Below are 226,247 nucleotides of genomic sequence, written 5' to 3'. Positions count from 1 at the left end.
GGCGAGGCCCTCGCCCGTCAGAGCCGAGACGACGACGCAGTTCTGCTGACGCTGCGCCTGGGCGCGGCGCATGGCGGCGCTGTCTTCGGCCAGAAGATCGACCTTGTTCCACACTTCGATGATGTGGTCGCGGCGGTTCTCCGCGATGCCGAGCTCGCTCAGGATGGCGGAGACATCGGCGGCCTGCGCCTCGCTTTCGGCATGGCTGATGTCGCGCACATGCAGGATCACAGCGGCCTCGATCACCTCTTCCAGCGTGGCGCGGAAGGCGGCAATGAGCTGCGTCGGCAGATCCGAAATGAAGCCGACCGTGTCGGAGAGCACGGCTTTGCGTCCATGTGGCAGCGAGATCGCGCGCATGGAGGGATCGAGGGTCGCGAACAGCAGGTCCTTGGCGAGGACGCCGGCATTGGTCAGCGTGTTGAAAAGCGTCGACTTGCCGGCATTGGTATAGCCGACGAGCGCCACGACCGGATATGGCACACGAGCCCGGCCCGAGCGGTGCAGGCCGCGCGTCTTCACGACGGTATCGAGTTGCTTTTCGAGCCTGGAGATGCGCTCCTGAATCAGGCGCCGGTCGGCTTCGAGCTGGGTTTCGCCAGGGCCGCCCAGGAAGCCGAAGCCGCCGCGCTGGCGTTCCAGATGGGTCCAGGATCTGACCAGCCGGCTCTTCTGATAGCGCAGATGCGCCAGCTCGACCTGCAGCAGGCCTTCGCGGGTGCGGGCGCGCCGCCCGAAGATCTCGAGAATGAGGCCGGTACGGTCGAGGACCTTGGCGCCCCACGCCTTCTCCAGGTTGCGTTGCTGTATCGGGCTCAGCATCCCGTTGACGATGACGAGATCGGCTTCCGCTTCCTTGACGAGGCCTGAGATCTCCTCGACCTTGCCGGTGCCGATCAGGGTCGCCGGCCGCGGCTCCTGCAGAATGACGACAAGCTGTCCCGCAATTTCGAGATCGATGGCGAGCGCCAGACCAACAGCCTCCTCCAGGCGCGAAGCGGCATCCCGATCGGCCGACACAGGCGCCGTCCTACCCTTGCGTTCGATGTGAACGACAATGGCGCGCGTCGCCTGAGGTCCTTCAATCTGGAATTTTACTTCGTGCCCGGAAGAATGCTTGCGTCTGGTGGGCTTCACCCGTCCTTGCCTTCCTCGTCGAACAGGCTGATCGGCCCGCCCGGCATGATCGTGGAGATCGCATGCTTATAGACGAGCTGGGACAGACCGTCCCTACGTAACAATACGCAGAAATTATCGAACCAGGTGATAATACCCTGCAATTTCACCCCATTAACGAGAAATACCGTCACCGGGATCTTCTGCTTGCGGACATGATTGAGAAAAGTGTCCTGCAGATTTTGTGGTTTTTCCTGTGCCATATGAAATCTTGTCCCCTTCTTTTTCGGTCACAGCCAAGGGAATCCGAGCCTAGCACGGTTGCAGTTTGTGCAAAACCGCAATTTCGTTAACAGGCTCTACGGAAATCCTTGCCGCTGATTTGCGTAATCGCGCTCGACGATTCAATAGGCCGTTGGTCTATGGACATTCGGGCGAATGTTGGGCGTCCATTACTATCCCTTCATTCCTGCACAGATTTCTCCGCCATAATGTTTCGGCGTAGCAATATAATCCTGAACGAATCTACACCGACCCGAGCTTGGCGCCACAGGAGATCAAGTAGATGACAGCGCCTTGTCGCGCCGAGCTTTCAGTTCAAGCTTTAAGTTGATGTGAGTGAGTCAGGCGGCGGTCGAATTGACCCGGTTGCGGCCGGCGCGCTTGGCGCTGTAGAGCGCCTCGTCGGCGCGCTTGATGATGATGTCCATCGTGTCCGACGTGCTTTCGACGGCCGCGACACCGATCGAAACGGTCACCGTCAGGGGGCCGTTGCGCGCGCCGACATTGAAGGGGGTGCCCGAGACGCTGCGGCGCATGCGGTCGGCGATCTTGGCGGCCACATCGACACTGGTATTGGGCAGCACGATCACGAATTCCTCACCGCCGATGCGACAGACCATGTCGATGTTGCGGATCGACTGCTTGAGGCGCGAGGCGATCTCCTGCAGAACGCGGTCGCCCGCCTGATGGCCGTGTTCGTCGTTCACCGCCTTGAAGTGATCGACGTCGAGCGCCAGGATCGACAGCGCCTTGCCGCGATTGATCGCATGCTCGACGAGCGCTGTGGTCTGGTTCTCCATATAGCGGCGGTTATAGAGGCCGGTCAGTGGATCGGTGACGGCCATTTCCATCGTCGCCTGCACATGCGAGCGCAGCTGATCAGTGTAGCGGCATCGTCGGATCTGCGTATTGGCGCGCGCCAGGAGTTCCTGCCTGTCGATGGGGCGGATCAGATAGTCGTTCACACCCATGTCGAGGGCGCGCAGCAGGCGTTGATGATCGTCAGGCGCCACGACGATAAGGATCGGCGTCTGGCGTGTCCGCTCAAGCGATTTGAGCTGCGAGCACAAGCGCAGGCCATCGACGCTGTCCATGTCGAGATTGATGATGATCAATTCGTAGCGTGACTCCGCCGCGTGCATGACGGCGGTCAGGGGATCGTCGATCACCGTCACTTCGTGATGCGGTACGAGGGCCTGGCGGGTGCGCTCGGCGGTATTGGCGCGATTGTCGATGACCAGGATCCTGCCGGGCCTTGAGGAGTCGATGCTGTCGCCGCCGCCGAGCATCTTGACGGTCCCGCCATTGGGCGAGCGCGCGCGCAATTCGTCGGTGAGCATCTTGAGCCTGACAAGGCTCTTTACCCGGCAGAACAGCGCCAGGTCGTTCACCGGCTTGGTCAGGAAATCGTCGGCTCCAGCCTCGAGCCCCTTCACCCGGTCTTCCGGCTGGTCGAGGGCGGTGACCATGACCACCGGTATGTGGTGCGTCTGCGCATCGCCCTTGATCTGCCGGCACACTTCGATGCCGTCGATGCCGGGCATCATCACGTCGAGCAGCACGATATCCGGTTTGGTCCGCTGCACGGAATCGAGCGCGTCGGCGCCGTTCATGGCGGTCACGACGTCGAAATACTCAGCCGAAAGCTTGGCCTCCAGCAGGCGCACATTGGCAAGAATATCGTCGACGACCAGGACCCTGGCAGTCATTGCGGTCCCTTGAGGAAACTGTCCACGGTTTTGAGGAAGCTCATAACGGAGATGGGCTTGGAGATATAGGCCTCACAGCCGCCTTCGCGGATCTTTTCCTCATCTCCCTTCATGGCGAAGGCGGTTACCGCAATAACCGGAATTTTGCGCAACTCGTCGTCTTCCTTCAGCCATTTGGTGACCTCGATGCCGGAGACTTCCGGCAGCTGAATGTCCATGATGATGAGATCGGGCATGTGCTGGCGGGCGATCTCGAGCGCCGAAAGGCCGTCGCGCGTTTGCAGGACGCGATAGCCGTGCGCTTCGAGCAGATCGTTGAAGAGCTTCATATTGAGCTCGTTATCCTCGACGATCAGCACGGTTTTGGCCTGCGCTGGATTTGTTGCGAGCATCTGCTCGGTCCCCACTCGTTCTCTCGGTATCTCTAGCACGGCTCACACCCGGTCAGGGCGTACTGTGGTCCTGTCGGGAATCTCCACACTCACCCCGATTAGCCTGTTTCGTTTTGAGAATTATTGCCGTTTCTTCTATAGGGAATTGTCACCGAACTGGGTAACTAACAGTTTAACCACTATGCCACTCGGCAACGTGGTAAACCATTGATTAAAGCGGAAAATCTCCATCATGCGAGCGCCTGCAATAAATGCTGGAGAAGCCGAGCTCATCGCCCTGAAAGCATTAGGTTTTCTGGCCAATGAGCCGGAGCGGTTCAGCCGCTTTCTGGCTTTGTCGGGGATCGAGCTCGGCGATATCAGGGCAGCAGCCCAGAACCCGCAATTCCTCGCCGGGCTCCTCAACCACCTGCTCCAGGACGAATCGCTGCTCCTCACCTTCACGGCCGAGCAGGAACTCGATCCCCGCCTTCCGGCGCTGGCGGCCGAAGCGCTTTCCCGCGCCAGATAACGATCACTTCAGCGCTTAAGCCGCCTCGGCGATGCGGGCCTCGAGCGCGCCATGGGCTTCGAGCGCGGCCTTGAGACGCGGCCGTGCCCGCACATGCGCCACCACCGAGGCGATATGGGGATAGCGGTTGAGCACAGCCTGTTCTGAGGGATGGCCCCAGATCGTTAGCATGAACAGATAGATATCGGCGGCCGAGTAGCTGTCGCCCGTCACGAATGGTCCATCTTCCGCAAGCCGCGCCTCGATGATCCCGAACAGGTCCAGGCTCCTCTGAACCGATTTGCGGCGGATGACGGCGATCTGCTCCTCGCTGTCGGCGAGCGCCCTGGCGTCGAAAGCGAGCTCGATAGCGGGATAGATATTGGTGGCCATCAAGACGAGGCTCGACAGATAGACCGCGTGATCGTTGCTGCCGATCGGCGGCGCCAGCCCCGCTTCGGGATGCGCGTCGGTGAGGAAGGCGACGATGGCGGCCGATTCGGTTATGGCCCGCCCATCGGGTAGTCCCAGTGCCGGAATGAGTCCCAAGGGACTGATCTCACGGAATTCCCGCGCCCTCACCTGCTCCGGCGTCAGCCAGATATTCTGATAGGGAACGCCAAGCTCTTCGAGCACCAGATGGGCCGAGAGCGAACCCCATCTCTTCACATTGTAGAGTTTGTACATGTTTCCCCCTCACTGCGTGACCGTACCCGCCCCAGTCAACTCCATTTAAGGCGGCTGCGCAACGCGATGATGACGGATAGAATGCCGGCATGGGACAGGACCAGGGTGCAGCGGCCTTTTGCCGGGATTGCTTCAAGCCGGCGGGCGATGGCGACCGCCGCTGCGCATCCTGCCGCTCGCCAAGGCTCGCGCGTCACCCCGAGTTGCATGCCCTCACCACCGCGCATCTTGACTGCGACGCCTTCTATGCGGCGATCGAGAAGCGCGACAATCCGAGCTTGCTTGACAAGCCGGTGATCGTCGGCGGCCAGCATCGTGGCGTCGTGTCGACCGCCTGCTACATCGCGCGCATCCACGGCGTGCGCTCCGCCATGCCGATGTTCACGGCCCGCAAGCTCTGCCCGGAAGCGGTGGTCATCAGTCCCGATATGGCGAAATATGCAGCCGTCGGCCAGCAGGTGCGCGCCCTGATGCTCGATCTGACGCCGCTCGTCCAGCCGCTGTCGATTGATGAGGCGTTTCTGGACCTGAAAGGCACTGAACGCCTGCATGGCCGCAGCGCCGCCCATTCGCTCGCGCATCTGGCGCTGCGGATCGAGAAGGAGATCGGCATCACCGTGTCGATCGGTCTGTCGCACAACAAGTTCCTGGCCAAGATGGCTTCCGATCTCGACAAGCCCCGGGGCTTCTCGGTCATCGGCAAGGCAGAGACGCTGGCCTTTCTCGCGGCGCGTCCCGTCGGCGCGATCTGGGGCGTCGGCAAGGCCATGCAAGCGCAACTCGCCAAGGATGGGATCACCATGATTGCGCAGCTCCAGACGCGCGAAAAAAGCGATCTGATGCGGCGCTATGGAACGCTGGGGGCGCGGCTCTATCATCTTTCGCGTGGCGAGGACACGCGCTCCGTGTCGACCGAGGACGAGACCAAGAGCATCAGCGCCGAGACGACCTTCGATGAGGATATCAGCGACTACAGGGCGCTGGAGCGCATCCTCTGGCGGATGAGTGACCGGGTGTCGCGGCGCGCCAAGAAGGACAGGCTCGCCGGCCATACGATCACGCTCAAGCTCAAGACGGCCGATTTCAGAATCCGTACCCGTAACGCGTCGTTCCAGGATCCGACATTGCTGGCCGACCGGATATTCACGGCGGCGCAGCCGCTGCTGAAGCGCGAAGCGACCGGCACCGCTTACCGCCTGCTGGGGGTCGGCATATCGCATCTGGTCGAGATCGACCCCGACCAGGCCGAAGCGACACTCGATCAGCGTGCCGCGACCCGCGCCAAGGCCGAGCAGGCAATCGACCGGCTACGGGAGAAATTCGGCAAGGACGCCATCGACCGCGGCCTTGTATTCGATGCGGAGTTGAACGAAACGCCGAAAGCGTCACCACGGCGCAAGCCGGGGCCTATTCAATAAGCGAAACCTGGGTAGTGCTGCCTGATTGGAAAGGCCTAATGAATCCCGACTTTCGTCGGGACGACCATTAGATCGGTCACTCGCATTTCTGCTGGGTGAGCATCTCGAGCGACGTCAGATTGCCGGAGATGACATATTGGCCATAGTCGATGGAGAGTCTGCCGGCGACACCGTTCTCATATAACGGGAAACTGATCTGATAGTCCGGCAGTTCCTCGCTCGTCTTGGTGTCCTTGTCGTATTCGTAGAAGGTGATGGAGAGCGGCCAGGACCGCATGTCCTTCAGCGCCTTGTCGGTGTTGGCATCGGTACCCGGTTCCTTGGGCTTGCCGATGAAGGAGATCACCTTGTAGGCCTTCGAACCGGAAGCCCCGTCATATAGGATGCTGACGTCGCGGGTTTCGCCGCGCTCGGCCGCTTCCATCAGCCGCTTCTGATGCGCCATTGGGAAAAGGACGCCGGCGGGAAGATCAAACTCCTCCGGTTTAGGCTCACTGATTTCGCCACGCCCGCCCTTGCCGGCATCGATGTCGGCCTTGAGCCTGGTCTCGGTGTCGAGACGGTTGTTGATGAACTGCTTGTCATTGATCTGGAGCGAAGAGCCGTCGCCCGATTCCCAGGAGGCGACCTGGTTGTCGAAGAGCTGGGTCTCGCCTTCGCTGGGCCTCAGCTCCATGACACGGCGGAAGCTGGTCGACCAGCCGTCGCAGGCAGAACCGGTGAGTTCCATCACCATGCGTCCGTCGGCGCCCGAAATATTCGATCCTTCCGAGGATCGCTCCAGTTTCAGGTCATAGACGGCGCGATGCGCCCGGATATTCACCCCGGCCCACGCATTGCTGCCTAATGCCGCAAGGGCAGCGACACCTAAGAGAAGGCTTGCGCCGCGTTTGATCTGATGTTTTCTAGTCCCGGTCATATGAATCCTCTGGGCTCCCGCCCTCAATAAGCCAAACGGTAGAACACAACAATGGCCTCCGCCTTACCGCGCCTTCTCGTCACCCGCCGCCTGCCCAAAGCGGTCGAAGCCCGCCTGGCCAAGGCTTACCAAGCCCAGTTCAACGCCGACGACCAGCCGATGAGCGAAGCGGATATCCTCGCAGGCGCCGCGGACAAGGACGCCCTCCTGATCACCCCGATGGATAAATCCTTCGCCACCGGCATTATCGCCAGATTACCGCCCTCGATCAAAATCGTCGCGACATTTTCGGTGGGCCACGAGCATGTCGATATTGCGGCAGCACGGTTAAGGAACATTGCCGTTACCAATACCCCTGACGTTTTGACTGACGCCACGGCGGATATCGCCCTCCTGCTGATTCTGGGGGCGGCGCGCGGCGCCTCTTGGGGCGAACGCATGGTGCGGGACGACCGCTGGACCTCCTGGTCGCCGACGGCGCCTCTGGGCTTCGATGTCACCGGCCGTCGCCTCGGCATACTGGGCATGGGCCGCATCGGCCAGGCGGTCGCCAAGCGGGCGAAAGGCTTCGACATGGAGCTGCACTATTACAACCGGCGCCCGGTCGCGGCCGAGCTCGCTCATGGCGCGCGCTATCATAAGAAGCTCGACGACATGCTGCCTTTCTGCGATTTCCTCTCGATCAACTGCGCCTCGACGCCCGAGACGCGTGGCCTCGTCAATGACGGGGTGATCGCCGGACTTCCGGACGGTGCCATCATCGTCAATACGGCGCGCGGCGACATCGTCGACGACGACGCGTTGATCGCAGCCCTCAACTCCGGCAAGCTCGCCGCCGCCGGACTCGACGTGTTCCGCAACGAGCCCCGGATCGATCCCCGCTACCGGGGCCTCGACAATGTGTTCCTCCTGCCTCATCTCGGCAGCGCCACGCGCGATACCCGCATTGCTATGGGCATGCGCGCCGTCGATAATCTCGATGCCTTCTTCGCCGGGCGCAAACCCGGCGATCTTCTGACCTGACCAACAACGGAGACTTTGCAATGAGCCAGATCGACAAGAAACTCGCCGAGCTCGGGATAACTCTGCCGACGCCGGCCAAGCCCGTCGCCAATTATGTCGGCTGGGTGCGTACCGGCAATCTCGTCTACACGGCTGGCCAGGTCACGCTGAAGGACGGCAAGATCGAGTATCAGGGCAAGATCGGCAAGGACTTCACCGTCGAGGACGGCGCCAAGGCGGCGCGGCTCTGCGCCATCAATATCGTGGCTCAGCTCAAGGAAGCCTGCGGCGGCGATCTTGACAAGGTGAAGCGCATCGTGAAGCTCGTCGGCTTCGTGAACGGAACACCGGACTTCGCCGACCAGCCCAAGGTCATCAACGGTGCCTCCGACCTGATGGTCGAGGTCTTCGGCGAGAAGGGCAAGCATGCACGCTCGGCGGTGGGCGCCGGCTCCCTGCCCCTCAATGTCGCGGTCGAGGTCGAGGCCATAGCCGAGGTCGAGTAACCCATGCCCATGCCGTCCGCTTTGCGTCCATTGGACTGGCTCACTGCCCGGCCGATCGCGCATCGCGGGCTGCATGACGCGAAGAACGGGGCCATCGAAAATACCCGGAGCGCCTTCGCCCGGGCCATCGCGCAGAACTATGCGATCGAGTGCGACCTGCAGATGGCCGGCGACGGCGAGGCCGTCGTCTTTCATGACGAGACGCTTGATCGGTTGATGGAGGGCAAGGGCCGCGTCTGCGATCATTCGGCGGCCGAACTGCAGGCTATGGCGTTCAAGTCCGGCGCGGACCGCATCCAGACCTTGGGCGAACTGCTCGATCAGGTGCAGGGCCGCGTGCCGCTGGTGATCGAGCTCAAGAGCCTTTGGGATGGCAATGAAACGCTGGCCCGGCGCGCGGTTGCTGTGGTCTCGAACTATGGTGGGCCGTGCTGTCTCATGTCTTTCGACCCCGGGGTCATCGCAGAGGTGCGCCGGCTGGCGCCCGACCTCGTCCGGGGCATCGTGGCCGACAGCTTCACCCACGAGGACTATGACAATCTGCCGGAGGCGGAGCGCGGGCGGCTGCGTGAGCTGGCGCATCTCGGCCAGACCGAGCCCGATTTCATCTCCTATTACTGGCGGGAGCTGCCACTCCCGGCCGTCACCCGTTTTCGCGAAGCCGGCCATCCGGTGATCTGTTGGACGATCCGCAGCGCCGCCGACATCCCGGCGGCGCTGCGCGTCAGCGACCAGATTACCTTCGAGGGCTTCCTGGCCTGACGCGGATGCGAAAAGTGGGCACCGGTTTTTTGCAAGAACCCTGCGCTGATATAAAGAGTATCGATCGCGTTCATGAGTTTGGATTGCTTCAATCCAAACCCATCGCGATCTAGACGGGCATGAAGATCGAAGTCGTATCCAGCATCGAGAGCATTCCGGCAGCGGCGTGGGACAGTTGCGCCAATCCCTTAGGGACTCCGTTCAACCCATTCATATCTCACGCATTTCTCTCTGCTCTTGAGAAATCGGATTCAGCTGTGCGCAAGACTGGATGGCTTGGCCGGCATCTGGTTGTGGAGGACGATGCGGGGAGCATACTCGGCGTGGCGCCCGCATATCTCAAGTCGCACAGCCAGGGCGAATATGTCTTCGACCACGCCTGGGCCGATGCCTTTCAGCGCGCTGGCGGGCGCTATTATCCCAAGCTCCAGGTAGCGGTGCCCTTCACGCCGGTGACCGGCAGCCGGCTGCTGGCGCCAACGGTTGAGCTCAGGACCCTTCTGCTTGCCGCGCTTCGACAGCTTGCCGGCGAAGCCGGCGCGAGTTCCGTCCACATCACTTTTCTGCCGGAAGAGGACTGGCGTGATCTCGGCACCGCCCCGTGGCTCAAGCGCACCGATACCCAGTTTCACTGGTTCAATCAGGACTATGCCGATTTTGAGGGCTTTCTCGCCGATCTTTCTTCGCGCAAGCGCAAGAACATCCGTAAGGAGCGCGAAACGGTGGGGGCCGCCGGCATCGCTTGTGAATGGGTTACCGGTCGCGACATCACCGAGACCCATTGGGACCATTTCTTCGAATTCTATATGGAAACCGGTTCGCGCAAATGGGGCCGCCCTTATCTGACACGGCGTTTCTTCAGCCTGATCGGCGAAAGCATGGCGGACCGGATCCTTCTGGTTTTCGCCAGGCGGGCCGGCCGCATCATCGCCGGCGCCCTCAATTTTATCGGGTCGGATGCCTTGTACGGACGCAATTGGGGCGCCGTCGAACATCACGCCAATCTTCATTTCGAGGCCTGCTACTACCAGGCCATCGACTTCGCCATCGCGCGCAAGCTCGCCCGGGTGGAGGCCGGAGCCCAGGGGCCGCATAAGCTGGCGCGCGGCTATGTGCCCAGGAGCACCCATAGCCTGCATTATCTTGCCCATCCGGGTCTGTCGCGGGCGGTCGCCGACTATCTCGACCATGAGCGGCTGGCGGTCGCGGAGGATCAGAGCGCTCTTGCCGAGCACGCGCCATTCAGGAATGCTGTCGAGGACGACTTTTGATGGAGTATCGCAATGCCCGCCTATGATCCGAACAATGTCCTCGCCAAGATTCTGCGCGGCGAGATTCCCTCCATCAAGGTCTATGAGGATCAGGACACGGTCGCGATCATGGATATCATGCCGCAGGCCGACGGGCATGTCCTGGTCATCCCGCGCGCGCCCTCGCGCAATCTTCTCGATGCCGATCCGGCCACCTTCAAGTCGCTCTACGAGACTGTCCAGGTCATCGCGCGTGCCGTGAAGGAGGCCTTCGGCACGGAAGGCGTCCTGGTTCAGCAGTTCAACGAGGCGGCCGCCGGCCAGTCTATCTATCACCTTCATGTCCATGTGATCCCCCGCCGCGTGGGCGAAGGCTTGCGCCCCCATACCGGCAAGATGGCAGACCAGGCCCTGCTTGCGCGCCAGGCCGAGATGATCAAGAAGGCGCTCAACTCGCCGCAGACCTGAAGTGTCTCACGATGAGCGCGCGCTCGGCATGGATCGCCAGATCACGCGGCGGGAGTTTCTGGACGGCATGCTGGTCACCGCCGGCGCGTTTGCGGCGGCAGGGACAGGTACGGTGCTGGCCGAAACCGGCCCTGCCCCCTATCCGCCGGCCCTGACCGGCCTGCGTGGACAGGCGCAAGCATCCTTCAGTCTCCTGCACGCGCTGCGCGATGGCGCCTTCTGGGAGAAAGCCAGAGCGCCCGACGCGACGGGTGAGATCTATGATCTCGTGGTGGTCGGCGGTGGCATCAGCGGCCTGACGGCCTATCTCTATCGGCAGCAGGCGGGCGCCGAGGCCCGGGTGCTCATCCTCGAGAACTGCGACGATTTCGGTGGCCATGCCAGGCGCAATGAATTCACGGCTCACAACGGCACTAGGATCATCGGCTATGGCGGATCGCAATCGCTCCAGACACCGAGCTACTTTTCCCCCGCTGTGAAGCAGTTGCTGCGCGACATCGCCGTCGATACAGAGAAGTTCACGAAATACTACGACCAGGACTGGGCCGCGCGGCACAAGCTTGGCCCGGCGGCCTTCTTTTGCCGCGAGCAATTCGGCGTCGACCGGCTGGTCAGGATCGAAAGGAAAGCCGCCGGCTGGGTGCCGCGGACGCCGCTCAATCCCAAGGCCCGGCGCGATCTCATCGAATTGATCGACGCGCCACGCGATTATCTCTCCGGCAGATCGCGGCTTGAGAAATTCGATATCCTGGCGCGCATCAGCTATGCCGGCTTCCTTACCGAGACCTGTGGCTATGACCCACAGCTTGTCACCTATTTCCAGGAGGCGACGGAGGGCTATCTCGGCATCGGCGCCGACGGTGTTTCGGCGCTCGATGCCTGGGGGGACTGGGAGCCGGGCTTCGACGGCATGGATCTCGGCGATGAGCCGCATCGGACGATGAGCGCCAGCGCGCGGCGCTATCTCACCGATCCCGATCCCTATATTTTCCATTTTCCCGATGGCAATGCCGGCATCGCCCGCGCTCTGGTGCGGGCGATGATACCCGCGGCACTCAAAGGGCGCGGCATGGAAAGCCTGGTCGTGACGCCGGTCGATTATGGCAAGCTCGATCTCACGGGCAACAAGGTGCGGCTGCGACTTGCGGCGCCGGTCGTGAAAGTGGCGCATGACGGCACGCCCGGCGGCGCCGGATCGGTGACGGTCACCTATGTCGCGAAGGGCAGGCTCAGGACCGTCCAGGCCGGGCATGTGGTGCTCGCCTGCTGGCATCGCGTCATCCCCTACCTCACCAACGAGCTCGCGCCGGCGCAGATTGAAGCCCTCAACGATCAGCAGAAGGTTCCGCTGGTGGTGGCCAATGTCCTTGTCCGCGACTGGCGGTCGCTCGCCAGGCTCGGCATCCGCGGCTTCAAATCGCCGGCGGCCTACTGGCATGGCGCGACGATGGACTTCCCGGTCAGCATGGGCGGCTATCATTTCACGCGCACGCCCGACGACCCGGCGCTGCTGTCGCTGTTCAAGGTGCCGCTCGGGGAGCGAGGTGAGGCGCCCAACACCCAGAGCTTTGCCGGACGGCGCCTGCTCATGCAGATGAGTTTCGCCGAGATGGAGCATCACATCCGCGATCTGCTCGGCCGTGCCCTTGCCGGCGGTGGCTTCGATCCGGCGCGCGACATCGAGGCGATCACCATCAACCGCTGGGCGCATGGTTATGCGCGCGAATATAAACGGCCCTGGGACAATTTCTGGCCGGACGGTCCGCTCCCGATCACCGCGGCGCGCCAAAGCTGGGGGCGGATCGCCATCGCCAATGCCGATTCAGGCGCCTATCCATACGCGAATTGCGCCATCGATCAGGCGGCGCGTGCGGTGCGTGATCTTCTCGGCCACTCGCCAGGGCTGCCGGCCTTCGCCGATTTTCCGGGGCCGCCGCGCGACATGATTGGGCTGAAATAACAGATATTTGCCAGGTAGTTCTCGTGGGTCGTTGTATATAATGCATAATTGCATTATATTGAAAGTCGAAACCAGGAGCCTCCATTATGACGAAGCTGACGGTTACGACCCGCGGACAGGTCACGTTTCGCAAGGACGTGTTGCAACATCTTGGCATCAAACCCGGCGAAAGGATCGAGCTGGATTTGCTACCGGATGGCCGAGTCATGCTGAAGGCGGCGCGACCGAGTGGATCTATAGACGGTTTCATCGGCTTGCTTGCTGGCAAAACCAAGAAACCGCTCACGATCGAGGAGATCAACGAAATCACTGCTGCCGGTTGGGCCGGTGAAAAGTGAAAATCACCGTCGACACAAACGTTCTCGTTCGCGCCGTGCTGCAGGACGACGCGAGGCAGGCACGCGTGGCCAATCGGCTACTGCGCGAAGCATCGCTGATCGCCGTCTCCCTGCCTTGCCTGTGTGAGCTGGTGTGGGTATTGAGGCGCGGCGCGAAGATGTCGAATGAAGAATCTTCCGCCGCAATCCGCTACTTGATGGCGGCAAATAATGTTGTGATGAACCGCCCCGCCGCTGAAGCAGGCTTGGCAATACTTGAAGCCGGGGGAGATTTTGCCGATGGCGTCATGGCCCATGAGGGCCAGTGGCTAGGCGGCGAAACCTTCGCCTCTTTCGACAAGCAAGCCGTCGACTTGCTATCGGCGCAGGGTCGCCCTACCCACCTTCTTTCTTAATTCAGCTTCTCTTTCTTCTTCGGCGTCTTGCGCGGCTTGGTTGCCTTCGGCAAAGCCTTGCGATCGGGCGGCATTGGCAGCGCCTTCTCCTCGTCGCGGCCGAGATAGTCGAAATGCAGCTTGCCTTCGCCGTCGTCAGCCTTCTCCAGGAGAATGCGCACGGTGCCGCCCTTGGCGAGCTTGCCGAACAGCACCTCCTCGGCCAGGGGCTTCTTCACATACTCTTGGATGACACGGGCCAATGGTCTTGCACCCATCTGCTGATCATAGCCTTTCTCGGCCAGCCAGCTCGCCGCCTCCTCGGAGATTTCGATATTGATCTGGCGCTCGGACAGCTGTGCCTCGAGCTGGAGCACGAATTTCTCGACGACCTTGCGCACCACATCGGGCGGCAGATGGTCGAAGGGAATGATCGCATCCAGCCGGTTGCGGAACTCCGGCGAGAACATGCGGGTGATTGCTTCCTGGTCATCGCCTTCGCGCACGCTGCGGGTGAAGCCGAAGGCCGCCTTGGCGAGATCCTGGGCGCCGGCGTTGGTCGTCATGATCAGCACGGTGTTGCGGAACTCGACCGTCTTGCCGTTGTGATCGGTCAGCTTGCCGTGATCCATCACCTGCAGCAGGATGTTGAAGAGATCGGGATGAGCCTTTTCGATCTCGTCCAGAAGCAGCACACAGTAGGGATTCTGATCGATACCGTCGGTGAGCAGGCCGCCCTGGTCGAAGCCGACATAGCCCGGAGGTGCGCCGATGAGGCGGGACACCGAATGGCGCTCCATATATTCCGACATGTCGAAGCGCAGAAGCTTCACGCCCAGCACCTCGGCGAGCCGCTTGGCGACTTCAGTCTTGCCGACGCCGGTCGGGCCCGAGAACAGATAGCAGCCGATCGGCTTCTCCGGCTCACGCAGGCCGGCGCGGGCGAGCTTGATGGCGCTCGACAGCGCGCCGATCGCCTTGTCCTGGCCGAAGACCATACGCTTCAGTTCCTTGTCGAGCTCGCGCAGCACCGTCGCGTCGTCCTTCGACACGGTCTTCTGCGGGATGCGCGCCATGGTGGCGACGGTTTCCTCGATTTCGGGAACGCCGATCACCGCCTTGCGCTTGTTCTCCGGCAGCAGCATCAGCGAGGCGCCGGTCTCGTCGATCACGTCGATCGCCTTGTCGGGCAGCTTGCGGTCGCTCATATAGCGCGCCGACAATTGCACCGCCGTCTCGATGGCATCATCGGTGTAGCGGACCTTGTGGAACTCCTCGAAATAGGGCTTGAGGCCCTTCAGGATCTTGATCGCATCCTCGACCGTCGGCTCGTTGACGTCGATCTTCTGGAAGCGCCGGACCAGCGCGCGGTCCTTCTCGAAATGCTGGCGGTATTCCTTATAGGTGGTGGAGCCGATGCAGCGCAGGTTTCCACCGGCCAGCGCCGGCTTGAGCAGATTGGAGGCGTCCATGGCGCCGCCCGATGTGGCGCCGGCGCCGATCACCGTGTGGATCTCGTCGATGAACATGATGGCGCCGGGCTGGCGCTCGATCTCCTTGATCACCGCCTTGAGCCGCTCCTCGAAATCGCCGCGATAGCGGGTGCCGGCGAGCAACGCGCCCATATCGAGCTGATAGATGGTGCAGTCCTTCAGCACCTCCGGCACTTCGCCGTTGACGATGCGCCGTGCCAGGCCCTCGGCGATCGCCGTCTTGCCCACGCCCGGATCGCCGACGAACAGCGGGTTGTTCTTCTGGCGCCGGCACAGGATCTGGATGGTGCGGTTGACCTCCTGCTCGCGCCCGATGAGCGGGTCGATATGGCCTTCGGTCGCCTTCTTGTTGAGATCGACGCAATAGGCCTCGAGCGCGTCGGCTTCGTTCTTCTTCTTGCCTTCGCCGGTCTCGTTGTCGCCATTCTGCTGGTCCTGCTCGACGCCGCGGGCGGGCCTGGAGTCCGACAGTCCGGCGCGCTTGGCGATGCCGTGCGAGATATAGTTGACCGCGTCATAGCGGGTCATGTCCTGCTCCTGCAGGAAATAGGCGGCGTGGCTCTCGCGCTCAGCGAAGATGGCGACGAGCACATTGGCGCCCGTCACCTCGTCGCGGCCCGAGGACTGAACATGGATGACGGCCCGCTGAATGACGCGCTGGAACCCGGCGGTCGGCTTGGATTCCTTGACATTGTCGACGATGAGATTGGCGAGCTCGTTGTCGATATAGCTCTCGAGATTGCGGCGCAGGATATTGATGTCGACGCTGCAGGCGCGCATGACGGCGGCGGCGTCCTTGTCGTCGGTCAAAGCGAGAAGCAGATGCTCCAGCGTCGCATATTCATGGCTGCGCTCATTGGCGATGGCGAGCGCGCGGTGGAGAGCCTTCTCTAGACTGTGGGAGAATGTGGGCACCCTCGTGAGCTCCTATTCCTTTTCCATCGTGCATTGTAGCGGATGTTGGTGCTTGCGCGCAAAGTCCATGACCTGCGTCACCTTCGTCTCCGCGATTTCGAACGTATAAACCCCGCAGATGCCGACACCTTTTTGGTGCACATGCAGCATGATCCGGGTCGCCTCGTCCCTGCCCTTGTTGAAAAACCGTTCCAGCACGACGATGACGAACTCCATGGGCGTGTAGTCGTCATTCAGCAAAAGCACCTTGTACAGCGACGGCCTCTTGGTTTTGACCGCCGTCCGGGTGATCACACCCGTCTGTCCATTGTCGCGTTTCGAGTCTCGCTGGCTCATGTGACCGATTATATATGCGCTGCGGGGAAGAATGGGAGAGGTTTAAAGGCGGCTAATTTGCGTCCCGCCCGGGCGCGAGCCGCATGGCTCGCCCAATTAGCTCCAATTCGCCGCCAATTCAGGCAAAAAGAAACCCGGGGACCGAAGTCCCCGGGTTTAAAAAGCCTAGATTGAAATCCAGACTTACTTTGTCACTTTCGGCGTCAGGGCAGCGAACTTCGACTCGAAGGGCTTGTAAGCTTCCTTCGCGGTCGCGAGGTAGAGTTCGCCGAACTTGTTCATCTGGCCGAGGAACGCCTCATAGGCCTCCTTGGCATAGCCCTGCTGGACTTCGAGAGCCTTGTCGAACGACTTGGCCGCGGAGGCCTTCTCAAAGGCTTCGGTGCCGCGCTCGAACGATTTGCGCGAGAAATCGACGGCCTCGGCCGCGATGGTCTGGAAACCCTTGCTGACGGCGGTAGCGGAAATGACATAGGCGTCAACGCTGTCTTTGCCGAGCGCCTGGAAATCTTCAAACGACTTGATCATTGAGGAAATCTCCTGCTGAATTGGGTATGCAACGCGTCTCTTGATGCAAGGCAATATATGCACTGCACAATGGAAGTCAAGTTTATTTTGCAGTGCACAATTTTTCTTCCTTTGCGGAAAAATGCAGTTTACTGAATAGTAAGCGCGTCTGAGCGAAATTGCCGGGAAGTGGAGCAATCCGAGACTGTTACAGGATTAAAAGACTAGACCTGCGCTAGTAAGCTTGAATCCGATTTCAGTCGCCGGAACGCTACGGAATGGGCTAAAAGCGGAGTCGTTCCGCATCAGGGGAATTCGATGATGGTTTGGACGGTGCTTCGCCGCGTGGGGCTCAGCTTGGCGTTGCTTCTCATTTTAGCTGCCGTCGCCATCGAGCCCGTTTCGGCAAAGCCCAAATTCTCCGCTCTGGCGGTCGATGCCCGCACCGGTGAGATTCTGTTCTCCAGCGACGCAGACGGATCGCGTTATCCGGCCTCCCTCACCAAGGTGATGACGCTTTACATCCTGTTCCAGGAGATGAAGGCGGGACGCCTGACGCTCAACAGCCGCATCCCCGTTTCGCGCTATGCCGCGGGCCGTCCGCCGACCAAGCTCGGCGTCAATGCAGGCGGGACAGTCAGCGTCGAAGAAGCGATCAAGGCGCTCGTCGTGCTTTCGGCGAACGATATCGCGGTCGCCGTCGGTGAGCGTATCGAAGGCAGCGAGGCGGCTTTCGCGCAGCGTATGACCAGGACGGCGAAGACGCTCGGCATGTCACGGACCAATTTCCGCAACGCCTCGGGCCTTCCCGATCCGCGCCAGGTGACGACGGCGCGTGACATCGCCACGCTTAGCCTCAGGGTACAGCGCGACTTCCCGCAGTACTTTCCCTATTTCCGCACGACGTCCTTCGCCTATGGCAAGCGCGTGATCCGCAGTCACAATCGCCTGCTCGGCCGCTTCGAGGGAACCGACGGCATCAAGACCGGCTATATCCGCGCCGCGGGTTTCAACCTGACCACCTCCGCCAAACGTGGCGACAAGCGCATCATCGGCGTGGTGATGGGCGGTCAGACAGGCCGCTCGCGTGACAACTATATGATCGCCATGCTCAACAAGGCTTTCCCGAAATGCGTGGGCGGCACCAAGCTCGCTACCGCCATCGAAGGCACCAAGCCAGGCCCGAGCGCTGAAATCCAGGTCGCCTCCATCGAGAGCCCGCCCGTCAGCGCCGCGACGAGCAAACCCGCCAAAAAGCGGCGCGCCGGCCGCGCCGACGACCAGATGCCGGAAGCCGAGGGTGATGTTGGCGGCCTCGATAGTGCTGAGCTTGCGGCCCAGGCCCAGAGCGCTTCTGGCCTCGCCGGCACGACCTATGCGGCCGTCAGCGCCGATCAGGCCGACCTTGCGCGCGTCTCCGGCGAAGTCGCGAGTCCCGATGCCACGCCGCAGGTCGCCTCCCTCGCCCCGACCCAGGCCACGATGTCGGCAGCGCTTCCCTTCAAGGTGAAGAAGCCCGCTGAAACGCAAGGCGGCCAGGTCATCGTCGCTTCCGTCGCTTCCACCTGGAATATCCAGCTCGGCGCCTATGCCTCCAAGAAGGAAGCCCAGGACGCCCTCTATGCGGCGCGCAGTGCGAGCCCCAAGCTGTTCTCCGACAAGCAGGCCTTTACTATCGAGGTGAAGAAGGGCGAAGAGACCATCTTCCGCGCGCGCATGTCGGGCTTCACCGCCAAGGGCGCCAAGAGCGCCTGCAAGACCCTGTCCCGCAAGGGCGTCGACTGCTCGACGCTGGCACCGCAGTCCTAAGCACTTAGCGCGGGATGCGAAAAAGTGGACGCCCGGTTTTTCGCAATAATCCCGCGCTAAAATATTAAAATCGATCACGCTTATGATTTGGATTGACTCAATCCAAACTCAGCGTGATCTAGAGCAGCACGTCCTTGGCCTGGTTGATCTTGGCGGCGAGGTAGTCCGAGCCGCCGCGGTCGGGATGGAACTCCTTCATCAGCCGGCGATGCGCGTGACGGATTTCATCGGCGCTGGCGCCCTCCTTCAGACCTAGGACTGCGAGCGCCTCGGCCCGGCTCATGACGGCCGAGGGGGCGGCGCCAGTGACGCGTGGGCCCGCCTGCCAGGCCTCGCGCCAGCCGGCCTTGCTGCGGTCGAGCCAGGCTTCGAACAGCGCCCGGCTCTGGTCATTGACCGCCGTGCATTGGCGGTGGAACGCCTTGAGTTCGTCATTGCCGAGCGCCGACAGCAGGCGGCCCTTGTAAGGTCCCGCCAGAACCTGACCGTCCATGCGGCCTGAATCATGGTCGAGCTCCATGGCGAGAAGGCTGGTGGCGACCCGCGAGCGCTGGCCCGCCGTCTTCTGGCCCCAGGGAAAACCGCCGGGGAAAAGCCCTGACTGACCGAGCAGTCCCAGCCCGACAATGAAGATCGGCACGGCGGCACTGAAGGCGCCGCGAAAAGTGAGGAAACCGGCAACGGCGAGGAGCGCAACGCCGCCGGCCTTGCGCATGAAACCCGCCGCCTGGCTCGCCGGCGTCGCTACGAATTGCCGCAACAGCCAATAGCCGCCGAAGGCGATCGCCAGCGCAATTATGAGACTCTGCATGTCAGGCCCTTATCACCTGAGCTGCTCGAGGAGAAGGCGCGCGGTTCCGCCCTTCTCGCGGCTGTGATCGGCGAGCGCCTGGCGCCCGCCAGCGGCATAGACGGCGACCGCCGCCAGAAGCTCGCGCAGCTGGCGGGCGGAGGACGCATCGAGGCGGAAATAGGCGCCGCGCGTCAGCCTGGCGATCTCGCGGAAGGCCTTCTCGGCGATCATGTCGTGGCCTTCCTGGAACATGAAGATCGGCACGTTCAGAAGCCCGATCTCGCCCGCCGTCTGGCACAGGCGGTCGACATTCTCCTCCATCGCATCGCCGACATAGACGGCGGCGCTGATCTTGTTCTGGCCGGCTTCGCGGCGGATATGCCCGAGCACCTTGCCGATCTGCGTGTTGCCGCCCCGGCAATCGACGCCGGTCATCAGCCCTGCCAGCGTCGAGGGCTCGCTCACCCATTTCGAGGCGCGGCATTCATTGAAGCCGCGGAAATAGACGAGCTGGACGTCGATGCCGCCGATTTTCTCGGTCTCAACGAACATTTCGCCCTGGATCTGGAGCGCGCGGTCCCAGGTCGGCTGCCGGCTCATGGTCGCGTCCATGGCGAAGATGAGGCGACCGCGCGTCCCGGCGCTGCGTTGGGCGGGCGGCATACGTTTCACCTGCTCGAGGAAGGATGAAACATCCTCGGCGGCCGAAATCTCAGACTGTGCCGTGCCGGTTTTCGCCGGCGCGTTGGATTTGCCATTGGCCATCCGCCGCCCTCCTCACAAAACGAGGCTACAGATAGGTAAGCCTAGCATGATTCAAAGGATTATTTCTCGGGCAGCGGCCTCGCCGCTCACGATCGCGCCTTCGAACCAGCCGGCGGAGGAAGCAGCGAAATCGGATGTGGCGAAAGCGATCCGCTTTTCCGGCTTCCAGGTTTCGGTATCGCCTATCCAGGTCGCATCCGCCGGCAGGGCCACCCATGTGCCGCGCGCGAAGGGATCGTCCACCCAATCATGCCAGTCCCAGGCGACGAGTTCCGCTTCGGGCAGGAATTGCGCCAGCGAGCGGGCCACCGAAGCGCGATCGTGCGGATCGAGCGTGCCATCAGTCAGGGCGAAGCCGACGATCAATGTCGTGCCGTCCTGGCCTGAGCGTTCCGCGAACAGCCAGCGCAGCCCGCCCGAACCACCACTCGCCAGGATGCCGGGGGCGACGCCTCTCACTTTCAGCCAGAGCTTGATCGAGCGGCCGCCATGGCCCAGTTCGATCGCCTGGCGCTTCCGTGCGGAAAGACCGGGCGTGAAACGAACTGACGAAAGTGCATTCAACGGCAGGCAGGCAATCGCCGCGCGAGCCGCTATGCTCGCGCCATCGGCGCATGTCACGCGGACGCCCTCCGCATCGCGATGAACCTCGCTGACCTCGGCATGAAAGCGCAGATCGGCCTTGGAGGCGGCGATCATCCGCTCCGCTAGGATGCCGGCACCCGGTACCAGCGTGTGGGCCAGCGCCGTCATCATGCTCGCTGGTGTCCCGTCGCCATAAGAGCAGCTCGACAGGAATTCGCCGGCGGAGATCCGGTCGGGATCGCCATTGCCGGAGATCGTCCACCAGGCGAGCGCATAGGCGCGGTCCTCGGCAGATGCCTGGATGCGATCGAGATACTGCGTCAGCGACAGCGGGCCCTGCCATGGATAGGGTTCGCCGGACTTGTAGAGCATAGCGTCGGCCTGGATCGCCGCGAGAGCCGGCGAAATGGGCACCCTCGCTTGCAGGCCGTCGCCGTCATGGACACGATGCTCCGTGACCGGATGAGTTGGCCTGAGCGTGATCCCGGTCCGCGCGGCGTGGTGACGGATTCGGTCATGCCAGGGCGCGATCCAGCCGCCGCCGAATTCCAACAGATCGCGAGTCCCGGCGAAGGGACGCGTGAAGCCGCGCCCGCCGGCGCGGTCGCGCGCTTCGAGAATGATCGTCTTGAGGCCGCGTCCGGCACAGACGCAAGCCGCCGCGGCGCCCGCCAATCCCGCACCCAGGATGACGACGTCGCAGGCGGGCTCTGTCATTCGGCGCCCCGCTCTCCGCTGCCCATGCTCATCAGCGCCGCATTGCCGCCTGACGCCGTCGTGTCGACCGAGCAGACGCGCTCGGTCGCAAAGCGGTTGAGATAATTGGGGCCGCCGGCCTTGGGGCCGGTGCCCGACAATCCCTCGCCGCCGAAGGGCTGGGCGCCGACGACGGCGCCGATCTGGTTGCGGTTCACATACATGTTGCCGACCCGGGCGTGCGCGCGCACTTCCGCCACCGTCGTCTCGATACGGGTATGCAGGCCGAGCGTCAGGCCGAAGCCCGTGGCATTGAGCGCGTCGCAGACTTCCGCCAGCCGGTCGCCGGCGAAGCGCACCACATGCAAAACGGGCCCGAAGACTTCGCGCTTGAGGATCGAGAGCGAGGGAATTTCATAGGCCGCCGGCGACACGAAAGTGCCGGCCTTGGTGGCACTGGGCAGCTGCATGTCGAGGATGGTCTTCGCCTCCCTGGCCATGCGCTTCTTGTGGTCGTCGAGCATGTTGCGGGCATCCTCGTCGATCACCGGGCCGACATCGGTCGCGAAATCGAGCGGATCGCCGATGGTGAGCTCGGCCATGGCGCCCTCGAGCATCGGTATCATCCGACCGGCGATATCCTCCTGGACGAAAAGGACGCGCGCCGCCGAGCAGCGCTGGCCGGCGCTATCGAAGGCGGAGGCCAGCACGTCGCGCACCGCCTGTTCGGGAAGTGCCGATGAATCGACGATCATCGCGTTCATGCCGCCGGTCTCGGCGATGAGCGGCAGGATCGCGCCGTCACGCGCGGCGAGCGTTCGGTTGATGATGGACGCGGTGTCGTTTGAGCCGGTGAAGGCCACACCCGACAGCGCCGGATGGGCGAGCAGGATCTTGCCGATGCGGGCGCCGTCGCCGGGCAGGAACTGGAGCACGTCCGGCGGGACACCCGCCTCATGCAGAAGCTTCACCGCCTCGAAGGCGATGAGCGGCGTCTGTTCGGCGGGCTTGGCGATGGCGGCATTGCCGGCGGCGAGTGCGGCCGCCACCTGACCCGTGAAGATCGCCAGCGGGAAATTCCACGGGCTGATGCAGGCGAAGACGCCGCGGCCATTGAGCGTGATCTCGTTCAATTCGCCGGTGGGGCCCGGCAGGCGCTGCGGCGCCTCGAACTCCTTGCGCGCGCGCTCGGAATAATAACGCAGGAAATCGACCGCCTCTCGCAGATCGGCTTGCGCATTGTCGAGTGTCTTGCCGGCTTCGCGGATGAGCAGCGCCATGAAGCGGGCCGTGTTGGCCTCATAAAGTTCGGCGGCCTTCTCCAGGATCAGGGCGCGGGCGGCGCCGCCCCTGGCGTTCCAGCCGGCATTGGCCTTGGCCGCATCGCTCATCGCCTGGGCGATCGCCTTCTCGTCGGCTTCGGCGACTTCACCAACCTGGACCGAACGGTCGTGCGGCGAAGTGATGGCGCGGACAGGTCCGCCCTTCCCCACTTTGCCGCTCACCAGGGCGCTCGCCTTCACCGGCTTCGCCAGCACCTTGCCGATGTCGGCGAGCATCGCCTCGCGGGTACGGTCGTCCCACAGCGCATAGCCCCGTGAATTGATGCGCGGCGCGAAGATGTCGCGCGGCAGCGGGATACGTGGATGCGGAATGGAATTGAGCCCCGCCACCTGCTCCACCGGATCGGCGATGATCTCGCCGATCGGCGCCTCGTCATCGGCCAGCCGGTTGACGAAGGAGGTGTTGGCGCCGTTCTCGAGCAAGCGGCGCACCAGATAGGCGAGCAGATCCTCATGGCTGCCGACGGGTGCATAGATGCGGCAGGGCTGGCGCATTTTCGGAATGCGCGCCACTTCCTCATAGAGCGCCTGGCCCATGCCGTGAAGACGCTGGAACTCGTAGGAGCGGTCATCGCCCGCCATCACCGTGATCGCCGCGAGCGAATGGGCGTTGTGGGTGGCGAATTGCGGATAGAAGACATCGCGCCGCGACAAGAGATATTTGGCGCAGGCGAGATAGGACAGATCGGTCGACACCTTGCGGGTGAACAGCGAGTAGCCTTCGAGACCCGCTTCCTGGGCGCGCTTGACCTCGGTGTCCCAATAGGCGCCCTTGACCAGGCGCACCGGCAGTTTGCGGCCCGTCTGGCTGGCGAGATCGGCGAGCCACTGCAGCACCGGCCTGGCGCGCTTGCCATAGGCCTGCACCGCGAGGCCGAGCCCGTTCCAGCCTTTGAGCGAAGGCTCGTGCGCGAGGCGGCCGAACAGTTCGAGCGACAAATCGAGACGGTTCACCTCTTCGGCATCGATGGTGAGGCCGATATCGAGCGCCTTGGCCTGGTGCGCCAGTTCGACGACGCGTGGCAGCAATTCCGCCATAGTGCGCGCTTCCTGCTTTTCCTCATAGCGCGGATGCAGCGCCGACAGTTTCACCGAGATCGACGGCTTGCCGAATATGCCGTCGGCGCCGCCGGAGCCGGCGCGCGCGCCCACGACGCTCATCGCGTTCTCATAGGCCTTGAGATATCGGCGCGCGTCTTCGGCGGTGAAGGCGGCCTCGCCCAGCATGTCGAAGGAGAAGCGGTAGTTCTGCGCCTCGAGCGGCTTGGCGATGTCTAGCGCCTCCTCGATGGTGCGGCCGAGCACGAATTGCTTGCCCATGATGCGCATTGCATGCTTCATCGCATTGCGGATGAAGGGCTCGCCCGAGCGCGAGACGAAACGCTTGAGATAGCCGCCGATATCGGTGGTGGTGCCCTGCCCCAGTTGCACGAAGCGGCCGGTGAGCATGAGGCCCCAGGCCGAGGCATTGACGAAAATCGATTCCGACTGGCCGATATGGCGGTCCCATTGCTTGCCGCCGATCTTGTCGGCGATGAGCTTGTCGGCCGTCTCGCCATCGGGAATGCGCAAGAGAGCTTCGGCCAGACACATCAGCACCACGCCCTCTTCGGATGAGAGGGAGTATTCCTGCATGAAGGCGTCTATGCCGCCCTGCTGGCGCCGTCCCGCCCTGACTGCCGCGACGAGCTGGCGGGCGAGCTCCGCCACCTGGCGGGATTGTTCGGGTGAAAGGCGGGCCTCCGTGCTGAGCGACTTGACGAGGGCGGTTTCGTCCGCGAAGAGGAGATTCGAGATCGGGGCGCGGCTGGGAAGAGCTGGAGTAGTGGTCATGTTGCCGGATGATGCTAAACGGGGGCCACTGGTTAGCATCTCTTGGGCAAATCGGAAATGTCTCTGAAGGTCGTCCGTAACATTCTAGATCTGCGCAAGGAGACCACGGTCTGGCGCGCCGAAGGCCTCACCAGTGCCGTCGTTCCGACCATGGGAGCTCTGCATGACGGGCATATCACTCTGGTCCGCGAAGGGCTCAAACAGGCCGATCGCGTGCTGGCGACGATTTTCGTCAATCCGAAGCAGTTTGCGGCGCATGAGGATCTCGGCCGCTATCCGCGCACCGAGGCCGCCGATGTCGCCCGGCTTGAGGAAGCCGGCGCGCATCTGGTCTTCGCGCCTGAGCCGCAGGAAATCTATCCGCCGGGTTTCGCCACCAGCGTCGTTCTGACGGGGCCAGCCAAGGCCGGACTCGAGGATAAGTTCAGACCGGATTTCTTCAACGGCGTCGCCACCATCGTCGCCAAGCTCTTTGCCCAGTCGCAGGCCGACTTCGCCATGTTCGGCGAAAAGGACTATCAGCAACTCATGGTGGTGACGCGCATGGCGTGCGATCTCGATTTGCCGATCAAGGTCATCGGCGTGCCGACGGTTCGCGAGGAAAGCGGCCTGGCTCTCTCCTCGCGCAACGCCTATCTGAGCAAGACGGAGCATCATAAGGCGGCCGCCCTCCATCAGAAGCTCGTCAACGCCGCCAGGAAGATCAGAGCCGGCCAGAGGCCATCGCGCGCCACCGGCGTCGCAAGGCGGTCGCTGGCGTTGCTGGGCTTCCGTGTCGATTACGTGGCGGCCCGCAACGCCGAGACGCTGGCGCAGCCCAAGGGACCCGACGAGCCGCTCCGGCTCCTCGCCGCGGCCTGGCTCGGCAATACGCGTCTCATCGATAATATCGCCGTTTAACCGTCATCGACTCGGAAGGTGATCCTGGCGTAAGGTCACGTCGGGGCGCCCTGTCTGTCCGGAGGTATTCCGGCGTGGTGTCGAAATCCCAGTCGAAGCGCGGCCGCAACCCGGTAACGCAGGAGCTTGCGCGCCTCAAGGGCGAAGTCGATCTTCGCAAACGGGAGCTGGCCGAGGCGCGCCAGCAGCAGAGTGCGACGGCGGAGGTCCTGAAAGCGATCAGCCGGTCGGACTTCGACTTACAGACGGTGCTTGACACCGTGGTTGAACTGGCGGCCCGTCTGTGCGGCGCCAATCTCGGGCAGATATTCCGGTGGGACGGTACCCTCCTGCGCTGGGCGGCCGGCTATGCCCTGAGCCCCGAATTCCTGGAGACCCAGCGCGAACGGACCTATCGGCTTGGGCGGGATTCCATGGTCGGGCGAACAGCGCTCAACAGGCGGGTCACGATCATCGACGATGCCTGGTCGGATCCCGAATACGGTTACAAAGAGAACGCGAAAATCGGCAATATCCGGACGATGCTGGGTGTTCCCCTGCTGCGCTCGGGCGAGTTGATCGGTGTTCTGGCCCTCGTCCATCTCAAAGTCGAGCCCTTCACCGACCGGCAGATCGAGCTGGTGACGACATTCGCTGACCAGGCGGTGATTGCCATCGAGAATGCGCGCCTTATTGACGCCCTCCAGGCGCGCAACCGCGATATTACCGAGGCGTTGGACCAGCAGATTGCGACCGGCGCGATCCTGCGCACCATCGCCGGCTCCCCCACCGATGTCGGGCCCGTACTCGATGCGGTGGCGGAAAGTGCGGCCAGGCTTTGCGAGGCCCGTGATGTGGTGATCATGCTCGCGGAGGAAAGCATGCTCATCCCGCGCGCCCATCAAGGTCCGATACCGCTCAATTTCGTCCGCCGGCCGATCGGGCGCGACTGGGTGTCGGGGCGCGCCATCTGCGACCGCGAGCCCATTCAGGTGTATGACATCCTGGCGGAACGGGTCGAATTCCCGGAGGGCTACGCATTGGCGGAACGCTTCGGCTGGCGCACCATCCTGGCCGTGCCGCTGCTGCGCGAGGATAAGGCCATCGGCGTGATCACCATGCGCCGCGGTGAAAAGCGGCCATTCAGCCAGAAGCAGATCGACTTGCTTGTCCTGTTCGCCGACCAGGCGGTCATCGCTATCGAGAATGCGCATCTCTTCGAAACGCTTCAGCTGCGCAACCGCGAGCTCACCGAGGCGCTCGACCAGCAGACGGCGACCGGCACGATCCTGAGCGCCATCGCCGCCTCGCCGACCGATGTCGGGCCTGTCCTCAAAACTGTCGCGGAGAGTGCCGCACGCCTCTGTGAGGCCTATGACGCGGTGATCTATCTCGCTGATGGCGATGAACTCGTCCTGCGCGCCCATCACGGCCCGCTCCCGGTCGAATTCAAGAATTTGCCGATCGGGCGCGAATTGGTGTCGGGACAAGCCGTCATCGAGCGCGTACCCGTGCATGTGCATGATCTGGCGCTCGAGAAGGATCAATATCCGGCCAGTTGGGCCATTGCGGAGCGCCTCGGCCATCGCACTATTCTGGCTGTGCCGTTGCTACGCGAGGACAAGGCGATCGGCGCTCTCGTGCTCAGGCGTCGCGAAATGCGCCCGTTCGGCCAGAAGCAGATCGAGCTGCTCGTCCTCTTCGCCAATCAGGCAGTGATCGCAATTGAGAATTCTCGCCTCTTTGAGACGCTACAATTGCGCAATCACGAGCTCAGCGAGGCGCTGGAGCAGCAGATGGCGACCAGCACAATCCTGCGCGCCATCGCCGCGTCGCCGACCGACGTCGGGCCGGTCCTCAACACTGTCACGGAGAGTGCGGCACGGCTCTGCGAGGCCTATGACGCCGCGATCCTGCTCGCCGACGGCGATGCGCTCGTCCTGCGCGCTCATCACGGCCCGATTCCGATCGATTTCAGGAATTGGCCGATCGCGCGCGACTGGGCCACTGGGCGCGCCTATATCGACCGCGCGCCCGTGCATGTGCATGATCTCGTGCTGGAGAAGGAGGAATATCCGGCCGGCCAGGCCATGGCGGAGCGCCTCGGTCATCGCACCATTCTGGCTGTGCCGCTTCTGCGTGAGGACAAGGCGATCGGCGTTCTGACGCTGAGGCGTCGCGAAGTGCGCCCCTTCACCCAGAAGCAGATCGACCTGCTCGTCCTCTTCGCCGACCAGGCGGTGGTCGCCATCGAGAATTCCCGGCTGTTCGAGGAACTGCAGGCGCGCAATCGCGACCTGACCGAGGCGATAGAACGCCAGACGGCGACCGCTGAAGTGCTCAAGGCGATCAGCCGCGCGACATTCGACCTACCCACTGTGCTGCGGACCCTGGTCGGATCGGCCGCGCGGCTGTGCGGGGCCAGCTTTGGCGGCATCATGCTGCGTGAAGGCGACATGATGCGCGGCGGCGCGATATTCGCAGGCACACCGGAAGACGAAACGGATATGCGCAGCCGTCTTGTACCGATCGATCGTAGCCGCATCTCCGGCCGTGTGGTGCTCTCCGGCCATATGGAGCATATCGAAGATATTCTGGCAGACCCCGAATTCGACTCTCCGTTTCTCAGCCGGGTTTCGAATATCCGCGCTTTGATGGGGGTGCCCTTGCTGCGGAACGGTGTCGTCGAAGGCGTGTTCTTCCTCGGCCGGCCGGAGCCCGGAAAATTCAGCCATCATCAGAGCGATCTTGTCCAGACATTCTCCGACCAGGCGGTGATCGCCATCGAGAACATGCGCCTGTTCGAGGAACTGCAGGCGCGCACCCGCGAGCTGCAGGAGACGCTCGACTATCAGACCGCCATCGGCGAGGTGCTCAATGTCATCAGCCGCTCACCCTCCGATGTCCAGCCCGTGCTCGATGTGATCATCCGGACCGCCGTCAGGCTGTGCGATGCGGATGGCGGGACGATCGCGCGTGAAAAAGACGGACGGTTCTTCCGCGCCGGCCAGATTGGATTTTCGCAGGAATTCACCGAGCTGATGGTGCGTGAGCCGGTCGAGCTGTCGCGTGGCACCGTCACCGGGCGTACTCTCGTCGAAGGCAAGGTCGTCCAGATTCTCGATGCCGCAACCGATCCGGAATATACTTGGAAGGAGGCGCTGGACCTTGCCGAGTTGCATACTCTGTTGGGCGTCCCACTCCTGCGCGATAAAACTGTGATCGGTACGATCGCGCTCATCCGTCGTACCGTGCGCCCCTTCACCGAGAAGCAGATCGAGCTCGTCACCACCTTCGCCGACCAGGCGGTGATTGCGATCGAGAATGCCCGTCTGTTCGAGGAAGTCCAGGCCCGCACCTCGGACCTCGCCCATTCGGTCGAAGAGCTGAAGGCGCTCGGCGACGTCAGCCGGTCGGTCAATTCGACCCTCGATCTCAAGACCGTGCTGCAGACCATTGTTGCCAAGGCGGTGCAGCTCTCGCACACCGAGGCCGGCGCGATCTATGTCTATAGCGCGCAGGCCGACCAGTTTCGCCTCAGGGCTACCTACGGGATGAGCGCCGACCTGATCGATGCCATTTCCGATCAGCCGATCAGGCTCAATGATCCCGGCATCGGCGACGCCGCGCGGGCGCGCCAGCCCATACAGACGGAAGATCTCGCCGACCACATCCCGACGCAGGTGCACAGGATCGTGCTCGAGGCGGGCTACCGCAGCGTCCTGGTGGTGCCGCTGCTCAGGCCCAACAAGGTCGTCGGCGCCCTCGTCGTCCGCCGCCGGGCGCCAGGCCGGTTCTCCGACGCGACGGTCAGGCTCATGGAAACCTTCGCGGCCCAGTCGGTCCTCGCCATCCAGAATGCGCGGATGTACAGCGAGATCGAGGAGAAGAGCCGCCAGCTCGAGATCGCCAGCCGCCACAAATCGCAGTTTCTCGCCAATATGAGCCATGAGCTGCGCACCCCGCTCAATTCGGTTCTCGGTTTCACCGAGATGCTGGCCGACGGCCTCTATGGCGAGCTACCCGAGAAAGCCAGAACCACGCTCGGCCGGGTCCAGGCCAATGGGCGGCATCTACTCGGTCTGATCAACGACGTGCTCGACCTTTCCAAGATCGAAGCCGGTCAGCTTGTCCTGACGATCGACAACTATGCCATCGGCCAGATCGTCAAGACCGTCGCCGCCACCACGGAGCCCCTCGCCCGGGCGAAGGGGCTGCACCTTTCGGCGACGATCGCCGACGGGCTTCCCCTGGGTCGCGGCGATGAGCGCCGGCTGGCCCAGGTTCTGCTCAATCTTGCCGGCAATGCCGTGAAGTTCACCGAAAACGGTTCGGTGGAGATCGCGGCGAGCGCGCAGGACGGCTGTTTCGAGGTGCTGGTGCGAGACACCGGTCCCGGCATCGCACCCGAGCATCAGGCGCGCATCTTCGAGGAATTCCAGCAGATCGATGAGAGCAGCACGCGCCTTAAGGGCGGGACCGGCCTTGGCCTCGCCATCTCGAAGCGCATCGTCGAAATGCATGGCGGAACCATCGGTGTCGAATCCACCCCCGGTACCGGATCCACTTTCCGCGTGAGAATTCCGATCAAGGCAGATGAAGGACTGGCCGCGGCATGAGCAAGCGCATCCTGATGATCGAGGATACCGAGGACAATCGCCAGATCCTGCGCGATCTATTCGCGGGCACGGACTATGAGCTTCTCGAGGCGGCGGACGGCGCCGCGGGCCTCACCCTGGCGCAGACGCACCGTCCCGACCTCATTCTAATGGACATCCAGCTCCCAGTGCTTGATGGCTACGAAACGACTAGGCGCCTCAAGGCTGATCCCAGCTTGCGCGCCATTCCGGTGATCGCCGTGACCTCCTATGCCTTGTCCGACGACGAGAGAAAAGCGCGCGCGGCGGGATGCGATGCCTATATCGCCAAGCCGTTCAGCCCACGGCTGCTCCTCGCCAAGGTCCGCGAATTCCTGGAATAGAGGATAAGCAACTTGCACGATCCTCCCCGCATTCTCGCCGTCGACGACATGCCGGAGAATCTGGAGATCCTGCGGGTCAGGCTCGAGGCGAACGGCTATGAGGTCGTGACGGCCGCCGATGGCGAGGAAGGACTTGCCGCGGCACGCAGCCTCGCCCCGGATCTTATCCTGCTCGACATCATGATGCCACGGCGCGACGGCATCAGCGTGGTGCGCGAACTGAAAGCGGATCCGGTGCTGCGGGCGGTGCCGGTCGTTCTCGTCACGGCCAAATCCGACACGCGCGATGTCGTCGAAGGCCTCGATGCCGGCGGCGACGATTTTCTATCGAAGCCCTTCGAGCATTCGGCCCTGCTCGCCCGGGTACGCTCCATGCTGCGGCAGAAGAAGCTGCATGACGAGGTCCAGGCGCTCGCGGAAACGCTGGCATCACTGAACGGATCCTTGGAGCAGAGAGTGGCGGCGCAGGTCGCGGAGATCGAAAGGATCAACCGGCTGAGGCGTTTCCTGCCCGAGCAGGTTGCCAATCTGGTGGTCGCCTCGAGCGCGACGGAGGACCCTTTGGCGAGCCACCGGCGTGAGGTGAGCGTCGTCTTCTGCGATCTGCGCGGCTTCACGGCATTCGCGGAAGTCGCCGAGCCCGAGGAAGTCATGACGGTGCTCGCGGAGTACCATGCCTGTCTTGGTGCCATCATCGATCGGCACGAGGGAACCTTGGAGCGGTTTATCGGCGACGGCTTGCTCGTCGTCTTCAATGATCCTCTTCCCTGCGCCGATCATTCCGAGCGGGCGGTGCGCATGGCACTTGCCATGCGCGATGCGGTCGGCGCGCTGTCGGTGAAATGGCAGCGCGAGGGACATGCGCTCGGCTTTGGCATCGGCATCGCCCGCGGCCATGCAACGATCGGGCGGATCGGCTTCGATCGCCGCTCCGATTATGCGGTCATTGGCAGCGTCGCCAATCTGGCCGCAAGGCTGTGCGATGAAGCGCAGGCCGGCCAGATACTGGCGAGCCAGCGGGCCTTTACGCCCGTCGAGCCCGTTGTCGAGGCGCGCCCCTTGGGTGACTTGAAGCTCAAGGGATTCCACCGGCCGATGCCGGCGTTCGATGTCATCCGCTGGCGGGACTAGGTCGTGTGCTTATCAAATTAGGCTGTTCGCCAATGTCCGTTATGTCGTGCATCGCATTCCAGCTTATTGGCGCTTTGACCAGCCGTGCCAGGGCCAACTGAGAGGACCAACCGATGAAGAAAACTCTGACCGCAGTTGCTCTGGGCGCAGTGATTGGCGCCATTGCCGGGCTTCCAGTGAATGCTGAGGATCTTACGCCCTCTCCCTTATGGGGCCGCGCGATGCCGTCTGGTCCCGACGTGCGAGTCAAAATCACGGAGTCTTACGCCCGCATGGTCGCGCGCGACGCCTATTTCTGGGCTTGGCCGATGCTCAATATCTATAATAAGCGGCTCGGTTTCGGTCAGGCGCCGGAACCGGGCTTGTTGGACGGCATTTTGCCCTTTGCGCCCGTTAACCGGCTTGCGATGCTTACGGATTATATCGATCCCGCGGAACGCGCGGTCGCTTGCCCGAACCAGGACGTCGCCTATGGTGGCGGCCCGCTTGGGCTCGACGTGAGTCCCGTTGTCATCCAGGTTCCAGATTTTGGCGATCGCTTCTGGGTCTATCAGATCGTCGATCTGCGCACCGACAGCTTTGCTTCCCTCGGCAAGATGTATGGCACGACGCCGGGCTTCTACCTGCTCGTCGGGCCGAATTGGCATGGCGATGTCCCGAAGGGGATCACCCGCATGTTTCGCTCGACAACCAATACGGGCTTCGTCGCGCCGCGCGTCTTCGTCGATGACACCGTGGAGGACAAGCATGCGGCGCAGGACGCTATCAGCGGCATCGACATGTATCCGCTCGCCGAATTCGACGGAACGATGAAGCGCCGCGACTGGAGCAAGCTGCCGAAGTTCCCCTCGCCAGGCTCGGGCGGAGGCGCCGAAACCAAATGGGTGTTCCCCGACAAGTTCATCGATCAACTGCCTCTCGTCCTCGCCGACGCGCCGCCGCTGCCCGGCGAAGAAGCGCGCTACGCGCAAATGCAGGCCCTCGTCGATGCGACGAAGCGGGATCCCGCGCTCAAAAAGGCTATCATTGACGAGGCAGCGAAAACTGAAAGTGAAATGGTTGCGCCCCTGCTCCAATTTCGCAACTGGGGACTGCAACTGCCGCACAATTGGAGCACCACCTCCAACAACGCCGCATTCGGGACCGACACATTCACGCGCACTGCGGTCGCCAAGTCCAACATCCTCGTCAACGCGCCGCTCGAAACGAAGTATTTCTATCAGGACCTCGACGCTTCCGGCGCGCGACTCAACAGCGCCAACCGCTACACCGTGACCTTCGCCAAGGACCAAACCCCGCCGGTGAACGGTTTCTGGTCGCTCACGCTCTATGACGTCGAGCACTTCTTCGCGCCGAACGATCTCAAGCGTTACTCGGTCGGAACCAAGAATAGGACGCTCGTCACCAACGCCGACGGCTCGCTTGTAATCTACGTGCAGGCCGATCCACCGTCGGAGGCGCAGCGCGCGAATTGGCTGCCGGCGCCGAAGGGAGCCGACTTCTCGCTCTTTATGCGCGCCTACTGGCCGAAGGCCGCGATCACTGACGGCTCATGGACGCCACCTGCGGTGCAACGCATGAACTGAGTTGGAGTACGTCCGGCGCTCTAACGTCCGCTCCTATAGGCGTTTCGCCAGGATCAGCCGGCCTTCTCCGCCGAAGCCGAGGCCTTCATAGAACTTGCCGAGATCATGGGCGTCGCGGGCGTAGGGGGTTACGGTCACCTGATAGAAACTGGCGCCACGCTCCTTCAGAAACGCCTCGATCGAACGAATAAGCTGGCGCGACACGCCCTTGCCGCGCCATTGGGGCAGCACATAGAGATCGCCCATCTCGGCGCCCCAGCCGAACTCGATGCCGAATTCGAGCGAGACGGTGGCGACGCCGATCGTGCCGCCTTCGGCCTCGGCGATGAACAGGCCGCAATTGTCGAGACCGGCGAGCGTGGCGGTGTTCCGCCGGATGATTTCGTCGGGCGTGTCGAACTGCTCTTCGCGGAAGAAGCGGATGAGAAGGTCGGCCGCGTCGGCGAGGTCGTCGCCGCCGCCGAGCTTGCGGACCTCAAGAGCGCTCATAGAAGCCCGAGCTCGATGAGCTCCTTGCGCATCTTGGGCGGAATGTCCTTGCCGCGCTCACCCCTGGGCAGGTCGCGCGGCGCGTCCTCGTCCTTGAGATAACGCCAGCCCTGAAAGGCGCGGCGCGGTATCGGCTGGACCGGGAATATCTGATGCTTGAACTCGATGCGGCAGCGCTCGATGCCGTCATTGCCGGTCACCGGGACGAGGTCGGCGATCGGTGTTCGGCACAGGACGACACCGCGGATCACCCAATAGAGCGAGCCGCCCGGCAGGATCTCCTCCTTGCGGCGCGGGAACATGCGGGTCGTATGGCTGAACTCGTCGCGGCCGGCTTTCGAGTCCTTGAGCCATCGGTACATGTCGTCAATGTCTTCGCTGCCGACGGACAGCTTGATGATATGAAGAGGCATGGTCACGGTCGTTCTTTGAATGGCCGTGTATTATGCTACGATCCCGCCATGCGGACAAACGCTCCGGGCTGGGTTATCCGCAAATGATGTGAATAACCGGGAGATTGACCATGAGTGTCGCCAAAGTCATCGAACTCACCGCCGCCTCCTCGAAAAGCATCGAAGACGCCATCGAACAGGGCATCAAGCGCGCCGATCAGACACTGGACCAGGTCGAGGGCGTCTGGGTGCAGGACATTAAAGCGACCGTCAAGAACGGCAAGATCGCCGAATGGCGCGTCAATATGAAAGTGACCTTCCTGCTCAAGAACTGACCGGTCATCTGGCCTCTATATCGGCCAGGAGCCAGCTTTCCTGCAAGGCCGCCCTTTTCCAGGACTGGAAAGCGGGCGTTGCCAGGACGGCGTCCATATAGGCACGGCTCTCAGGCGAGACCTTGATGTCATAGGTATCGAAACGGGTCACGACCGGGGCATACATGGCATCGGCATTGCCGAAGCCGCCGAACAAGAATTTGCCTTTCTTTCCGAAGCCGCGCCGGCAATCGCGCCAGAAAGCATCGATGCGCGCGATGTCGGCCTTAGCCTCCTCGCTGAGCGCGATGGCCTTTTGGGGCCGATGTAGATTCATGGGACAGACCTTGCGTAAGGCGGCGAAACCTGAATGCATCTCTGCCGCGGCCGAGCGCGCGGCGGCACGGGCCGCCTTGCTGTCGGGCCATAGCTTCCGGTCGGGAAAGATCTCGGCCAGATATTCGAGGATGGCGAGCGACTCCCATACGGTGAGCGTGCCATGGCGGAGTACCGGTACGCGCCCTGCCCCCGAATGCTCGCGGATGCGCCGCCCGGTATCCGGCCGGTTGAGGGGGATGACGGTCTCCTCGAAAGGAATGTGCGCCATGCTGAGCGCCATGAAGGGTCTGAGCGACCAGGACGAATAGTTCTTGTTGCCGATGACGAGATGGAGTTTCGCCATGCGGGCCTCCCTGTGTTTTGTTATTTGCGAGCGGGCAAGGCTTCGACGGGACCGCCCGCCTCCTTCCAGGCGGCAAAGCCGCCCTTCAGGTTCCTGACCGGCGTTAGGCCCATCGACTGCAGCGTGGCGCTGGCGAGCAGCGAGCGCCAGCCCGAGGCGCAATGGATGATGAACATCTTGTCCTCGGCGAAGATGGGCTTGTGATACGGACTTTCGGGATCGACCCAGAATTCGAGCATGCCGCGCGGCGCGTGGAAGGAACCCGGAATGCGGCCGTCGCGCTCGAGTTCACGGACGTCGCGGATGTCGACGATCACCACGTCGTCCCCCTTGGCGAGTTCCCGGGCTTCTGTCGCGGTAACGCTGGCGACCTCGGCTTCGGCTTTCGCCATCAGCGCCTTGTAGCCCTGAGTGATATTCTGGGGCATCGGATTACGAATTCCATTGAAGGCGGCTACAGTCGCTCCTCCAACGGGTCCTGGTCAAGCGCCAGATCGACTATGAGCCTGGATTGAGTCAATCCAAACCTCATAAACATGATCGATTCTTAGATGTTGGAGCATCGGACCGAAAGGTTTGGGAAAATCCGATGCGCAAATCAAAGAGTTAGAGCCGGCCGATTCCATGAGAGCGCCCGGTGCTCCGGCGCGGGATTCCGCGCTAATAAAATCAGATGTGATTGATGCTGGTGACGGCGATGGCCGTCATGGCCAGAACGGCAAGCACATACAGATAGAATATCGCCGGGATTCTGGGACGGGCGTGACGCATACGCAACATGACACACACTCCTGTTGGTGCGGACTATGTCACGAGATTGTTAAGCAGTCGTTCAGGAGCGCTTAACCGCCTGTTCACCATGTCACATCGAGCGCGGCAGATAGCGCCAGGAGACGATGCCGACGACCGTCAGCAATATGCCCAGTATGTAGAATACCGTGCCAAGCGGAAAGAACAGCAGCACGATGGAATAGATGAAGGACGGCAGCAGATCGGAGAGATCGATATAGCTGCGATAGACGCCGGTCATCTGCGGGCGCTCATGGGCACGCACCGAACGCAGATAGGGAATGCCCCCTACCCCGTCGAGCGCCGAATTGGCGACGGCGCCGATCAGCAGGAAGACGCCGGCGAGCACCGGCGCGCTGGTTCCGGCATAACCCGCGCCGAAGACGGCGACGGCGGCGACGGCGAAGGACAGCGAGATCACCTTGCGCACGCCGGTGCGCTCGGAGATCTTGCCGAATAAAAAGGCGGTGCCGAGGACGATCTGGCTCGCCGAGATCAATATGCCGCTCGCCTCCTTGCCGAGGCCGCCCTCGATCATGAGCAGCGAGCCATAAATGAAGAAGGTCGACCAGAAGCACGAGCGGCCGAAGGCGATGAACCAGGCGAGCCGCAGGCGCGGCTGCGAGACGAAGCGGCCGACATTGACCACAGGATTCTGCGGTGGCGAAGTAGCGGCCTTGATGACCGGATGCGCGTTGAGCCGCAGATACCAGAAGAAGGCGAGGAGCAGGATGCTGCTGGCGATGCTCAAGGCCTGCGGCGCCCAGGCGCCATAGGTCTGATAGAGCCAGACGCCCAGAAACGGGCCGATCGTCCAGGACGTGGCCGAGAAGGTGAGCCGCATCGGTTCGGAGCGGACGAGATCGGCCTTGCGGATATGGTCCAGTATGTACAGCGACAGCGAGATGTTGAGGGTCGCGGTGCCGACATTGCGCAGATACATGCCGCCGACCTGCCCCGGCAGCGTGTGCAGCGCGAAGGCCAGCGACGCCAGGATGAGGCCGATCACGCCGATCGTATAGATCCAGCGGCGCGGCACATGGCGGAAGAGGATCGGCAGACTGAGGGTCGAGACGAGGACGGCGAGGCTGACACAAGTGAACAGCACGCTGACCTTCTGGCTGCTCATCAGCAGGTCATGGGCCTGGACCGAGACGACGGTGGCGACGAGCGCGCGCGCGAAGGATTCAATCGCGAACAGAGAGGCGAAAGCGAGCGCCCCTCTTTTCGGGGGCGCGGCGGTCCAGATCGCAGGAGAGGCTTCGGAAGACATGAAGCGGGAAACTCGAAATAGGCCCCGAGACAAGCACCGGCCGAAGCGGATTCGCAAGGAATTTCAGGGCAGGTCTTGCATGCGCCGCCCTCATGGCTGCGGATCGGACGGCCGCGTGGTCTAGACCGGACCGGTGACCTCCAGTCGGCCCTCGGCGAAGGCGCCGTCCACCCTATAGGTCTCGGCCAGGCTTTGCCGGGTGAGCACCTCGCCGATCGCGCCCCGCCCCACCAGCCTGCTACGGTCGAGCAGCATCACCTCGTCGCAATAGCGCGCCGCCAGTCCGATATCGTGGAAGGAGGCCAGCACAGTGCGCCCCCTGCTTCTGACGATGTCGAGGAGCTTGTACTGGAAATGCAGGTCGAGATGGTTGTTGGGCTCGTCGAGAAGATAAATATCCGGATCGAGCGCCAGCAGTTGCGCGAAGAAGAGACGCTGCTGCTCGCCGCCGGAGAGTCGGGCGGCATCTTCTTGCCATCGATGATCGAGGCCGATCATCGCTAGTGCTTCCCGGCTGTGCTCCCGGTTCGCGCTGGCGCCAAGCCCGCGCGGCAGAAGTCCGAGTTCCACGACCTCGACGAGGCTGAGCCCGGAGAGCGATACCTTCTCCCGGACAAGCGCGCCCACACGCGCCGCATAGGTGCGCCGGCCCAGGGATTGGATAGGCCTGCCCTCCAGCAAGACCGATCCGGCATCGGGCGTCTCGACGCGATAAAGGATCTTGAGCAGGCTCGACTTGCCGGCGCCATTAGGCCCCAGCAAGCCATGGAAGCGGCCGCGTGTCAGGTTGAAGCTGACGTTGTCGAGCAGGACTGCCGTACCTTTACGCAGGCAGATGGCTGACACCGAGAGAATGGGTTCAGACGCCACGGCGCATCCTTCGCAGGATCACGATGAAGGGGGGCGCCGCAAACAGCGCCAGGAGCACGCCCAGCGGCAGCTCCTCGGGCGCCAGAACGGTACGGCAGAGAAGATCGACCAGCACCAGCACGATGGCGCCGAGCAGCAGCGCCAGAGGGATGAGCCAACGATGCGTCGCTCCGATCAGGAGCCGGGCCAGATGTGGCACGATCAGCCCGACGAAGCTGACGATGCCGGCGGCTGCGACCGAAAGCCCGGTGAGCAAGGCGGCGGCCGAAAAGAAGCCGATCCGCAACGCCCCCACCGGCACGCCGAGGGCCGTCGCGCGCTCGTCGCCGAGCAGCACTGCATCCAGCATGGGTGCGAAAGCGAAGGCGGTGAGCGCCAGGAGCGGCAAGCTTATGGCGAGCGGGAGAAGATCGGGCCACTTGGTGCCTGCGGCCGAGCCCATCAGCCATTGCAGCGCCTGCTGCGTTACATGCGGCTCGGCGATGTGGAGGAAGAAGGCCGTGATCGACTGGAAGAACAGCGACACCGCGGTCCCCGACAGGATCAGCATCAGACGGTCGAGATTGCGGCCGGGCGAGAAGGACAGCCCAAGCGCAATGAGAAAAGCCAGCATGGCCCCGAGAAAGGCGAGGATCGGCAGGCCGATCAGCGAGACGAATACACCGGGAAGCCAGATGATCGCGGCGGCGGCTGCCGCCGAGGCGCCCGAGGAGAGCCCGAGCAAATAGGGATCGGCCAGGGGATTGCGCAGCAAGGCCTGCATCAGGAGGCCGGCAAGTGTGAGAGCGGCGCCGACCAGCGCTACCATGATCACGCGCGGCAGTCGCCATTCCCAGACGATGAGCTTGAGCGCCGGCTCTGCATCGGCAAGCCGGAGCAGCGCCTTGAAGCGATCATCCCAGGCAAGATCGGCGGTGCCCCAGAAGACCCCGGCGAGCCCGGCGAGGATCAGTGCCATGACCGCGAGCGCGAACAGGCCGGGACTTCTGAAGGAGGAGACGGTCACCCCGATCTACTTCAAGGCCTCGAGATCGGCGCCGAGTTTTTCCACCCCTTCGACGAAGCGCACACCGAGCAAGGTTTGCGAGAAGGGAATGATGATGAAACGCTCCGCCTTGACGGCCTCGAGCTGCGAAAGCACCGGATCGGCCTTGAGGTGATTGATCTTCTCTTGCGCCGTCGACCATTCCGCCTCGATCGGCACGATGATCTCCGGATCGGCGGTGGCGACCTTCTCCCAGGCGAGATCGGCCCAGCGGCCCTTCACATCGGCGGCGATGTTCTTGAGGCCGACGGCCTGGAGCAGCAAGGCGGGTGTTCCGCAGCAGCCCGCCGAGAACGCGGTCTCGGTGCCGGAGTCGAAAAGGAAGGCGCGCCGTCCGGCGCCCGGATTGCTGCCGGCGACAGCGGCGAGCCGCGCCTTCATATCGTCCGCCAAAGCTCTGGCTTTGTCCTCTGCGCCGAACAGCGCGCCGATGCGCTCGATATCGGTATAGAGCGCCGCCGTGGTGATCATGACGTCGTCGGGATGCTGGTTGCGACATTCCGCATTGACCACATAGGTTCCGATGCCAAGAGCATTCCAGTCCTTCTCGGGGCCGAGCCTCTTCTCGCCGAAGGCCGACGCGAAGCCGGCGAAGAGAAAGTCCGGACTCTGCGCCATCACCACCTCACGCGCCGGATATTGCTTGGCGATCACCGGCACGCTCTTGTACGCGGTAAGCCAGCGCTCGGGGATCGCATCGTCGAGATAGGCGGTGCCGATGAGGTGGCGTTCGAGGCCGAGCGCCAGCATGATCTCGGTAGCCTGCTGATTGAGCGTGATGACGCGGCTCGGTGCCGCCTTGAAGCTCGAGGTCGTGGCGCAGCTTTCGATGCTGCGCTCCTGCGCCAGGGCTGGCGGCGCCGCAAGCGCCAGGAGGGCCGCGATCACCAGGCTAGACAATCTCATGATGTTTTACCTCATGGATGATGAGTTCAGGGACGAACGTATTGGAAGCCAGTGCGGCGGCGAAACGGGCCACGTCTGCCGGCTTCGTGAGCCGGTACCAGTGACCTGAGGGATAGACCGCCACCAACGGCCCCTGGTTGCAGGGAAAAAGACATCCGGTCAGCGCGATGAGGCAGTTGTCATATATGCCTTCGCGCCGCAGGGCGTCGGTGAGCACGTCCTTGATCGAGCCGGCCTCGCGGTAGCTGCAGCGCGGGCCGGAGCAGACCAGCAGGTGGTGGCGGAAGGGTGGTGGATCCTGCCAGCCCGGATTATTGAGCTCGGCTTCGTCCGTCGTAATGAGACGTGCCGCGTCGGCCTTGCTCAGTGCCCTGGCGGCGACCGCCGCGTGCACCTCTGCCGCGTCGGCCTGGTCCTGCGCCAGCGCCAGTTGGATGGCTGGATTCTTCCGCAGCCAGTGGCCAAGGGCACCGCCGAGCCACGCGCCGAGACTGTCGGAGAATGGCAGGCCGACCGGCTGCACCAGGATGGCGCTGGCGCCGTCGTGCACCAGCTCGTCGAGAGCCGTCATGGGACCGGCCTCGGCGCCCTCCATGCGCGCGACGCGCGCCGGGACGGCGGAAGCCTGGAGTAATCCGGCCTTGAGAGCGCGCAGACGCTTGGCGCTCACATAGGCCTGGCTCACCAGATAGAGTATAGCGTCAGGCTGCATCGCCTGACATCGCGCGGAAAATCATGCCTCACCCCTGCCGGCACACCTCGTCCGGCGTCATGGATATTTGCTACGGCAGGTCTCCTGGCTCGCGGCTCTGGCGCGCTGTGCTCCTTCCCAGCCCCGATGGGCCAGTGGTGATGGCAAAGCGCTTGCCGCTTACAGTTGCGAGGGCAGCCACGGTCTTGGCCCCTGATGGGTAGTCCGCACCGTGTTCCCTTTTAATCCGCCATGGCTGGGCGGAACCGTGAGCCGTTACTACGGAATGGCGCTTGGCGGGTCAAGACTTGTTGCAGATCGTGCAAATAAACCGGGTTCAATTTTCCCGTGTCCCGGCCTAGATCACGATGAGTTTGGATCGATTCGAACCAAACTCATAAACGGGATCGATTTTAGTATTTTAGCGCGGGATTCTCGCGAAAGACCGGTATCCACTTTTTCGCATCCCGCGCTAGGAAACGGTTATGGCTCAGTCGGAAAAACAATCTGTCGCCCTCATCTCCATGGCGGCGAGCGCCGCGCTCGCCATCGCCAAGCTGGTGGCGGGGCTGCTCACCGGATCGCTCGGCATCCTGTCGGAGGCTGTCCACAGCTTCACCGATTTCTGTGCCACGGTGATCACCTTCTTCGCCGTGCGCATGAGCGATCAGCCGCCGGACGAACGGCATCATTACGGCCATGCGAAAATCGAGAGCATCGCGGCGCTGGCCGAGACCGGCCTGCTGCTCGGCACCACCGCCTGGATCTCCTATGAGGCCATCCATCGCCTGATCTCCGGCAACACCGAGATCCTGCTCACCTGGTGGGCGGCCGCCATCATCGTCGTCTCGATCATCGTCGATTTCTTCCGCGCCCGTGCCCTGACCCGCGTCGCCAAGGCGACGTCGAGCGAGGCGCTGGCCGCCGATGCGCTCAACTTCACCTCGGACATGTGGAGCTCCATGGCGGTGCTGGTCGGCCTCGGCCTGGTCTGGTACGGCTTTCCGGCCGCCGACTCCATCGCAGCTTTGATCGTCGCCTGCGTCATGACGGTGATCGCATTGCGCCTCGGCAAGCGCACGCTCGACACCTTGCTCGACGCGGCGCCGGGCTCGGCCACCGAGGCCATCCGCAAGATCATCGAGGCGACGCCCGGCGTGCTGGCGCTCGAACGCTTGCGCATCCGGCCCGCCGGCGCCACGCTGTTCACCGGCGTCGTCGTGACCGTGCCGCGCACCATGCCGGTCGACGACATGATCGCGCTCAGGGAACTGGTGAGCCAGAATATCCGGGCCGCCTATCCCAATGCGGATGTCACCGTCACCACGGATCCCGTGGCGCTCGACGATGAATCGATCTCGCAGCGCGTGCGGCTCATCGCGCATCGTCTCGATCTGGCGATCCACCATCTGACCATCCAGCGCGTCGGCATCCGTACCGCCGTCAGCTTCGATCTCGAGGTCGACGCCAGGATGTCGCTGCTCGACGCCCATGAAAAGGCGACCATGCTCGAGGCCGCCATCCGCGGTGAGCTCGGCCAGGATGTCGAGGTGGAGAGCCACATCGAGCCGCTGCCCGAGAAGGTGCTGCCGGGAGAGGATCTGCCGCCGCGTAGCCAGAAGGAAATCGAGGATCTGCTGCGCAAGCTCGCCGCGGCCGAGACGCGGGTCTGCGACATCCACAATGTGCGGGTCAGGCGCAACAGCGAGGGCGTCTTCGTGCATTATCACTGCCGCTTCGCTCCCGAGGAGGCAGTCGAGACGGTGCATGAAGTCATCGACCGGATCGAGCTCTCGCTGCAACACGCCAAGCCCGATATCCGGCGCGTGATCGCGCATGCCGAACCGATCGGCTATGCTTTGCATTGATTGAGGGGGGAGCTCATGAAGATCCTGCGGCGCGACGATTACAAGGTGATGCCCTGGAAGAATGGCGGCGGCATCACGACCGAGATCGCGGTCGATCCCCCAGATGGCGGGTTCGGCGGCACCGGATTCCGCTGGCGCGTCAGCATCGCCGATGTCGCGGAGGACGGTCCCTTCTCGAAATTCGCCGGCTATGACCGCCATATCATGCTGCTCGAAGGCAAGGGCATGCGGCTCGAAACCGAAGAGATCGGCGCGATCGATCTCGCTTCGCCCTATCGCCCGGCCTCCTTCTCCGGCGACTGGTCGGTCACCGGCAAGCTCAGCGACGGACCGGTGCGCGACTTCAATCTGATGATTGCGCGCTCATTCGGCAAAGGGTCGCTCACCTGCCGCCAGCTCACAGCACCCCTGCCCCTGATGGCGATGGGCGCCACGCATCTCATCTACTGCATCGACGGTGAAGTCACAGTCGGCGGACATTTGCTGGGAATGGGCGAGACCGGCATTCTCGCCGGATACGAGAATGTGGTGTTGACGCCTCTGGCCGAGGACGCGCTCATCGCCTATTGCATTATTCATCAGCAGCAGGGCCCTCGGAGCTGAGCTCGCCGAACCGGGCGAGAAAGATGGATCACCAGGGCCAGGGCGTCCGCATATAGCGCAGGTACGGCGTGCGGATGCCATTCCTTTCGTAGAAGCGCTGCAGCGTTTCATCCGTCTCATCGACCATCCAATAAACTTGAGCGGCACGGCGCTCGTCTGCCTCGGCATAAACCGCATTGAGCAAGGCCGCGCCGGCGCCCAGTCCACGCGCGGCTTCGCTGACGAAGAGATCCTGCAGAAAGGCGATGTCGGAACCCGTCCAGGCGAAGGGCGCGAAGCTGATCGTCGCGAAGCCAAGGGCATCTCCGGCGACGGAGCGGGCGATGAGGATCACCGCTTGCTGTGAGGATCGAGCGCCAATTGCCAGCTGCGCTCGCTGACTTCTGAGGGAACAGCACCCGCCATATGGCGCTGCCATTCGCCCCATAGTCTCAGCCAGTCGTCCTTGTCTGCCGCTGTGCTGCGCGCAACGCGAATAGTGTCCATGTTTCCGCCGGATTTGCCTTGCGTCTCGACTTCATGGCACAGTTTCAGAGGTTCCGGACAAGGGCAAGCGCCAAACAGGATGAAGACGGAGACTCTCGCCAAGCTCGCTTGCGCCTATTCAGGCCTCGTCTGGGGCCTGTTCTGGATTCCCGTCCGCACTCTCGCGGAAGCCGGCATCAACGGCTTGTGGGCGATCTCCTTCTTCTACACCGTGCCCTTCGTCCTCGCTTTGCCCCTGTTGCTGCTGCGCTGGCGCGCGGCCGTGCGAGGCGGGCTGTGGCTGCAGGTCCTGGGTTTCGTGCCGGCTTTGAGCCTCGTCCTACACGGACGTGGTAAGGGCTACCTTGCTGTTCTACCTCACGCCCTTGTGGAGCACGCTCCTCGCCCGCTTCGTTCTCGGCGAGCCGATCACGCTCTTGCGCTGGATCGCGATGGCGATCGCCATTCTCGGCATGCTGGTGATTTTCCGGGCCGATGTCGGCATTCCCCTGCCGGAGCGGCCCGGCGACTGGATCGCCCTTTCCTCCGGATTATTGTGGGCGGTCGCCTCGATCCTGCTGCGCGCCGATCGCAACAGCGACGCGATCGATCTCCTGACCCAGAATTTCATCTGGTCGGCCATCATCGCGGCGGCCCTGTTGCTGGCTTTCGGACGGGGTCTCCCCGGCTCACCGCCGCTCGCCACCTATCTGGCGCAACTGCCCTGGCTGGTGCCGGCGATCATCCTGGTGGTGATGACCGGCGTCTATGCCTCGATGTGGGGAACGCCGAAACTCAATCCCGGCCTGGTCGGACTGCTCTTCATGACCGAGATCAGCGTCGGCGCGATCACCGCGGCCATCTGGTCGGGCGATCCCTTCGGCTGGCGCGAGGTGATCGGCGTCGTGCTCATCTCGAGCGCCGGCATGCTCGAAAGCCTGTGGGACCTCTGGCGGAACCGGAAAGCGCAGCCGGCGTGAATCCCTGTTGACCTTACAAGGGCGGGAACCTTTAGAAGCCGTCCTCCTCAAATCTCGAACAGTTCAGCGCGATCACCGCGCGTAAGAGGAGGACTGCGCCATGAAATACGTGACGCTCCCACAGATCGAACGGCGCGTGGCCGTTGCCGAGGGCCAGACGATCCTCGAGGCGGCGCTTGGCGTCGGCGTCCCCTATCCGCACAGCTGCACGGCCGGGCGTTGCGCCGCCTGCAAGTCGAGGCTCCACTCGGGCAGCGTGACGCTCAAGCCGCATACGCGTTTCGCGCTGAGCGAGGAGGAAAAAGCGCAAGGCCTGATCCTCGCCTGCCGGGCGGCGCCCGACAGCGATGTGAGCCTGAGCTGGCTCGGCGAGGCTCCGGCGGATGCCGCGGGGCCACCGCAAGGGGCGAGCGTCGTCGCCGTCGAGCAGATGACCCATGACATCCGTCGCCTCGCCCTCAAGCTCGATGAGCGCACACGCTTCCGCTTCACCGCCGGCCAGTATCTCAAGCTCACCGTCGAAGGCGCGCCGTCGCGGCCCTATTCCATGGCGAGCCGGCCCGACGAGGAACTGGTCGAACTGCATGTCCGCGCCGTGCCCGGCGGGCGGACCAGCTCACGCATCATGTCGTCACTGCGCGAGGGCGATCGTGTCAGCGTCGAAGGCGCTTTCGGCTCGGCCTTTCTGCGCGACGCGCATGCGGGCGCGATCATCGCGGTCGCGGGGGGCAGCGGGCTCGCGCCCATAAAGTCCATCGTCGAGACCGCCCTCGCCTCTGGCGCCGATAGTCCGATCACGGTCTATTTCGGGGCGCGGGCGCAACGCGACCTCTATCTGGTCGAGCATTTCCGTGATCTCGCGGCCCGGCATCCGCAGGTGGCCTATCACGCCGCTCTCTCGTCGGAAATCGCGGAAGGCTGGCGGAGCGGATTTGTTTCCGATGTGATCGCCCGCGATCACGCGGCGCTCGCCGGCGCCAAGGCCTATATCGCGGGCCCGCCGGCCATGGTCGATGCGGTGCAGCTCGTGCTCGCCGAGCGCGGCGTGCTGGCGCGCGATATCCACGCCGACAGCTTCTTCACCCCGGAGGGCGGTTAGAGCGCTTCCCGCGAAAGTTGCTCGACTTTCGCGACAAGGAAGCGCTCCAGATATATGTAATCGAGCCTTTTTGTCCCGTTTTGATCGAGATCCTTGGATTCGATCAAAACGGGAAAGGCTCTATGCTCAAATAAAAAGGCCGGACGCGTCACCGCCTCCGGCCTCTTCCCCCGGATCGTCCTGTCTCAGACGGCGGTCGACTCGTATCCCGCGTCGGCGATGATGCCGCCGACGGCCTTGGCGTCGCTCGCACCGTTGACATAGACCATGCGGGCGGCGGTGTCGGCGTGAACCGAGATACCGGGAAAGCTCTTGGTCAGGGCGGAAGTGATCACGCCGGCGCAGTGGCCGCAGGTCATTTCCTGAACATGGAAGGCGAGGTCGGCCTTATGGCCGGCCGCCTTCGGGGTATCGGCGTGACGATGTGCTTCGCACATTGAATCTCTCCTTGTCGATTTCGCGGCTGGTCCGCTTTGCCCTTTCTGCAAGCTTCCCGCTTGGCAAGGTCAAGCCCTCGTTTCGCAAGGAGAACACGAAAAATCGTATCGTCAGTCGCCGGCCGGCAGCCAGCGCCGCACCGGTTCCGCCCTGCCCTCGACCTGTGCTTCGAAGACCGGCGACGCCAGCACCGCATGGATATGAAGCGTGCCGGCGCCCGTATTGCGGAACCCATGCTTGCGCAGCGCCGGAACGACCAGCGATTGGCCGGCGGTCAGGATGGCGCGTTCCTCGTCGATCCACATTTCCGCCTCGCCCGACAGCACGGACAGAACTTCCTCGACCGGATGCACATGGCTTGGCGCTCCGGTCGCGGGCGCCACCCATTGCTCGAAGATGCAAAGCTCCCTGGCGCCCGTTTGCGCCGAGATCAGCATGCGCGTCGCGACACCCGGGCGCCATTCCTCGCGTGGGGTATCGCCATGATCGACTACCTGCATCGGTCCAGCTCCTTCGCGCCAGCGTGGCCCCAGAGCATGCCCCATTTCTTGACACGAGCCAAAGGGGTCACGGCGGGCGCTCTAAATCCCTGGATACTATCCGGCGGCACCGCCGAAATAAGTGCCGTGCAGCGGCAGCGCATCAGGGGGATCCTGCGCTACCTTAGGAGCTGGTGATTAAATCTCATCAGATTGGAACTGCACTCTGGTTGAAATGGCCAATCAACGGAGTACTCTTCCCGCGCATCTATTGCACCTCCTTGAGGTGGCAGTTTGTGGGAGAAGCACGACACAGTCATCATTGGCGGCGGCCAGGCGGGACTGGCCATGAGCTATCATTTGCGCCAGCGCGGTCGCGAGCACATCATCCTTGAGCGGCATCGGGTTGCCGAGCGCTGGCGTACCGAGCGCTGGGATTCGCTGCGGTTCCAACTTCCAAACTCATTTCTTGCCTTGCCTGGAAAGTCCTATGCGGGATCCGAGCCTGACGGGTTTGTCCATCATGCCGACGTCTTGCGCTTTGTCGTCGACTATGCGGCAGAGATTGCAGCACCGGTCCGCACCGGTGTTGAAGTCACGAACCTCAGCCGCGACGTAAGCAACGGGGAATATACCCTTGAAACCTCAGATGAGCCGATCCAGGCACAGCACGTCGTCATCGCAACGGGTCCGTTCCAACGCCCCCTGATCCCGGACTACAGCAACGCCGTGCCGAGTTCCATTTATCAGACGGACGCTGTCCACTACCGCAATCCGGAAAATCTGCCGCCGGGTGCCGTGTTAGTCGTGGGAAGCGGCAATTCAGGCTGCCAAATTGCCGACGAACTCTTGCGCAGTGGCCGGCGGGTTTTTCTCGCTATCAGCCGCCATAATCGGGTACCCCGGCGCTATCGAGGCAAGGATATCATCTGGTGGTACGAAAATCTGGGCCGCTTCGACGTGAACATCGATACCTTTCCGGGCAGGAAATATCCGCCAACAATAATCATGACCGGCATGGATGGGGGTTACGACCTCGATCCCCGCCGCCTTGGTTATATGGGCGCCACGCTCCTTGGACGCGTGGTCGGGACAGCCGATGGCACACTGGCGCTTGCCGAAGACGCCGGCCCATTGCTGGCGGCGGCCGAAAAGGGCAACGCGACCTTCATTGAGGCGGCGGACACGCTGGCGGCCAGACTGCCAATGAGCTCCGATATCCAGCCAAAGGAAGAATTGCCGCCACTACCGCCTCTGCGGATCGACGCCGGCATACGCACATTGCACCTGCGCGAGGAGAGTATCGGCACAATCATTTGGGCAAATGGATATGGCTACAACTTCGATTGGTTGAAGCTGCCGATCACTGATGCCCATGGTGTTCCCATCCAACAGCGCGGTGTGACCGCCTGTCCCGGTGTCTATTTCCTGGGACTCCACTGGATGCACACATTCCGGTCAGCGATTCTTTCCTTCGTCGGCCGCGATGCTGCCTATATCGCGGATCAAATTGATCATCTGGCGCATTGACCAATACGAAGTTGGAAAGAACACACCGACCGAGGCAACCTTGAACTGCTCAGCTAACACTCGTGCCGGATTCGGGACTGACCAGATCGGCTCAGGCCACGCGCCACTATTTTATCGTGAGCGCTAACCCGCTCAGGTCGACGTTCACCATCAGACCGGTCTGCCGGCCCGAGAGCTCCAGAACGGCACCCTTCTGGTTGGTGAGCACGATCGCGCGGACACCGCGGATGACCGCAAGCCCCGCGCCCGCGGCACCGTACACGCCCTCAACGTCTGACGCGCGTCGGATATTGCTCACTCGGCCGTGCAGCACGGTCTTCGAGCCGCCGAACACGAGGCCGTAGTCTATGCCGCCGACCCCAAGCCGATAGGTGCGGCCGCGGAAGGAGAGCTTGCCGCTACCGCCGGAACCACCGATGATCCAGCCGGCTTTGTAGACTGTAAGCGTAATTCTTCCGCTATCGGCGTTGGCGCTCTGAAGACCGACGCCAAACAGGGCGATCACCGCGACCAAAGCGCCGAGGAGCCGGATTGGAATACGCATGCTTGATCTCCCTTGTTTCTGTCCTTAGGGCATCGACGGGCGGTTCGCGTCCATCGAGATCCCGCGAAGAGGCTCTACCATTTTCGGTCGGGCGGTCTCAACATCACTCTATCTTGTGAACAAAGGTGCCTTGGGTCAATTCACGAGAGCATCGGACCGTATGCCAACAGGCTTGAACTTGCATGTGCTTCATGGTTCTTTTGCGAGAGCTCGCGGGAGACCTGATCCAATGCGGCCGAGATTGTTCCTCTTCAGTGTCGTCAGCCTGGGCATGGCTATTGCCTTGTTGGGTTTGCCCCAAACTTTTGCCGCAGAGCAATCGTCAAATGTCCCAGCATGGCTGCGATCTCACGTCGGCGAAGGCCCAAACCAAATCGCACAAGTGGTTTTGCAGAGGGCACGCGCCCTCTATCTGCAAAAGGTGAGCGAGGGCGCGGTTAAGAATCCATGTTACTTCGCAATGGATGCTACGCGGCCCGGCGGGTCGGGGCGGCGGTTCTACACTATATGCGAAGCCGATCAGACCTTTCGTGCGGTTCCAACGGGTCACGGCAACGGTCGTCATTTGAAAGGCACCGTTAATTTCGCCAACGGAATACGGTGCGCGAAGAACTTCAGCAATGCGATGGATTCCAAACTGACGACGGGCGGGGCCTATTTGACAGGAGAGGAGACCAAGTCTTTCAAAGGCTATTATCGTACCTCATCCGGGAAAAATGCGGTTTTGAACCGATCGTTTGTGCAGTTTGACGGAGAAGGCGGCACCGCAAATGCGAGGGTCCGCCTAATCGGAGGGCATCCGGCCGTGGTGTTGAGAGGAGTATGCCTGCGGAAGGATCCGAACAGTCCCTACGCAAACCGAGACGGCTACATTCCGTTCGGAAAGCTCGTGGACTATTCTTTGGGCCGCAGCAACGGGTGCACGAGTTGGTCGCCTTCGGACGCCAGACAAATCATCCCGATCATGAAGGATAAACCGACGACGCTTTATATCTATCCTGAATCAGGAGACATCGAAGCCGTCGCTCAGGCCGTCAAGGCTGCCCGGTCACTATCGCGCGCGGGATTATATTGGAACGCCTCTTGCTTGAAAGAAATTCGCACTCCGAAATTCTGGCCGCGAGAATCTCTCGAGCCGATCCTGGTTCAATACCGGAAGGATCATCCGCAAGCGCCGCCGCGGCCGATACCGATTTGCAAGGGTTCGTGAAGGTCCCTTTTATCCCATGAGCCGGTAGTTCGTTCTGACATCCAGAGAACGACCGTGGCCAATGTCGCACATGCAGGGCGCTCTATATCCGGGCCGCCATTGCCCTCCTTCCCCAGGACGTGGCGCGCAGCCGCCGTCAAGCGGTCACAGAACTTCAGGCAGTATCCGTGACGATAAAAGCTATGGGCCGCACAAGCATATATATCCGCGATTTACAGCGATCTCCTTGCCTCCCCAGCCCACCACGCAGACTGCCGACCAACTGGGCTGCAAATTATATCCTGGCCTAAATCCTTGGCCCCCCGCATTCGCGGCGCAAATAAAGTAGGGGCTGCCATTCACATAAACGCCGCTTCTCGCGGCGATCATGGCGGATTGCGCGCAAGCGATGTCACAGCTTTGACCTTGTCCTTCAACCCATGTTGCGGCTTGGGCAGGCAAACAAAAAGGTGAGGCACAGAGGAACAGAGCAAAGAGACTTCTCATTTGAGACCTCCGCTGACGCCGCCACACTCGCTCTTATCCGACGTAACCTTACATTGCAATTACGCAGCGACACTCGTCCGTAAGTTTAGAGGTTGGAAGACTGAGAATCTTTCAACCTGGGTAAATTCATCCAGCCTGCGATCCGGGCCTTGGTTCACCGGGTCGAGTGACTCCGCGCAAGACATCTGGTCAATGCACTCGCCGGGATATGTAGCGGGAATGCCCAACAGGCCGTTCTGACGCCTGAGGAGCGTGCACCAAGGGCGTCTCATTTCGTTGCTCGTCGAAACGGTGGATCTGCGGTCGGCAACCCTGCTTCCGTTCCTCCGGCATTCCCACGCCCGCCTGCACAAATGGTTACACAAGCAACCCTGTTGCTCGTCTAACCATTTGAAATGTATGGATTTTGTCTTTGGTGCGGCCGAGAGGACTCGAACCTCCACGATGTTACTCGCTAGCACCTCAAGCTAGTGCGTCTACCAATTCCGCCACGGCCGCAAATCATTGGAAGCGGGCGGTGTGTAACAGGCGGGTTTGGTGAAATCAACCCCCGCGAACGATCCTTTTCGCCATCCTCAACAAAGACTATCTAGAGCCCATGCAGCCCCGTTCGAATATCGCTTTTTCCCTGAAATCAGCACCTTCCGCCCGCTGGGAAGTTACCCCCGGCCTCACCTCCTACGAGGACGGAATCGCCCGCATGGAGCGCGAAACCCTCGCTATCGCCAGGGGCGATTCTCCCGAACTGGTCTGGCTACTCGAGCACCCGCCCCTCTACACCGCCGGCACCAGCGCCAAGGAAACGGATCTCGTGGCCGCGGACCGCTTCCCCGTCCACAAGACCGGGCGCGGCGGCCAATATACCTATCACGGGCCCGGCCAGCGGGTCGCCTATGTGATGCTGGACCTGCGCAAGCGCGGACAGGATGTGCGCGCTTTCGTGGCCGGGCTCGAGGCCTGGCTCATCGACACCCTCGCCGCCTTCAACGTCAAGGGCGAGCGGCGCGAGGACCGGGTCGGCGTCTGGGTCAGGCGGCCCGACAAGGGTCCAGATGTCGAAGAGAAGATCGCCGCCATCGGCATCAGGGTGCGCCACAGCGTGACCTTCCATGGCATCAGCCTCAATGTCGAGCCGGACCTGTCGCATTTTTCTGGCATCGTGCCCTGCGGCGTGGCGGAGCACGGCGTCACCAGCCTGGTCGATCTCGGTCTGCCGGTTACGATGGAGGACGCCGACGTGGCGCTGAAGGCCGCCTATCGCGAGATCTTCGGGTGATACGCGCCCGACCCGCGAAATTTTCCGTATCCCTGTTTCCGTCCCTGTAAATCTACAGGGTCGGCCGCACGGCGAAATCGCGCCAGCCCTCGTCCGCCGCCTCGCTCACCACGATGTCGTGCACCACCGCGCTGCGAGGCCCCTTGCGGCAGGCGGCGAGCATGTGCGCGACCGCCTCATCCGCGCCCTTGAAGACCGCCTCCACTGAACCATCGCGGCGATTGCGCACCCAGCCCGTGAGGTCGAGGCGGAGCGCCGTGTCTGCCACCCAGGCGCGATAGCCCACTCCCTGCACCCGGCCCCTGATGGCGGCATGCAGGATCCTGGTCATGCGAATTCCATGATGACGGCATCGACCGCCAGGCTGTCGCCCTTCTTCACATGGACCTTCTTGACGACCGCATCGCGCTCGGCGCGCAGGATGTTCTCCATCTTCATCGCCTCGACGATGGCGAGCGGCTCGCCGGCCTTGATCTCCTGGCCCTCCGCCACCGCGATCGCGACGACGAGGCCCGGCATCGGACAGAGCAGTTTCTTCGACGTATCGGCCGCCTTCTTGGCCGGCATCAGGCGCGCGAGCTCGGCCTCGCGGGCGTTGAACACATAGGCATCGATGCTGACGCCACGGTGCGAGAGGCGGTAGCCATTGGGGATTCGGCGCAGAAGCACCGAGACCGGCTTGCCGTCGATCTCGCCGCGCCAGACCTCCTGGCCGGGCGCCCAGGCGCTCTTGACGAAGCACTGCTTGCCGGTATCGAGGGTGAGCACGCGCTCGTCTTCGTTCACGATCGCGACCGGCAGCCAGTCATTGCCGAGGCGGACCACCCGGTCGCGGCTGAATTTCACCGCCCTGCCGTTCATCTGGCCGCCGATCAGGCGCTTGCGGCGGTTCTCGACATGATCGGCCATGACAGCCACGGCGGAAAGCCGCGCCTTCAGCTCAGGCGTCAGCTCATTGCCGGCGAAGCCGCCGGGAAACTCCTCGGCGATGAAGCCGGTCGAGAGCTGGCCCGATTTCCAGCGCTCATTCTCCATGATGGCGGCGAGGAAGGGGATGTTGTGCTGGATGCCGTCGACATAGAACTCATCGAGAGCGTTGCCCATCGCCGCGATGGCTGTCGCCCGGTCTCCCGCATGGGTGCACAGCTTGGCGATCATCGGGTCGTAATAGATCGAGATCTCGCCGCCTTCGAAGACGCCGGTATCATTGCGCACCGTGATGCCGTCTTCCGAACTCTCCTTGGGCGGACGATATTTGATGAGGCGCCCGGTCGAGGGAAGGAAGTTGCGATAGGGATCCTCGGCATAGACGCGGGCTTCCACCGCCCAGCCCTTTAGCTTCACGTCCTTCTGCTGGAGCACAAGCTTCTCGCTGGCGGCGACGCGGATCATCTGTTCGACGAGGTCGATGCCGGTGACGAGCTCGGTCACCGGATGCTCGACCTGCAGGCGCGTATTCATCTCGAGGAAGAAGAAGGAGCGATCCTGCCCGGCGACGAATTCGACGGTGCCGGCGGAATCGTAGTTCACCGCCTTGGCCAGCGCCACCGCCTGCTCGCCCATGGCCTTGCGCGTCTTCTCGTCGAGCAAGGGCGACGGGGCCTCCTCGATGACCTTCTGATTGCGGCGCTGGATCGAGCATTCGCGCTCGCCGAGATAGATGACATTGCCGTGCTTGTCGCCCAGCACCTGGATCTCGACATGGCGCGGATTGACGATGAACTTCTCGATGAAGACGCGGTCGTCGCCGAAGGAGGACTTCGCCTCCGAGCGCGCCCGGGCGAAGCCGTCGGTCACTTCCGCATCCGAATGGGCGATGCGCATGCCTTTGCCGCCGCCGCCGGCCGAGGCCTTGATCATCACCGGATAGCCGATCTTGCGGGCGATCTTCACCGCCTCGGCCTCGTCCTCGATAATGCCCAGATGGCCGGGCACGGTCGACACCTTGGCGGCGGCCGCCGCCTTCTTCGATTCGATCTTGTCGCCCATGGCGTCGATCGCTTCCGGGTTCGGCCCGATGAAGGTGATGCCGGCTTCGGCCAAGGCGCGCGGGAAGGCCGAGCGCTCCGACAGAAAACCATAGCCCGGATGGACGGCTTCCGCGCCGGTCGCCTTGCAGGCCTCGATGATCTTCTCGATGACGAGATAGGACTGGGCCGCGGGGGCGGCGCCGATCGCCACGGCCTCGTCCGCCATATCGACGTGAAGAGACGCCGCGTCAGCTTCGGAATAGACGGCGACGGTCTTGATGCCCATGCGGCGCGCCGTCTTGATGACACGGCAGGCGATTTCACCCCGGTTGGCGATCAGTATTTTCTTGAACATCATTCCTCCCAGAAACCCTGATCCGTCTTAGCGGCTCGGGACGTGGACGTAAACGGGACGCCCTTTTGCTGCCCGCTTCCGCAGACATGGTAGATCACGATGAGTTTGGATTGCATCAATCCAAACTCATAAACGTGATCGATTCCAATAATTAGCGCGGGGTTCTCGCGAAAAACCGGTACCCACTTTTTCGCATCCCGCGCTAGGCTTCGGGTTGGTAATCTTAGGCCCGGCATGATAGGTCCCCGGCCATGACACTGAAGCCCATACATATCATCGGCGGCGGTCTCGCCGGCAGCGAGGCGGCCTGGCAGGCGGCGCATGCCGGCGTACCGGTCGTCCTCCATGAAATGCGCCCCGAGCGCATGACCGACGCCCACAAGACGCAAGGCCTGGCCGAGCTCGTCTGCTCCAACTCCTTCCGCTCCGACGACGCGCAAAGCAATGCCGTGGGCCTCCTGCATGAGGAGATGCGCCGCGCCGGCTCGCTCATCATGCGCATGGGCGACCGCCACAAGGTGCCGGCGGGCGGCGCGCTCGCCGTCGACCGCGATGGATTCTCAGACGGTGTCAGCGAAGCGCTGCACGCCCATCCGCTCATCACCATCGCGCGCGGCGAAGTCGCGGGCCTGCCGCCCGAGGACTGGGACAATGTGATCGTCGCCACCGGTCCCCTCACCTCGCCGGCACTCGCGGGCGCGATCCAGGCGCTCACCGGCGATCAGGGCCTCGCCTTCTTCGACGCCATCGCGCCCATCGTCCATCGCGACACGATCGACATGAATGTCGCCTGGTTCCAGTCGCGCTACGACAAGCAGGGGCCGGGCGGCACCGGCAAGGACTATATCAACTGCCCGATGACGCGCGAGCAGTATGATGCCTTCATCGGCGCGCTGATCGCGGGCGATAAGACCGACTTCAAGGAATGGGAAAAATCGACGCCCTATTTCGACGGCTGCCTGCCGATCGAGGTGATGGCGGAGCGCGGGCCGGAGACGTTGCGCCACGGCCCGATGAAGCCGCGCGGCCTCACCAATGCGCATCAGCCCGACACGAAGCCCTATGCCGTGGTGCAACTGCGCCAGGACAACAAGCTCGGCACGCTCTACAACATGGTCGGCTTCCAGACCAAGCTGAAGCATGGCGAGCAGCTGCGCGTCTTCAAGACCATTCCAGGCCTCGAAAATGCCGAGTTCGCCAGATTGGGCGGCCTGCACCGCAACACCTTCCTCAACAGTCCCAAGGTTCTGGACGAGCGCTTGCGGTTAAGAGCCTCTCCACGCTTGCGTTTTGCCGGCCAGATCACCGGTGTCGAGGGCTATGTCGAGAGCGCCGCGATGGGGCTCATGGCGGGCCGCATGGCAGCCGCCGAGCGTTTGGGACGTGACTTCTCGCCGCCGCCCGCCACCACCGGCCATGGCGCGCTCATCAACCACATCACCGGCGGCCATATCGAGACGACCGACAACAATACGGGCTCGTTCCAGCCGATGAACGTCAATTTCGGCCTCTTCCCGCCGGTCGAGATACCCAAAGGTCCGGACGGCAAGAAGCCGCGCGGCAAGGACAAGCAGATCGCCCGCAAGCACGCTTATACGGCGCGCGCGCTGCGCGATTTCGACCAGTGGCTGGGTCCGATGCCGGCTATTGCCGCAGAATGATCCAGAAGCCCAGATTGAGATAACTGGGCTTGTCGCTGATCTCGCCCGACGCATTGATGATCACCAGCGTCAGGCCGGGCTCCGCCTCATAAATAACGGGCTGCTGCTCCGACGAGCGGACCGGTGGCGTTGTTGCGGCCTTAACCCTTTCCATCACGGGCTTCACGGGGATGGACCATTTCTGCGCGCCTACCGTGATTTCGAGAGTCTGGCCGTCGGTCTTGGCCCAGATCTGCGCCTGCGGGGTATCGGCCGCCTTCATGCGGACCTGGATCGGTCCGACGAGACGGCCCTGCCCGGTGATATCCTGCATGAAGGGCATGTCGGCGCCGAAGCTCACCTGATCGGCCGCCGGCGTATAGATATCGAGGCCGAGCAGCTTCCGGATCTGGGTCATCGCATCCCAGCCCGTCGCCGCATCGATGAAGGGATCGTCCTTGCGGCCGGCGAAGAACGGCCTGAGCTTGTCGAGACCACCCATCTGGTTCAACGACCAGAGAATGCTGTCGATCTCGCGCTTGCTCTCCACGCTCAAGGTCAGCGGTTGATCGACGACCTTGCCCTCCGGCGTCAGGATCTTCTCCGTCTCGAAATAGCCGACAAGGCGTCCGAACTGGCTTTCGATCGACAGGCCGTTGGCGCCCCAGGGCCCCGTCGATCCGATCAGCACCAGGACGGCGAAACTTCCGAGAAGTGCCCGCATATCGGCGCGGTTGCGTCGGATCGCGAGATAGAGCATCACGAAAGCGAGCCACACCGCGATGACGACGATGCCATAGCGCTCGGGCGTCACGCCATAAGTGGAAATGCGCTCCCAGATCGCGATCGTGAGCAGGATGACCGGCACGATGGTGAACCAGAACCAGTAGCGCATGAAGAAACGCAGCAGGATAGTGCCGCTCTCGCGCCACGGCCAGGCGATCAGCCAGGTCGCGGTGCCGCCCACCGCGAAGATCGACACCATCAGCGCGATCTGGCCCTTGGGCAGGGCGCCGTCGATGAGGATCTTCACCGCATAGGCATGCAGGATCAGCGTGTAGATAACGGCGATCGGCACCATGATGTAGTTGACGAGGACCGAGACGCCGCGCTCGATGAGTGTGTCGCGCCCGCCGGTCAGCGCTACCTCCTCATCGAGGCGCGCCGGCATGAGGGACAATTCGAAGAGGGGCGCGATGAGGGTCGCGGCGGTGACCCAGACATGCTCATGCGCCTTCCATGGCAGGTCGACATTGAAGAGGAATTCGAGACTCGCCAGGATTGCCGATATGCCGCCCGCGAAAATGAGGCCGACGATCGCGGCCAGCAGCACCGCGAGTCCGAGCCGCAGGTTGAAGAGCCAGAGCGCCCCCTGCTTCGCGTCCGATCTGAGGAAGCCCGCGATCATCAGGAGCGGCAGCAGGCCGGCGAAGAGGAAGAGATGCGACGAGCTCAGATAGACGTCCCAATAGGCCAAGGCGCTGGCGGCCAGCGCGGCGAAAAGCGCCAGGATCAACTCGGCCGAACGTGACAGGCCGCGACACTGGGCGAAATAATGCGCCGCTCCCGCCGCGATGAAAGCCGCGGCACCTCCGAGATAGACCTGGTTGTCGGAATTCGTGCCGTTGCTGGCGATGCCGGCGACATCGAGATTGGCATAGACGACAAGCAGGACGGAGACGGCGGCTGGAACGGGAAAGCGGGCGAGCGAAGCGGAGAGATCCGGGACCAGACGGTGCAGGCGGTCGGCGAGACTCATGGAGACTCCGTGGCTATCTCACAACGGACTGTGAGGGGCCGATTGTGGCGTTACAATGTCTGGGATCGCGCTCTTCTGTACAGCGCCCATTGCCGCCGCCATTGCGCGATCTCGGCGATCTCGGTCAGGGCGCCCGCCCCCAGCCTGGCCAGACGCTTGAGATAGAGTTCGGTGAGGCTCGCCGGCAGATAGGCGGGAATGACCTCCGGCGTGAGCACGCCGGTCAGCGCCCGCGCCTCGCCGAGACGCGTCTGCGCATGGGCGCGCAATTCGGCAAGCACCTTGGCGATGGCCTCGGGATCGCGCCCGGACAAGAGATGCGCCGGCGTCAGGCCATGGCGGACAAGCATCTCGGCCGGCACATAGCACTGGCCGCGCTTGCGCTGCAACGGCAGGGAGCGCAACAGGCCGGTGATGCCCATGGCGACGCCGGCGAGCCCCGAAATATCGCCGAGACGCTGCGCCCTGTTTTTATCCAGGATCATCGCCGAAAGCTGGATCAGCATCGAGGAGGTTTCGCCGAGATAACCCTCGAGCTGCTGCAGGCTCGGCATGGGGTCGTCATAGAGATCGAAGCGCCGGGCCTCGATCATGTTGATGAGCGCGTGCTTTGGAAGTCCCGCCTCGGTGATGACCGGCGCCAGGGCCTCGATGACCGGATGGCCCTCCTTCTCGCCGGCATAGAGGGCCTCGACAGCGTCGGTCCACCATTGCAGACGGATCTCTCCAAGGGCGGCCTCGCTCACTGTTTCGCGGATGCGGGCGATTTCGATATTGAAGGCATAGAGCGCCAGGAGCTGTGCCCGCTTGGCATCGGGCGCCAGAAGGGTCGACAGATAGCGGTCCTTGTCGCCCTGGCGCACCAGCACATGGCAGTAGTCGGCGCTCATCGCACCGTGTCGACGGCAATCAGGCCGGCCCAGATGTCACGGTTCTCGCCCAGCAGGATGTTATAGGTGCGGACCGCCGCCCCCGTGGTCATGATCTGCAGGCCGATGCCGGCCTTGTCGAAGGCGGCGATCAGGGGCCGCGACGGTGCGGGCGCCGCCGTACCGGTCCCCAGAATGAAGGAGTAAGGCCGCTTCTGCGCTTCGAGCACCATGGCGAAGTCCGCCACCGTCACATCGGCGAAGCGCGTCGCCGTCCAGGCATGCATGCCGTCGCCCAGGATCAGGATCGATCCCTGATGCGACATACCGCCAAAACGGAAGCCGCCATTCCCATAGGAATCGATGGGAGCCCGATGCGGGAAGAACCGGTTGTCCTCTGCCATGATCCTCCGATCACGCCGGGCATGCACCCCGGGTCACGGACGCGCCGGGGCCGGCTTGCGGCTCACCTTGTCACCGGTCTTGGCCTTCGCCGCCTCGGGAGCGCCCCCTACCTGGATCGCATCGCGGTTCACGCCGAGCAGCGCCAGCAGCGAGGCGGCCGAGAAGATCGACGAATAGGTCGCGACGCAGACACCCCAGATCATGGCGAGCGTGAAGCCCTTCAGCACTTCGCCGCCGAAGATATAGAGGGAGATCAGGGCCAGAAGCGTGGTGACCGAAGTCAGGAGGGTACGCGGCAAAACGCTGTTGACCGAGAAGTCGATCAGGTCGGCCAACGGCATCTGCTTGTACTTGCGCAGATATTCACGGACACGGTCGAAGACGACGACGGTATCGTTGAGCGAATAACCGACGATGGTGAGCAGTGCCGCGATGAGCTGCAGGTTGAATTCGATCTTGATCAGGATGAAGAAGCCGATCGACAGCAGGACGTCGTGCAGCAACGACATCACCGTCGCGATGGCGAATTGCCATTCGAACCGGAACCATATGTAGATCAGGATCCCGATGATGGCGATGAGCACGGCGAAGATACTCCATTCCGCCAGCTCGCCCGAAACCTTCGGGCCGACGACATCGATGGAGAGATACTCGACCCCTGCCCCCAGAATTTCCTTCACCTTGGTCTGGACGTTGCGCTGCACATCCTCGCCGCCTTCGATGGTCGGCAGACGGATCAGCACCTCATGGCCGCCGGTGCCGAATTCCTGCAATTCCGCATCGCCGAAGCCCAGGCTGTTCACTTTTGAGCGCAACTCGTCGAGATTGGCGGGCTGCTCGGTGCGGATGACGAAGACCGTGCCGCCCTTGAAATCGACGCCGTAATTGAGACCGACAAAGACGAAAAGCAGGATGGAGGCCAGACAGGCGATGCCGGAGGCGAAATAGCCGTACCGGCTCCAGAGCATGAACCTGATCTTGGTGTCGTCCGGAATGAAGCGAATAGGCTTGAACATATGATCTCCCGCTTACAGCGGAACCTCTTTGGGCTTGGTCGTCCTGACCCACCAGAACACGATGAGCCGGGTGACGGTGAAGGCCGTGAATACGGTGGTGATGATGCCGATCGCATGCGCGATAGCGAAGCCCTTCACCGGACCCGAGCCCACGCCGAACAGGACGACGGCGGCAATGAAGGAAGTGATATTCAGATCGAGCACCGTGGCGAGCGCCGCCTTGAAACCCGTCTCGATCGAATTGAACGCGGTTCGCCCGTGCCGCCATTCCTCGCGTATGCGCTCATAGACGAGCACGTTGGAGTCGACCGCGATGCCCATGGTCAGCACGATGCCGGCGATGCCCGGGAGGGTCAGCGTGAAGCCCGCCACGGACATAATGCCGATAAGCAGGATGAGGTTCACGATGAGAGCGATATTGGCGAAGATGCCGAAGAGCCCGTAGGCGATCAGCATGAAGGTCATGACAGCGACCAGCGCGATAATGGAGGCGATGGCGCCGGCGCGGATCGAGTCGGAGCCGAGGCTCGGCCCGACGGTACGCTGCTCGACCGCGACAAGGCGGGCCGGCAAGGCGCCCGACTTCAGCACGATCGCCAGGCTATTGGCCTCCTGGACTGTGAAGTTGCCGGAGATCTGCCCGGTCCCGCCGAGAATGGGCTCGTTGATGCGCGGCGCGCTGATGACTTCCTGGTCGAGGATGATGGCGAAAGGCTTGCCGACATTGTCAGTGGTGAGCTTGCCGAAGCGCAGCGCGCCCTTCTGGTTGAACTTGAAGGAGACGATCGGCTCGTTGGTGCGCGAATCGAAGCCGGACGAGGCATTGCTCAGATCGGCGCCGTCGACGGTCGCGGCGCTCGAGGTCTGCACCCACATATTCTGCTGCGGATTCTCCTTCATCGGATAGGCGGCGCACTCGGGTGGCGGATTGTCCGTCGGATTGACGGGCTGGCTTTCGCAGACGAGCTGGAAGGTCAGCTTCGCCGTCTGGCCGATCATCTTGACGACCTGGTCGGGGTCACCGACGCCCGGCAGCTGGATGACGATGCGGTCCCTGCCCTGCCGCTGGATGGAGGCCTCGGCGATGCCGGTGCCGTTGACGCGATTCTCGATGATGCGCAGAGATTGCTCGACCGCCTGGCTCACGCGCGATTCGAGGCCGGCGTCATTGAAGGCGAAGGTGAACTGCTGGCCGGAGCGGGAAAGGCTGAAGATATGGCTGGCGACGCCGGTGCCGAACATGCCGGTGTCGATCGGCTGGGTCAGATTGCGCAGAACGCCGTAGGCCTTGTCGGCATCGTCGGCATTGTTGATCTGCACGGTGACGCCACTCGGCGTGCGGTTCAGCTTATAGCCAATGCGCGCCTCGCGCAGGGCGGCGCGGACGTCGCCCATCTGCTGCACGATCAGCGTGTTGGTGAGTTCCTTGCGGTCGACTTCCATGAGGACGTTCGAGCCGCCCTGCAGGTCGAGCCCAAGGGTTATCGGCCGCAGGATCGTGTGTTCGCGCAGCTTGTCCTGCATGTCCTTGGGCAGGACATTGGGCAGAGCGAAGATAATGCCGGCCAGGATCGATGCCAGGATGGCGATGATTTTCCAGCGAGAGAAATTGAGCATCTTAACGGTCCGACCTTTTCGCCCGGGCGCTGCCGGCGGTTTCGTTTCCCGCGTCTATATAGACCAATCGCGCCGGCAAGGCACCGAAACGAAAAGCGATGGCCAGATCGTGAGATTCTCTCCGGCTGGAACAATGTGGCATGCGGCCGATCTTACTTCTTGGCGGCGTCGTCTTTGATGGGCTCGCCCTTGGCCCGGACCTCGGAAATGGCGCTACGCACGACCCGCACCTTCACATTCTCTCCGACTTCGACCAGAAGCTCGCGCTCATCCACGACCTTGGATACGCGGCCAATGAGGCCGCCCGATGTCACGATCGTGTCACCGCGGGCGACCTTGCTGATCAATTGCTGGTGTTCTTTCTGGCGCTTCTGCTGCGGGCGGATGAGCAGGAACCAGAAGACCACCATGATCATCACCAACGGCAGGATCATGCCGATGAAGTCGCCGGTGCCGGGGCTCCCCGTGGCCTGGGCGAAAGCGGGGGTAATGAACATTCAGGTCGTCTCCTCTGAGCGGCGGAAAGGCGGGGATTTAGGCCGCCCGGTTTTGGGTTCTGGGGTATATACCGACGAAACCGGCCATTGCAACCGGCTGGAACCGCTTATGCGTCCCGGCTGCTTGCCGCCCGGACCCCTTAAGGCTATGGACCGGCGCCATGCCCAAAGACACCGTCCCTGATGACTATGCCGCCATTCTGAGCCGGATTGCCGTTGCTCTGGAAAGACTCGCCCCTGCCCCGCCGCCCCCCCGTCGACCTTGGGGCAGCCTCAGCCTTCGTCTGGAACGCCCATCATCGACGGCTGGAGCCTGTAGCGAAAGTCAACCGGGTGGATATCGAGCTTTTGCGCGGCATCGACCAGACCCGCGATATCCTGATCGACAATACCCGCCGATTCGCCAAGGGGCTTCCCGCCAACAATGCGTTGCTCTGGGGTGCCCGCGGCATGGGCAAGAGCTCCCTGGTCAAGGCCGCCCACCATCTGGTCAACGGGGAAACGGGCGGTAACCTCAAGCTGGTCGAAATCCATCGCGAGGACATCGAAAGCCTGCCGCAGCTCATGATGCTGATCCGCGCCAATCCGGAGCTCTACTTCATCGTGTTCTGCGACGATCTCTCCTTCGACGCCAATGACACCTCCTACAAGTCACTCAAGGCGGCGCTCGAGGGGGGCATCGAGGGGCGGCCCGTGAACATGATCTTCTATGCGACCTCCAATCGCCGGCACCTCCTGCCGCGTGACATGATGGAGAATGAGCGCTCGACCGCCATCAACCCTTCGGAGGCCGTGCAGGAGAAAGTATCGCTCTCCGACCGCTTCGGCCTGTGGCTCGGCTTCCACAATTGCTCGCAGGAGGAATTCCTAAGTATGATCGATGGTTACGTGAAGCGCTTCAATCTGGACGTCAAGCCGGAAGACGTGCGCGCGCAGGCCATCGAATGGACGGCGACGCGCGGCAGCCGCTCGGGCCGTGTCGCCTGGCAGTTCGTCCAGGACCTCGCCGGCCGCCTGGGCGTCAAAACGGAAGGCTGATCCGACGCATCGGCCCGAAAAGTCCATGGCCGCACCTTGAGGCGGCCATCCAGACTTTTCGGAAAAGCCGATGCGTTAGCTAAGCATCGGCCCGAAAAATCCATGGCCGCCGCTTGAGGCGGCCATCCAGACTTTTCGGAAAAGCCGATGCGTCATCCGAGTGCCTTTTCGTTGGCGTTCCACTCGGCGATATTGTTGCCGACCTCGACCATCACCCACTTCCGGTATGCCGGGCGCTGCTGCAAGGCCTCGAACCAGCGCCTGATATTGGGCGTATCGGGCCGCTCGCCGTCCATGCGCGAATAGCGCCAGTAAAGGACACCCAAAACGATATCGCCGAAGGAGAACTGGTCGCCGGCGAACCATGCCGATGAGCCAAGCGTGGCATCGGCGATCGCCAGCACTTCCTTGAGCCTGGCGTTCGCCTGGGCGATCGCCGTGTCGTTGCGCTGGTCGGCCGGGACGCGCACCAAGTTCCAGAAGATCGCCGAAATATGCGGCACGACATTGAGCTGCTGCCAGTCCATCCATTGTTCGGCGGCGGCCAGCGCCCTGGGCGCCGTGGGCCGGAGGCCGCCCTCGCCGTAGCGAGCTGCCAGATAGCGCACGATGGCGTTCGATTCGAACATGGTGATGTCGCCGTCGCGCAGCACCGGCACGAGAGCATTTGGATTCATCTTGAGATAGGACGGATCGTGCGTGCCGCCGAAGCCGCCGCCTACCGTGTGGCGCTTGAATTCCAGGCCGAGTTCATCGAGTGCCCAGATCACCTTCTGAACATTGCTCGAACTGCGGCGTCCCCAAACCTCGATCATATCCGGCTCCCTGCTTTGAGCCGCTATCTATCGGAGACTTCGCGCAAGCGCGCAAGCGAAAGCCCGGCCTTTTTGGGGCCGGGCTTCTGTCAGCCTCGGAGCGGCGGAAATGTCAGTTAGACGCCGTCGAATTGTTGAGGAAACGCATCGGATCCATTGCGGTGGCGCCCTTGCGGACTTCGAAGTGGACCTGCGGGCTCGACACCGAGCCGGTCTGGCCGGCCTTGGCGATGACGTCGCCACGCTTGACCGTGTCGCCGCGCTTCACGAAGAGGTCCTTGTTGTGGGCGTAAGCCGTGACCCAGCCACCTTCATGGCGGATGAGGACCAGATTGCCGTAGCCCTTCAGTTCATTGCCGGCATAGGCGACGACACCGGCCTCGGCCGAGCGCACATCGGTGCCTTCCGGAACCGCGATATTGATGCCTTCATTGCGCAGTCCGCCGGGCTTCGAGCCATAGTTCGAAATGACCCGGCCCTTGACCGGCCAGCGGAAACTGAGGCTGCCTGCTTCCTGCGCCGGCTGGTTGTCCGACACCAATTGCTGCGGTTGCTGCTGGATCGGCTTCGGTGCCGCGGCGGCCGTATCCGTATCGGACTGGTCGTCCGGTTCATTGGCCGCGACAGTGCTGGACGCGCCAGAGGTCGCGGGGGCTGTCGGCTGTTTGGCGGCAACCGCCGAACCCGCGGCCGAACCACCCTTCGGGATGCGTACGATCTGGCCCTGGCGGAGCGACACATTGTTGTCGAGGCCGTTCAGCTTGGCGATGGCAAAGGGATGCACGCCATAGGTGCGGCCCAGCGAATAGAGAGTCTCGCCCGAGCGCACGGTATGCTCACCGCCACCCGCCATCAGCGTGCTGCCCGGCTTGGCGCTGGCCGGCTGCGGCGCCATGGCCGTTTCACGGCCCGGGATGCGCAGGTTCTGCCCGACATTCACCGAATAGGGCGCGGCGATATTGTTGGCGCGGGCCAGATCGCCTACCGCCACGTTGTTAGCGCGCGCGATCGAATAGAGGGTCATGCCCGGCTCGACACGGACGCTGCCGGACTTGGCTGCCACGGCCGGCTGTTCGTTATAGGACGGCTCCGTCTGCGCCGACTGGTAGTCCTTGGGCTGAAGGTTCGGCTGCTTGTAAACGGGCTTGTAGGTCTGCTGGTAATTGTAACCGTTGCTGGCGTAGTTGTTCTCGGCGGCCTTGCTGCTGTTGCTGCCCAACGGACGGCGTGAAACCGTATCGCGGTCGGAAGCAGAGGCGACATCCGTATCGCCGCCGCTGCCCTGAACACTCTTCGGGACCGAAGCCGTGTAGAGCGTATCGCCCGACGATGAGGAGGAGGATGAGGAATCAGCGAAACGATCAACCGAGCCGGAACAGGCCGAAAGCAAAACGGCGGCCGCTACGCTGAGAAGGAGCGACGCTTTCGACGGAAACCCGACGGCGCGCACGGAAGAGGAACGCATACCTAAACTCCAAGAACCAACTGACAAAGCAACAATGCCTTGTTTAGGTTAAGGGAGCGTTTATTGGGTCAAATGCAGGGAAAGTTTTAGGCAAGTCGCCCCTTAAGGACGATAACTTCCAGCCGGTTCGGCTGGAAGTTCAAGTGCTTGGCGCAGATTCGTGTCGCCGGAACATACAACTTTGGCGCGAAATTCGCCTTGGCGTTTCAGATGCAACCCAAATCGCGCCTTTCGCGGTGGATATCGCGGCGCTCGGCATGGGCCTTTTTGAGCTCGGCTTCGGTCTGCTCGCCCGGATAATGCCTTTTCCGGTATTGCAGGGTCGTGTCGATATAATTGATGACCTGGCCTTCCTGGCGCGCCAGCCTCACGCAATACTGATAGCTCGGCTCGTCATTGCCATAGCGCCCGGCGCACGCGCCCAAAACCATGGCCGCCGAAAGAAGAATCAGTGTTTTCTGCATAGGTCCCGAACCCCGCATGTTTCCGGGGGAAACTAGCGCATTTTCTGGTGTCGTGCGACAAAACTCTCGGCTAAAGAGCGACAATCCCCAATTTCAATGGAGTGCTTGCATAAAATGACCCTTTGGCCACAACACGCGACCTGGAACGGCCCCATTGTAATGATCGGTCTCGGCTCGATCGGGCGGGGTACCCTCCCCCTCATCCTGCGCCATATCGCCTGTGACCGGAGCAAGTTCACGATCATCGACCCGGATGATCACAACAAGCACCTGGCCGACAAGGAAGGCATCGCTTTCATCAAGAAGGCTCTCACGCCGAAAAATTACAAGTCGATACTCACCCCGCTGCTGAAATCGGACCAAGGCCAGGCCTTCATCGTCAATCTGTCGGTCGATGTGTCCTCCGTCGACATCCAGAAGCTCGCCCAGGCGACGGGCTCCCTCTATATCGACACGGTCGTCGAGCCCTGGCTGGGCTTCTACTACAACAGCAAGCTCGACAACGCGGCGCGCACCAATTACGCGATGCGCGAGAGCATGCTGGCGATCAAGGAAAAGTTCAAAGGCGGCCACACGTCGGTCTCCTGCTGCGGCGCCAATCCCGGCATGGTCTCCTGGTACGTGAAGCAGGCGCTTCTCGACATCGCCGAAGCGACCAAGGTGAAGGTCAAGGAGCCGAAGACGCGCGAGGAGTGGGGCAAGCTGATGAAGCGCCTCGGCGTCAAGGGCATCCATATCGCCGAGCGCGACACGCAGCGCGCCAAGAAGCCCAAGCCGCTCGACACCTTCGTCAACACCTGGTCGGTGGAAGGTTTCATCTCGGAAGGCCTGCAGCCGGCCGAGCTCGGCTGGGGCACGCATGAGAAGAAGCTGCCGCCGGGCGGCAAGAAGCACAAGACCGGCTGCGGCGCGGCGATCTATATCACACGGCCGGGTGCCGAGACCAAGGTGCGCACCTGGACGCCCACGCCCGGACCGCAATATGGCTTCCTCGTCACCCATAATGAGGCGATCTCGATCGCCGATTATTTCACCGTGCGTGAGGGCCGCAAAGTCACCTACCGGCCGACCTGCCACTACGCCTATCATCCCTGCAATGACGCGGTGCTGTCGATGCACGAGATGTTCGGCAATGCCGGCAAGAAGCAGTCGCATATCCATATTCTCGAAGAGGACGAAATCCTCGACGGACGCGACGAACTCGGCGTTCTCATCTATGGCCACAAGAAGAACGCCTATTGGTATGGCTCGCAGCTGACCATCGAAGAGGCGCGCAAGCTGGCGCCGTACCAGAACGCGACCGGTCTCCAGGTCACCAGCGCGGTGCTTGCCGGCATGGTCTGGGCGATCGAGAATCCGAAGGCCGGCGTCGTTGAGACGGATGAGATGGATTTCCGCCGCTGCCTCGAAGTGCAGATGCCCTATCTCGGCCAGATGACCGGCGTCTATACCGACTGGAACCCGCTCACCGACCGCCAGACGCTGTTCGCCGAGGAGATCGACAAGCGCGATCCCTGGCAGTTCAGCAACATCCTGGTGAAGTGACAGAAAGGGCCGCTAGCGCGCATCCCGGCGAAGTGGAATCACTTCGCCGACAAGGATCCGCGCCAAATCAATATCTTGGAGCAAATCCCTGCCGCCAAAGTCTTCAACTTTGGCGGGATTTGCTCTAAATGCGGCCCTTTCCCTTATAGAACCAGTCCTTCGGATAGGGATACCACCAGTCCTGCACGGCGGGCTCATGGTCGATGATGACCATCTTCGAGCGCCGGAAGGCGTCTAATCCCTGGCGGCCTAATTCGCGGCCAAGCCCCGACATCTTCCAGCCACCGAAGGGCAAGGCATCATTGTCGATCAGCGGGTTGTTCACCCAGACCATGCCGGCTTCGAGTGTTTCCGCCGCCTGCATCGCTTCCTTCAGATCGGTGGTGAAGACCGAGGCGCCGAGGCCGAAATCGCTGTCATTGGCGAAGCCAAGCGCCTCCTCGAAGGACGACACTTTGCAGATGGCCGCGACCGGCCCGAAGATCTCATCACGCATCACCGTCATATGAGGCGTGCAGCCGGTGAGAATGGTCGGCTCATAGAACCACCCGACATTGCGCTCAGCAGGAACCCGGCCACCACAGACGATCGTCGCCCCCTGCTCCCGCGCTTCGCCGACGAGGCGGATCACCTGGCGCGGGCGGCCTCCGACACCAGCGGACCGAGCTCTGTTTCCTCAAGGCCGTGGCCGATGCGCAGCGTCCGCGCCATTGCCGCCATGCGATCGACGAACTCATCGTGCACCTTTTCATGCACGAAGAAGCGCTCCGCCGATGTGCAGATCTGGCCCGACAGATGAAAGGCGGCCATGGTGGCGCCCGGCACCGCGACATCGAGCGGCGCATGCTCCGAGATGATCATCGGATCATTGCCGCCCGCCTCGATGATGCAGGGCTTGAACTTCTCGGCGCAGGCCATGGCGACGGCGCGCCCGCTCGTGACACTGCCGGTGAACGCCACCGCATGGGTGTTCCGTGAGCGGATCAGCGCTTGGGCCACGTCGGCGCCGCCGGTGAGGCAGGAGACGAGGCCCCGCGGCAGGACCTTGCTGAAATGCTCCATGAAGGCGAGCGTGCACAGGCTCGTCGCCTCCGCCGGTTTGACGATGCAGGCATTGCCGGCGGCGAGCGAGGCCGCCACCGTCCAACACATCAAGAGGATGGGGAAGTTGAACGGCATGATGTGGACGGAGACGCCATAGGGCTCGTAGCGCGAAAACTGGAAGGAGCCCGTCTGCGTCGTGCCGGCGACCTTGCCGGCATCGTCGCGCGCCATCTCGGCGAAATAGCGGAAGGCAGGCGCCACATTGAGAAGTTCGCCTATCGCTTCCGGATAAGGCTTGCCCATCTCCAGCACCATGAGGCGCGCGACGTCGTGTATATCGGCCTTGGCGATCGAGTCCGCCAGGTCATGGAGCATCCTCGCCCGCGTCTTGGCGTCGACGCGCTTCCATGACCGCTGCGCCGCCAGGGCTTCGCCGGCAACCTCCTCGGCGAGCGCCGGCGTCGAAAGCGCGATGCGCCCGGCGATGCTGAGATCGGCCGGGTTGACGATGTCGCGGAATTTCACGCCGGCCGGAACGGTCCAGTCATTGGCGCGGAATATCTGGCCGGCCGCCGGATCGAAATCCATGGGCGCTACCGGATCATGTAGACTTTGCGGATCGTCTCATGCACCCGGCAGGTGCCTTTCCAGTCCTGCGGGAAGAAGGCCGTGGTGTCGGGTCCGATCTCGATCACATCGCCGCTTTCATGCGTATAGGTGCAGCGGCCGGTCAGGAAATGGCAGAACTCGTCCTTGGTGACATAGCAGTTCCAATAGCCGGGCGTGCAGATCCAGATGCCGGTCTCACTCTGGCCCTCTGGTCCCTTGTGCAGAACGATGCCGGATGTGCGTGACTCCCCTTCGATCATGGTGGGAATGACGCCCCAGTCCTTAAACGGGCCCGGATAGTTCGCCGGATCGACGATATGCGGCGCGGATGAATTGAGATTGGTCGGCATTCTTGCTCCTGTTACATCGTCCCCTCCCATTTCGTCATCCCGGCGAAAGCCGGGATCCATTACGGTCTTGCCAAACGAGCAGCGCCGCCCGGCTTGCCTTATTCAATGGGCCCCGGCTTTCGCCGGGGTGACGCATGAGAGGTGAGTGCGAAGTCCTCGTTTCTACCTCAATATATATACATTGCGCATGGTCTCGTGGACCACGCAGATTCCGGTCCAGCCGGCCGGGAACAGTACCGCCGTCCCCGGAACAATCTCGATCGTCTCGCCCGACTGATGCGTGTAGGTCGCTCTCCCTGAGACGAAGTAGCACAATTCATCGCGCGGGATCGACAGCGGCCAGGTGCCGGGCGTGCATTGCCAGAGCCCCACTTCCGGCTGACCGTTGGGCCCCTTGTGCAGCAGCACGCCGTCGCTCTTGGAATCACCGGCGATCGGATTGGGCTGATGCCCCCAGTCCTTGAGCGGTCCCGCATAAGACGCGGGGTCCGCTATATGGGGCGCGGTCGATGCAAGTCCCTTCGACATCAGGCGGCCTTCCTGCGGCGCAGCAGCCCGTCGATGACCTTCGCGGCCTTCGCCGGCCCCTTCTGCTTGCGCATGTCACTGGACGTCTTCTTGAGCTTCGCCTTCATCTTCTTGTCGGTCAGCATCCTCGTGATGCGGTCGGCCATGACCTCATCCGTCCACTCATAGCGATCGAGCTTGAAGCCGTGGCCTGTCTCCTCGACCCGCGTCGCATTGTCGTGGCCGTCCCAGACATAAGGCATGATGAGCGCGGGCTTGCCGAAATAGAGGCATTCCGTGAAGGAGTTGTTGCCGCCATGATGGATGACGGCGTCGACCTGTGGAATGACCGAAGGCTGCGGATACCATTTGTCGATATGCACATTGGGCGGCACATCGGTGTACTGATCCATGTAATCGCCCACATTGACCAGCGCGCGGACCGGCAATTTTCCGATCGTGACGATGAGCCGCTTCAAGAGATCGACATCGCCCGAGCCCAGCGACCCGAAGCTCACATAGAGCAAGGGCTTGTCATTGTTCTTCTTGAACTTAGGCACCTTGTAAGGCGCATCCTTGCGCACGCAGCCCTCGAGATACTGGAACTGCCTGGGCGACAGCTTGTGGCGACGCTTGAACTTTACCGCGGATGGATAGAGCAGCAGATTCATATGCGGCGAGGCCTCGAAGAACTGACCAAGCGGATACTCCGCTTCGCCGACACTCTTCAGGAACTGGTTGAAGTTGTCATGGATCGGCCCGATCACATCGTTGAAGCGCTCGCGATAGCGCGCGAAACCATTCTTGTCCTTCTCACCGCAACCCGACAGATGCGGCGGGATATCCGGATCCTCGATCTCGTTCTCCGAACAGGAGATCACGCGTACCCAGGGCTTGTCGTTGTCGCGGGCATAGTGCTTGATCGCCGGAAAGAGGATCACATTGTCGACGCAGACGACATCCGGCTTGACCCTGGTGAGCACGCCCGGCAGGTCCTTCTCGGCCCATTTCGCCGTTTCGACGATCATCTCCCAGCAGCCCTTCACATAGTTGTCGATCTGGTCATAGGGAGACTTGCGGAAGTTCGGAATGTGGCCGTTGATGAAGTCCACCCAGAATTTCGCCATTTCCTCGGGTGGCAGCGGTTCGGACAGATTGACCGGATGAGCCTCGAAACCATAGCCCTTATACACATCGAGGAACCCCGGATCGGACAGGAACACCACCTTATGGCCGAGCTTCTCGAGCGCCTGACCGATGCCGACCGAATTGAGAGCTGGTCCGAAGGCGGCTTCCGGGAAGAGCGCAATGACCTTCTTCGGCTTCTTCGCGACCTTGCGCGCTTTCTTCTTCACCGCCACTTTCTTTACAGTCTTCTTGGCCGCCTTCTTCTTCACTGCCTTCTTCGCCATGATGCGTTCCCTTTCGCCTCCGCTCTCAGATTGTCATGTCCCCGGCACAGCGCCGCGGTTGAAACGTTGCGCCATCAGGACCAGCGCGAAGCTGACGAGCAGGATGATCGTCGCCATCGCATTGATCTCGGGCGTCACACCGAAGCGGATCATCGCATAGATCTGCATCGGCAAGGTGGTCGATCCCTGTCCGGCCCCGGCGGTGAAATAGGCGATGATGAATTCATCGACCGAGAGCGTGAAGGCAAGGAGGGCGGCGGCGATCACCGCCGGCCAGATGAGCGGGAAGGTGATCTTGCGAAAGGTGGTCAAGGCGCCGGCGCCCAGGTCGCGCGAAGCCTCGGTCAGCGACCAGTCAAAGCTCTTGAGCCTGGCGCGTACCACGGCGCAGACAAAGGCGATGTTGAACACCACATGCGCCAGGATGATCGAGTGCAGGCCGAGCGTGAATTTCACCAGAGTGAAGAAGGAGAGAAGTGCTATCGCGAGCACAATGTCGGGAATGATCATCGGCATGAACAGCAAGGCGTCGAGCCCGGACGAGGCCTTGCGGCGCTCGACGCCCAGCGCCAGCAGCGTGCCGATCGTCGTGGCGATGAGCGTCGAGGCGATGGCGACGATCAGCGAATTCCTCGCGGCGGCGATGATTTTCGGGCTTTCCAGCAATTTCCCGTACCACTCCGTCGAGAAACCGGTCCAGGCTGTGGGCATGCCCGCCTTATTGAACGACAGGATCATCAGCACGGCGATCGGCGTGTAGAGAAAGACATAGACGAGAGCGAGATAGGCCTTACGCATGGCCTCGTCCCTCCCCGCGCGCCCGGTTGGCGGCGACCGCCTGCGCGAACAGCAGGAGCAGCATCACGGCGATCAGGATGACGGACAGGGCCGAGCCGAAAGGCCAGTCGCGCGCCGTCAGAAACTGGTCATAAATCAGATTACCGACCATCTGCAGCTTGCCGCCGCCCAGGAGATCCGGGGTGACGAAGTTGCCGATCGAAAGCACGAAGACGAAGACGGCTCCTGCCGCGACGCCGGGCGCCGTCAAGGGCAAGGTGATGCGCCAGAAAGTGGTAAGCGCCCCGGCGCCGAGGTCGCGCGAGGCCTCGGCATAAGACGGGTCGAGGCGCTGCAGCGCCGAATAAACGGCGAGAATAACGAAGGGCACGTAGTTGTAGACAAGCCCGACAATGACGGCGAATTCGTTGTAGAGCAGCGGCAAGGGCGCGCTGGTGAGGCCCAGCCATTGCAGGAAATTGTTGGCGAGGCCGGTCGGGTTGAGCAGCACGATCCAGGCATAGGTGCGGATCAGATAATTCGTCCAGAAGGGCAGCATCGCCAGGAACAACAGGGCCGTCTGGTGACGGGGCACCGACTTGGCGATGGCGTAGGCCGCGGGATAGCCGACGAGCAGTGCCAAGAAGGCGGCGAGTGCGGCGATGCGGGCGGAATCGAGGAAGATCGACAGATAGAGCCATTCACCGGCGCGGCTGAAATTGCCCAGGGTCGCGACCGACCAGTCGACGCCGCCGTAGATGCCGCGGTCGTAGAAAGCGGTCACCAGGATAATGGCGCAAGGCACCACCATCAGAATGCCCAGCCACAGGAGACCGGGAAGCATCAGAAGAAAGGAAGCCAGTCTTTGCGGCATGACACCGTTTCGGGGAGCGATCCCAACCGGGACCGCTCCCGCAAGGTTTTCGCCTATTTCGAAGAGGTGATCTCGGTGACGACCTTCGAGAATGTCTTCATGCCGTCGCCCAGATCGCGCAACTGCTCGTATTTCAGGAGATCGGCCGGCGGGATGGCCATGTTCGGATATGTCTCCAGCATGGTCTTGTCGATCGCGTCCATGCCGGCCTTGTTAGGCGTCTTGTACATGATGTTCTCGACGACCCATTTGCCGGTATCGGCCTTCAGGATGTAGTCAAGAAATTTGTAGGCGGCGTCCTTGTTCTTCGAGCCTTCGATCACCACCATCGTGTCGACCCAGAGATCGGATCCCTCCTTGGGTACGACATATTTGATCTTGGGGTTCTCGGCGATGCCGTAATTGCACCAGCCATCCCAGGCCTGGACGAGCGAGGCCTCGCCTGAGACGAGCTTTGAATAGAAGGTCGTATCGTCGTAAGCGAGCAGGGTTTTCTTGGTGTCGATGAGGAGCGCCTTCACCTGGTCGAGCTTCGCGAGATCGACCTCGTTGACCGACATGCCGAGCGCCAACTCGCCCGCCGCCATCAGCCAGCGGTCGGTCGACAGCATGGTGGTCTTGCCCTTGAGGTCGTCGGCGGGCTTGAGCAGATCGTTCCAGCTCGTTGGCGCCGTTTTCACCACATCCGAGCGGTAGCAGAGACCGGTGGTACCCCAGCTATAGGGGATGGAGAAGGTATTGCCCGGATCGTGCTTGAGCTGGCTGGCTTCTGGGTAAAGATTGGCGAGATTGGGGATTTTGCTGTGATCGAGCTTGGCGGCGATGCCGAGCTTGTTCAAGGCCTCGGCGAAGGGCGAGGAGACGAAGATCACATCATAGCCCTCGCCCTTCGAGGCGACGACCTTGCCCATGATTTCCTCATTGGTCGCATGCACCGCGACCTCAAGCTCGATGCCGGTCTCCGCCTTGAACTTCTCCGGCAGGTCCTTCGGCATGTAGCCGTCCCAGTTGGAGATCACGAGTTTCTCGGCGGCCTGAGCCAGGCCTGCCGCCAGCAGCATGGCAGCACCCGCCGCACAGGCGGCGGACATCAGTTTCAACGCTTTCACTTTGGTACCCTCCCTGTAGATTCTTATTGGCATGACTGTGCCATGCCCGGCTTTAAGCCTGCAAGGGGCTCCCTGTTCCGCCGCTAGTGTGCTGAACGCGAAGTTCCTGATATCAGGCGGCTAGCATCGACAGGAACTTCGCGTTCAAAAGCACACTAGAACCATTAAGTTTTCTAGTGTCCTTCCGATTCCGAAGTTCGCTCGGAAGGTCCCGGAGGCTGTGGGGAACTTCGGATTCGGGACACTAGTTGCGGGTGGCGAGCAGCGTCTGATTGATCGTCTCGACCTGCCCCTTGGCCGGCTCATTGACGAGTGCCGCGACCGGGATCGTGGCGCGCAACGTGTCGTGATAATCGCGCACACCCGCCTCGAGATCGGACAGGATCATACTCGAGAAGCCCGAGGACTGCATCGACTCCCACGACCATTTGATGAGCTGGGCGTCCTCCGCGCCGGTGACGCGGTCGATGCGATGTGCCAGGTAGCGCGCCACCTTGGCCGCGCGGCGGTCATCGGGCGGGGCGTAATAGGCCATGCGCTGAATGGTCTTGCCCACTTCGACCGGCAGCTCCTGATAATAGCCGACGAGATCGGGATAAAGCATGATCACGAGATTGGGGAACATGCCGAGATAGACCCACCGCCCCTTCGCCTCCTCAGGCAGATGCCCCATGTCGGGGCGGTGCTTCACATAGTTGCGCACGCTCCAGAAGCGCGGCGACACGCCGGTGATGCGCCCTTCCGAGCGCGACACGCCGTCCGACGGGCGACCGTCCCTATATTGCTGGCCATAGAGGTCGTGCAAAGCGGGATGAGCGATCGGCACGTGATAACCTTCATTGTCGACGTCGCGCACCGCCTTCCAGTTCACCTCCAGTATGTCGCGGGTCTGCGGCGAATAGGGCCTGGCCTCGGCCAGTCGGTAGGCGGCGGCCTCCTTCTCATGCGGCGACATGAGATTGGCGACGGAGCCCTGCGGGCCCGGCTTGAAGCGTACGAAGACGAAGCCCTGCCAGATCTCGTGCTCGAGCGGGACGAGGCCATGGGTGACGGGATCGAGCTTGGGGAAGGTCTTGGCCTTGGGCACCGCCCGCAGGGTGCCGTCGAGATTATAGGACCAGCCATGGAACGGGCAGACCATGGCGCTCTTGCAGCGCCCGCTCTCGCCCGCCACCACGCGCGAGCCGCGGTGACGGCAGACATTGTGGAAGGCGCGCACTACCTTGTCCTTGCCGCGCACGATGAGAGCGCGCTCGCCGGCGATGTCGAAGGTCGTCCAGTCGCCCTCCTGGGGGACGTCGCTTACATGGCAGGCGAGCTGCCAATGGCGGCGAAAAAGCTCGTCCTGCTCGATCTGGAAGAGTTCCTTGTTGAAATAGGTCCAGGGCGGAAGGCCGGCACGCTCGTCATCGGCAAGTCGGTTAGGCGCGCCAAAATCGATCGCGTTCATTTGTGACCTTCCTTTTCTAATTGAACGTTCAATCAATATAACCCCTGGATCCTCCCCAAGGCAATAGGAAAATACTGCAAAATACGCTTTGGAAAAGCCGAGCCTTGACGGGCGGTTACGGGCGTGGCACCCATGAGTCACGCGGTGTTTCGATGCCAAAAGGCTAGAAACCGAACAGGGAACACGGTGCGGATGACCCAATCGGGGCCAAAACCGTGACTGCCCCCGCAACTGTGAGCGATGAGGACGCATGCAGACTTGGCCACTGGGCAACCGGGAAGGCCGCGTGCTTCCGCCCGAAATCGCAAGTCAGGAGACCTGCCGCGGCCACCCAGGGCCCTGCCCTCACCTTGAACTTTGAGCACACGGAGGGTGTTTCGCTCATGACCACGGATCGTATTTCCGCGCTTCCCTTGACGATGTCGCAGCGTTTGGCCGCAGGCCTCAGCGCGCTGGCTTTCGGCGTCCTGTTGCTTTACGGCGTCGGACTCGCCCAGGCCGACCAGTTGCACAATGCGGCGCATGACACGCGCCACTCCATCGGCTTTCCCTGCCACTAAGCAGGTCTCGAAATGATTGGGCGAGTGATCCTCGCCGCGCTCCTGGCAGGGATCGCGGCAGGCTTGTTCTATGGCGCGATCCAGCATGTGCGGCTCACGCCATTGATTCTCGAAGCCGAGAAGTATGAAAACGCCGGCGATGGTCATTCGCATGACCATGGCGCCGCGACCACAACGACGACAGCTTCGGCTGAGCAGGCTCCTGCGGCCGAGGCCGAGCACGAAGCCTGGGCGCCAGCCGACGGCGCCGAGCGCACGACCTATACCTTCCTCGCCAGCATCGTCGCCGCCGCCGGCTTTGCCGCCGCGCTGGCGGGGGTCAGCCTTATCGCCGGCATCCGCATCACGCCGCGCAATGGCGTGCTGTGGGGGCTTGCCGGCTTCCTCGCGGTGCATCTGGCGCCCGCCGCCAGCCTGCCGCCCGAGTTGCCGGGCATGCCGGCCGGCGACCTCTTCGCGCGCCAGGTCTGGTGGGTGGGCACGATCGTGGCGACCGGTCTCGCCATCTGGCTCTTCACCCAGCGCCATGAGCTCTGGGCGAAGGTGGCAGCGGTCGTGCTGGTGGCGCTTCCCCATATCATCGGGGCGCCGTTGCCGCCCACGCATGAGAGCGCTGTGCCGGCGGTCATTTCAGCGGCCTTCGCCGCCAATACGCTGGCGGTCGCGGCCCTGATGTGGCTGGCGATCGGCGGCTTCCTCGGTCTCGCCATGGACCGCTTCGTGAAAGAGGCCTGAAGAATGTCGCTCCAGAAAATTCCCACCACGGTCATCACCGGCTTTCTCGGCGCCGGCAAGACGACCCTGATCCGCCACCTCCTGCAGAACGCCAAGGGGCGGCGGATCGCCCTCGTCATCAACGAGTTCGGCGATATCGGCGTCGATGGCGAGATCCTCAAAGGCTGCGGCGATGAAGTCTGCCGCGAGGAGGATGTCGTCGAGCTCGCCAATGGCTGCATCTGCTGCACGGTCGCGGATGATTTCGTGCCGACGATGAAGAAGCTGCTCGAGCGGGACCTCCCGCCCGAGCACATCGTCATCGAGACCTCCGGCCTCGCACTGCCGCAGCCTCTGGTGCGGGCCTTCAACTGGCCGGAGATCAAGTCGCGCGTCACCGTCGACGGCGTCGTCACCGTGGTCGACGCCAAGGCGCTGGCCGAGGGCCGCTTCGCCGATGACGAGGAAGCTGTCGCCGCCCAGCGCGCCGCCGATCCCAATCTCGACCACGAGAATCCGATCGAGGAATTGTTCGAGGACCAGCTCAACTGCGCCGACATGATCGTGCTCAACAAGACCGATCTCCTGGCGGCGCATGAGACGGAGAAGCTCGCGGGCGATCTCAAGGGCCAGATCCGCAGAGGCGCCAAGCTCGTTCCCACCCAGCATGGCGCGCTCGATGCCTCGGCCCTGCTCGGCATCGCGTCCGCCGCCGAGGAGGACATACATAACCGCCTCTCCCATCACGAGATGGAAGGCGAGGTGCAGCATGACCACGACGACTTCGTCACCTTCTCGGTGTCGCTTGGTGCAATCAGGGATCGCGAGCAGATCCTAAAGCGCATTGAGGATCTCATCGCCGAGCACGACATATTGCGGCTCAAGGGCTTCGCCGCCATCGACGGTGCGTCGGGCCGCCTCCTGATCCAGGCGGTTGGTCCCAGGCTCAACAGCTATTTCGACCGCCCCTGGCGCGTGGATGAAAAGCGGTCGAGCGAGATCGTCGTCATCGGACTCAAGGGACTGGACCGGGCCGCCGTCGAGGCCTGCCTGACGGGGTGAACAGTATCCTCTTGCTGAGGCGCTCCCCGGCCTTGAGCCGGGGGAGCCTCGAAGCACCCCTCAGGATAGAGTGAGTTTGTTGCAACAGACCCTTCGAGGCCCGGCTTCGCCAGGCGCCTCAGGGTGAGGGTCAAACATGAGTCAGATTGAAACCTGATGCACCTTCTCGCCGCCCAGACCGGCGTCATTGACGGGGCCGCCGAGGCCGTCGACCTCGCCCAGGCGCCAGGCGACATCGTCGTTCTCTCGGCCGCCGACAGCGAGCTTGCTTCCCTGGCTCGAGCCTGGGAAGCTGTAGCTCCCGCCGACACCACGCTGCGTCTCGCCAATCTGCTGCAGCTTCAGCACAATCTGTCGGTCGACCTCTATCTCGACAAGACGTTGCGTCACGCCAGGCTCATCGTGCTCAGGCTTCTCGGCGGTGCGCAATATTGGCCCTATGGGCTCGCCGAGATCGAGGCCCTGGCGCGCGCGCATCAGATCAAGCTGGCTGTGCTGCCGGGGGATGCGCAGCCGGATGCCGCCCTCAATGGCCATTCGACCCTGAGCGCAGCCGATTGCGAGCGGCTGCGGCAGTATCTGGTCGCCGGCGGGCGGGAGAATGCGCAAGGGTTCCTGCGTCTCTGTCTCAATATGCTGGAACGCGGCGAGGCGCCTGCCCCTGCCCGCCCTCTCGACAAGGCCGGCCTATATCTGCCGACGGGTAACTGGATCGCCGACGCGCCGGTCGCCGCCATCGTCTTCTATCGCTCCGTGCTCGAAGGCGCCCAGACGGCGCCCGTCGATGCGCTGATCGCGGATCTGAAGGCGCGCGGCATCAACGCGCTCGCCCTTTATGTGACGAGCCTCAAGGATTCAGCGAGTGCCCGGTTCATCGCCGCGACACTCGCCTCCTCGCCGCCCGACATCATCCTCAATGCGACAGCATTCGCGGTCTCTTCGGGCGGCAGCGCGGTCGATACGCCCTTCACGCCCTATGACTGTCCCGTCCTGCAAGTCGTCTTCGCGGGATCGGGCGAAGAGAGCTGGCGTGACAGCGCACAGGGCCTCAGCGCCCGCGACCTCGCGATGAATGTCGTGCTGCCGGAACTCGACGGGCGAATATTCACCCGCGCCGTCTCATTCAAGGCAGATGATCATTGGGACGAGCGCAGCCAGTGCCGGATCGTCACCTATCGGCCGGTCCCTGACCGTATCGCCTTCACCGCTGAGCTCGCCATGGCCTGGATCAGGCTCAGGCGTGCCAATCCAACGGAACGCCGCGTCGCCATCATTCTTGCCAATTATCCCAACAAGGACGGCCGTATCGCCAATGGCGTCGGCTATGATACGCCGGCGAGCAGCATCGCGATCCTCCGTGCGCTGAAAGGCGATGGCTATTGCATCGATGACGTCCCCGCCGACGGCAATGGCTTGGTGGAGGCGTTGCAGAGCGGGCGCACCAACGCCCACAAGCACGGCAGCACGACAAAGCTGTCCGCCGGCGACTATGCACAACATTTCGCCGCCTTGCCGGCGCAGGTGCGGAACGCCATCTCCGAACGCTGGGGGACAGCCGACAAGGACCCCTTCTTCTCCCATGGCGCCTTCGAGCTTCCGCTTCTGGTCTATGGCCATGTCGTGGTCGCGATCCAGCCGGCGCGCGGCTACAATATCGATCCCAAGGCGACCTATCATGACCCGGCCCTGGTGCCGCCCCACGGCTATCTCGCCACTTATTTCTGGCTACGTCATCATTTCGGCGTCCAGGCGATCATCCACAATGGCAAGCACGGCAATCTCGAATGGCTGCCCGGGAAGGCGACGGCGCTGTCGGCTGCCTGCTATCCGGAGATCGCCTTCGGCGCCCTCCCGCATCTCTATCCCTTCATCGTCAATGATCCGGGTGAAGGCACACAGGCGAAGCGCCGCTCGGCCGCCGTCATCATCGACCATCTGACGCCGCCGCTCACGCGCGCCGAGACCTATGGCCCGCTCAAGGATCTGGAAGCCCTGGTCGATGAATATTATCTCGCCTCCGGCCTCGATCGCCGTCGCCTGGCGGCGCTCAAGAGCGATATCCTGGACCTGACCCGCAGCCAGCGCCTCGATGTCGATGCGGGCTTCACCGGCGATGACGAAAGCGATCTGCAGAAGCTCGACGCCTATCTCTGCGACCTGAAGGAGGCGCAGATCCGGGACGGACTCCATATACTCGGCGCCTCCCCTGAGGGCCGGCTCGAGACCGATCTCCTCGTGGCGCTGACGCGCGTGCCGCGCGGCCTCGGCGAGGAAGCCGACCAGTCGCTCATCCGCGCGCTCGCCAATGACCTCGGCTTCACGGATTTCGATCCGCTCACTTGCGACATGAGCACAGCCTGGACCGGTCCTCGTCCGGCTCTCCTTGCCGGGCTCCCGAATGAGTCCTGGCGCAGCCAGGGCGATACGGTCGAACGGCTCGAGCTTCTCGCCGCGCGTTGCGTCGAGGAAATGAAGGGCGTGGGCGCGCAGTCGGAAAAAGTCATTGCCGAGATCGAGCGCAGTCTCAAGCCGCGCCTGCGGGCGTCGGGCGAACAGGAAATCACGGCACTGCTCAATGGGCTGGCCGGCCGCTTCGTGGCGCCAGGCCCCTCGGGCGCGCCGACGCGCGGGCGGGTCGATGTCCTGCCCACGGGCCGCAATTTCTATTCGCTGGACAACCGCACTGTGCCTACGCCTACCGCCTGGACACTCGGCCAGAAATCGGCGGAAGACCTGCTGGCGCGCCATTTTCAGGATTTAGGGCGCTATCCCCAGGCGCTCGGGCTGTCGGCCTGGGGCACGTCCAATATGCGCACCGGCGGCGACGATATCGCCCAAGCCCTGGCGCTCATCGGCGTGAAGCCGGTCTGGGAGCCGTCGAGCTGGCGTGTGACCGGCTATGAGATCATCCCGCTGCCGCGGCTTGGCCGGCCGCGCATCGATGTCACTTTGCGCATCTCCGGCTTCTTCCGCGACGCCTTCCCGGCGCAGATCGAGCTTCTCGACCGGGCCATGCGGGCGGTGGGACTTCTCGAAGAGCCGGAAGACGACAATCCGATCGCCGCCCGCATGAAGAGCGAGGCGAAGACGCTGGAGGCGGCCGGCGTCGCTTCCGCCGAGGCCCAGCATGTCGCGGGCTATCGCATCTTCGGCTCCAAGCCCGGCGCCTATGGCGCGGGACTCCAGGCGCTGATCGACGAGCGCCTGTGGGCGGAGCGTGGCGATCTCGCCCGCGCTTATATCACCTGGGGCTCCTACGCCTATTGCGCACGCGACCAGGGCGCCAATGACGAGCGCGCTTTTGGCGAACGGCTCAGGCGCATAGAGGCCGTCGTCCACAATCAGGACAATCGCGAGCATGACCTGCTCGATTCCGACGACTACTATCAATTCGAAGGCGGCATGAGCGCTGCGGTCGAGGAGATGTCGGGCCGGCGTCCGCGCGTCTACCACAATGATCATTCGCGTCCCGATCGGCCGATAATCCGCACGCTCGAGGAGGAGGTCGGCCGCGTGGTGCGCTCGCGGGTCGTCAATCCGAAATGGATCGCCGGCGTCAAGCGCCACGGTTACAAAGGCGCCTTCGAGATCGCCGCGACCATCGACTACATGTTCGCCTTCGCGGCGACGACGGGTGCCGTGGCAAGCCATCATTTCGATCTCGCTTACGACGCTTTCCTAGCCGATGACGAAACACGCGACTTCATCGCCAGCAACAATCCCGCGGCGCTGAAGGAGATTTCCGAGCGGCTCGAGGAAGCGATCGCACGCGGCCTGTGGACGCCGCGTTCCAACTCGGCCTATGCCCAGCTTAAATTCTTCAAGGAAGGACATCTCCCATGAGCGAAGATGAAAATGCCCGCCATCACGACAAGATGCAGAAGAAGAAGGCGGCGCGCGACAAGATCATGTCCGGCAAGACGATCGAGAAAGGTCTGCTCATCGTCCATACCGGCAAGGGCAAAGGCAAATCGACCGCCGCCTTCGGCATGGTGTTCCGCTGCATCGGCCACGGCATGAAGGCCGGCGTCGTGCAGTTCGTGAAGGGCGCCTGGGCGACGGGCGAGCGCACGGTGCTCGAGAAATTCCCCGACCTCGTGACGATCAAGGCGATGGGCGAAGGCTTCACCTGGGAGACGCAGGACCGCGAGCGCGACATCGTGCATGCGCGCGCCGGCTGGGAGGAAGCCAAGCGCATGATTGCCGATCCCGATTACAAGCTCGTTTTGCTCGACGAACTCAATATCGTGCTGCGCTACGACTATCTGCCGACTGAGGAGATCATCGAGGTCTTGCGCAACAAGCCGGCCGACAAGCATGTCATCGTCACCGGCCGCAATGCCAAGGAGGAACTGATCGAGATCGCCGATCTCGTCACCGAGATGGAACAGGTGAAGCATCCGTTCCGCTCAGGGGTCAAGGCGCAGATGGGGATCGAGTATTAGCGTGCCACTGCCCGCGCTCAGCACTGCCAACCCTTCTCGGAGCGCAGCGACTTTGTCACATGCGTGACGATCGGATCAAAGTCGGCCTTGCGGGCGGCGGGATATTCGAGCCGGACATGATTGGCGATCTGGCCGTCGCAGGCCTGGATGACCTTCTCGAAGAGAACCTGGTCACCCCTGGTCCCTGAGAAGGCGTACCAGTCCGCTTTGCCGGCCTTGTAGGAGATGGTCCAGCCATCCTTCCTGTCGTAGTCGGCAAGCTGTTCGGCATATTGTGCGAAGCTCTCGCCCTCGAGAGAGGCGAGCGCCCCCCAGACCGCGATCGTGGCGTCGCCTTCGGGCGAAGTGAACCGGCGGCCATCGTCATTCGCCGGTGCATCGCCTTCCTTGTAGTCGGCCGGAATGTCGGCCGATGCGCCGAAACGGTCATTTACATAAGTTTGCCACTCCGCCGCCAGGGCGGGCCCCGTCAGCGCGGCGGTCATGAGCAACGCGACATGCCAAGACTTCATCATTAATCCCTTCCGGTCTGGCTCTGCTTCAGGCTGCGGATGATATCGCTCAGATCCTGCTGAGTCTGCCGCAGCGCGCCGGTTGCCGGTGATACGGAGGTTCGGACGCGGAAGCGCAGGCCGCCGGCATCATCGTGCCGCCCAAAGCCGATAAATTGCGTATTGGCAGAATCTGTCCCTCACCTGACGTAGAGTCCTCTACGGTCCTGCCCGCTGTCGCTCAATCCCCGTGAGAGGTCGCGGTGGCGATTGACCCGGGAACCAGCGCCAGCTAGGTGTGCTGATACGCAAGACGAGCAGCGTTCCATCCAAGGAACTGAAAGCAAGTCCGGTGCGGCCGACCCAAATCGGGGGCCAATGCCGGAGCTGCAGCGATCATCCGGCACAACCGTGCCTGGAACCCTGTCCTTTCTTGCGCGTCAAAGAGGCAGGAAACCCATGCAGACAAAGACCGGCGTGATGCTGTGCGGCCATGGCAGCCGCGATGAGGATGCTGTCCAGGAATTCGCCGTCCTGGCACAGCACCTGAAAAGCCGGTTCCCCGACAGGCCGGTCGAGTTCGGCTATCTCGAATTCGCCACCCCGATCATCCGCGACGGCCTCGATAAGCTCAGGGCTGAAGGCGTCGACCAGGTGCTCGCGGTGCCGGGCATGCTCTTCGCCGCCGGCCATGCCAAGAATGACATTCCCTCGGTCCTCAACACCTATGCCGCCAAGAATGGGCTCAAGATCGATTACGGCAAGGAGCTGGGCATCGACCCCAAGATGATGCGCGCCGCCGCCGACCGGATCGAGGAAGCGCTGCGCGACGCGCCCGGTGATATCGCACGGCATGAGATGCTGCTGGTGGTGGTGGGCCGCGGCGCGTCCGATCCCGACGCCAATTCCAACGTATCGAAGGTCACCCGCCTCCTGTGGGAAGGCTTCGGCTTCGGCTGGGCCGAGACCGCCTATTCGGGCGTCACCTTCCCGCTGGTCGAGCCGGCGCTCGAACATGCGGCACGGCTCAATTACCGGCGCATCATCGTGTTCCCCTATTTCCTCTTCACCGGCATCCTGGTGCAGCGCATCTATGACGCGACCGACGCGGTGGCCAGGCGTTATCCCGGCATCCAGTTCATCAAGGCGCCCTATCTCAACGACCATCCGGCGGTGATCGACACTTTCGTCGAGCGCGTCGAGCAGATCGTCTCCGGGGAGACGGCGATGAACTGCCAGATGTGCAAATTCCGCACTCAGATACTTGGCTTCGAAGCGGAAGTCGGCGCCCCGCAAGAGAGCCATCACCACCATGTCGAGGGCATCGGCACCGGCAAGGCGCATCATCATGACCATGATCACCCTCATGATCACGATCACCACCATCACCACGATCACGGTCACCACCATGACCATGACCACGATCACCATCACGGCCATGGCTACAATCACGGGCATCACCATCACCCCTATCCGCATGCCGACCACCCGCTCGGCCCCCGGAGCATGAAAAAGACGTGAGAGACTATCTGAGCGATCCGGTCGAGATTTACCGGCGATCTTTCGCGACGATCCGCGCCGAGGCCGATCTCAGTGGATTCGCCGCGCCGGCGCGGCCGATCGCCGAACGGGTGATCCATGCCTGCGGCATGACGGATATCGTTGCCGATCTGCGCATCACCGCCGCCCTGCCCGCCGCCCTGGCCGGCGCGCTCATGGCTGGAAAGCCTATCTTCACCGATAGCGAGATGGTGCGGCACGGCATCATCGCCCGCGCGCTGCCAGGCGGTGTGGAGATCATCTGCACGCTGAACGACTCCAAAGCGCGCGAGCACGGTCTCGGTCGGCAGATCACGCGATCGGCCGCCGCCGTCTCGCTCTGGCTGCCGCGCCTGGCCGGCGCCATCGTCGTCATCGGCAATGCGCCGACCGCGCTCTTCGCGCTGCTCGAAGCGCTCGATGCCGGGGCCGACAAGCCCGCCGCCATCATCGGCATGCCGGTCGGCTTCATCGGCGCCAAGGAATCCAAGGACGAGCTCGCCGAAAACCCACGCGGTGTGCCCTTCGCGACCATTCTCGGCCGGCGCGGCGGCTCGGCCATGGCTTCGTCGGTCATCAATGCCATCACGGCGGAACTTGCTCCATGACCAAATGGCTCAGTATCATCGGCATGGGCGAGGACGGAGTCGACGGCCTTTCCGCGCGCGCCCGCGGCCTGCTCGGCGCGGCCGAGGTCATTGTCGGCTCGAAGCGCCTTCTCGCCTTGACCGGCGCGAGCAAGGCCGAGCAGCAGGAATGGCCGCAGCCCTTCAGCGCCGTCATCGATCGGATCAAGCCCTTGCGCGGCCGCGCCACCGTGGTGCTGGCCACCGGCGATCCCCTCAATTACGGCGTGGCGCGCAAGCTCATGGAGATCGTGCCCTTCGCGGAGATGGAGATCGTGCCGCATCTCTCCTCCTTCAGCCTTGCCGCCGCGCGCATGGGCTGGTCGCTCGGCGATTGCGACACGATCACCTTGCATGGCCGTCCCGCCGCCAATCTCGAAGCCTTCATCCAACCGGATGTGAGGCTCCTGGCGCTGACCGCCGATGCTGCGACGATCCCCGAAGTGGCGCGCCGCCTCGTCGCGCGCGGCTACGGCGCCAGTGAAATCACCGTTCTCGAGAATATGGGTGGCTCGCGCGAAAGCCGTGCCTCATTCCGCGCTGACGAGCCCCCCGGACGCGTCTTCTCCGATCTGAACACGCTGGCTATCCAGTGCCGCGCCGAACCGGGCGCCGCACTCCTGTCGCGGGTGCCGGGCCTTCCCGACGAGATCTTTGTCCATGACGGCCAACTCACCAAGCGCGAAGTGCGCGCCGCGACGCTCGCCGCACTCGCCCCCTATCCCGACGCGCTTCTATGGGACGTCGGCGCCGGCTGCGGGTCGATCGGCATCGAATGGATGCGGGCGGCGCGCGGCGCCCGTGCCATCGCCTTCGAAAGCCATGCCGAGCGGCTCAAGATGATCGGCGAGAATGCCGACCGTCTCGGCACGCCCCGCCTCACCGTCATCGCCGGCGACGCGCCGGCGAGCCTTACCGGCCAGCCCACGCCCGATGCCGTCTTCATCGGCGGCGGCATGGGCGTTCCCGGCGTCTTCGAAGAGAGCTGGGCGGCGCTCAGATCGCAAGGACGCATGGTGGCGAATGTAGTGACGCTCGAGGGCGAATTGCATCTCGTCGATCTGCAGGAGAAATATGGCGGCGATCTCGCGCGCATCGAGGTATCGCATTTCGCGCGCATCGGTTCGCTGCGCGCCTTGAAGCCCAGGATGCCGGTGCTGCAATGGCGGGCGGTCAAGCCATGAGCGGCACATTCTATGGTCTGGGCGTCGGCCCTGGCGATCCCGAACTCATCACGCTCAAGGCCTGGCGCATCATTTCGCAGGTGCCGGTCATCGCCTACCCCGCCGCCAATGGCAAAGACAGCCTCGCCCGCAAGATCGCCACCCCCTTCATTCCCGAGGACGTGATCGAGCTCGCGATCACCGTGCCGATGCGGCGCGAAAGGGAGCCGGCTAAGGAGGCCTATGACGAGGCGGCTGACGCGATCGCACGCCATCTCGACGACGGGCGCGATGTCGCCTTTCTGTGCGAAGGCGACCCTCTGTTCTATGGCAGCTTCGCCTATCTGCTCGATCGCCTGGCGGAGAAGCATGCGACTGTGATCGTCCCCGGCATCACGTCCATCACCGCCTGCGCCGCCCGGATCGGCCGGCCGCTCGCGGCCCGCAACGATATACTCAAAGTGCTTCCCGGCACGCTCGATGCCGAACGCCTCACGGCCGAGATCGTGAATGCGGACGCCGTCGCCATCATGAAGGTCGGCCAGCATTTCGAGAAGATCCGGGACGTGCTGAGGAAGCTGGGCCTCGCCGAGCGCGCAACGATCATCGAGAAGGCGACGCGCGACGATGAGAAGATCACGCGGCTGTCGGATGTTCCTGATGGCGAGCGGCCGTATTTCTCTACCATTCTCATCTATCAGGGAGGCGAGGCATGGTGACGGTGCCAGCCATCTTCATTCTCGGCGCCTCCGCTTTGCCGCTGGCGCGACAGATCAAGGAAGCTCTGGGCGGCGAGATTCACTGTCCAAGCTGCGTAAGCGGGCCGGATCGTTCCTATGAGAAGGCAACGAGCGCGCTGCAATCGCTGTTCCGCGACGGGCGGACGATCGTAGCACTTTGTGCCTCAGGCATCGTGGTGCGGGCGCTGGCACCTGTGCTCGAAGACAAGCGGCGGGAGCCGCCAGTTCTGGTGCTGGCCGAGGACGGTTCTTCCGTCGTGCCCCTGCTGGGCGGCCATCACGGCGCCAATGAACTCGCCCGGCGCATCGCCATTTTCACCCGCGGCCATGCGGCCATCACCACGGCGAGCGATCTGCGCTTCGGCGCGGCCTTGGACGATCCGCCCGAAGGCTGGGTGCTTGCCAATCCGCAAGACATGAAGGATTTCGCCGCGCGTCTGCTGGCCGATGAGAAGGTCGCGATCGCGGGCGAGTTGCCGTGGCTCGACCTGCCAATGTCGCCCGAGGCTGCGCTCACCGTCACCGCCACGCATCGCTCTGTCAGCGGATCACCGGCGCATCTCGTCTATCACCCCAAGGTTCTCGCTTTGGGTGTGGGCGGCGAACGTGGTGTCGCCGCCGCGGAGCTCATCGGCCTCGTCGAGGAGACGCTCGCTCAGCATGGCCTGGCAAAGTCTTCGCTCGCCTTGATTACCTCGATCGATCTCAAGGAAGACGAAGCGGCGATCGCGGCCTTGTGCGGCCATCTCGGGCTTCCGCTGCGCGTCTTCACAGCAGGCGAACTCAATGCGCAGGCCTCGCGCCTCAAGACGCCTTCGCCCGTGGTGATGAGCGAGGTGGGCTGTCCCGGTGTCGCCGAGGGCGCCGCACTGGCGGCCACTGGTCCGCGATCCGAGCTGATCGTCGCCAAGACCAAGTCCAAGCGCGCCACCTGCGCCATCGCCATGAGCCCCAAGCCATTGACCGATCTCGCCGGCCGGCGGCGCGGCACAGTCTCGCTCATCGGCCTCGGCCCGGGCGATAAGGCCATGCGCAGCCCGGAAGCCAGCGAAGCCCTCAGGCGAGCCACCGACTGGGTCGGCTACGGCCTCTATCTCGATCTGGCGCAGGATGTGAGGACGGGCCAGCCTGAGCATCGCTTCCCACTCGGAGCCGAGGAGGACCGGGTGCGCTATGCCATTGCCCTCGCCAGGGAGGGCCGCCAGGTAGCGCTCGTCTGCTCGGGCGATCCCGGCATCTATGCCATGGCGGCGCTTGTCTATGAGCTGCTCGATCTCGAGCCGGCGCGGATTGCCGTGGAGGTGCTGCCTGGCATATCCGCCTTCCAGGCCGCCGCGGCGCGCGCTGGCGCCATGATCGGCCATGACTTCTGCTGCGTCTCGCTTTCGGATCTTCTCACTCCCTGGGAGGTCATCGAAAAACGGGTGGAGGCGGCGGCCCGCGGCGACTTCGTCACCGCCTTCTACAATCCGCGCTCGCTCAAGCGCCGCGACCAGCTTGACCGTGCTATCGCCATCCTGAAACCGGAGCGCCGTCCGGAAACGCCGGTCATTATCGCCAGCAATCTCGGCCGGCCGGAAGAGACGGTGCGCATCGTGGCGCTCAAGGACTTCGACACAAAGGTGGTGGACATGCTGACGCTGGTGATGGTCGGCTCGTCACAATCCAGATCATTCCGCCGCGGCGACGGACAAACCTACGCCTATACGCCACGCGGCTACGCCAAGAAGAGGCAGCATTAGCATGACGGTTCATTTCATCGGCGCTGGACCCGGCGCTCCCGATCTCATCACTTTGCGCGGCCTAAAGCTCATCCAGAGTTGTCCGGTCTGCCTCTATGCGGGCTCGCTGGTGCCAGAAGAGATCGTCAAAGCCGCGCCGCAAGGCGCGCGCGTGATCGACACGGCGCCGCTGCATCTCGACGAGATCATCGCCGAGATCGAGGCGGCGCACGCGCAAGGCCAGAACGTGGCCCGTGTCCATTCGGGCGATCCTTCCATCTACGGCGCCATCGCCGAGCAGATGCGGCGTCTCGACCGGCTCGGCATCCCCTATGACGTGACACCCGGCGTGCCCGCCTTTGCGGCGACGGCGGCGGCGCTCAAGACCGAATTCACTTTGCCCGAGATCGCACAGACCATCATCCTGACCCGCACCGCGATGCAGGCCTCGCCGATGCCCGAGATGGAGACGCTGGAAGAGCTCGGCCGTGCCAAGGCTACACTCGTCATCCATCTTTCGGTGCGCAATCTCGGCTATGTCGAGCGGGCGCTGACACCGCATTACGGCGCCGACTGCCCGGTGGTGATCGGCTATCGGGTGAGCTGGCCGGACGAGCGGATCATTCACGGGACGCTGGCGACCATCGCGAAGAAGGCGCGCGCCGCCAAATTGACCCGCACGGCCCTGGTGATCGTCGGACCGGTTCTCGGTAATCACGAGTTCCGCGATTCGGCCCTTTATGATGCTCGCCACGAGCATGTCCTGCGAAACCGAAAAACCGCCAAGGCATTATAAATTATAGGGAATTCTCGCGGAACGGGATGGATATTACGCGTGTTGTGATTTTCCGCACAGCGCCGCACCGCCAGTATCACTACGCTCTCTTCCATCAGCTTCGATGCCGGCCACGCAAGAGCCGGAATGCAGCACGAGGAGAGCCGCCATGACCCCTATCGATTCCGCCCGTTCAGGCCCGTCGCCCTTCAGCAAGTTTGCCCGCTGGGTCAATGACAGACGGGAAGCTCGCCGAGCCCGTCAAAACGAAGAGCTGGCTGTCGACCTGCTGAGAACGATGGGGCCGCAGCTCATCAATGACATTGGTGTAGATATCACGAGGCTCGGCCCGTCCGAGCCCCCGGAGCGCAGGATGCAGGACATCGTCACGCCGCTGCATATCCGCCATCACGATCCGATGTGACCGCAATCTCCGTGACCTCCGGCTGAGCCGGTGGCACCTGCCCCATTCCGGACCCGACGCCCGGAATGGGGCTTTTTTATTCACGACGCGCGTTCGATGCGCAGCTGATAGCAGTTGTTCAGCGCCGATCGGACATGGACATAGGCGATATCCGGACGCGCCAGGATCTTCGCTGCCGTCTCGGCCATATCACTGGGCTCGACGATGGTGCCGGTGCCATAGGCGATGCGATCATTGGCATAGTAGCCCTTAATCAGATAACGCCGGCCATTCTTGAAGAACATGTCCGGCGCTTTCTCCGTCACCGCGTAGCGCTCGCAAGGCTCGGCATGGAGGAATATCGGCCCCGATTCGGCATAGGGCTGCAAGGCGGAGAATGGCCGGTAATTGAGAATGAGATAGGCCTCGCCCTTGCCGACATCGCGCTGGCAATGACGACAGGGCACGCCGTCGCCGTCTGAAATATGGCGTTCGGGCTTCTGGCCGTTGGCGTCGGGCGCGCCGTTCTGCAGCGCGCGGACTTCGTCAGTGCCCAGAGCGATGAAGTTGATGGCAGACATCGGGACCTCCTTGAAAGAGGATCCGATACTCGTCTTGCCAACGTCTAATTGCCACCCGAAAACAGATCGGCTTGCCGGGCTGCACAGGACTCCCGAAGCACCACACCCTCATGCGCCAGCAGCCACTTCTTGCGCGGCACGCCGCCGCCATAGCCGGTCAGCGAGCCATCCGCGCCGATCACGCGGTGGCACGGCACGACCACTGAGATCGGATTGCGGCCATTGGCGAGGCCGACGGCGCGCGTCGCCTTCTTGTCGCCGAGCCTGACCGCCAGCTCGCCATAGGAGATCGTGGTACCCACCGGGATGCGCCGAAGCTCGGCCCAGACGCGCTCCTGGAACGGCGTGCCGCCGCCTTCGGTGGCGAGCTCGTCGACGGCGCCGATATCCCCCGCATAATAGGCGCGCAGGGATCCGAGAAGCCGCAAGGATTCGGCGTCTCCCTGAACTCGAATTCGCTGAAGCGGTGGCGGAGGTCCTTCAGGTACCACTCGGGCTGATCGTCGAATTCGAGTCCGATGATGCGGTTCTCCCGGACCATCAGCAGCATGGGTCCGATGGGCGTCTCGATATGGTCAGTGAGGATAACGGTGCTCATCGCTGAAACCTAGCCCCTCCTGCCCGTCATACCACCCGAAAACCACGCAAGGTCTGGCGCATGATCTTTTCGGAAAACCGGCCTCCACTTTTCCGGATCATGCGCTGGTAAGCGCCTTCGCCAGAATCGGCAGGCTCATATCCATCCGGTAGTCGACGGCGGTATGATCGTCGGCAAACTCCTCATAGACATGCGGCACCTGCATCTCGGTCAGACGCCTGTGCATGCGCCGCGAGCCATAGAGGAGATTGAACTGGTCGATATCGCCGCAATCGATATAAAACGCCTTGAGCTTCTTCAGCCCTTCGCCATGCGTCTCGACCAGGGTCAACGGGTCCCATTTGACGTAGTTGGCCCAACGCTCCGGGATGAGTTCGCAGGTGTCCATCGTCACCGGAAGGCGCACACCCATATAGGCGCCGGGATCGGGATCGTAGGTCGCGGCCATCGCGAGGTCCATCAGGATATGGACATCGGCATCCTTGACCTTCGGCGCCGCGAAGAATTTCTCCAGCCACTTCTGGATCGAGTTTTCCGTGCTCGCCAGAGCGCGCAGGATCTTCGGATAGTCGGGAATGAAGAGGAGCTCGAATCCGACATCGCCTGAATGCGAGGCGGCGGCGCTCCAGAAATCGGGATGCAGCATGGCCTGCACCATGCTGCCATAGCCACCCGAGCTCTTGCCGAAACATCCCCGCTTTCCCGTTCCACCGCAGCCGAATTTCATTTCCACATGGGGCACAGCCTCCTGTAGGAGGAAATCGTCCCAGCGTCCCATCACCACCGAATTGATATACTGATTGCCGCCGAGCTTGGTGAAACAGTCAGGCAGCGCCACGACGCAGGGCGGCATGGCGCCCTCTGCGATCAGACGATCGAGCCGTTCGGGCAGGTTCTCGCCGAAGTTCTTCCAATTGGTATGGGCCGGGCCACCCGCCGTGAAGCCAACTAGGTCGACGAGCAGCGGCAGCCCCTCACCCGTCGTTCCAGCCGGCACATAGACATCGATGATCCGCTCGGTCGGATCGCCCAGAAGGTTGTCCTTCAGAACGCTGCTGTCGATCGTCAGCCGGTGGACGATGCCGCGTGGAAATCCCTGATCCTTGCGCATTCATGCCCCTTCATAATGTTGCGCCATCCTGCTGATGTCCCATTCAATACCAGAATGCGAACTCGTGCTAGTGTGCCGGGCGTTCCCATGGAATCACCCCGGCGCTCTATCTCTTTGATTTGCGCATCGGATTCTCCGAAAACCGCTTCGCACTTTTCGGTCCGATCCTCTAGCTTTCCCGCGCAACACCTTCGACCAGCGGCACGAAACGCACCGGGAGCAAAGTCTCATAGGCGTAGCCCTTCTCGCTTCGCGTGATGCGGACAAGATCCTGATTCATCGACGTGTCTTCGAGGGGGATGATCATGATTCCGCCCACCGCAAGCTGGTCGGCCAGCGCCTCCGGCACTTCCTTGGCCGCCGCCGTAACGATGATGCGGTCGAAGGGGGACTGGTTCGGCCACCCCTTGTAGCCGTCGCCCACCATCTGCGTGATATTGCCAAGGCCCAGCTGCTTGAAACGCTCGCCGGCTTCCAATGCCAATGTCCGATAGCGCTCCATTGTATAGACCCGCCGGCAAAGGGGAGACAGGATCGCCGCCTGATATCCCGAGCCGGTGCCGATCTCCAGCACCTTGCAGCGCTTATTGAGCTTCAGCCGATCGGTCATGAAAGCAACGACAAAAGGCTGACTGATCGTCTGGCCGCAGGCGATGGGCAGCGCCTGGTCAGAATAGGCCATGGGCTGGAAAACCGGCCCCAAGAACATTTCGCGCGGGGTGCGCTCTATCGCTTCCAGAATCGCCCGATCACGGATGCCCTGATTGCGCAGGGCCATGATCAGCTCGATCTTGCGATAGTCCTCGTTCACATTTTCTCCAGCGCCTTTCGCAAAGGCTCGAAGGCGTCAAGCTGTGTGAGATTCATATGCAGCGGCGTCACCGAGATGCGCTTCTCGAAGACGGCCCTGAGATCGGTCCCGGCCGGCGGATTGCCGCGCTCGCGCTGGAAGCCCAGCCAGTAATAGGGCTTTCCGCGCGTATCCCTGCGTTCATCGATATGCAGCAAATTCTGGTCGCGCTTGCCTTGCCGCGTCACCTCGACGCCCGCCACTTCGTCCGGCCGGCAATCGGGAAAATTGATATTGAGCAGCACACCGGGGCCCAAAGGCAGGTCGACGAGCTGTTTCAGCACCGCGGCGCCGTGCTTTTCGGCAACCTCATAAGTGAGGGCGTCGCGGTTGTGAATGCCGATGACCTGCGACAGCGCAAAGGATTTGATGCCGAGGGTCGTGCCCTCCATCGCCGCGGCGATAGTGCCCGAATAGGTCACGTCATCAGCGATGTTCTGGCCGCGATTGACGCCCGAGAGCACCAGATCGGGCGCTTCCGGCATCACCTTGCGGGCTGCCATCAGCACGCAGTCGGTCGGGGTGCCGAGCACCGCGAAGCGCCGCTCGCCGATCTTGCGCAGGCGCAGGGGATCGGACAGTGACAGCGAATGCGATGCTCCCGATTGTTCGGATTCCGGCGCCACGATCCAGATGTCATCGGAAATCGCGCGCGCGATCCTTTCGAGCGACTCGAGGCCCTCGGCATGGATGCCGTCGTCATTGGTCAGCAGAATGCGCATCATCGGGCCTTGATCGTCGTTTCGTTATTCATATAGGGGCGCAGCACGTCGGGGATCGTCACGCTGCCATCGGCATTCTGGTAGTTCTCCAGCACCGCGATGAGGGCGCGCCCGACCGCCACGCCCGAACCATTGAGCGTATGGACGAAACGGGGCCCCTTGCCTTCCTTTGGTCTGAAGCGGGCGTCCATGCGGCGCGCTTGGAAGTCTCCGCAAACAGAGCAGGACGAGATTTCACGATAGGCGTTCTGGCCCGGTAGCCACACTTCGATGTCGTAGGTCTTGCGGGCCGAGAAGCCCATGTCGCCGGTCGACAGCGTGAGGGTGCGGAACGGCAGATCGAGGCGCTTCAGCACCTCCTCGGCGCATTTCGTCATGCGCTCATGCTCATCGCCAGATTGTTCCGGCGTGGTGATCGAGACGAGCTCGACCTTGGCGAACTGGTGCTGGCGGATCATGCCGCGCGTGTCGCGGCCGGCCGCACCCGCTTCGGCGCGGAAGCACGGCGTCCAGGCCGTGACGCGCAGCGGCAGAGCTTCCTCTTCGAGTACCGATTCGCGCACAAGATTGGTGAGCGAGACCTCGGCTGTCGGGATAAGCCACCGACCGTCTGTGGTGTGGAACTGGTCATCGACGAATTTCGGCAGCTGTGCGGTGCCGAACATGCTCTCGTCGCGCACGATCAGTGGCGGCGCCACTTCGGTATAGCCATGCTCGCTTGTGTGCAGATCGACCATGAAGCTGCCAAGCGCCCGCTCGAGCCGCGCCAACGCACCCTTCAACACCACGAAACGGGCGCCGGAAATCTTCGCCGCCGTCTCGAAATCCATGAGACCCAAGGCCTCGCCGAGCTCGAAATGCTGCTTGGCGCTGTTGAGCCCGCTGGGCGTGCCGCTCCTGCGGATCTCGACATTGGCCGTCTCGTCGGGTCCGACCGGCACGTCATCTCCCGGGATATTGGGAATGGCGGCGAGCGTCTCATGCAAGGAGGCTTCGGCGGCTTTCAGAGCCTCCTCCTCCCCAGGCATGCTCTCCTTGATGCGGGCGACCTCGGCCTTGAGCTCCTCGGCCCTGGCCTTCTCGCCCTTGCCCATGGCCTGGCCGATCTCCTTGGACGCCGCATTGCGGCGTTCCTGAAGGGCCTGCAGCTTGGCGATCAAAGCGCGGCGCGTATCATCTTGGGCGATGAGGCTTGCCGACTGGACCGGCAGGCCACGCTTGGCGAGCCCCTTGTCGAAGGCCTGCGGGTTGTCACGGATGAGTTTAATGTCGTGCATGGCGATTCCTATGGTCGCCGGATGCTATAAAGCGCCCGGCGCCCGAGGCAAAGCCTCACGACTCACAACTCATGTCTTAAGAATTTAAGGACAGGCTTAGCCGGATTTGGCCTCTTCTGCTTCCGCCTTGGCGGCGGCGGCGGCGCGGCGCCGCTCAAGGAAGCGCACCGCCTGCACCGATACCTCGTAGAGGCCCATCAGCGGCACCGCCATGGCGATCTGCGAGATGGGATCCGGCGGGGTCAGGACGGCGGCCACGACGAAGACACCGACGATGGCGAATTTCCGACCACTCCTCAGCTGCTCATAGGAGAGCACACCGATCTGCCCCAGGAGCGTCAGGATCACAGGTAGCTGGAAGCACAGTCCGAAAGCCAGGACCAGCATCATCACGAAGTCGAGATAGGCCTCGACGTCGGGCATGAGCGACACGCCGGTACCTTCAACCAGACTGTAGAAGAACTTGATGGCAACCGGCAGCAGGAAGAAGAATACCAGACAGGCGCCCAGCACGAAGAATATCGGCGTCGCGATCAGGTAAGGCCGAAACGCGTTGCGCTCGTTGTTATAGAGGCCGGGGGCCACGAAACGGTAGATCTGGATGGCGATCAGCGGGAAAGTAATGAACATCGCTCCGAAGAACGCGATCTTCAGTTTCACCAGGAAGAAGCCGAGCAGCTTGATGGTGATGAGCTGGATATCAGTGCCGATGCCCGTTCCCCATTTGAAGGGGAGAATAAGAATCTCGAAAATCTGGGTCGAGAAGGCAAAGCTTCCGATGAAGGCGATGGCAAAGCCGATCACGATATAGATCAGCCGGCGGCGCAGCTCGATCAGGTGCTCGATCAGCGGGGCTTCGGTGGCGTCGATATCGGCCTGGCTCATCAGTGCACCGTCGGCGGTGTTTCGGTTTTGGGCGCGGTCGCCGTGGGCTCGGCCTTCACCGATTCGGCAGCTGCGGCAGCTGGCGGCTCAGTGGGCTTGGCGCCGTTATCACCGAAATACGTCTTGAAGTCGTCTTCCTGCTTCTTGAGATCGGCGGAGAGTTCCTTGGCCACCTGAGGAATCGGATTCGACGCGGAGATCGAATTGATCTCCTTCTTGATATCCTCGACCGGATTCATGGTCTTGAGATTGTTGATCTCTTTCTTGATTTCGTCGACGCCCGCCTCGCGCATCGCCTCGTCGAGATGGCCCTGGAACTCACGCGCCATGCCGCGCACCTTCTGCATGGTGCGCCCAAAAGCGCGCAGCACCTTGGGGAGGTCCTTTGGGCCTATGACGATGATCGCTACCAAGGCGATCACCATCAGTTCGGTATAGCCGATGCCGAAGTCAAACATTATGGCTCTCCGGCCCCGTAAGCAGCGGGCCGCGCCTCAGCTCAGCTCTGGACCTTGTCGCCGACCTTGGTCTCGGCCGACTGCTCGAGCGACTTGGTCTTGTCGGCATCCGCATTGGCTTCGGTCGTGTCGTCGGCCATTCCCTTCTTGAAGCTCTTGATGCCCTTGGCGACGTCGCCCATCAGATCGGAGATCTTGCCGCGGCCGAACAGGAGCACGACCACCAGGATCACCAGAAGCCAGTGCCAAATCGAAAGCGAACCCATTTACTGCTACTCCCTTGAACTTATTCAGGGCTTTCCCAGCCCGCGTCGCGCGCACTATTGCAGAAAGGGGTCAGCGCCGCAACAAAACTGCCCGTAACGCGCATATGGTCTTAGATGGGGGTGGAACCATTGGCCGTAAAGACCAAAACCTGCGCCGGATCAATGGTAAAAGTCGCGCTTACGCCCTGGCGCGGAGCAAGCGATGCTGGCATGCGGATGGCGAGCGGCGCCTCCAGCCCCTTGAATATGACGGACAAGGCATTGGCATCGCCAATGAAGCGGGAACTCAGCACGAACCCCTCGGGACCGATGTCGGAGGGGGCCAGCGAAAATGCCTGCGGGCGCAGCATGACCAGTACCGCCTCGCCATCGGTGCGCCCGGGAGCAGGAAATGTTCCGAGAGGCGTCTCGGCCAGGCCGCCGCGCACCCGTCCCGTCAGCTCGTTCATGTCGCAGAAGAAGCGCGCCGCCTCGGCATCGGCGGGGCGGCCATAGATTTCGGTCGGCGTGCCGGTCTGGATGAGGCGGCCGCGGCGCATGAGCAAAATGCGGTCAGCCAGCCCGAGAGCCTCTGTCGGGTCGTGCGTCACCAGCATTGCGGTGGCGCGCGTCTCCTTGAGCAGAGCCAGGGTCTCGGCGCGGACATTGTCGCGCAGGCGCTGGTCCAGCCCCGAAAAAGGCTCATCCATGAGCATCACCTGCGGGCGCGGCACGATGGCCCGTGCCAGGGCAACGCGCTGCTGCTCGCCCCCCGACAGGCGATGGGGATATTCGCGTTCGTATTCCTCTAGCCCTACGCGCTTCAGGGCCAGGCGCGCTTCCTTCAGCGCGTCGGCGCGCTTGAGACCACGCAGGCCGAAAGCTACATTGTCGATGATCGACATATGCGGGAAAAGCGCAAAATCCTGGAACATCAGTCCGATGTTTCGCTTTTCCGGCGGCACGAACCGGCCGGCGCCCGCCATCTCCAGACCGTCGATGAGGACGCGGCCGCTTTCCGGGCGCTCGATGCCCGCCGCGATGCGCAGCAGCGTCGTCTTGCCGCAACCGGACGGGCCCAGAAGACAGACGATCTCCCCGGGCGACAGATCGAAGCTGACGTTGCGCACGGCTGGGACAGGCCCGTAGCTCAGACTCACATCTTCAAAAGTGAGGCGTCCGGCGAAAGTCGCGGCGGCCGTACCGCGTGGGCCCCAGTCATGCGGCCGCGTCGTGCCGGTGGTGAGTTCTGCCATTTCCATGGGGGGCGGTGTACACTATCCCCCGGCGATCGGCAAAGACGGCCAACCCGCGCAGAATGCAAAAAGTGGGCACCAGACTTTCGCAGGAATCCCGCGCTGACATTCAAGAATCGACCACGTTCATGAGTTTGGATTGACTCAATCCAAACTCATCGTGATCTCTGGCGGTCAGGAATTGGGCTCTTCCGGCTTGGGCTCATCGGCCCCCGCATCATCCCCCTGCCCGCTCTCCTCAAGCTCGGCCTCGAGAGTCTCGGTCATGACCTCCTCAGCGTCCGCCATGACCTCGTTCTCCTCAGGCAGATGCATTTCGAGCGGTGTCTCCTCGGTGCCGTCGAGCGGATCCTCATCCGGGGTCAGTTCGTCGGACATCCTGGGCACCGGCATGTCGAAGCCGGGCGGCATGGTGGTGTCGAGCAGGCCGGCGCCGCGCAGCTCCTGCAGGCCCGGCAGGTCGGCAATCTCGTTCAGGCCGAAATGGGCAAGGAATGCCGGCGCGGTGCCATAGGTGACGGGTCGTCCCGGGGTGCGGCGGCGGCCACGCATGCGTGTCCAGCCGATTTCGAGCAGCGTGTCGAGCGTGCCTTTGGAAATGGCGACACCGCGGATCTCTTCGATCTCGGCGCGCGTCACCGGCTGATGATAGGCGATGATCGCAAGCGTCTCGAGCGCCGCCTTGGACAGGCGCTTCTGTTCGACAGCCTCGCGGCGCAACAGGAAACTCAAGTCGCTCGCTGTGCGCAGCGCCCAGCGCCCTGAAACCTGGACGAGGTTGACACCGCGATTGGCATAGTTTGCCTGCAGATCCTCGAGCAGAGACGGCAGATCGGCGCCTTCCGGCAAGGCGGCGCCCAATTGTTCCGTGGACAGAGGCTCGGACGCAGCGAACAGCAGCGCCTCGACGATCCGCAGATGATGGCTGCGATCGGCGCGCGGATGCATTGTCACGACATCGCTCATCTCCGGCATGGGCTCTTCAGCCACTAGCTCATCGGTCGCTACCGGTTCATCACTCGCCACGGCTTCGTCGGTCGCCAAGGCTTCGTCGGTCACCAAGGCCTCATCGGTCGCCAAGGCCTCATCGGTCTCGACATCATTCGCAATTGCCTGTGGCCTTGTCATGACTTCCATTTCCTTCTCACGCGGCGCTGGCGCGCCGACGCATGTAAATAGGCTCGAAGGCCCGTTCCTGCCTGATTTCGATCACCCCTTCGCGGGCGAGTTCGAGGCTCGCGGTGAAGCTCGATGCGACGACCGTCGCCCGGCCTTCCGGCGTCGAGAAATAATCGGCGAGCCAGCTGTCGAGGCTGTTCCAATTGTCCATGCGGCCGACGAGGCGCTCGAGGATCTGGCGCGCATCCTTGATCGACCAGGCCTTTATGCGCTTGATCGTGTAGGTATTGTGGCGCGCCAGCTTCTGACGCCGTGTCGTATAGGCCTTCAGCAGGTCGATCAGATTGTCGGTATATTCGACCCTGGTATCGAAGACGAGCTTCTCCGGATCGCCGCGCTCGAACACGTCGCGGCCCAGGCGATCACGCGCCATGAGCTTCGCCGCGGCTTCGCGCATCGCCTGCAGCTTCTGCAGACGGAAAGAGAGCTGGGCGGCAAGATCTTCGGCCGGCACTTCCTCATCGCCGGGTGCGCGCGGCAGCAACAGACGCGATTTGAGATAGGCGAGCCACGCCGCCATTACCAGATAGTCGGCCGCGATTTCGAGCCGGCGCTGGCGCGCCTGCTCGATGAAAGCCAGATACTGCTCGACCAGCGCCAGCATGGAGATCTGGGAAAGATCGATCTTGTGCTGGCGAGCCAGTTCCAGCAGCAAGTCCATAGGGCCTTCGTAGCCCAGGATGTCGATGATGAGGGTCTCCTCATTATCGGGCTCCTGCGCAGCCTCCTGGCGGACCGGGCCTTCTCCGTCCGGCCATTTGGTTTCGGTCGTGTTCTCTTCGCTGGTCATCTTCGTGCAATCGCCTTTAGCCGCTTGTCGCAGAAAGCAGAGGTGATTCGCCCTCTTCCCGACAGATTATCCCCAGATTCCAAGCTTTTCGAGGCAGATCGCGATCAGTTCGGGTCGGCCCGACCTGAGCCAATAGACGCGATCATCGCGCGCCAATCGCGCGGCTTCTTGGCACGCAGGCGGTCCGGCTCGCCGATGTCGAATTCCTGATGGTCCGGCTCAGTTGCCGCGCACGAGACAGTCGCGCTCGCCGGCCGAAATGAGCGATTCGCAGACTTTGGAGGCCTGCGCCTTCGAGGCCATTGGGCCGACGCTCAGGCGATAACGGGGAGCTCCCGCGACGGTCGCTTTTACGATGCGCGGGTTAAGACCGCTCAGCACGCCGCCGTGCTTGGCGCGCAGTCGATCAAATTCAGCCTGCGCCTCCGCTTCGGAGCGGAACGAGGCGAGCTGGGCGGAAAAGCCGCCGGTGCTTGACGGTATGGCCTGCTGCGCCGGTTGTTCAGGCGCCGGCATCGGGATCGGCTGTGGTTCCGGGGCGGGCGCGATGGCCGCGATCTGCTGCGGCGCGGCCTGCTGCGGCTCGGCGCCGGAGGAATCCGCCGCGACAGCGTTCGGGTCGGGGGAATTGGCCCAGTTGCCGGCCACTCCACGGGCCTGGGCATTCTCGGCCGCTTTGCCGGTCAGCTTACGTTTGCCGGTCGGGCCGCTGCCGAAATTGAAGAAAGATCTTGATTTTTCCTCGGTCGCTGCGCTCTCGGTCGTGGGAACGGCGGGAGCCGCCTCCGGCGTCGGTTGGGCGGCGTTCGCAGCGGGCGGCTGCGCGGGAGGAACGAGGACAAGAGGTTCGACGGCACCGCTTTGGGTGGAATCAGGGGCGGCCGCCTCTGCGGCGGCGGTCGTCTTTACCGGCTTCTTCTCTGCAGCTTTCGCTTTAGGCTTGGCCGGCTGCGGTTGGGGCGGAAGCGCTTCGGGTTCGCTCACCACCTGCTCCGCCGTTGGCGGTGGTGCCGCTGCAATCTCTTCTGTGGCCTTGGCCAGTTGGCCTGGTACCGGAGCACCGTCGTCGGCCGAGCTCGTCGAGGCCGGCTCGGGAACCTGCGACGAAGCCGTGGTTTGACCCACGGCTCCGGCGGCAGCAGTCTGCTGGCCAGTACTATTCGACAGAGAACCTTGCTGATCCGTCGCCCCCGGCGGGGGCAGAGGCAGCGGCAATGGCTCGCTGGTATTGTCCTGCGTACCGCTCGACGGCGTGGGGAGAGGCGCGGCACCCTGTCCCTCATTCGTGCCCGTCGGCTCTACGGCCTGCGGCGTCTCCTGGGTGGGCACCACCTGGCTGCCGCTGTTGATCTCGTCATCGCCCAGAATGCGGTCGTAGATCTGCTTGCGCTGGGCGTCAGTCGGCTGGGCGGTTCCCTGCGTGCCGAGCGTCGATCCGCTTGAGCTCTCCGGGGCCGACTTGGGCGACTGATCGGGCGCCTCGATGACCGGCACATTGCCGCCATTCGCTTGCCCTTGCGGCTTCATGTAGGTGAGATAGTAATAGATGATGCCTGCGGTCAGGATGATGCCGCCGAGAAGGATCGCCAGAAGCGCCGGCCATGGGCCACGGCGGCGACGCTCGGTGTCATAGCCTTCCTCGTAGTCGCGATAGGCGCGATTGTAATCCTGAGCCGAAGCGCGGCGACGCTGTGGCCGTGGCGGCTCCTCATCCTCGAAAACCTCGTTGACATCCTCGTCATAGGGCGGCGGCGCTTGCTGGCGCCCTCGCGCCGGAACGGGCGGACGCCGGCGATAATCGGGCAGCGACGGCCCATCATGTCCTTCGCCATAGGCCTGGGTTTGCGCGGCCGGCGGCAGAGCCGGTCCGCGGCGGTAGGAGTCATATTCCCGATTGACCGGAGGCTCGCGGCTGACCGGAGGTTCGCGATTGACCGGAGGCCGTGGCAGAGGAGCGTCGCGGCGCGCCAGCGGATCCTCGCGATAGGCAGCCGTATCGGCGTATGGCCGGGACTTCGGCGTGAAGCCGCCGCTCGGCGGGGGATCGAGTGAGCGGTAGTTGCCGCCGGGAGGCTGCGACGGCCCGTTATAGCGCGGCTGGAAGGCAGGCCCGGCAGGCGGCTGCGCCGCGGGAACCCTTGGCGGCGGCTGCGGCGGTCGCGATAGCGGAGCGGCGGCGGTGCCGCCGAGCGCCGGACGCGGTGGGGTCAGCGGTGGGGGCGCGTTTCCAGTCCCTCCCTTGCCGGCGAAGGACGGATATTCGCGCTCGGGCGGCGAGACTGACGGAGGCGAAGGCGAGGTGGTCTCACGCTTGTCCTTGGCCAGTTCTTCCGGCGAGAAAGTGAATTTGGGCTTTTCCGGCGATGCCGGCCGCTGGCTCTGCGGCGGAGGCGTCGGCTGCGCCGGTGGTGGCGCGACCCGATTGCCGCGCGCTTGTGCAACACGCTGCTCGGCCAACCGCTCAGCGGCTTGGCGCTCGGCGCGCAGGCGGTCACCCAATCCGGCGGCCCCCTTAGGCAGCGGCGTGACCGGACGTCCGGATGGCTGCGGTTGTTGCTGCGCCTGGGGCTGTTGCTGCGCCTGTGGCTGGGCTTGCGGTTTGGCCTGCGCCTGGGGCGGGACACGCGGCGCCATCGGCGCCGGTGTGCGCGGCGCCATGGGGGCCGGCCGGGTTACCGGCTGGTGACCCTGCATCGCTGGCGGCTGCTTTGCCTCGCGCGGCGGGACTGGCTTAGCCGCGTCGGCCGCGGGCTTGAACTCATCTGAAATCTTGGGCATTTCCTTGCTGGCATTTCCCATGCCTAGCCGTTCGCGCCAGCGGGCCTTGCCGGGATTGTTCGTCGTATCCTGATCCATCCACTTGTTCCCGCGTCTACATTTCCTCTACGGGCTTCACGCCAAGGATTCCTAGGCCGTTAGCCAGAACATAGCGAATCACGCGCAATAAAGCGAGGCGTGCAAGGCTAGTTTGCATGTTGGAACCCAAAATAAATCTTAATTGCGGCGACTCTTTGCCCTTGTTCCAGAGGGCGTGGAAATCACTAGCCAGATCATACAGATAAAAAGCTATCCTATGAGGCTCGTGAGCTAGAGCGGCGGCCTCCACCAAGCGCGGATACTCGCCGATCCGGCGCACCAGCTGCAGTTCCGCCTCATCGACGAGTCGTGAAAAATCCGGCTCGGCCGCGCTTTCCGCGAGTTCGCCTGCATTGCGGAAGACCGAGCAGATCCGGGCATGGGCATATTGCACATAAAAAACCGGATTATCCTTCGACTGTTCGGTGACTTTCTTAAAGTCGAAATCTAACGGCGCCTCGTTCTTGCGGTAGAGCATCATGAAGCGCACGACGTCAGAGCCGACTTCCTCGACGACTTCACGCAGGGTGACGAACTCACCTGCCCGCTTCGACATGCGTACCGGCTCGCCATCCCGGAACAGCTTCACCAGCTGACACAGCCGGACGACGACGCTCACCTTGCGGTTGCCGGCATTGGCCGCGCCTATCGCCTCGAGCCGTTTGACATAGCCGGCATGGTCTGCGCCCAGCACATAGACCAGTTCGGTGAAGCCGCGCAGGATCTTGTGGCGCGAATAGGCGATGTCGGAGGCGAAATAGGTATAGGTGCCATCCGACTTGATCAGCGGCCGATCGATATCGTCGCCAAATTGGGTGGCGCGGAACAGCGTCTGCTCGCGATCCTCCCAGTCCTCCGGCAACTCGCCCTTCGGCGGCGGCAGGCGGCCTTCATAGATGAGATCGCGTGCCCGCAAATCCTCGACCGTGCGGTCAACTTCGCCCGATGTATGGAGCGATTTCTCGGAGACGAAGACCTCCTGGCGGATATTGAGCGTCGCCAGATCCGCCCGAATGAGCTCCATCATCATGGCTAGCGCCCTGTCGCGCACGATGGGCAGCCACGCTTCCTCGGGCATGTCGAGCAGCGCCTTGTCATGATCGTAGGCGAGCGCCTGACCCACCGGCTTCAAGTAGTCGCCGGGATACAGCCCCCCGGAATCTCGCCGATGTCCTCACCCAGCGCTTCGCGGTAGCGCAGATAGGCCGAGCGGGCCAGCACATCGACCTGCCCGCCGGCGTCATTGACATAGTATTCGCGAGCGACGGCATAGCCCGCACGGCTCAGCAGTTCGGCCAGCGCGTCGCCGAAGACGGCGCCCCGGCAATGGCCGACATGCAGGGGCCCAGTCGGATTGGCCGAAACATATTCGACATTCACCTTCTCGCCCGCGCCAAGTGTCGAATGGCCGTATTTGTCACCCTGCCCCAAAGCCGCGCGGAGCAGTTTCGGCCAGAAGGAAGCTTTGAGCCTCATATTGATAAAGCCCGGGCCGGCAATGTCGGCGGACTCGATATCGGGGTCGGCGGCCAGTCGCTCGGCCACGAACTGCGCGATGGCCCGCGGCGGCATGCCGGCCGGCTTGGCCAGCACCATCGCCGCATTCGTGGCAAGGTCGCCATGCGCCGAATCGCGCGGCGGCTCGACCATCACACGGCTCAGGTCGAGGCCGTCGGGCAGCTTGCCTTGCCGTGCCAAGGCGTCGATCTCGGCGCGGACGATGTGCTGGAAATGGGCGAAGAGGTTCATTTAACTCAGGACTGATCAAGGCTTTCTGTCCGGCTCTGCCCTACCGGATGCCACTCGGTGCGTCAAACGGTAGGATCGATCGGCGGGACGGATAACGTCCGGTCACCCGCGATCAAGGACGCGTATTCCAAGTCCGATTACCGAGCAACGTGACCGCTCAAAGGCCCGAATATCAGTCCATTAAGCGCAATGATTCCGGCGCTTTGTCATTCGTTTGGTCACTTCGCCTTCACCCCCGACGGCGCCACCGCGGATACCGCTTTCGCGACCTGAGCCGGCGCTTTCACCGGCCGCGTTATCCACACCGGCCTCGGACCGCATACTGCGCGCATTGGCGCGCTACCCGGAGATTCGGTCATCCTGATCAGTACGTGTTGACCAGCGGTTTTTCGGTGGCCGCCAGTCTGCGGATGAATTTGTGCATGTGCCAATGAATGACGCATTTGAGCGCGTAGATCCGCAACAGCGACGGTTCCGGCCGCGCCTTGAGGAAGGACCAGAAGCGCCGGCGGTAGACTTGCCGAAGGCCCCTGTCCGGCACCTTGGCGAGAACCCTGAGCATTAGGCCGATCGATTCGACCCAAAGGCGCAACTCATGTTTGCGGTGCGTCCATGGGTGGTCCGACGCAAAGTCTTTCCACGCCCGGTCGATGACGATGCCGCCGTCGCGATAAAGATCGTCGACACGATCAAAATAGGCTTTGGTCTCATAAAGTCCGGTCATCAGCTGGACATAGCCCCGGCTGAGCGCCTCGCGGCTCATCCCGACGGGAAGCACATTGGTGCCGTGGGCCGGGTCGTCATCCTCATCGAGGCGGCCGGCCGCCTTGAGCCGGTCATAGAGCGGCGTGCGCGGAATAGCCGACAGCATGCCCACCATCGCCGTCGAGATGCGCGCCTCGCGCAGGAAGCGCTCCTGGGCGGCGAATATGTGTTCGTCGTCATGGTCGAAGCCGAGGATCATACCGGCCCAGACCTCCATCCCGCGATCCTGGATGCGGCGCACCTTGTCGACGAGACTTCCTCCCTTGCGCAGGTTCTGCAGCTTCTTTGCCTCTATCAACGCTTCCTCGTTCGGAGTTTCGATGCCGACAAAGACGGCGCCGATATTGGCTTCGACCATGAGCTGCATCAGTTCATCATCATCGGCGAGGTCGATCGAGGCCTCGGTGAAGAACAACAGCGGATAGGCGTTGCGGCGCTGCCAGTCGATGACGCTGCGCAGGACGTCCTTGATCGCCTTTTTGTTGCCGATGAGATTGTCGTCGACAATGAAGACAAGTGACAGCTTCTGGGCCCGCAGCTGATCGAGCTCGGCCAGGACCTGTTCGGATGTCTTGAGACGCGGCCGGCGCCCGAAGATCACGATGATATCGCAGAACTCGCACGTGAAAGGACAGCCGCGCGAGAATTGCACGGAGCCGAAGGCGTAGCGGTTCATCTTGAGCAGGTCGAGGCGCGGCAGCGGTATCCTGGTGATATCGGTCTTGTCCGCCTGCTCGTAGCGCTTCTGCGCGCTGCCCGCCTGCCAGTCGGCGAGGAACTGCGGCCAGGTTTCCTCCGCCTCGCCGACGAAGATCACGTCGGCGAGATCGCCGAAGTAGTCCTCCTTCACCGATATCCACGGGCCGCCCACCACCGTGAAGACCTTGCGGCGCTTCAACTCGGCGAGGATCTCGCGCATGCGATGGCGCTGCACGATCATGCCGGTCAAGGCGACGATGTCGGCCCTGGCGCAAAGATCGAAATCGATTGCCTCGACATTTTCATCGATCAGCGTGATGCGATGCGGCTCCGGCGTAAGGGCGGCGATCAGCGGCAGCGCCGCCACCGGCATGTTGGCGCGCTTGCCCAAAAGCGGCAACGCATGCTCCAGGCCCCAGAAGGAGATCTCGAATTTCGGATTGATGAGGACGATATCGGCCATGCCATCCTCCGCGCTCCCCACGCGAAGCCAGATTAGCGGAATAGCGGGTCGAGATCGAACAGTTTCTTGTGCTGGTCGAGGGCGTAGCGGTCGGTCATGCCGGCGATGAAATCGCAGACCTGACGGGCGAAGCCGCTGCGGTCGTCGGTGAAGGAATCCTCGCGCCAGTCGGGCGGCATCAGCTTGTGGTCGTTCATATAGGCTTCGAAGAGGTCGCGGATCACACGTTGCGCCCGCTCCATGATGGCGATAACCCGTTCATGGCGATACATGCGGTGCGACAGGAAGCTCTGCAGCACGCGGTTCTTTTCTCTCATCTGGGCGCCGAAAGCGATCACTGGCGCGCGCAAGCCTCTGACCTCCTCGACCGAGGTCGGCTTGAAGGCATCCAATCGCCTGTTGCTTTCGGCGAGCACGTCGCTGACCATCGCCGAGATCAGCCGGCGCACCGTCTCATGGATCATGCGCGGGCGCTCGAGCTTGGGATAGGCCTTCAGCACCTGGGCCAGAGCGGCGCCGACCAAGGGGTCGTCGCCCAGATCGATGACGTCGAACAGGCCGGCGCGCAGGCCGTCATCGATGTCATGGGCGTTATAGGCGATGTCATCGGCGATCGCCGCGGCCTGGGCCTCGGCGGAAGCGAAGGAGGCCAGCAGGAGATCATGCGCCTCGGCATAGTCGATGATGGCGGCCGGCAGCCCGGTTTCGCGGTAGTGGCCCAGCGCATGGCCCTCGCCATCGATCAGCGGCCCGTTGTGCTTGACCAGGCCTTCCAGCGTTTCCCAGGTGAGGTTCAGGCCGTCAAAGGCGGCATAGCGGCGCTCCAGCCTGGTAACGATGCGCAGACTCTGAGCATTGTGGTCGAAGCCGCCATGGTCACGCATCAGCCGGTCGAGCTCGCGCTCGCCGGCATGCCCGAAGGGCGTATGGCCGAGGTCATGCGCTAGCGCCAGGGCTTCGGTCAGATCCTCGTCGAGCCGCAGCACCCGGGCGATCGAGCGGGCGATCTGGGCGACCTCGATCGAATGGGTCAGCCGCGTGCGATAGTGATCGCCCTCGTGATAGACGAAGACCTGGGTCTTGTGCTTGAGGCGACGGAAAGCCGAAGAATGGATGATGCGGTCGCGGTCGCGCTCGAAGGGCGTGCGCGGCGGCGCATCGGGTTCCGGCGTCAGCCGGCCCCGGCTCCTGCCCGGATCCGACGCATAGGGAGCCCGCATCTCTCTCAAGCCCCCCCGTTGACAAGCGCGCCCGGGCGCACGACATATGTGACCATGACGGATACGGTTTCGATAACTTCCGCGGCGGCGAGCCGCATCAAGGATATCATGGCCGCCCATCCCGGCTCCGCAGGCTTGCGCGTCGCGGTCGAAGGCGGCGGCTGTTCCGGCTTCCAATATGATTTCAAGCTCGACTCCCAACGCGCCGATGATGATCTGGTCATCGAGAAGGACGGCGCCACCGTTCTGATCGATTCCGTCTCGCTCGTCTATATTACCGGGTCCGAGATCGATTTCGTCGACGACCTGATCGGACGCAGCTTCAAGGTCAACAACCCGCAGGCCACCATGTCGTGCGGCTGCGGCACCAGCTTCTCCATCTGACCATGCAGAAACGCAAGATTGGACGCTCGGATCTGGCGGTTGCGCCGCTGGGCCTTGGCGGCAATGTCTTCGGCTGGAGCGCCGACGAAAAGGCCTCTTTCGCCGTTCTCGACGCCTTCGCGGCCCAGGGCTTCAATCTGATCGACACGGCGGATGTCTATTCGACCTGGGTTCCCGGCCATCACGGGGGTGAATCCGAAACCATCATCGGCAAATGGATGAAGGCTCGCGGCAATCGTGCCGACATCGTGGTCACCACCAAGGTCGGCTCCGAGATGGGCCCCGGTCGGAAGGGCCTGTCGAGCCGTTATATCAAAAGCGCGGTTGAGGCCTCGCTCGGACGCCTCCAGACCGACTATATCGATCTCTATCTCTCCCATTGGGAGGATCCCGAAGCCGATCCGGAAGACACGCTCGGCGCCTATGCCGATCTGGTCAAGGCCGGAAAGGTGCGGGTGATCGGCAATTCGAACCACAGCGCCGAAACGATGCGCAAGATGCTTGCCATCAGCGCCCGGCATGGCTGGCCGCGCTTCGAGAATCTGCAGACCCACTACAATCTCTATGACCGCTCGGGCTACGAAGCCGAGCTCGAAGCCTTCTGCCGCGAGAATGAGATCGGCGTGACCAGCTATTTCTCGCTCGCCAAGGGTTTTCTGTCCGGCAAATACCGCAGCCGCGCCGACTTCTCGAAAAGCGCCGCGCGCGGCGAGGGGATGGACGCCTATCTCAATGACCGGGGCTTGCGTATCCTGGCCGCGCTCGATGCGGTGGCGAAGAGCCGGAGCGCCACGCCGGCACAGGTCGCCATCGCCTGGCTGATCGCCCGGCCGAGCCTTGTCGCCCCCATCGCCAGCGCCACGAGCGTCGAACAGCTACGGGACCTGATCAAGGCGGCGGAACTCCAACTGACCGCGGCAGAGATCGAACACCTCACCCAGGCGAGCATCGGCTAGAGAACTCCCCCTGGGGTTGCATCTCGGCGACACGCGCCGCGCAAATCCTAAACTGTAACAAGCGCGCCCTCTTGTTTGGCGATCACGCAGCTGTGATAGCTTCGCAAGTGAGTCGCCATTGGGGGGGAATCGTGTCCATCATCCTGCACCGCATCGTCGTCCTGTTCGGCATCCTGTTTCTGACGACCCTGGCCGCGCAAGCGCAGGAATGGAACACCGACCGGCCCGGAAACGACATACGCGACTTGGATCTGCGCGCTCCCGACTTCAATCTCTGCCGGCAGGCATGTGAGAAAAACGCCTCGTGCAAGGCATGGACCTATGTCAATCCGGGTGTCCAGGGACCACAGGCGCGCTGCTATCTCAAGTCCCCCGCGCCAGCCAAGGTCGCCAATAATTGTTGCGTGTCAGGCGAAAAGGTCGCCGACACGTCCGACCGCGAGGATATCTGCCGCGACTATTCTGTGCGCGCGGTGCAACAGAATGACGAGAATCTCCGTCTGCGCTGCAACTTCACCGGCTCATCCTGGCAGTCGAACCGCGATGAGCATTTCAACTGGTGCATGAGCGCCAGCAGAGCCGACCGCGAGCGTGAAGATCGCAACCGGATCAATAAGCTGGCCGAGTGCCGATCCTCCGGTGGTGGTGGCGGAGGCGGACGCGAGGACGAATGCCGCGACTATGCCGAGGAGGCGGTGACGGGCGCGCGCGAGGCCCGTGATCTCGGCTGCGGATATACGGGCGCCCGCTGGTCGCAGCGCTATGGCGAGCACTACAACTGGTGCCTCGGCGCCACCCGCGAGCAAGTGCGGGCCGAACGGACCGCCCGGGCGCAGGATCTGCGCTCCTGCCGGGCCGGCAATGACGGCGGCGACCGCGCCGAAGCCTGCCGCGATTATGCCGAGGAGGCGGTGTCCCAGATCGCCGATGCCAAACGCCGCGATTGCCGCTTCACCGGGGCGCGCTGGCAGGGCGGCTACAATGTCCATTACAATTGGTGCATGAGCGCCAGGCGCTCCGAGCGTGAGGCTGAATCGCGCGGACGCGCGGAAGAGCTCAGGCGCTGCCGCTCGGGCGACAGCGAGGGTGATCGCGCCGAGGCCTGCAGAGACTATTCGCGCCTCAGCATGGCGCAGATCCGCGAGGCAAGCCGGCTGGGCTGCGGCTTCGGCGGCGCGCGCTGGCAGGCGAGCAGTGCTGCCCATTACGAATGGTGCATGACGGCGCGGCGCGCCGACCGCGAGGCGGAGCTGCGCGCCCGCGAAGCGAGCCTCGAGCGCTGCCGCGCCGATGCCGGCGGCGGTGGGGAGGACGATGCGGGCTGCGTCGACTTCGCCAACCGCGCGGTGCGCCAGGCGCAGCGTAACCGCGCCCTGCGCTGCGGTTTCGAGGGCCCGCGCTGGCGGCCCGATTTCGACACGCATTACTCATGGTGCCAGTCGGCGCCGCAACAGGCGCGTGTGCGCGAGGATGCAAAACGCCAGGACCTGCTCAACCTATGCGCCGCCAAGCCGGACAAGGCGCAGGAATGCCGGCGCTATTCAAACCTCTCCATCGAGCAGCAGCGCACCAATCTCAGCGAGGGTTGCGGGTTCTCAGGTCCGCGCTGGCACACCAATTACGAAGATCACTTCGTCTGGTGCATGGACGCCTCGGGCGGCAAGCGGCTGGCCGAGATCGCGGCCCGCGTCGGCGCCCTGCTCGTCTGCACGAGGTAACGCCGCGATAGAGCGCCGGGCGTTCTCATGGAATTACCCCGGCGCTCTATCTCGTTGATTTTGTGCATCGGCTTATCCGATAACCGCACGCACTTCTCGGGCCGATGCTCTGGATCACGATGAGTTTGGATTGAGTCAATCCAGCGCATCGCGCGCAATTGTCAGCAGTGAACCTGCGCAAGCCACATCCGTGCTTGCGCAGGTGCTCGATACTTTGCAAACATCGCCCGGTTCTTCATCTTTCGAGTGCTCCCCATGCTGATCGCAACCTGGAACGTCAACAGCGTCAAAGCCCGACTCGACACGGTCACCGCCTGGCTCAAGGAGGCCTCGCCCGACGTCGTGTGCTTTCAGGAACTCAAATGCGAGGACATGGCCTTTCCGCGGCAGGTCTTCGAGGAATTGGGATACAATCTCGCCGTCCATGGCCAGAAGACCTATAATGGCGTGGCCATCCTGTCGAAGCTCCCCTTCGACGAGGTCAATATACGGCTTCCCGGCGATGACGGCGACGAACAGGCCCGTTATGTTGAAGCCGTGATCTCGGGCATCCGCATCGCCTCGATCTACCTGCCCAACGGCAATCCGGTAGCCAGCGAGAAATATGCCTACAAGCTCGGCTGGATGGACCGCCTCATCGCCCACGCACGTGGTCTCCTCGCCTATGAGGAGCCTTTCGTTCTGGCCGGTGACTACAATGTCATCCCGCAGGCGATCGACGCCAAGAATCCAGCGGAGTGGGTGAACGACGCGCTTTTCCTGCCGCCGACGCGCGCGAAATTCCGGGAGCTGATCAATCTCGGCCTGACGGAAGCGGTGCGCACCCTCGATCCGGAACCCGGCCTCTACACGTTCTGGGACTATCAGGCCGGCGCCTGGCAGAAGAACAATGGTATCCGCATCGACCACCTGCTGCTGTCGCCGCAAGCCGCCGACCGCCTGCAGTCGACGCGCATCGACAAGCATGTGCGCGCCTGGGAGAAGCCGTCCGATCACGTGCCGGTCGTCCTGCAGCTGGCGGCATGAAGTGGCGACTCGATCGCACACCCGCGACCGCCCGGCTCCGCGTATAAGCCCGGGCTGACCTATTCGGGGGTCTGGTTGGCCTCGTCGTCCGCCGGATACTGGTCGGCCCAGACGGTGGCGCGCGCTTCCGCCTCCAGTCGTTCGGCTTCGCTCGTCTCGGCCAGCATCTTGTCGAGCTGGTCGTAGATGCCAGGCGCCTCGCCCGGGCGGGTGGTCGAGCGGGCGAGCAGGTACCACATGATGGCGCGGGTACGGTCGCGGTTCACCACCTCGCCAGTCCAGTAGAGATCACCGAGGGCGGCTTCGGCAGGCGCATAGCGCTTCTTGGCCGCCGCTAACAGCCAGCGTAAGCCCTGCTCAGGCTGCTTGCGCATGCCCTGGCCACGCAGCGCCATCATGCCCAACGCATATTGCGAGGCGGGATGACCATATGTTGCCGCCAGGCGGTAGATGCGGTTGGCGCGGTCGAAATTCTGATTGACGCCCGCCTCCTTGCTGCCGGTGCGGTAATAATCGGCGACCCGAACCAGGGCGTCGACCATGATCCGCAGCCGGTTCTGATCGCTCTCTTCGGAATCGAAGGCGTCAGCGACGCGACCATAATAGGAGAAAGCCTTCGCGTCGTCGCGCGTTACACCGCGACCCAGGCGATACATGTGGCCCAGATACCAGTCGGCGACGATATTGTTGTCGTCCGACGCCCGCTCGAAATATTTGCGCGCCTTGGCGAAATCGCCTTCCTTGTAGGCGCGCTTGGCCTTCTTGAGATCGTCGGTCCAGAATGGGATGAAATCGAGATCCGGCGTCTTGATATCCGGCGCCGCCGGCAGATAAGAGTAGAAATCAGAGGTCCAGCCACCATCCTGAGCGTTGGCGGAATCCAGGTGGGCCGCGAACCAGGCGGCAATCAAGGCCACCGTCGCAATCACTCCACGCGCCAACATACTCGCGCGCCGATCATATGTCGGCGTAGCAAACACCTTCGTGTGATCCTCCGGGATGGGTCACTGCACCGCCCATAGCGGGTCCAACCTGCTGCGCATATTTCCACAGCGCGCCGGTTCCATAGCCATGCTCGCGCGGCTTCCAGTCCTTTTTACGGCGAGAAAGTTCCTCAACTGTGACATTCACGGCGAGTATCCCCTCCTCCGCGTCGATGGTGATGATGTCGCCATCCCTTAGAAGGCCGATCGGCCCGCCGAGCTGAGCCTCAGGCCCGACATGTCCGACGCAGAAGCCGCGCGTGGCGCCGGAAAAGCGCCCGTCCGTGATCAGGGCGACCTTGTCGCCCATGCCCTGGCCATAGATGGCCGCCGTGGTCGCCAGCATTTCGCGCATGCCGGGACCGCCGCGCGGGCCCTCATAGCGGATGACCAGCACATCACCTTCCTGGTACTGGCGTTTCGTTACCGCCTCGAAGCACGCCTCTTCCGTATCGAAGCAGCGGGCGGGACCGGAAAACTTGAGTGTCTTCATGCCGGCCACTTTGACGATCGCGCCTTCCGGCGCCAGATTGCCCTTGAGGCCGACGACGCCGCCCGTCCGCGTAATCGGTTCGTTGGCGGGTCGCACCACATCCTGGTCAGGATTCCACCTCACCTTGGCCATGTTCTCGGCCACCGTCCGGCCGGTGACGGTCAGGCAGTCGCCATGCAGGTAGCCGTGGTCGAGCAAGGTCTTCATCAGCAGCGGAATGCCCCCTGCTTCGAACATGTCCTTGGCGACATATTTTCCGCCCGGCTTGAGGTCGGCAATATAGGGCGTGCGCTTGAAGATCTCGGCGACATCGAAGAGGTCGAGTTTGATGCCGCATTCATGGGCGATGGCCGGCAGGTGAAGTGCCGCATTAGTGGAGCCGCCCGATGCCGCCACCACGGTCGCCGCATTCTCGAGCGCCTTCAAGGTCACAATGTCACGCGGACGGATATTGCGGGCAACGAGCTCCATCACTTTCTCGCCCGAGGCGAAACAAAATGTGTCCCGGATCTCGTAAGGAGCAGGCGCACCACAGGAGTAAGGCAGCGCCAAGCCGATCGCCTCCGCCACCGTCGCCATGGTGTTGGCGGTGAACTGGGCGCCGCAGGAGCCCGCCGAGGGACAGGCGACCTGCTCCAGCTGTTCCAGATCGGCATCATTCATGCGGCCGACCGAATGCATGCCGACGGCCTCGAACACGTCCTGAATGGTCACAGGGCGGCCCTTGAAGGTACCCGGCAGGATGGAGCCGCCATAGATGAAGACCGAGGGCACATTGAGCCGGACCATGGCCATCATCATGCCCGGCAGGGACTTGTCGCAGCCGGCGACGCCCACCAGCGCGTCATAACAATGGCCGCGCATGGTCAGCTCGACCGAATCGGCGATGCATTCGCGCGAGATGAGCGAAGCCTTCATGCCTTGATGGCCCATCGCGATGCCGTCGGTCACCGTGATGGTACAGAATTCACGTGCCGTTCCGTTGGCAGCTGCAACCCCACGCTTCACCGCCTGGGCCTGACGCATGAGTGAAATATTGCAGGGGGCGGCCTCGTTCCAGCAGGAGGCGACACCTACCAGAGGTTGATGAATCTGGGTCTGAGACAGGCCCATCGCGTAAAGGAAGGCCCGATGAGGGGCACGCTGTGGACCTTCGGTCACATGGCGACTGGGAAGTTTTGTTTTTGTTATGGTTTTGGCATCCATCGTCTGTCTAATCCGGCGCCCCTAGCCCACACACCCCTGTGTCCCGTTTTGGGCCTGCCTTCTGATCCGGCAGCTGCCCGGGCATAGCGTTATTGGCAAATTTGGGCGGATGGAAGGTTGATTGTGGCGAGCCCTGCGCCTTGCTTAACAAAAGCTCCGCTTGTGACATTTCTGCAACATTCTGTTACTCATACATGCGGGCTAGGGAAATCGGGCGACGGACGGCGAGGAATCTCATGGACTTGCGGGCGGTTGACGCGGAGGAGAACGGATTCGGAACGACCATTTCAATTAAATATATAGATAAACCGGGACTGGGGCGGATCGCCCTCCTGAACGCCCTGCTTTTTGTGGCAACCCTGACCCTCTACCGCTTCTGGGCGAAGACCAATGTGCGACGGCACATCTGGAGTTGTGTCCACATCAATGGCGAGCCTCTTGAATATACCGGGCGCGGGCGGGAGCTATTCCTGGGTGCACTCATCGTTTTCGGCCTGTTCTTCCTTCCGGTCATTCTGATCCTCGCGGTCTTGCGACTATCACTGGGACCGCAACACCCTCTGCTCGTCGTCTTCAACCTCTTCCTGTTTCTGATCTTCCTGCTGTTCTGGGGCATGGCGCTCTACCGTGCCCGGCGCTACCAGCTGTCGCGCACTTTGTGGCGCGGCATCAGGGGCGCCCTCGTCGGCTCGTCCTGGACGTTCAGCCTACTCTATTTCGCCACCAGTCTCCTGAGCTTCATGACGATGGGGTGGTCGACACCGGCGATGAATCTCAATCTGCAGGAACGCATGACCGGCGATATGCGGATCGGCACCATGCCCTTCCGCTTCAAGGGTCGCGCCGGGCCGCTTTATGGGGCCTATGCCCTGTGCTGGGTGATTTCCCTGGTCACGTTCATCCTTCTTACGCTGCTCCTCGTATGGGGTGTCTACAGCGCCTCAGGCGGATCGCTTCCGACGTTTCTGAGGGATTATGCCAAAACAGATGCTCCACCCAGCCAGACTGTCGTCATCGTGACGCTCCTCGCCTTGTTTGCCGGCTTCATGATCGTCAGCGCCCTGCTCGCGATGATCTGGACCTTCTACAGGGCGCGCGAGATGGCCATCTTTGCCTCCTACACGACGCTCGATCGAGTCCGCTTCCGCCTTGACGCCACGGGAGCGAGCCTCCTCGGCCTTGTTCTCGGCAATCTGCTTCTCGTCATCTTCACGCTCGGCATCGCCACGCCCTTTGCCCAGCAACGTCTGGTGCGTTATCTGTGCCGGCGCATCTCCATCCACGGGACTGTGAAAATCGATCGGATCATGCAATCGAGAGAACCCCTGGGCCGCACCGGCGAAGGCCTCGCCGATGCCTTTGATGTCGGAGGCATCTGAGCATGCACGCCGGAGCGCGTTTCTTCGACGGTGAGACAGCACGAGATCATGCCGTCACTCTCGAGCTGCTGCCGGAAGGGCTCGCCATCGAAGGGCCGGCGGTCGCGCGGCGCGTCTGGAGCTTCGCCGGCCTCATCGCCATCACCCCGATGCGCGCCGGCTATCCGCTGCGTCTCGGCCATGACGCCTTTCCTGGCGCGCGCCTCGTCGTCACCCAGGAGAGCTTTGCGCGGCAGCTCGTGCTGTCTGCGCCCCATCTCGCTGGCGCTCCCAATCTGAAACGCGCCGGACGCCTGGCGGCGATCATCGTCGCGTGCGCGCTATTCGCCATCGGGGTCACCTATGGCACCCTGTCCTATGCTCCGCAGGCGCTCGCTTTCGTATTGCCCGAAAGCTGGCGGGATAATCTCGCCGATCAGGTCGAGGCGACCTTCACCGGTAATGGCAAGCTGTGCGGCACCAGCGCGGACAATCCCCTCCTGCGCATACTCTCGGCGCGGCTGCAGGAGGATAATCCGGAGGCGCCGCCCTTCGAGCTCAAAGTCTACGACATCGATATCCTCAATGCCTTCGCGCTGCCGGGCGGTCGCATCATCATGACGCGCAAGCTGATCGATGCCGCCCAGGCGCCCAGCGAGGTCGCCGGTGTCCTCGCCCATGAAATCGGACATGTCTATCACCGCCATGCCGAAGCACAGCTCATCCGTGCCATGGGCATCGAGCTTCTGCTCCAGGTTATTTCGGGCGGTGGGGATTCGATCAGCGGCCTGGCCGGCCTCCTGGCCATCCTGCGCTATTCGCGCGACGCTGAGCGCGAGGCGGACGGCTACGCCCAGGACATGCTGATCAAAGCCGCCGTCGATCCCCTGGGGCTCAAGCGCTTCTTCGAAGAGATCAAGAAACTGGAGGGCCGGCAGGGCTCGGGCGGCGGCCTGTTCGGCGCGATGAGCGACATGATGTCGACGCATCCGGTAACGGACGAGCGCATTGCGGCGATCAAACCTCTGCCTCAAGGCGTCGTGGCGCGGCCGGTTCTCTCCGACGCCGAGTGGGCCGGTCTCAGGCAGATCTGCGAATAGTCCGGCTAGAGCAAATCCCGCCAAAGTTGAAGACTTTGGCGACAAGGATTTGCTCCAAGACATTGATCTGGCGCGAATCCTTTTCGGCGAAGTGATTACACTTCGCCGGGATGCGCGCTAGAGCCGGCGTTCCTCATAGGCAATGAACTGCTCGATCATCTCGCGCCAGATGGCGATCGCGAGATCAGGCTCGACATTTCCGTCCTCCGCGAGTTCGCGGATATGCGCAAGAACTTCATCGATCCTGGCCGGTATGCGCGCCGGCAGCTGCACCGAACGTTTGACCTCAATCACTTGCTCGACACAACGCTGACGCTTCGCCAGGAGAGCAATGAGTTCGGCGTCAATCCCGTCGATCCGCTGACGCAGTTCGGAAAGTACCCTGGTGGCCTTTTGATGATCCTGTTCCGTCATGGCCGAGGCATGCACGTTTCCAATTATTGGCGCGATGTGTCCTTGCGACGCGGTTCCGGCATGATGACCCACGGTCTTTCTCCCTGAAGGCCGCGTGCTGTCTCGACGCGGATGCCGTCCGCCTCGAAATAGAGTGCATGCGCACCCTCTCGCCAGACCGAGAAGCGGTCGACGCGCCATTTTACCGAACGGCATCGGCCGCGCAGAGGAAAGGCCGCCACGAGGATATCGGCTTCGGCACAAGGTAGCGTCATGTCCGGCCTCTCCCGGTCCACATAGACGACCCGGCGACCGTCGACCGTTGCGCCGCAGACGCCCTCCCCACAGCTCCAGCCCGGCCGGCGGGCCGCCTCGGCCGGTGTTACTTCGTCACCTTCCCGCCTGAGCCACAGGCTGGCGGCGAAACGCCCGCGGCGGGCGTGGACCGGCACCATGTCACCTGCCGCCATGCGAACAGCCACCGTCTTCGCCGCTCCCTCTATCTGAATATCAGGATCATCCCGTAATCCTATGAATATAAAAGACATTATGGCGAACGCTAAAGCAAATCCTCGAACTGGGCCGCGAGCGAGGCACAAGACGATCGCGGCCAATCCCAGGAGGATGGCGGTCACCCTGGGCAAGGTCGGGACCATGCCCTGCGCGGCGGGCAGGCGGCTTACCCAGTCGGAAACGGCCTGAACCCAGACGAGCCCCAGATCCATGGCCTGGAGCGGCCAGGATTCGAGGCCGAAGGGCATCAGGAGAACAGCCAGGACGGCCATCGGCATGACGACCAGGGACATGGCCAGAAAGGCCAGGAGATTCGCGATCAGGCCATAGGGCGCAAGCCGGCCGAAATGATAGGCGGCGGCAATCGATGACAGGCCGCCAGCAGCGAGCGAGGTGAAGGCGACTGCCCAGAAGTCACGAAAAGCGCGCCGCCAGAGACGCCCGATCAGTCCGCGACGAGTCTCTCCTTCGACCAGCCATTTGCTCCAGACCTCGTAGAAGGCGAGCAATCCCATGACCGCCAGGAAGGACATTTGAAAACTGGCGGTGAGTGCGGCCTCCGGGAAAAGCACCAGGATGATCAGCGCGGCTATGGCGAGATTGCGCATCGAGAGCGCCGGCCGGTCGGCAAGAATGGCGACGAACATGACCGCCAGCATTATGTAGGAACGCTGCGTCGCGACCGAAGCGCCCGCCAGCACCATATAGGCGAAGCCCATGACGAGTCCGGCGACGGCGGCCCATTTCTTGATCGGATAGGCGGTCGCGAGCGTTGGCGACAGGGCGAGCACCGCCCGCACCAGCGCGAAAAACAGGCCGGCCACCAAGGTCATATGGAGTCCCGAGATGGAAAGGATATGGGCGAGGCCGGAGGTCTGCAGGCTGTCATTCACCTCGGGCGGAATACTTCCTCTTTCGCCGGTGATCAGGGCTTCCGCGACGCCGCTCCGTTCAGGGGGGATCACCGCACGTATGCGCAGGCCGATCACATCGCGCAGCCCCTGCACCGCGGCCTTGAAGCGCAGCAGCCAGGCCGCATCCCTGCCGATACTAGCTATGTCGCCATAGAGCCGCCCGGTCGCGCCGATGCCTTGAAACCACAGGGTACGACCGTGATCATAGCCGCCCGGAATGGCCGGCGGTGGCAAGGGGAATAGCTGCGCCTTCGCCTTGATCACCTGCCCGGGCAATAGCCTCGTGCCGCCTGAAAGCGTGACGCGCGCATGGGACGGCAGGCGGGTGACGCCCTTCCCCTCAAGCGTCACGATGCGCAACACCGCCGCCCCGCGTCGGGGGCCGCGGACCTCGAAATCCTCGACCACGCCGGTGAGCATGACCTCGCCGGTCGGCGCGCGCAGTACCGGGCTCGCGACCCATTCGGTCCTGATCTTGGCCAGACTGAAGCCCAGGAGCGTCAGAAAGAGAACCGTCGCCACGGTGCCGCGTCGCAGCCACGCCAACAGGAATAGCAATACCAGGATAAGCGCAAGCACGGCGAATGCCGCGGGCGGCGGCTCGCGCGACAGGGCGAAATAGGACCAGATGCCGGCCAGCAGGCAGACGGGCGACCAGAGGAAAAAAGTTCCGGATTGCCGTGCGACAGCTGCCACCATCCAGGCGCGCCAGTCCGGCCGCTCCCGGGCCTCCGCGCCGACATCCTGAACCCAGTCCGCCACGCACCGCCCCTTACGTATGCGCGGCCACTATGCTAAGCCCCCGCGCAACATCCCAACCCTATCATTGCCAAGAAAGGCGGCCATGTCATCGTCCGTCATCACACGTTTTGCCCCCTCGCCCACCGGCTTCCTCCACATAGGCGGCGGCCGTACCGCGCTGTTCAATTGGGCCTATGCCAGGAACCGTGGTGGCAAGATGCTGTTACGCATCGAGGACACCGATCGCGAGCGCTCGACACCGGAAGCCGTTGACGCCATTCTCGACGGACTGACTTGGCTCGGCCTCGACTGGGATGGTGAGGTTGTGTCGCAATTTGCGCGCGCTTCGCGCCATCGCGAAGTGGCCGAAATCCTGCTCGCCAAGGGCCTCGCCTATCGCTGTTACTGCACGCCCGAGGAACTGCTGGCGATGCGCGAAAAGGCTGAAGCCGAGAAGCGCCCTCTGCGTTATGACGGCACCTGGCGCGACCGCGATCCGGCGACCGCGCCCGCAGGCATCAAGCCGGCAATCCGTTTCAAGGCGCCGCAACAGGGCGAGACCGTGATCGAGGATCATGTGCAGAGCCGCGTCGTGATCCAGAACAAGGAGCTCGACGACCTCATCATCCTGCGTTCCGACGGTAATCCGACCTATAATTTGTCGGTCGTGGTCGACGATCATGACATGGGTGTCACCCATATCATCCGCGGCTCCGATCATCTCACCAATGCGGCGCGCCAGACACAGATCTACAAGGCCATGGGATGGCACGTCCCGGAGATGGCGCATATCCCGCTGATCCATGGCGCCGACGGCGCCAAGCTGTCGAAGCGCCATGGCGCCCTCGGCGTCGAGGCCTATCGCGCCATGGGCTATCTGCCGGAAGCGATGCGCAACTATCTCGCACGCCTCGGCTGGAGTCACGGCGATGACGAGATTTTTTCGACCGAGCAGATGATCTCCTGGTTCGACCTCGATGGCATCGGCAAGTCGCCGTCGCGCTTCGATTTCGTCAAGCTCGAGAACCTGAACGGCCACTATATGCGTCAGACGCCCGACGCCGATCTGCTCGCCGCTTTCCTGGCTTTCCTGCCGCATGCGGCGGGTGGACCTGAAATGCTGGCGCGCATTGATAGCGACATGCGCGCCAAGTTGTTGCGCGCCATGCCTGGCCTCAAGGAGCGGGCGAAGACACTCCTCGAGCTCATGAAGAGCGCGCAGTTCCTGTTCGCCGAGCGGCCGATTGCGCTCGACGACAAGGCCAAGCAGATCATGGCGGATGGCGGCGTCGCGGCGCTTCGCGGCCTGCTCCCGATCCTCGAGGCGGCGGACTGGAACGTTCATAGTCTCGAAGCCGCCGTAAAGGCGCATGCGGAAGCGACCGGCACCAAGCTCGGAAAGCTGGCGCAACCCCTGCGCGCGACGATGACGGGAACCAATACATCACCTGGTATCTTCGATGTTCTCGACGTCCTGGGCCGCGAGGAATCGCTGAATCGTATTGCCGATGCGCTTAAGTGAGGTTGACCGTCATGGTGCAGTGCAATAAACTTCGGACATATAACGGATAACGGCAGGGACAGAAGTATGACAACAACAGCCGCGACCAAGAAAACCGAAGATGTGGCGCCAGCCTCCGCCACCCTCACCCTAGATAACAAAACGTATGACCTGCCGATCCGAAAGGGAACGGTTGGCCCCGATGTGGTCGATATCGGCCATCTCTATCGCGACGCCGGCGTGTTCACCTACGATCCGGGATTCACCTCGACGGCGGCGTGCGAGTCCGACATCACCTATATCGACGGCGATGCCGGCGTCCTGCTCTATCGTGGCTACCCGATCGAACAGCTCGCCGAGCATGGCGACTTCCTGGAGACCTGCTACCTCCTCTATTACGGTGACCTGCCGACGCCGGCGCAGCGGCGTGAATTCGAACATGCGATCACCATGCATACGATGATCCATGAGCAGATGGCGCGCTTCTATCAGGGCTTCCGGCGCGACGCGCACCCGATGGCCGTCATGGTCGGCGTGGTCGGCGCGATGTCGGCCTTCTATCACGACTCGACCGACATCAATGATCCCAAGCAGCGTGAGATCGCGTCCCGGCGCATGATCGCCAAGCTGCCGACGATCGCGGCGATGGCCTACAAATATCATATCGGCCAGCCCTTCATTTATCCGAAGAACGATCTGTCCTATGCCGCCAACTTCCTGCGCATGTGCTTCGCGGTGCCGTGCGAGGACTACAAGGTCAATCCCATCCTGGCACGCGCCATGGACCGCATCTTCATCCTGCATGCCGATCACGAGCAGAACGCCTCGACCTCGACAGTGAGGCTCGCAGGATCCTCAGGCGCCAATCCCTTCGCCTGCATCGCTGCCGGCATCGCCTGCCTGTGGGGACCAGCGCATGGCGGCGCCAATGAGGCCGCGCTCAAGATGCTGGAGGAGATCGGCGATCCCAACAAGATCCCCGACTTCATCTCGAAGGTGAAGGACAAGAGCTCGCATGTTCGGCTCATGGGCTTCGGCCATCGCGTCTACAAGAACTACGATCCGCGCGCCAAGATCATGCAGAAGACGGCGCATGAGGTCCTGGGCGAGCTCGGCATCAAGGACGATCCGCTTCTCGACGTGGCGCGCGAGCTCGAACGCGTCGCGCTCAATGACAGCTACTTCATCGAGCGCAAGCTCTATCCCAATGTCGATTTCTATTCCGGCATCATCCTGAGGGCCCTCGGCTTCCCGACCAGCATGTTCACCGTCCTCTTCGCGGTGGCGCGTACCGTCGGCTGGATCGCCCAGTGGAAAGAAATGATCGAGGATCCCTCGCAGCGCATCGGCCGCCCGCGGCAGCTCTATACGGGCGCGCCCAGGCGCGACTATGTGCCGATGAGCAAGCGCGGCAAGTAGCAGCTACCGAGGACGATTACTGATGGCCGGGTCGAAAGCCCGGCCATCATCTTTGCGGAACTGTGAATACCGCCGGCACAACGGAACGGCCTGATGCTCGCGATCCCACTCCCCTTTGTGATGGCTCTGTTGCTGGTCATCCTGTTGATCCGGATGATCGCTCACGGCGAGGCCACCCTGCGTCCGGCTCCCGTTTTCATAGGGACCTGTATTCCTCTGGTAACGATAGTCGGGTTGCGCTGGACCGTCGATCTCCAGATCGTGCGGTTCGTCCAGCCGGTCGTGGCGGCGGTGCTGCCGCCCATTGCGTGGCTCTGCTTTTCCGATCTCAGGCAAGCTGCTTCACACCAAAGATGGCTTCACTTTTTACCGGCAACTCTGATCCTGGTCCTGTCGGTCACCTGGCAAAATTGGCATCCGCCGATCGACTTTCTCCTTTCCCTGCTTTACTTCGCCTACGGCTTGTCCTTGATCCATCGTGCATATGCCGGACTGGATAGTTTCGAGAGGACACGCCTGAGCGATGCGGCCGGGGCGCAAAGGGCTGCGTTGCTGGCCGGGTCGCTGTTGCTGTTCTCGGGTGCGGTCGACCTTCTCATCGCCGCTGATTTTCACTTCTATCAAGGCAGCCATGCCGTCTCGATCGTCGGCATCGCCAACATCGTAACGCTGCCGCTATTGGCTTACGCGATCGCGATCATCGGCCGGAGTGTGCCGGAAGCCCGACCTTCCGGCGACAGAGCGGACGACACGCAAGACGACTTGCCTGCAAGCCCTGAAATCACGGCGTCGACACGCGATGACAATCGGAGCATCGCCGCCATCGAAACGGTCATGCGGGACAAGCAGCTGTTCCGCGATCCGGATCTGACGCTGACTCGCCTTTCGCGAAAGATCGGAATCCCGGCGCGTCAAATCTCAGCCGCCGTAAATCGCGCCCTCGGCCGTAATGTCTCGCAATTCGTCAACGAGTACCGGATCAAGGAAGCGCAGCGTTTGCTGGTGGAGACCGATATGGCGGTCACGTCTGTCATGTTCGAGTGCGGTTTCTATACGAAATCCAACTTCAACCGGGAGTTTGCGCGGGTCGCGGGCACGACACCGAGCGACTATCGTCGCTCGGCCGGGCCGTTGAATGCTTGACTATTTCGCCGGACTGGCTGTGACCAGAAACCCGATCACCAGATAGGCGATCACACGATGGATTTCCTCACGGGTTCGTGTGCCGCCATCCTTGCAGGCGACGCCATTGCCGGGCTCTTCCTTCTCAATCAGCGCAACGGCGCCCGGTTTGCAGAGTCCCATGAAGCTGAAATGCATGGCGTCGGGAATCTCGACGTAGGTGGATGACCTTTTCGGCAGGTGATCCGCGAGATAGCCAGATTCAAGCTTCGGGGGTAATCCGCCAATATCGATGCCCGCCGCGATCACGAGAGAGGGCACCTGCAAAGCCGCCAGGCTTTCGGGCGAAAACCCTCTGGCCAATCCAAGATCGAGCGATACGAAGGCTTTCAGGCGCGGGTCGCTCATGTCCCTCTCGAGTTCAGGCTGTCCGAGCCCGAGCTCCTTCTCGAGAACACAGACGCGAGGGCTGGTATTGTTCCGGCAATCCTTCTTAAATCGGTCGGTCTCGAAATGCGCGCCGGCCAGCGCCGTAACCGTCCAACCACCCAGGGAATGGCCGATGGCGGCAACTCGGCTCACATCGACTTCGCCTGCAAGGCTCGCATCCGCCGCCAAGGCGTCAATAACCCGGCTCAGGTCGCGCGGGCGTTCCCACAGCATGGCCGCCCGCCCAGGGTCCTGGTCGAATGTCGTCGTGCCGGGATGGTCCGGTGCAGCAACAATATACCCGTGCCTGCTGAGTTCCTCGGCCAGCCAGTTGAGATTACGCCAGCTGCCGCCATAGCCGTGCGACAGCACAACGAGGGGCTGGCTTCCCGGGGCCGGAGCGGCATCGCGGATCGCCGGAACTCCAAGGAAGGCACGATTCTCGCCGACAATGGCGGTTTCACCGTCACTATTCGTAGGATACCACATGCTGACATGCAGCGGCCGCTCTCCCCCCTTATCCAGGGTTGTTTCGCGAAATCCGACGGCGTCGGCGGCATGGGCGAATGTCACGGCGAGCAGCCAGAACCCCGCCGAGCAGAATGAACGTTTGATCATGTAAGCCTCTCCTTTGGAAATGAGCCGGGCTTTCATGAATCAACGACGTCGGCTTGGAGACCTCGAACACGATCTGGTACGCCCTACAGCATCGGACCGAAAAGCATGTGGTCGGGCTTGACCCGACCATGCGAAGCGGTTTTCGGATAATCCGATGCGCAAATCAAAGAGTTGGAGCGCCGGACCGATTCCATGTGAGCGTCCGGCGCTCTACGTGCATGTGCTCGGTACAATTTCGAGCCAGTTTCGTTCGGCCATGCCTCGAAAATCCTCTCGGAACAGGAGGATAGAGCGTCAGACGGATCTAGATCCGCAAGTAATGGTGTCTACTTGCCGCGCTCGTTCATGAGCATGGCGCCGATCTCGGCCTCGGCCACCTTCTTGCCATCGACGATCGCCTCGGCCGAATAGCGCCAGACCGGCGGGCGGCGCTGGATGAGCTTGACCGGGAAGCGCACCGTGTCGCCCGGCACCACCGGCTTGCGAAAGCGCGCCTTGTCGATCGACATGAAGAAAACCAGCTTGCCGGCATGCTCGTCGCCCAGGTGATTGAGCACCAGGGCGCCTGCCGTCTGCGCCATGCATTCGATGAGCAGCACGCCCGGCATGACCGGCCGGCCCGGGAAATGCCCCTGGAAGAACGGCTCGTTCATGGTGACATTCTTGATGCCGACGCCCGATTGCTCGCCGTCGAGATCGACCAGCCTGTCGATCAGCAGAAACGGATAGCGATGCGGCAGAAGCTGCATGATCCGTGCAATATCGGCGCTGGCCAGCGCTCTCGGTTCTCCAGTGTCAGGCATGCCGTACATCCTCAAACGACAACGGACGGCGAGGTGCCGTCCGTTGCAACATTTATAGCTTTGCCAATGCTCAGTCTAGAAGCGTGTGCCGACCGAGAAGCGGAACAGTTCCTCCTCGTCGTAACTGGCCTTGAGCAGCGGATAGGCCACGTCGACGCGCAGCGGGCCGAACGGCGACTGCCAGATGAGGCCGGCGCCTACCGACAGCCGGAAGGCCGGCGTGTCGTGGACCTTACATTCATCGGCATCGGGACCCGGCGGGCACAAGTCTGTGCCGGCAGGCACCGTATTTTCAGGTGCGTCGAAGACAGTACCGAAGTCGCTGAAGACCGCGCCTTCCAGACCGAACTCCTCCGGCAGACCGAGCGGGAAGGTCGTCTCGACCGTGCCGATGGCATAGGTCTGGCCGCCGATCGCATCCGAATCGCCGCGGGTATTATCCATGCGCGGGCCTACACCGCCGCGCTTGAAGCCGCGGAATGTGTCGGACCCCTTGAAGAAGCGGTCCTGGATCGGGATGTCGTCGCTGGTCGTCGGCACCATATAGCCGGCATTGGCCTCGAGCTTCAGAACAACGCCGTCGAACAGCAGCGGCATGAAGTAATAGGCCGAGGTGTCGATGCTGGCATAATAGACGTCGCCACCGAGGCCGGCGATTTCGACCACACCCTTACCGCGGAAGCCCTTGCTCGGCTTCGAGGGATTGTCGAGATCGTCATAGACATAGGCGCCGGTGACGGCCGACTTCCAGGTCACGCCCTCCGAATCCAGGATAGCGGGCGAAACATCGGCGTCATCAGGGATCGTGATGTCACGGCGCGCCAGCATGTATTTGAAGCTGAGCGACTGCCATTCATCGAGACGGAAACCGGTGCGCAGCGCGCCGCCATAGCGGGTGCTGTCATAGGCTGTCGTATCGGTGTTGCTCGAGTTGGTCGCGAAGAGATCGAAGCCCGCCGACAGCGGCATATCGAGGAAATAGGGTTCCGTGAAGCTGAAGTCGACCTGCTGACGGTCCCAGCTCAACTGCGTGTCGAGGCGGACATTCTGGCCGCGGCCGAGCAGATTGCGCTCAGTGATGCTGATGCCGCCGATGATACCGTCGGATGTGGAATAGCCTGCTGTCAGGTTCAGAGAGCCGGTCGACTTCTCGACCACCTCGACAATGAGCACAACCTTGTCGGGCGCCGAGCCCGGCTCCTCGCGCATGTCGATCTTCTCGAAGAAATCGAGAGCGGTCAGACGGCGGCGGCCACGCTCGACCAGCACGCGGTTGTACGCGTCGCCTTCGTACAGGCGCAGCTCGCGGCGGATCACCTCGTCGAGCGTGCGCGTATTGCCGATGATGTCGATGCGCTCGATATAGGTGCGCGGTCCCTCGGTGATGTTGTAGGTGATGTCGAGCTTGCGGTTGGGCTCATCCTTCTTGATGTCCGGCTCGACCTTGGCGAAGGCATAGCCCGACTTGCCGGCCTCGATCGTGATGTTCTCGACCGACTTGTCGACCTTCGTCGCATCGTAGTCTTCACCAGGGCTGAGCTGGACGGCATTGCGCAGCTGCTCCTCGTCGAGATTAGTGTCGCCCCTGTTCACGGCGACGCTGTTGACCGTGTAGAGCGGGCCCTCTTCGACTGTGAAGGTGATATAGAAGCTCTCGCCATCCGGCGAAAGCTCGGCATCGGCGGAAATGACGCGGAAGTCGGCGAAACCGTTCTTGAGATAGAAGCGGCGCAGCAGTTCCTTGTCGTAGTTCAAGCGATCGGGATCATAGCGGTCCGAGGTGGACATGAATTTCCACCAGGCATGCTCGGTCGTGGTAATCTGTGCGCGCAGGTCGCTGTCGCTGAAGGCCTCGTTGCCGACAAAGGTGATGCTCTTGACCTTGGTCTCGGCGCCTTCATTGATCTCATAGACGAGATCGATACGGTTCTGCGGCAGACGGATGATCTTCGGCTCGACGCGGGCGGAATAATAGCCCGAGCGGCGATATACGGCGATGATGCGCTGGACGTCGCTCTGGACCTTGGCGCGCGTGTACATCGTGCGCTCTTTGAGTTCGACTTCCTTTTCGAGATCCTTGTCCTTGACCTCGCTGTTGCCCTCGAAGTTCACCCGGTTGATCATTGGGTTCTCTTCGACGACGACGACGAGGTTGCCGCCACGGCGGAATATGCGGACGTCCGAGAACAGGCCGGTCTGGAACAGGCTCTTCAGCGATCTCGTCGATCTTCTCCGAATCAAACGGATCCCCGGCGCCGATCTGCATGTAGGAGAGGACGGTTTCCGTCTCGATGCGCTGATTGCCCTCGACGATGATGCGGCCAACGGTCTGCGCCTGGGCTGCTGGCACAAAACCCTGAGGCGCCATGACCGGCAGGGCAAAGGACAACACGCACGCAAAAACCGCGACAATGACTGACTTGTAACGCATTCCCTTGTATTCAATCCCCTGCTACGCGTCGTTCCCGAAGAATCCCCTCACCCGGGCTGCCGTTTTACGCTCTTTCCTAATGAATGCAAATGAAGATTTTTGCCTTATTTCAATAGGCTAGGTTTCTGAGAGTGACCCTTATCAGGTCGTTCATATTGCCGACGAGCATGATGAAAATAACCACGGCAAATCCGATCCTGAAGCTCCATTCCTGCGCCTGCGGCCCCAATGGTTTGCGCCGGATCGCCTCCAGGGCATAGAACACCAGATGGCCGCCATCGAGCATTGGAATAGGAAAGAGGTTAATTAATCCGATACTCACGGACAGCACGGCGACCATGTACACATAGGGGAATATCCCGCCCTGGGCGGCATCGCCGGTAAGCTTGGCCATGGTGCCCACGCCGCCGAGCTGGGAGACGCTGTCCTGGCCGATGATCAACCGGCCGACATACTGCAGCGTTCCCACCACGATGCGCTCGATCTGGTCGCCCGACAGTTCAAAGGCGCGTGACACGGAAACGTCATGGAAATTGGACGGATTTTGGCTGGGGGCCGCGCCGATCCGCCCGATGGTGATCTTGCCGTAGAAGCCCCTGTCCTCGACTATGGGGCGCGGGACGACATTCAAGGTCAATTCGCTGCCGGAGCGGTCGATGTCGAAGGCGAGGTTCTTGCCCGCGCTTCCGCTCACGATGGCGACGATATCGGTGAAGCTCTTCACTCCTTCGCCGTCAATCCGCAGCACGAGGTCTTCGGGCTGAAACCCGGCCTGCTCGGCGGCGGATCCAGGCTCGATCTTGCCGAGCCGCGAACCGGGCGTCTGGTCGCCCAGGAAATACAAGGCGCCAGCGAACAGAATAAAAGCCAATATGAAATTCGCGGCCGGGCCGGCGGCAACCACGAGGGCACGCTGCCAGATGGGTTTGCCGTGAAACTCGTCAGGCTTCGGCGGTTCGTCCGCGTCCGGCATGCTCGCGGCATTGGCGTCGCCGGCGAATTTCACATAGCCGCCGACCGGCAGCCAGCCGACCTTCCAGCGCGTGCCGTAGCGGTCGGTCTTGCCCCAGATCTCGCGGCCGAAGCCGATGGAGAAGACATCCACCTTCATTCCGCAAAGCCGGGCCACTTTGAAGTGGCCGTATTCGTGGATGAAGACGATGACGGTCAGCGCGACGAGCAAGGCCGCGGTGTAACCGCCGTAGGAGAGAATGACTGCCGGAAAAGTGGCGAGAAGGTCCATCACGATATCCTGTTTCAAATCCGGCTCGATGTGCCGGCCCCGCCTCTAACCCGCAAAGCCTGTGCCAGTTAAGCTATTGGCCCAAACTAGTTATTAACCACGAAACCCGGTTATTGCGACAACATTTCGGCAATCTAAGCCTAGCGGCCGAAAAGTTCGTTACCGCGGTCGATATAGCCCGAGATTATGATGAAAGCGGCCAGGGCCAGCGACGCGGCGACGAGGCCGTCGACCCTGTCGAGAACGCCGCCATGGCCGGGAATGAGCCGGCCTGAGTCCTTCACCCCATAGTGGCGCTTGAGGGCCGATTCGAAGAGATCGCCCAGTTGCTCGACAACGGCGAGCGCGGCGCCGAGGAGGCCGAGCACGACCAAGTCCGCAAGGCCGGCGAAATAGGCCACGGCGCTGCCCGCAAGGGCGCCGCCGGCCACCGCCCCCCATAGCCCGGCCCAGGTCTTCTTCGGCGAAATCCGGGGGGCCAGTTTCGGCCCGCCGATGACGCGGCCGACGAAATAGGCGCAGATGTCGGCCGCCCATACCACAGCGAAGAGCCACATGATGGTGAGCATGCCCGCTTGGTTCTCGCCCCTGAGGATGACGAAAGCCATCGCCGGCAGGCCGATATAGGCCACACCCGACATCACCCACAGACTAAGACGACGGTGCTGGGCCATCGCCAGCGCCAGACTGAGAACCCAGATGACCGATATGACCGCGAGCGCGGTTTGCGAGCCGTGCGTCACGGGCAGGAATGCGCCGCACAGGGCCGCCGCCGCATGGAGCGCGAACTGCGAGGAACTACGCTCATGCACGATGTTGGTCCACTCATGCGCCATCATCACGGCGAGGAGCGCCACGAGCAGGTGGAACCAGGCATCTCCGACCCACACATCGACCAGAACGGCGGGAATCAGGACCGCCGAGGTCAGCGTGCGGATTCCGAGATCGCGCCAATTGGCGCCTGGAGGCGAGCCGACGGTCTCAGCCATGGTCAGGCCGACTGCGCTTGGAGCCCGCCGAAGCGCCGCTCACGCGTCTGATATTCGGCGATGGCGCGCTCCAATGTCTCTCGGCTGAAATCCGGCCAGTATTCGTCGACGAAGACGAGTTCGGTATAGGCGCACTGCCAGAGAAGGTAATTGGACAGGCGCTGTTCACCGCTGGTGCGGATCAACAGATCGGGATCGGGAATGCCGTCGGTCTCGAGGAAGCTGCCGAACAGCTCCGGTGTGATTGATTCGGGCGCCACACGACCTTCGCGCACCGCGAATGCGAGGCCGCGGGCGGCGGCTGTTATCTCCTGGCGCGAGCCGTAGTTGAAGGCGACGACAAGTGTGAGGCCGGTATTCGCACGCGTGCGCTCCTCGGTCTCCTCGATGAGTGCAACGATATCGGCGGCAAGTCCGCGGCGCTCGCCGATGATCCTTATTCGGACATTCGCGCGGTCCAGCTCGGCGACGTCCTGGCGCACGAAGTGACGCATGAGGTCGAGAAGAAATGAGACTTCGGACGGCGGCCGCGACCAGTTCTCCGAGCTGAAGCTGAAAATGGTGAGATAGCTCACCCCCATCTCACCGGCTGCCTGGACGGCGGTGCGCAGCGCCTCCACTCCCTTTCGGTGACCTGCGGAGCGCGGCAGACCGCGGGCATGAGCCCAGCGGCCATTGCCATCCATGATGATGGCGACATGCCGCGGCACCGCCGCTCTGCCACCGTGACTTGTCATCAACGGTCCCTCATGGGCTCGCATCCTCGCGGTCCCGCCGCTCAGACCTGCATGATCTCAGCTTCTTTGACCTTGAGTGCGGCGTCGATTTCTTTGATCGTCTCATCGGTCATCTTCTGCACCTCATCGGATTTGGTGCGGTGTTCGTCCTCGCTGATATGATGGCCCTTTTCGAGCGTCTTGAGCTGGTCCATACCGTCGCGCCTGACATTACGCACCGCGACGCGGGCCTTTTCGGCATATTGATGAGCAACCTTGACCAGTTCCTTGCGGCGGTCCTGGGTAAGGTCCGGCATGCGCAGGCGGATGACCTGGCCTTCGGTCTGCGGGTTGAGACCGAGGTTGGACGCGCGAATCGCCTTCTCGACGGCAATGACGAGGCCTCTGTCCCAAACCTGGATGGACAGCATGCGGGGCTCCGGCACCGTGACCGTCGCTACCTGGTTCATCGGCATCGAGGCGCCATAGGCGTCCACATGGATGGGCTCGACGAGGCTCACGGCGGCGCGCCCTGTGCGCAAGCCGCCGAAATCATGCTTCAAGGCATCGACCGCACCATGCATGCGCCGCTTGAGTTCTTTCGAGTCGAATGGGGTGGGTTGTGCCATGGCGGTTCAGTCTTTCGTCACTATCGTAAATTTGCCCGAGCCTTTCAGGACCTGGAGTACCGCGCCGGGCGTGCGGATGGAGAACACAACTACCGGAATCCCGTTATCCCGCGCAAGCACGATGGCCGCCGGGTCCATGATGCGCAGATCCTGCGCCAGGATCTCGCTGAAAGTGATGCGCTCATAACGCTTGGCCGCTGGATCCGTCTTGGGATCGGCGGAATAGACGCCGTCGACGCTGGTGCCCTTGAACAGCGCGTCGCAGCCCATCTCCGCCGCCCGGAGCGCCGCGCCGGTATCGGTGGTGAAGAACGGCAGGCCGGTGCCGGCGGCGCAGATGACGACCCTGCCCGCCTCGAGATGATGGACTGCCTTGGCCCTTGAATAGGTCTCACAGACGGTGGGCATGGCGATGGCCGAGAGGACCCTGGCGTCGATGCCCTTGCCCTGCAACGCCCCTTGCATGGCGAGCGCGTTCATGACTGTCGCCAGGATGCCCACATGATCGGCGCTCACCCGGTCCATGCCTTTGGCCGCCTGAGCCATGCCGCGGAAGATATTGCCGCCGCCGATCACGAGGCTCAGCTGGACGCCGGTCTTCACGGTTTCGGCGATCTCGCTGGCGACCCGTTCGACGGTCGCCAGATCAATTCCGAAGGGTTGCGGACCCATGAGAACTTCGCCCGAGACTTTCAGGAGGACGCGCTTGAAGGCGAGCTTGGCCATGTTCACCCGATTGGAATTATGGAAAGACTTGAGGGAGATAGCATATTTTTGCAGCAGGCTAATGTTATTCGTATTGAGTCCGGTTCAGGAGGTCAAATGCTGTTCAAATCCGCTATCCTCGACGGCATCCGCAGGGGCAGCATCACTCTGGCCTTCCGGCGCTGGCCGAGGCCCCGCATCAAGGCCGGCAGCGAAGTCCGCACCGCGCTCGGGGTCGTCGCCGTCACCGGAATCAAACCAATCGAGGTCCAGGCGATCAGCGAGGCGGACGCCCGCAAGGCGGGATATGCGACGAAGGCGCAACTCCTGGCCGAGCTCGCGAAATTCGGCAGCGGCAGCGTGTTCAGGATCGGCCTCGGCTTCGCCGGAAAGGATCCGAGGGAGGCGCTCAGGAAACAGGCGCCGACGAGGTCGGGTGCAACGGAAATAGCAACGCGCCTCGCGCGGCTCGACACATCAGCCAGGGATGGGGCGTGGACATTGAAAGTGCTGGAATTGATCGCCGCCCATCCGGCGGTCAGGGCCGCCGAGCTGGCGGCGGCGCTTTCCTGGGAGACCCAGGCCTTCAAGATCCGGGTCAGGAAACTCAAGGAGCTTGGCCTCACCGAAAGCCTGGAGACCGGATACAGAATATCGCCGCGCGGCGCCGCCTATCTGAAGGCGGCACCGCGCTAGCAAACGTGCTTAGACCGCCGCCGCCTTGGCGACTTCGGCGGCGAAATCATCTTCCTTCTTCTCGATGCCTTCGCCGAGCTGCATGCGCACATAGGCGGCGAGCTTGACGGGGGCGCCCGCCTTGTTGGCGACCTCGGCGAGCGCTTGGCTCACCGACTTGGCGCCGTCATGGACATAGGCCTGCTCGAGGAGGCAGTTCTCCTTGGCATAGGACTTGAGGCCGCTCTCCATGATCTTCTCGAGCACCTTCTCCGGCTTGCCGACGTTCTTCTCGGCAAGGATGGCCTTTTCGCGCTCGATCGTCTCCTTCGGCACGCCGGCGAGATCGAGAGCGACCGGATTGGTCGCGGCGATATGCATCGCCAGCATGCGGCCGAACTGCGAGAGCTCGTCCTTGTTGCCGGTCGATTCGAGCGCGACGATCACACCGATCTTGCCGAGGCCGGGCACGACCTGATTGTGCATATAGCTGCCGATGACGCCGTCGTTGACCGAAACCACGGCGGTGCGGCGCACGCCCATGTTCTCGCCGATCGAGGCGACCATCTCGGCCACATATTCGGCCACAGCATGCTTGCTGCCCGGATAATGCGCGATTTTCAGCTTTTCGGTATCGCCGTCCGCCTTGAGGGCAAGCTTGGCGATATCGGCGACCATCGCCTGGAACTTTTCATTGCGGGCGACGAAGTCGGTCTCGGAATTGACTTCGACGAGCGCGCCGGAGGTGCCTTCGACGGCGACGCCGATCAGGCCTTCGGCCGCCACGCGGGTCGACTTCTTGGCCGCCTTGGCAAGGCCTTTGGCGCGCAGCCAGTCGACAGCGGCATCCATGTCGCCATTGGTCGCGGCGAGCGCCGCTTTGCAGTCCATCATGCCTACGCCGGTCTTCTCGCGCAGGTCCTTCACCATTGCTGCGGTGATGTCAGCCATAATTGTCCTCGTGGAATGGAGGGAGTCCGCGCGAACGAACTCCCTCGGGATCAGATATCAGGCGTTAGCGGCTTCCGGCAGGTCTTCGCCCTGCGGATCCTCGGATTCGCCGATATCGCCGCCGGCGCCGCGCTGCCCCTGCGAAATGCCTTCAATGCAGGCGCGGCTGATCAGGTCGCAATAGAGCGTGATGGCGCGGCCGGCATCGTCATTGCCCGGGATCGGATAGGTGACGCCCGCCGGGTCGCAATTGGTGTCGAGGATGGCGATGACCGGGATGCCGAGACGATTGGCTTCCTTGATCGCAAGCTGTTCCTTGTTGGTGTCGATGACGAAGAGGATGTCGGGCGTACCGCCCATGTCCTTGATGCCGCCGAGCGCCTGCTCGAGCTTGTCCTTCTCGCGCGTCAGCGTGAGAAGCTCGCGCTTGGTGAGCCCCATGCCTTCCTTCGAAACCGTCTCCTCGAGCTGGCGCAGACGCTTGATCGAGTTGGAGATGGTCTTCCAGTTGGTCAGCGTACCGCCGAGCCATCGCGAATTGATGTAGTACTGGGCCGACTTCTTCGCCGCATCGGCGATCGAATCCTGGGCGGCGCGCTTGGTGCCGACAAAGAGCACGCGGCCACCGCGCGAAATCGTGTCGGCGACGGCGAGCAGCGCCTGATGCAGCAACGGCACGGTGTGCGCGAGGTCGATGATGTGAATGCCATTGCGCGCCCCGTAGATGTAGCCCTTCATCTTGGGGTTCCAGCGGTGGGTCTGGTGGCCGAAGTGAACGCCAGCTTCCAGGAGCTGACGCATGGTGAATTCTGGCAGAGCCATGCTAATATCCTTTTCCGGTTGATCCGCCGCGGATGATGTGACCGGACTATCCGGCACCGGAGGGAGAAAACACTATGTGGGGAGCCGAAACTCCCATGTGCCTCTCCCGCATCCGCGTGTGTGCTAACGGCGCGGCTTATAGGCAAGAAGCCCCGTAAACACAAGCCTTTTGATCGCCCCTCCCCGGCCACGCCGGTCAATTATCCCAAATGCCCCTTGGCCTACGGTAACTTTTTTGCGTAGTCTTTCGGGGACGGGCGCCGACAAGCCTGGCTGGAGGGGAAATATGGCACCAAGCGGCAAGCGTCAAAAACTCACAAGTCTTTCAGATATCTACAAATTCTTCCGTCAAAATCAGACGCCGATCTACTTCTTGTCGCCCACTCCCTATAACCTTCTGGGGCTCGGGCGCTGGATCAACAAGTTCGAATACATCAATTTCTTTGACAGCTTCGACGCCACGCATCCCAAGATCACGGTGCCGCGCGAGAACGGACCGCACGAGTTCCGCTCAATCGAGGACGTCAACAATTACCTCCTGCGCCACAAGGAGGTCAGGACCCGGATCGCCGAACGCGGCAATGGGCTGCTCATCCTGGTCATGCTCGACGAAGAGACCGAGAAGCTCGCCAAGGAGCTTGGCCTCAAGATCGCATTGCCGCCCGTCAAACTGCGCAAGCATATCGACAGCAAGATCGTCACCACCCAGCTCGGCAATGAAGCAGGTATCAAAAGCGCCCCGAATACACTCGGAAAAGCAAAGACTTACGCCGATCTCATGAAGCTTGCCATGAAGGCCAAGTTGGGTCAGGACCTGGTCGTCCAGACCCCCTATGGCGATTCCGGCCGCACCACATTCTTCATCAAATCCGAGGCCGACTGGAAGAAGCATGAGGACAAGCTCGTCGCCGAGCAGCTCAAGGTGATGAAGCGGATCAACCACCTGCCGGGCACGGTCGAGGCGATTGCCACCCGCCACGGCACGCTGGTCGGGCCGCTCCAGACCGACATCACCGGCTTCACCGAAGTCACCCCTTACAAGGGCGGCTGGTGCGGCAACGACGTTTTCGTCGGCGGCCTCGACAAGGAGCGCCGGGCCGTCACCCGCATGGCGCAGAAGCTCGGCGATCGCCTCTATAAGGCTGGCTACAAAGGCGCCTTCTGCATGGACTTCCTCATCGATACGGATTCGGGCGAAGTCTATCTGGGTGAGATCAACCCACGTGTCTCAGGCGCCTCCCCTCTCACCAATCTCATCACGTCAACCTATGGCGGCTGTCCAATCTACTTGTTCCACATGCTGGAGTTCATGGATGTCGATTGGGAGATTGACCTGGCGCAGGTCCAGAAGCGGTGGACCGAATATGACGACTGGAGCCAGCTCATTCTCAAATATCCGGTCGACCGGGTCGAGATGATCACCAAGGCGCCGGCTTCGGGCATCTGGCAAATGAACGAGAGTGGCGACATCTCGCTCGTCCGCAAGTCGATCGACTGGTTTCTGGTCTCGGGCGAGCATGAAGCCTTTTATCTGCGTGTCTATACGGCAGGCGATTACCGCTACCACGGTGCTGATATGGGCATTCTCGTTTCGCGTGGGCGCATGCAGACCGACGACCGGAAGTTGAAAGATCGTGCGAAGCAGTGGGTCAATGCGATCTACAAGCAATTCGACGCCATTCCCCTCGAAGGAAGTTCCGCGCCGACGCCGCCGCCGATGGACAGCGTTAACAAAATGTTTTGAAGCCGCTACAGAGTCTGTCAAATTCATAAGCCTTTGGTGATCCGCAGCCAGTAACCTCGCGCGGGGGCAAGGTAAGGCAATGAGTCTTGGCGCAATTCTGGCGCGCTTCGGGCGCAAGGGGACAATCGAATTCTGGATGGCGGTCATGGCGGGCGCGGCGTTGGCCGCGACCGTCGGCGTCGTCTTCTATGCCCTCAATCATCTCGCCAATGAAGTCGACCGCACCGACCGGGCGCTGACGCGGCAGACAGCGCAGGCGGCGGTCAAATCCTTCGTCAAGAAGCTGCATGACAGCCACCAGGACTATGCGCGCTGGGACGACGCCGTTACCGGACTTTACAACATCTCCAATCCGGAATTCGTGCGCAGCGGCTATACCGACTCGACCTCGACGGGAATCATATTCGACACCGCCTTTCTGATCGACGAATCCGGCAAGGACCTCTTCGCGCTGCGGGCCGGCGCGGCACTCGCCGCGTCGTCCAAGGAGATTTCGGACTGGTGCTCGACCGGATGCTCAAGCAGAGCGAGGCGCCGCCCGGCCAATATGCGGTGTCGAGCGGCTTCTTCAGGACGCCGGACGGCATTGCCGCGGCTGTGGCCGGGCCTGTCGTGCCCTTCTCGGAAGGCTTCGCCCTGCCCGAAGGACAGAAACGGATCCTGGTGATTGCCAAGCATCTTACAGATGCCATGGTGAACGAACTCGGAGCGGAATTCGTGATCGCCAATCTCAAGCTCGCCGAGCCCGGCAGTCCAGCCGAGCAGAGTGTGATCCTGGCCGATCCTGCTGGCGGCGCCGTGAGCAAGCTCATCTGGTCGACCAGGACGCGCGGATCGGACGCCCTGGCGACGATCAGCCCGGCGGTCACGACGATGCTGATCCTGCTCACCCTGATCATGATGGGCGTGGTGGTGACGGCATGGGCCAATCTGCGCGCCACCATGCGCAGCCAGAAGGAAGCCGAGCATGCCGCCACGCATGATTTCCTGACCGGCCTGCCGAACCGGGCATCGCTGCTCGCGACGCCGCTCAGCGACGACAAGACGTTGCGCATGCAGCCCGATGTCTGCGTCGTTTTCCTCGATCTCGACGGCTTCAAGGACGTCAATGACACGCATGGCCACTTCGCCGGCGACCGCGCGTTGCTCGGCTGCACCGCGGGCTTCAGTCACATCGCCGCCGGCAACGGCCTCCTTGCCCGCGTCGGCGGCGATGAGTTCGCCTTCCTCACCACCGGCCCCGATGCCCAGCGAACCGGTCGCAAGGTCGCCGAGCAGTTCATCGAATTCCTGAAGGAGCCGCTCAAGACGCCGAAAGGCGATCTCCGTCTCGGCACCAGCGTCGGCATCGCGTCAGGCTGCTCCAAGGATACCACCATCCACGAGCTCTTACGCCGCTCCGACATCGCCATGTACGAGGCCAAGAAACTCGGCGGCAACCGCATCGCCTATTACGACGCCAATATCGACGCCAAGATGCAGGAGCGCGCCAGCCTCACCCATCATTTGCGCGAGGCGCTGGCGGCGGAGGAGATTACGGTCGCCTATCAGCTCATCGTCGACTCGGCGACGCATCAGCCGAAGGGCGTCGAGGCGCTGGCGCGCTGGACGATGTTCGACGGGCGGGTGATCCGGCCCGATGTCTTCATCTCGCTCGCCGAGGAAGGCGGCCTCATCGAGACGCTCGGCGCCTATGTCCTGCGCCGCGCCTGCGTCGACGCCCTCGCCTGGCCGGATTTCATTCTGTCGGTGAATGTCTCGCCGGTGCAATTCAAGAACCCGCGCTTCGACGAGATGGTCGGGCAGGTACTCGCCGAAATCGGCTTCCCGGCAAGCCAGCTCGAGCTCGAGATTACCGAGCGCCACCTGATGGTCGAGCCCGACATCGCGCTTGCCGCCATGTGGCGGCTGAAAGAACGCGGTGTCACCATCGCGCTCGATGACTTCGGCACCGGCTATTCGAGCATTGGCTATTTGCGCACCTTCCCCTTTGACCGGCTCAAACTCGACCGTTCGATCTGCGCCGACATCACCAGCAACACCAATGTGCAGCAACTTGTCCAGGGAACCATCGCCATAGCGCGTTCAATGGGCCTCAAGGTCACGGCGGAAGGAATCGAGGACGAGTTCCAGGCCAAATTCCTGCGCCTTGCCGGCTGCGAGTTCCTGCAAGGCTTCTATTTCAACCGGCCGATGCCGGCCGACGAGATCAGGCCCAAAGTCCTCGAAGGGGCTTGAAGAAGGCCGCTGTCAGAACGGCAGGCGCGCATTGTCCTTGACCTCCTTCATGACGAAGAAAGTACGGGTCTGTCTGATGCCCGGAAGAGCAATCAGCTTCTGCCCGTGCAGCTTGTTGAAATCCGCCATGTCGCGGACCCGGATTTTCAGCAGATAGTCGAAATCTCCCGCCACCAGATTGCAGTCGAGGACCTCCTTCATCGGCAGCACGGCCTTCTCGAATGCGGCGAAACTCTCGGGCGTCGAACGATCGAGCACGACGCCAACCATCACAAGCGCATTCAAGTGGACCGACGCGGGCGCTATGTCCGCCCTCACTCCCGTGATGTAGCCCTCCTCGAACAGCCGCTGGGTGCGCCTGTGGCAAGTAGCGGCGCTGACATTCACACGGATGGCCACCTCGGCATTGGTCAGGCGGCCATCGGCCTGGAGGGCCCGCATTATCTTAATATCGATGCGGTCCAACGGCCCTACGGAATAATCTTCCATTTCGGTGCACCTCGGTGGATGATTTTTATCATCGCCGATCCATTGAAGGGGGTAAGAAGACAAAACGCAACTCACTTTTGCAAGCACCTTACGGGCGATCCTTTCTATGCTCCCTGTCGAAACCGGGAGCCCGCTTCATGTCCCTCCTTGCCAAATTCGACCGCTATCCGCTCACCTTCGGTCCCACGCCCATCGAGCACCTGCCCCGGCTGTCGGCGGCGATCGGCGGAAAGGTGCAGATCTACGCCAAGCGCGACGACTGCAATTCCGGCCTGGCGATGGGCGGCAACAAGCTCCGAAAACTTGAATACATCGTTCCCGATGCTATCGCGTCGGGCGCCGACACGCTCGTGTCGATCGGCGGCGTGCAGTCGAACCACACACGCCTGGTCGCGGCAACGGCCGCGAAACTCGGCATGAAATGCGTCGTGATCCAGGAGAAATGGGTTCCGCATTACGACGCCGTCTATGATCGCGTCGGCAACATCCTGATGACCCGGCTCATGGGCGCCGACAGCCGGCTCGTCGATGCCGGCTTCGATATCGGTATCCGCAAAAGCTGGGAAGATGCCATCCGCTCCGTGAAGGACTCCGGAGGCAAGCCCTATCCGATCCCGGCCGGCGCCTCGGTGCATAAATTCGGCGGTCTCGGCTATATCGGCTTCGCCGAGGAAGTCGCGAGACAGGAGGCTGAGCTCGGCATCGCCTTCGACTATATCATCGTCTGTGTCGTGACCGGCTCGACGCTCGCCGGCACCATCGTCGGCTTTGCGGCCCAGAACCGGGCGCAGCGTGTCGTCGGCATCGATGCCTCTGGAACGCCCGAACAGACCCGGGCACAGGTGCGCCAGATTGTCGACAACACCGCCGCGCTTGTCGGACTGGGACGTGCCATCCGTGATGACGAGATCATCATCAATCCCGACTATGCCTACCCCGCCTATGGCGTGCCCTCCGAGGAGACCAACGCAGCGATCCGGCTCGCCGCGCGAATGGAGGCGATGATCACCGACCCCGTCTATGAGGGCAAATCCATGCAGGGCATGATCGACCTGGCGCGCAAGGGCTACTTCCCCGAGGGATCGAGAGTCCTTTATGCGCATCTCGGCGGCGCGCCGGCGATCAATGGCTATAGCTACTACTACAAGGACGCCGAACCAGCCGCCGGAGAGCATGTGGCGTCGGCGCCCCTCTTCCCGTAGCCTGTCGTCCAAGGCTCGTCACAACAGAAGGAAGCAGGATCATGAGACTTGCAAGATTCGCGCTCACGGTGGCCGCCGCAGCATTGTTCATCCTTGCTGCCTTCGCGCCGGCTCAAGCGGCGCCGGTCAAGAATATCGTGATCGTTCACGGCGCGCTGGCGGACGGCTCCGGCTGGCGCAAAGTATACGATCTCCTGAAGGCCAAAGGCCATGACGTAACGATCGTGCAGGAGCCGATGACCTCCCTGCAAGACGATGTCGACGCCACTCATCGCATCCTTGCGCTCCAGGACGGTCCAGTGATCCTCGTGGGCCACAGCTACGGAGGCATGGTCGTGACGGAAGCGGGCAACAGCGACAAGGTCGTAGGGCTTGTCTACATCGCCGCCTTCCAACCGGATGTGGCGGAAAGCGTTCTCGATCTCGCCGGCAAGACTCCTGCCCCGTCGACAGGCATAGTAGCGACGGCGGACGGATATCTATATCTGGATCCGAAAGTCTTTGCCGCTGATTTCGCGGCCGATGTGTCGCCGGCAGACACCGAGTTCATGGCCCACTCGCAAGTCTTGCCGGCAAAGGCCGCCTTCGAGACCAAGAGCCGACAACCGGCGTGGAAAAGCAAAAAAAGTTGGGCTCTCATCACGACCGAAGATCGGGCGATAAATCCTGATCTCATGCGGATGATGGCGAAGCGTGCCGGCAGCACGACCGTCGAGGTCAAGGCCAGCCACGCCGTGTTCATATCGCAGCCGGAGGCGGTCGCGAATCTCATCGAGGAAGCGTCCCTGGCTCTGTCGAAGTGACTGCGCGGCGCCTCCGGCGAGGCCGGAGGCAATCCGCCGTCAGTTTACGAGACTGCGGCGCACCGGGAGCGTGTGGACATTGCGCGGCGCCGGCGCGTCGACGCGGCGCGGCGTGGCGAGCGCGCCGAGTGAATCGAGATAGCTCGTATCGAAGCGCTCGCGGTCATAGACCGGGAAATCGACAGTGCGGTCGCGGAAGCTCTTGGCCATCTGACCCAGACCGCGGATGCCGCGCTCGCGCGAACGGCGCACCAATTCCATGTCGATCTCGATCGGGATGATCTGCTCGGTCGTATCGCCGGTGAAGAGCGCGCGGCCCGCGGGATCGAACACGCAGGAGCGGCCATTGCCGCCGGCGCCCAATCCGTTCACGTCGAAGACATAGCACTGCATCATCGCCGAGGTCGCATGGCTGATGGCGATATCGACATCGCGATCGATCGTATGCGTCATGACCGGATGCAGGATGACATCGACGCCCATCGAGGCAAGCTGGCGCGACGTCTCCGGGAACCAGATGTCGTAGCAGTTGAGGACGCCAAACTTGCCGGCGCCTTCGATGTCGAAGGTGAGGAACTCGTTACCCGCCTGAACGCCCTGCTCCAGGGGGGCGAACGGAAACATCTTGCGGTAGCGTCCGACGACATCGCCCTGCGGGTCGACGACCGACGTGGTGTTGAAGATGCCGCCCTCGCGGCGCTCATACATGGAGCCGTTGACGATCCAGATGCGGTGATGGCGCGCCATTTCACGGAAGGCGTCTTCGGCGGCGCCCGGCAGCGGCTGGGCGTGCTGCAAGAGCGGACCGAAGCAGGCGAGCTCGGAGAACATCACCATTTGCACCCAGGGAAAAAGATGCATCGTCAGATCAACGCGCTGGCGCATGGCCTCGATGTTGGAGCCGTGGCCCAGATGCATCTGGATACCGGCAATGGCAAAGGGCTTCATGATCGCAAAAACCTCGCTAAGTAATTATTCCGTAACGTTATAGATTTCCCTAGATCACGGGGGATGTTGTAGCTGGCGCGTCAACTTCAAGGCAAAGTTTTTGTGATCGAGGAATATTAGCCGCTGGCAGGCTTATCCTCCGCTTTCCTCTCGGTGAAGACAAAGCGCTGATAAAGATAGCCAATTCCGACAAGGAAGAGGCCCAGCCCGAGGAAGGAGAAGACGCGGTAAAGCCCTCCCAGGGCAGCCATGTCGGACAGGAATACCTTACAGACGGTGAGGATCAGGATAGCGAGCGCGCCATGCCGCAGCCAGGGAGCCCCCCGCCACATGCCAATTCCGAGCAGCACCAGGGATGAGAGCAGCCAGACGACCGAATAGGCATAGTATTCAGCATCGCTCACGGCCCAGAAATCGAGTACCGGGCCCTGGAAGAAGCGCTTCGTCTCAAGTGTCACCCAGGCCAGCACCAGGATGAGGGACAGCGCCGAGAGCGGCGTCCGCAGGCTGCGCGTCTGCGGCAGGTCGGGCAGCGCATAAGCGATGAGGCCGATCAGAACCGCCGGCGCGAGATAGGCGACGAGCAATGTGTTGAAGATCGGGTAAGCGCCGACGCTCTCATAGGTCACGACCGGATTGAGGGCGAAGAGCTGGCCGAAAACGACGCCCAGCAAGCCGAGGCCAATGAGGATCGCCGCCCACCATTTGTCGATCGGCCGGCCTGCCGTCGCGAAGGCCCTGAGCCGCCACCAGCCGGCGCCGAGCCAGACCAGGGTGTGCAGAGCCAGTTCGAAGAGCGTCAAAGTCTCGGCCGCGATGCGCCCCTCGGTGAATACACGAATTTCGAGCGCCACCAGCAGGAGCGCGAAGACGAAGGCGCCACTTTCGAGGACCGTGACGGTGAGATCGTTCAAACGCTGCTTGAACATCCGCCCCGCGGCGAAGAAGGCCAGTGCGGGAATGCCATAGCCATAGAGAATCCATTGCGTCCCGAGAGCATTGTTGGTCTCGTAGGTCAGCACATAGGGATTGAGCGCGAGGCGCACCAGGATGACGGCGGCCACGGCAAGCGCCAGCTTGCGCAACTCCCTCAGATCGAGGCTCTTCTCGAGCCAGGCCAATGCCGGCAATTGCAGCGCCAAGGCGACGGTAAGCCAGGCTTCGCGGAACACGAAGGCGAAAGCGAAGCTCACGCCGGCAATGGCGGCGGCCGCATAGAAGCCGAGAGCCAGCCGGTATCGCCGCTCCTCGCGTCTCTTGTTGAGCGCGCCCGCAAGCGACACGGCGATAGCGGCGGCAAGCGTCGCGGTAAGCGTCCACAGGAGATCGGTGGTGAAGAAGCGACTGCGGGCATAGGCGGCAGCCAATATGAGCAAGGCGCCGAGGAGCGAGATGCCTGCCCAGACATAAGGACGCCGGCTGCCACGCAGCAGGACGAAACCCAAGGCCGCGATCAATGCGCCGGCGAATAGATGCGACAGTACGAAGCTCTTCGCTTCCGGCGCGAACAGCGCGCCCTGCGGCGCTATGATGTTGCCGGCATCGATATCGTAGAGAATTTTGCCGAGAATGCCCTCGGGCTCCCAGGCGAGCAGCACGAGGAACAAGAGTGCCGCGGCATGGGCGATGAAGCCGTCAAAGCGCTCAAAGCGCCGGCCGGCGAAGCTCAACGCCACCGCGCCTATCCCCGCCAGCATCAAATTCACCATCGGCGCCTGGAAGTTCAGCGCCGCAAAAGCGAAGAGGCCGACCGAGCCGGTCGCCGCGAGCCAGCCGTTGAATTCCGGGCCATCCGGCTGATGCGGCTTCTCCCAGATCGAGGGAGATTCGTCAGGCGTCAGCCGCAAAGCGAGCCAGACCGCCGCCGCGGTCAGCGCGGCAAGGAATGCCGCGATGGTCATGAGATCGCCAGCCTGCATCGGTCCGACGATCCACAGGCCGACCCATAGAAGCCCGCCGATCGTCGCCCCGTAAGCGAGCCATCCCCACCCCCGATAAATGACGACGGCATAGGCCGCCGCCGCGATAAGGGCGAGATAGGCGAACAGGATCACGGCATTGGGGCTGTCCGAGCTCACCAGAGCCGGCGTCGCGAAACCGGCGAGAAGACCGATGATCGCGACGATGGGCGAATGGAGTGCCGCCAGCACGAAAGCGACCAGCGCCACCACGGCGAGGCCGATGAAGGTGGCGCCTGGACTCAGCAGGTCCAGCAACGCATAGGCGGCATAGATGCTGGCGAAGCAGATGAAGAGGCCGGCGCTGACCAGGGCGCCTGGCACATAATCGGGCTTGAGCGCCGCAATTTCCTTCTGCACCGGGCGCCGGCGCAGCCATTCGCCGGCCAGCGTCAAGGCGACGCCGAGGACAAGCCCGGCCATGGCGCGCATCGCCGGTGTCAGCAGCGCATTCTCGATCGAGTATTTGATGAGGAAGATGCCGGCGAGCACGAGCGCGACAGCGCCAAGCCAGACGAGCCAGCGCGACGTGAGTCGTTCCTCGATGCCGGCACGCGGTTGCGCGGGCGGTGGAGGCGGCGGTGGCGCCGCCGCAGCGATGGCCTCGCCCTCGGGTGGCGAGTCGGCGGCGGCGTCGACACTCTCGCCCTCCTGCGCACGCCTGGCTTGCGACCAGACCCTGCCTGGACGCGCGGCGGCTTCAGGGGCAGCAACCTCTGGCGCGGGGGCCTCGGTCACGATCTCAGGGACTACCGCCTCTGGCGCCATAGTCTCGGCGGGCGCCGCCGCGGGAGGCGCGACGCCCGTTTCATATTGAGCGAGCTTGGTCTCCAGCAGTGCCAGCCTCCGCCGGAGATCGCCGGAACGGGAGAGCGCTACGATGGAGAGGATGAGCGGGGTGAAGAATATCACCACCAGCGCGAGAATCAGGAGGCCAATGAGATCGTCGAACATCGAATCAGGAGTCTACCCGAAAAACTGACGCGCCGGTCCAGTTGACAATTGCTTGTCGCCTGATTCGTTATTCGTTGGCTTCGGGCGGCAGGAAGTCGACCTCATGGGCGGCGGAGATCTTCACCGCCTCGACCGGGTCGGCGACATTATGGAGATTGTCGAAGAGCTTTTCGAGCATCCGCGCCGGGGAGACCCAGAACAGCGCCCGGGCCGGCTTGTCGGACTTGTTGAAATAGCCATGCGGGATGCCGCGCGGCATGCGCACCAGATCACCCGTTTTCGCCTTGAACCATTTGCCGTCGAGCTTGAGATCGAGCTCCCCCTCCTGGACCAGGATGAATTCGTCCTGGCTCGGATGAACATGCACCGGCACGAACTGCCCGGGCATGCTGTTGGTCTCGAAAGCGAAAGTCGAATCGCATACCGCCTTCGGGAAGTAGAGCTGACCCAGGATGTTCCAGCTCTTGCCGCCGAAGCCGGTGCCGTTCGCGGTGATGCCCTTCTCCAGATCCTGCGCCATCGCTTATCTCCCTGTCATTTTCCTGGCCCCAATATAGCTTCCCGCCGCTTGAGGCTATCCGGCGGCCATTCCTTTTCCATGTCGTAGTAGATCTCGAAGGCGCGGGCGTGGTCCGGCAATCGCACCCACGGCAACTTCGAGCGCGTGAAGATATGGGCATCGGGCGTGAGCGCCGCCGGATCGTCGAGCGTGCCGACACGCAGAAAGCGCAAACCGGGCCGCCGACCATAGTCGCCCCACAAGGCGATGCGGCAGTCCGGACAGCGATAGATGTCATGCGGCCGGCCGCTGTCGGTCGGCACGGACACCGCTTCCGGCGTTCCACGCAGGACTTCGATCCGGTCCATCTCGGTGAGTGCGTTGATCACGAAGGCGCTGCCCGTCTGGCGCTGGCAGTCCCGGCAATGGCAGCAGTTCACGAACATCGGCGGCATCGCCAGGCGATAGCGGATCTTGCCGCAGGCGCAGCCACCTTCCAGATAGTCAGGCGAAGTTGCGGTCATGGCCGCTTCTCCTCACTCCATCACAGATCCTGCACGTCGATCACGCCGGAGATCGCCTTGATGGCGCCCTTGATCTGCGGCGTCACGGTGAATTTGTTGCCGAGCACCATCTCGACTTCCCTGCCCCGATCCATCTGCAGCACCAGCCGGACCGGCGCCTTGCCGCCATTGGTCAGGCGCTGGGCGATGGAATCGATAGGTTTGGCATCCCGGAGGAAGATCGTCAGCCCCGAGGTGATCTGGGCTGCGGCACGCTCGATATCCTCGACGCCCTGAAGCCGCAGCCGCACCTCCTCGCCGTCGACATCGGCCTCGACGCGGGCGATCACCGCCTTGCCGGGCTCGAGCAAATCGCGCGTGACGGCCAGTGTGTCGGAGAAGCAAATCGTCTCGAACTGGCCGGTCGGGTCGGAGAACCCGACGAAAGCAAATTTGTTGCCGGACTTGGAGCGGCGCTCCTGGCGATGGGTGACGGTGCCGGCGAGCTTCGCCGCGGTGGCCCCCTTGGTCAGCGCCTTGGCGTGGAATGACGTCCAGGTGTCGACGCCCATGCGTGTGAGCCGCGTCATATAATCGTCGAGCGGATGGCCGGAGAGATAGAAGCCCACCGCCTCGAATTCCTGGGTGAGACGGTCCATGGGCAGCCAGCCCTCGCGCGCCGGCAATGCGACATCCTCCTTGCGGCCCGACCCCTGGCCGAAGAGATCATGCTGACCGGCCTCGGCTTCCGCCGTGGTGCGGTTGGCCATGGCAAGAATGGCGTCGACACCATCGAAGACCTGCGCACGGTTCGGCTGCAATTCATCGAAAGCGCCCGCCTTGACCAGGCTTTCGAGGGCGCGCCGGTTCAGCATATGGGCATCGATGCGGCGCGCGAAATCGCCAAGCGTCGTGTACGGCCCTTCCGCTTCGCGCTTCTCGACCAGATGCTGGATGGCGCCCGAGCCGACGTTCTTGAGAGCTGAGAGCGAATAGAGGACCGCCTGATCCTTCACCGCGAAATCGACCTGCGACTGGTTGATCGAGGGCGGCACGATCTTGACGCCGATGCGCTGCGCCTCCTGGCGGAAGACCTGCAGTTTGTCGGTATTGCCCATATCGAGCGACATCGAGGCGGCGAGGAATTCGACCGGGTGGTTCGCCTTCAGATAGGCCGTCTGGTAGCTGATATAGGCGTAAGGTGCGGAGTGCGATTTGTTGAATCCGTATTCGGCGAATTTCGCGCAGGCGTCGAAAATGTTGCTGGCGACTGTGGCATCGATGCCGCGCTCGACCGCGCCTTTGAGGAAGTGTTCGCGCTGCGCATCCATCTCCGACTTGATCTTCTTACCCATGGCGCGGCGCAGAAGATCGGCCTGCGCCAGCGTGTAGCCGGCAAGGTCCTTGGCGATCTGCTGCACCTGCTCCTGATAGGTGATGACGCCGAAAGTCTCCTTCAGGATCGGCTCGAGCGCGGGATGCATGTATTCGAGCGGCTCGCGGCCGAGCTTGCGGGCGCAATAGAGCGGGATATTGGCCATCGGACCCGGACGGTAAAGCGCCACGAGTGCGATCAGGTCCTCGAAGCGGTCGGCGCGCATCTGGCGCACCGCATCGCGCATGCCAGCACTTTCCAGCTGGAACACGCCGACCGTGTCGCCCTGGCCCAGCATCTGGAAGGTAGGCAGGTCATCGAGCGGGATCTTGTTGGCGTCGAAATCGGGAATGCGCTGGCGGATGAGCCTCTGCGCCTTGTCGATGATAGTAAGGGTCTTGAGGCCGAGGAAGTCGAACTTAACGAGGCCCGCCTTCTCGACATATTTCATGTTGAACTGGGTGGCGGGGATCGATGAGCGCGGGTCGCGATAGAGCGGCACCAGCTCCTCAAGCGGCCGGTCGCCGATCACGATGCCGGCGGCATGCGTCGAGGCGTGCCGGTAAAGGCCCTCGAGCTTGAGGCCGATCTCCAGCATGGTGCGAACCGTGGTGTCCTTGTCGCGCTCCTCCTTGAGGCGCGGCTCGCCGTCGATCGCCTGCGCCAGCGACACCGGATTGGCCGGGTTCATCGGGATCATCTTGCTCAGGCGGTCGACCTGGCCGTAGGGCATCTGCAGCACGCGACCGACGTCGCGACAGACGGCGCGCGCCTGCAGCTTACCGAATGTGATGATCTGGGCGACGTGATCCTTGCCGTATTTGTTCTGGACGTAGTCGATCACCTCATCGCGCCGGTCCTGGCAGAAATCGATATCGAAGTCCGGCATCGAGACGCGGTCGGGATTGAGGAAGCGCTCGAAGAGGAGCTTGAAGCGCAAGGGATCGAGATCGGTGATGGTGAGCACATAGGCGACGAGCGAGCCCGCACCCGAACCACGGCCCGGCCCCACCGGGATACCTTTCGATTTCGCGTATTTGATGAAGTCCGAGACGATCAGGAAGTAGCCCGGATATTTCATCTTGATGATGACTTCGAGCTCGAATTCGAGACGCTGCTTGTAGTCGTCCTCGTTGTAGCCTTCCGACAGGCCGCGTTCCTTGAGCCGGTTGGCGAGGCCGTCGAAAGCCTGGCGGCGCAATTCCTCCGCCTCGTCGCCTTCGCCGTAGCGCGGCAGGATCGGCTTCTGCGACCCGACCTTGAAGGCGCAGCGCCGGGCGATCTCCACCGTCGAGGCGATCGCTTCCGGAATGTCGGCGAAGAGCGTCGCCATCTGCCTGGGCGACTTGAAATAGTGCTCAGGCGTCAACCGGCGCCGGTCTTCGGCGGCGACGACCTCACCCTCGGCGATGCAGATCAGCGCATCATGGGCGGCATAGTCGTCGAGCTTGGCGAAGTATGGCTCGTTGGTCGCGACGAGCGGCAACTCCAGCTCGTAGGCGAGATCGATGAGGCCGGGCTCGGCGAGTTGCTCATTCTCGGTGCCGTGACGCTGCAATTCGACATAGAGCCGGTCGCCGAAAGTCTTGGCGAGCTCCTCCATGCGGGTACGCGCCACGTGCTGCTGCCCCTGGACGAGCGCTTCGTTCACCGGACCGTCGGGCCCGCCGGTCAGGCAGATGAGGCCGCCTGAATGAGCGGCCAGATATTCCATGCTCAGATGCGGCTCGGCCGTGTCGGGCGTATCGAGATAGGCCCGGCTCGTGAGCTTCATCAGGTTGCGATAGCCCGCCTCGTCCTTGGCGAGGAGCGCCAGACTCGGCAATTTGCGCAAGCCTGTGCGCTGGCGGTGCACCGCGTCGGGCGACGGCTCCTCGCAGGCGACCTTGAGCGTGCAACCGATGATCGGCTGGATGCCCTTCTCGCTCAGAGCGTCGGAGAATTCGAGCGCGCCGAACAGATTGCCGGTGTCGGTGATGGCGAGCGCGGGGCTCCCCATCTCCTTCGTGAGCCCCGCCATCTGCTTGATATGCAAGGCGCCTTCCGCCAAGGAATAGGCGGAATGGGTGCGCAGATGGATGAAGGTCACGCTGGATTTCGACTCGTCCGACATGGTCCGACCCTAGCGCGGGATGAGAAAAAGTGGGTACCGGTTTTTCGCAAGAATCCCACGCTAAATCAGGCGCCGCTCTCTTCGCCTTCGCCGACCCAGAAGCGCGGGCCCGGTCCCGACAGGCCGGCCTTGTCGGCGGGATTCACGAGCTTGCACAGCTCGAGCGAAAGACAGCCGCAGCTGATGCATTTGGCGAGGCCGGCCTTCAGACGCTCAAGCTCGGCGATGCGCTGGTCGATGCGATCGGCCCAGGGCTCCGACAAACGGGCCCAATCGCGCCCCTTGGGCACGTGATCGCTGGGTAGCTTGTCGAGCTCGATGCGAATCTCCTCGAGGGTCATGCCGAGGCGCTGGGCGAAGACGATGAAGGCCAGGCGCCGCAGGGTCGGCCGCCGGAAGCGGCGATGGCCGGATCCCGCTCTCTCCGAGGTGATGAGCCCGCGTTCCTCATAGTAGCGCAAGGCCGAGGCCACCACGCCACTACGCTTGGAAATCTGGTTGATGGTCAGAAGGCTGTCCATGCCCTGTCCCTAACGCAATTGGCGCTTGACTTCAAGTTCACTTGAACTTGTAGAAACAGATTCGACAACACGCCCCTGTTTCGGAGAAGCCGATGTTCGACCCGCGGAAGGTACAGAAATTCAACAGCGCCAGCCCTCGCGACTGGCACACATGGTCCGGCATGTCGCTCGCCGATGTGATCGATGAAGACGCTTCGGCGGCGAAGCTCGACGCGGTCGGCTTCCTGCGCGCGCCCGCGGGCGCCATCAGCAGTTTCAAATTTCTCTATGACGAGGTCCTGGTGGTCACGCGGGGCCGCTGTGCGCTGCGCGGCCTGGACAGGCTGATCGTCGCCACGCCCGGGGAGGCGCTCTATGTGCCGGCGGGCACCTCAGGAACCATCGAGGCCATAGACCCGCTGGAGCTAGTCTATGTGGCGGTCTCCCCATTGGGGAAGCTCAGCCCTGAGATGAAGCACGCACTCCTCACGGCCGCCGCATAATTCCATCGCAATCCCAAAGCACGAACGAGGACAAGTTTCATGCCAAGACAACAATTCGACCCCACTCTTATCCAGCTCTTCACCGCCGAAACGGCCCGCGACTGGATGGAGTGGTCGGGCTTCGCGCTCGCCGATGTCGTCAATGAAGACGAAACGCCCGCCGCCAAACTGGGCGCGGTCGGCTTTGTCAAAGCCCCAAAGGGCGCCAGGAGCGATTTTGATTTCCCTTATGACGAGGTGGTGATCGTCACCAAAGGCCGTTGCCGGGTACGCAGCATGTCGGGCGTCGTCACGGCGGGTCCCGGTGAAGTGATCTACCTTCCGGCGCATCTTGCCGGCACATTCGAGGCGGCGGATGATCTCGAGCTGGTCTATGTCGCCTCATCGCCCTATGGCGAGGCCAACCGCGCGATCAAGGCGCAACTTCTGGCTGCGGCCCGCCAATAAGCCGCCTATTCCGGCTGAAGCCGCCCGTCCTCGAGCCGAACAAGGCGGGTCATGCGGCGGGCGAGCTCGATATTGTGGGTCGCGACCAGAGCGCCCACCCCCTCCTCCGCCACGACGCGCAGGAATTCGCCATGCACGTAGTCCGCCGTCTTGGGATCGAGATTGCCGGTCGGCTCATCGGCAAGAAGAAGCAGCGGCCGGTTGGCCAAGGCGCGCGAGATGGCGACACGCTGCTGCTCGCCGCCCGACAATTCGGCAGGACGATGCTCCAGGCGGGCGCCGAGACCGAAACGATCGAGCAGATCCTTGGCGCGCTTCTCCGCCGCCTCCTTCGAGGCGCCGCTGATCAATTGCGGCATCATGACATTTTCGAGCGCCGAGAATTCCGGCAGCAGATGATGGAATTGATAGACGAAACCGATGCCGACGCGCCGGATGCGTGTGCGCGCATTGTCGTCGAGCTTGGTGCAGTTCTGGCCGGCGACATAGACCTCGCCCGCCGTCGGGGCCTCGAGGAGGCCGGCTATATGGAGAAGCGACGACTTGCCCGAGCCCGACTGGCCAACCAGCGCCACGATCTCTCCGGCATCCACCTTGATGCTGGCGTCGAGGAAGACGTCGAGCCGGCGCTCGCCTTCCGAAAAGGAACGCGCGACATGGCGAAGTTCAAGGGCTGGCTTCAAATCGCTCATTCGTACCGCAAAGCCTCGACCGGATCGAGGCGTGCGGCGCGCCAGGAGGGATAGAGTGTCGCCGCGAAGGAGAGCACCAGCGACATGAGGACGATGCCGATCGTCTGCCTCAGGTCCATGTCGGCCGGAAGCTGCGAGAGGTAATAGAACTCGGGCGAGAAGAGCTCGGTGCCCGAAAGCCAGGAGATGAACTGGCGGATGCTCTCGACATTGAGGCAGATGAGGAGACCGAGAATGAACCCGGCCAGCGTGCCGGCGACGCCGATTGCCGCCCCGGTCATGAAGAAGATGCGTTGGACGCTCGCCGCCGAGGCGCCCATGGTGCGCAGGATCGCGATGTCGTGGCCCTTGTCCTTCACCAGCATATAGAGACCGGAAATGATGTTGAGGGCGGCGACGAGAATGATCATCGTCAGCACCAGGAACATCACATTCCGCTCGACCGCGAGAGTACTGAAAAAGGCCTGGTTGCGCTGCTGCCAGGTCTGGACGTCGATGCCTGGCCCCGCCGCGTCGAGCAGCGCCGGCTTCATCTCGGCGATCGCCTCGGGATTGTCGACGGTGACCTCGATGGCGGACACGGCGTTTTCGGTGACGAAATAGTCCTGCGCCTCGGCGAGCGGCATGTAGATGACGCTCTGATCATATTCCGACATGCCGATCTTGAAGATGGCGACGACAGTGAAGTCGCGGATGCGCGGCGCCACGCCCATCACGGTCTCAGGCCCGTTTGGCGAAATGACGGTCAGCGTGCTGCCAAGGCCCAGGCCATGCTTCCACGCCATGCCTTCCCCGATGGCGATCCCGCCAGCCTTCTCGAAGCCGTCGAGCGACGTCACCGGGTCCGGGGTCCCGATCTCCTTGAGCGCGGTGGTGAGATCTTTATTGTTGATGCTCGGCAGGCGCTTGAGGTCGGCCTCGTGAATGCCGCGCACCAGGGCGCCGGTATTGTAGCGCCGCGACGAGGCCATGACCTGCCCTTCCACGAAAGGCATGGCATGGACGACGCCCGGCACCTTGGCGATGCGAGCCGTGATGTTCTCGTAATCGACGATCGGCGAGGCATCGCTCGAATAGAAGCTGGCATGGCCGCTGAACCCTAAGATCTTGTTCAGCAGCTCGGCACGGAAGCCGTTGAGCACCGCCATGACCACGATGAGGGTGGCGACGCCCAGCATGATGCCGAGAAAGGAGATCAGCGAGATGACCGAGACGAAACCCTCGCGCCGGCGCGCCATCAGATAGCGCTTCGCCAGCATCCGCTCGAAGAGCGCGAAGGGTTTGGTGTCCGGCAGCGCTTTCTCCATCAGGCCTGGAACCTGCCGACGATATCGGCGAGCGGCACATTGCTGCGCTCGCCGGTCTTGCGGTTCTTGACCTCGGCGATGCCGTCCTTCAGGCCGCGCGGCCCGATGATGACCTGCCACGGCAGACCGATCAGGTCCATGACCTTGAACTTGCCGCCCGGACGCTCGTCGGTGTCGTCATAGAGCACTTCGACGCCCTTGGAGGTCAGGTCCCGATAGATTTTCTCGCAGGCCTGGTCGGTTTCGGCATCGCCTGCCTTCAGATTGATCAGGCCGACCTTGAACGGCGCCACCGGCTCCGGCCAGATGATGCCGTTCTCGTCATGGCTCGCTTCGATGATGCCGCCGACGAGGCGCGACACGCCAATTCCGTAGGATCCCGATTGCACGGCCACCTGCTTCCCGTCCGGTCCCTGGACCAGACATCCGAGCGGATCAGAATATTTGGTCCCGAAGAAGAAAATATGGCCGACTTCGATCCCCCTGCCGGTGAGCCGGCGGGCTTCCGGCACCCTCTGCTCGAACTCGGCCTGCTCGTGCTTCTCGTCCGTTGCGGCATATTTGGAGGTGAAGTCCTCGACCAGCTTCGCCACCTTGGCGGCATCGTCATAGTCGATGTCGAAATTGGTCCAGTCCATGTCGTAGAAGTCACGATCGAAAAAGACCTCGCTTTCGCCGGTATCGGCCAGAATCAGGAATTCATGGCTGTCCTTGCCGCCGATGGGGCCGGTCTCGGCGCGCATCGGTACCGCCTTCAAACCCATGCGGGCAAAGGTGCGCAAATAGGCGACGAACATCTTGTTGTAGGAATGCTGGCCCGCTTCGCGCGTCACGTCGAAGGAATAAGCATCTTTCATCAGGAATTCACGGCCGCGCATGACGCCGAAGCGCGGGCGCACCTCGTCGCGGAATTTCCACTGTATATGATAGAGGTTGCGCGGCAGATCCTTGTAGCTCTGGACGCCCGAGCGGAAGATGTCGGTGATCATCTCCTCGTTAGTCGGCCCGTAGAGCATGTCGCGGTCATGCCGGTCCTTGATGCGCAGCATTTCCGGACCATACGCATTGTAGCGCCCGGACTTCTTCCACAGATCGGAAGATTGGATGGTCGGCATCAGTACCTCGATGGCGCCGGCCCGATCCTGCTCCTCGCGCACGATCTGCTCAATCTTCTTGAGCACTCGGAAGCCCATCGGCAACCAGGAGTAGCTGCCGGCGGCCTCCTGCCGGATCATGCCTGAGCGCAGCATGAGCCTGTGGGAAGCGATCTCGGCCTCCTTCGGATCGTCGCGAAGTATGGGCATGAAATATTGGGAAATGCGCATGGAGAATCCTGTGGGCGGAAGGGTGCGGACCTTTTGACGGGAATCCGGGCAGAACTCAAGCCTGTCGCGTTTTGTACCGGAAGATCAAAAACGCCGATGGTGAAATGATCGGCCAGTAGTGTTCGAAATATTTGCCACTGTTCCGTCACATTTCACGTGACATGAGAGTGAAATGTGCTAGCGTCGCCGTCCAATAAAGACAAGGATGAGGGTCGCAAGCCCAAGTCTGGGGAGGAGTCTTCCGGCGCGCCATATCGGGCAGCAGCCGCCACAGGACGAAGTCCTGGAGCGCAGTGGAAGGCATATTCACTCAACAGAAAGCAAGGCGAAAGCCTTGCTTTTTTTATGGCCCCCGCCCCGTCACCCACGGCCAGCCATAGAGAAGGGCGCCATAGATCAGCGCAAAGACGATGGCCGCGACGACAGTCGTGATGAGAGCCTTCTTCCCCATCTGATGACGCACCGGCGCGCCCGGCTCATTACCCTCGAGCGTCGTCTCGCCAGCCTCATGAGCGTTCTGCACGCCCCAGGGGAGAATGGCGAACAGCACAATCCACCAGACCACGAAATAGATGGCGACCGCGGTGCCGATACTCATGCCTGTTCGAGCTCCAGCAAAGTGCCGTTGAAATCCTTGGGATGCAGAAACATCACCGGCTTGCCATGGGCGCCGATCTTCGGCTCACCGTCGCCCAGAATGCGCGCGCCCTCGGCCTTCAGTCGGTCGCGCGCGGCGATGATGTCGGCGACCTCGTAGCAGACATGATGGATGCCGCCCGAAGGGTTCTTCTCCAAAAACCCTCTGATCGGCGAGGCTTCGCCCAGAGGCTCGAGCAGCTCGATCTTGGTATTGGGCAGTTCCACGAAAACGACCGTGACGCCATGGGTGGGTTCGGCCTGCTTGGGCGATACCTTGGCTCCGAGCATATCGCGATAGGTCCTGATCCCCTGGTCGAGATCAGGCACGGCGATGGCAACGTGATTCAGTCGGCCGAGCATGGGAGTTCCCTTCAAATCAGGGCGCAATCTATGGAGCCGGACCATGGCGATCAATGCGGCCTTTGCGCCTGACTACCTCGCGCTTAGATGAGCCACGATCCAGTGGCGGGATTCAGGGGCGTTGATTCCGCGCGGGCCGAACACATGCCGGTCGAGGAAATAGCCGGTCAGCTTGAGCCCGTCGATCACATCGGCAAGCCCCGGTGTTTTTACTTCGACGCCCATCAGGAAAGCCGGCAGGAGCAGAAGACGGTCGTGATAGCCTTGCCCCGCCGCACGGCTCACCGCCCTCCCCGTCTTGGGCGAAACATAGACGAGATCGTCGCTCGTCCCCGTCGCGGCACAGCGGGCAAGGTCGAGCCCGAAACCCAGTTCGTCGAGCAGCCCCATTTCCCAGCGCACCAACAGCGCCGGCCAGGTGTCCTCATTTTCGAGCGCGTCGAGCATGACCCGCATTGCCGCATAGAGGCGCGGATGCGGCTCGCGCTCCGGCAGCATCTGGGCTTCCGTGGTGAGCGTCGTCAAGGCGGCGAGCCGCATCGCCTCGCCGATGAGCAGGCCTGCCTTGAGCTCGAGAGGTTCAAGGGCGAAGTTGCCGAGATGCTCCTCGAGGCGGGCGCGCCAGGTGGCGAGCACGATATTTCCAGGCTGCAGAACCGGGCGCATCTGGCGTGAGCGGCCGCCGCGCACCAATCCTAAGGAGCGTCCGCGCGTCGCGGTCAGAAGTTCGGCGATGGCGCTCGATTCACCATGGCGCCTGACCGCCAGAACTATGCCTTCGTCCTTCCATTCCATGCGTATCCACCCTCACCCTGAGGTGCGACCCCGGCCCTGAGCCGGGGGAGCCTCGAAGGGTGTGTTGCAGCATTCTTACTCTATCCTGATGGACGCTTCGAGGCTTCGCCTTCGGCGAAGCACCTCAGCGTGAGGATACTGCGAGAGAGCCGCAATTAAATCGTCAATCCAGCAATCCCATCATGCGCAGGCGTTCGGGGTCCTTGGCCCAGTTCTCGCGCACCTTGACGAACAAAAACAGGTGCACGCGCCGCTCCAGCGCCTTCTCAAGATCGAGACGCGCCGCCTGCCCGAGCGCCTTGATGGTCTGGCCGTTCTTACCGAGGACGATCTTGCGCTGGCTCTCGCGCTCGACATATATCACCTGGTCGATGCGGACCGAGCCATCCTTGCGCTCTTCCCAATTCTCCGTCTCAACCGTCGAGGAATAGGGCAGCTCCTCATGCAGGCGCTCATATACCTTCTCGCGCGTCGTCTCGGCGGCAATGAATCTCAGCGGCACATCGGCGATCTGGTCCTCGGCATAGAGCCAGGGGCCGGCCGGCATCAGGCCGGCGATCTTGTCCTTCAGCCTGTCGATGCCGCTCTTGTTCAGGGCACTGATCATGAAGGTCTCGCGAAAGGCGAAAGCCTCGTTGAATGTCCGGGCGAGATCGAGCAGCGTTTCGGCCTTCACCAGATCGATCTTGTTGAGCGCCAGGAAGGCCTGGATGCCGTACTTCCTGAGACCCTCGATGATCGCCAGCACTTCGTCATTGAGACCCTTGCGGACATCGGCGAGAAGCACGACCGCGTCGGCCTCGCTCGCCCCCGACCAGGCGCCCTCGACCATCGCCTCGTCGAGCGTGCGCTTCGGCTTGAAGATGCCCGGCGTGTCGACGAAAACGATCTGGCTCGCGCCGGCGATGACAATGGCGCGCAGCCGCGAACGCGTGGTCTGGACCTTGTGCGAGACGATCGACACCTTGGCGCCCGCAAGCGCGTTCACCAGGGTCGATTTGCCGGCATTGGGCGCCCCGATGATGGCGCAGAAGCCGCAGCGGGTTTCGGTATTTGTCACTTTCTGATCTTCTCTCGACGGAGGAAGGCCTCGGCGGCAAGCTGCTCACCATGGCGCTTCGAGGGGGCGCTGGCAATTGCCTCGGCAAAGCCTTCGACGGTTACGGCAATGGTGAAACTGGGCGAATGATCAGGTCCCTCGCGCGAGACGATCCGGTAGTCGGGAATCGCCTTGCCCAGCGCGAGCGCCCATTCCTGCAGGAAGCTCTTGGCGTCCTTGACCAGCAGGGTGCCGCTGGAGAGGCGCTCCTCCCACAGGCGCATGATAAGCGAGCGGGCGGGCTCCAGCCCGCCATCGAGATATATGGCCCCCAGAATCGACTCCATGACATCGCCCAAAATCACGGTCTGGTTCGTCATGCCTTGCGCCTTTTCTTTCAGGCCGACGCGTATGTGCTCGGAGATACCGAGATCGCGGGCAGCCTCGGCACATGCCTCGGCGCGCACCAGGAGGCTGAAATTCTGGGCGAGCGCGCCTTCCGCCTTGCGCGGGTTGCGCACATAGAGCTCTTCGGCGATGACAAGACCCAGCACCCGGTCGCCCAGGAACTCCAGGCGCTCATAGGTGGTGGTGGTATTGCCCTTGCTTCCGCTCCCGTGGGTCAGCGCCGACTTGAGAAGATCGCGGTTGCGGAAGGTGTAGCCGAGGAGCGCCGCTATCGCCTGGAATTCCTGATCGGTAAAGCGCGTCCGGTCGTTGGTCACGGCCTCAATTCACGAGGTTGAAGAAACGCAGCCAGCGTATCGACGTCGGCCACTTCCAAATCTGCCAGAAGGCGGCATTGGGCTCGATTGAGAAGAAGATGATATCGGCGCGCCCCACGAAATTCTCATAGGGCACGAAACCGACCCCGCCCTGCGACGAGGTCTGCGCGTAGCGGCTGTCGAGCGAGTTGTCGCGGTTGTCGCCCATCATGAAATAGTGGCCGGACGGTACGAGATATTCTTGCGTGTTGTCGGCCGCGCCATTGGGCGTCATATCGAGGACATTATAGCTGACGCCGTTCGGCAAGGTCTCGACATATTGCGGAATGGGCCTGCCATAGCCCTCCCCGGTCGGGTCGACGAAGTCGGCGATGCGCTGCTTCGGAACCGCCTGGCCGTTGATATAGAGCACGCCTTCGCGCATCTGCACGCGATCGCCCGGCAGACCGATGACCCGCTTGATATAGTCCGTCTCATTGTCGACCGGCAGCTTGAACACCGCGACGTCGCCGCGCTTAGGCTCCGCCGGAAACACGAAACGGCCCTCTACCGGGATCGGACCGAATTTGAACAGCTCATTGCCGAAAAGGTTCAATCCGAAATTGAAGGAGTATTTGCTGTAGCCGTAGGACAATTTAGAGACGAACAGATAGTCCCCCACCTTCAGCGTCGGCACCATGGAGGCGGACGGAATATTGAAGGGCTGATACAGGAACATCCGAACGGCGAAGGCGATCAGGAGAGCCTGGATGATGACCTTGATCGTGTCCCAGAAGCCATCGTCGGACTTCTTCCGGGACTCGCGCGCTGCCGCCGCCATATTGTGATCTTTCATATGTTTCAAAGTATCCATGCCAGTTCGGTCGAGCCCGGTTCCAGCCCTATAATACGCATAGATCACCGTTTCAACGGTAGGAGAGATTACATTCCGGCATTTTCCGTCAAGGGAAGCGCCTCGATGATCACGAAGGCCTGGGCGTAGGGAAATTCATCCGTAATAGTCAGATGGATATAGGGCCGGTGACCTTTGGGCGTCAATTCGGCAAGCCGCTCGCCGGCACCGCCGGTCAGGACCATTGTCGGCTTGCCCGACGGCTCGTTCACCACGCCCAGGTCGCGCCAGTAGACGCCACGATTGAACCCCGTGCCGAGCGCCTTGGAACACGCCTCCTTGGCCGCATAGCGCTTGGCATAGGAGGCGGCGCGTTCGGCGCGCCGGTCGGATTTCCGCCGTTCGACGTCGGTGAAGACCCGCTGGGTGAAGCGCTCGCCATAGCGCGCCAGCGTCTTCTCGATGCGCCTGATGTCGATCAGATCGTTGCCGAGGCCGATGATCATTTAAGGCCCCGGCTTCCCGGCTTGACCGCGGGAATGGCCGCGAGTTCCGGCGGCAGCTGGTCGGCCGGATAGGTCGGGATATCGAGGCGGGTCAGCGCCTCGAGCGGCACGCCCAGATCGGCCTTGCCGTTTGAGCGGTCGATGAGGCAGGCCGCCCCCACCGCGATGCCGCCTTCCTCGGTGATCCCTGCGATGCATTCGCGTGAGGAAAGCCCCGTGGTCACGATATCCTCGACCATCAGTACGCGGGCACCCTTGTCGATCGAGAAGCCGCGCCGCAGAACGAGCTTGCCGTCGACGCGCTCGAAGAAGATCGAATCGACGCCCAATTGCCGAGCCATCTCATAGCCGACGATCACGCCGCCCATCGCGGGCGACGCCACGAGATCGATCTGGTCGCCCATGCGGGCCTTCACCTGCCGGGCAAGCGTGGCGCACAGCCGACCGGCGCGCTGGGGATCCATCAGCACACGGGCGCATTGCAGATAGTTCGGGCTGCGCAATCCTGAGGACAGAATGAAATGTCCCTCCAGCAGAGCGCCCGCCGCCTTGAACTCCGCCAGAACCTCGTCTTTCGTCATGAATCCTTCCTATCCTTCGGCGCGGTCGACCGAGCTCACCAGGGGCTTCAATTCGAGATCGCGCATGATTTGGTTGAGGTGTTTGAGATTGTGTACTTCGATCAGGATGTCGAGATCAAAGAAATCGCGCGCCCCTTCCTGGGTGACCATCTGCAGTTCGTCGATATTGGCGCCTGAATCGCCGATCACCTGCGTCACCTGGGCCAGGGCACCCACTTCATTGTGAACCTTCACCAGGATGCGGGCCGGGAAGCGCTGCCCGTCGGTTGTCGTGTCCCAGGTCAGGTCGATCCAGCGGTTCGGCTCGCTGTCATAGGCCTCGAGGGCCCGGGCGAAGATCGGGTGGATCACGATCCCCTCGCCCGGCATGCGGATGCCGACGATGCGCTCGCCGGGCACGGCGCCCGTGGCGAGCGAGAATTTCAACGCCTGGTCGCGTCCGGCGCCGCGAATCGGAATTCCCGACTCCGCCTCGCCCTGACGCGTCGCCGGCTTCTTGCGCTGCGGCGTCGGCGCCTCGACCACCAGCCCCATGGCTTTCAGGATATCCGCGGCGGCGAGCTCGCCACGGCCCACGGCGGAGAGGGCATCGTCGAGATTTTTGTGGCCGGTGCGGCTGATCGCGGCGGCGACATCCTGCTTGACGAAAGTCTTGCCGACCTTGTCCAGCAGACGCTCGACGATCTCCTGGCCCAGACCCGCATATTGGCGCCTGGTCGCAAGCCTGGTGGCGCGCCGAATGGCGGCGCGCGCCTTGCCGGTCACCGCCAGACCTTCCCAAGCGGCGGGCGGCACCTGCGCGTCCGAACGGATGATCTCCACCTCATCGCCATTGTCGAGCTGGGTGACGAGCGGCGCGTGGCGGCCATTGATGCGGCAGCCGACACAGCTGTCGCCGACGCTCGTATGCACCGCATAGGCAAAATCGATCGGCGTCGCGCCGCGCGGCAGCGCGATGAGCTGGCCCTTCGGCGTGAAGCAGAACACCTGATCCTGAAACAGCTCGAGGCGGGTATGTTCGAGAAATTCGCGCGGGCTTTCGCCTTCCGAGAGCATGTCCACCAGATGCCGCAGCCAGCGATAGGCGTTGGATTCGGCGGACGGCACGCGCACGCCATTGACCGCATCCTCCAGGCGCCGGGCGTCCTTGTAGAGCGCATGCGCCGCAACACCGCGCTCGGCGATCTCGTTCATCTCGCGGGTGCGTATCTGCATCTCGACGCGGCGGTGATGCGGACCGATGACGGTGGTGTGCAAGGACTGATAGTCGTTCTGCTTGGGGGTGGAGATGTAGTCCTTGAAGCGTCCCGGCACCGCCCGCCAGGTGCGGTGCGCCACGCCGAGCGCCCGGTAGCATTCGTCGACTGAGGCGACGATGACACGGAAGCCGAAGATGTCCGAAAGCTGTCCCAGCGACAGGCTCTTGCGCTCCATCTTGCGCCAGATCGAATAGGGCCGTTTCTCGCGTCCCGTCACCTTGGCTTCGATGCCGTTGGCCGCGAGCTCGGCTTTCAGCTCCTTCTCGATCTCGACCAGCAGGCTCCCGCTCTCCTCATGCAGGCGGTCGAGCCGCTTCTTCACCGTGGCGAACGCATCCGGATTGAGCACCCGGAAAGCGATGTCCTCGAGCTCCTCGCGCACATTCTGCATGCCCATGCGTCCGGCGAGCGGCGCATAGATGTCCATCGTCTCCTGGGCGATGCGGATCTTCTTGTCGTGCGCCATATGGCCCAAGGTGCGCATATTGTGCAGGCGGTCGGCGAGCTTGACGAGGAGGACGCGCACGTCCTTCGCCATGGCGAGCAGCAGCTTGCGCAAATTCTCGGCCTGGGTCGCTTCCTTGGTGACGAGATCGAGGCGCTTGATCTTGGTCAGGCCGTCGACGAGTGAAGCGATCTCATGCCCGAACTTCGCTTCGATCTGGGCCTGAGTTGCCTCCGTGTCTTCAACCACATCATGAAGGAGTGCGGCGGCAATGGTGGCGCCGTCGAGCTTCATCTCGGCAAGGATCGCCGCCACTTCGAGGGGATGGTTGAAATAGGCCTCGCCCGAGGCGCGCTTCTGGCCGCCATGCGCCTTCATCGCATAGACATAAGCGCGATTGAGCAGGTCCTCGTCGGCCCCCCTTGTCATAGGACATCACCCGCTCAACCAACTCGAACTGCCGCATCATCGCGTTGTCTTGACCAATCTCTTTTCTATGAACTCCCCGCAATAGTAGCGGAAAAAAAGCTTAATGCGAGCGCTCGCACGCATGGTCACGGCCGGGAGAGCCCAGACGCAAAAATTTACGGCGCCGCCCCTAGGGCAGCGCCGTGCTAATTCTCTTACGGAAGCAGATGCGGGGCTGCTCAGTAGCCGTTGCGCTGGCTGCCGGGGCTTTCGGCCGGCGGCAGGCCTTCGAGGCCGCGCAGCAGCTCTTCCTCGGTCATACGCTCCATGTCGACCTGGTCGGGTTCCGGCTGATCGTTGATCACCGACATGTCGCCCGACTGCTGGATGAGCGGCACTTCGCTCTGCTCCGGCTCATCGACTTCGACATGCTTCTGCATCGCGTGGATATACTCCTCGCGCAGATCATCGGTATTGACCGTCTCGTCGGCGATCTCACGCAGAGCGACGACGGGATTCTTGTCATTGTCGCGGTCCACGGAGAGCGGAGCGCCTTGCGAAATCATCCGCGCGCGATGCGCGGACAGGAGGACCAGCTCAAACCGGTTGGGGAGCTTGTCGATGCAATCTTCTACAGTGACGCGCGCCATGGGGCTCGTTCAATCCTTGATATGGGACGGGATGCCGGGCTTTTAGGCGCAACCTGTCCCAAAATCAAGCCCCGGCCCGATTTCCTGGCCCAGATTACCTTCAGGAGGGTCAGGAGCCCAGGATCCGTCCCCCGCAAAGGGCTACTGGCCCCAAGCTTCCTCTGCGGCATATTTCCCGTCTTTGACCGACACGATCGCCACCGACTATCGGCGCGGATCAGGAACGGGAACATTGAAAGTCCTTATCCATCGCGGCAATCAGAGAGGCGGTCGTCTCGTTGCGGCAATAGCCCTTGAAGGCATTGAGCGCCGCTTGGTGGCGTGCCCTGGTGTCGGTGGCGCAGGCATCGGCGAGCGAGATCATGTGGAAGCCGCGATCGGCGCCGTCCCTGATCGTGTGATCGACGCATTGGTCGGTGAGAAAACCGGTGACGGCCACCGTGTCGATGCCGATATTGCGCAGGAGATATTCGAAGTTGGTCGAGTTGAAGAGGCTGGACGAGGTCTTGGGGATGACGATCTCGTCGGGACCAGGCTTCAGCGCGTCGATCACTTTGGCGTCCAAGGAGCCCTTGGCGATAAAGAAATTTGACAGCTTGTAGTCGAGGCCGCGGTCGCGCCCGTCGGTGGTCAGGTTTTCCATGACCGTATAGATGACTTCGACGCCATGAGAGCGCGACGCCCCGATCAGCCGGGCGATATTGGGGATCACGAAGCTCCTGGCGTCGGCATAGAATTCCGGCCGATTCTGGCGCTTCTCCTCATCCATCACCCAGTTCTGCGCGTCGATGACGAGCAGCGCCAGCCTCTCGCGGTGCAAGGGCAATATGCGGCTCGCAAAGACATCGCGCGGCCGTGGACCTGTCATTTGATTGCCTCCGGTTGAACTCTCGCCCTCAACTACACGCCAGCAACATCTTCGGCTTCAGCCAGAATGGCGCAAGGCAGAGTGGCGTCGATGACAAGGGCAGGATTGTCTCCTTGAGGTCGATGCCGATTTCCTCGCGCATGAAGGCTCGACGCGCCGCGATACGCTCAGCCACCGCTGGATGCCTCGCGGCAATCTCGGCGCGCAGGGCAGAATCGGCAAAGACCACCGGATCCTCGCAATTCAGGGCGAAGCCGGGGCGCAGCGGAACCGGGATGATGTCGACCTGAAAAGGCATGCCGGAGCTGATCCTCCCGTCGAAGCCCGGCTGGATCGGGCTGTGCAGCCACTCGTCATGGCCGGTGAGATGGCCGGGATTGAGCGATGAGCGCAAGCCGCCGCGCGCCAATGCCGCGGTGACGGCCGTAAAGATGTCACCGCCCCGCGCTCCGATATCGGCGCTCTCATACCAGGCCACGAGACCTTCGAAATAGGACAAGGCGATCTTGAGAAATTCATCGTCATGATCGGCGAGCAGGCCGCCGCGCGCCGACAGGCCGCCCCACAGGCCGATGGCCCCGACAATTCCGTCGCCACGCTTCAGCTTGCGCGAACTGGGACTGCGCAGGCCCACCACCGGCGAGGATGCATCTCCACTCGCCAGCATCGGATGCACATTGAAGGGTTCCCCTTCATATGTCATCCGCGACATGGCCTTGTATTCGCTGTCACCGAGCTTGACGCCCGATAAAATGCGCCACAACGAAGCCGAGGCGCGAGACCCCGCCCATTCATGAAAAACGATCTGGTCGGCGTCGATGAGGGCCCTGAGGCCCTTGGTCGGATGCATGAGCACAGGCGTCGCGTCGCTTACCGCACCGGCGTCGCCGGCAATCGCGCGCAGCACATCGACAATGAAGGACGGCACGAAGAATGTCGGCAAGGCGCCCGCCCACTCCATCGCCTCGAGATATTTCCATCCGGCGAGAGCCATGCTGTCGCCGGTCTTCATCCCCGCTTGCCTCAAGACATGATCGAGGCTTGGGGCGCTGCGGTCCTGTCCCATCAACCCGAAAGACTGGGCGAGAATGATCTCGACCGACGGCAAGCCCGCAAGCGGGGCATAGTCGACGCATTCGTTGCCGGCAACGATGATCCGGCGATCGCCCGGCCCCAGCACCAGCAATGCCTCCTCGAAGCGCGGGTCGAAGCCGGTCAGGAACATGATATTGGCGAAGTGCTCACGATCGCCATAGACGATGAGCCAATCGGCACCCGCCGCCTTGTAGGCGGAACGGCACCTTCGTTCGTAGGTGGATGGCGGTATCTGCGGCGGCTCCGCGGGCACACCGATTTCCGGTATGGCGATTTCCTTCAGTCGACCAGGCATGTGTTTTTCCTGACTTGTCCAGAACTCACGGCGACCACCGCCGCACGGGCTTGCCCCGCTCAGCGACATAAAACGTATTCGCCTCGACCTTTTCCCAATCTCCGCTTGCGCCGTCCGGCCAGATGATGCGCAGCTCCGCCTGGGCTCCCTCCCCCAGACCGAAGTGCCACCAGCCCAAGGCACCGCTCGCATGGCCGCCGCCGACGGTGATCTCGCGGCGCATGACGGTTGAGCCATCGCAGCGCACTTCGATCCAGGCGCCGATCGCATCGCGGTTGGCACCCTCCTGGACAAGCCTGACCTCCATCCATTGGCCGGCATCGGGTGTCGTGTTGCGCCAGAGCTGCGCCGGCTGCCAGCGATTGACCACGACCAGATCCATGCGCCCGTCGAGATTCAAATCGACGACGGCGGCGCCGCGGGCAACGGCGAAGCTCGCGATCCCGGCCGGCACCCCCACTTCATGGAACTTTCCGTCGGCACTCTGCAGCAGGAGATTGTTCGGATCCCTCGCGGCAAAGTCCGGCATGCTGGCTACATTGCCCTTGGTAACGAACAGGTCCACCAGGCCGTCATTATTCATATCCTCGAACTGCGCGTGCCAGGCGGTGCTCGGTCGCAGGTCGCCGCCAAAATACGGGCGGTGGGCCGTAACCCCTTTGGCATAAGCGACATCCTTGTAGTCGGGTCTTATCCCCCGGCTTGCGCCGGGTTCACGAGCGTCTGCAGCTTGTTGTCCGCCATGCTGGTGAGGAAGTAGTCCGGATAGCCGTCGCCACTCAGGTCCGAGCTTGCGATGCCCATGCCCCAGATGCGCAGGAGCTTCCAGCCGTCGGCGTCGGTATAGAGGCGCGGTGGCTTGCCGGGCTCGATTCGCCAGAGCTGTTCCTGGCCGCCTTCGTAATATTCGCGGTCATTGGAAATACGCAGCGCCGGGGTGCCGGATCGATTCCAATCGGTGAACAGCATCGAGAGCGCGCAGTAGCTCGGCTTGAGCGGTACGGGGGCTGCGAATTTGCGCATGCTCTTGCCGTCCATGACGAGCGGCCGATGCAGCCAGTTGTCGGTGCAGGAACCCCAGGGCTCCATCTCCTTGGCGCGATCGATATAATTGCCGACTGCCAATGTCGGCCAGTCGGCGCCTTTTTCCCATGTTGCGGCAAAGGCGGCCGACCACGCATCGCCGCCATCGAACCCCCAGGCCTCGTTCGCCCGCTCGAACCGGCATCCGCCGAGACCGCGCATCACCACATTCTCGCCGACCCGCAACAGCACCAGGTCAGTGATCCCGTCGCCATCGATATCGATCGGATAGGTGCCGATCACCTTGTCGAGCTCGAGGCCGCTCTCTTGCAGCTCAAATTGCAAGGCGCCCCCGCGCTTACTGGTATTGCGGTAGAACCTCGCGGGCGATGAACCGCCGCTCAGCAACAGATCGGGAAAACCATCGCCGCTGCAGTCGAACGCGGCGACACCGCCGCCAACCATGTATTCCCAGTCACCCGCATAGACGCTGTCTACACTTGAGCTTTTCGTCTCGTCGACAAAACGCGGCACGATGAGCGAGGGTTCGGCAAAGCAAGTCCCGGTCACACCGGCAAGCACCCAGATGAAGGCGGCAAAACCCGGCGCTCGCAAACGCATGCCCTTATCTCCTCGTGCGCAAGGCGTTCGCATAGTCGCCGATGCACCGCCCCTGCTGCAGGCCACGTTCGATGGCGGAGCGGAAATGTATGCCCCCGAGCAACCGAGAGAAGCCGGCCTCGTTCGCCGCGGCCCAGAAGCTGTCAAATCTGCGGGGTTTTACACCGTCGCCTTCACGCGTCCTGTCCTCGAAGGCGAAATTCTCGCCAAAGAACTTGGTCAGGACGGCGGCCGCGGCGCCGGATTGTGTACTGTGACCGCTCGGATATTCGGGGAAAGGCGGCGTGATCAGCAGCGGTTCCCATCGCTGATCGATCACGCGGCGAATATAGGTCACCGGCCGCACCAGATCATACTGGAATTTCGCGTCCCAGCAGGCGATGAAGGAATCGGCCAGGACGATGCCGAGGCGCGCCAGCACATCGACGCTCTTGTCGAGGTCGATCCTGTCGCGATCGATGATCTGGAGAGCGATCGATATCCAGTGACCAGGCGGCGTCGGCGACAGCATGGGATCGTCGGACCAGAAGCGAGCGACGGCGCGTTGTTCGGCGTTCAAAGTCTTGACCGTCTCATAGACCTCCAACGCCTCGGCATAGAAGGACGACGCCTTGTCTTCACTATAGGCAGGCGGCGCCGGCAAGCCGCAGGTTTTGCCGGACGGCATGGCGAAGGTGCGGTTGTCTCCCCATTTCGGCAGCAGCGGAAATTGCTGCTGCGAGATCAGGCTGGTCGGCACCCAATGCGCCGCGCCCGGCGTCAATGTGTAGGCGAACGGAAAACCCATATTCTCGATGACGGCGCCGCCGTCGTCGCGCGACCAGGCCAGCATGTGCGCCGCAACTTGGCGCCCATATTCCTCGCTGCGCGCGACGATATCGGCGGGCACTTCGTCGGCCACCAGCTTGCGCAGCTTGGTTTCCTGCAGTCCCATGACACGCTGACCGGTCGGGCCGGTATTCTGAAACAGGTCGCGCACCAGCGATGACAATGCCGCGTTCAGCACCACTGCCCCGTCATATGTCTCGCCTGCCTTGCGCTTCGGCGGCGGCAGAAGACCGTTCAACTGGCCGGCCAGCGACTGCAGCTTCTCGTTGCCGCTCGCCACCACCTCGAAGGCGGTGACGCCCATATAGGAAAAAGCCCGGCTGGCCACCGGCGGCGAATAGGTCGGCGTGTGCCGCACCAGGGCAAGGGCGAGCTTGTACCAGCTGACCAGCGCCTGTTCGGCCCGCTCGGCTTGCGGCGTCGCGGCGACCGGCCCCGCCGGGGCCGAAATGGCGAATAGAGCCAGAAGAACAAACAAGGACAGCCGATGGACCGCGCCCATGGATTAGGGATCCGTGTTGCCTGCCGGGCAGGATAATGACCACAGGCCTTGCGGTTCAAGCCCGGCGGGGTTTCTTAGACCTTAGGGGTAGGCCCACAGGAAAGCCGATGGCGTTCAGTTGACTCGATTGAGCGATTGTCGCAACATTTTTACCGTAGAGTAAAACAAAATACAGTGCATAGAATAAACACGCAATCCGGCTCGGGCACCGGAAGAGTGAGGCACGCTACGACACCCAGGGAGGATTACATGATGACCAGATTTCTGGCCGCGGCAGCGGGTGCATTGCTGCTTGGCTTGGCACCGCTTCCGGCGATGGCCGCCGGCAAGACCATTGCCGTGTCCTGGAAAACCTTCCAGGAAGAGCGCTGGAAAACCGACGAAGCCGCGATAAAGGCCGTCGTCGAGGCGGCGGGCGACAAGTTCGTCTCGACCGACGCGCAGGGTTCGGCACAGAAACAGGCCGCCGATATTGAAGGTCTCATCACCCAGAAAGTCGACGTCATTCTCGTCGTCGCCTTCGATTCCGATGCGATCCTGCCCTCGTTCAAGGCGGCGAGCGATGCCGGCGTGAAGATGCTCTCCTATGACGTGCTGGTCGAGGATCCCAACGCTCTTTATGTCACTTTCGACAATGTCGGAGTCGGCCGCCTGATGGCCAAGGCGATCCAGGACGTGAAGCCGGAAGGCAATTATGCCTTCATCAAGGGCGACAAGGGCGATCCGAACGCCACGTTCCTCTTCCAGGGCATCACGGAAGTACTGAAGCCGGCGATCGACGGCGGCAAGATCAAGAATGTATGCGAGACGTTCACGGATGGCTGGAAGCCCGACAACGCCCAGAAGAACATGGAGCAATGCCTGACCTCGACAGGCAACAAGGTCGATGCCGTGGTTTCCGAGAATGACGGCATGGCCTCGGGCGTCGTCGCCGCGCTGGATGCGCAAGGGCTCGCAGGCTCAGTGCCCGTCTCCGGCCAGGACGGCGACAAGGCGGCGTTGAACCGGGTCGCGCTCGGTACGCAGACAGTCTCGATCTGGAAGGATTCGAGGGCTCTGGGCAAGGCTGCCGGCGAGGCCGCGGTCGCCATCGCCGGAGGCGCCGATCCTGCCTCATTGGCGGGCGTCGGCAAATTCAACAGCGGCAAGAAAGGCGTCGAGGTCAACGCCATCCTGCTCACGCCGAACGCGATCACCAAGGACACGCTCAACGAAGTGATCGATGCGGGCTGGATCAGCAAGGCTGAGGCCTGCGCGGGTGTCAAAGCCGGAACGGTGAAGGCCTGCGACTGATCGTCGTGACAAGGGCGCACTGACAAGAGTCAGGCAGTCCGACTGAGCCGCCTCGATCTGAGGCTCGGCGCGTGATCAAGCGGAAGAGCGCTACCCACTTCTGCCGATCACGCGCTGGACGGCGGCACGGTCATATGGGCGCAGCTTCGGGAGGAGACTGGGTGAATGGTGTCACCGGCGATCGGATCGCATGATCCCGCCAGCGAGGAAGGCCTAGTCAGGCGTTTCCTCAATGCCACTGAAATCGACACGCGCATGCTGGGCATGGTCGGCGCGCTCCTGGTGATCTGGGCGGGGTTCGACATCTATAGCGGCATGCTCAGGCCCGGTGACGGTCTTTTCGGCGGCTCCTTCCTCACGCCGCGCAATCTGTGGATCCTGATGGTGCAGACCTCCTCGATCGCGGTCATGGCGACGGGCATGGTGCTGATCATCGTGATGCGCCAGATCGATCTTTCGGTGGGCTCGATGTTGAGCTTCATCGCCGTATCGGTCGGTTACCTGCAGGTCTATGGCTTAGGTCCCGCCCTCGGCGTCGGCCACCCCGCCATCTGGATCATCGCCGTCCTCTTCGGTGTCGCCATGGGCGCGCTGCTGGGCTGCTTTAACGGCATCCTCATCGCCTATTTGCGGATCCCGTCTTTCATCGTCACTCTTGGCGGGCTGATCGCCTATAGCGGACTGGCGTGGTGGGTCATCCGCGGCGAGACCGTGGCGCCCATGGACCAGACCTACAAATTGATCGGCGGCAACGGCCCGCTGGCGTCGATCGGCCCATTCTGGAGCTGGATACTTGCCTTCATCGCCTGCGGGGGATCGTCGCCGCGATCATCAGCGGCCGCCGGCAGCGCCGCCGCTTCAAATTTCCGCTTCGCCCCATCTGGGCCGAGATTGTCATCGGAACAGTCGGCAGCCTCATCGCCCTCGGGGTGACCTGGCTCGTCAACTCCTATCCCTGGGCGCCGAAGGTGATCGAAAAATATGCCCTCGAGCACAACATCCCCATACCCGAGGGCACGCTCAACGCTGCCGGCGATGCCATCTGCCGGGAGGGCGACAAGATCGTGCGCTGCGTGGGAGGCCTCACCTACGAGACGGGCTATGCCATCCCGGTGCTGATCGCCATCTTCGTCGGATTTCTCATGAGCTTTCTCGCCACGCGCACCCGCTTCGGCCGCTATGTCTATGCGACCGGCGGCAATCCCGAGGCGGCCGAGCTTGCCGGCGTGAACACCAAACGGCTGACCGTGATGATCTTTACATTGATGGGCGTGCTGGTCGCCGTCTCCGCCCTCATCTCCACGGCCCGCCTCGACTCGGCCACCAATTCTCTCGGTCAGTTCAACGAGCTTTATGTCATCGCCGCAGCCGTCATCGGCGGGACATCGCTCGCCGGCGGCATCGGCACGATCTACGGCGCCATGCTCGGCGCACTGCTCATGCAATCGCTGCAATCGGGCATGACGCTGCTCAATTTTGAATCCGCCTACAAGGACATGGTGGTGGGCGCCGTGCTGGTCACGGCCGTGTGGCTCGACCAGGTCTATCGGACGCGTGTGAAGTGAGGGCAAGATGAGCGACAACACAGCTTCGCGCGGACCTATACCACTCGTCGAGATGCGCGACGTGTCGATCGCCTTCGGTGGCGTCAAGGCCGTGAATCATGCCTCGATCGACCTCTATCCGGGTGAAGTGGTCGGCCTTCTCGGTCACAATGGCGCCGGCAAGTCGACCCTCATCAAAGTTCTCTCGGGCGCCTATAAGCGCGATGCGGGCGACATCTATATCGATGGCCAGATCGTCAAGATCGACAATCCGCGTGACGCCAAGGCACTCGGCATAGAGACGATCTACCAAACCCTGGCGCTCGCCGACAATGTCGATGCCGCCGCGAATCTCTATCTCGGTCGCGAGCTCCAGACCGCCTGGGGTACGCTCGACGACATCGCGATGGAATCGCAGTGCCGTCAGGTCATGGGAAGGCTCAACCCCAATTTCCGGCGCTTCAAGGACCCGGTCAGGTCGCTGTCGGGCGGGCAGCGCCAGTCGGTGGCCATTGCGCGCGCCATCCACTTCAATGCCCGCATCCTCATCATGGACGAACCCACCGCGGCCTTGGGGCCACAGGAAACCGCCCAGGTGGCCGAGCTCATCAAGCAGCTCAAGGCCGAGGGAATCGGTATTTTCCTCATCAGCCACGACATTCATGACGTCTTCGATCTTGCCGACCGCGTGAGCGTCATGAAAAACGGCCGCGTGGTCGGCACGGCGCATGTGAGGGACGTCACCAAGGACGAGGTGCTGGGCATGATCATCATGGGAAAATGCCCGCCGGGAGCCATACCAGGCCCCGGCGCCGTCAAGGAGACGGTTCCCATCGCTGCCCCCGCCACGGGGATGGGAAATGGTCAGGCTTTTCCCTGATTTGAGGCCCAATCACGCCGCTTCGCCGGCTTTCTTGACTTTCATCCGGCCTTCGGTCATATCCCACGCCAACCAAAGCCGGGCCCGCGGGGCCTGAGGAGATTTGTTATGGCCAAAGGCAACGTTATCAAGATCAAGCTGCAGTCGACAGCGGATACCGGTTACTTCTACGTGACCAAGAAGAACTCGCGCACCAAGACCGAGAAGTTCACCTTCAAGAAGTACGATCCGGTCGCGCGCAAGCACGTCGAGTTCAAGGAAACCAAGATTAAGTAATCCTGCCATTCAGATTTTGCATGAAAGGCATCGCCTCGGAGGCGGTGCCTTTTTGATATTCTGCGTCTGATCCCCGTCCCTCATCCGAACAGGAGATGCGCCATGGCGGCCGCTGAAGATTATCGCACCCAGTTATCGCAGGTCTCATACCGCAATCAGGCCTTCATCAACGGCAAGTTCACCGCTGCCGCTTCGGGTAAGACCTTCGACTGCATCTCGCCGATCGATGGCAAGGTCCTGACCAAGGTCGCCGAAAGCGACAAGGAAGATGTCGAACTCGCGGTGAAGGCCGCCCGTGCCGTCTTCGAGAAAGGCGCCTGGTCGCAGATGGCGCCGATGCAGCGCAAGCGCGTTATGCTCAGATGGGTGTCGCTCATCGAGAAGCACGCCCAGGAGCTCGCCCTCCTCGAGACGCTCGATGTCGGCAAGCCGATCGCGCAGTCGCTCGCCGTCGACATCGCCTCGGCGGTCAAATGCCTGCAGTGGTACGCCGAGACCGCCGACAAGATTTATGACGAACTGGCGCCGGCCCGACCCGATTCGATCTCGATGATCACGCGCGAGCCGATCGGCGTCGTCGGCGCCGTGGTGCCGTGGAACTTCCCGCTTCTCATGGCGTCCTGGAAACTCGGCCCGGCGCTCGCCACCGGCAATTCCGTCATCCTCAAGCCCGCCGAGCAGTCGCCGCTGACGGCGCTGCGCATCGCCGAGCTCGCGGCCGAAGCGGGCCTGCCGGACGGCGTCCTCAATGTGCTGCCGGGCTTTGGCGAGACCACCGGCCAGGCCCTCGGCCGCCATATGGATGTCGACATGATCGCCTTCACCGGCTCGACCGAGGTCGGCAAGTTCTTCCTGCGCTATGCGGGCGAGAGCAATATGAAGCACGTTTCGCTCGAGACCGGCGGCAAGTCGCCCAACATCGTTTTCGGCGACGTCGCCGACATCAATCACGCCGCCGCCAGCGCCGCCGCCGGCGTGTTCTACAACTCCGGACAGGTCTGCACCGCCGCGACCCGCATCATCGTCCAGGAGAAGATCAAGGACCAGTTCGTCGAGCTCGTCGCCAAGCATGCCGACAAATGGCGCCCCAAGGATCCGCTCGATCCCAAGACCTCGATGGGCTCGATGGTCGATGAAGGCCAGATGGATCGGGTGCTCAGCTACATCGACATCGGCCGCAAGGAAGGCGCCAGGGTCGCTTTCGGCGGCGAGCGGGCGCGGCGCAATACCGGCGGCTTCTATGTCGAGCCGACCATCTTCGACGATGTGAAGAACTCGATGCGCATCGCGCAGGAGGAGATCTTCGGGCCGGTGGTCGCCACCATCACCTTCAAGGACGATGAGGAGGCGGTGAAGATCGCCAATGACACGGTCTACGGCCTGCAGGCGAGCCTGTGGACGCGCGACATCACGCGCGCCCATCGTGTGGCGCGCGCTCTACGCGCCGGCACCGTGAACATCAACGCGACCGACGGCGGCGACATCACCGCACCCTTCGGCGGCTACAAGCAGTCGGGCATCGGGCGCGACAAGTCGCTCCATGCCTTGGAAAAGTACCAGCAGATCAAGCACACTTACATTCAGCTCTGAGTCTCCGATACCGGCGGGGACCGCGTTCGAGGAGGCCACTCGATACGGATCCGATCAGCCCGGAATTTCCATTGGAGATGCGGCGGACTTGATCGGCGAGGCGACTGTCATCTGACACCCCTCGCCGGCGGTTTCCTTCAGCGCGATGCCTGCCGTATTCGCAGATCTCCTTTTTGCTTCTGCCCACTAACGGCGTCGCTCTTCCCTGCTCGGGCAACGGGGTTCCGTGACGCAATCCACAGCCATTACAATGAGTTATGCCGACGGCCGGGGTCCCAGGGAAGGCCGTTCTTCGCAACTACCCTGTATCTACCCTGTATCCGAGCCGGGGCGGGACCTGGGTGAGAGTCGGCATCGGCCTTCCGTCCCATCGGATCTCGACTGCACTCGAGAGCTTCGCTCTTGTGTAACGGCGTGCGCTATCGTCGCTGTATCGCCACAGACGGACCTCCTGCCTTGACGGCGCGATATCGTGAGCTCAACGAGCGCAAAGTCATGACGTGGGTTGGGGGGCGCCGGCCCGGTGCGTGATATCGAGGAGGCCACTCGATGCGCTCCCGGACCGGCTGAGCCCCTCGTTTCAGGAGATGCGGCGGACCTGACCCGCGGGGCGTTGGTTGGCCTTTCGGCCTGTGGCTGTTTGGCAACCGCGCTGCCGCGGTTCAGACACATAAAGTTTTAATTGATTTTTTGCTCAGGGGAAGAGCACCCGGCGGGAAAAACCGCAGGATTTCGCGTCCTCAGTAAATTATTAGGGTTAAGTGGCGCCTGGAAACAGCGCTACTCAACCCCGGCGGGAATTTCCTCGCCTTCGCCGCGCACGGCAAGCCCCAATAGCTTGATCTTTCGGTGCAATGCGGAGCGCTCCATGCCGACGAACTGGGCAGTACGGGAGATATTCCCGCCGAAGCGGGACAGTTGCGCCGCCACATAGTCGCGTTCGAAGGCCTCCCGCGCCTCACGCAAGGGCAGAGCCAGGAGGTGTTCGCCACCGAAGCTCGAAGCGGACGGCGACAAAGCGGTGCCGACATCCGACGGCAGCATGCTGGCTGTGATCTCGCTGCCCGGATCGCCGCCCGCCAGGATCATCACCCGCTCGATGTTGTTGCGCAACTGCCGCACATTGCCCGGCCAATCCTGGGTCTGCAGCAAAGCGATGGCATCGGTCGCGAGCTTGCGATGCGGCTGGCCGGCGGACACGGAATAGAGCCTCGAGAAATATTCGATAAGCTCCGGGATGTCCTCACGACGTTCGGCGAGTGACGGCACCCGGACCGGCACCACGCTCAAACGGTGATAGAGATCCTCGCGAAAGCGGCCTTCGGCGATCAGCATCGACAGATCGCGGCCGGTCGAGGATACGATACGGACATCGACCTTGACCTTCTTGCCGCCTCCTACCCGCTGGAATGTCTGTTCGACCAGGACCCGGAGCACCTTGCCCTGGGTCTCCATCGGCATGTCGGCGATCTCGTCGATATAGAGCGTCCCGCTATGGGCTTCCTCGAGCGCCCCGACGCGCTGGGCGGAACCAGCCGCGTCCTCGACACCGAACAATTCCTCCTCCATGCGCTCCGGCGCCATGGTGGCGGCGCTCAGGATGACGAAGGGACCGTTATTGCGCTGCGAAAGATCATGCAGCATGCGCGCGGTCAACTCCTTGCCTGCTCCCATCGCCCCGGTGATGAGGACCCGGCTGTTGGAGGGCGCAATTTTCTTCAGTGTCTGGCGCAGTTGCCGGATCGCCATGGATGACCCCAGCACCTCGACATCGGCGCCGGTGCGGCCCTTCAGCGCTTCATTCTCTCGCCGCAGTCGCGTCGCCTCGAGGGCACGACCGACGACGAGCAGCAGCCGGTCGGCGTTGAAAGGCTTCTCGATATAGTCATAGGCGCCGCGCTTGATGGCCGAGACCGCTGTCTCGATGTTGCCGTGGCCCGAAATGATCACGACGGGCAATTCCGGATGCCGCTCGCGGATGACGGTCAGCAGATCGAGGCCGTCGAGCTTCGAATCCTGCAGCCAGATGTCGAGCACGATCAACGAAGGGCGGCGGTCGGCCAGAGCGGCAAGCGCTGCATCGCTGTTGCGCGCCAAACGCGTCTCATAGCCCTCATCCTGGAGAATCCCCGAAATGAGTTCTCTGATGTCCGCTTCATCGTCGACGATGAGAATATCCGCCGCCATTCTAGTCTACCTCACTGCGCCGGTACCGCCAGTTGCTCATCGAGAACTGGCGTGAAACTCAGCGTAACGCGGGCGCCGCGCCCGCCATCGAAATCCTGGGGCGCATCATCGAGCAGGACCGTGCCCTGATGCTCTTCCATGATGCGTTTGACGATCGCGAGCCCGAGACCGGTACCCTTGACCCTGGTCGTCATATAGGGCTCGGTCAAGCGATGCCGGTTTTCCTTCGGCAAGCCAATGCCATTGTCGGTCACGACGATAAAAGGTGCGTGATGAGCATCGATGCCGGCCTCGACCAGGATCCTGCCCTTCATCGCCTGATCATCATGCGGGCGCGCCTCGATGGCCTCGCGCGCATTCTTGACCAGATTGGTAACCGCCTGCGTAACGAGGCGGCGATCGAAGGCGAACTCGATGCGCTCCTCGGTGATCCGCACATCGATCTCGAGGTCGCCGGCGGCAACCCTCTGCAGGATGGTCGCCTCGCGCACGACGGAAACCAGATCCTGCGTTTCGAGACTGGCGCTCGGCATGCGGGCGAAGGCGGAGAACTCGTCGACCATGCGGCCGATATCGCCGACCTGGCGGATGATCGTGTCGGTGCACTGCTCGAAGACCTGCTTGTCGGTCTGAATCTCGCGCCCGTATTTGCGCTTCAGACGCTCGGCCGAAAGCTGGATGGGGGTGAGCGGATTCTTGATCTCGTGGGCGATGCGTCGCGCGATATCGGCCCAGGCGGAATTGCGCTGCGCCGAGACCAGCTGCGAAATATCGTCGAAGGTGACGACATAGCCGTGATCGTCGCTGTCGGAGGCCTCGGTGGTGACGCGCACGACGAAATTGCGCTCCTGCGTGCCGACCCGCATATTCACCTGGCCCTCGGCCCAGCCCGACACGCGCGCCGCCGCCTGCTCGAACACGACCGAGAAGGACGGCAGCACCTCGGCGAGGTTGCGGCCCAGGAGGTCCTGTTCCGACATTCCGAGCAGCGTGAAGGCCGACGGATTGATGAGCGAGATGGCGCCATCCGGTTCGACGCCGATGACGCCTGCGGTGACGCCCGACAACATCGCCTCGGTGAAGCGGCGACGCTCATCGAGCTGGTGATTGGCCGTCATCAGCTCGTTGCGCTGTTCCTTAAGCTGATAGGTCATGCGGTTGAAGGCGCGCGCCAGCGTCTGCAGATCGCCCGGGCCCCGCATCTCGGTCACCTTGGCGTCGAGATCGCCGGCCGAAACGCGCCGCGCCGCGCTGAGCAGGCTCACCACGGGCGCCACGATGCGGTCGGCGAACCACAGCCCCAGCCAAATGGCGGCCAGGAGGAAGATCAGCGAGACGCCCGCATACATCAGGGCAAATGTAATCTGCACGCCTGAGCGCTGCTCGAGCAGCTGATCGTACTCCGCCTTGGCGGCACGCGTCTCGTCGAGCTGGTCGATGACCGACGGGTTGATGGCACGGTAGACATAGAGATATTCGGACGGGTAGTTCGTCAGCTTGATCAGCGCGCGGATGATATTGCCGCCCTCGCCCGGCGGCATGACGACCAGCTCGCCCTTGTCGGCGCGCTCCAGCGCCTCCTGCGGCGGCGCGCGGAAGGCGATCTTGTTGTTGAGCGTGATATTGGCGTCGATGCGCTTGTGACTGGTGTCGAAGACGAAGGCGCCGACCAGGCCGCGCAAGGCGGCGTGACGGGCAACGCGGCGGACGAAATCCGGCCGGTCGGTGTCGAAGAGGAGTTTCTGGTTGTTGAGGTCGGCGGCGATCGAGGCGATGTCGCCGCGCGCCGTCTCGCCATGGTCGCGCATATAGGCCTCGGCGACGGTCACGGCGGAATCGACGATCGAGCGGGTGCGTTCAGAGAACCAGGCATCGAGGCCGCGATTGAGGGTCACGGCGGCGAAGGCGGCGACGATGAGGGCCGGCAGCGCGGCGATGATGCTGAACAGCGATACCAGGCGGATGTGGAGGCCGGCGCCGGCGGTGCCGCGCCTCTTGGCGACGAGCAGCGACCACATCTGCCAGAGGATCATACCGATCATGATCAGAACCAGCGCCAGATTGCCGCCCAGCAGCCAGGTGATGATGTCGGGCGTCGGCTTGATCGGCGACAGGCCGGTCAGGATCGTATAGGTGGCAAGTCCCGACAGGATCGCCAGAACGACGACCACCACGCCGGCCATCGCCGGCAGGCGCGACAAGGTGGAATGATTTTGGTCGGTCGGGACGTCCGTAAGGGCCATGGTCTCCAGGCGCCATAAAAGCACTGTGGCAAGGAATCAACAACTATCGTGGCCAATTTGCGACAGTGTCGATTTCCCTATATTGTTCAATTAGATACTGAAACACCGTGAGCTGGCGTTTGGCGCGGATTTTGCTCGCGCACCACCATCCCCTAAGGTCAAATTCAGATTAGAGACCGCGAACGACCTGAATTCCGTAGGCCCGGATCTTGGTTCTGAGCGTATTGCGGTTGAGGCCCAAGAGCTCTGCCGCCTTGATCTGGTTGCCCTTGGTCGCGGCAAGGGCGGCCCGGATCACCGGCGGCTCCACATGGGCAAGCACACGGTGATAGAGGCCGGGTGGCGGCAGGTTGTCGCCAAAACTGGCGAATTGCCTGGCCAGGTGGTTCTCCAGATAGCCGCTGAGCCCGCCCGCCTCATCACCCGCTTCCGCGCTCGCCGATGACGGGGCGACTGAAACAAGCTCCCGATCGATGGTCTCGGGCGACACGCTCTCCTCCGGATGAAGTGCCGCGATGCGGCGGATCAGGTTCTCCAGCTCCCGCACATTGCCCGGCCAGCGATGTGCCTGCAGCCGCTCGATCGACGGCGCCGGCATGATCTTGCGCGGCAGGCCCTCGCGCTCGGCCTGGGCCAGGAAATGCCGCACGAGATCGGGAATGTCGTCGGTGCGCTCGCGCAAGGGCGGCAGCCGGATCGGCACGACATTGAGCCTGAAGAACAGATCCTCGCGGAACTGGCCTTGATCGATCATGCGGCGCAGATTGCGATGCGTGGCGGCGATGATGCGCACATTGGTCTTGATCGGCTGCGTGCCGCCCACGGTCGTATATTCGCCCTGCTGCAGGACGCGCAAAAGCCGCGTTTGCGCCTCGAAGGGCATATCGCCGATCTCGTCCAGGAAGAGCGTGCCGCTTTCGGCCTGCTCAAAGCGGCCGGCCATGCGGCTGGTGGCGCCGGTGAAGGCGCCTTTCTCATGCCCGAACAGCTCCGACTCGATCAGCTCGCGCGGGATCGCCGCCATATTGATGGCGACGAAGGGCCCGCGCCGGCGCTTGCCGTAATCATGAACGGCGCGCGCCACCAGTTCCTTGCCGGTGCCGGATTCGCCTTCGATCATCACGGTAAGATCCGTCTGGGTGAGCCTGGCGATGACGCGGTAGATCTCCTGCATGATCGGCGAGCGGCCGATGATCGGCAGATTCTCGGCCGGCGCATTGGGCGGTGTAACCGGCCGGATTTCATGCTGCGCGGCGCGCCCGACCATCGACACGAGCGCGCTCAGGTCGAAGGGCTTCGGCAGATAATCATAGGCGCCGCGCTCGGCGGCGGCGATCGCCGTCATGATCGTGTTCTTGGCGCTCATCACGATAACGGGCAGCGATGGCCGCATCTTCTTGATGCGCGGCAGGACGTCGAAGGCGTTCTCGTCGGGCAGCACCACGTCGGTGACGATGACATCGCCCGCCCCTTCCGTCACCCAGCGCCAGAGTCCGGCGGCGGTGCCGGTCGAGCGCACGGCGTAGCCGGCGCGCGACAGCGCCTGCGACACGACAGTGCGGATGGCGCTGTCGTCGTCGGCAATCAGTACGGTCTTGGCCTTCATGCCTTCGTTTCTTCCGGTTGAGTTTGTGGTGCTTGCCGCAACATCGGCAGGAGAACGCGGAATGTGGTGCCGCCGTCATGCGGCTCGCATTCGATGATGCCGCCATGGTCGCGCACGATCTTGGCCACCAGAGCGAGGCCGAGGCCGCGCCCATTGGGTTTGGTGGTGATGAAGGGATCGAATAGATGCGGTCTCAGGTCGGCGGGCACACCCGGCCCCGTATCCTTGACGCAAACCTCGAGCGGCAGGGTAACGCGCTCGCCGGACGCGGCGATCGACAGTCTGATGCCGGGACGGAAGGCGGTCGATAGCTGGATTTCGCCGCCGCTGCCACTGCCTTCGATCGCCTCGACGGCATTTTTCACCAGATTGATGAAGACCTGGATGAGCTGGTTTCGACTGCCCATCACCGGTGGAAGCGACGGGTCATATTCCTCGCGGATGTGGATGGATTGCGTCATGCCGGCGATGGCGAGGGCCTTCACGCGCTCCAGCACCACATGGATGTTGACTGGCTCGCGTTCGGGCGGACGCTCGTCGGAGAAAACCTCCATGCGGTCGACCAGATCGCGGATGCGGTCGGTCTCCTCGCAGATGAGGCGCGCCAGAGGCCGGTCCTCGCCCGATAGGGTCGGCTCGAGCAATTGCGCGGCGCCGCGGATGCCGGCCAGCGGATTCTTGATCTCATGGGCGAGCATCGCCGCCATGCCGGACACCGAGCGCGCCGCATTGCGATGCGTGAGCTGGCGGTCGATCTTATGCGCCATCGAGCGTTCGAGCAGCATCACCAGCACAAAGCGCGGCTGCTCATGGACGATGGCGGCCTGAAGGTCGACATTGCGCTCGCTGCCATAGCGCGGCGTGCCGGCGCTGATCGCATATTCATTGACCACGCCACCCGAAAGGCGGGCTTCGGCGATGGCATTGATCGCCGGGCTGGCCAGCGGCATCAGGTCGGTGAATTTGGCGCGCAACAGCGCCGTCTTGCCGACCTGGAAGAAATCCTCCGCCGCCGAATTGGCGAGATGGATGTGATCCTCGCCGTCGAGCACCAGCAAGGGATTGGGCAAGGCGTCGATCAGCACGCCCATATCGGGGGCCGCGTAAGCGTCGCCGGGCTTGCTGAAGTTCACGCCGCCCTCCTGTCGCGATCCATCAGGCGCGCATAGAGCTCGCGCACACCATCGGCAACCTTCACATTGTTGGTCTCAGCGGTAAGTCTGCGCCGCCAGCCGGCCGCCTCTTCGGTCGTAAGAAGCCCCTGCTCGACTTTGCGTTCGATGATCCAGCCCAGATGCTTGCGCGCGATGCGGTTGCCATGCTCATGGCCGTATAGCGACAGGATCGCCTGGTGATGGCGCTCTACGAGCTCGGCCTCGCGGTCGAGATCCGGTTCCGGGATGCCGGCATTGGGGTCGAGCAGATGCGCCAGCACGCCGGGCCACCACGGCCGGCCATAGCTGCCACGCCCGACCATCACGCCATCGGCGCCGGACTCCCGAAGGATGGCGCGGATATCGGCGAGGCTCGCCACATCGCCATTGGCGATGAGCGGAATGGATTTGAGGCTCTGTTTCACCGCGGCAATGGCCGTCCAGTTCGCCTTGCCTTTGTAGAACTGGCAGCGGGTGCGCCCATGCACGGTGACCATCTTGACGCCCGCCTGCTCGGCGCGCCGCGCAAGCTCGGGCGCGTTCATGAGGCGTTCGTCCCAGCCGAGCCGCATCTTGAGCGTGACGGGCACGCGCGCGGCGGCAACTGTCGCCTCGATCAGGGTGAGCGCGTGGTCGAGATCGCGCATCAGCGCCGAGCCCGAATAGCCGCCCGTTACCTGGCGGGCTGGGCAGCCCATATTGATATCGATGATGTCGGCACCGAGATCCTGGGCGATACGCGCGCCTTCCGCCATCCAATGCGGCTCGCGCCCGGCGAGCTGGATCGCGAAGAGCGAGCCGCTGGCTGGGCGGTCGGTGCGCCGCACCATGTCGGCACGGGCTTCGGCAAGCTCCCGGCTGGCCACCATCTCGGTCACCACCAGGCCGGCCTCTGCGAGATCGGCGATCTCGCGGAACGGACGATCGCTCACGCCTGACATGGGCGCCAGAAGCACACGGTTGCGTAATCGGAGATCGCCAACTGATATGCTCATATTTTAGGCATGAACTTTCGATGTATGATTTTTATGCAGTTTAGTTGAGCCAGCTTCTCCGTCAAGGACGGCTTGCTCAGACCAATTGCCGCTGATAGAGGCGTCTTCATGAAAATTGGCGCAGTGGTCGTCGCCGCCGGGTCAGGCAGCCGGGCCGGGGGCGAAAAACCGAAACAATATCAAACTATTGGTGGACGACCGGTGCTCTGGTGGACGCTCAAGGCGCTCCTCGACCATCCCCGTATCGCCGCCGTCCAGACCGTCATCGGCCCGTACCAGACCGGGCTTTTCAGGGACGCCGTGAGTGATCTGGATATTGCACCTCCCGTCACAGGAGGGGCCACGCGTCAGGAGTCGTGCCGCATTGGCCTCGAAGCCTTGGCAAGACATGGCCTTACCCATGTACTCATTCACGATGCGGCCCGGCCCTTCCTGTCGCCTGAGCTCATCGATCGCGTGATCGCCGGGCTCGCCACACATCAAGGCGCCGTGCCCGGATTGGCTGTCGCCGACACGCTCAAGAGGGCCGCAAGCGGCACGATCGAGCGCACGATCGACCGCAGCGGCCTATGGGCCGTGCAGACGCCGCAAGGTTTCGCCTATGACGCCATTTGCGCCGCGCATGAGAAAGCGCGCCAAGCCGGCCATAGCCAGCTTACCGATGATGCCGCCGTCGCCGAATTCGTCGGGCTCGACGTGGCGATTGTTGCCGGTAGCCCTGAGAACCGCAAAATGACGACCATGGACGACATCGCCGAAGCCGACCGGACCCTCAACCGCAACCTCACCGACATCCGCACCGGCATGGGCGTCGATATCCATGCCTTCGCGCCGGGCGACCATGTCATGCTGTGCGGCGTGCGCATCGATCATACGCAACGGCTCGCCGGCCATTCCGACGCCGATGTGGCGCTGCATGCGCTGACCGATGCCATTCTGGGCGCCATCGGCGAGGGCGATATCGGCACCTTTTTCCCGCCGAGCGATCCGCAATGGAAGGACGCCCCCTCTTCCATCTTCCTGTCCAAGGCGGTCGAGCTGGTGCGCCAGCGTGGCGGCAAGGTCGGCAATGCCGATATCGCCATTCTCGCCGAAGTACCGCGTATCTCACCGCATCTCGCCGCCATGAAGAGCAGCCTTTCCGCCATGCTCGGCATCGGTGAGGACCGCATCGCCATCAAGGCCACCACGGCGGAGACACTCGGTTTCGTCGGGCGGCGCGAAGGCGTTACCGCTTTCGCCAATGTGATCGTGAGGTTGCCGGGATGAGCGTGTTTTCACCCGCTCTCCTCTCTGAGGCCGGGGCGCTGCTCGAGTCGCTGCGCCAGCGCGGGCTCAAGCTCGCGACGGCGGAAAGCTGCACCGGCGGACTGATCGCCGGCCTCCTCACCGAGATCGCCGGCTCCTCCGATGTCGTCGAGCGTGGCTTCATCGTCTATTCCAACGAAGCCAAGATGGACCTGCTCGGTGTGCCGGCCCATCTTATCGATCTACATGGCGCGGTCAGCGAGGCCTGCGCCCGCGCCATGGCGGAAGGCGCCCTCGAGAACTCGAAGGCCGATATCGCCGTCTCGGTCACAGGCATCGCCGGTCCCGGCGGCGGCTCGCCCGAGAAACCGGTCGGCCTGGTCCATTTCGGCTGCGCCTCGCGCCGTGGCCCGACCGCGCATCGCCGCTTCGTCTTCGAGAACGCAAACCGCGCCGAAGTGCGCCTGCGCGCGGTTGTGGCGGCGCTCGATCTCATCGAAGCGCAAATCGGTACCGCCAGCACGCGGCTGGCCTGACATGTGCAATGGGGCGAGGCTCCGTATCTGGGCTGCCCTCTTCGCCTCGGTGCTTCTCACCGGCTGCTACGTCTTTTCGAATCCTCCGGGCAAGTGACGCTATGCGGAACAGCGGTACGCCCAGTCGGCTCCGGTGATCGCGGCTCTGCAACGATATCATGCCAAACACGGGCCCTACCCTGCCTCGCTCACCTCGCTGGTGCCTGATGAGATCGCCCAGCTGCCCGATCTTTATACGGGCGACGAGGCGATTGATCGCGGAACCTATCAGCGTATCGGGACATTCTATGAGCTTGGGTTCAGATATGTCGAAGGCGGGATGTACCAATGTCGCTACCGGCCGAAAGCCGGCTGGGTTTGCGACAGCCATATTTGAAGGAAATCTCGCAAGCCTTGCCTTCCCACAAAGGGAGTTGATCCTTTGTGCGGCAAGAGGCCATCATGATCGGGATGTTACTCTTTGCGGAGTGAAGTGAATGGCCTTCGCGATCAAAGTCGAGATTTGCGACCCGCAGGCCAGTACCTTCGTCTTCGTGAAACAGAAGACAATGTATGGCGGCAAACGGATCGCCGAGGGCAACGAGATTTTCCTCTTCGCGAGCGAGAAAGAAGGCGGTCAGGGCCTGATCGCGCGGGGCTTGGTCACCGCCGCCAAGGCCGTCCCGCGCAAGCGTGGCATCGTCCGCCAGACACCACGGGTGACCATCTCCGTCAAACGCACGGCACTCGCCAAACTGCCCATGGGGCGGCGCGAGCTCAAGAGTTTCACCGACTGGAAGGACGACCGGCCCGAGACCGAGCTCAATTTCAAATTCTACCGGCAGACCACCAACAAGATCGTCGGCATCTCAGACGAAACGGCGGCATTCCTGCGCGGGTTCTTCTAGAGGCCGCGGGACAACAGGGAGTTTTCGATTTTCCCTGTAGTTCCCTGTTCTTCCCTGTTTTGGCCTGTTATCGCGCCTGTAAAAGCGGGGCCGATATCAGGCCTTGCCGTGCAGTTCGCGGGCGCGCGCCTCGAAGGCGTTGTTGATCTTGCGCACCATGTAGTCGAACATGCCCGACATGAAGAATTGCAGCGAACGGCTCTTGGCTTTGTAGTCGACCTGGAACTCCACCGTCGCGCCACCCGTCTTGCGGTCGCTGAAGCGCCATTCGGCAATCACATGGTCGAAGAGGCCGCCTTCCGAGCGCGACGACACTTTCAGCGCGGCGCGGTCGGCGACGACATCGCTCAAGAAAGTCTCATCGATATGGAGCTTCTTGTAGCGCACCCGCAACTCGCCCTTGAAGCGCTCGACACCGTCCGCGACCTTGACGCGATCGAAGCTGCGCGAGCTCTCGACGAGCGGCAGGAAGTCTTTGTAGCTGTCGACATCGGCGGCGACGGCGAAAAGCTCCGCGGCCTTGTAAGGCATTTCGCGGGTGACATTGAACTTGGGCATCTTATGCTGGCTTGTGCTTCGCCGCCCGAGCCTTCCTGAGCCTCTCGAAATCGTCGCCGGCATGGTGCGAGGAGCGCGTCAGCGGGCTCGACGACACCATCAGGAAGCCCTTCGAATAGGCGATGGTCTCGTAGGACTTGAACTCGTCCGGCGTCACGAAGCGGTCGATGGCGGCATGCTTGCGCGAGGGCTGCAGATACTGGCCGATGGTGATGAAGTCGATGTCGGCCGAGCGCATGTCGTCCATCACCTGGAGGACCTGCTCACGCGTCTCGCCCAGGCCCACCATGATCCCCGATTTGGTGAACATCTGCGGGTCGAGCTCCTTCACGCGCTGCAGGAGGCGCATCGAATGGAAGTAGCGGGCACCCGGACGGATGCGCAGATAAAGCGATGGAACCGTCTCGAGATTGTGGTTGAACACGTCGGGACGCGCCTCGACGACCTTCTCCAATGCGCCATTCTTGCGCAGGAAGTCGGGGGTGAGGACCTCGATCGTCGTCTTCGGCGACTGCTGCCGCACCGAGCGGATGACCTGCGCGAAATGCTCGGCCCCGCCGTCGTCGAGATCATCGCGATCGACTGAGGTGATGACCGCATGCGACAGCTCCATACGGGCGATCGCATCGGCCACCTTGGCCGGTTCCTGCGCATCGAGCGCATCCGGCAGACCTGTCTTCACGTTGCAGAAGGCGCAGGCCCTGGTACAGGTGTCGCCCATGATCATGAAGGTGGCGTGCTTTTTCGACCAGCACTCGCCGATATTGGGGCAGCCGGCCTCCTCGCACACGGTGACGAGGCGGTTTTCCCGCACGATCGCCTTCGTCTCGTTATAGACGGGCGAGCCCGGCGCCCGCACTCTTATCCAGTCCGGCTTGCGCAGGATGGGAGTATCGGGCTTATGCGCCTTTTCAGGATGGCGCGGCCGGGCTTTCAGCGTATCGAGAACAGTAACCATGAATTCTTATCAGGCGCTCCGCCCACGGAACATCTTCACCACAAGGAGCAGGATCACCGCGCCGACGACGGCGACCAGCAGATTGCCCCAGAACCAGCCGCTGAAGATCTCGCCCAGCTGGAGCCCCAGCGCATTGGCCAGGAACGCACCGATATAGGCACCGATGATGCCGACGACAATGTTCATGAGGACGCCCATGTCGCTCTTCGTGATCTTCTCCGCGATCCAGCCGGCAAGCCCGCCAATCACCAGCGTGCCGATCCAGCCCACGCCGCCGCCCAGATCCAAGAGAGAGTTCGGTTCCATAGTCGATGTCTCCTATTATAAACCTTTAACCGGCAATGAAGCGCGCCAGCAAGACCACGATGATGGCGCCGATCGTGGCTGTCACGATGTCGCGCGCGATCTCGTTGCCGATGCCCAGATTGATGCCCGCCTTGCTCAGAATGAAGCTGCCGACAAAGGAGCCGATGACGCCGCTGATCAGGTAGCGGATGAGCCCCGAGCCACCGACCACGAAACTTGCCAGCCAGCCGGCGACCAGCCCGATCACCAGGGCAATGACGATATTTCGTGTATCCATGATTAAATCCCCAACACAACCTGGGCTTTCCCATCATATGGCCCAGGGCCACTCTAGCATCAAGACCATTTGCGGCAAACCGCGCCCTGGTCTATGGACCCCGGCAGCATGACAGTTGCCGCAAGACATATTCCCAAAGTGGGCCTGGTCAGCCTCGGCTGCCCCAAGGCCCTGGTCGATTCCGAACGCATCCTCACCCAGCTCAGGGCCGAGGGCTATGTGATTTCGCCCGGCTATGACGCCGCCGATGTGGTTATCGTGAATACCTGCGGGTTTCTCGATTCCGCCAAGGCCGAATCGCTGGCCGCCATCGGCGAGGCCGTGAGCGAGAATGGCCGGGTCATCGTCACCGGCTGCATGGGCGTCGAGGCCGATACGATCCGGGCGGCCCATCCGGCCGTTCTGGCGGTCACCGGACCGCACCAGTACGAGGCGGTCGTGTCTGCCGTGCATGACGCCGTTCCGCCAATGCATGACGCCAAATTCGACCTGATCCCGCCCCAAGGCCTTAGGCTCACGCCACGTCACTATGCCTATGTGAAGATTTCGGAAGGCTGCAACAACCGCTGCTCCTTCTGCATCATCCCGTCGCTGCGCGGCGACCTTGCGAGCCGTCCGGCCGCCTCGATCCTCTATGAGGCCGAGCGTCTGGTCAAAGCCGGCGTCAAGGAGCTGCTCGTCATCTCCCAGGACACCAGCGCCTATGGCCTCGATCTCAAATTCGCGGAGAGCAAATATCGCGGCCGCGAGATTCGCGCTAAGTTCGCCGACCTCGTCAAGGAGCTCGGCCAGTTCGACGCCTGGGTGCGGCTCCATTACGTCTATCCCTATCCGCATGTCGACGAGGTCATTCCGCTGATGGCGGAAGGCAAGATCCTTCCCTATCTCGACATCCCCTTCCAGCATGCGGCACCCAATGTGCTGAAAGCCATGCGCCGTCCGGCGAACCAGGAGAAGGTGCTCGACCGGCTCACTTCCTGGCGGAAGATCGCGCCCGACATCGCCATCCGTTCGAGCTTCATCGTCGGCTTCCCGGGGGAGACGGAAGAGGATTTCAACTATCTTCTGGAGTGGATGAAGGAAGCCCGTCTCGAGCGCGTCGGCTGCTTCAAATACGAGCCGGTCGCCGGCGCCAAGGCCAATGATCTGGCCGCCCCGGTTCCCGACGAGGTGAAGGAAGAGCGCTGGCATCGGCTGATGCAGACGCAGCAGGAGATCAGCGCCGACATCTTCGCCAAGAAGGTCGGACGCGAGATCGACGTCCTCATCGACGAGATCGACGAGGAAAACGAGGAAGCGGTCGGGCGCTCGCCCTGGGATGCGCCGGAGATCGACGGCAACGTCTTCCTGCCCGGCGAGACCGGTCTCACACCCGGCGACATGGTCCGCACACGGATCGTCGAGGCCGAGGAGTATGACCTGATCGGCGAGAAGATCGGATAAAATGGGCGGCGCATTCCGCTTCGCCGTCCGTTTCCTCGCTTCGGTTTTTCTTCTTGCCGGCCTCTATCTCATCGCTGCTCTGAGCTTTGCGCTCCTGCCTGTTTCCGGCCGAGCGCAGCAGGTGCAAGGCGAACCGGTCGTTTATGTCTGCGCCTCGCTCGCCCATGCCGAGATCGTGATGCCGGGCCGGGATCCGCTGATGGATTGGGCCGCACTCTTCCCAGCTGTCACGCCGCCCGGGGCTGCCGGCCTGTCGCAGGCCCTGTTCGCGCCGTTCAACTTCAGCGTCACCTGGCCATTGGAAGCAAGTCAGACCGACGTCACGGGCACCTGCGGATAATCTACAGCCGTCGCGGCGCAGGAGGGTCCAAATCAATATTGAGAGAGATCAAAATCGTACCATTTCATCGACAGGCGGGTTAAGGTGCCATCCTTATGCATCGCCTCTATAATTTCCTTCAGAGTCGTCGCGAACTCTTCATCACCATGTTCCACGACGATTGAGCCTGGCGTATAGGTTAGCGGCTGCCCTACGATCCGCAACGGAGCCCCGTCGGCGACCTGCTGCATCACCGCACTCAAATCATCGATGACGCCGTCGAGTTCGACGCCATCGCCCTTGGCCAACGCGGCGTAGAGAGACGTTTCATCGTCGAACTCCACGATCTTGGGATGATCGATCTTATAGGTGAACGAGGGCATGTCGAAAATTTCGAAAGGTTCCCGAGTCAGATACTTCTCGTACTCGGATCCCTTTACTACCCCGATCCTTTTCCCGCTCGCTTCGGAAGGCTCTTGTATGATCGCATTATCCCTGTGCACGGCCAAAGAGCTCGGTGAGTATACATAAGGCTTGGCAAACTGTACTCTTTCGGCGCGCTGTGCCGTTGGCGTGACGCTCGTCGCGATATCCCACTTCCCGCCCCAGTTGCCAGCCAGCACACCCTCGAAGGAATAGGGCATGTAGAACTGGACGCTCACTCCCATGCGCCGGGCGATCTCCTTCGATACGTCCACATCGAAGCCGTCGAATTCACCATTGTCCTTGCGCCAGGAAGTCGGTGCCCAATCCGGATCTACGGCAACGACCAAAACTCCCTTGGATTTGATGCGGTCGAGGCCGGATTCCGCGGCAGGGAGTCGCCCCGAGAGCAGAAACGTCAAGAGGAGCATCGCAACAGCGGCCAGGACTCGCCGGTTCATGCCTACCCTGCCTATAAGTATAGATTTCACTATACTAACCTGTACTTTAGGTCAATTTCCCAATCTGCAGTCGAGTGCCGGTGGCTTTTGAAAAGCACTTTACCAGGGGACGTGCGATGCGCGGGATGAATCTCGGAGTTGGCGCCAAACTACTAACCGGACTGGCTCTCCTAGCCACATTTATCGTGGTCAGCGCAGGATTGGCGGTCTACTCCTTCAATCAACTCCACGAGAGCTTCGATCGAGTAGCTTCGACGCAGCTTGCCACCATGGTTGCTGCGGCGCAGTTGAGGCAGGAGAGTGAGATACTGGCTTCGCTGGCACCCAGCCTATTTGCACAGGATATGACCGTCGGTTCACTGACGGAATTCTCTACCAAGACCTTCAGGCTTCAATCGTCCCTACAGAAATTGATCCAGGCGCTCACCAAGGAGCTTGGCAATAAGAGTGACGTCAGCGAGATAGATCGAATCGCGCAGTCGATGTTCTCGAACGCTGACCGGTTAGCCACCCAGATTTACGGCAAGGCGACAGCACAGGCGGACATGCAGCGGGCTGCCGGACAGCTCGCTGCACTGAGTGCTGACTCGCAATCGTTCGCCGAAACCCTGGATTCCGATTCGACGGCGGAGAACCGCCAGCTGATCCGCGATGGGCTCATCCAGCTCGACGACTTGAATGCCAGGGCATTCCGCGCCCTTGGTGGTGGACCGCAAGGCCCATCGCCGGCCGTTCCACCCACCAGCGTTCCCGAGACATCGGCGTCTGCCGTTTCAGGCCTGACGCCGGCGGCTCTTCGCCTTCGCAAACTTGACATTGCGGTCAGCCAAGTGGTTGCGGCGCGTGAGCGCCTGAATAAAATTCAAGTCGAGATCGTCGAGCTGCTGAAGGAAAGCGATTCCCTGTCGCAACAGCTCAGTGAAAGGATTCAACCTCTGACGCAGAGCATACAGGCCGATATCACCGCTCAGAACCGGGTTCTTGGCGCAGTCCTGGGGGAGCGGTCCACCATCATGCTTGCCTTGGGTGTATTGGGACTGCTCTTATCCGCAATTATCGCGACCTATTTTCAGCTGTCAGTCATCGGCCGGTTGAATCGACTGAAAGTCGCGGTGCAACGGGGTTCGCCTACGGAGGCGACGAAACAGCTCTTGACGGGAAGAGACGAAATCGCGGACATGGGACGTGCCGTCGTGAACTACGTCGACGAGATCAAGCGCAGGGACGAGGAGCTCCTGCTTATCCAATCGCGACTCACGAACGCGATAGAGGCCATCACGGACGGCTTTTCGCTCTATGATGCCAACGACGTCCTTGTCACATGCAACTCCCGCTACCGCACACTGCTGTACCCGGACGAAGAAGATCTGGTACGGCCAGGGCAATCATTTGAAACCGTCATCCGCAGAGCAGCCGAGATGGGAATGATCTCTGCTGCTCTGTCCGACAGGGAGGAATGGGTTGCCTCCCGGCTGCAAAGCCATCGAGACCCGAAGGGCCCCACGGTGCAGCTGAGGAGCGATGGGACTTGGATCGAGATTCAGGAACACAAGACGGAGAGCGGCGATACGGTATCCGTCTACACCGATGTGACGGAGCGAAGGCAATTTATCGACAGACTCCTTGAGGCCAAGCAGCAAGCCGAACAGGCGGGCGGAGAGGCCGCGGAGAAGAACCGGATGTTGGAGGCTCTGTCGAACAAACTGTCAAAGTACTTGGCTCCGCAGGTTTATTCATCGATTTTTTCGGGGCGCCACAGTGTCGAGGTATCGTCAACGCGAAAGAAGTTGACGATCTTCTTCTCCGATATCGCGGGTTTCACCGAAACCACGGACAGTCTCGAATCCGAAGAGCTGACTGCGCTTCTCAATCGATATCTCAACGAGATGTCCAAGATCGCGCTGCAATATGGCGCCACGATAGACAAGTTTATCGGTGACGCCATCATGGTGTTCTTTGGCGACCCCGAAACGCGCGGAGCGAAGGAAGATGCGCTCGCCTGTGTGAAAATGGCCATAGCAATGCAGGCACGGATGGCCGAACTGGGTGCAGAATGGCGTGACCTGGGCTTGGAAAACCCCTTCCGGCTTCGGATTGGGATCAACACCGGCTTCTGCACGGTCGGAAACTTCGGCAGTGAGGATCGCGTGGACTACACGATCATAGGCGGCGAAGTAAACCTCGCCGCGCGGCTCCAGACACATACCGAAGTCGGATGCATATTGATCGCGCATGAGACTTTTTCGCTGGTCAAGGATGACATCAGCGCCGTGGAGCGACCGCCGATATCGGTGAAAGGATTTGCGCGACCTATCCGTTGCTACAAGGTGGAGGGCAGCTATGAGGATTTGGCGAAGCCGGGCGCCGTCGTTTACTTTTCCGGAGATGCAGGGACTATCGCGCTCACACTCGATCGTATGGACAGCGAGGAGCGCCAACAACTCCGGAAAGCGGCTCAGACTCTGCTGAAAATACTCGACAGGCAGGATTGACGGCTTGATCGTGCCCCGCTGGCTTGAGTTTAATCTGACTGGGGATGGTACAACGACAGTCGGGATCTCTTGGTAGCTCCCCAGAGATCACAACTCATTCAGCTATCATTTCCTCCCGGTCGAGAGGCGTCTGATCGTCCAGGTTCTGGCCCATTGCGTGAGCTCTCTTCCGGAAGGCTTATCTCTGCGACTCCTGTCCTATACATTGCAAGAGAGCCAGCGAACATTCGTATTGAATACCCGTATGACGAGAGCAGACGAGCCTTCAAGGGACTCGATATAGGCTCCGTTCAGCGTCAGCATCACCTGGCCGCTAAAGAAGCTTCAATCGCCTCCCGGAATATCCTGACGCCTTCCGCAATCTCGCCCTCGGAAATGGTGAGCGGCGGCGCGATGCGGAACACGCTGCCCATGGTCGGCATCTTGACGATATTCGTGCTCAAGCCGCGACGCATCGCTTCCTCGCCGATCCGGCTACCGAGCTCGAAGGCTGGCGACTTGTCCTTCCGCTCGCTGACGATTTCCACCCCCATCAGCAGGCCACGGCCGCGCACATCGCCGATGCAGTCGTAACGTTGCTGAAGCGCAAGGAACTCCTGGCGCAGCAGTTCGCCGGAACGACGCGCCTTGTCGACCAACTTCTCCTCCTCAACGACATCGAGGACCGCCAGTCCGACCGCCGCCGTCAGCGGATCGGACACATGCGTCGTGTAAAAGAGATAGCCGCGCTCATGCGCCTTCTCCTCGATCGCCGCCGTGGTCATCATCGCCGCCAGCGGCAAGCCGGCGCCCAGCGTCTTGGACAAGGTGAGGATGTCTGGCGTCACGCCGTCCCGCTGGTAGGCGAACATGGTGCCGGTGCGGCCAATGCCGGTCTGCGCTTCATCGAGGATGAGCAGCATTTCGCGCTCCTCGCATTTGCGCTTGAGGGCGGCGAGATAGCCGGGCGGCAAGTCGAGGACACCACCGACCGACAGAATCGGCTCGGCGATGAAGGCTGCGAGATTGCCGGTCGACTGGGCATCGATGAGCGCGAAAGCGTCGTCGAGCTCTGTCTGCCAGTCGAGCGTTCCGTCGGCATGGGCGAAGCGTGGGCGATAGGCATTGGGCGCTGGAATGGCCATGGATCCGACCGCGGCGGGCCCGTAGCCTCTGCGGCCGGCGCTGAATGTCGCCGACACGGCGGCGCCCGTCATGCCATGCCAGCTCTTCGAGAAGGCGACGACCTCGTGCTTGCCGGTGACGAGCTTTGCCAGGCGGATCGCCGCTTCGTTCACTTCGGCACCCGTCGACAGCAGGATGACTTTGTCGAGGCCGGTCGCCAGCTTTGCCAGCCGATCCGCCAGATCGACGACCGGACGGGACAGCATGCCGCTGAACAGGTGATCAAGTTCGGCGATCTGCGCCTGTACGATCGCCACGATCTTCGGATGCGAATGGCCAAGGATGGAACTCATCTGGCCGGAAGTGAAGTCGAGGATGGCGCGGCCATCGGCATCATAGACGTAGCTTCCCTTGGCACGCTCGATGATCAGCGGTTCGAAGCTGCCGCCGTAGCGCAGAAGATGCTTTCGCGCCGAGGTCCAGAAGGCCGGATCATCGTTCTTCGACATCAAAGGCTCCTTGCCATGGGGATCAGAAGATAGCCGGCAGCCGCCGCTGCGAAGCTCAGCGCTGCGCCTGAGGCCGTGAGCGCTCCGATGCGCGCACCGCCGACATAGGCGGCGTAGCCCGTCTTGGCGAGCGTGTTCACGCCGACCGCGGTGAGGATAGCCAGCGCCGGCCCGGCCGTCACACCGGCTTGCGCGGCCTTCGCCATGGACAGCGTGATCGCGTCGACATCGGCGAGCCCAGAAATGGCGGCGAGACCGATGAGCCCCGCCTCGCCGAAGAAATGCCGGGCCGCGACCGCGAGCAGCATGACGACGGTCAGGAGCAGACCGAAACGCAGCACTTCCATCAGATCGAAGGGGTTCTTGAGATTGAGATCAGCTTTGCCGTTCTTGGTGCCATCGGGCGAAAAGCGGATAAGCAGATAGGCGTAGACTGCCATGGCGGTGGCGCCGGCGATCAAGGCCGGCGCCAAAGACCAGGCCAGCGCGTGGTTGAGGATGGCCACGACCACCAGGACACGAAGGAGCATCACCGCCCCCGACAGGACCACGCTGCCGCCGAGCAATCTGACGCGATGCGGATTGTCGCGCGCGAGCCTGGCCAGCGTCAGAGTGACGGCGGTCGAGGCAACGAGCCCGCCAGCGCCGGCGGCCATCACCGTGCCGCGCTCCGGCCCCGCGATGCGGATCGCGGCGTAGCCGGCAAAAGATACCGCGGCGATGAGGATGGTCATGAGCCAGAGCTCGTAGGGATTGAGCGCGCCATAGGGATCGATGGCTTCATGCGGCAGAAGCGGCAGCGCGATGAAGGTCATCGCCGCGAGCAGCAGGCCGGCGCGGAATTCCGGCCAGGTGATGCGGGCGAGCCAGCCATGTAGTTGCGCCTTGGTGGCGAGCAGCAGCACCGTCGCGACCCCGGCGCCCGCCGCCACCTGGGGATCGCCTAGCACGGCAAAGGCCCCCAGCATGAAAGTCAGCATTGCGGCGACCACGCTGGTGGCGCTGAAATCATCCTCGCTCACCCCCTCACGCCAGAAGAAGGCGGCGAGCGTGCCACTCACCATGACGAAACCCGCCGCGAGAAGGAGGAAATCGTCCCCCCTCGTCAGTGCGCCGAAGACGCCGCCCAGGAGAGCGATCAGGGAATAGGTCCGCAGCCCGGCGGTGCGCCGGCCCTCCGCCTCGTCACGCTCCTTCCAGCCGCGTTCGAGGCCGATCAGAAATCCAATGGCGAGCGCCAGACCCAGCCGGAGCAGCAGGTCATCACCCGGCATGGACTAAAGCGGAATATTGTCGTGCTTCTTCCACGGATTCTGCAGCTCTTTGTTGCGCAGCATGTTGAGCGCGCGGGCGACGCGCTTGCGGGTCGAATGCGGCATGATCACTTCGTCGAGGTAGCCGCGCTCGGCCGAGACGAAGGGGTTGGCGAAGCGCGTCTCATATTCCTTGACCCGTGCCTTGATGCGCTCGGGCTCGCCGAGCTCCTGGCGGTAGATGATTTCGGCGGCACCCTTGGACCCCATGACCGCGATCTCGGCCGTGGGCCAGGCATAATTGACGTCACCCCTGATGTGCTTCGACGCCATGACGACATAGGCGCCGCCATAGGCCTTGCGGGTGATGATGGTGATCTTGGGGACAGTGGCCTCGGCATAGGCGAAGAGCAGCTTGGCGCCATGCTTGATGAGTCCGCCATACTCCTGCGCGGTCCCCGGCAGGAAACCCGGAACGTCGACGAAAGTGACGATCGGGATATTGAAGCAGTCACAAAAACGCACGAAGCGCGCCGCCTTGCGGCCGGCATCGGAATCGAGCGTGCCAGCCAATACCAGGGGCTGGTTGGCGACGATGCCGACGGTGCGGCCTTCCATGCGCGCGAAGCCGGTGATGATGTTGCGCGCGAAGGCTTCCTGGATCTCGAAGAAATCGCCCTCGTCGACGACCTTCAGGATGAGTTCCTTCATGTCATAGGGCTGGTTCGGATTGCGCGGGATCAGCGTATCGAGCGACATGTCGATGCGCTCGCCATCATCGAAGCTCGGCAGCTCCGGAATCGGCGCGGTATTGGACGACGGGAGGAAATCGATGAAGCGGCGCATCTGGAGCAGCGCCTCGACGTCATTGTCGAAGGCCTTGTCGGCGATCGAGGAGCGTGTGGTGTGGACCGAGGCGCCGCCCAGTTCCTCGGCCGTCACCGTTTCGTTGGTCACGGTCTTCACCACATCAGGGCCGGTCACGAACATGTAGCTCGTATCGCGCACCATGAAGATGAAGTCGGTCATCGCCGGGGAATAGACATCGCCGCCGGCGCAGGGGCCCATGATCACCGAGATCTGCGGGATCACGCCGGAAGACAGAACGTTGCGCTGGAATACCTCGCCATAGCCGCCAAGCGCCGCCACACCTTCCTGTATGCGGGCGCCTCCGGCATCGAACAGCCCGATGATCGGCGCGCGGTTCTGCACCGCCATATCCTGGATCTTGGTGATCTTGCGGGCATGGGCCTCGGAGAGCGAGCCGCCGAAAACGGTGAAGTCCTTGGCGAAGACGTAGACGACGCGCCCATTGATGGTGCCCCAACCGGTGACGACGCCGTCACCCGGGATCTTCGACTTCTCCATGCCGAAATCGGTGCAGCGATGCTCGACGAACATGTCGAACTCTTCGAAGGAGCCGGCGTCGAGGAGAAGATCGATGCGCTCGCGCGCGGTGAGCTTGCCGCGGCCATGCTGGGCCTCGATGCGCTTCTTGCCGCCGCCGAGCCTGGCATTGGCACGGCGCTCTTCCAGCTTCTCCAATATATGCTGCATCAGGTCCCCTACCCTCTATCGTTTCTATAGCCTGCGGCTCAGTGTGAAAGTTCGCAGAAGCGGAGGCAATTGTCGAATTCCCGCTTGCGGAAAGCGCGGCGATGGCGCGCCTCCTCGTCCCAGCCCCATTGCTCGATCTGCCAATCCTCATCGACATGTGCGGCAAGCCAGGCTTCGGCGGGGAGCAGATCCCTCTCGCAGGCCATGGCCGAGATCAGGGCCGAGCCGGTAAGCGTCGTCATGTTGTGGAGCGCGGTCAGCGTCCAGGGCCCCCTGGCGGAGAGAAACTGCCGCAGCGCGGCCAGCGATGCCGGGGGCTGGGCGATATGGACAATGCCTTCGGTCGCCGTGAACTCCCCCTGGAACGCCTGGCGTGCCCAATCGAGCACCGGCTGCCAGATGCGCGCCTGGCGCTCCACCAGATCCGGCGGATTGGCGGCCCGGTAGCAGATGAGGTCGGAGCCCGCGAAATCGACAATCTCACCGATGATGCGGTCCTTGTCGGTCGCCACTCGGTCGAGCGCCGTATTGGCGAGCTTGGTGAAGGGCATCTTATGCGGCTCGATCTTCTGTTCCTGCGCCTCCCATTCGGCGGCAACAGCCTCAGCGAGTGGCCTTGTCGGCAGATCGAGCGGCCGCTTCAGCGGCGTGCGCAAGGGCCGGTCATCGAGCGTGATGGCAAATGGCGCCGCCGCGCCGGTCACGGAGACCTGTTTATAGAAGCGCCGGGCCGAACTCCCCGTCATGCCGCCTTGTCCTGCCACAAAACACCAAGTGTTTCTTCCAAATGATTGAAATCATTGACTATCGCGTGAGGCTTCGCGCCCGCCAGCACATTCGCGGGCTGGAATCCCCACCCCACCGCGACGGCCTTGACGCCGGCCGCGTGCGCCATGTCGATATCGAAGATGGCATCGCCGATCATCACCGTGTCCTCAGCTCTGGCGCCCGTCTCGGTCATCGCCTGCAGGATCATGCCGGGATGCGGCTTGGAGGGCGCGTCGTCGGAAGTCTGGATGGTGGTGAACACACCTTCGAGCCCGAATTGGTCGATGATATGGCGCACACCGCGCTGCGACTTGCCGGTGGCGATGCCGATCAGCACGTCATCGCGCGCCTGGAGCCTGCGCAGCAGATCGAGCGCGCCATCGAAGGGGATTTCGGGAAAGGACTTGTCGGTGCGATAGCTCCAGAAAGCCTGCTTGTAAGACTCCGCCAGGCGCTCATGACGCGCCGCCTCGTCGTGTGGCCGCAGCGTCGCCATCGCCTTGACGAGCGAGAGCCCCACGATCCCCAGCATCTCGTTGCGTGACGGCAAGGGAAGGCCCTCGGAGTTGAAGGCCGCCGTGAGCGAAGCCAGGATCATGGCCTGGCTGTCCATCAGCGTGCCGTCGACATCAAACAAAGCAAGTTTCATTTTCAGCTCTTTTCTTCCGAGCAAATCCCGCCAAAGTTGCAGATTCTGGCGACAAGGATTTGCTCCCGCATATTCAGCGCGAATCCCTTTCGGCGAAGTAATTCCACTTCGCCCTGATGCGCGCTAGCCTTCGTCATAGCGCTGCGGGTCGAAGCCGAACAGGCCCCAGGTCTCCTGCATATGCGGCGGCAATGGTGCCGTAACGTCCACCGTGCCGCCTCTTGGATGCGGAAAGACGATACGCCGGGCGTGCAGATGCAGCCGGTTGGAGATCGCCGCAGGCAGGTCCTGGTCGCCGCCAAATTTGTCGTCGCCCAGGATCGGGTGGCCGATATGGGCCATATGGGCGCGCAATTGATGCTGGCGGCCGGTCGAGGGCTTGAGCGACATCCAGGCCATCACCGGCGGCGCCTTGTCGATGACGCTGTAGTGGGTGACGGCGCGCTGCGCTTCCTCTTCGTGTTCTTCGGCGGCCCGCACCCGGTCGCCGTCGGGGCTCGCCGCCTTGATGAGCGCGACGTCGATCTTGCCCTGGGGCGGCTTGGGCACACCTTTGACGGCCGCCCAATAGATTTTGCGCACGGTCCTGGTCGCAAAGAGCTTGCCGAGGGAGGCGGCGACCGCGCGTCGCTTGGCGATCACCAGCACGCCCGAGGTTTCACGGTCGAGACGATGAACCAGGCGCGGCCGCTCGCCGAGCTCGGCGCCAAGCCCGATCAGAAGGCCGTCTATGTGGCGATGGGTTTTAGTGCCGCCCTGCACCGCGAGCCCGGCCGGCTTGTTGAGAACATAGATGTCCTTGTCCTCATGCAGGATCATGCTCTGGAAGAGCTTCTTCTCGTCCTTGGTGAGAGGTTTGGCCTCAGCCGTGGGCGCATCCGCAGGCCTCGCCTCGAAGGCAAGCGGCGGCACGCGGATCTCCTGACCCTCCTCGAGCCGGGCATTCGGCTTCACCCGCTTGCCGGCGACACGCAACTGCCCGGTGCGGGCGAGCTTGTTCAGATAGGCGAAGGTTACCTGCGGAAAATGGATGCGGAACCAGCGGTCGAGCCGCATGCCGTCCTCATCGCGCACCACGCGGCGATGGATGACCTCGCTCATGCGAAAACCTTGGCGAACGCCATGCCGGCAAAGATCGCCACGAGCGAGAGGACGACTGAGCTCAGCGCATAAGCGCCAGCCAGATAATAGGTCTTGCGCTCGACCAGAAGGGCGAAATCGAGGGAGAATGCCGAGAACGTCGTGTAGCCGCCGAGAATGCCCGTGGTGAGGAAGGCGCGCATCTCGTTCGAGACATTCCAGCGCAGCGCCATCAGCGAAATCAGGAGCCCCATCACGAAGGAGCCCGATATGTTGATCAGCATCGTGTGCCAGGGAAAGCTGTCACCGGCGATCCGGCCGATCAGCACATTCATGAAATGCCGCAAAGTGGCGCCGAAGGCGCCGCCGGCCGCGATCCACAACGTCAGCGCCATGGCTCAATCCTCACACTCAATTCGTCATCCCGGCGAATGCCGGAAGCCATTGAATGGACGCAGCTCAGGAAGTGCTGCCGGCATGGATAGAATTTAGTAGGCCCCGACTTGCGTCGGGGTGACGGTTGAGGGGTATTGTGAAAAATCAGCATGCCCCACGCGCTATTCGAGCGGCAGCAGGAAATACGTCTTGCGCACGGTTTCGATCACATTCCAGGTACCGCGCGTATGGGCGGGGAAATAGACCGCATCGCCCGCCGCGATCTCCAGCACCGTGCCGTCCTCGTGATGGAACTGGCAGCGCCCCATCACGAAATGGGCGAATTCGGCATTTTTGACGGCGCGCTTCCACTTGCCCGGCGTGCATTCCCACACGCCGGCATCCGGCCCCTCTCGCCAATCCTTGGACCGGATCATCGCAACGGGCTCGCCCTGCGGCTCATTCGCCTTGAATTCCTCACCAAGCTCCGACGAGGCGATGCGATCCGATCCTTTGATGAGCGTGAGCTTGTTCATAACCAACCTTTGCGTTTGAAATAGACATAGGGAAGGATCGCCGACAGAATCATCAGTCCGATCGCCAGGGGATAGCCATACTCCCATTTCAGCTCGGGCATGATGTTGAAGTTCATGCCATAAATGCTGGCCACGAGGGTGGGCGGCAGGAACACGACGGCGGCGACGGAGAAGATCTTGATGATGCCGTTCTGCTCGATCGAGATCATGCCGAGCACCGCATCGAGCAGGAAGGCGATCTTCCCCGAGAGGAATGTGGCGTGATCGGTCAGCGAGAGGATATCGCGCTGCAGGATCTTGATACGGGCGCGATGGTCCTTCATCTCGCGCGTCTGCTTCTTCGGCTCGATGATCGCCGTCATGAAAGCGGCGAGGCGGCCGGTCGACACGAGACTCTCGCGCATCTTTGAATTGAAATCGCCTTCCTCGCCGATCTTCTCGAGGAGCTCCGGCAGATTGGGCGCCTTCTTGCGGACGCGGCGATTACGCGAATGGCGATCGGAATCGAAGATCCGGCGCGACGTTTCATCGACGATCGTGCCGACGCGCTCGAGATGGTCGGCGGCCCGGTCGACCACCGCTTCCAGGAGGCTGATCAGCACGCCCCAGCCCGACATCGAGGTCACCTGCGGCTTCATCGCCCGGCGCACATAGACCGGGAAGGCCTGCGGATGATGGTAGCGGATGGTGACGAGCTGGTTTTCCTTGATGATGAAGGTGACGGGCGAGGATTCAGGGCGATCGTTCTCGCCCCGGCGGATCAGATTGGCGGTCATGAAGAAGGCGCCGTCCTCGGAATAGAGCCGGCTCGACGCCTCGATCTCGGCCAATTCCTCGCGCGTCGGAATGTCGATGCCGAGCCCCTCCTCCACGGTGGCTTCCTCCGTGTGGGTCGGCTCGACCAGATCTATCCAAACTGTGCCCGGCGGGATGACCGGCTTGTCCGACTGGGGGAACTCGGTCAGGCAGCCATTGGCAGTACCATAAGCAACCAGCATAATCGGTCCCCTGCCATGTTCAGTTGCTCCAGTCCAGAACGACCTTGCCGCAGGAACCCTGCTTCATCAAGGCAAACCCTTGTGCGAAGTCGGTCGCCTTCATGCGATGGGTGATGACCTTGCGGATATCGAGGCCCGATTGCAGCATGGCGATCATCTTGTACCAGGTCTCGAACATCTCGCGGCCATAGATGCCCTTTATGGTCAGCGACTTGAAGATCACCGAATTCCAGTCGACCGGTGTCTTGCCCGAAGGGATGCCGAGCATGGCGATCTTGCCGCCCATGATCATATGCTCGACCATCTGGTCGAAGGCTTTGGGCGCCCCCGACATCTCAAGCCCGATATCGAAGCCTTCGCGCATGCCGATGCGGTCCATGACCGAACGCAGATCCTCACGCGAGACGTTGACGGCCACGACGTCCGCCACTTCCCGGCAGAGGTCGAGGCGGTAGTCATTGATATCGGTCACCACCACATGGCGGGCGCCGACATGACGGCAGACCGCCGCCGCCATGATGCCGATGGGCCCGGCGCCGGTGATCAGCACGTCCTCGCCGACCAGGTCGAAGGAAAGCGCGGTGTGGACGGCATTGCCCAGGGGATCGAGGATGGAGGCGATCTCGTCATCGACCTCGGTCGGCAGATGGATGGCGTTGAAGGCCGGAATCTTGAGATATTCGGCGAAAGCACCCGGCACATTGACGCCGACCCCCTTGGTCTCGGGGTCGAGATGGAAATGACCGGCACGCGCCATGCGGCTCTTCATGCCGATGAGATGGCCCTCGCCCGACACCCGGTCGCCTACCTTGACGGTGCGGACATGGGTGCCGATCGCCTCGACGACGCCGGAGAACTCATGGCCCACCACCATCGGCACCGGAATGGTCTTCTGGGCCCATTCGTCCCATTTCCAGATATGCAGGTCGGTGCCGCAGATGCCGGTTTTCCTGACCTTGATCAGAATGTCGTCAGGACCGATCTCCGGGACCGGTTCGTCCCGCATAACCAGGCCTTCTTTCCGTTCGGCCTTAACCAGTGCCCGCATCAGATCACCCCGAGTTCCTTGCCCACTTCCGTAAATGCCGCGGCGGCCTTGTCAATATCCTGCGGCGTATGGGCGGCCGACATCTGGGTGCGGATTCGGGCCGCACCTTGCGGCACCACCGGATAGAAGAAGCCCGTCACATAGATGCCCCGCTCATAGAGCTTTGCCGCCATGTCCTGGGCGAGTTTGGCCTCGCCCAGCATCACTGGGATGATCGGATGCTCGCCGGGCAGCAGATTGAAGCCGGATTTGCTCATGGCGATGCGGAACCGCCTTGCATTGTCGAAAAGTCCGTTGCGCAGTTCATCGCCGCGTCTCGCCATATCGATGGCGGGGATGGCGGCACCGACGATCGGCGGCGGCAGCGCGTTGGAGAAAAGATAGGGTCTGGAGCGCTGGCGCAGGAGATCGACGATGGGCTTCGCTGCGGCCACGAAGCCGCCGGCCGAGCCGCCGAGCGCCTTGCCGAGCGTGCCGGTGATGATATCGACGCTGATGCCGGCCCGCGCCGGCGTTCCCCGTCCCTGCGGACCGATGAAGCCGGTGGCATGACAGTCGTCCACCATGATCATGGCATCATGGGCGTCGGCGAGTTTCCTGATCTGGCCGAGTTTCGCCAGATAGCCGTCCATCGAGAAGACGCCGTCCGTCACGACGATGACACGGCGCGCGCCTTCGCCGCGCGCGGCTTTCAGCTGTGCCTCGAGATCGTTCATGTCACCGTTGCGGTAGCGGAAGCGCTTCGCCTTGGAGAGCCGTATGCCGTCGATGATCGAGGCATGGTTGAGGCTGTCCGACACGATGGCGTCCTCGGCCCCGAACAAAGGCTCAAACACGCCACCATTGGCATCGAAACAGGCGGCATAAAGTATGCTGTCTTCCTGCTGCACATAATCGGCGATCTTGGCTTCGAGCTCGCGATGCAGATCGGTCGTCCCGCAGATGAAGCGCACCGAGGCCATGCCGAGGCCGTGGGTCTCCATCGCCGCCTTCGCCGCCGCGATGAGCGCCGGATGATCGGCGAGGCCCAGATAGTTGTTGGCGCAGAAATTGAGCACCTCATGGCGGGCGCCGTCGCGTATGACCTTGATATGCCCGTCCTGGGGCGAGACGATCGGCCGTTCGGTCTTCCACAAGGATTGCGCCCGGATGGCGTCAAGTTCGGTCGAGATATCGGCAAGTACGGACATACGGCACTCCTCAGCAACTCTAGTCCCGACAATGGGATGATTCAGGCTAGCACTGTTCTTTCTTAGGAACGGAGGCTCACTTTTGCAAATTCGGCAGTGCAGCCATGTTTCCCGCCAGCTAACACTCGTCCGTCATCCCGACGAAAGTCGGGATCCCGAACGACTGACGATTTCAGTGCATCCCGGCTTAGGCCGGGACGACGATAGGATGCTGCGGATCGCTCACATGTGAATGACGCGGCCATAAGCGTCGAGCACGCTTTCATGCATCATTTCGGAAAGGGTCGGATGCGGGAAGACCGCGTGGATCAGCTCCTCTTCCGTCGTCTCCAGGCCCATGGCGATCACGAAGCCCTGGATCAGTTCCGTCACTTCGGCGCCGACCATATGCGCGCCGAGCAACTGGCCGGTCTTGGCGTCGAAGATCGTCTTGACGAGGCCCTGATCCTCGCCGAGCGCAATGGCCTTGCCATTCGCCAGGAAGGGGAAGCGGCCGATCTTGACTTCGTGGCCGGCGGCCTTTGCCTTCGCTTCGGTGAGGCCGACGGAGGCGACCTGGGGATGGCAATAGGTGCAGCCCGGGATCTTGTTCTTGTCCATGGGATGAGCGTCGAGGCCCTTGATCTTCTCGACGCAGATGACGCCTTCATGCTCGGCCTTGTGCGCCAGCATCGGCGGACCAGCCACATCGCCGATGGCATAGATGCCCGGCACATTGGTGCGGCCGTAACCGTCGGCAACGATGCAGCCTTTCTCGGTCTTGATACCCAGGGCCTCGAGGCCGAGATTCTCGATATTACCGACGACGCCGACGGCTGAGATGACGCGATCCACAGTGAGATCCGACTTCGATCCACCCTGCTCGATCGTCGCCGTCACCGAATTGCCGGACTTCTTCAGCGCCGTCACCTTGGCGCCGGTCTTGATCTTGAGTCCGCGCTTCTCAAGTTGCTTCTGGGCAATCTTGGCGATCTCGGCATCCTCGACCGGCATGATCTGGTCAACGATCTCGACCACTGTCACATCGACGCCCATCGCCTGATAGAAAGAGGCGAATTCGATCCCGATGGCGCCCGAGCCCACGACCAGAAGCGACTTCGGCATCTCCGGCGGCACCATGGCCTCGAAATAGGTCCAGACCAGCTTGCCGTCGGGCTCGAGGCCGGGCAGCACGCGGGGCCTGGCGCCGGTGGCGATGATGATATGCTTGGCCTTGTAGGTGCCGGGCCCAATCGTGCCGCGCGGTGGCGCATGCTGCGGCTGCATCGGCGCCTTGGACGTATCGGTGACGATCACCTCGCCCGCTTTGCCGAGCTTCGCTTCGCCCCAGATCACCTGCACCTTGTTTTTCTTAAGCAAGCCGCCGACACCCATATTGAGGCGCCCGGAGACGGCGCGCGAGCGCTGCACCACCGCCTTGGCGTCAAAGCCGACCTTCTCGGCGGAAAGGCCGTAGTCCTTGGCATGCTGCATGTAGTGATAAATCTCGGCCGAGCGCAGCAGCGCCTTGGTCGGAATGCAGCCCCAGTTGAGGCAGATGCCGCCCAGATGCTCACGCTCGACAATGGCGGTCTTGAAGCCAAGCTGGGCCGAGCGGATGGCGGTCACATAGCCGCCGGGGCCAGAGCCGATGATGATGATGTCAAATTCCGTATCGGCCATGGGGCCCTCCTCACAAACTCAGAATTTCCTTTACCACCGGCACAAGGCCCGTGCCGATGGCACGTGTATTCGCCGCATCGAGATGCACGCCGTCGGTCGGATCGGCCGTCGCCACGCTCGCTGCGTCGAAGTAAAAACAATTCGTCTCGCCGGCGAGCCTCGCATATTGGGCGCCGAGATTCTTCGACTCGGCGAGGGCATGCTCGAAATACCCGGCGAAATCCTCATCCTCGGTCTTGCCGAGATGCGGCGGCGACATCAGCAGGATCTGCGGCACGGTGCCGCCCGGCTTGTAGGCAAAAGTGCGGACGATCTCGACGAGCCGCGCCATGCCGAGACGCGCTTCGAAGGCGCGCTGGCGCCCTTCCCATTTGAGGTCGTTGGTGCCCAGCATGATGATCACGAGATCGAGTGGCTGATGGGTCGAGAGCGCGATCGGCAGCGCCACCGCGCCGCTGCGGTTCTCGAGCACATAGGGATCGTCATGCACCGTCATGCGGCCGTTCTGGCCTTCCTCTATGACGCGCGCCTTCCCATCGAGCCCCGCCGCCAGCACATTCGGCCAGCGATCCTCGAAAGCATGACGTGTCCAGCTGCCTGCCTTGAAGCCCCAGGTGAGCGAGTCCCCGAAAGCAAGGATGCTCTTCACGGCGGCGCCCTTACGCCATCATCAGCGCCGGCTCTTCGATGAGCACCTTGAAGGCCTGCAACAGCTGGGCGCCGAGGGCGCCGTCGACGACACGGTGGTCGACCGAGAGCGTACACATCATCTGGGTGCGGATCTCGATCTTGTCGCCGACCACGACGGGCTTCTTCTCGCCGGCGCCGACCGCCAGGATCGTCGCATGCGGCGGGTTGATCACGGCGGAGAAATTCTCGATGCCAAACATGCCGAGATTGGAGATGGCGGTGGTGCCGCCCTGATATTCATGCGGCGCGAGGCGGCGCTTCCTGGCGCGGGCTGCCAGATCCTTCATCTCGAGCGAGATGGCGGACAGCGTTTTGGTCTCGGCCTTGCGGATGACGGGCGTGAAGAGGCCGCCCTCGATGGCCACCGCGACGCCGACATCCGAATGCCTGTGCTTCAGCATGCCGCCTTCGGTCCAGGTGGCATTGGCGTCGGGCACGCGCTGCAGCGCCAGCGCCATCGCCTTGATGACAAAATCATTGACCGACAATTTCCAGGCCGGGTTCTTCTCCTTGTCGCGCGGCGCATGGGCATTGAGCCGCTCGCGCACGCCGAGGAGATTTTCGAGATCGCAGGTGATGGTCAGATAGAAATGCGGGATGGTCTGCTTCGCCTGCATGAGACGCGAGGCGATGATCTTGCGCATGCCGTCATGCGGCACGACCTCGAAGGAGCCCGGCTCGAAGAGCTTGACGATGGCGTCGTCGGCCATGGGGGCGGCCAGCTGGGCGGGAGCGCCCGCCGCCGCGGCAGCCGGCGCCTTGGCGCCGGGCTTGGCGGTCTCGACGTCCTTCAGCACGATCCGCCCATGCGGACCCGAACCCTGGAGACCGGCGAGGTCGATGCCCTTCTCCCTGGCGATGCGTCGCGCCAGCGGCGAGACAAAGACGCGCCCACCAGCCTGGCCATTGGTCTTCGCGGCGGGTGCCGCTGCCTGAGGTTTGGCGGCCGGCGCTTCCGCCTTTGCCGTCGCTGGGCTCGCGGGAGCCGCTGCGGGAGCGGCTGGTTTCGGCGCGGCAGGTGCTGCTTGCGCCTTGATGTCGGAGGCTTTCTCGCCCTCGCCCAGAAGCACTGCGATCGGCGTGTTGACCGCCACATCGTCGGTGCCTTCGGCGATCAGGATCTTGCCGACGACGCCTTCATCGACGGCCTCGACTTCCATCGTCGCCTTGTCGGTCTCGATCTCGGCGAGGATGTCGCCGGACTTGACGCTGTCGCCTTCCTTCTTGAGCCACTTGGCGAGCTTGCCCTTTTCCATCGTGGGCGATAGCGCGGGCATGAGGATATTGGTGGGCATCAACGCGCTCCCTTACAAGTAATCTGTTGTTTTCCCTCAGCCGTCATCCCGGCGAAAGCCGGGATCCATCGAGCAGCTTTGTGCGTGAGGAGAGAATTTAGTGGGCCCCGGCTTGCGCCGGGGTGACGGTGAATGCAACTCGTGACGGCGTCGAACATTGCGAGCCTCGACCTAGACGTACAGCACCGATTTCGCGGCCTGGACGACGTCGTCCACATTGGGCAGCGCGAGCTTTTCCAGATTGGCGGCATAGGGCATCGGCACGTCCTTGCCGTTCACCCGCGCCACCGGCGCGTCGAGATAATCGAAAGCATGCGTCATCAATTGCGCGGCGATCTCGGAGCCGACCGAACATTGCGGCCAGGCCTCCTCGACGGTGACGCAACGATTGGTCTTCTTCACGCTCTCGACGACGGTTGCGATATCCATCGGCCGGATGGTCCGAAGATCGATCACTTCGGCTTCGATGCCGTCGGCGGCGAGCTTGTCGGCAGCGCCCAGGGCGTATGTCATGCCGATGCCGAAGGAGACGATCGTCACATGCTTGCCCGGACGGGCGACTTTCGCCTTGCCGATCGGCACGATCCAGTCCTCGACCTTCGGCACCTCGAAGCTCTTGCCATAAAGGATCTCGTTTTCGAGGAAGATGACCGGGTTCGGATCGCGGATGGCGGATTTCATCAGGCCGAGCGCGTCCGCCGCCGTATAGGGCATCACCACCTTGAGGCCCGGCACGCTCGAATACCAGGCGGCATAGTCCTGGCTGTGCTGGGCGGCGACGCGGGCCGCCGCACCATTGGGACCGCGGAACACGATCGAGCAGCCCATCTGGCCGCCCGCCATGTACAGCGTCTTGGCGGCGGAGTTGATGATATGGTCCATCGCCTGCATGGCGAAGTTGAAGGTCATGAATTCGACGATCGGCTTGAGCCCGGCAAAGCCGGCGCCCACCGCGATGCCGGTGAAGCCGTGCTCGGTGATCGGCGTGTCGATGACGCGCTCGGGTCCGAATTCGTCGAGCATGCCCTGGCTGATCTTGTAGGCGCCCTGATACTGGCCGACCTCCTCGCCCATGAGGAAGACGTCCTTGTCGCGGCGCATCTCATCCGACATCGCCAGACGCAGCGCCTCGCGCACCGTCATCTGGACCATCTCGGTGCCTTCCGGCACTTCCGGATCGCGAAGCGATGAAGAGGCAATAGCGGGAGCGGCCGGCGCCTCGCTCCTGGCTTCCGCCTTGGGGGCCGCGGCCGGCTTCTCGGCAGGCGCGGCTTCGGCTGGCTTCGCCACGGGTGCTGGAGCCGCCTCGCCCTCGCCCAGGATCACGGCGATCGGCGTATTGACCTTCACATTCTCGGTGCCTTCCGGCACCAGGATCTCGGTGAGCTTGCCCTCGTCGACGGCTTCGACTTCCATCGTCGCCTTGTCGGTTTCGATCTCAGCGATGACGTCGCCGGATTTGACGCTGTCACCTACCTTTTTGAGCCATTTGGCGAGCTTACCTTCCTCCATGGTGGGAGAAAGCGCTGGCATGAGGATATTCGGCATGGATCACGTCTCCAGAAAAGCTCAGATCAGGCTGGCTTGAGGAAAAGGGTCGAAAGCGCCAATACGATCATGGCGCAAATGGCGGCGAGGAACACCAGAAAGGCACGTCGATAGCGGACGAGATGGGGAGTCACGGCGGCGCCCAGACGCGTTTCGAGCGTGGCGAACCGCCAGCGGCCGAGCTCGAAATACGAGCTGAGCTTCTCGCCCCTGGGTGCAAGGCGCGCGACCGACAAAGCGCTGAGACCCGCAATGGACCAGGCGATGTAAGCGGTGAGCGCGCCCACGAACATCACCACATGGATGAGTCCGCCCATGATCACGCATTCACATAAATGTCCGTCCACAGTTCGGAAGGATCGGGCTCGGGGTCGGACTGCGCGAATTCGGCGGCTTCCGTGACGATAGCGCGGATCTCGGCGTCCATCTTCTTGAGCTCGTCCTCGCTCGCGCCACCGGTCTCGATCAGGCGCTTCTTCACCTGCTCGATCGGGTCGGACTCCTCGCGCATCTTCTGCACTTCTTCCTTGGCGCGATATTTGGCCGGGTCCGACATCGAATGGCCGCGATAGCGGTAAGTCATCATTTCAAGGATATAGGGGCCATTGCCGTCCCGGCAGTGAGCGACCGCCTTCTCGCCGGCGGCGCGCACGGCACGCACATCCATGCCATCGACCTGCTCGCCCGGAATGCCATAGACCGAGCCGCGATTGAACAGCTCCTCAGACTTGGCGGCGGAGCGGGTGACCGCCGTGCCCATGGCATAGCGGTTATTCTCAATGATGAAGATGACCGGCAGCTTCCATAGCGCGGCCATGTTGAACGTCTCGTAGACCTGACCCTGATTGGCGGCACCTTCGCCGAAATAAGTGAGCGAGACATGGTCGTTGCCGCGATATTTGTTGGCGAAAGCGAGACCGGCGCCAAGCGGCACCTGGGCGCCGACGATGCCATGGCCGCCGAAGAACTGCTTTTCGCGGCTGAACATGTGCATCGAGCCGCCTTTGCCCTTGGAATAGCCCCCGCGCCGGCCGGTGAGCTCGGCCATCACGCCCTTGGGATCCATGCCGGTCGCCAGCATATGGCCGTGATCACGATAGGAGGTGATCACCTGGTCGCCCTCCTTCAGCGCCATCTGCATGCCGACGACGACAGCCTCCTGGCCGATATAAAGGTGGCAGAAGCCGCCGATGAAGCCCATGCCATAAAGCTGGCCGGCCTTCTCCTCGAAGCGGCGGATCAGCAACATGTCGTGGTAGGCCTGGAGCTCCTCTTCGCGGTCGAAGAAGTCGCCGGTTTCACCCGACCTCGCTTCCCCCCGGGGTTGATTCTTGTGGGATTTCTTCGCGATATAGGCCGACTTGACCGCCATAGGACCGCCTCTCCATCGTTTTCTTGAGGGGAACTATAGCACTAAACACTTGGTTCAACAGGGAAAATTCTTGATTAACTGGTTTTCAGTTTATCGGCCGGAATATTAAGGGAATTTAGTTCGGCAGTTTGACGATCAGCTCGCCTGGCTTGCCGAAATCGAGGGTCGAGCGCGCCAGTTCGTCGAGCATGTCAGGATCGATCGATTGCGGCCGCATGAGAGAAACCTTGCGTTCCAGAGCCTGGCGCTCGTCGCGAATGGCGGCAACCTTCACATTCAACGCTTCCGCCTTGGCGGCGAGCGCGTCGCGGTGGTCGAAGCTGCGCGGACCGTAATAGCCATGCCAGCCGAAATAGCCGAGCAGGCCCATGCAGACGAGCATGACGATCAGGTCGAATTTGCGCTTCACCATTCCCCGAAATTGACGGGACGAGGTTAACATTGCGTTGCGGTTCAGACGCCGCCGCCCTAAATATGTAATGGTCGGAGTTGCATAATGCTGTCGAGCAGTCGATTCATGGTCGCGGTTCACGCGCTGAGCGTCATCGCCCGCAGGGCGGATGGCGGTCCCGTCTGTTCAACCATCGTCGCCGAGAGCGTCAACACCAATCCGGTGGTCATTCGCCGCCTGATGCGCGATCTCGAACGGGCTTCCCTCGTCGCCTCCGTCACCGGCCGCGCCGGCGGCTTCAAGCTCAGCCGCCATGCCGGGCGCATCACCCTTGCCGACATCTACAAGGCGGTCGAGGATGAGAGCATCTTCCGCATGCACAAGACAGACCCCAAGCACAAATGCCCCATCGGGGCGGCCGTCATCAAAGTCGTGGCGGAGCCTCTGCGCGGCGCCGAACAGGCGCTCGAGCGGGCACTGGCCGCCACTACGCTCGACGACATAGCGAGCCAGATCAGTTGAACTGGAAATCAGGAGCCGTTTTTATGCTCGTGCAGGAAGCGGGCAATCTGCTGCTTGAGCTGGAACTGCCGGGCGGGATCGCTCATCGATGACGCATCCACGAAGATGTTTCGCTGGATGTCGGTCGGCAGATCGTTCCACTGCATGATCACCGCCGCGCCAAGACATTTCAGGATGCGCTCTTCATCCTTGGCCAATGCCGTGTCCGGCACCGGCGTCGGAGCGATGGCCCCGCCCTCATTGTCCCAGCGGCCGAGGGCCTTGGTCAGATCATAGAAGTTCCTTCCAGCCATCCGGTCCTCCATCATTGCCGTTCGGTGAAGCCGCGGCAGACCGCGGCCAGCTTGTTGCCGTCCGGATCGCGGACATATGCGCCATAGAAGTCCGGGCTGTAATGGAGTCTGAGTCCGGGCGGGCCCTCGCAATTGCCGCCCTGCGCCAAAGCGGCGGCATGGAAATCATCCACACCCTGCCACGAGTGCGCGCGGAAGGCGACCATGCTGCCATTGCCCACCGTCGCCGGCTGCTGATTGAACGGAAGGCCGATCCAGAACGCGCATTCGCGCAGACCATTCTCCTCGTAAAGGCCCCAGCCGGCCGATGTGCGGTCCCATTCCGGATCGCCGGTGATGCAGCGCTGCATGCCGAGCGGCGCCAGGACCTTGTTGTAGAACGCGATGGCCCGGGCAAGATCGCTGGTGCCGAAATAGACGTAAGTCAGCATAGGAACCCTCACTGAGCGACTTGCCGGCAGTTTACCCGCTCAGCACGAGGAATTCACCTGTCAGGACCTACCTAATTCTCTGGACAAGGCGGAAGGCCTCCTCGATCACGGCGAGTTGATGGGGTTGCGCATCCATGCCACCCCATTGCGCCATCAGCGGCCCCCACGGATCCTCGACCCTCGGTCTTATGACCGGACAATTCCTCGATCACCGCGAGGCCGCAATAGGGCGCATACATCTCGGAATAGCCGCCCTCATGGGTCATCGCGATACGTCCCCCGCAGAGTTCCGTCGCCGCCGTCATCAGGAGGCGCGTGAGGTCACGGAAGCCATCGGCGCTCATCATCATGCGGCCCAGGGGATCGACGCCACCCGCATCGAAGCCCGACGGCACGACGATAAGCTCAGGCTTGAAGCGCCGGAGCGCCGGCAGCACCACGCGCTCGAAGGCGGCAATATAGGCGCCTGGTCCGGAACCCGGCGGCAACGGCACATTGATGTTGAAGCCCTCGCCCGCGCCAGTGCCGTTTTCGGAAATGCCGCCCGAAGCGGCGGGGAACAGATTGTCCTGATGCAGCGAAATGGTGAGCACGCTCGGATCGTCATAGAATATCGCCTGCGTGCCGTTGCCGTGATGGACGTCTCAGTCGACAGTGGCGACGCGGCCGACGCCCAGCACCTTCTGGGCGTGGCGCACGGCGATCGCGGCATTGGCGAAGAGACAGAAGCCCATGCCGACATCTTTGGTCGCGTGATGTCCCGGCGGGCGGATCAGCGCATAGGCATTGGCGACCTTGCCCGTGACGACGGCGTCGACAGCCTCGATGGCGCCGCCGGCGGCGAGAAGTGCTATCTCGTAGCTGCCGGCGCCCAGAGGCGTGAGCATGCTCGCATCGCCATAGCCACGCTCGCTGATCTCCCGAATATGGCTCACATGCGCCGGCGTGTGGACGCGCACCACTTCCTCGACGCTCGCCGGCCGCGGCTTGATGATCGTCAGCTGGTCGAGCAGCCCGCTGACTTCGAGGAGATTGCGCAGGCGCCGCTTGGTCTCGGGATTTTCGGCATGGGTGCCGGGCTGAATATGGAGGCCCGGCGGAAACACCTGGTTCCAATTCCAGGTATTGTGCCACAGATAAAGCTCGTGAAAGACGAAACCCGTCGCCATTGTGACTCCCCGCTTGATCAGACGGTGGCGATGATGGCGCTTCCTGACCTGAAGTGTCCCGACACCTTCGGGTAACGGGTGGTGTTTTTCACCCCACACTTTCGGGTGGCGCGATGAGGCCGATTTCCTTCAGTTTGAGGACCGCCTCGGTGCGGTTGGACACGCCGAGCTTGCCGAAGATGTTCTTCAAATGCCACTTGACCGTATCGGGCGCCATGGCGAGTGACTGTGCCAACTGACGGTTGCTGTAGGCGCACATGAGGTACGAGGCGACCTCCATCTCCTTGCCGCTCAGGGGCTTCCTGGACGACTGGCCCGAAATGCGCATTGGCGCACGGCCGGCCCCGGCGCGATTGAGCGCCGCCATAACGCGTTCAACGAAATCGGCGGTTTCCGACTTGCGCGACCAGGCGGGGATGCGGCCTCGGGCGAAATCGAGCGCCGCCTTCAGGAGCGGCCCTTCATCGACGAGCGAGCGCATCGCCCGCTGCGGCAGCGCCAGCGTGATGAGATCGACCGTGGCGGCCAAGGCCTGCAAGGTCTCGCCCGCCGCATGGGCGGCGATCGCCACCAGCGCGCGCACCTGGATGAGACCGCGCAGGCGCCCGTCGCGGCGCTGGCGTTCGGCAATGCGCTCGAGAATGGCGATGGCGCGTTTGGGATGCCCCTCGGCAATGAGCACGCGCGCCACGCCGATATGGGCATGTTCTTCGAGCGGATGGATGTCCTTGGCTCTCTCGCTCGCGGTCAAACTGATGCCACGCAACTGCAAGGCCATGCGCGCAGCGGCGACGTCGCCACGAGAGAGGAGCAACCGCACGCGATCATTGAGGGCGCTGACGGTCAGGCGACGATAGCGTTTCTCCATGCCGAGCTGCTCGGCGCGCTCGAGATGGAAGATCGCCTCGTCATGGCGGCCATTGGCCTGGGCCAGCCGCGCCAGATGCAGCTTGCAAGCCATTTCATGCACGACCAGGCCGCACTCCTCGATCACCCGGCGATGCTGATGCAGCAGACGCTCGGCGCTGTGCAGATCGTCCCACTCATAAAGGAGCTCGACCTGTATGATCGCCGACATGGCTTCCGAGTAAGAATTGGCGCCAAGCCTTTCACGCGCGAGTTGCCTCGCGCGGGTAAGCAGATCATGCGCCTGAGGCAGATTGCCGGCCGACAATTCGACGAGCCCCAGAATGAGATCGGCATAGACGATGCCGAAGATCGAATGGGCCGCCGCGTGATGGTCGCGCGCCTTCAGCGCCGCGAGCCTCGCGGCATCCGATTCTCCCAGCGAGAAATGCGCGAAAGCGCGGATATTGCTCAAGGTACCCTGAGCAAAGGGCTCGCCTTCCGGATAATCGGCGAGCCAGCGCGCGGCCAGCTTCGTCGCCATGCGCGGCCAGTCGGCCGCGCTGACGACACCTGTGGTCAATGTCCGCAGCTCGGCCTCGAGCGCGCGGATCGTCTTGCGATCGATGGCGCCGTCGCGTGCGAGCTTCGCGACCAGTTGCTTCGCCTGCTTGAGAACGCGCACCGCCTCGCGCGAGCGGCCGGTGTGGAAATGCGCCCAGACACGGGTCAAGAGAAGGCGCGGCCGGGTCGCGATCACGTCGGGCGGCAGACGGTTCAGCCATTCCGTCACCAGCGGAATATGGCCCTGCATGATGATCGGGGTCGCGCATTTCTCCACCAGATCCGCCGCCACGTCCTGATCACCGGCGGCGAGCGCATGGCCAACGGCATCCGAGACATAGCCGTTGGCGGAGAGCCAGGCGGAAGCCCTGCGGTGGAGATCGGCGCGGCGCGCTATGCTCCAGGCCGCGAGCTTGCCGCGCAGGAAATCGCTGAAAAGATGGTGGTAGCGAAACCAATGGCCGGTGCTGTCGAGGGCAATGAGGAAAAGATTGGCGCGCTCGATCAGCGCCAGGATCATTGCGCCATCGAGATCGGGCGAGACCGCCTGGACAAGGCCCAGATTGAAGCGTTCGAGGATCGAGGTGCGGAGCAGGAGATCCTGGACCTCGGCCGGCTGGCGTGCCAGCACCTCATGGGCGAGGAAGCCCGCCACATCGCGCTGGCTGCCCGAGAATTCGGTGATGAATTTTTCCTTCGACGGCTCATGCGCGAGCGTCAGCGAGACGAGCTGAAGGCCGAGCGGCCAACCTTCTGTCTTGTGATGCAGCGCCACGACCCCGGCGGTCGACAGATCGAGCCGGCAGACCTGACGCAGATAGTGATCGGTTTCGTCGAGCGAGAAACGCAATTCGCTGGCGCCGAGATTGACCACTTGCCCTTTCATCCGCATGGCGTCGACCGGCAATTCGCCGCGCGTGGCGAGCACCACATGCAGCGCCGGCGGCGCATAGGTCACGAGCGCATTGAGGAAGACGGCGATCTCGGAGGAGATGATGAGATGCGCATCGTCGAGCACGAGATAGACGGGCTCCGACAATCGCGACAGATCGTTGACGAGACCTGCCAGGATGGACTCGACAGGCGTGACCGGGCTCGACTCGATGAGCGAAAGCGCATGGGCGGCGATCGTGGCATCGGCGCGGTTGAGCGTGCCGGTGATATATCTCAGGAAGCGGGCGAGGTCATTGTCCTGTGCATCGACAGAGAGCCAGGCGATGCGTCGGCCGACCGCGGCCTTCACCGCCCATTGCGCAAGCAGCGTCGATTTGCCGAACCCGGCCGGCGAGGAGACGATGGCGAGCCTGCCTTGCGTCGCCTCCTCGAGCATGGCGATCAGTCGCGGTCGCTCCACCGTCGCCCCGCGCAAATGCGGGGGATGCATCTTGGTCTCGATGAACATCCGTGGCTCATTCTCCAACCGGACTGAAGTGAGCCTGATCTAGAGCAAATCCCGCCAAAGTTGAAGACTTTGGCGATAAGGATTTGCTCCAACATATTGATTTGGCGCGAATCCTTTTCGGCGACGTGATTCTACGTCGCCGGGATACGCGCTAGGCCGGCGAAGACCTCGAAAGCAAGTCAACCTTGACCGCGCGCGCTTGATCGGTCATTCTCAGAACATGGCCGCTTGCCGCACCATCAACGCGAAATCGAAAAAATCTCCCATTCGGGGGACGAAGATCGCTTGCGTGTGAAGTAGACAGCCGCCAGAAGATCGAAGTGAACCCCGCCGGTTTGGACGGGGTTTTTTGTTGCCCGTCTCCGGCCCATGAGGAGACGAAACATGACAATCGTGGGTCTGTGGATCCCGCTGATCACCCCCTTCCGTAACGGCGAGCTCGACGAGACGTCGCTCACCCGGATGATCCGCCACTATGCCGCACAGCCGGTCGACGGCGTCATTCTCGGCGCCACCACAGGCGAAGGCTTGAGCCTCAGCGACGAAGAGACCGACCGCATCGTGCTGGTGGCGCGTGCCGAGCTTGCCGAGGCGAAGCGCCAGATGCCGATATTTCTCGGCCTCTCGGGGGGCGCCACGGTGAAGGTGCTCAAGGCGCTGCACCGGACACAGATGCTTGCCGTCGATGGCTATCTGATCGCCTGCCCCTATTACACGCGCCCCTCGCAGACCGGCCTCTACCAGCATTTCGCGCAGCTCGCCGGCAATACGGATCGCCCGATCGTGATCTACAACATCCCTTATCGGACCGGCGTCAACCTCGGCAATGAAACGATGCTGCGCCTGGCGGAACTCCCCAACATTGTCGGTGTGAAGGATTGCTGCGCCGATGCGGGCCAGTCCTTCGATCTTCTGCGCCACAGACCGCAAGGCTTCTCCGTGCTCACCGGAGAAGACGCCCTCTTCTACACCGCGCTCACGCAAGGCGCCGATGGCGGCATTCTCGCTTCCGCTCATGTCGGAACGGAGACCTTGGCGCATGTCCGCATGCTGCTCCGGCAAGGCGACCAGCGAGCGGCACTCGCCGCCTGGCGGGCATATGCCGACACGCCGCGGCTGTTGTTCCAGGAACCCAATCCCGCGCCGATCAAGCACTGGCTGTGGCGCACCGGCCTCATCGACAGTCCGGAGCTCAGACTGCCCATGGTGCCGATCTCGGACGCCCTGGCGCAGCGTATCGATCAGCATATCGAAGGGCTGAAGGCGCGCGCGGCGGCTTGACTACTGCAAGACCTTGAATTCGCCGACGGCGACCTTCTCCGCCCCTGCGGGTCCGGCAATGCGCAGCCATAGATATTTGCCGCGTGTCTGGGCCGGAAGCGAGAAGGTCTGGCGGCCGGCCGAAGTCTGGAGCGGATAGCTCATGACCGGCCGGCCCGAAGCCTCGAGCTTGCCCTCGGGCAATACCATGACATCGAGGATGGTCGCCTTGGCCATGCCGTCGGCCTGGGTCGGCGGCGCATATTCGAGCGCGCTCACCTGCCGCTCGCCGCCGAGGTCGAGCAATACATTGACCTCCTGGTCGGGTGCCTGGATCACGAGCTCGGTCTCAGGACTGCCGTCGAAGAGGTCGCGGAACTGGTAGCGGGCTTCGCTGCCGTCCTTCAACGCCGCAGTGGCGATGTTGCGGCTCAGGTCGAGCGCCGCCGTCTGGGCCGCAGCCTGCGGTAGCGTGGCGGCCGTGATGTCGCTCTTGCCGCCCGAATTGACGGCATCGATAACGCCACCGGACTTCGCAACATCTATCCCGATCGCGGGATCGACTTGCCCCACCTTCTTCGCGGGGTCGAGCGCCACCGTCACATTGATGGGCGTCTTTTCCGAAGTCGGGCTGAAGGCCTGGATGCCGGCAAAGACAACCCCGGCCAGCGCCGCGAAGGCGCTGATGCCGAGATTCAGGTTTGAAAGCCTGGAGGTCTTCGCCGTCCCTCCGCCCTTCCTATCGAAGGATTGAGCGTCCCGCATATTCCGCCTGTGCCCCTAACTCTTCCTCGATCCGCAGCAGCTGATTGTATTTCGCCAGCCGGTCGGAGCGCGCCAGCGAACCGGTTTTGATCTGGCCGCAATTTGTGGCGACAGCAAGATCGGCGATGGTGGCGTCCTCGGTCTCGCCGGAGCGGTGCGACATGACGGCGGTGTAGGCCGCCTTATGGGCCATTTCGACCGCTTCCAGGGTCTCGGTGAGCGAGCCGATCTGGTTGACCTTGACCAGGATGGAATTGGCGACGCCCTGGGTGATTCCCTGCTTCAGCCGCTTGGTGTTGGTCACGAACAGGTCGTCGCCGACCAACTGACAGCTCTTGCCGATAAGCTCGGTAAGCGCTTTCCAGCCTTCCCAATCGTCCTCCGCCATGCCGTCCTCGATCGAAATGATCGGATAGTCCTTGGCCAGCTTGGCGAGATACTTCACCTGCTCGTCGATCGAGCGGATCTGGCCCTCGCCTTCATAATTGTACTTGCCGTCCTTGAAGAATTCGGTCGCGGCGCAGTCGAGCGCCAGATAGACGTCCCTGCCCGGCTTATAGCCCGCCTGCTCGACCGCTTTCATGACGAAATCGAGGCCGGCTTCGGCCGACGGCAAATTCGGCGCGAAGCCGCCTTCATCGCCGACATTGGTGTTGTGCCCAGCCTTCTTGAGGGCGCCCTTCAGCGTGTGGAAGATCTCCGCTCCCATGCGCAGGCCTTCACGGAAACTGTCGGCGCCGACCGGCATGACCATGAATTCCTGGAAATCGATCGGATTGTCGGCATGGGCGCCGCCATTGATGATGTTCATCATCGGCACCGGCAGGATGCGCGCGGCGGGACCGCCGACATAGCGGTAGAGCGGAAGCCCCGAGGTATCGGCCGCCGCCTTGGCGTTGGCGAGCGACACGCCGAGAATCGCATTGGCGCCGAGGCGACTCTTGTTGGTCGTGCCGTCGAGGTCGATCATGGCGCGGTCGAGGGCGATCTGGTCCTCGGCATCCATGCCGGCAAGCGTGTCGAAAATCTCGCCATTGACGGCTGCGACAGCCTTGGTCACGCCCTTGCCGAGGAAACGCAGCTTGTCGCCGTCCCTCAGCTCCACCGCCTCATGCGCCCCGGTCGAGGCGCCCGACGGCACGGCGGCGCGGCCCGAGGAGCCATCCTCCAGCACCACGTCCACTTCGATGGTCGGGTTGCCGCGGCTGTCGAGAATTTCGCGCGCTGTGATATCGAGAATGGCGGTCATGAGTCACTCCAGTTGGCTGGTCGGAGCGTCTCTATGCTGGCCCCGGATGACGATTGCAAGTCCGTCTTCCGGGCCCCGGATCCGGCGTCATTCGCCCCCGGTCTAGGCCGCATCCGCCTTGGCAATCCGGTCATGCGCCAGGAGTGCGGTGAGCAGCGCTTCGAGCTTGTCCAGCGGCACCATATTGGGGCCGTCGGACGGCGCGTTGTCGGGATCCTGATGCGTCTCGATGAAGACACCCGCCACGCCCACCGCGACGGCGGCTTTGGCGAGAACCGGCACGAAACGGCGGTCGCCGCCCGAGGACGTTCCCTGGCCGCCGGGCTGCTGGACCGAATGAGTGGCGTCGAACACCACCGGGCAGCCGGTCTCGGCCATGATCGGCAGGGAGCGCATGTCGCTCACCAGTGTGTTGTAGCCGAAGGAAGCGCCGCGCTCGGTGAGGATGACATTGGGATTGCCGCTCTCGACCACCTTGGCCGCGACATTCTTCATGTCCCAGGGCGCCAGGAACTGTCCCTTCTTCACATTGACCACCCGGCCCGTCCGGGCGGCGGCGATGAGGAGATCGGTCTGGCGCGAGAGGAAGGCCGGGATCTGGAGCACGTCCACCACCGGTGCAAGCTCCGCGCACTGATGATTTTCATGGACGTCGGTGAGGATCGGCAGATCGAATTCCTTGCGAATGTCGGCGAAGACGGCAAGCGCCTTTTCGAGGCCAAGGCCGCGCTTGCCGGTAAGGCTGGTGCGGTTCGCCTTGTCGAAGGAGGACTTGTAAACGAGGCCGATCCCGAGCTTCCGGGCGATCTCCTTGAGCTTGCCCGCCATCATGAAGGCATGCTCACGGCTTTCGAGCTGGCAGGGACCCGCGATCACGGTCAGCGGCAGCTTGTTGCCGATGCTCAACTTGCCGATCTGTACGGTGGTATTCGGTTTCATTCGTTATAGACCATAAAAGTGCCGGATCCATGCGCATAGAGCTTGCCGGCCGCGTCGGTGATGCGGGCCTCGGCGGTCTGGATGCGCCGGCCGAAATGAATGACTTTCCCGGTGCAGGTCAAGAGGCCCGTTTCGGCAAAGATGCCGCGCACATAGTTGACCTTGAGTTCGATGGTGCCGAAATTGGCTTCCTTGCCGAGCCGGGAAAAGATCGCGCAGCCCATCGCGCTGTCGAGCATGGTGGCGGCATAGCCGCCGTGGCAGCGCTGCTGCGGGTTGTAGAAACGGGGGGATGGCACGGCCTCGAAGGTCGCTTCGCCATTGCCCAGGCTCACCAGCCGCATGTCGAGGATTTCGTTGAAGGGCGAGCCGGCGCCACGCCACCAGCGCTCGATCTCTTCCCGTCGCGTCAAGATTCTTTCATCATCACTCATCTTCATCGTCTTGCCGGTTCAACGCAAAAAACGCAAGAGCGCTACCGTTTACGTCAACAGAGAGCACGGCACGATGAGCGCCATCCTTGCGAAGCTGGTAGGCCGGGGCGCTGATCGCCTCCTCCAGCCTGGCAATCCGGCGCACGCCGACGGTGAAGCCGCCGAAATGCGGGCCCTGTCCCATATCGCGCGCGCGGCCGAAACTCCGCGCGAAGGCTTGAGGCGTAATGCAGCTGATGTTGCCGCGCGCGGTGCGCAGCGTGATGCCGCCGGCGACGGCTTCGGCGGGGACTCCGGCGAAAGCCGAAAGAAAGGCAGCATGAGCATCAGGTCTCTCGGCAACAAGGCTCACATCGAGAATGGTCAAGGCGCGGTTGGCGTGGCGCTGATAGTGCGGCTTCCAGAAATGTTCGGGCGCATGCTGCTGGCAAGTGAAGAAAGCGATGTTCGGCAGCGCCGGATCGGTCGCGAAAGCGAGTGAGAAGCCGACAGTCACCTCTTCGCCACTGGGAAGCTTCGCCTGGCGCTGAAAATCGAACGGCTCATAAGTCTGCAATCCCGCCGCGCGGAAGGCGGCCACATCGGCGCGCGCATCGGTGGAATCGAGAACCAGCATCGACATGCCTTCGCCGCGTTCGAGGAAGTCGCGATTGAAGGCGGCGAAGGAGAAGTGCCCTGCCCCGGCTTGCGTGATCTTCTTCGGCTCGATCACGCTCAGCAATTCGAGAAAGCAGCCTTCGAGCTGGATGAGACTGTTGCCGGTGCCGAAAGGATGGCGCGCCTCGGGCGTCAGCGTGAAGCCCAGCGCCGTGTAGCTGTCGCGCATTGCACCGAGATCGTGCCCGCAGAGCACCAGATGGTCGATGCCTCTCATGCCTTGGCCGGCTTCGCGGTTGTCCTTGCCGGCTGGCTCGCCGGCACATCGGACTCACCGACCCTCACATCGGCGAAGGCGCGCGGCAGTTGAATGCCGTTCTCCTGGAAGGCCGCGAGAATGGAGAACCGGATGTCGCTCGCCACGCTGGCGCCGCTGGTAATGTCGCCGACATAGGCCTTGAGGTCGAATATGTAGCCGTTCTGGCCGAAGTCGCGGAGCGTGACAGTGGGCTCGGGATGATAGAGCACCAAAGCGTGATCCTTGGCCGCCTTGAGAATGATATCCCTGACCTCGACCGGGTCGGCGCTCACCGAAGCGGGCACCGTCACCACGAAACGGCCGATCGTGTCGCGATGCGTCCAGTTCTTGACCGGCTCGGTGATGAGCAGCGAGTTCGGCACGATGATGGAGCAGTTGTCGAAGGTCTCGATCTCGGTCGAGCGAACATTGATCTGCTTGATGATCCCTTCCGAGCCCTTGATGTCGACCCAATCACCCGCCCTGACCGGACGCTCGGCCAGCAGAATGAGGCCGGATAGAAAATTGTTGACGATCGACTGCAGACCGAAACCGATGCCGACGCCTAGTGCGCCGGCGACGATGGCGAGATTTGAAAAATCTAGACCCGCGGCAGAAAGCGCAAAGCCGGCTGCGGCGACATAACCGGCGTAATTGGCGCCTTTCACAACCGAGTCGCGTACGCCGCTGTCGATCTGGGTCTGAGAGAGAACGCGGGCATTGAGCCAGCGGGTCACGATCTTGGTGAGCAGGAAGCCGCAGACCAGGACGGTGATGATGAGAGCTATGCTCGATAGCGAGAAGCTGATGTTGCCGACCTTGAACGTGTCGAAGGCCCGGTCGAGCAAGCTCGAGAAGCTGACCCAGGTGACTGTCCAGTTCAAGAACAGGAGCGGCAGGCCGACGAGGACGAGGGCCAGGTCTATGAAGGTGCGGAATACCGTGCTCAGGCGCGCGACGCCGCGCTCGCCGAGCCCGGTAATCCTGCGCAGGAACTGGCCGAAGCTCGAGCCGCTATCGAGACCCGACACCACCAGCGCGTCGGTCAGGTGATGGACGAGCAGCAAGGTGACGATCAGGAGCGAAGTGTCGACGATCTGCTCGGCGATGAATCCGGCCAGCGCGATATAACCGAGACAGAGGGCGACCGTGGCGACAAGCAGCAGGAGCCAGATCGGCGGTCCGAACTTTCTTGCCCAGGTAAAATAGATCGCCCCGTCATGCGCGGTCTTCGGCAATCCTTCCTGGTTGCGGGCAATGAAGAGGATAGCCGCTATGACGACGATAAGGCCAATGGCGACCGACGCCCCCTGCGCCGCCATGAAGGTGGACGGCAGATAGAGGACGGCAGCTATCTCAGTAAAAGAGTCCTTCAACACCGAGAGCACGACCGCAAGCGTCGTCAGAAACGCGAAACGACCCGCCGCCTTGTCATCGAGATTGAGCACCCTGTAGGCCGGGTTGATCGGCGCCGCCATCCGGTAGACGAGCGTGCCGAAGATCGCCGGTGTGATCAACAGATCGGAAAAAGCCGAGACGAACTGGGCAAACCGCGGGGTCAAGAATCCGGCCGCACCGAAGCTCAGGTAAAACGCGATGAACAGAGCCAGGATGGAGAGACCAGCAAAAACGGCGCCGCGCACAATGCGCCACAGGCGATCGGTGTCGTCCGGGGGTCTGCTGCGCACGAACAGGCTGCTGCCGAAGCGGCGCATGAACCAACGTCGAATCTGGTGATAGAGAACGACCAGCCCGCCCAGAATCAGCGGCACGATAAAGAGGACGCTGAGGTCGCCGGTCTGCGAGATTTCTTTCCACCAGTTGACGAGAAGCTGGCTGAGCCTGGAGAAGAAAGTCGCGGAGCCGGTGAGACCGTCATACCAGAAGGACGGTGATAGAACTGATCCCGTGCGCTCCAACAGGCGGCTGAAAAACTGATCGCGCTGCAATTGCGCGACGCGGGCGATCTGCTGGTCGGCCTCGACGGTGACGAGATCGAGCTGCGCCTGCGCCGCCTTGATCCGATTCAGACTACTCTGCAATTCCGTGCGCCGGTCGGCGATGGCCGACGGCTCGCTCGTGCCGTCGGCGGGAGCTGGCCCGATGCTCTTGAGTTGCTGGTCGACCTCGACAAGCGGTCCTCTCAGGCTCTCGGACTGGCGCACCGATGTGGCGCGGACATCGTCGAGCTGGCGGCGGAAATCGGTGAGCTGGTCGGAGGTGAGCGTCGGCAGCGATAGCTCGTTCTGGATGCGGGTCAAATCCTGCTTGAGCGATACCGCCGCCCGCTCGGCCTGGCCCAGAATGGCCTGATCGAAGGCAAGTGCCTGCAGCGTGAAGACGAGGAAACCGCAGAATACAGCCACGGCATAGCGGAAGCGGAGATCGATCAGACTCATGGCGCGGTTGTACCGCTGCCCGGCGCGTTACGCCAGACGGCGCGCGTCCTCACGGCACATTTGATAAAACTCCTTATTGAAATCGATTTTATTCGGATATAATCTCAATCGCGAGCCGGGTCGAAGGTCGGAGATGAACACCAGAAAACCGCAGTCGCAAGCCGCTGGCCAGCGCCCCACGGTAAAGACCCTGGCGCAGGCCACCGGCTACTCGATCGCCACCATTTCCAAGGCGCTCCGGGATTCCCCCGTGGTCACGGCCGAGACCAAGGAGCGCATTCGCGAGGCCGCCCTCAAGGTCGGCTACCAGGCCAATATGCGCGGCGTATCTCTGCGCGCCGGCAGGACCTTTCAGGCCGCCGTGCTGATGCCGGTCATCGTTGCCGAAGGCTTCGAATGGGACGGTGTCGAATATACCCAGATCCTCAGCGGCATCAGCCAGGCGCTCGAAGGTTCACCCTACAATATCGCTGTGCATGTCATCCGTGACGCCGATGATGGGCGCATCGTCGCCCAGCGCATTGTGGAAACCGGTCTTGCCGACGGACTCATCTTCTCCGGCATCCGCGCGGACGACCCGCGCATCGACTTCCTGGTCGAGCGCAACTTCCCCTTCGTGGCGCTGGGCCGCTGCCGCAAGCCCGTGACCTATGCACATGTCGATGTCGACAATGACTGGGCCGCGCATGCCGCGACACAGCGCCTGATCGCCGGCGGCCACCAGCGCATCGCTCTCATCAATCCCGACAGCCGGCTTTCCTATGCCCTGGACCGCATTGACGGCTTCCGTCGGGCATTCCTCCAGGCGGGCCTCGCGCCCTGCGATGATCTCATGGCCATGGGCGGCCTCAGCCCCCGCTTCGGCAAGGAGAGCGCCTTGCGCCTCGGCCATCTGCCTGATCCGCCGACGGGTTTCATCTGCGTCAACGAAGCGACCACGCTCGGCGTGCTCGCAGGGTTATCGGAACTGGGCCTTGCGGCGGGACGTGATGTCGATGTCATCGCCTATGACGACATCAATGTCAGCGCCTATTTCTCCCCGCCTTTGACCACCTTCTATCTGCCGATCGAGCGGCTTGGCCGCAAGCTCGGAGAATTTTTCCTGCGTCGCATCGCCGGCGAAGAACCGGCGGCGCTGCAGGAAATCTACCAGCCGGACCTCGTCGTCCGGCAGGCTAACAAGCTCGTCCGGCCGTGAGCCGGTGGCACAAGAGCAACAGAGAGGAAACGTCATGATAAAATATTTGCTTGCCGCCTTCGCAGCCCTGCTGCTGGCCGGCCCCGCCCAAGCCGGCGACCTCAGCGGCAAGACGCTCAAGGTGGGCTCCGACACGACATCGCCGCCCATGGAGTATGTCGACCAGGCGACGGGCCAGATCGTCGGCTTCGACGTCGACGTGGTGAACGCCATCTGCGCCAAGCTCAATTGCAAGGCCGAATTCGTCACCACCGGCTGGGATGGCATCTTCGCGGCACTCGATCAGGGCAACTTCGATCTGGTTGCGTCAGGCGTCTCGATCACCGATGAACGCAAGAAGGCGATGGATTTCACTGATCCTTATATCGTCAACAGCCAGGCCATTCTCGTGCGCGTCGCCGATCAGGCCCTCACCGTCGAGGATTTCAAAAGCAAGGGAAAGAAGCTTTCCGCCCAGGCGAACACGACCGATGCGCAGCTCGCCGAGACCCTGGTCGGCAAGGACAAGGTCGCCGCCTATGACACGTTCAGCGCCGCCATCCTTGCCCTGAAGAACAAGGACGTCGACGGCGTCGTCATCAACGGCGCCAATGGTCAGGCTTATGAGAAGGAGTTCGCCGGCGAACTCGTGGTCGGCATCAAGGACCTGCAGTCCGATCCCCTGGGCCTCGTCTTCCGCAAGGGCGACGAACATGTCGCCTCCTTCAATGAAGGCCTGCAGGCGATCAAGGACGACGGCACCCTGGCCCAGCTCATCGAGAAATATTGGGGCCTGAAGTAACGAATACGGTCAGCCCATCACTTCAGGCCGATGAGGCCTGAAGTGACCGTGGTCCCGGGGGAAACATCATGCGGTTCCTGAAAAGACTGCGGCCGAGCAACCTCATCATCCTCTCGGCGCTGCCCTTCATCATCTATATCTTCGCCGCCTCTCCCGACTACCGCCGCTCGCTTGCCGCCATTCTCGGTATCGAGCATGGTTCTTCGCTTCTGCTGCCGGGCTTTGTCCTGCTGCTGGCGGCCTTCGCCTCGGGTTTGGCCGCGCTCCATTGGTATCGATCGCGGCCGCAAATGAGCCTCATCCTGGCCGGGCTCAATCTCGCCCTAGCTGCCTGGCTCACCGTCACCACGACGGCGCTGCCTTTCATCGCTTCCATCGTCGCCAACAGCGTCGACCCCTTCACCTCCGATCTCGTGATCAAGGGCGAGACACCGCGCCGCCTGACTGAAGCGACTCTGGCCGCCGTCGCCCAGATTGCGCGGACAAGTTGCCTCGCCTATGCCCTCCTGTCGTTCGCCGGCTTCGCCTTCTTCTTCAGCCGCGCGCCAGAGCGGTTGCGTCGCATCGCCCTCTGGGGACTCGCGGCCATCAACGGCGCCGGCCTCCTCTATCTCCTGCTCTTCGCCTATCTGGGCTTCGCAGCCGGGCTCGCGACCTCGATCCGCGCCGCAATCCTCGCTTATATCCTGGCGATCCTGCTTGGCCTCTGCTGGGTCATGCTGCTCCAGCTCCAGCTGGTGAGGCGCAGCTTCCTCGTCTTTCCGGCTATCGCGGCGCTGTTCGCCGCCGGTGCCGCCTGGCAATTCCTGCAGCCTGCTATTCCCTATACCCTCGCCGGCACGCTGACCGGAAAAGTGGCGGTCATCCAGAACACGCCGCGCAGCCTCATCGATGCCGTGCGCTTCGCGCAATTCCCCGGCGCACCGGAGGTCGACGAGCTGCCGCTCAAGACCTTCGCCACCGCCGAGGCGGCGCTCAAGGCCGTAGCGCAAGCCCAGGATGTGAGCGCCGCCCTCGTGCCTTCACAAGCGCTCACATCGGACAGTGCCGCATTCTGGCAGACTGCCTCGCTTCCCGACCACAACAAATCCGCCGGCACGGCTTTCGCCATCGCGGCAATCGTCACCGCGCTTCTCACATTCGGCGGCCTGCTGCATCAGCGCCACCCGCTCTCGATCGGCGCTGAATTCATCATCGACATCTTGCGCGGCATCCCCATGCTGGTCGTTGTCCTCTATGTCGGACTGCCGCTCAGCGGCGCCCTCAAGGAGGGGACGGGCGGCTTCATCGATCCGCCCAATCTCATGCGCGGCATCGCCGCCATGGCGCTCGCTTATTTCGCCTATCTTGCCGAAATATTCCGGGCCGGCCTCAAGGCGGTGCCGCCGGGCCAGATCGAGGCGGCGCGCAGCCTTGGATTGAGCCGCTGGACCACGGCGCGGCTGGTCATCATTCCGCAGGCCTTCCGCGTCATCATCCCGCCGCTCGGCAATGAATTCATCGCCATTCTGAAGGACACGTCGCTGCTGTCGATCCTGTCGATCCGCGACATCACCCAGCGCATGCGCGAATTCCAGTCGGCGAGCTTCCTGCCCTTCGCGCCCTATAATTCCGCGGCGATCTTCTATGTGCTGCTCACCCTCGCCGCCGCGAGCCTGATCACATCCATCGAGAGGAAATATGATGTCAAACACCGCTGAGGACATGGAACGGCTGATGGCGCGCGCGCGGTCCCTGCATGTGCCGGGCCCCTTCGTCTTCGGCGCCGCCACCGCCGCCTATCAGATCGAGGGCGCGCCCAAAGCCGACGGCAAGGGCGAAAGCATCTGGGACCGCTTCACCCGCCAGACCGGTGTCATCGTCGATGACAGCACCGGCGACGTCGCCTGCGACCACTATCGCCGGTGGCCGGAAGACATCCGGCTCATGCGCGAACTGGGCCTCGGCGCCTATCGCTTTTCGCTCGCCTGGCCGCGCATCCAGCCGGATGGCGCAGGCAAGATCAACGCGGCCGGCCTCGATTTCTACAAGCGGCTGATCGACGGCCTTACCGAGTCCGGCATCGAGCCCTTCCTGACCCTCTATCACTGGGATCTGCCACAGGCGTTGCAGGACAGAGGCGGCTGGTACAGCCGCGAGACGTCGCATCGCTTCGCCGACTATGCCGATCTGGTGAGCCGTGCGCTGACCGACCGTGTCCAGCAAT

The 226,247-nt window shown here is 62.6% G+C and carries 207 protein-coding genes, 1 tRNA gene, 8 pseudogenes and 2 riboswitches (2 of these 218 only partly in view); of the genes and pseudogenes, 74 read left to right on the top strand and 142 right to left on the bottom strand.

Going from position 1 to position 226,247, the window contains the following annotated elements:
* The 4 genes from hflX to G5V57_RS28510 form a co-directional block, all read right to left on the bottom strand.
* Positions 1 to 1,059 carry the 5' portion of a GTPase HflX gene (gene hflX, locus G5V57_RS28525; RefSeq protein WP_246737743.1) on the bottom strand. Its footprint begins 249 nt before the window's first position, so the window shows 1,059 of its 1,308 coding nt (coding positions 1-1,059); its start codon is at positions 1,057 to 1,059; its stop codon lies beyond the left edge, outside the window.
* Positions 1,060 to 1,133: 74 nt separating this feature from the next.
* Positions 1,134 to 1,379, bottom strand: coding sequence for an RNA chaperone Hfq (gene hfq / locus G5V57_RS28520; RefSeq protein ID WP_119274020.1), 246 nt, complete (start codon positions 1,377 to 1,379; stop codon positions 1,134 to 1,136).
* A 360-nt stretch (positions 1,380 to 1,739) separates the two neighbouring features.
* The gene (locus G5V57_RS28515; protein WP_165171707.1) at positions 1,740 to 3,107 is read right to left on the bottom strand and encodes a PleD family two-component system response regulator; all 1,368 of its coding nucleotides are present in this window, start codon (positions 3,105 to 3,107) and stop codon (positions 1,740 to 1,742) included.
* On the bottom strand, positions 3,104 to 3,499 hold the full coding sequence (locus tag G5V57_RS28510) for a response regulator (protein WP_165171705.1): 396 nt from the start codon (positions 3,497 to 3,499) through the stop codon (positions 3,104 to 3,106). Before G5V57_RS28510 ends, G5V57_RS28515 begins: the two co-directional genes overlap by 4 nt.
* Before the next feature lie 232 nt (positions 3,500 to 3,731).
* On the opposite strand from G5V57_RS28510, the gene G5V57_RS28505 reads away from it, so the two are divergent.
* Positions 3,732 to 4,010, top strand: a complete 279-nt coding sequence (locus G5V57_RS28505) for a DUF3572 domain-containing protein (protein ID WP_165171703.1) — start codon at positions 3,732 to 3,734, stop codon at positions 4,008 to 4,010.
* Between the two features lie 15 nt (positions 4,011 to 4,025).
* Here the strand turns inward: G5V57_RS28505 and G5V57_RS28500 are convergent, their stop codons facing one another.
* Positions 4,026 to 4,676, bottom strand: coding sequence for a glutathione S-transferase family protein (locus G5V57_RS28500; protein ID WP_165171701.1), 651 nt, complete (start codon positions 4,674 to 4,676; stop codon positions 4,026 to 4,028).
* Positions 4,677 to 4,765: 89 nt separating this feature from the next.
* Between G5V57_RS28500 and G5V57_RS28495 the strand changes: the two genes are divergently transcribed.
* On the top strand, positions 4,766 to 6,094 hold the full coding sequence (locus tag G5V57_RS28495) for a DNA polymerase IV (protein ID WP_165171699.1): 1,329 nt from the start codon (positions 4,766 to 4,768) through the stop codon (positions 6,092 to 6,094).
* 76 nt (positions 6,095 to 6,170) lie between these two features.
* Here G5V57_RS28495 and G5V57_RS28490 read toward each other — a convergent pair whose 3' ends face one another.
* Positions 6,171 to 7,013 (bottom strand): cell envelope integrity EipB family protein, encoded by an 843-nt coding sequence (locus tag G5V57_RS28490; RefSeq protein WP_165171697.1) that lies wholly within the window; start codon positions 7,011 to 7,013, stop codon positions 6,171 to 6,173.
* A gap of 51 nt (positions 7,014 to 7,064) precedes the next feature.
* Here G5V57_RS28490 and G5V57_RS28485 point away from each other — a divergent pair, with 51 nt between their 5' ends.
* The 8 genes from G5V57_RS28485 (at position 7,065) to G5V57_RS28450 (ending at position 13,694) form a co-directional block, all read left to right on the top strand.
* Complete coding sequence (locus tag G5V57_RS28485; protein WP_165171695.1) at positions 7,065 to 8,036, top strand: D-glycerate dehydrogenase; 972 nt, start codon at positions 7,065 to 7,067, stop codon at positions 8,034 to 8,036.
* A 20-nt stretch (positions 8,037 to 8,056) separates the two neighbouring features.
* A complete protein-coding gene (locus G5V57_RS28480) occupies positions 8,057 to 8,521 on the top strand; it encodes a RidA family protein (protein WP_165171693.1) in 465 nt (154 codons plus the stop codon).
* Positions 8,522 to 8,524: 3 nt separating this feature from the next.
* Positions 8,525 to 9,283: a glycerophosphodiester phosphodiesterase family protein gene (locus tag G5V57_RS28475; protein WP_246737408.1), complete on the top strand. Its 759-nt coding sequence runs from the start codon at positions 8,525 to 8,527 to the stop codon at positions 9,281 to 9,283.
* 119 nt (positions 9,284 to 9,402) lie between these two features.
* Positions 9,403 to 10,554 carry a GNAT family N-acetyltransferase gene (locus tag G5V57_RS28470; protein WP_165171691.1) on the top strand — a complete coding sequence of 384 codons (1,152 nt, stop codon included), beginning with the start codon at positions 9,403 to 9,405 and terminating at the stop codon, positions 10,552 to 10,554.
* Positions 10,555 to 10,566: 12 nt separating this feature from the next.
* On the top strand, positions 10,567 to 11,001 hold the full coding sequence (locus G5V57_RS28465) for an HIT family protein (RefSeq protein ID WP_165171689.1): 435 nt from the start codon (positions 10,567 to 10,569) through the stop codon (positions 10,999 to 11,001).
* Position 11,002: 1 nt separating this feature from the next.
* Complete coding sequence (locus G5V57_RS28460; protein WP_246737407.1) at positions 11,003 to 12,961, top strand: FAD/NAD(P)-binding protein; 1,959 nt, start codon at positions 11,003 to 11,005, stop codon at positions 12,959 to 12,961.
* Positions 12,962 to 13,047: 86 nt separating this feature from the next.
* The gene (locus G5V57_RS28455) at positions 13,048 to 13,299 is read left to right on the top strand and encodes an AbrB/MazE/SpoVT family DNA-binding domain-containing protein (RefSeq protein WP_165171687.1); all 252 of its coding nucleotides are present in this window, start codon (positions 13,048 to 13,050) and stop codon (positions 13,297 to 13,299) included.
* Complete coding sequence (locus G5V57_RS28450; protein ID WP_165171685.1) at positions 13,296 to 13,694, top strand: type II toxin-antitoxin system VapC family toxin; 399 nt, start codon at positions 13,296 to 13,298, stop codon at positions 13,692 to 13,694. The genes G5V57_RS28455 and G5V57_RS28450 overlap by 4 nt, the downstream gene beginning before the upstream one ends.
* Here G5V57_RS28450 and clpA read toward each other — a convergent pair.
* From clpA to G5V57_RS28435, 3 genes are all read right to left on the bottom strand, one after another.
* The gene (gene clpA, locus G5V57_RS28445; protein ID WP_165171683.1) at positions 13,691 to 16,081 is read right to left on the bottom strand and encodes an ATP-dependent Clp protease ATP-binding subunit ClpA; all 2,391 of its coding nucleotides are present in this window, start codon (positions 16,079 to 16,081) and stop codon (positions 13,691 to 13,693) included. The two genes, G5V57_RS28450 and clpA, sit on opposite strands and share 4 nt — an antisense overlap.
* A 12-nt stretch (positions 16,082 to 16,093) precedes the next feature.
* A complete protein-coding gene (gene clpS / locus G5V57_RS28440) occupies positions 16,094 to 16,417 on the bottom strand; it encodes an ATP-dependent Clp protease adapter ClpS (RefSeq protein ID WP_165171681.1) in 324 nt (107 codons plus the stop codon).
* Positions 16,418 to 16,600: 183 nt separating this feature from the next.
* Entirely contained in the window at positions 16,601 to 16,945 is a 345-nt protein-coding gene (locus tag G5V57_RS28435; protein WP_165171679.1) for a phasin family protein, read from the bottom strand.
* A 297-nt stretch (positions 16,946 to 17,242) separates the two neighbouring features.
* On the opposite strand from G5V57_RS28435, the gene G5V57_RS28430 reads away from it, so the two are divergent.
* On the top strand, positions 17,243 to 18,733 hold the full coding sequence (locus G5V57_RS28430) for a D-alanyl-D-alanine carboxypeptidase family protein (protein WP_165171677.1): 1,491 nt from the start codon (positions 17,243 to 17,245) through the stop codon (positions 18,731 to 18,733).
* A 118-nt stretch (positions 18,734 to 18,851) separates the two neighbouring features.
* Here G5V57_RS28430 and G5V57_RS28425 read toward each other — a convergent pair whose 3' ends face one another.
* From G5V57_RS28425 to putA, 4 genes are read right to left on the bottom strand one after another with little or no spacing between them, the layout of a single operon-like run.
* Positions 18,852 to 19,544, bottom strand: coding sequence for a DnaJ domain-containing protein (locus G5V57_RS28425; RefSeq protein WP_165171675.1), 693 nt, complete (start codon positions 19,542 to 19,544; stop codon positions 18,852 to 18,854).
* A 12-nt stretch (positions 19,545 to 19,556) separates the two neighbouring features.
* Positions 19,557 to 20,291 carry a VWA domain-containing protein gene (locus G5V57_RS28420; protein WP_165171674.1) on the bottom strand — a complete coding sequence of 245 codons (735 nt, stop codon included), beginning with the start codon at positions 20,289 to 20,291 and terminating at the stop codon, positions 19,557 to 19,559.
* 51 nt (positions 20,292 to 20,342) lie between these two features.
* Positions 20,343 to 21,593, bottom strand: a complete 1,251-nt coding sequence (locus tag G5V57_RS28415; RefSeq protein WP_165171672.1) for an NAD(P)/FAD-dependent oxidoreductase — start codon at positions 21,591 to 21,593, stop codon at positions 20,343 to 20,345.
* Positions 21,590 to 24,748, bottom strand: a complete 3,159-nt coding sequence (putA, locus tag G5V57_RS28410) for a bifunctional proline dehydrogenase/L-glutamate gamma-semialdehyde dehydrogenase PutA (RefSeq protein WP_165171670.1) — start codon at positions 24,746 to 24,748, stop codon at positions 21,590 to 21,592. The genes G5V57_RS28415 and putA overlap by 4 nt, the downstream gene beginning before the upstream one ends.
* A gap of 57 nt (positions 24,749 to 24,805) precedes the next feature.
* On the opposite strand from putA, the gene panC reads away from it, so the two are divergent.
* The 5 genes from panC (at position 24,806) to G5V57_RS28385 (ending at position 33,325) form a co-directional block, all read left to right on the top strand.
* Positions 24,806 to 25,648 carry a pantoate--beta-alanine ligase gene (panC, locus tag G5V57_RS28405; protein WP_165171668.1) on the top strand — a complete coding sequence of 281 codons (843 nt, stop codon included), beginning with the start codon at positions 24,806 to 24,808 and terminating at the stop codon, positions 25,646 to 25,648.
* Between the two features lie 74 nt (positions 25,649 to 25,722).
* The gene (locus tag G5V57_RS28400) at positions 25,723 to 30,246 is read left to right on the top strand and encodes a GAF domain-containing protein (protein WP_165171666.1); all 4,524 of its coding nucleotides are present in this window, start codon (positions 25,723 to 25,725) and stop codon (positions 30,244 to 30,246) included.
* Positions 30,243 to 30,608 (top strand): response regulator, encoded by a 366-nt coding sequence (locus G5V57_RS28395; RefSeq protein ID WP_165171664.1) that lies wholly within the window; start codon positions 30,243 to 30,245, stop codon positions 30,606 to 30,608. The genes G5V57_RS28400 and G5V57_RS28395 overlap by 4 nt, the downstream gene beginning before the upstream one ends.
* 12 nt (positions 30,609 to 30,620) lie before the next feature.
* A complete protein-coding gene (locus G5V57_RS28390) occupies positions 30,621 to 31,739 on the top strand; it encodes an adenylate/guanylate cyclase domain-containing protein (protein ID WP_165171662.1) in 1,119 nt (372 codons plus the stop codon).
* 272 nt (positions 31,740 to 32,011) lie between these two features.
* On the top strand, positions 32,012 to 33,325 hold the full coding sequence (locus G5V57_RS28385; protein ID WP_246737406.1) for a DUF1254 domain-containing protein: 1,314 nt from the start codon (positions 32,012 to 32,014) through the stop codon (positions 33,323 to 33,325).
* A gap of 33 nt (positions 33,326 to 33,358) precedes the next feature.
* Here G5V57_RS28385 and G5V57_RS28380 read toward each other — a convergent pair whose 3' ends face one another.
* Positions 33,359 to 33,814 carry a GNAT family N-acetyltransferase gene (locus tag G5V57_RS28380; RefSeq protein WP_165171658.1) on the bottom strand — a complete coding sequence of 152 codons (456 nt, stop codon included), beginning with the start codon at positions 33,812 to 33,814 and terminating at the stop codon, positions 33,359 to 33,361.
* On the bottom strand, positions 33,811 to 34,227 hold the full coding sequence (locus tag G5V57_RS28375) for a DUF1489 family protein (RefSeq protein WP_165174306.1): 417 nt from the start codon (positions 34,225 to 34,227) through the stop codon (positions 33,811 to 33,813). The genes G5V57_RS28380 and G5V57_RS28375 overlap by 4 nt, the downstream gene beginning before the upstream one ends.
* Before the next feature lie 110 nt (positions 34,228 to 34,337).
* On the opposite strand from G5V57_RS28375, the gene G5V57_RS28370 reads away from it, so the two are divergent.
* The gene (locus G5V57_RS28370) at positions 34,338 to 34,541 is read left to right on the top strand and encodes a dodecin family protein (RefSeq protein ID WP_165171656.1); all 204 of its coding nucleotides are present in this window, start codon (positions 34,338 to 34,340) and stop codon (positions 34,539 to 34,541) included.
* A gap of 4 nt (positions 34,542 to 34,545) precedes the next feature.
* On the opposite strand, the gene G5V57_RS28365 is transcribed toward G5V57_RS28370, so the two are convergent.
* From G5V57_RS28365 to G5V57_RS28335, 7 genes are all read right to left on the bottom strand, one after another.
* Positions 34,546 to 35,202 (bottom strand): glutathione S-transferase family protein, encoded by a 657-nt coding sequence (locus tag G5V57_RS28365; RefSeq protein ID WP_165171654.1) that lies wholly within the window; start codon positions 35,200 to 35,202, stop codon positions 34,546 to 34,548.
* Between the two features lie 20 nt (positions 35,203 to 35,222).
* A complete protein-coding gene (locus G5V57_RS28360; RefSeq protein ID WP_165171653.1) occupies positions 35,223 to 35,630 on the bottom strand; it encodes a rhodanese-like domain-containing protein in 408 nt (135 codons plus the stop codon).
* Positions 35,631 to 36,064: 434 nt separating this feature from the next.
* Positions 36,065 to 37,264 (bottom strand): MFS transporter, encoded by a 1,200-nt coding sequence (locus G5V57_RS28355; RefSeq protein WP_165171651.1) that lies wholly within the window; start codon positions 37,262 to 37,264, stop codon positions 36,065 to 36,067.
* A gap of 120 nt (positions 37,265 to 37,384) precedes the next feature.
* Positions 37,385 to 38,134, bottom strand: coding sequence for an ABC transporter ATP-binding protein (locus G5V57_RS28350; protein ID WP_165171649.1), 750 nt, complete (start codon positions 38,132 to 38,134; stop codon positions 37,385 to 37,387).
* Positions 38,124 to 39,140 carry an iron ABC transporter permease gene (locus G5V57_RS28345; protein WP_206530113.1) on the bottom strand — a complete coding sequence of 339 codons (1,017 nt, stop codon included), beginning with the start codon at positions 39,138 to 39,140 and terminating at the stop codon, positions 38,124 to 38,126. The genes G5V57_RS28350 and G5V57_RS28345 overlap by 11 nt, the downstream gene beginning before the upstream one ends.
* 6 nt (positions 39,141 to 39,146) lie before the next feature.
* Positions 39,147 to 40,085, bottom strand: coding sequence for an ABC transporter substrate-binding protein (locus G5V57_RS28340; protein WP_165171647.1), 939 nt, complete (start codon positions 40,083 to 40,085; stop codon positions 39,147 to 39,149).
* Positions 40,072 to 40,797 carry a ferredoxin gene (locus G5V57_RS28335; RefSeq protein ID WP_165171645.1) on the bottom strand — a complete coding sequence of 242 codons (726 nt, stop codon included), beginning with the start codon at positions 40,795 to 40,797 and terminating at the stop codon, positions 40,072 to 40,074. Before G5V57_RS28335 ends, G5V57_RS28340 begins: the two co-directional genes overlap by 14 nt.
* A gap of 56 nt (positions 40,798 to 40,853) precedes the next feature.
* A riboswitch (cobalamin riboswitch) is annotated at positions 40,854 to 41,062 on the bottom strand.
* Positions 41,063 to 41,261: 199 nt separating this feature from the next.
* Between G5V57_RS28335 and G5V57_RS28330 the strand changes: the two genes are divergently transcribed.
* Positions 41,262 to 42,644: a cation diffusion facilitator family transporter gene (locus G5V57_RS28330; RefSeq protein WP_165171643.1), complete on the top strand. Its 1,383-nt coding sequence runs from the start codon at positions 41,262 to 41,264 to the stop codon at positions 42,642 to 42,644.
* Positions 42,645 to 42,659: 15 nt separating this feature from the next.
* Positions 42,660 to 43,247, top strand: a complete 588-nt coding sequence (locus G5V57_RS28325; RefSeq protein ID WP_165171641.1) for a HutD family protein — start codon at positions 42,660 to 42,662, stop codon at positions 43,245 to 43,247.
* Positions 43,248 to 43,275: 28 nt separating this feature from the next.
* On the opposite strand, the gene G5V57_RS28320 is transcribed toward G5V57_RS28325, so the two are convergent.
* A complete protein-coding gene (locus G5V57_RS28320; RefSeq protein ID WP_165171639.1) occupies positions 43,276 to 43,581 on the bottom strand; it encodes a GNAT family N-acetyltransferase in 306 nt (101 codons plus the stop codon).
* Complete coding sequence (locus G5V57_RS28315) at positions 43,578 to 43,733, bottom strand: hypothetical protein (protein WP_165171636.1); 156 nt, start codon at positions 43,731 to 43,733, stop codon at positions 43,578 to 43,580. Before G5V57_RS28315 ends, G5V57_RS28320 begins: the two co-directional genes overlap by 4 nt.
* A gap of 329 nt (positions 43,734 to 44,062) precedes the next feature.
* Here G5V57_RS28315 and G5V57_RS28310 point away from each other — a divergent pair, with 329 nt between their 5' ends.
* Both G5V57_RS28310 and G5V57_RS28305 read left to right on the top strand, forming a co-directional pair.
* Positions 44,063 to 44,692 carry a DMT family transporter gene (locus tag G5V57_RS28310; RefSeq protein ID WP_256378608.1) on the top strand — a complete coding sequence of 210 codons (630 nt, stop codon included), beginning with the start codon at positions 44,063 to 44,065 and terminating at the stop codon, positions 44,690 to 44,692.
* A gap of 100 nt (positions 44,693 to 44,792) precedes the next feature.
* Positions 44,793 to 45,791: an FAD-binding oxidoreductase gene (locus G5V57_RS28305; protein WP_165171632.1), complete on the top strand. Its 999-nt coding sequence runs from the start codon at positions 44,793 to 44,795 to the stop codon at positions 45,789 to 45,791.
* A gap of 185 nt (positions 45,792 to 45,976) precedes the next feature.
* On the opposite strand, the gene G5V57_RS28300 is transcribed toward G5V57_RS28305, so the two are convergent.
* Positions 45,977 to 46,228, bottom strand: coding sequence for a heavy-metal-associated domain-containing protein (locus G5V57_RS28300; protein WP_165171630.1), 252 nt, complete (start codon positions 46,226 to 46,228; stop codon positions 45,977 to 45,979).
* A 111-nt stretch (positions 46,229 to 46,339) separates the two neighbouring features.
* A complete protein-coding gene (locus G5V57_RS28295; RefSeq protein WP_246737405.1) occupies positions 46,340 to 46,729 on the bottom strand; it encodes a cupin domain-containing protein in 390 nt (129 codons plus the stop codon).
* 273 nt (positions 46,730 to 47,002) lie between these two features.
* On the opposite strand from G5V57_RS28295, the gene G5V57_RS28290 reads away from it, so the two are divergent.
* On the top strand, positions 47,003 to 48,238 hold the full coding sequence (locus G5V57_RS28290; RefSeq protein WP_165171628.1) for an NAD(P)/FAD-dependent oxidoreductase: 1,236 nt from the start codon (positions 47,003 to 47,005) through the stop codon (positions 48,236 to 48,238).
* A gap of 106 nt (positions 48,239 to 48,344) precedes the next feature.
* On the opposite strand, the gene G5V57_RS28285 is transcribed toward G5V57_RS28290, so the two are convergent.
* Entirely contained in the window at positions 48,345 to 48,782 is a 438-nt protein-coding gene (locus tag G5V57_RS28285) for a hypothetical protein (protein WP_165171626.1), read from the bottom strand.
* A 229-nt stretch (positions 48,783 to 49,011) separates the two neighbouring features.
* Between G5V57_RS28285 and G5V57_RS28280 the strand changes: the two genes are divergently transcribed.
* Positions 49,012 to 49,992 (top strand): hypothetical protein, encoded by a 981-nt coding sequence (locus G5V57_RS28280; protein WP_165171624.1) that lies wholly within the window; start codon positions 49,012 to 49,014, stop codon positions 49,990 to 49,992.
* A gap of 899 nt (positions 49,993 to 50,891) precedes the next feature.
* Here G5V57_RS28280 and G5V57_RS28275 read toward each other — a convergent pair.
* Positions 50,892 to 50,976 (bottom strand) — tRNA-Leu (locus G5V57_RS28275).
* Between the two features lie 100 nt (positions 50,977 to 51,076).
* On the opposite strand from G5V57_RS28275, the gene lipB reads away from it, so the two are divergent.
* On the top strand, positions 51,077 to 51,754 hold the full coding sequence (lipB, locus tag G5V57_RS28270; protein WP_165171622.1) for a lipoyl(octanoyl) transferase LipB: 678 nt from the start codon (positions 51,077 to 51,079) through the stop codon (positions 51,752 to 51,754).
* Positions 51,755 to 51,806: 52 nt separating this feature from the next.
* Here the strand turns inward: lipB and G5V57_RS28265 are convergent, their stop codons facing one another.
* Together G5V57_RS28265 and G5V57_RS28260 are read right to left on the bottom strand one after the other, a co-directional pair.
* Positions 51,807 to 52,085 carry an acylphosphatase gene (locus G5V57_RS28265; RefSeq protein ID WP_165171620.1) on the bottom strand — a complete coding sequence of 93 codons (279 nt, stop codon included), beginning with the start codon at positions 52,083 to 52,085 and terminating at the stop codon, positions 51,807 to 51,809.
* Positions 52,082 to 54,079, bottom strand: a complete 1,998-nt coding sequence (locus tag G5V57_RS28260) for an acetyl/propionyl/methylcrotonyl-CoA carboxylase subunit alpha (RefSeq protein WP_165174303.1) — start codon at positions 54,077 to 54,079, stop codon at positions 52,082 to 52,084. The genes G5V57_RS28265 and G5V57_RS28260 overlap by 4 nt, the downstream gene beginning before the upstream one ends.
* A 251-nt stretch (positions 54,080 to 54,330) precedes the next feature.
* Between G5V57_RS28260 and trmFO the strand changes: the two genes are divergently transcribed.
* Entirely contained in the window at positions 54,331 to 55,740 is a 1,410-nt protein-coding gene (gene trmFO, locus G5V57_RS28255; RefSeq protein ID WP_165171618.1) for a methylenetetrahydrofolate--tRNA-(uracil(54)-C(5))-methyltransferase (FADH(2)-oxidizing) TrmFO, read from the top strand.
* On the opposite strand, the gene G5V57_RS28250 is transcribed toward trmFO, so the two are convergent.
* The 6 genes from G5V57_RS28250 to yajC all read right to left on the bottom strand — a co-directional run bounded on the left by G5V57_RS28250 (position 55,724) and on the right by yajC (position 61,882).
* Entirely contained in the window at positions 55,724 to 57,478 is a 1,755-nt protein-coding gene (locus G5V57_RS28250; RefSeq protein ID WP_165171616.1) for a DUF4153 domain-containing protein, read from the bottom strand. The genes trmFO and G5V57_RS28250 overlap by 17 nt on opposite strands.
* A gap of 50 nt (positions 57,479 to 57,528) precedes the next feature.
* Positions 57,529 to 58,368, bottom strand: coding sequence for a phytoene/squalene synthase family protein (locus tag G5V57_RS28245; protein ID WP_165171614.1), 840 nt, complete (start codon positions 58,366 to 58,368; stop codon positions 57,529 to 57,531).
* Positions 58,365 to 58,751 carry an Mth938-like domain-containing protein gene (locus G5V57_RS28240; RefSeq protein ID WP_165171612.1) on the bottom strand — a complete coding sequence of 129 codons (387 nt, stop codon included), beginning with the start codon at positions 58,749 to 58,751 and terminating at the stop codon, positions 58,365 to 58,367. Before G5V57_RS28240 ends, G5V57_RS28245 begins: the two co-directional genes overlap by 4 nt.
* 33 nt (positions 58,752 to 58,784) lie before the next feature.
* Positions 58,785 to 59,768 carry a protein translocase subunit SecF gene (secF, locus tag G5V57_RS28235; protein WP_165171611.1) on the bottom strand — a complete coding sequence of 328 codons (984 nt, stop codon included), beginning with the start codon at positions 59,766 to 59,768 and terminating at the stop codon, positions 58,785 to 58,787.
* A 12-nt stretch (positions 59,769 to 59,780) separates the two neighbouring features.
* Positions 59,781 to 61,385, bottom strand: coding sequence for a protein translocase subunit SecD (gene secD / locus G5V57_RS28230; protein WP_165171610.1), 1,605 nt, complete (start codon positions 61,383 to 61,385; stop codon positions 59,781 to 59,783).
* Positions 61,386 to 61,537: 152 nt separating this feature from the next.
* A complete protein-coding gene (gene yajC / locus G5V57_RS28225) occupies positions 61,538 to 61,882 on the bottom strand; it encodes a preprotein translocase subunit YajC (protein WP_165171609.1) in 345 nt (114 codons plus the stop codon).
* A gap of 161 nt (positions 61,883 to 62,043) precedes the next feature.
* Here yajC and G5V57_RS28220 point away from each other — a divergent pair.
* Positions 62,044 to 62,920 (top strand): annotated as a pseudogene (locus G5V57_RS28220) (ATP-binding protein).
* A gap of 152 nt (positions 62,921 to 63,072) precedes the next feature.
* Here the strand turns inward: G5V57_RS28220 and G5V57_RS28215 are convergent.
* The 3 genes from G5V57_RS28215 to G5V57_RS28205 all read right to left on the bottom strand — a co-directional run bounded on the left by G5V57_RS28215 (position 63,073) and on the right by G5V57_RS28205 (position 65,664).
* Positions 63,073 to 63,735 (bottom strand): glutathione S-transferase family protein, encoded by a 663-nt coding sequence (locus tag G5V57_RS28215; protein WP_165171608.1) that lies wholly within the window; start codon positions 63,733 to 63,735, stop codon positions 63,073 to 63,075.
* Between the two features lie 112 nt (positions 63,736 to 63,847).
* Entirely contained in the window at positions 63,848 to 65,200 is a 1,353-nt protein-coding gene (locus tag G5V57_RS28210) for a LysM peptidoglycan-binding domain-containing M23 family metallopeptidase (protein WP_165171607.1), read from the bottom strand.
* 206 nt (positions 65,201 to 65,406) lie between these two features.
* On the bottom strand, positions 65,407 to 65,664 hold the full coding sequence (locus tag G5V57_RS28205; RefSeq protein ID WP_165171606.1) for a hypothetical protein: 258 nt from the start codon (positions 65,662 to 65,664) through the stop codon (positions 65,407 to 65,409).
* 114 nt (positions 65,665 to 65,778) lie between these two features.
* Between G5V57_RS28205 and G5V57_RS28200 the strand changes: the two genes are divergently transcribed.
* Positions 65,779 to 67,209 (top strand): homospermidine synthase, encoded by a 1,431-nt coding sequence (locus tag G5V57_RS28200; protein ID WP_165171604.1) that lies wholly within the window; start codon positions 65,779 to 65,781, stop codon positions 67,207 to 67,209.
* 124 nt (positions 67,210 to 67,333) lie between these two features.
* Here G5V57_RS28200 and G5V57_RS28195 read toward each other — a convergent pair.
* The 8 genes and pseudogenes from G5V57_RS28195 to G5V57_RS28160 form a co-directional block, all read right to left on the bottom strand.
* A pseudogene (locus G5V57_RS28195) lies at positions 67,334 to 68,841 on the bottom strand (aldehyde dehydrogenase).
* A 5-nt stretch (positions 68,842 to 68,846) separates the two neighbouring features.
* Entirely contained in the window at positions 68,847 to 69,122 is a 276-nt protein-coding gene (locus G5V57_RS28190; protein WP_246737742.1) for a cupin domain-containing protein, read from the bottom strand.
* Between the two features lie 252 nt (positions 69,123 to 69,374).
* Positions 69,375 to 69,740: a cupin domain-containing protein gene (locus tag G5V57_RS28185; protein ID WP_165171602.1), complete on the bottom strand. Its 366-nt coding sequence runs from the start codon at positions 69,738 to 69,740 to the stop codon at positions 69,375 to 69,377.
* Positions 69,740 to 71,131, bottom strand: coding sequence for a glycosyltransferase (locus G5V57_RS28180; RefSeq protein WP_165171601.1), 1,392 nt, complete (start codon positions 71,129 to 71,131; stop codon positions 69,740 to 69,742). The genes G5V57_RS28185 and G5V57_RS28180 overlap by 1 nt, the downstream gene beginning before the upstream one ends.
* A gap of 33 nt (positions 71,132 to 71,164) precedes the next feature.
* Positions 71,165 to 71,929: an ABC transporter permease gene (locus G5V57_RS28175; RefSeq protein ID WP_165171600.1), complete on the bottom strand. Its 765-nt coding sequence runs from the start codon at positions 71,927 to 71,929 to the stop codon at positions 71,165 to 71,167.
* Positions 71,922 to 72,782, bottom strand: coding sequence for an ABC transporter permease (locus tag G5V57_RS28170; protein WP_246737403.1), 861 nt, complete (start codon positions 72,780 to 72,782; stop codon positions 71,922 to 71,924). Before G5V57_RS28170 ends, G5V57_RS28175 begins: the two co-directional genes overlap by 8 nt.
* Positions 72,783 to 72,835: 53 nt before the next feature.
* Positions 72,836 to 73,891, bottom strand: a complete 1,056-nt coding sequence (locus G5V57_RS28165) for a spermidine/putrescine ABC transporter substrate-binding protein (RefSeq protein ID WP_246737402.1) — start codon at positions 73,889 to 73,891, stop codon at positions 72,836 to 72,838.
* A 244-nt stretch (positions 73,892 to 74,135) separates the two neighbouring features.
* On the bottom strand, positions 74,136 to 75,341 hold the full coding sequence (locus G5V57_RS28160) for an aromatic ring-hydroxylating dioxygenase subunit alpha (protein ID WP_165171598.1): 1,206 nt from the start codon (positions 75,339 to 75,341) through the stop codon (positions 74,136 to 74,138).
* A 125-nt stretch (positions 75,342 to 75,466) separates the two neighbouring features.
* A riboswitch (cobalamin riboswitch) is annotated at positions 75,467 to 75,682 on the top strand.
* Between the two features lie 42 nt (positions 75,683 to 75,724).
* Between G5V57_RS28160 and G5V57_RS28155 the strand changes: the two genes are divergently transcribed.
* The 5 genes from G5V57_RS28155 to cobO all read left to right on the top strand — a co-directional run bounded on the left by G5V57_RS28155 (position 75,725) and on the right by cobO (position 82,122).
* Positions 75,725 to 75,901 (top strand): CbtB domain-containing protein, encoded by a 177-nt coding sequence (locus tag G5V57_RS28155; RefSeq protein ID WP_165171597.1) that lies wholly within the window; start codon positions 75,725 to 75,727, stop codon positions 75,899 to 75,901.
* A 12-nt stretch (positions 75,902 to 75,913) separates the two neighbouring features.
* The gene (locus tag G5V57_RS28150; protein ID WP_165171596.1) at positions 75,914 to 76,636 is read left to right on the top strand and encodes a CbtA family protein; all 723 of its coding nucleotides are present in this window, start codon (positions 75,914 to 75,916) and stop codon (positions 76,634 to 76,636) included.
* A 3-nt stretch (positions 76,637 to 76,639) separates the two neighbouring features.
* Positions 76,640 to 77,677, top strand: coding sequence for a cobalamin biosynthesis protein CobW (gene cobW / locus G5V57_RS28145; RefSeq protein WP_165171595.1), 1,038 nt, complete (start codon positions 76,640 to 76,642; stop codon positions 77,675 to 77,677).
* Between the two features lie 156 nt (positions 77,678 to 77,833).
* On the top strand, positions 77,834 to 81,520 hold the full coding sequence (gene cobN, locus G5V57_RS28140) for a cobaltochelatase subunit CobN (protein WP_165171593.1): 3,687 nt from the start codon (positions 77,834 to 77,836) through the stop codon (positions 81,518 to 81,520).
* Complete coding sequence (cobO, locus tag G5V57_RS28135; RefSeq protein ID WP_165171591.1) at positions 81,517 to 82,122, top strand: cob(I)yrinic acid a,c-diamide adenosyltransferase; 606 nt, start codon at positions 81,517 to 81,519, stop codon at positions 82,120 to 82,122. Before cobN ends, cobO begins: the two co-directional genes overlap by 4 nt.
* A gap of 17 nt (positions 82,123 to 82,139) precedes the next feature.
* On the opposite strand, the gene G5V57_RS28130 is transcribed toward cobO, so the two are convergent.
* The gene (locus G5V57_RS28130; protein ID WP_165171589.1) at positions 82,140 to 82,637 is read right to left on the bottom strand and encodes a hypothetical protein; all 498 of its coding nucleotides are present in this window, start codon (positions 82,635 to 82,637) and stop codon (positions 82,140 to 82,142) included.
* 435 nt (positions 82,638 to 83,072) lie between these two features.
* On the opposite strand from G5V57_RS28130, the gene G5V57_RS28125 reads away from it, so the two are divergent.
* The 7 genes from G5V57_RS28125 (at position 83,073) to G5V57_RS28095 (ending at position 89,601) form a co-directional block, all read left to right on the top strand.
* Positions 83,073 to 84,134, top strand: a complete 1,062-nt coding sequence (locus G5V57_RS28125; protein WP_165171587.1) for a sirohydrochlorin chelatase — start codon at positions 83,073 to 83,075, stop codon at positions 84,132 to 84,134.
* A complete protein-coding gene (locus G5V57_RS28120; protein ID WP_165171585.1) occupies positions 84,131 to 84,760 on the top strand; it encodes a precorrin-8X methylmutase in 630 nt (209 codons plus the stop codon). Before G5V57_RS28125 ends, G5V57_RS28120 begins: the two co-directional genes overlap by 4 nt.
* Entirely contained in the window at positions 84,757 to 85,962 is a 1,206-nt protein-coding gene (gene cbiE / locus G5V57_RS28115) for a precorrin-6y C5,15-methyltransferase (decarboxylating) subunit CbiE (protein ID WP_165171583.1), read from the top strand. Before G5V57_RS28120 ends, cbiE begins: the two co-directional genes overlap by 4 nt.
* Positions 85,959 to 86,660 carry a precorrin-2 C(20)-methyltransferase gene (gene cobI / locus G5V57_RS28110; protein WP_206530112.1) on the top strand — a complete coding sequence of 234 codons (702 nt, stop codon included), beginning with the start codon at positions 85,959 to 85,961 and terminating at the stop codon, positions 86,658 to 86,660. The genes cbiE and cobI overlap by 4 nt, the downstream gene beginning before the upstream one ends.
* Positions 86,654 to 88,423 carry a precorrin-3B C(17)-methyltransferase gene (cobJ, locus tag G5V57_RS28105; RefSeq protein WP_165171579.1) on the top strand — a complete coding sequence of 590 codons (1,770 nt, stop codon included), beginning with the start codon at positions 86,654 to 86,656 and terminating at the stop codon, positions 88,421 to 88,423. The genes cobI and cobJ overlap by 7 nt, the downstream gene beginning before the upstream one ends.
* Position 88,424: 1 nt before the next feature.
* Positions 88,425 to 89,198: a precorrin-4 C(11)-methyltransferase gene (gene cobM, locus G5V57_RS28100; protein ID WP_165171577.1), complete on the top strand. Its 774-nt coding sequence runs from the start codon at positions 88,425 to 88,427 to the stop codon at positions 89,196 to 89,198.
* A 148-nt stretch (positions 89,199 to 89,346) separates the two neighbouring features.
* Complete coding sequence (locus G5V57_RS28095) at positions 89,347 to 89,601, top strand: hypothetical protein (RefSeq protein WP_165171575.1); 255 nt, start codon at positions 89,347 to 89,349, stop codon at positions 89,599 to 89,601.
* An 80-nt stretch (positions 89,602 to 89,681) separates the two neighbouring features.
* Here G5V57_RS28095 and G5V57_RS28090 read toward each other — a convergent pair whose 3' ends face one another.
* From G5V57_RS28090 to G5V57_RS28015, 16 genes and pseudogenes are all read right to left on the bottom strand, one after another.
* Complete coding sequence (locus tag G5V57_RS28090; protein WP_165171573.1) at positions 89,682 to 90,161, bottom strand: DUF1203 domain-containing protein; 480 nt, start codon at positions 90,159 to 90,161, stop codon at positions 89,682 to 89,684.
* Between the two features lie 44 nt (positions 90,162 to 90,205).
* The gene (locus G5V57_RS28085) at positions 90,206 to 90,589 is read right to left on the bottom strand and encodes a methylated-DNA--[protein]-cysteine S-methyltransferase (RefSeq protein ID WP_371744667.1); all 384 of its coding nucleotides are present in this window, start codon (positions 90,587 to 90,589) and stop codon (positions 90,206 to 90,208) included.
* 267 nt (positions 90,590 to 90,856) lie between these two features.
* Positions 90,857 to 91,870 carry an alpha/beta hydrolase family protein gene (locus G5V57_RS28080; RefSeq protein ID WP_165171571.1) on the bottom strand — a complete coding sequence of 338 codons (1,014 nt, stop codon included), beginning with the start codon at positions 91,868 to 91,870 and terminating at the stop codon, positions 90,857 to 90,859.
* 169 nt (positions 91,871 to 92,039) lie between these two features.
* Complete coding sequence (locus G5V57_RS28075; protein ID WP_165171569.1) at positions 92,040 to 92,681, bottom strand: protein-L-isoaspartate(D-aspartate) O-methyltransferase; 642 nt, start codon at positions 92,679 to 92,681, stop codon at positions 92,040 to 92,042.
* The gene (surE, locus tag G5V57_RS28070) at positions 92,678 to 93,442 is read right to left on the bottom strand and encodes a 5'/3'-nucleotidase SurE (RefSeq protein ID WP_165174300.1); all 765 of its coding nucleotides are present in this window, start codon (positions 93,440 to 93,442) and stop codon (positions 92,678 to 92,680) included. The genes G5V57_RS28075 and surE overlap by 4 nt, the downstream gene beginning before the upstream one ends.
* Positions 93,442 to 94,719 carry a serine--tRNA ligase gene (gene serS, locus G5V57_RS28065; RefSeq protein WP_165171567.1) on the bottom strand — a complete coding sequence of 426 codons (1,278 nt, stop codon included), beginning with the start codon at positions 94,717 to 94,719 and terminating at the stop codon, positions 93,442 to 93,444. Before serS ends, surE begins: the two co-directional genes overlap by 1 nt.
* Before the next feature lie 96 nt (positions 94,720 to 94,815).
* The gene (gene tatC / locus G5V57_RS28060; protein ID WP_165171565.1) at positions 94,816 to 95,604 is read right to left on the bottom strand and encodes a twin-arginine translocase subunit TatC; all 789 of its coding nucleotides are present in this window, start codon (positions 95,602 to 95,604) and stop codon (positions 94,816 to 94,818) included.
* Positions 95,604 to 96,062, bottom strand: a complete 459-nt coding sequence (gene tatB, locus G5V57_RS28055) for a Sec-independent protein translocase protein TatB (protein WP_165171563.1) — start codon at positions 96,060 to 96,062, stop codon at positions 95,604 to 95,606. The genes tatC and tatB overlap by 1 nt, the downstream gene beginning before the upstream one ends.
* Positions 96,063 to 96,103: 41 nt before the next feature.
* The gene (locus G5V57_RS28050) at positions 96,104 to 96,328 is read right to left on the bottom strand and encodes a twin-arginine translocase TatA/TatE family subunit (protein ID WP_165171561.1); all 225 of its coding nucleotides are present in this window, start codon (positions 96,326 to 96,328) and stop codon (positions 96,104 to 96,106) included.
* 110 nt (positions 96,329 to 96,438) lie between these two features.
* Positions 96,439 to 97,569: an ABC transporter ATP-binding protein gene (locus tag G5V57_RS28045; RefSeq protein WP_246737401.1), complete on the bottom strand. Its 1,131-nt coding sequence runs from the start codon at positions 97,567 to 97,569 to the stop codon at positions 96,439 to 96,441.
* Positions 97,570 to 97,737: 168 nt separating this feature from the next.
* On the bottom strand, positions 97,738 to 98,691 hold the full coding sequence (scpB, locus tag G5V57_RS28040; protein ID WP_371744664.1) for an SMC-Scp complex subunit ScpB: 954 nt from the start codon (positions 98,689 to 98,691) through the stop codon (positions 97,738 to 97,740).
* Between the two features lie 16 nt (positions 98,692 to 98,707).
* Positions 98,708 to 99,532: a ScpA family protein gene (locus G5V57_RS28035; protein ID WP_165171559.1), complete on the bottom strand. Its 825-nt coding sequence runs from the start codon at positions 99,530 to 99,532 to the stop codon at positions 98,708 to 98,710.
* A 219-nt stretch (positions 99,533 to 99,751) separates the two neighbouring features.
* Positions 99,752 to 102,388 (bottom strand): SPOR domain-containing protein, encoded by a 2,637-nt coding sequence (locus G5V57_RS28030; protein WP_165171557.1) that lies wholly within the window; start codon positions 102,386 to 102,388, stop codon positions 99,752 to 99,754.
* Positions 102,389 to 102,404: 16 nt separating this feature from the next.
* Positions 102,405 to 104,137 (bottom strand): annotated as a pseudogene (gene argS / locus G5V57_RS28025) (arginine--tRNA ligase).
* A 364-nt stretch (positions 104,138 to 104,501) separates the two neighbouring features.
* Complete coding sequence (locus G5V57_RS28020) at positions 104,502 to 106,064, bottom strand: B12-binding domain-containing radical SAM protein (protein WP_165171555.1); 1,563 nt, start codon at positions 106,062 to 106,064, stop codon at positions 104,502 to 104,504.
* A gap of 32 nt (positions 106,065 to 106,096) precedes the next feature.
* A complete protein-coding gene (locus G5V57_RS28015; RefSeq protein WP_165171553.1) occupies positions 106,097 to 107,284 on the bottom strand; it encodes a deoxyguanosinetriphosphate triphosphohydrolase in 1,188 nt (395 codons plus the stop codon).
* A 54-nt stretch (positions 107,285 to 107,338) separates the two neighbouring features.
* On the opposite strand from G5V57_RS28015, the gene erpA reads away from it, so the two are divergent.
* From erpA to xth, 4 genes are all read left to right on the top strand, one after another.
* A complete protein-coding gene (gene erpA / locus G5V57_RS28010) occupies positions 107,339 to 107,668 on the top strand; it encodes an iron-sulfur cluster insertion protein ErpA (RefSeq protein WP_165171552.1) in 330 nt (109 codons plus the stop codon).
* Positions 107,669 to 107,670: 2 nt separating this feature from the next.
* Positions 107,671 to 108,624 carry an aldo/keto reductase gene (locus G5V57_RS28005; RefSeq protein ID WP_165174297.1) on the top strand — a complete coding sequence of 318 codons (954 nt, stop codon included), beginning with the start codon at positions 107,671 to 107,673 and terminating at the stop codon, positions 108,622 to 108,624.
* Between the two features lie 131 nt (positions 108,625 to 108,755).
* Entirely contained in the window at positions 108,756 to 110,342 is a 1,587-nt protein-coding gene (locus G5V57_RS28000; protein WP_206530111.1) for a PAN domain-containing protein, read from the top strand.
* A gap of 255 nt (positions 110,343 to 110,597) precedes the next feature.
* A complete protein-coding gene (gene xth / locus G5V57_RS27995) occupies positions 110,598 to 111,368 on the top strand; it encodes an exodeoxyribonuclease III (RefSeq protein WP_165171551.1) in 771 nt (256 codons plus the stop codon).
* Positions 111,369 to 111,427: 59 nt separating this feature from the next.
* On the opposite strand, the gene G5V57_RS27990 is transcribed toward xth, so the two are convergent.
* Together G5V57_RS27990 and ilvD are read right to left on the bottom strand one after the other, a co-directional pair.
* A complete protein-coding gene (locus G5V57_RS27990; protein WP_165171550.1) occupies positions 111,428 to 112,312 on the bottom strand; it encodes a tetratricopeptide repeat protein in 885 nt (294 codons plus the stop codon).
* A 13-nt stretch (positions 112,313 to 112,325) separates the two neighbouring features.
* The gene (gene ilvD, locus G5V57_RS27985) at positions 112,326 to 114,050 is read right to left on the bottom strand and encodes a dihydroxy-acid dehydratase (protein ID WP_165171549.1); all 1,725 of its coding nucleotides are present in this window, start codon (positions 114,048 to 114,050) and stop codon (positions 112,326 to 112,328) included.
* Between the two features lie 236 nt (positions 114,051 to 114,286).
* On the opposite strand from ilvD, the gene G5V57_RS27980 reads away from it, so the two are divergent.
* On the top strand, positions 114,287 to 115,429 hold the full coding sequence (locus G5V57_RS27980; RefSeq protein ID WP_165171548.1) for a YjgN family protein: 1,143 nt from the start codon (positions 114,287 to 114,289) through the stop codon (positions 115,427 to 115,429).
* Positions 115,430 to 115,431: 2 nt separating this feature from the next.
* The gene (locus G5V57_RS27975) at positions 115,432 to 116,508 is read left to right on the top strand and encodes a M48 family metallopeptidase (RefSeq protein ID WP_165171547.1); all 1,077 of its coding nucleotides are present in this window, start codon (positions 115,432 to 115,434) and stop codon (positions 116,506 to 116,508) included.
* 117 nt (positions 116,509 to 116,625) lie between these two features.
* Here G5V57_RS27975 and G5V57_RS27970 read toward each other — a convergent pair whose 3' ends face one another.
* Positions 116,626 to 116,922, bottom strand: a complete 297-nt coding sequence (locus G5V57_RS27970; protein ID WP_165171546.1) for a chorismate mutase — start codon at positions 116,920 to 116,922, stop codon at positions 116,626 to 116,628.
* A gap of 23 nt (positions 116,923 to 116,945) precedes the next feature.
* Positions 116,946 to 119,090, bottom strand: coding sequence for a ComEC/Rec2 family competence protein (locus tag G5V57_RS27965; RefSeq protein WP_165171545.1), 2,145 nt, complete (start codon positions 119,088 to 119,090; stop codon positions 116,946 to 116,948).
* Positions 119,091 to 119,172: 82 nt separating this feature from the next.
* Between G5V57_RS27965 and gltX the strand changes: the two genes are divergently transcribed.
* The 3 genes from gltX (at position 119,173) to G5V57_RS27950 (ending at position 123,132) form a co-directional block, all read left to right on the top strand.
* Positions 119,173 to 120,591, top strand: coding sequence for a glutamate--tRNA ligase (gltX, locus tag G5V57_RS27960; RefSeq protein ID WP_165171544.1), 1,419 nt, complete (start codon positions 119,173 to 119,175; stop codon positions 120,589 to 120,591).
* A 66-nt stretch (positions 120,592 to 120,657) separates the two neighbouring features.
* Positions 120,658 to 121,989: a citrate synthase gene (gene gltA, locus G5V57_RS27955; RefSeq protein WP_371744659.1), complete on the top strand. Its 1,332-nt coding sequence runs from the start codon at positions 120,658 to 120,660 to the stop codon at positions 121,987 to 121,989.
* 93 nt (positions 121,990 to 122,082) lie between these two features.
* Positions 122,083 to 123,132 carry an AraC family transcriptional regulator gene (locus G5V57_RS27950; RefSeq protein ID WP_206530110.1) on the top strand — a complete coding sequence of 350 codons (1,050 nt, stop codon included), beginning with the start codon at positions 122,083 to 122,085 and terminating at the stop codon, positions 123,130 to 123,132.
* Here the strand turns inward: G5V57_RS27950 and G5V57_RS27945 are convergent, their stop codons facing one another.
* From G5V57_RS27945 to pyrH, 9 genes and pseudogenes are all read right to left on the bottom strand, one after another.
* Positions 123,133 to 124,158, bottom strand: a complete 1,026-nt coding sequence (locus G5V57_RS27945) for an alpha/beta fold hydrolase (protein ID WP_165171542.1) — start codon at positions 124,156 to 124,158, stop codon at positions 123,133 to 123,135.
* Between the two features lie 326 nt (positions 124,159 to 124,484).
* Complete coding sequence (gene fabZ, locus G5V57_RS27940) at positions 124,485 to 124,961, bottom strand: 3-hydroxyacyl-ACP dehydratase FabZ (protein ID WP_165171540.1); 477 nt, start codon at positions 124,959 to 124,961, stop codon at positions 124,485 to 124,487.
* 75 nt (positions 124,962 to 125,036) lie between these two features.
* A complete protein-coding gene (bamA, locus tag G5V57_RS27935; protein WP_165171538.1) occupies positions 125,037 to 127,202 on the bottom strand; it encodes an outer membrane protein assembly factor BamA in 2,166 nt (721 codons plus the stop codon).
* 25 nt (positions 127,203 to 127,227) lie between these two features.
* Positions 127,228 to 127,329 (bottom strand): annotated as a pseudogene (locus G5V57_RS35440) (hypothetical protein); the annotation flags it as partial.
* A 172-nt stretch (positions 127,330 to 127,501) separates the two neighbouring features.
* Positions 127,502 to 128,635, bottom strand: coding sequence for an RIP metalloprotease RseP (gene rseP / locus G5V57_RS27930; RefSeq protein ID WP_165171536.1), 1,134 nt, complete (start codon positions 128,633 to 128,635; stop codon positions 127,502 to 127,504).
* Positions 128,636 to 128,775: 140 nt separating this feature from the next.
* Positions 128,776 to 129,624: a phosphatidate cytidylyltransferase gene (locus G5V57_RS27925; RefSeq protein WP_165171534.1), complete on the bottom strand. Its 849-nt coding sequence runs from the start codon at positions 129,622 to 129,624 to the stop codon at positions 128,776 to 128,778.
* Between the two features lie 2 nt (positions 129,625 to 129,626).
* The gene (locus G5V57_RS27920) at positions 129,627 to 130,361 is read right to left on the bottom strand and encodes an isoprenyl transferase (protein ID WP_165171532.1); all 735 of its coding nucleotides are present in this window, start codon (positions 130,359 to 130,361) and stop codon (positions 129,627 to 129,629) included.
* A gap of 41 nt (positions 130,362 to 130,402) precedes the next feature.
* Positions 130,403 to 130,969, bottom strand: coding sequence for a ribosome recycling factor (gene frr / locus G5V57_RS27915; protein WP_165171530.1), 567 nt, complete (start codon positions 130,967 to 130,969; stop codon positions 130,403 to 130,405).
* Between the two features lie 6 nt (positions 130,970 to 130,975).
* On the bottom strand, positions 130,976 to 131,695 hold the full coding sequence (pyrH, locus tag G5V57_RS27910) for a UMP kinase (protein WP_165171528.1): 720 nt from the start codon (positions 131,693 to 131,695) through the stop codon (positions 130,976 to 130,978).
* Positions 131,696 to 131,791: 96 nt separating this feature from the next.
* Here pyrH and G5V57_RS27905 point away from each other — a divergent pair, with 96 nt between their 5' ends.
* Positions 131,792 to 132,370, top strand: coding sequence for a hypothetical protein (locus tag G5V57_RS27905; protein WP_165171526.1), 579 nt, complete (start codon positions 131,792 to 131,794; stop codon positions 132,368 to 132,370).
* A gap of 9 nt (positions 132,371 to 132,379) precedes the next feature.
* On the opposite strand, the gene tsf is transcribed toward G5V57_RS27905, so the two are convergent.
* Together tsf and rpsB are read right to left on the bottom strand one after the other, a co-directional pair.
* The gene (gene tsf, locus G5V57_RS27900) at positions 132,380 to 133,300 is read right to left on the bottom strand and encodes a translation elongation factor Ts (RefSeq protein ID WP_165171524.1); all 921 of its coding nucleotides are present in this window, start codon (positions 133,298 to 133,300) and stop codon (positions 132,380 to 132,382) included.
* A 63-nt stretch (positions 133,301 to 133,363) separates the two neighbouring features.
* Positions 133,364 to 134,122 (bottom strand): annotated as a pseudogene (rpsB, locus tag G5V57_RS27895) (30S ribosomal protein S2); the annotation flags it as partial.
* A 286-nt stretch (positions 134,123 to 134,408) separates the two neighbouring features.
* On the opposite strand from rpsB, the gene G5V57_RS27890 reads away from it, so the two are divergent.
* From G5V57_RS27890 to G5V57_RS27880, 3 genes are all read left to right on the top strand, one after another.
* Complete coding sequence (locus tag G5V57_RS27890; protein ID WP_165171520.1) at positions 134,409 to 135,866, top strand: biotin carboxylase; 1,458 nt, start codon at positions 134,409 to 134,411, stop codon at positions 135,864 to 135,866.
* Between the two features lie 79 nt (positions 135,867 to 135,945).
* Positions 135,946 to 136,533, top strand: a complete 588-nt coding sequence (locus G5V57_RS34625; RefSeq protein ID WP_165171518.1) for a CHASE4 domain-containing protein — start codon at positions 135,946 to 135,948, stop codon at positions 136,531 to 136,533.
* 23 nt (positions 136,534 to 136,556) lie between these two features.
* Positions 136,557 to 138,104 (top strand): putative bifunctional diguanylate cyclase/phosphodiesterase, encoded by a 1,548-nt coding sequence (locus G5V57_RS27880; RefSeq protein WP_371744840.1) that lies wholly within the window; start codon positions 136,557 to 136,559, stop codon positions 138,102 to 138,104.
* A gap of 12 nt (positions 138,105 to 138,116) precedes the next feature.
* Here the strand turns inward: G5V57_RS27880 and G5V57_RS27875 are convergent, their stop codons facing one another.
* On the bottom strand, positions 138,117 to 138,593 hold the full coding sequence (locus G5V57_RS27875) for an Lrp/AsnC family transcriptional regulator (RefSeq protein ID WP_165174293.1): 477 nt from the start codon (positions 138,591 to 138,593) through the stop codon (positions 138,117 to 138,119).
* 137 nt (positions 138,594 to 138,730) lie between these two features.
* Here G5V57_RS27875 and G5V57_RS27870 point away from each other — a divergent pair, with 137 nt between their 5' ends.
* Together G5V57_RS27870 and G5V57_RS27865 are read left to right on the top strand one after the other, a co-directional pair.
* The gene (locus G5V57_RS27870) at positions 138,731 to 139,795 is read left to right on the top strand and encodes a 1-aminocyclopropane-1-carboxylate deaminase (RefSeq protein ID WP_165171514.1); all 1,065 of its coding nucleotides are present in this window, start codon (positions 138,731 to 138,733) and stop codon (positions 139,793 to 139,795) included.
* Between the two features lie 41 nt (positions 139,796 to 139,836).
* Complete coding sequence (locus tag G5V57_RS27865; protein WP_165171512.1) at positions 139,837 to 140,598, top strand: alpha/beta fold hydrolase; 762 nt, start codon at positions 139,837 to 139,839, stop codon at positions 140,596 to 140,598.
* A gap of 39 nt (positions 140,599 to 140,637) precedes the next feature.
* On the opposite strand, the gene G5V57_RS27860 is transcribed toward G5V57_RS27865, so the two are convergent.
* From G5V57_RS27860 to soxR, 6 genes are all read right to left on the bottom strand, one after another.
* Positions 140,638 to 141,546, bottom strand: coding sequence for a carbon-nitrogen hydrolase family protein (locus G5V57_RS27860; RefSeq protein WP_165171511.1), 909 nt, complete (start codon positions 141,544 to 141,546; stop codon positions 140,638 to 140,640).
* Positions 141,547 to 141,662: 116 nt separating this feature from the next.
* Entirely contained in the window at positions 141,663 to 144,458 is a 2,796-nt protein-coding gene (locus G5V57_RS27855) for a DUF2339 domain-containing protein (protein WP_165171510.1), read from the bottom strand.
* Between the two features lie 67 nt (positions 144,459 to 144,525).
* Positions 144,526 to 144,978, bottom strand: a complete 453-nt coding sequence (locus G5V57_RS27850) for a cupin domain-containing protein (RefSeq protein WP_165171509.1) — start codon at positions 144,976 to 144,978, stop codon at positions 144,526 to 144,528.
* A gap of 14 nt (positions 144,979 to 144,992) precedes the next feature.
* Positions 144,993 to 145,481, bottom strand: a complete 489-nt coding sequence (locus tag G5V57_RS27845; RefSeq protein ID WP_165171508.1) for a GFA family protein — start codon at positions 145,479 to 145,481, stop codon at positions 144,993 to 144,995.
* Between the two features lie 20 nt (positions 145,482 to 145,501).
* Complete coding sequence (gene dnaE / locus G5V57_RS27840; RefSeq protein ID WP_165171507.1) at positions 145,502 to 148,948, bottom strand: DNA polymerase III subunit alpha; 3,447 nt, start codon at positions 148,946 to 148,948, stop codon at positions 145,502 to 145,504.
* A 65-nt stretch (positions 148,949 to 149,013) separates the two neighbouring features.
* On the bottom strand, positions 149,014 to 149,469 hold the full coding sequence (soxR, locus tag G5V57_RS27835; protein ID WP_165171506.1) for a redox-sensitive transcriptional activator SoxR: 456 nt from the start codon (positions 149,467 to 149,469) through the stop codon (positions 149,014 to 149,016).
* Positions 149,470 to 149,561: 92 nt separating this feature from the next.
* Here soxR and G5V57_RS27830 point away from each other — a divergent pair, with 92 nt between their 5' ends.
* A complete protein-coding gene (locus G5V57_RS27830) occupies positions 149,562 to 149,951 on the top strand; it encodes a hypothetical protein (RefSeq protein ID WP_165171505.1) in 390 nt (129 codons plus the stop codon).
* 39 nt (positions 149,952 to 149,990) lie between these two features.
* A complete protein-coding gene (locus G5V57_RS27825; RefSeq protein ID WP_165171504.1) occupies positions 149,991 to 150,398 on the top strand; it encodes a hypothetical protein in 408 nt (135 codons plus the stop codon).
* A 5-nt stretch (positions 150,399 to 150,403) separates the two neighbouring features.
* Here the strand turns inward: G5V57_RS27825 and G5V57_RS27820 are convergent, their stop codons facing one another.
* The 18 genes from G5V57_RS27820 to G5V57_RS27740 all read right to left on the bottom strand — a co-directional run bounded on the left by G5V57_RS27820 (position 150,404) and on the right by G5V57_RS27740 (position 167,193).
* Positions 150,404 to 151,090 (bottom strand): ABC transporter ATP-binding protein, encoded by a 687-nt coding sequence (locus tag G5V57_RS27820; RefSeq protein ID WP_165171503.1) that lies wholly within the window; start codon positions 151,088 to 151,090, stop codon positions 150,404 to 150,406.
* Entirely contained in the window at positions 151,087 to 152,397 is a 1,311-nt protein-coding gene (locus G5V57_RS27815) for a lipoprotein-releasing ABC transporter permease subunit (protein ID WP_165171502.1), read from the bottom strand. Before G5V57_RS27815 ends, G5V57_RS27820 begins: the two co-directional genes overlap by 4 nt.
* Positions 152,397 to 153,722 (bottom strand): proline--tRNA ligase, encoded by a 1,326-nt coding sequence (gene proS / locus G5V57_RS27810; protein WP_165171500.1) that lies wholly within the window; start codon positions 153,720 to 153,722, stop codon positions 152,397 to 152,399. Before proS ends, G5V57_RS27815 begins: the two co-directional genes overlap by 1 nt.
* A 343-nt stretch (positions 153,723 to 154,065) precedes the next feature.
* A complete protein-coding gene (locus tag G5V57_RS27805; RefSeq protein WP_165171498.1) occupies positions 154,066 to 154,320 on the bottom strand; it encodes a DUF1467 family protein in 255 nt (84 codons plus the stop codon).
* Entirely contained in the window at positions 154,317 to 154,721 is a 405-nt protein-coding gene (gene mce / locus G5V57_RS27800; RefSeq protein WP_165171496.1) for a methylmalonyl-CoA epimerase, read from the bottom strand. Before mce ends, G5V57_RS27805 begins: the two co-directional genes overlap by 4 nt.
* A gap of 72 nt (positions 154,722 to 154,793) precedes the next feature.
* Positions 154,794 to 155,516, bottom strand: a complete 723-nt coding sequence (recO, locus tag G5V57_RS27795; RefSeq protein ID WP_165171494.1) for a DNA repair protein RecO — start codon at positions 155,514 to 155,516, stop codon at positions 154,794 to 154,796.
* A 163-nt stretch (positions 155,517 to 155,679) separates the two neighbouring features.
* Positions 155,680 to 156,576: a GTPase Era gene (gene era, locus G5V57_RS27790; RefSeq protein WP_165171492.1), complete on the bottom strand. Its 897-nt coding sequence runs from the start codon at positions 156,574 to 156,576 to the stop codon at positions 155,680 to 155,682.
* Positions 156,573 to 157,280: a ribonuclease III gene (rnc, locus tag G5V57_RS27785; RefSeq protein WP_206530109.1), complete on the bottom strand. Its 708-nt coding sequence runs from the start codon at positions 157,278 to 157,280 to the stop codon at positions 156,573 to 156,575. Before rnc ends, era begins: the two co-directional genes overlap by 4 nt.
* Positions 157,281 to 157,284: 4 nt before the next feature.
* A complete protein-coding gene (gene lepB, locus G5V57_RS27780; RefSeq protein WP_165174291.1) occupies positions 157,285 to 158,100 on the bottom strand; it encodes a signal peptidase I in 816 nt (271 codons plus the stop codon).
* 101 nt (positions 158,101 to 158,201) lie between these two features.
* Positions 158,202 to 158,618: a holo-ACP synthase gene (gene acpS / locus G5V57_RS27775; RefSeq protein ID WP_165171490.1), complete on the bottom strand. Its 417-nt coding sequence runs from the start codon at positions 158,616 to 158,618 to the stop codon at positions 158,202 to 158,204.
* Entirely contained in the window at positions 158,615 to 159,199 is a 585-nt protein-coding gene (gene pyrE, locus G5V57_RS27770) for an orotate phosphoribosyltransferase (protein WP_165171488.1), read from the bottom strand. Before pyrE ends, acpS begins: the two co-directional genes overlap by 4 nt.
* Positions 159,200 to 159,208: 9 nt before the next feature.
* Entirely contained in the window at positions 159,209 to 161,332 is a 2,124-nt protein-coding gene (locus G5V57_RS27765; RefSeq protein ID WP_371744654.1) for a bifunctional (p)ppGpp synthetase/guanosine-3',5'-bis(diphosphate) 3'-pyrophosphohydrolase, read from the bottom strand.
* Between the two features lie 218 nt (positions 161,333 to 161,550).
* Positions 161,551 to 161,961 (bottom strand): DNA-directed RNA polymerase subunit omega, encoded by a 411-nt coding sequence (rpoZ, locus tag G5V57_RS27760; protein ID WP_165171486.1) that lies wholly within the window; start codon positions 161,959 to 161,961, stop codon positions 161,551 to 161,553.
* 217 nt (positions 161,962 to 162,178) lie between these two features.
* Positions 162,179 to 162,829, bottom strand: coding sequence for a cysteine hydrolase family protein (locus tag G5V57_RS27755; RefSeq protein WP_165171484.1), 651 nt, complete (start codon positions 162,827 to 162,829; stop codon positions 162,179 to 162,181).
* Positions 162,830 to 162,857: 28 nt separating this feature from the next.
* Positions 162,858 to 164,219 carry a M24 family metallopeptidase gene (locus G5V57_RS27750; protein ID WP_165171482.1) on the bottom strand — a complete coding sequence of 454 codons (1,362 nt, stop codon included), beginning with the start codon at positions 164,217 to 164,219 and terminating at the stop codon, positions 162,858 to 162,860.
* Between the two features lie 25 nt (positions 164,220 to 164,244).
* Entirely contained in the window at positions 164,245 to 164,802 is a 558-nt protein-coding gene (locus G5V57_RS34620; RefSeq protein ID WP_246737400.1) for a CRTAC1 family protein, read from the bottom strand.
* 107 nt (positions 164,803 to 164,909) lie between these two features.
* Positions 164,910 to 165,863 (bottom strand): VCBS repeat-containing protein, encoded by a 954-nt coding sequence (locus G5V57_RS34615; protein ID WP_246737399.1) that lies wholly within the window; start codon positions 165,861 to 165,863, stop codon positions 164,910 to 164,912.
* A 4-nt stretch (positions 165,864 to 165,867) separates the two neighbouring features.
* Positions 165,868 to 167,193 (bottom strand): vanadium-dependent haloperoxidase, encoded by a 1,326-nt coding sequence (locus tag G5V57_RS27740; RefSeq protein WP_165171480.1) that lies wholly within the window; start codon positions 167,191 to 167,193, stop codon positions 165,868 to 165,870.
* Between the two features lie 252 nt (positions 167,194 to 167,445).
* On the opposite strand from G5V57_RS27740, the gene G5V57_RS27735 reads away from it, so the two are divergent.
* The 5 genes and pseudogenes from G5V57_RS27735 to G5V57_RS27715 all read left to right on the top strand — a co-directional run bounded on the left by G5V57_RS27735 (position 167,446) and on the right by G5V57_RS27715 (position 172,776).
* Positions 167,446 to 168,486: a substrate-binding domain-containing protein gene (locus G5V57_RS27735; RefSeq protein ID WP_165174290.1), complete on the top strand. Its 1,041-nt coding sequence runs from the start codon at positions 167,446 to 167,448 to the stop codon at positions 168,484 to 168,486.
* 165 nt (positions 168,487 to 168,651) lie between these two features.
* Positions 168,652 to 170,051, top strand: a pseudogene (locus G5V57_RS27730) (sugar ABC transporter permease).
* 7 nt (positions 170,052 to 170,058) lie between these two features.
* Positions 170,059 to 170,910, top strand: a complete 852-nt coding sequence (locus G5V57_RS27725) for an ATP-binding cassette domain-containing protein (RefSeq protein WP_165171478.1) — start codon at positions 170,059 to 170,061, stop codon at positions 170,908 to 170,910.
* A 108-nt stretch (positions 170,911 to 171,018) separates the two neighbouring features.
* Positions 171,019 to 171,186, top strand: a complete 168-nt coding sequence (rpmG, locus tag G5V57_RS27720; protein ID WP_165171476.1) for a 50S ribosomal protein L33 — start codon at positions 171,019 to 171,021, stop codon at positions 171,184 to 171,186.
* A gap of 102 nt (positions 171,187 to 171,288) precedes the next feature.
* Positions 171,289 to 172,776, top strand: coding sequence for an aldehyde dehydrogenase (locus G5V57_RS27715; protein WP_165171474.1), 1,488 nt, complete (start codon positions 171,289 to 171,291; stop codon positions 172,774 to 172,776).
* A gap of 780 nt (positions 172,777 to 173,556) precedes the next feature.
* On the opposite strand, the gene G5V57_RS27710 is transcribed toward G5V57_RS27715, so the two are convergent.
* The 5 genes from G5V57_RS27710 to dusB form a co-directional block, all read right to left on the bottom strand.
* Complete coding sequence (locus G5V57_RS27710) at positions 173,557 to 174,963, bottom strand: sigma-54 dependent transcriptional regulator (RefSeq protein ID WP_165171472.1); 1,407 nt, start codon at positions 174,961 to 174,963, stop codon at positions 173,557 to 173,559.
* A gap of 11 nt (positions 174,964 to 174,974) precedes the next feature.
* Entirely contained in the window at positions 174,975 to 177,206 is a 2,232-nt protein-coding gene (locus G5V57_RS27705; protein ID WP_165171470.1) for a PAS domain-containing sensor histidine kinase, read from the bottom strand.
* 169 nt (positions 177,207 to 177,375) lie between these two features.
* A complete protein-coding gene (gene ntrC, locus G5V57_RS27700; protein WP_165171468.1) occupies positions 177,376 to 178,812 on the bottom strand; it encodes a nitrogen regulation protein NR(I) in 1,437 nt (478 codons plus the stop codon).
* Positions 178,809 to 179,903, bottom strand: coding sequence for a nitrogen regulation protein NR(II) (locus G5V57_RS27695; protein WP_165174289.1), 1,095 nt, complete (start codon positions 179,901 to 179,903; stop codon positions 178,809 to 178,811). Before G5V57_RS27695 ends, ntrC begins: the two co-directional genes overlap by 4 nt.
* Before the next feature lie 38 nt (positions 179,904 to 179,941).
* A complete protein-coding gene (dusB, locus tag G5V57_RS27690) occupies positions 179,942 to 180,961 on the bottom strand; it encodes a tRNA dihydrouridine synthase DusB (protein ID WP_165171466.1) in 1,020 nt (339 codons plus the stop codon).
* 108 nt (positions 180,962 to 181,069) lie between these two features.
* On the opposite strand from dusB, the gene G5V57_RS27685 reads away from it, so the two are divergent.
* From G5V57_RS27685 to G5V57_RS27670, 4 genes are all read left to right on the top strand, one after another.
* Positions 181,070 to 182,230, top strand: a complete 1,161-nt coding sequence (locus G5V57_RS27685) for a bifunctional 2-C-methyl-D-erythritol 4-phosphate cytidylyltransferase/2-C-methyl-D-erythritol 2,4-cyclodiphosphate synthase (RefSeq protein ID WP_165171464.1) — start codon at positions 181,070 to 181,072, stop codon at positions 182,228 to 182,230.
* The gene (locus G5V57_RS27680; RefSeq protein ID WP_165171462.1) at positions 182,227 to 182,745 is read left to right on the top strand and encodes a CinA family protein; all 519 of its coding nucleotides are present in this window, start codon (positions 182,227 to 182,229) and stop codon (positions 182,743 to 182,745) included. Before G5V57_RS27685 ends, G5V57_RS27680 begins: the two co-directional genes overlap by 4 nt.
* Positions 182,746 to 182,878: 133 nt before the next feature.
* Positions 182,879 to 183,121 carry a hypothetical protein gene (locus tag G5V57_RS27675; RefSeq protein WP_165171460.1) on the top strand — a complete coding sequence of 81 codons (243 nt, stop codon included), beginning with the start codon at positions 182,879 to 182,881 and terminating at the stop codon, positions 183,119 to 183,121.
* 100 nt (positions 183,122 to 183,221) lie between these two features.
* Positions 183,222 to 183,632, top strand: a complete 411-nt coding sequence (locus G5V57_RS27670) for a hypothetical protein (protein ID WP_165171458.1) — start codon at positions 183,222 to 183,224, stop codon at positions 183,630 to 183,632.
* A 96-nt stretch (positions 183,633 to 183,728) separates the two neighbouring features.
* Here G5V57_RS27670 and G5V57_RS27665 read toward each other — a convergent pair whose 3' ends face one another.
* From G5V57_RS27665 to G5V57_RS27650, 4 genes are read right to left on the bottom strand one after another with little or no spacing between them, the layout of a single operon-like run.
* Positions 183,729 to 184,190 carry a type II toxin-antitoxin system RatA family toxin gene (locus G5V57_RS27665; protein WP_165171456.1) on the bottom strand — a complete coding sequence of 154 codons (462 nt, stop codon included), beginning with the start codon at positions 184,188 to 184,190 and terminating at the stop codon, positions 183,729 to 183,731.
* 1 nt (position 184,191) lies between these two features.
* Positions 184,192 to 185,148 carry a lipoyl synthase gene (gene lipA / locus G5V57_RS27660; RefSeq protein ID WP_165171454.1) on the bottom strand — a complete coding sequence of 319 codons (957 nt, stop codon included), beginning with the start codon at positions 185,146 to 185,148 and terminating at the stop codon, positions 184,192 to 184,194.
* 9 nt (positions 185,149 to 185,157) lie between these two features.
* Positions 185,158 to 185,454, bottom strand: a complete 297-nt coding sequence (locus G5V57_RS27655) for a GlsB/YeaQ/YmgE family stress response membrane protein (RefSeq protein ID WP_165171452.1) — start codon at positions 185,452 to 185,454, stop codon at positions 185,158 to 185,160.
* Between the two features lie 25 nt (positions 185,455 to 185,479).
* The gene (locus G5V57_RS27650) at positions 185,480 to 185,731 is read right to left on the bottom strand and encodes a GlsB/YeaQ/YmgE family stress response membrane protein (RefSeq protein WP_165171450.1); all 252 of its coding nucleotides are present in this window, start codon (positions 185,729 to 185,731) and stop codon (positions 185,480 to 185,482) included.
* Between the two features lie 108 nt (positions 185,732 to 185,839).
* Between G5V57_RS27650 and rimO the strand changes: the two genes are divergently transcribed.
* On the top strand, positions 185,840 to 187,174 hold the full coding sequence (gene rimO / locus G5V57_RS27645; protein ID WP_246737398.1) for a 30S ribosomal protein S12 methylthiotransferase RimO: 1,335 nt from the start codon (positions 185,840 to 185,842) through the stop codon (positions 187,172 to 187,174).
* A gap of 1 nt (position 187,175) precedes the next feature.
* Positions 187,176 to 187,514, top strand: a complete 339-nt coding sequence (locus G5V57_RS27640) for a hypothetical protein (protein WP_165171446.1) — start codon at positions 187,176 to 187,178, stop codon at positions 187,512 to 187,514.
* Between the two features lie 32 nt (positions 187,515 to 187,546).
* On the opposite strand, the gene G5V57_RS27635 is transcribed toward G5V57_RS27640, so the two are convergent.
* Positions 187,547 to 188,377, bottom strand: coding sequence for a transporter substrate-binding domain-containing protein (locus G5V57_RS27635; protein ID WP_165171444.1), 831 nt, complete (start codon positions 188,375 to 188,377; stop codon positions 187,547 to 187,549).
* A 116-nt stretch (positions 188,378 to 188,493) separates the two neighbouring features.
* On the opposite strand from G5V57_RS27635, the gene G5V57_RS27630 reads away from it, so the two are divergent.
* Entirely contained in the window at positions 188,494 to 190,869 is a 2,376-nt protein-coding gene (locus G5V57_RS27630; protein ID WP_165171442.1) for an adenylate/guanylate cyclase domain-containing protein, read from the top strand.
* A 302-nt stretch (positions 190,870 to 191,171) separates the two neighbouring features.
* Here G5V57_RS27630 and G5V57_RS27625 read toward each other — a convergent pair whose 3' ends face one another.
* The 18 genes and pseudogenes from G5V57_RS27625 to G5V57_RS27540 form a co-directional block, all read right to left on the bottom strand.
* Entirely contained in the window at positions 191,172 to 192,482 is a 1,311-nt protein-coding gene (locus G5V57_RS27625) for an aspartate aminotransferase family protein (RefSeq protein WP_165171440.1), read from the bottom strand.
* Positions 192,482 to 193,756, bottom strand: coding sequence for a DUF4010 domain-containing protein (locus tag G5V57_RS27620; protein WP_165171438.1), 1,275 nt, complete (start codon positions 193,754 to 193,756; stop codon positions 192,482 to 192,484). The genes G5V57_RS27625 and G5V57_RS27620 overlap by 1 nt, the downstream gene beginning before the upstream one ends.
* A gap of 3 nt (positions 193,757 to 193,759) precedes the next feature.
* Complete coding sequence (locus G5V57_RS27615; RefSeq protein WP_165171436.1) at positions 193,760 to 195,292, bottom strand: acyl-CoA carboxylase subunit beta; 1,533 nt, start codon at positions 195,290 to 195,292, stop codon at positions 193,760 to 193,762.
* A 38-nt stretch (positions 195,293 to 195,330) separates the two neighbouring features.
* Positions 195,331 to 196,038 carry an ATP12 family chaperone protein gene (locus tag G5V57_RS27610; protein WP_165171434.1) on the bottom strand — a complete coding sequence of 236 codons (708 nt, stop codon included), beginning with the start codon at positions 196,036 to 196,038 and terminating at the stop codon, positions 195,331 to 195,333.
* Positions 196,035 to 196,709 carry an HAD-IA family hydrolase gene (locus G5V57_RS27605; protein WP_165171432.1) on the bottom strand — a complete coding sequence of 225 codons (675 nt, stop codon included), beginning with the start codon at positions 196,707 to 196,709 and terminating at the stop codon, positions 196,035 to 196,037. The genes G5V57_RS27610 and G5V57_RS27605 overlap by 4 nt, the downstream gene beginning before the upstream one ends.
* 123 nt (positions 196,710 to 196,832) lie before the next feature.
* Positions 196,833 to 197,810, bottom strand: a complete 978-nt coding sequence (locus G5V57_RS27600) for an RluA family pseudouridine synthase (protein WP_165171431.1) — start codon at positions 197,808 to 197,810, stop codon at positions 196,833 to 196,835.
* The gene (crcB, locus tag G5V57_RS27595; protein ID WP_165171429.1) at positions 197,807 to 198,184 is read right to left on the bottom strand and encodes a fluoride efflux transporter CrcB; all 378 of its coding nucleotides are present in this window, start codon (positions 198,182 to 198,184) and stop codon (positions 197,807 to 197,809) included. The genes G5V57_RS27600 and crcB overlap by 4 nt, the downstream gene beginning before the upstream one ends.
* Before the next feature lie 162 nt (positions 198,185 to 198,346).
* The gene (locus G5V57_RS27590) at positions 198,347 to 198,700 is read right to left on the bottom strand and encodes a cupin domain-containing protein (protein WP_165171427.1); all 354 of its coding nucleotides are present in this window, start codon (positions 198,698 to 198,700) and stop codon (positions 198,347 to 198,349) included.
* Positions 198,697 to 199,698: a magnesium/cobalt transporter CorA gene (gene corA, locus G5V57_RS27585; protein WP_165171425.1), complete on the bottom strand. Its 1,002-nt coding sequence runs from the start codon at positions 199,696 to 199,698 to the stop codon at positions 198,697 to 198,699. The genes G5V57_RS27590 and corA overlap by 4 nt, the downstream gene beginning before the upstream one ends.
* Positions 199,699 to 199,717: 19 nt before the next feature.
* Positions 199,718 to 200,746 (bottom strand): L-threonine 3-dehydrogenase, encoded by a 1,029-nt coding sequence (tdh, locus tag G5V57_RS27580; protein WP_165171423.1) that lies wholly within the window; start codon positions 200,744 to 200,746, stop codon positions 199,718 to 199,720.
* Entirely contained in the window at positions 200,746 to 201,936 is a 1,191-nt protein-coding gene (gene kbl / locus G5V57_RS27575; protein WP_165171421.1) for a glycine C-acetyltransferase, read from the bottom strand. The genes tdh and kbl overlap by 1 nt, the downstream gene beginning before the upstream one ends.
* A gap of 222 nt (positions 201,937 to 202,158) precedes the next feature.
* Positions 202,159 to 203,598 (bottom strand): dihydrolipoyl dehydrogenase, encoded by a 1,440-nt coding sequence (gene lpdA / locus G5V57_RS27570; RefSeq protein WP_165171419.1) that lies wholly within the window; start codon positions 203,596 to 203,598, stop codon positions 202,159 to 202,161.
* Between the two features lie 10 nt (positions 203,599 to 203,608).
* On the bottom strand, positions 203,609 to 204,247 hold the full coding sequence (locus G5V57_RS27565) for an SGNH/GDSL hydrolase family protein (protein WP_165171417.1): 639 nt from the start codon (positions 204,245 to 204,247) through the stop codon (positions 203,609 to 203,611).
* 10 nt (positions 204,248 to 204,257) lie between these two features.
* Entirely contained in the window at positions 204,258 to 205,583 is a 1,326-nt protein-coding gene (locus G5V57_RS27560) for a pyruvate dehydrogenase complex dihydrolipoamide acetyltransferase (RefSeq protein WP_165171415.1), read from the bottom strand.
* A 171-nt stretch (positions 205,584 to 205,754) separates the two neighbouring features.
* Positions 205,755 to 207,131: a pyruvate dehydrogenase complex E1 component subunit beta gene (locus G5V57_RS27555; protein ID WP_165171413.1), complete on the bottom strand. Its 1,377-nt coding sequence runs from the start codon at positions 207,129 to 207,131 to the stop codon at positions 205,755 to 205,757.
* Positions 207,132 to 207,157: 26 nt separating this feature from the next.
* Complete coding sequence (locus G5V57_RS27550) at positions 207,158 to 207,448, bottom strand: hypothetical protein (protein ID WP_165171411.1); 291 nt, start codon at positions 207,446 to 207,448, stop codon at positions 207,158 to 207,160.
* A 2-nt stretch (positions 207,449 to 207,450) separates the two neighbouring features.
* A pseudogene (gene pdhA / locus G5V57_RS27545) lies at positions 207,451 to 208,419 on the bottom strand (pyruvate dehydrogenase (acetyl-transferring) E1 component subunit alpha); the annotation flags it as partial.
* 199 nt (positions 208,420 to 208,618) lie between these two features.
* Positions 208,619 to 208,915, bottom strand: a complete 297-nt coding sequence (locus tag G5V57_RS27540) for a septum formation initiator family protein (RefSeq protein WP_165171407.1) — start codon at positions 208,913 to 208,915, stop codon at positions 208,619 to 208,621.
* A gap of 105 nt (positions 208,916 to 209,020) precedes the next feature.
* Here G5V57_RS27540 and G5V57_RS27535 point away from each other — a divergent pair, with 105 nt between their 5' ends.
* Positions 209,021 to 209,416: an Rrf2 family transcriptional regulator gene (locus G5V57_RS27535; protein WP_165171405.1), complete on the top strand. Its 396-nt coding sequence runs from the start codon at positions 209,021 to 209,023 to the stop codon at positions 209,414 to 209,416.
* Between the two features lie 8 nt (positions 209,417 to 209,424).
* On the opposite strand, the gene G5V57_RS27530 is transcribed toward G5V57_RS27535, so the two are convergent.
* The 4 genes and pseudogenes from G5V57_RS27530 to G5V57_RS27515 form a co-directional block, all read right to left on the bottom strand.
* Positions 209,425 to 209,709, bottom strand: a complete 285-nt coding sequence (locus G5V57_RS27530; protein WP_165171403.1) for a hypothetical protein — start codon at positions 209,707 to 209,709, stop codon at positions 209,425 to 209,427.
* Positions 209,710 to 209,720: 11 nt separating this feature from the next.
* On the bottom strand, positions 209,721 to 210,140 hold the full coding sequence (locus G5V57_RS27525) for a VOC family protein (protein ID WP_165171401.1): 420 nt from the start codon (positions 210,138 to 210,140) through the stop codon (positions 209,721 to 209,723).
* Between the two features lie 71 nt (positions 210,141 to 210,211).
* Positions 210,212 to 211,309, bottom strand: a pseudogene (locus tag G5V57_RS27520) (class II histone deacetylase).
* Positions 211,310 to 211,397: 88 nt separating this feature from the next.
* Positions 211,398 to 214,121 (bottom strand): LuxR C-terminal-related transcriptional regulator, encoded by a 2,724-nt coding sequence (locus G5V57_RS27515; protein WP_165171399.1) that lies wholly within the window; start codon positions 214,119 to 214,121, stop codon positions 211,398 to 211,400.
* Between the two features lie 384 nt (positions 214,122 to 214,505).
* Between G5V57_RS27515 and dapA the strand changes: the two genes are divergently transcribed.
* A complete protein-coding gene (gene dapA, locus G5V57_RS27510; RefSeq protein WP_246737397.1) occupies positions 214,506 to 215,402 on the top strand; it encodes a 4-hydroxy-tetrahydrodipicolinate synthase in 897 nt (298 codons plus the stop codon).
* On the opposite strand, the gene G5V57_RS27505 is transcribed toward dapA, so the two are convergent.
* The 6 genes from G5V57_RS27505 to G5V57_RS27480 all read right to left on the bottom strand — a co-directional run bounded on the left by G5V57_RS27505 (position 215,403) and on the right by G5V57_RS27480 (position 222,062).
* Complete coding sequence (locus G5V57_RS27505) at positions 215,403 to 216,146, bottom strand: hypothetical protein (RefSeq protein WP_165171395.1); 744 nt, start codon at positions 216,144 to 216,146, stop codon at positions 215,403 to 215,405. It abuts the gene before it with no gap.
* Positions 216,121 to 217,395: a phosphopyruvate hydratase gene (gene eno / locus G5V57_RS27500; RefSeq protein ID WP_165171393.1), complete on the bottom strand. Its 1,275-nt coding sequence runs from the start codon at positions 217,393 to 217,395 to the stop codon at positions 216,121 to 216,123. The genes G5V57_RS27505 and eno overlap by 26 nt, the downstream gene beginning before the upstream one ends.
* A 102-nt stretch (positions 217,396 to 217,497) precedes the next feature.
* Positions 217,498 to 218,334, bottom strand: coding sequence for a 3-deoxy-8-phosphooctulonate synthase (gene kdsA, locus G5V57_RS27495; RefSeq protein ID WP_165171391.1), 837 nt, complete (start codon positions 218,332 to 218,334; stop codon positions 217,498 to 217,500).
* Positions 218,331 to 218,747 (bottom strand): PaaI family thioesterase, encoded by a 417-nt coding sequence (locus tag G5V57_RS27490; RefSeq protein WP_206530108.1) that lies wholly within the window; start codon positions 218,745 to 218,747, stop codon positions 218,331 to 218,333. Before G5V57_RS27490 ends, kdsA begins: the two co-directional genes overlap by 4 nt.
* A gap of 13 nt (positions 218,748 to 218,760) precedes the next feature.
* A complete protein-coding gene (locus tag G5V57_RS27485) occupies positions 218,761 to 219,642 on the bottom strand; it encodes a VOC family protein (RefSeq protein WP_165171387.1) in 882 nt (293 codons plus the stop codon).
* Positions 219,639 to 222,062 carry a DUF3772 domain-containing protein gene (locus G5V57_RS27480; protein WP_165171385.1) on the bottom strand — a complete coding sequence of 808 codons (2,424 nt, stop codon included), beginning with the start codon at positions 222,060 to 222,062 and terminating at the stop codon, positions 219,639 to 219,641. The genes G5V57_RS27485 and G5V57_RS27480 overlap by 4 nt, the downstream gene beginning before the upstream one ends.
* Before the next feature lie 133 nt (positions 222,063 to 222,195).
* Between G5V57_RS27480 and G5V57_RS27475 the strand changes: the two genes are divergently transcribed.
* The 4 genes from G5V57_RS27475 to G5V57_RS27460 all read left to right on the top strand — a co-directional run.
* Entirely contained in the window at positions 222,196 to 223,260 is a 1,065-nt protein-coding gene (locus G5V57_RS27475; protein WP_165171383.1) for a LacI family DNA-binding transcriptional regulator, read from the top strand.
* A 34-nt stretch (positions 223,261 to 223,294) separates the two neighbouring features.
* The gene (locus G5V57_RS27470; protein ID WP_165171381.1) at positions 223,295 to 224,041 is read left to right on the top strand and encodes a transporter substrate-binding domain-containing protein; all 747 of its coding nucleotides are present in this window, start codon (positions 223,295 to 223,297) and stop codon (positions 224,039 to 224,041) included.
* 68 nt (positions 224,042 to 224,109) lie between these two features.
* A complete protein-coding gene (locus G5V57_RS27465; RefSeq protein ID WP_165171379.1) occupies positions 224,110 to 225,741 on the top strand; it encodes an amino acid ABC transporter permease in 1,632 nt (543 codons plus the stop codon).
* On the top strand, positions 225,722 to 226,247 hold the beginning of the coding sequence (locus G5V57_RS27460) for a GH1 family beta-glucosidase (protein WP_165171377.1). It continues 884 nt past the right edge of the window; 526 of the gene's 1,410 nt are visible here — the first part of the coding sequence; its start codon is at positions 225,722 to 225,724; its stop codon lies off the right edge, out of view. Before G5V57_RS27465 ends, G5V57_RS27460 begins: the two co-directional genes overlap by 20 nt.

The organism is Nordella sp. HKS 07, assembly GCF_011046735.1.
GTDB lineage: Bacteria > Pseudomonadota > Alphaproteobacteria > Rhizobiales > Aestuariivirgaceae > Taklimakanibacter.
This window is presented reverse-complemented; position numbering and strand designations above follow the sequence as displayed.

What these genes read in the sequence shown, in the direction of transcription:
- hfq (WP_119274020.1), bottom strand. Translation starts at nt 1,379, where the DNA reads ATGGCACAGGAAAAACCACAAAATCTGCAGGACACTTTTCTCAATCAT.
- G5V57_RS28515 (WP_165171707.1), bottom strand. Translation starts at nt 3,107, where the DNA reads ATGACTGCCAGGGTCCTGGTCGTCGACGATATTCTTGCCAATGTGCGC.
- G5V57_RS28510 (WP_165171705.1), bottom strand. Translation starts at nt 3,499, where the DNA reads ATGCTCGCAACAAATCCAGCGCAGGCCAAAACCGTGCTGATCGTCGAG.
- G5V57_RS28505 (WP_165171703.1), top strand. Translation starts at nt 3,732, where the DNA reads ATGCGAGCGCCTGCAATAAATGCTGGAGAAGCCGAGCTCATCGCCCTG.
- G5V57_RS28500 (WP_165171701.1), bottom strand. Translation starts at nt 4,676, where the DNA reads ATGTACAAACTCTACAATGTGAAGAGATGGGGTTCGCTCTCGGCCCAT.
- G5V57_RS28495 (WP_165171699.1), top strand. Translation starts at nt 4,766, where the DNA reads ATGGGACAGGACCAGGGTGCAGCGGCCTTTTGCCGGGATTGCTTCAAG.
- G5V57_RS28490 (WP_165171697.1), bottom strand. Translation starts at nt 7,013, where the DNA reads ATGACCGGGACTAGAAAACATCAGATCAAACGCGGCGCAAGCCTTCTC.
- G5V57_RS28485 (WP_165171695.1), top strand. Translation starts at nt 7,065, where the DNA reads ATGGCCTCCGCCTTACCGCGCCTTCTCGTCACCCGCCGCCTGCCCAAA.
- G5V57_RS28480 (WP_165171693.1), top strand. Translation starts at nt 8,057, where the DNA reads ATGAGCCAGATCGACAAGAAACTCGCCGAGCTCGGGATAACTCTGCCG.
- G5V57_RS28475 (WP_246737408.1), top strand. Translation starts at nt 8,525, where the DNA reads ATGCCCATGCCGTCCGCTTTGCGTCCATTGGACTGGCTCACTGCCCGG.
- G5V57_RS28470 (WP_165171691.1), top strand. Translation starts at nt 9,403, where the DNA reads ATGAAGATCGAAGTCGTATCCAGCATCGAGAGCATTCCGGCAGCGGCG.
- G5V57_RS28465 (WP_165171689.1), top strand. Translation starts at nt 10,567, where the DNA reads ATGCCCGCCTATGATCCGAACAATGTCCTCGCCAAGATTCTGCGCGGC.
- G5V57_RS28455 (WP_165171687.1), top strand. Translation starts at nt 13,048, where the DNA reads ATGACGAAGCTGACGGTTACGACCCGCGGACAGGTCACGTTTCGCAAG.
- clpS (WP_165171681.1), bottom strand. Translation starts at nt 16,417, where the DNA reads ATGAGCCAGCGAGACTCGAAACGCGACAATGGACAGACGGGTGTGATC.
- G5V57_RS28435 (WP_165171679.1), bottom strand. Translation starts at nt 16,945, where the DNA reads ATGATCAAGTCGTTTGAAGATTTCCAGGCGCTCGGCAAAGACAGCGTT.
- G5V57_RS28430 (WP_165171677.1), top strand. Translation starts at nt 17,243, where the DNA reads ATGATGGTTTGGACGGTGCTTCGCCGCGTGGGGCTCAGCTTGGCGTTG.
- G5V57_RS28425 (WP_165171675.1), bottom strand. Translation starts at nt 19,544, where the DNA reads ATGCAGAGTCTCATAATTGCGCTGGCGATCGCCTTCGGCGGCTATTGG.
- G5V57_RS28420 (WP_165171674.1), bottom strand. Translation starts at nt 20,291, where the DNA reads ATGGCCAATGGCAAATCCAACGCGCCGGCGAAAACCGGCACGGCACAG.
- G5V57_RS28415 (WP_165171672.1), bottom strand. Translation starts at nt 21,593, where the DNA reads ATGACAGAGCCCGCCTGCGACGTCGTCATCCTGGGTGCGGGATTGGCG.
- putA (WP_165171670.1), bottom strand. Translation starts at nt 24,748, where the DNA reads ATGACCACTACTCCAGCTCTTCCCAGCCGCGCCCCGATCTCGAATCTC.
- panC (WP_165171668.1), top strand. Translation starts at nt 24,806, where the DNA reads ATGTCTCTGAAGGTCGTCCGTAACATTCTAGATCTGCGCAAGGAGACC.
- G5V57_RS28395 (WP_165171664.1), top strand. Translation starts at nt 30,243, where the DNA reads ATGAGCAAGCGCATCCTGATGATCGAGGATACCGAGGACAATCGCCAG.
- G5V57_RS28385 (WP_246737406.1), top strand. Translation starts at nt 32,012, where the DNA reads ATGGTCGCGCGCGACGCCTATTTCTGGGCTTGGCCGATGCTCAATATC.
- G5V57_RS28380 (WP_165171658.1), bottom strand. Translation starts at nt 33,814, where the DNA reads ATGAGCGCTCTTGAGGTCCGCAAGCTCGGCGGCGGCGACGACCTCGCC.
- G5V57_RS28375 (WP_165174306.1), bottom strand. Translation starts at nt 34,227, where the DNA reads ATGCCTCTTCATATCATCAAGCTGTCCGTCGGCAGCGAAGACATTGAC.
- G5V57_RS28370 (WP_165171656.1), top strand. Translation starts at nt 34,338, where the DNA reads ATGAGTGTCGCCAAAGTCATCGAACTCACCGCCGCCTCCTCGAAAAGC.
- G5V57_RS28365 (WP_165171654.1), bottom strand. Translation starts at nt 35,202, where the DNA reads ATGGCGAAACTCCATCTCGTCATCGGCAACAAGAACTATTCGTCCTGG.
- G5V57_RS28360 (WP_165171653.1), bottom strand. Translation starts at nt 35,630, where the DNA reads ATGCCCCAGAATATCACTCAGGGCTACAAGGCGCTGATGGCGAAAGCC.
- G5V57_RS28355 (WP_165171651.1), bottom strand. Translation starts at nt 37,264, where the DNA reads ATGTCTTCCGAAGCCTCTCCTGCGATCTGGACCGCCGCGCCCCCGAAA.
- G5V57_RS28340 (WP_165171647.1), bottom strand. Translation starts at nt 40,085, where the DNA reads ATGAGATTGTCTAGCCTGGTGATCGCGGCCCTCCTGGCGCTTGCGGCG.
- G5V57_RS28335 (WP_165171645.1), bottom strand. Translation starts at nt 40,797, where the DNA reads ATGCAGCCTGACGCTATACTCTATCTGGTGAGCCAGGCCTATGTGAGC.
- G5V57_RS28330 (WP_165171643.1), top strand. Translation starts at nt 41,262, where the DNA reads ATGGCTCAGTCGGAAAAACAATCTGTCGCCCTCATCTCCATGGCGGCG.
- G5V57_RS28325 (WP_165171641.1), top strand. Translation starts at nt 42,660, where the DNA reads ATGAAGATCCTGCGGCGCGACGATTACAAGGTGATGCCCTGGAAGAAT.
- G5V57_RS28315 (WP_165171636.1), bottom strand. Translation starts at nt 43,733, where the DNA reads ATGGACACTATTCGCGTTGCGCGCAGCACAGCGGCAGACAAGGACGAC.
- G5V57_RS28305 (WP_165171632.1), top strand. Translation starts at nt 44,793, where the DNA reads ATGAAATACGTGACGCTCCCACAGATCGAACGGCGCGTGGCCGTTGCC.
- G5V57_RS28300 (WP_165171630.1), bottom strand. Translation starts at nt 46,228, where the DNA reads ATGTGCGAAGCACATCGTCACGCCGATACCCCGAAGGCGGCCGGCCAT.
- G5V57_RS28295 (WP_246737405.1), bottom strand. Translation starts at nt 46,729, where the DNA reads ATGCAGGTAGTCGATCATGGCGATACCCCACGCGAGGAATGGCGCCCG.
- G5V57_RS28285 (WP_165171626.1), bottom strand. Translation starts at nt 48,782, where the DNA reads ATGCGTATTCCAATCCGGCTCCTCGGCGCTTTGGTCGCGGTGATCGCC.
- G5V57_RS28280 (WP_165171624.1), top strand. Translation starts at nt 49,012, where the DNA reads ATGCGGCCGAGATTGTTCCTCTTCAGTGTCGTCAGCCTGGGCATGGCT.
- lipB (WP_165171622.1), top strand. Translation starts at nt 51,077, where the DNA reads ATGCAGCCCCGTTCGAATATCGCTTTTTCCCTGAAATCAGCACCTTCC.
- G5V57_RS28265 (WP_165171620.1), bottom strand. Translation starts at nt 52,085, where the DNA reads ATGACCAGGATCCTGCATGCCGCCATCAGGGGCCGGGTGCAGGGAGTG.
- G5V57_RS28260 (WP_165174303.1), bottom strand. Translation starts at nt 54,079, where the DNA reads ATGTTCAAGAAAATACTGATCGCCAACCGGGGTGAAATCGCCTGCCGT.
- trmFO (WP_165171618.1), top strand. Translation starts at nt 54,331, where the DNA reads ATGACACTGAAGCCCATACATATCATCGGCGGCGGTCTCGCCGGCAGC.
- G5V57_RS28250 (WP_165171616.1), bottom strand. Translation starts at nt 57,478, where the DNA reads ATGAGTCTCGCCGACCGCCTGCACCGTCTGGTCCCGGATCTCTCCGCT.
- G5V57_RS28245 (WP_165171614.1), bottom strand. Translation starts at nt 58,368, where the DNA reads ATGAGCGCCGACTACTGCCATGTGCTGGTGCGCCAGGGCGACAAGGAC.
- G5V57_RS28240 (WP_165171612.1), bottom strand. Translation starts at nt 58,751, where the DNA reads ATGGCAGAGGACAACCGGTTCTTCCCGCATCGGGCTCCCATCGATTCC.
- secF (WP_165171611.1), bottom strand. Translation starts at nt 59,768, where the DNA reads ATGTTCAAGCCTATTCGCTTCATTCCGGACGACACCAAGATCAGGTTC.
- secD (WP_165171610.1), bottom strand. Translation starts at nt 61,385, where the DNA reads ATGCTCAATTTCTCTCGCTGGAAAATCATCGCCATCCTGGCATCGATC.
- yajC (WP_165171609.1), bottom strand. Translation starts at nt 61,882, where the DNA reads ATGTTCATTACCCCCGCTTTCGCCCAGGCCACGGGGAGCCCCGGCACC.
- G5V57_RS28215 (WP_165171608.1), bottom strand. Translation starts at nt 63,735, where the DNA reads ATGATCGAGGTTTGGGGACGCCGCAGTTCGAGCAATGTTCAGAAGGTG.
- G5V57_RS28210 (WP_165171607.1), bottom strand. Translation starts at nt 65,200, where the DNA reads ATGCGTTCCTCTTCCGTGCGCGCCGTCGGGTTTCCGTCGAAAGCGTCG.
- G5V57_RS28205 (WP_165171606.1), bottom strand. Translation starts at nt 65,664, where the DNA reads ATGCAGAAAACACTGATTCTTCTTTCGGCGGCCATGGTTTTGGGCGCG.
- G5V57_RS28200 (WP_165171604.1), top strand. Translation starts at nt 65,779, where the DNA reads ATGACCCTTTGGCCACAACACGCGACCTGGAACGGCCCCATTGTAATG.
- G5V57_RS28190 (WP_246737742.1), bottom strand. Translation starts at nt 69,122, where the DNA reads ATGATCGAAGGGGAGTCACGCACATCCGGCATCGTTCTGCACAAGGGA.
- G5V57_RS28185 (WP_165171602.1), bottom strand. Translation starts at nt 69,740, where the DNA reads ATGTCGAAGGGACTTGCATCGACCGCGCCCCATATAGCGGACCCCGCG.
- G5V57_RS28180 (WP_165171601.1), bottom strand. Translation starts at nt 71,131, where the DNA reads ATGGCGAAGAAGGCAGTGAAGAAGAAGGCGGCCAAGAAGACTGTAAAG.
- G5V57_RS28175 (WP_165171600.1), bottom strand. Translation starts at nt 71,929, where the DNA reads ATGCGTAAGGCCTATCTCGCTCTCGTCTATGTCTTTCTCTACACGCCG.
- G5V57_RS28170 (WP_246737403.1), bottom strand. Translation starts at nt 72,782, where the DNA reads ATGCCGCAAAGACTGGCTTCCTTTCTTCTGATGCTTCCCGGTCTCCTG.
- G5V57_RS28160 (WP_165171598.1), bottom strand. Translation starts at nt 75,341, where the DNA reads ATGAACGCGATCGATTTTGGCGCGCCTAACCGACTTGCCGATGACGAG.
- G5V57_RS28155 (WP_165171597.1), top strand. Translation starts at nt 75,725, where the DNA reads ATGACCACGGATCGTATTTCCGCGCTTCCCTTGACGATGTCGCAGCGT.
- G5V57_RS28150 (WP_165171596.1), top strand. Translation starts at nt 75,914, where the DNA reads ATGATTGGGCGAGTGATCCTCGCCGCGCTCCTGGCAGGGATCGCGGCA.
- cobW (WP_165171595.1), top strand. Translation starts at nt 76,640, where the DNA reads ATGTCGCTCCAGAAAATTCCCACCACGGTCATCACCGGCTTTCTCGGC.
- cobN (WP_165171593.1), top strand. Translation starts at nt 77,834, where the DNA reads ATGCACCTTCTCGCCGCCCAGACCGGCGTCATTGACGGGGCCGCCGAG.
- cobO (WP_165171591.1), top strand. Translation starts at nt 81,517, where the DNA reads ATGAGCGAAGATGAAAATGCCCGCCATCACGACAAGATGCAGAAGAAG.
- G5V57_RS28130 (WP_165171589.1), bottom strand. Translation starts at nt 82,637, where the DNA reads ATGATGAAGTCTTGGCATGTCGCGTTGCTCATGACCGCCGCGCTGACG.
- G5V57_RS28125 (WP_165171587.1), top strand. Translation starts at nt 83,073, where the DNA reads ATGCAGACAAAGACCGGCGTGATGCTGTGCGGCCATGGCAGCCGCGAT.
- cbiE (WP_165171583.1), top strand. Translation starts at nt 84,757, where the DNA reads ATGACCAAATGGCTCAGTATCATCGGCATGGGCGAGGACGGAGTCGAC.
- cobI (WP_206530112.1), top strand. Translation starts at nt 85,959, where the DNA reads ATGAGCGGCACATTCTATGGTCTGGGCGTCGGCCCTGGCGATCCCGAA.
- cobJ (WP_165171579.1), top strand. Translation starts at nt 86,654, where the DNA reads ATGGTGACGGTGCCAGCCATCTTCATTCTCGGCGCCTCCGCTTTGCCG.
- cobM (WP_165171577.1), top strand. Translation starts at nt 88,425, where the DNA reads ATGACGGTTCATTTCATCGGCGCTGGACCCGGCGCTCCCGATCTCATC.
- G5V57_RS28095 (WP_165171575.1), top strand. Translation starts at nt 89,347, where the DNA reads ATGACCCCTATCGATTCCGCCCGTTCAGGCCCGTCGCCCTTCAGCAAG.
- G5V57_RS28090 (WP_165171573.1), bottom strand. Translation starts at nt 90,161, where the DNA reads ATGTCTGCCATCAACTTCATCGCTCTGGGCACTGACGAAGTCCGCGCG.
- G5V57_RS28080 (WP_165171571.1), bottom strand. Translation starts at nt 91,870, where the DNA reads ATGCGCAAGGATCAGGGATTTCCACGCGGCATCGTCCACCGGCTGACG.
- surE (WP_165174300.1), bottom strand. Translation starts at nt 93,442, where the DNA reads ATGCGCATTCTGCTGACCAATGACGACGGCATCCATGCCGAGGGCCTC.
- serS (WP_165171567.1), bottom strand. Translation starts at nt 94,719, where the DNA reads ATGCACGACATTAAACTCATCCGTGACAACCCGCAGGCCTTCGACAAG.
- tatC (WP_165171565.1), bottom strand. Translation starts at nt 95,604, where the DNA reads ATGAGCCAGGCCGATATCGACGCCACCGAAGCCCCGCTGATCGAGCAC.
- tatB (WP_165171563.1), bottom strand. Translation starts at nt 96,062, where the DNA reads ATGTTTGACTTCGGCATCGGCTATACCGAACTGATGGTGATCGCCTTG.
- G5V57_RS28050 (WP_165171561.1), bottom strand. Translation starts at nt 96,328, where the DNA reads ATGGGTTCGCTTTCGATTTGGCACTGGCTTCTGGTGATCCTGGTGGTC.
- G5V57_RS28045 (WP_246737401.1), bottom strand. Translation starts at nt 97,569, where the DNA reads ATGGAAATGGCAGAACTCACCACCGGCACGACGCGGCCGCATGACTGG.
- scpB (WP_371744664.1), bottom strand. Translation starts at nt 98,691, where the DNA reads ATGACAAGGCCACAGGCAATTGCGAATGATGTCGAGACCGATGAGGCC.
- G5V57_RS28035 (WP_165171559.1), bottom strand. Translation starts at nt 99,532, where the DNA reads ATGACCAGCGAAGAGAACACGACCGAAACCAAATGGCCGGACGGAGAA.
- G5V57_RS28030 (WP_165171557.1), bottom strand. Translation starts at nt 102,388, where the DNA reads ATGGATCAGGATACGACGAACAATCCCGGCAAGGCCCGCTGGCGCGAA.
- G5V57_RS28020 (WP_165171555.1), bottom strand. Translation starts at nt 106,064, where the DNA reads ATGGCCGATATCGTCCTCATCAATCCGAAATTCGAGATCTCCTTCTGG.
- G5V57_RS28015 (WP_165171553.1), bottom strand. Translation starts at nt 107,284, where the DNA reads ATGCGGGCTCCCTATGCGTCGGATCCGGGCAGGAGCCGGGGCCGGCTG.
- erpA (WP_165171552.1), top strand. Translation starts at nt 107,339, where the DNA reads ATGACGGATACGGTTTCGATAACTTCCGCGGCGGCGAGCCGCATCAAG.
- G5V57_RS28005 (WP_165174297.1), top strand. Translation starts at nt 107,671, where the DNA reads ATGCAGAAACGCAAGATTGGACGCTCGGATCTGGCGGTTGCGCCGCTG.
- xth (WP_165171551.1), top strand. Translation starts at nt 110,598, where the DNA reads ATGCTGATCGCAACCTGGAACGTCAACAGCGTCAAAGCCCGACTCGAC.
- G5V57_RS27990 (WP_165171550.1), bottom strand. Translation starts at nt 112,312, where the DNA reads ATGTTGGCGCGTGGAGTGATTGCGACGGTGGCCTTGATTGCCGCCTGG.
- ilvD (WP_165171549.1), bottom strand. Translation starts at nt 114,050, where the DNA reads ATGGATGCCAAAACCATAACAAAAACAAAACTTCCCAGTCGCCATGTG.
- G5V57_RS27980 (WP_165171548.1), top strand. Translation starts at nt 114,287, where the DNA reads ATGGACTTGCGGGCGGTTGACGCGGAGGAGAACGGATTCGGAACGACC.
- G5V57_RS27975 (WP_165171547.1), top strand. Translation starts at nt 115,432, where the DNA reads ATGCACGCCGGAGCGCGTTTCTTCGACGGTGAGACAGCACGAGATCAT.
- G5V57_RS27970 (WP_165171546.1), bottom strand. Translation starts at nt 116,922, where the DNA reads ATGACGGAACAGGATCATCAAAAGGCCACCAGGGTACTTTCCGAACTG.
- gltX (WP_165171544.1), top strand. Translation starts at nt 119,173, where the DNA reads ATGTCATCGTCCGTCATCACACGTTTTGCCCCCTCGCCCACCGGCTTC.
- gltA (WP_371744659.1), top strand. Translation starts at nt 120,658, where the DNA reads ATGACAACAACAGCCGCGACCAAGAAAACCGAAGATGTGGCGCCAGCC.
- G5V57_RS27950 (WP_206530110.1), top strand. Translation starts at nt 122,083, where the DNA reads ATGCTCGCGATCCCACTCCCCTTTGTGATGGCTCTGTTGCTGGTCATC.
- G5V57_RS27945 (WP_165171542.1), bottom strand. Translation starts at nt 124,158, where the DNA reads ATGATCAAACGTTCATTCTGCTCGGCGGGGTTCTGGCTGCTCGCCGTG.
- fabZ (WP_165171540.1), bottom strand. Translation starts at nt 124,961, where the DNA reads ATGCCTGACACTGGAGAACCGAGAGCGCTGGCCAGCGCCGATATTGCA.
- rseP (WP_165171536.1), bottom strand. Translation starts at nt 128,635, where the DNA reads ATGGACCTTCTCGCCACTTTTCCGGCAGTCATTCTCTCCTACGGCGGT.
- G5V57_RS27925 (WP_165171534.1), bottom strand. Translation starts at nt 129,624, where the DNA reads ATGGCTGAGACCGTCGGCTCGCCTCCAGGCGCCAATTGGCGCGATCTC.
- G5V57_RS27920 (WP_165171532.1), bottom strand. Translation starts at nt 130,361, where the DNA reads ATGACAAGTCACGGTGGCAGAGCGGCGGTGCCGCGGCATGTCGCCATC.
- frr (WP_165171530.1), bottom strand. Translation starts at nt 130,969, where the DNA reads ATGGCACAACCCACCCCATTCGACTCGAAAGAACTCAAGCGGCGCATG.
- pyrH (WP_165171528.1), bottom strand. Translation starts at nt 131,695, where the DNA reads ATGGCCAAGCTCGCCTTCAAGCGCGTCCTCCTGAAAGTCTCGGGCGAA.
- G5V57_RS27905 (WP_165171526.1), top strand. Translation starts at nt 131,792, where the DNA reads ATGCTGTTCAAATCCGCTATCCTCGACGGCATCCGCAGGGGCAGCATC.
- tsf (WP_165171524.1), bottom strand. Translation starts at nt 133,300, where the DNA reads ATGGCTGACATCACCGCAGCAATGGTGAAGGACCTGCGCGAGAAGACC.
- G5V57_RS27890 (WP_165171520.1), top strand. Translation starts at nt 134,409, where the DNA reads ATGGCACCAAGCGGCAAGCGTCAAAAACTCACAAGTCTTTCAGATATC.
- G5V57_RS34625 (WP_165171518.1), top strand. Translation starts at nt 135,946, where the DNA reads ATGAGTCTTGGCGCAATTCTGGCGCGCTTCGGGCGCAAGGGGACAATC.
- G5V57_RS27880 (WP_371744840.1), top strand. Translation starts at nt 136,557, where the DNA reads ATGGTGAACGAACTCGGAGCGGAATTCGTGATCGCCAATCTCAAGCTC.
- G5V57_RS27875 (WP_165174293.1), bottom strand. Translation starts at nt 138,593, where the DNA reads ATGGAAGATTATTCCGTAGGGCCGTTGGACCGCATCGATATTAAGATA.
- G5V57_RS27870 (WP_165171514.1), top strand. Translation starts at nt 138,731, where the DNA reads ATGTCCCTCCTTGCCAAATTCGACCGCTATCCGCTCACCTTCGGTCCC.
- G5V57_RS27865 (WP_165171512.1), top strand. Translation starts at nt 139,837, where the DNA reads ATGAGACTTGCAAGATTCGCGCTCACGGTGGCCGCCGCAGCATTGTTC.
- G5V57_RS27860 (WP_165171511.1), bottom strand. Translation starts at nt 141,546, where the DNA reads ATGAAGCCCTTTGCCATTGCCGGTATCCAGATGCATCTGGGCCACGGC.
- G5V57_RS27855 (WP_165171510.1), bottom strand. Translation starts at nt 144,458, where the DNA reads ATGTTCGACGATCTCATTGGCCTCCTGATTCTCGCGCTGGTGGTGATA.
- G5V57_RS27850 (WP_165171509.1), bottom strand. Translation starts at nt 144,978, where the DNA reads ATGGCGCAGGATCTGGAGAAGGGCATCACCGCGAACGGCACCGGCTTC.
- G5V57_RS27845 (WP_165171508.1), bottom strand. Translation starts at nt 145,481, where the DNA reads ATGACCGCAACTTCGCCTGACTATCTGGAAGGTGGCTGCGCCTGCGGC.
- dnaE (WP_165171507.1), bottom strand. Translation starts at nt 148,948, where the DNA reads ATGTCGGACGAGTCGAAATCCAGCGTGACCTTCATCCATCTGCGCACC.
- soxR (WP_165171506.1), bottom strand. Translation starts at nt 149,469, where the DNA reads ATGGACAGCCTTCTGACCATCAACCAGATTTCCAAGCGTAGTGGCGTG.
- G5V57_RS27830 (WP_165171505.1), top strand. Translation starts at nt 149,562, where the DNA reads ATGTTCGACCCGCGGAAGGTACAGAAATTCAACAGCGCCAGCCCTCGC.
- G5V57_RS27825 (WP_165171504.1), top strand. Translation starts at nt 149,991, where the DNA reads ATGCCAAGACAACAATTCGACCCCACTCTTATCCAGCTCTTCACCGCC.
- G5V57_RS27820 (WP_165171503.1), bottom strand. Translation starts at nt 151,090, where the DNA reads ATGAGCGATTTGAAGCCAGCCCTTGAACTTCGCCATGTCGCGCGTTCC.
- G5V57_RS27815 (WP_165171502.1), bottom strand. Translation starts at nt 152,397, where the DNA reads ATGGAGAAAGCGCTGCCGGACACCAAACCCTTCGCGCTCTTCGAGCGG.
- proS (WP_165171500.1), bottom strand. Translation starts at nt 153,722, where the DNA reads ATGCGCATTTCCCAATATTTCATGCCCATACTTCGCGACGATCCGAAG.
- G5V57_RS27805 (WP_165171498.1), bottom strand. Translation starts at nt 154,320, where the DNA reads ATGAGTATCGGCACCGCGGTCGCCATCTATTTCGTGGTCTGGTGGATT.
- mce (WP_165171496.1), bottom strand. Translation starts at nt 154,721, where the DNA reads ATGCTCGGCCGACTGAATCACGTTGCCATCGCCGTGCCTGATCTCGAC.
- recO (WP_165171494.1), bottom strand. Translation starts at nt 155,516, where the DNA reads ATGGAATGGAAGGACGAAGGCATAGTTCTGGCGGTCAGGCGCCATGGT.
- lepB (WP_165174291.1), bottom strand. Translation starts at nt 158,100, where the DNA reads ATGGCGGCGGCAGCGCGCGAGTCCCGGAAGAAGTCCGACGATGGCTTC.
- acpS (WP_165171490.1), bottom strand. Translation starts at nt 158,618, where the DNA reads ATGATCATCGGCCTCGGCAACGATCTGATCGACATCAGGCGCATCGAG.
- pyrE (WP_165171488.1), bottom strand. Translation starts at nt 159,199, where the DNA reads ATGACGAAAGACGAGGTTCTGGCGGAGTTCAAGGCGGCGGGCGCTCTG.
- G5V57_RS27765 (WP_371744654.1), bottom strand. Translation starts at nt 161,332, where the DNA reads ATGACAAGGGGGGCCGACGAGGACCTGCTCAATCGCGCTTATGTCTAT.
- rpoZ (WP_165171486.1), bottom strand. Translation starts at nt 161,961, where the DNA reads ATGGCGCGCGTCACTGTAGAAGATTGCATCGACAAGCTCCCCAACCGG.
- G5V57_RS27755 (WP_165171484.1), bottom strand. Translation starts at nt 162,829, where the DNA reads ATGACAGGTCCACGGCCGCGCGATGTCTTTGCGAGCCGCATATTGCCC.
- G5V57_RS27750 (WP_165171482.1), bottom strand. Translation starts at nt 164,219, where the DNA reads ATGCCTGGTCGACTGAAGGAAATCGCCATACCGGAAATCGGTGTGCCC.
- G5V57_RS34620 (WP_246737400.1), bottom strand. Translation starts at nt 164,802, where the DNA reads ATGAATAATGACGGCCTGGTGGACCTGTTCGTTACCAAGGGCAATGTA.
- G5V57_RS34615 (WP_246737399.1), bottom strand. Translation starts at nt 165,863, where the DNA reads ATGCGTTTGCGAGCGCCGGGTTTTGCCGCCTTCATCTGGGTGCTTGCC.
- G5V57_RS27740 (WP_165171480.1), bottom strand. Translation starts at nt 167,193, where the DNA reads ATGGGCGCGGTCCATCGGCTGTCCTTGTTTGTTCTTCTGGCTCTATTC.
- G5V57_RS27735 (WP_165174290.1), top strand. Translation starts at nt 167,446, where the DNA reads ATGACCAGATTTCTGGCCGCGGCAGCGGGTGCATTGCTGCTTGGCTTG.
- G5V57_RS27725 (WP_165171478.1), top strand. Translation starts at nt 170,059, where the DNA reads ATGAGCGACAACACAGCTTCGCGCGGACCTATACCACTCGTCGAGATG.
- rpmG (WP_165171476.1), top strand. Translation starts at nt 171,019, where the DNA reads ATGGCCAAAGGCAACGTTATCAAGATCAAGCTGCAGTCGACAGCGGAT.
- G5V57_RS27715 (WP_165171474.1), top strand. Translation starts at nt 171,289, where the DNA reads ATGGCGGCCGCTGAAGATTATCGCACCCAGTTATCGCAGGTCTCATAC.
- G5V57_RS27710 (WP_165171472.1), bottom strand. Translation starts at nt 174,963, where the DNA reads ATGGCGGCGGATATTCTCATCGTCGACGATGAAGCGGACATCAGAGAA.
- G5V57_RS27705 (WP_165171470.1), bottom strand. Translation starts at nt 177,206, where the DNA reads ATGGCCCTTACGGACGTCCCGACCGACCAAAATCATTCCACCTTGTCG.
- ntrC (WP_165171468.1), bottom strand. Translation starts at nt 178,812, where the DNA reads ATGAAGGCCAAGACCGTACTGATTGCCGACGACGACAGCGCCATCCGC.
- G5V57_RS27695 (WP_165174289.1), bottom strand. Translation starts at nt 179,903, where the DNA reads ATGGGCGTGCTGATCGACGCCTTGCCCAATCCCTTGCTGGTGCTCGAC.
- dusB (WP_165171466.1), bottom strand. Translation starts at nt 180,961, where the DNA reads ATGAGCATATCAGTTGGCGATCTCCGATTACGCAACCGTGTGCTTCTG.
- G5V57_RS27685 (WP_165171464.1), top strand. Translation starts at nt 181,070, where the DNA reads ATGAAAATTGGCGCAGTGGTCGTCGCCGCCGGGTCAGGCAGCCGGGCC.
- G5V57_RS27680 (WP_165171462.1), top strand. Translation starts at nt 182,227, where the DNA reads ATGAGCGTGTTTTCACCCGCTCTCCTCTCTGAGGCCGGGGCGCTGCTC.
- G5V57_RS27670 (WP_165171458.1), top strand. Translation starts at nt 183,222, where the DNA reads ATGGCCTTCGCGATCAAAGTCGAGATTTGCGACCCGCAGGCCAGTACC.
- G5V57_RS27665 (WP_165171456.1), bottom strand. Translation starts at nt 184,190, where the DNA reads ATGCCCAAGTTCAATGTCACCCGCGAAATGCCTTACAAGGCCGCGGAG.
- lipA (WP_165171454.1), bottom strand. Translation starts at nt 185,148, where the DNA reads ATGGTTACTGTTCTCGATACGCTGAAAGCCCGGCCGCGCCATCCTGAA.
- G5V57_RS27655 (WP_165171452.1), bottom strand. Translation starts at nt 185,454, where the DNA reads ATGGAACCGAACTCTCTCTTGGATCTGGGCGGCGGCGTGGGCTGGATC.
- G5V57_RS27650 (WP_165171450.1), bottom strand. Translation starts at nt 185,731, where the DNA reads ATGGATACACGAAATATCGTCATTGCCCTGGTGATCGGGCTGGTCGCC.
- rimO (WP_246737398.1), top strand. Translation starts at nt 185,840, where the DNA reads ATGACAGTTGCCGCAAGACATATTCCCAAAGTGGGCCTGGTCAGCCTC.
- G5V57_RS27640 (WP_165171446.1), top strand. Translation starts at nt 187,176, where the DNA reads ATGGGCGGCGCATTCCGCTTCGCCGTCCGTTTCCTCGCTTCGGTTTTT.
- G5V57_RS27635 (WP_165171444.1), bottom strand. Translation starts at nt 188,377, where the DNA reads ATGAACCGGCGAGTCCTGGCCGCTGTTGCGATGCTCCTCTTGACGTTT.
- G5V57_RS27630 (WP_165171442.1), top strand. Translation starts at nt 188,494, where the DNA reads ATGCGCGGGATGAATCTCGGAGTTGGCGCCAAACTACTAACCGGACTG.
- G5V57_RS27625 (WP_165171440.1), bottom strand. Translation starts at nt 192,482, where the DNA reads ATGTCGAAGAACGATGATCCGGCCTTCTGGACCTCGGCGCGAAAGCAT.
- G5V57_RS27620 (WP_165171438.1), bottom strand. Translation starts at nt 193,756, where the DNA reads ATGCCGGGTGATGACCTGCTGCTCCGGCTGGGTCTGGCGCTCGCCATT.
- G5V57_RS27615 (WP_165171436.1), bottom strand. Translation starts at nt 195,292, where the DNA reads ATGCAGCATATATTGGAGAAGCTGGAAGAGCGCCGTGCCAATGCCAGG.
- G5V57_RS27610 (WP_165171434.1), bottom strand. Translation starts at nt 196,038, where the DNA reads ATGACGGGGAGTTCGGCCCGGCGCTTCTATAAACAGGTCTCCGTGACC.
- G5V57_RS27605 (WP_165171432.1), bottom strand. Translation starts at nt 196,709, where the DNA reads ATGAAACTTGCTTTGTTTGATGTCGACGGCACGCTGATGGACAGCCAG.
- G5V57_RS27600 (WP_165171431.1), bottom strand. Translation starts at nt 197,810, where the DNA reads ATGAGCGAGGTCATCCATCGCCGCGTGGTGCGCGATGAGGACGGCATG.
- crcB (WP_165171429.1), bottom strand. Translation starts at nt 198,184, where the DNA reads ATGGCGCTGACGTTGTGGATCGCGGCCGGCGGCGCCTTCGGCGCCACT.
- G5V57_RS27590 (WP_165171427.1), bottom strand. Translation starts at nt 198,700, where the DNA reads ATGAACAAGCTCACGCTCATCAAAGGATCGGATCGCATCGCCTCGTCG.
- corA (WP_165171425.1), bottom strand. Translation starts at nt 199,698, where the DNA reads ATGCTGGTTGCTTATGGTACTGCCAATGGCTGCCTGACCGAGTTCCCC.
- tdh (WP_165171423.1), bottom strand. Translation starts at nt 200,746, where the DNA reads ATGCGGGCACTGGTTAAGGCCGAACGGAAAGAAGGCCTGGTTATGCGG.
- kbl (WP_165171421.1), bottom strand. Translation starts at nt 201,936, where the DNA reads ATGTCCGTACTTGCCGATATCTCGACCGAACTTGACGCCATCCGGGCG.
- lpdA (WP_165171419.1), bottom strand. Translation starts at nt 203,598, where the DNA reads ATGGCCGATACGGAATTTGACATCATCATCATCGGCTCTGGCCCCGGC.
- G5V57_RS27560 (WP_165171415.1), bottom strand. Translation starts at nt 205,583, where the DNA reads ATGCCCACCAATATCCTCATGCCCGCGCTATCGCCCACGATGGAAAAG.
- G5V57_RS27555 (WP_165171413.1), bottom strand. Translation starts at nt 207,131, where the DNA reads ATGCCGAATATCCTCATGCCAGCGCTTTCTCCCACCATGGAGGAAGGT.
- G5V57_RS27550 (WP_165171411.1), bottom strand. Translation starts at nt 207,448, where the DNA reads ATGGGCGGACTCATCCATGTGGTGATGTTCGTGGGCGCGCTCACCGCT.
- G5V57_RS27540 (WP_165171407.1), bottom strand. Translation starts at nt 208,915, where the DNA reads ATGGTGAAGCGCAAATTCGACCTGATCGTCATGCTCGTCTGCATGGGC.
- G5V57_RS27535 (WP_165171405.1), top strand. Translation starts at nt 209,021, where the DNA reads ATGGTCGCGGTTCACGCGCTGAGCGTCATCGCCCGCAGGGCGGATGGC.
- G5V57_RS27530 (WP_165171403.1), bottom strand. Translation starts at nt 209,709, where the DNA reads ATGGCTGGAAGGAACTTCTATGATCTGACCAAGGCCCTCGGCCGCTGG.
- G5V57_RS27525 (WP_165171401.1), bottom strand. Translation starts at nt 210,140, where the DNA reads ATGCTGACTTACGTCTATTTCGGCACCAGCGATCTTGCCCGGGCCATC.
- G5V57_RS27515 (WP_165171399.1), bottom strand. Translation starts at nt 214,121, where the DNA reads ATGTTCATCGAGACCAAGATGCATCCCCCGCATTTGCGCGGGGCGACG.
- dapA (WP_246737397.1), top strand. Translation starts at nt 214,506, where the DNA reads ATGACAATCGTGGGTCTGTGGATCCCGCTGATCACCCCCTTCCGTAAC.
- G5V57_RS27505 (WP_165171395.1), bottom strand. Translation starts at nt 216,146, where the DNA reads ATGCGGGACGCTCAATCCTTCGATAGGAAGGGCGGAGGGACGGCGAAG.
- eno (WP_165171393.1), bottom strand. Translation starts at nt 217,395, where the DNA reads ATGACCGCCATTCTCGATATCACAGCGCGCGAAATTCTCGACAGCCGC.
- kdsA (WP_165171391.1), bottom strand. Translation starts at nt 218,334, where the DNA reads ATGAAACCGAATACCACCGTACAGATCGGCAAGTTGAGCATCGGCAAC.
- G5V57_RS27485 (WP_165171387.1), bottom strand. Translation starts at nt 219,642, where the DNA reads ATGAGAGGCATCGACCATCTGGTGCTCTGCGGGCACGATCTCGGTGCA.
- G5V57_RS27480 (WP_165171385.1), bottom strand. Translation starts at nt 222,062, where the DNA reads ATGAGTCTGATCGATCTCCGCTTCCGCTATGCCGTGGCTGTATTCTGC.
- G5V57_RS27475 (WP_165171383.1), top strand. Translation starts at nt 222,196, where the DNA reads ATGAACACCAGAAAACCGCAGTCGCAAGCCGCTGGCCAGCGCCCCACG.
- G5V57_RS27470 (WP_165171381.1), top strand. Translation starts at nt 223,295, where the DNA reads ATGATAAAATATTTGCTTGCCGCCTTCGCAGCCCTGCTGCTGGCCGGC.
- G5V57_RS27465 (WP_165171379.1), top strand. Translation starts at nt 224,110, where the DNA reads ATGCGGTTCCTGAAAAGACTGCGGCCGAGCAACCTCATCATCCTCTCG.